The sequence below is a fragment of the Lactobacillus sp. B4007 genome (assembly GCF_026535895.1).
Lineage (GTDB): Bacteria > Bacillota > Bacilli > Lactobacillales > Lactobacillaceae > Lactobacillus > Lactobacillus panisapium.
Genome location: NZ_JAFNPA010000002.1, coordinates 230,685 through 447,288 on the forward strand (window position 1 = coordinate 230,685; position 216,604 = coordinate 447,288).

The following is a 216,604-nucleotide window of genomic DNA, read 5'->3' on the forward strand; positions in this document are numbered from 1 at the left end:
AGTTGGTGGAAAAAATAATGTGTCTGGACTAACGCACTGTTTTACTCGGCTGAGATTTGTGTTAAAGGACCAGAAAAAAGCGAATAAAGATGCGCTTAGTCAGATTGAAGGGGTAATCCAGGTTGTCGAGGCAGGAGGGCAGCTTCAAGTTGTTTTGGGTAATAAAGTCGAACAAGTTTATGACCAATTAATGCCTTTATTAGCTGAACATGTCAATGACGATCAATCTTCGCCAAAAGTTGGTTGGGGCACCAAAATTCTCAACGTGGTCACCGCGATTTTTACCCCGACAGTGCCAGCGATTGCGGCTTCGGGGATGCTTAAAGGTATTCTAGCAGTTGCAGCTTTAATTGGTTTAAATGCATATCATACCGATATTAAAACTTTTAATACCTATATTATCTTAAACGCTGCTTCAGATGCACTTTTCTACTTTATGCCAATTATATTGGCTCGTTCAGCTGCTAAAGTATTTGAGACAAACGATTATATTGCGATGACTTTAGGTGCTACACTTTGCTATCCAACGATTGTAGCTTTAATGACTGGTAAAACCAATGTGACTCTTTTTGGCATTGGCATTACCAAGGCCAATTATGTTTCGTCTGTTGTTCCTATAATTATCGCCGTTTTTGTCTTATCATATGTCGAAAAATTTATTAAAAAAATTATGCCGGATGTTTTAAAAGTGATTATGGTCCCAACGTTGTCACTTGTAATCATGGTACCGGCAACTTTAATGCTTTTTGGTCCGATTGGGATTTACTTTGGTGACTTCATTAATTGGGCATACCATTGCATTATGAATTTGAGTCCAATCTTACTTGGTGCATTTATTGGTGGTATTTGGTGCATTTTGGTCATTTTTGGCGCACACCGAGCTATTATCCCGATTGGGATTAACGATGTTGCCAAAACTGGCCGCCAGAATCTTTTAGCCTTTGCAGGAGCAGCTAATTTTTCGCAAGCTGGAGCAGCACTGGGCGTGTTTTTTAAAACTAAAAATAAAAATCTGAAAACTGTAGCAGCTTCAGCCACAGTCACGGCTTTGTTTGGCATCACGGAACCAGCTATTTATGGGGCTAATTTACGTTTGAAAAAGCCAATGGTTTACGCTGTTATTAGCGGAGCGCTAGGCGGCGCTCTAATGGGCTGGGGTGGCTCATACGGCAATGCTTTTGCCAACCAAGGAATTTTAACCATTCCTGTCTATGCTTCAGCTGGGACTAAAGCTTTCATTTGTTACGTTTTAGGTTGTTTAATTGCGTTTGGTGGAGCATGTTTAATGACCGTTATTTTTGGCTTTACTGATTTACCGGAAAAAGATCCTGGAAATACAGGTAAACAGGCAATAAATAATAATGAGGAAGCCACAGCAACGAAACAAGAGAAGTTAACAACTATTGATCAACAGCTCGTTTTACAAGATTGCGACTTAAAGATTACTTCACCGGTCCAAGGAAAAGCAATTCCGCTTGCCCAAGTAGCTGACGAAGTATTTGCTTCCGGCGTTATGGGGAAAGGAATTGCGGTGTATCCTGATAAAGGAGAAATAGTTGCTCCCGCGGCCGCAACTATTAGTGTTTTATATCCGACAATGCATGCATTAGGGTTGATGCTAGATAATGGTGTTGAAATGTTAATTCATATTGGAATTGATACGGTTAAGCTGCAAGGTAAGTATTTTAATAAGCATGCTGAAGTGGGTGACCATGTCGAGAAAGGCCAAGTAATTATTACTTTCGATCAAAAAGCAATGGAACGCGAAGGATATGATTTAACAACATCAATCATCATTACTAATTCCAAAAAATACGCTGCAATAGGAGCAACGAAAAAGGATTACTTAAAAGAAGATAGTCCTTTGCTCTATCTCTTAACTAATGATTAACATGCTACAGGTTTTAATTTTAAAAAGGAGAAACGAATGAAAAAATTTGCGAAAGATTTTTTATGGGGCGCATCATCTTCTGCCTTTCAAATTGAAGGTGCCTGGAATGAAGCGGGTAAAGGTGAATCGATTGCCGACTTTAACTCTTTTAAACATTCAACAGAACAAGCAGATACTAAAATTGCTAGTGATTTTTACCATCACTATCGTGAAGACATTAAGTTAATGAAGGAATTAGGATTAAATGTTTATCGTTTTTCTATTTCCTGGTCAAGAATCATTCCTGATGGTGATGGCGAAGTGAACCCAGATGGAATTAACTTTTATAATCAAGTGATCGATTGTTTACTGGAAAATGGTATTACACCTTTTGTTACGCTATACCACTTTGATTTGCCCTATGCGTTAGTTTTAAAGTATAATGGCTGGCAAGATAGGGCGTGTGTTGCCGCATTTAGACGGTATGCCCAGATTTGCTTCAATGCTTTCGGGGACCGAGTAAAAAATTGGCAGGTAATCAACGAGCAGAATTTAATGATTAGGGTCGACGAGCGCATGAACATGGATCATGTTCCGGTTAAAGATAGGGAACGGATTAGGGCGCAAATGGATTATCATATGTTTTTGGCAAATGCATATGCGGTTAATGATTGTCATGCAATCATCCCAAATAGCCAAGTAGGACCGGCTGTTTCGGCTACCATGACATATCCGATTTCCAGTAAGCCCGAGGATGTATGGGCTGCCAAAATGAATGATAATTTCAAAACTAATTATGCTTTGGAAATGTACTGCTTTGGCCGCTATCCTGGATATTATTTAGAAAACTTAAGTAAACTAGACATTTTACCGGACTTTGAAGCTGGAGATCAGGCGCTTTTGGAAGAAGCCAAGCCAGATTTTATTGCAGTAAATTATTATCGTACATTAGCTGCACGCTATTTTCCAGCTGACGATAAGCATCCCTTAGGCAGTCGCAAACATGATGTTGACTTTGATTTAGCGGGCTATTTTAAAATTGAGCAGAATCCTAATCTTAAATCAACTGAATATGGCGCACAAATTGATCCATTAGGGCTGAGAATGGTTTTAAACGAGTATTATCATCAGTTTCGATTGCCACTAATTATTACTGAAAATGGTTTGGGTACAGGCGATCATTTAAGTGCTGATGGTAAAATTCATGATCAATATCGGATCGCATATTTACGAGATCATATTGCTGCTTGTTACGATGCTATTCAAGATGGCGTAGAGCTAGTTGGGTATTGTCCGTGGTCAGTGATGGATTTATTAAGCTCACATCAAGGATTTAAGAAGCGTTATGGCTTTATTTATGTCAACCGGACTGATGATAACTTAAAAGACATGCAGCGCATTCCTAAAGATAGTTTTTATTGGTACCAAAATGTTATCAAGAATAATGGTTTAACAGACTAAAAAAGATAAGGCGCAAGGTTAATGCAAGTATTGAAAGTCCTGAATAATTCACTTATTTTGGCGCTCGATCGGTCAGGTAATGAATGTATCTTAATGGGAAAAGGAATAGGTTATCATAAGGCCATTGGTTGTCCTATTCAAAAAAAGGAAATTCAAAAAGTTTTTGTTCTTACTGATAATAAGAAGTTAAAAGAATTTGTTCAGTTGGCAAATAATATTCCTGATCAGTATTTGACTTTAGTTAAGGAAATCATTGATTTTGCCGCCAGTCAATATCAGATTAAAGTGCGTGATTACCTCTATTTATCACTAGCAGATCATCTATCGTTTGTCGTTAAGCGGGTAAAAACAGGTAAAAGCGGGCCAAATTTTAATTATCCAGATGTAATGGTGCACCATCCAGAAGAGTATGAAATTGGCAAGTTTGCTTTAAGCTTAATCAAAAAGAGACTAAAAATTGAATTACCTAAAAGCGAGGCGACAGTTTTTGGGCTGCATTTTATTGATGCCGAAATAACTAGTTCAAAGTCCAATAAAAATAATAACGTTGCTCAACTAGTGTCCAATTTAGAAAAAATAGTTAAAAGGTCAATTGATAGACCGATTGACACTGACACAATTACTTACACACGCTTTTTGACTCATCTTAATTATTTTGCCGAGCGAGTTTATGATCATAAATTATTTCCTGATGAAGATCGAGAAAATTTGTACCAAGACCTTGCTAATAAAATGCCGTTAGAAGTTGAAATTATTAATCATATTGCTAGTTTTATTGCTCAAAATTATCATCTGCAAATTACCAAGCAAGAAAAAATTTATTTGTTAATTCATTTGCACAAAATTGTTGCTGAAGAGATAAACAAAGAGTAGTTTAATTTTGGCGGCTCATTAAGGCGATTAGTCTAATTGCTTCACTCCAAGATAAACTGCTTTTTTATTGTGCATTGCGAGATTGGTCAGGGAATGGGGAGAATTTTGAGAAATGACATATTAAAAATAAAAATCATACTTTATACGAGAAAATCTCTTGACATTAGCCTCGCCTTCAAGCATAATAATTAATGTTGATTTTGCCCGTTGGTCAAATGGTTAAGACGCCACCCTCTCAAGGTGGAGTTACGAGTTCAATTCTCGTACGGGTGATTTAACACTGGGATATAGCCAAATGGTAAGGCACAGGTTTCTGGTTCCTGCATGTTTCGGTTCGAGCCCGGATATCCCAATAATTATCAATTTACCTTTATATCAGGTTGCTTAAGCGCTGGTATAAAGGTATTTTTTTAATTCAATTAATTAATTTTTTACTTTGCGCGTAGTATTAAGCAAATATCTCTATATAGCCAATAATAAATTCATAGTTATTTTTACTATTATCTTAATCAGAAATTTCCGAATTTCATATAGATTACAAGCAAAAAGTGCTATAATATCAACAACAGATTAAGGTTAAGCATTTCCTTAAAAAGTTAATTTTTCTTTTTATGGTTAGTAATGATTTTTGATATTTCATGATAAGCAAAGAAGGAAAGGTTTGTTGAAGAGATGTAATGATTTGAAGTAAAAACTTGGAGATGAAATTATGAAAAGAACACAAATTGCAAATAAAAAGATTAAGGCGTTATTAGTCACTGGTATTTCATTTGCAGCATTAACATTCGGCTATGCTAACACGTCTAATGTAGTTAAGGCTGATACTGATACAACTACCACTGCCGCTACAACCTTGGGTAGGTCAACTGTGATTGCTCACTACCAAGATGAAAATGGTAATAAACTTGCGGAAGACCAAGTAATTGATGGTCGGACAGGTGTTGGCTACGGTACAATGCGGAAAGCTATTGATGGCTACACATTAAAGGACTGGCAAGGTCCAACCGAAGGCTACTTCCAAGACCAACCAACAGAAGAAGTAACTTATATTTACTCTAAGGGTAATGTTGCGGTAAATAATGAGCAGGATCCTGTAGTTAATAATGGTGAACAAACTGGTGCGGATAATAACCAACCCGAAGCACCAGCTGGCGATAGTCAAAATGCCGAAAAGCCAGGTGATAATAAACAAAATAATACTGGTAAAACAGATAAACAAGCTCAAGTTGCTTCAAGCAAGACTGAGCAAGGAAAGACTAATGTAGCAGACCCTAATGGTAAAGGTCAGTTACCACAAACTGGTTCTGCTAAAAATGCTTCATTAGGTATGATTTTGGCTGGTGCTACGGCACTATTAATTTCTTTCTTAGGAATGGTTGGTATTCAGAAAAAGCAAAATTAATTATTTGTGCTTAATAATACTTGACTTATATTTTAAATAATATAAAATTTATATAAAGACTAAATTTTTCCTATTGGGCTAGTTCTGTTATGAATGCAGAACTAGCTTTTTTTATCAATTTAACTAACGGCTCTTTTTTGAGTTAGCAAAAACCAGTTAATCTGTTTGATTGTGCAGACTAACTGATTTTTAATTTTTATTTCTTAATTACATTATTAGCAATAATATTTTTGGATCAATTAAATGATTTTGAGCGCTAGTGTCAAAGTAGTGGTTCTATCATCATTTTTGATAACGGGGATAAAACCATATTTTTAGCCATTTTTCTTGTGTTAGCCGAATGCATCCCCCAAAAGAAAATCAATAGAAAAGTTAATTGCTTTTTCTCATGTCAGCTAATGAAAATACCGGATCATCAATAGTTACTTTTTGTTTGGTGGTAAATGTTAACGCATCGTCAGCTGTATTTAATGATATTAATAAAACAGTTGGATCATAACCCGCTGCTTTGATTTTGGCAAAATCTACCTGAACTAGTGGATCACCTTTTTGAACATCCTGTCCTTTAATAACCATGACCTTAAAGCCGTCACCATTCATGTTAACTGTATCGATACCAATATGAATTAAATATTCAGTGCCTGAAGCTGAAGTAAGACCGATAGCGTGGCCAGTTTTGTATGTCATGGTTATTTTACCAGTAATGGGTGATGTAATTAAATCAGTTGCAGGATTAATTCCGATACCTGATCCAAGCGATTTTGACGCAAAAACCTCATCATTAACTTGGTCTAGGGGGATAACCTGGCCGTCTACCGGCGCATAAACAATTTCTGTTGTAGCAGTATGATTGGCATTTTTATCGCCATCTAATGTTTTTGCAATTTGCTTTTCTGGTTGGTCAGTTTTAACAATTAAAAAAGTGAAAACGAAACCAAGGATAAATGCAATGATAGCGGTAATAATTGCATTCATAAAGTTGCCGGGTCTTCCGATAAAGTTAACGATTGTAAAGATGCCAGGCGAACCAAAAGAATAACGAACAACTTGCGTAATACCAGCATAAAAACCAGCAATACCACCTGCTGCCAATACAGCGTAAAGGGCACGTTGATATTTCAGCGTAACACCATAAAGTGCAGGTTCAGTAATTCCAGATAGGGCAGTTACACCTGCAGAAACCGCAATCTGGCGATTTTGTGGTCTTTTTTCTTTTAAAGAAATGGCAAATGCACAACCAGATTGGGCTATATTTGAGGCTAACATTCCGGGGCCAAGAATGTTTTCGCTTCTAGCTGGGCTAGCAAAACCGAGTGATGCAATTGGAGTTAAAGCAACGTGCATGCCGACCATAACTAATAATGGCGAACAAGCACCCATGATCGTTGGAACTAGCCATGGTGCAACTTTATTAAGTGAATTAATTAAAAGGGCGAGCAGGTCACCAAGCCATGAACCGATTGGTCCAATCAATAGTAGGGCCAACGGAGCCATGATAATAAAGATAAGTAATGGCTTCAGCATCGTTTTAATGACGTTTGGCGAAACTTTTTCGGCAAATTTTTCAACGTAGGATTGAATCCAGACACAAAGAATAATGGGAATGACAGTACTGCTATATGATGCTAGTGTGATCGGAACGCCAAATAGTGCGACTGGCTTACCAGCTAAAACCATTGCTGCCCAATTAGGATGAAGGAGGACTCCGGCAGTTGCAATTGCAAGAAACTTATTAGTCTTAAAGTATTCAGCAGCGCTGACAGCCAACATCATCGGTAAGAAGTAAAAGACCGCATCAGCCATAAAGCTCAGGATTGCGTAATTTTGCGATTTAACGGATATGAGATTGAAAGTTGTTAAAAGTGAAATAACGACTTTGAACATCCCACCAGCAATTAAGGGCGTAATAATCGGTGCCATAATTGCAACGATAATATTGATGAATTTTCGAATAATACCAACGTGGTCGTCATTAGGAGTGGGACTTTCAGTATTATTTGCTGCAATATCGTAATCTTTTTCAATTTGGTTAAAGTATTCACCGACCTTGGCGCCAATAATTACTTGGGATTCATCTCCGGCTTGAACAGCACCCAATATTTCCGGTTGCTGTTTTAAAAATTCGGCATTAAATTTACTTTTGTCTTTGAGGGTAAAACGGATACGAGTTGCGCAATGATAAAAACTAATAATATTAGCGGCACCGCCAACATTCTTAATTATCATATCCGTAACTTCTTTATTACTTCTCATGAAATTCTCCTTCTAAAAAATATAACTAATTAAATATTACTGGTTTACTAGTGTCGAGATAAATGGTCAGGACGTGCTCTAAAAATTTGGAGTCGACTGCTAACGTTTGGCACCTTTCTAATTAATTTTTGGATTACTACAAAAAAATGCAGGTAGAGCAACATAAATAACTAAATTGAAAAAACAACAAGTTAGCTATTAGTGTAGTCTTGCCTGCATTACCAGTAACATGCGCTATCATTAACGATTATAAGAATAACAGATTAGGTCTATTTATGCAAGCGCTATCTAAAATTTTATTGATAAATATCGGAACAAAAAAATTAGCAAGAGCCAAACAATACTTCAGGAATGGCCTCGTTTAAGGGTAATTATTGATATAAAACTGTAAATTTTATTTATAAAAGCTAAAAATGATTACTGCAATAAAAAATTTCCTCAATTGATATTACTAAAATTAGTCTTTTAGTGCAGCAGAATTAAAAAGCACCAAGGAAACAGTCTTGGTGCTTTTTAATTGCTAATTAAGCTCGTTTCTCTTATTACGTACAAGCTACATGCCAGCTTTAATGATTTTTTGTTCAGCCATTGTTTTACGCAAAGAAAGCAGTGCGGTATAAGTTGATAAAATATAAACTTTTTCTGTTGGCAATTTAGCGATTTCATTGATGACAGACTCATTGTCAGGGCAGGTGGTCATGATACTTGGGTCAAAACCGGCAACATTAAGACGAAAGCCCATATCGTGCCAACGCTCGCCACCAACTAAAATCTTTTTAATTTGTTCATGATTAAGATCCTCAAACTGACCATCCCATATCCAAGAGGTATCGATTCCGTCAGCATGGTTGGCGTTAAGAAGAGTAACAAGTGAGTAATTGTCTTTTTCAGTATTTAGCATGTGTAATACTTCATCAAGTCCGACCGGATTTTTCACCAAAATTAAGTTAATCTTTTTTCCGGCGTAATCAATCAGTTCTTGGCGGCCAAAGACGCGTTTGTTTTTAGCAAAAGCATTAGCTACTTCATCATCACTCAAGCCAAAATGTCTGGCAACCGAATAGGCGGTCAACGCATTGTAAATATTATAGGTTCCACCAACATTGATGCTATAATTTTTAGAGCCCATTTGAAATTCTAAATGATTTGGGCTTTGTGCAACGATCTTGTTAACGGAATAAGTTAGTTCTGGACGATGATAGTCGCAGTTGGGGCAGAAAAAATCACCTAAATTAGCGTAAATCCGTTCGTGGTAATGTAAAATATGATCACATTTCGGGCAAAGAACACCATCAGTGTTGACCGGCGCTTTTACATCGTTTTTTGCTTGGTCACTGGCAAGCTTGAAGCCATAAAAAATCTTCGGATTAGGTAAGTCAACGGATGAAAAGATACTTGCATCACCATTAGCGATAATAGTTGCTTGGGGCGCAAGCTTGATCCCAGCAATAATTTTTTCGTAAGTAGTATAAATTTCACCGTAACGATCCATTTGGTCACGAAAAATATTGGTCAAAACAAATACACTTGGATGAACCAGTTGTGTAACCATTTTAACGTTAGCTTCATCAACCTCAAGAACAGCGATTTTCCGGCGTGCTTTTTTATTTTTATGAGCTAAAAAGGCGGTAACAATTCCTTGCTGCATATTAGAACCGGATGGGTTGGTAAGGACATCACCATATTTTTCCCGCAGTGCTTCAACAATGAGAGCTGTGGTCATGGTTTTACCGTTTGTTCCCGTTACAATTACTGTTTCGTAATCCTTAGCTAACGTGTTCAAAATTTCTGGATCAAGATTCATAGCCAGCTTACCTGGAAAGCTGGTCCCGCCTTTTAAAACATTGTGCAGAAACCAGTAGCTTGATTTTCCGGCAAATTTTGCAATTCCAGATTTTACGTTCATGTTTATCCCTCGCTTTAAAATCATTATCAACTATAGCATAGGGAGCAAATGAAAACGAGTTTTTGACAACGATTTAAATGCATAGAATTTATTTTTCATCTATACTAGATGAGTTAGGTGAATTTAATTAGACAAAGGAGCAAAAATGGCACAATTATTTTTTCACTACGGGACAATGAGTAGTGGCAAAACACTTGAAATTCTCAAGGATGCACATAATTATGAAGCCCAGGGGCGCAAAATTGTGCTGATGACAAGCGGAATTGATAATCGTAGTGGAGTTGGAGTAATTGCTTCGCGAATCGGACTGCACCGCGAGGCAGTTCCAATTGAACGTGAAATGGATGTTTTTGCTTATATTAAAAAGATTAATGTCCAAGAAGAAAAACGTGGTGATGGCCCGATTGCCTGTGTTTTCATTGATGAAGCACAGTTTTTAGAGCGGCATCATGTTTTTGAATGCGCCAAGATTGTTGATGAATTAGGCATTCCGGTGATGACTTTTGGGCTAAAAAATGACTTTCAGAATAATTTGTTTGAAGGCACTAAGAACTTATTGATTGTAGCTGATAAAATTAATGAGATTAAAACAATTTGCCACTATTGTGGCCGTAAGGCTACAATGAATCTACGGATTCATAATGGCAAGCCTGTTTATGAAGGTGAGCAGGTCCAAATTGGTGGAGATGAAAGCTATTACCCGGTTTGTCGTTTTCATTATTTTCACCCAGATAAGCAAAGATAGAGAGGGATTGAGAAAACATGGATAAGATTATGGCACAGCTTGAAGGGCTTGTGGCTCACTATGATGAGTTGCAGGAAATGATGGCCGATCCAGAAGTTATCAATGATACTAAGCGCTACATGGAGATATCTAAAGAAGAATCTGACTTGCGCGAAGTAGTCGAAAAGTATCGTAAATATAAAGCAGATAAAAAAGAAATTGCAGAAAATAAGGAAATTATCTCCAATGAAAGTGATTCTGATTTAGTTGAAATGGCTAAAGAGGAAAACAGCGACTTAGAAAAAGAAATCTCGGATTTGGAAGACCAGATTAAAATTTTGATGCTGCCCAAAGATCCTAACGATGATAAAGATATCATTATGGAAATTCGGGGCGCTGCTGGTGGAGATGAAGCTTCTTTATTCGCCGGTGACTTACTTAGAATGTATGAAAAGTATGCTGAGCGACAAAACTGGCAAGTTTCAATTGTTGATAGTGAAGCGACTGAAGTGGGCGGTTATAAGCGCGTCGCAGTTATGATTACTGGTGATAAGGTTTACTCTAAGCTTAAATACGAAAATGGTGCTCATCGGGTACAAAGAATTCCAGTTACTGAGTCCCAAGGTCGTGTTCATACGTCAACTGCCACTGTGGCCGTAATGCCCGAATATGAGCAAGTTGATTTTGAACTTGATCCAAAGGATATTCGCGTTGACGTTTATCGTTCAAGTGGTGCCGGTGGTCAGCACATTAACAAGACTTCCAGTGCTGTTCGGATGACGCACTTGCCAACTGGAATCGTAGTGGCGATGCAAGATCAGCGTAGTCAGCAGCAAAACCGGGAAAAAGCAATGCAAATTCTAACTTCTCGTGTCTATGACTATTACGAAAGTCAAAATAGGGATCAATATGATGCCAAAAGAAAAAGCGCTGTTGGGACAGGTGATCGTTCCGAAAGAATTAGGACATATAACTATCCGCAAAATCGGGTGACAGATCATCGCATTGGCCTAACCTTAAATAAATTAGACCGAATTATGAACGGTGAACTTGATGAAATTATTGATGCACTGATTTTATATAATCAAACTAAGCAGTTAGAGGAGCTGGCTGAGCAAAATGTCTAAGATTGTCACTTTAAGTGATTTACGAATCTGGTCTTCTGAAACAGCGCCTGATGAGCGCCCAGAAGATATTGCTTTTCTATTGGCCGAGCGGCTAGGATTGAGCCCCAGTGAATTTCAATTAAAACAGGATTTGCAATTAACTACTGAGCAGATAGCCCAAGCAAAAAAAGATATTACTAAACTGGCCAAAGGTATATCACCGCAGTATATCTTGGGTTACTCCTGGTTTTACGGCTATAAAATAATGGTTCAGCGGGGAGTGCTAATTCCGCGCTTTGAAACTGAAGAACTAGTAAGTTGGGCTTTGGCGCATTTAGCAAATGAGCAAACAATTCTTGATTTGGGCACTGGTTCAGGCTGTATTACGGTTGCTTTGGCTAAGCAAGCGGAAGAAAAGGGGATTAGTAACCTGAATTTTTATGCTTCAGATGTTACTGATGCTGCCCTTAGAATTAGTGAGGAAAACTTTTTACTTCATGACATCGATGTAACCGTAAGAAAGGCTAATATTTTAATTGGATTAGAAAAATTTGATGTGATTGTTTCTAATCCTCCTTATATTAAGGAAACAGAAAAAGATGTCATGGATCAAAATGTCCTGCAAAATGAGCCAAAAGAAGCGCTGTTTGGTGGTAAAGACGGAATTGTTTTTTATCAAAAATTTGTCAAGCAAGTTCGGCAGCATTTAAATCCTGGTGGAAGATTCTTCTTAGAGTTTGGCTTTAGTGAAAAAAAGCAGCTTGAAGAATTGTTTGCTAAAGAATTGCCTGACTTTACGATTGAATTTAAAAATGATTTGGCTAATAAGCCCCGTATGGTAAGTGGAAAGTGGAATAAGTGATGGAAACAAAGATTTTTGATCAAGAAAAAATCAATGATGCAGTTGAACTTTTAGCTGCTGGGGAACTGGTAGCTTTTCCGACCGAAACGGTTTATGGCTTAGGTGCTTTGGCAACTAATGAAACAGCCGTGAAGAATGTTTATGCTGCCAAAGGTCGCCCCAGCGATAATCCATTAATTGTCACAGTTTCTGATGAAAAAATGATGGCTAAATATGCTAGGGAAATTCCAGAAAGAGCCCAGAAACTGATTAAACATTTTTGGCCGGGTCCATTGACTATTTTGCTTTTTGTCAAACCGGGCAGTTTACCGTCCGCTGTGACTGGCGGTTTGGAAACAGTTGCGTTTCGTTGTCCTGATGATAAATTGACCCATGAACTTATTGCTAAACTGGGAGAGCCAATTGTGGGTCCGTCGGCAAATACTTCGACTAAGCCGAGTCCAACGACTGCCCAACATGTTTACCATGATTTGAATGGCAAAATTGCTGGAATTATTGATGGCGGACCAACAAAGGTCGGTCTTGAGTCAACAATTATTGATTTATCTGTTAAAACACCAGTTGTTTTACGTCCTGGTGAAATAACTCCTGAAGAATTGAGCCAGGTTTTAGGTGAAAAAGTACTGATTAATTCCGGTAAGGTAGCTGAAAAGGGTGTACCCAAAGCTCCTGGAATGAAGTATCGGCATTATGCACCAAGCGCTCCCGTCATTGTGGTTGATCACTCAGAGGATTTTTTGCAAATTGATTTCAATGATACGATTGGGGTCATGGCAGTAGAAGATATACTCGCAAAGATTAAATTACCAGAAGAAAACAAGTTTAATTTAGGCAATTCCTTACAAGAAGCTGATCATAATTTGTTTGGTGGCTTACGTTATTTTGATGATAAACCACAAATTAAGCAAATTTTTGTCCAGGGATTTAGCGGAAGTGAGTCTTCACTTGCTTACATGAATCGGTTAGACAAAGCCGCTGCGGGGCATCACTATATGACAAAATAAAAAAACGACAGCAAAGGACTTTAAACCCTTTGCTTTTTTGATTAAAATAAGCGAGAAGTATTATTTATTTTGTAGGAGGAAAAAAGATGGGCAAATTTACGGTTTTAGATCATCCGTTAATTCAACATAAGTTAACAATTATTCGCCGTAAGGAAACAAGTTCCAACGAATTTCGACAAATTGTTGGTGAAATTGGGGGACTAATGACTTATGAAATTACTCGCGATTTACCGTTAAAAGATGTTGAAATTGAAACACCTATTGGCAAAACCACGCAAAAAGAGATTGCTGGCAAAAAGATGACTATTGTCCCAATCTTACGTGCAGGAATCGGGATGCTCAATGGTGTGATGGAAATGATTCCGTCAGCCAAAGTTGGCGTAATTGGAATGTACCGTGACGAAGAAACATTGAAGCCACATGAGTACTTTTGCAAAATGCCAAAGGATATTGCTGATCGTGAATGCCTAGTTGTTGACCCAATGCTGGCAACTGGTGGTTCTGCTAACATGGCCATTGGTGCTTTGAAAAAGCGTGGCGTTAAAACAATTAAGCTAGCAGTTTTAGTTGCTGCTCCTGAGGGTGTTAAAGCAATTCAAGAAGAAAATCCTGACGTTGACATCTATGCGGCTGCTGAAGACGAAAAACTACTGCCAAACGGTTACATCACACCAGGTCTAGGCGATGCTGGTGATCGTTTATTTGGTACAAAATAAACGTCTTTAAGCAAATAAATCTAGGTAATTCGCTTACAAATTTTCACAAAACTCTTGATTGGTGTTAATATTGTATGAGTGTTCTATAATTTTGAGCACGAGAAGGGAGGTCACGAAGTAATGGAGAGACCATTTGTTTTTAAGTTTTTGGGTTTGAACTTTGATCTTTCAGGGATGATTGGCTCAACTTTAATGGCAGCTGTAGTTCTATTTGTCTGCATCTGGCTTTCGCAAAAAGTTGAAATGAAGCCTAACAAAAAGCAAAATGTGATTGAGTACCTACTTGATTTTACTGATGGAATTGTTAAAAACAATGTCAGTGATTTTGATGCACGTAAGCACCTTTCTTTGTATGCTTTTGTTTTATTTCTATTTATCTTTTGCATGAACCAATTAGGTCTTTTCTTGGAGGTCAAGGCTGGTGATAGCGTTTTCGTTAAGTCCCCAACGGCTGATCCAGTAACGACAATGTCGTTTGCAATGATGACCTTGCTTCTATCATTTACATTTGGAATGCAAAGATTTGGTACTAAAGGATATTGGCGTAATTATGCTGAACCCGTTGGTTTTCTTTTCCCGATTAATATGATGGAAGAGATTACTAACTTTTTAACGCTGTCTTTGCGTCTATATGGTAATATTTATGCAGGTGAAGTTTTACTAACATTGATTGGTAATAGTTTTGCACCTAGCTATGGTGCATTAACTTTAGTTTTAGCTGCACCGCTTGCTATGATATGGCAAGGTTTCTCTGTCTTCATTGGCTCTATCCAGGCATATGTTTTCGTAACCTTATCAATGGTGTACATTGGTAAAAAGGTTACAAAAGAATAATTTTTCGGAGGTTTAAATATGTCACAAGCATTTAAATATATTTCTGCGGCACTTGTAGCTGGTATTGCTGCTTTAGCTGCTTCTTGGGGTAATGGTAAAGTTATCACAAAGACTGTCGAGAGCATGGCTCGTCAACCTGAAAGTGCTGGCAACTTGAGATCAACAATGTTTATCGGTGTTGGTTTAATTGAAGCCGTTCCAATTTTGGCGATAGTTGTTGCTTTTCTGATTCTCTTCCGTTAATTTTTATAAAATTTCGGTTAAAGTAAAAAGAGAGAAGGGCAGTAAATGATATTTCAAACTTTATTTGCAGCCTCTGCAGGTCATATTTATCTTGGCAATACCATTTGGTATTTACTTGTTTTTGCAATTTTGCTTATCTTAGTAAAGCATTATGCTTGGGGACCAGTTTCCGACATGATGGAGAAAAGGCGACAAAAGGTGATTAATGATTTGGATTCGGCTGCTGACAACCGTAAAAAAGCTGAAGTTTTAGCTAATGAACGTGAAGCTGCCTTAAAGAATTCAAAACAAGAGGCAACGCAAATTCTCTCGGATGCAAAGGCGAATGCACAGAAAACTAGCAGTCAAATTGTTGCTGAAGCTAATGATGATGCTGTTTCTATTCATGAGAAAGCTAAAGCCGATGCTGTTCAAGCTAAAGCTGACGCTTTAAATGAAGCCCGCGCACAGGTCGCAGATATTTCAGTGACAATTGCTGAAAAAGTAATTGCAAAGAACTTGTCTGCAGATGACCAAAAAGATTTAGTCGATCAATTTATTAAGGGGCTGAATGAATAATGGCCTTGACTAGAGAAGAAATTGCTGCACGTTATGGTACTGCACTATTTGATTATGCGCAGGATATGAACGCTTTAGAGGAAGTTCATGCAGACTTACAGGAATTGCGTCAAGCAGTTTCTGCAAATCCAAAGATTTTAAGTGTTTTTAGTGATCCAATTTTTAATAGCACTGAAAAGAAAAAGTCTTTATCAGTAATTGAAGAGGGCTTTACTAAAGAAGTTCAGACTTTTTTGAATTTGCTGTTAGATTATAACCATTTTTTACAATTAGTTGACATTATTGATTGCTATAATGAGCTATATAATGACAACAAGAAATTTATGGTTGGTACGGCAGTTACTGCTGTTGAGCTTGATGATGCACAATTAAAAGCTTTAGGCCAAAGTTACGCAAAAAAGTACGATTTAACTAGTGTTAATCTAAAAAATGAGGTTGATAAGAGTATAATCGGAGGCGTAATTCTTAAAGTTGGCGATTGCGTTATTGATGGCTCAGTTAAAAACAAACTAAAAAAAATTCGTGCGCAGTTAATTAGTAAAAATTAAAAGAGGTGAAACCATTGAGCATTAAAGCAGAAGAGATTAGCTCTTTAATCAAGCAACAGCTTGAACACTATGATGACAAACTCGACATCAACGAAGTTGGGGTTGTAACTTACATAGGTGATGGTATCGCCCGGGCTCACGGATTGAATAATGTTCTTGCTAACGAACTATTGGAATTTGACAATGGTTCTTATGGTATTGCCCAAAACCTTGAATCTAATGATGTTGGTATCATTATTTTGGGTAACTTTGATGATGTTCGTGAAGGTGACCAAGTCAAAAGAACCGGTGAAATTATGAGAGTGCCGGTTGGTGATGAGTTAATTGGTCGGGTCGTAAACCCATTGGGTCAGCCAGTTGATGGCTTAGGCGACATTAAGACCTCAAAGACTCGTCCAATCGAGGCTTCAGCACCGGGTGTTATGCAACGACAATCAGTTAATCAACCACTGCAAACTGGTATTAAAGCGATTGATGCATTAGTTCCTATCGGTCGTGGTCAGCGTGAGTTAATCATTGGTGACCGTAAAACCGGTAAAACTAGTCTGGCAGTTGATACAATTTTGAACCAAAAGGGACAAGACGTAATTTGTATTTATGTCTTCATTGGTCAAAAAGAGTCAACCGTTAGAACACAAGTAGAAACATTAAAACGTTTTGGCGCAATGGACTATACCATTGTTGTTGAAGCAGGACCAAGTGAACCAGCACCAATGCTATATATTGCACCATATGCTGGTACAGCTATGGGTGAAGAATTTATGTACAATGGTAAGGACGTTCTGGTGATCTTTGATGATCTATCCAAGCAAGCTGTTGCTTACCGTGAACTTTCTTTGCTACTTCGTCGTCCGCCTGGTCGTGAAGCTTATCCTGGTGATGTTTTCTATTTGCATTCACGTCTGTTGGAGCGTAGTGCAAAGTTGAGTGATGATCTTGGTGGTGGTTCGATGACTGCCATTCCATTTATCCAAACTGAAGCTGGCGATATTTCGGCTTATATTCCAACCAACGTAATTTCTATTACAGATGGTCAGATTTTCTTACAAAGTGATTTGTTCTTTGCGGGAACTCGGCCAGCTATTGATGCTGGTAATTCAGTTTCTCGTGTTGGTGGTAGTGCCCAGATAAAGGCTATGAAGAAGGTTGCTGGTACATTGCGTACAGATTTGGCAGCCTACCATGAATTGGAAAGTTTCGCTCAATTTGGCAGTGATTTGGATCAGGCAACCCAGGCTAAGTTAAACCGTGGACGCAGAGTTGTTGAAGTATTGAAGCAACCTCTGCACGACCCAATTCCAGTCGAAAAGCAAGTTATTTTATTGTATTCATTAACTCACGGCTATATTGATTCTGTTCCTGTTGAAGATATCGCACGGTTTGAAAAAGAACTTTATGATAATTTTGACAGTAATCATGCGGATCTCTTAGATCATATTCGTGAGACTGGAGAACTGCCAGATGAAACTGAGTTGAAATCTGCAATTTCACAATTTGCTGATAGTTTTTCACCAAGTAATAAATAGGAGGTAGCTTATGCCTGCATCTTTACTTGAGTTGAAGAAAAAAATTGCTTCAGTTAAGCAAACCGGTAAAATCACAGAAGCCATGAGAATGGTTTCTGCTTCAAAACTTAATCAAACTGAAAAGCGTGATGAGGGCTACACGGTTTATAACGATCATGTAAGACAAACCTTGTCTCGCTTGATGAGTGCAGAAGTCGTCCGACATTTACAAAAAGAAAATGTTACCGTTGATGAAGATAGTATTGGAAAAATCGATTATGAAAATGTTTTTGGCTTAGGAATTGTTTCTGATATGGTTCAAGCAAGGAAAAAGGTCAAATCAACTGGTTATTTAGTTGTAACTGGTGACCGTGGTCTTGTTGGCTCATATAACAGTGCTGTCATTAAAAATATGATGGGTCTTGTTGAAGATTCCAAAGCTGAAAATAAAGATATTAAAATTTTAGCAGTAGGTTCTGTAGGAGCGGACTTTTTTAAAAAGAACAATTTAAATGTTGTGTATGAAAATGCTGCTATTTCTGATGTTCCCACATTTGATGAGGTTTTACCAATCGTCTCAACAGCGATCAAAATGTATTTAAATGGTGTTTATGATGAACTGTATGTTTGTTATACGCACCACATTAACTCTTTGTCTTCTGCATTTAGAGTTGAAAAAATGTTACCGGTTGTCGATATTGATATTGGAATCAAAGAAGCTGAAGCACACAGAGATTTAGAATATGATATTGAACCAGATGTTAACGCAGTTTTGACCACTTTAATTCCACAATATGCTCGTTCAACTATTTACGGAGCTATTTTGGACGCAAAAACAGCAGAGCACGCAAGCTCAATGACTGCTATGCAGAGTGCGACAGACAATGTTAATGACTTGGTTTCAAGTTTGACAACTAAATTAAACCGTGCAAGACAAGCAGAAATTACCACTGAAATCACTGAAATTGTCAGTGGTGCTAATGCTTTGAAATAAATTGAGAAAAGGAGGTAGATGTTTTGAGTGAAGGTGAAGTTGTTCAAGTAATCGGCCCGGTTGTCGATGTTAAATTTCCACTTGATAAAAACCTACCTGATATTGACAATGCTTTGCGTGTAGTTAAATCAGAGGATGAAACTATTGTCCTTGAAGTCACGCTAGAGCTTGGGGATGGCGTTTTAAGAACAATCGCCATGGAATCTACCAATGGTCTCCGTCGCGGAATGAAAGTCGAAGATACCGGCGGTCCAATATCCGTTCCTGTTGGTAACGATACTTTAGGACGTGTGTTTAATGTTCTCGGTGAACCAATCGATAATGGTCCAAAATTTGATAAGGATCATGCTCGTAATAGTATTCACCGTAATGCACCAAAGTATGATGAATTAACAACTAGTCAAGAAATACTTGAAACTGGAATTAAGGTTATTGACCTGCTAGAGCCATATGTTCGTGGTGGTAAAGTTGGGCTATTCGGCGGTGCCGGTGTTGGTAAAACAACTATTATTCAAGAGCTAATCCATAACATTGCACAAGAACACGGTGGTATTTCCGTTTTCACTGGTGTTGGTGAAAGAACTCGTGAAGGTAACGACCTTTATTTTGAAATGAAAGCATCTGGCGTTTTGAGTAAAACCGCCATGGTTTTCGGACAAATGAATGAGCCGCCTGGTGCCAGAATGAGAGTTGCATTAACTGGATTAACCTTAGCAGAATACTTTAGAGATGTTGAAGGGCAAGATGTGTTGCTCTTTATCGATAACATCTTTCGGTTTACCCAAGCTGGTTCTGAGGTTTCAGCTTTACTTGGTCGAATGCCAAGTGCCGTTGGTTATCAGCCAACTTTGGCAACTGAAATGGGCCAATTGCAGGAAAGAATTACTTCGACAAAGAAGGGTTCAATTACTTCAATTCAAGCCGTTTATGTGCCTGCTGATGACTATACTGACCCAGCACCTGCTACTACTTTTGCTCACTTGGATGCGACTACTAATTTGGAGCGTAGCTTGGTTGAGCAAGGTATCTATCCAGCAGTTGACCCCTTAGAGTCAACATCAAGCGCTTTGGATCCTGAAGTAGTTGGTGAGGAGCATTATGATGTTGCAACTCGTGTACAACATATTTTGCAACGTTACCATGAACTGCAAGATATTATTTCTGTTTTAGGTATGGATGAATTATCTGATGAAGAAAAAGTAATTGTTAGTCGTGCTCGTAAGATTCAGTTCTTCTTGTCACAAAACTTCTTCGTTGCTGAACAATTTACTGGGGTTCCAGGTTCATATGTTCCAATTAAAGAAACAATTAAAGGCTTTAAGATGATTCTAGATGGTCATTTGGATGATCTTCCTGAAGATGCATTTCGTAGTGTAGGCCCAATCGAAGATGTTTTGCAAAAAGCAAAAGATATGGGTGTAACAGCTAGTGATCCTGAAGCTAAAGCATTGTTAGAAAAGTAGGGTGATGTCACATGGCAGATCCAGAAAAGCTTTTTAAGGTTAATGTTGTAACTCCAGATGGGCTAATTTTTTCACATCATTGCAGTATTGTGGAAATGCGGGCAATAGATGGTCAGCGCTCAATTATGTACAATCACTTACCGATTTTAACGCCTCTTGCAATTGGCGAAATCAAAGTAAAACGTAGTCGGCAGATGAATAATGCTGTCAATCATATTGCTGTTAGCGGCGGTTACTTTGAATTTTCGAATAACGTCGCAACCATTATTGCAGATAGTGCAGAGCGTTCTAATAATATTGATGTTTCGCGTGCTGAAGCGGCACGGAAACGTGCGCAAAATGCGATGAAAGAAGCTAAGGCTGCGCATGATCAACGATCATTGGAAAGAGCTCAAGTTGCATTAAGAAGGGCTGTAAACAGAATTAGTGTTTACAATTCAAGTAAATAGTATTAAAGTTTTAACGGACGCACAATTTTGTGCATCCGTTTTTATTTAATTGAAGAAATGTGAGAAGAAGTATGTTTCAACTTGGTGTTCACGCCCTAATTAGTATTGTAATTTACTTGATTACAATAGGTTTATCGTTTCAAATTATGAAAAGCGTTCAAGTAGAGAAAATTATTAGAAAAAGCAAAATTTTTGAGGCTCAGCTTTTGCTGATTTTTGCTGCAATTGCTTTAGGGTTTTTAGTTGGCAACTTTTTCATTACTCTAATTGATACGTCTTTGCAACTGAGTAATTTCTTTTAAGACTTACTTAAACGAATGAGGCTAACAGCAAACTTGTTATCTTTATGGTAAAATATACAATGAATATTTATGGAGGATTATCGTGGCAAAAAATATAGGAATAGATTTAGGGACAGCCAATGTGCTTATTAATGTGTCTGGTAAAGGAATTGTTTTAAGTGAGCCCTCAGTTGTAGCTGTTAATACAAGTACGAATAAAGTTGTTGCCGTTGGTACGGAGGCATATAAAATGGTTGGGCGAACACCAGGTAATATTCGGGTAATTCGACCATTGAAAAATGGTGTTATTGCCGATTTTGATATTACAGAAGCAATGCTGTCTTACTTTATTGAAAAATTAAATGTTAAAGGTTTCATGTCGAAGCCTAACATACTAATTTGTGCTCCAACAGGCGTCACGTCAATTGAACAAAAGGCAATAATTCAAGCAGCTGAAAAATCTGGTGGCGGTAAAGTCTATTTAGACTTTGAACCTAAAGTTGCCGCTGTTGGAGCTGGGCTTGATATTTTTAAGCCACAGGGAAATATTGTGATTGATATAGGTGGTGGGACGACTGATATTGCTGTTTTATCAATGGGTGAAATTGTAACTAGTCAGTCTCTACGTTATGCCGGTGATCATATGAATCAAGCAGTTGTTTCTTATATAAAAAACAAGCATAACCTTTTAATTGGCTCACGTACCGCTGAGCAAATTAAAATTGAAATTGGTTGTGCTTTCGAGCCGAATAAAGAGAAAGAAATTACAGTTCGTGGTAGAGATGTTGTTGATGGTTTACCAAAGCAGGTGACAGTTTCAGCACCTGAAATTCAAGAAGCACTTCATGATGGCTTAATGACTATTATTGCAGCTACAAAAGATGTTCTAGAAAAAACACCGCCTGAATTATCAGCTGATATTATTGATCGTGGCATTATGCTTACTGGTGGTGGAGCGCTACTTAAAAATATTGATAAACTTATCTCATATTATCTTAAAGTTCCTGTATTGACTGCAGATCATCCATTTGAAGCTGTAGCTCTGGGAACGGGTATTTTGCTTAAGAATATCGAAAAGCATCAACGTCATTAATAGTTTTAGGAGGTTGACTTGCGTAAGTTACTGATTTTTTTGGTTAAAATTTATCAAAGGATTATTTCTCCAGCTTTACCTAAAAGCTGTCGATATTATCCGACATGTTCAGTCTATATGATTGATGCATTAAAGAAATTTGGACCGATTTTTGGTTTAGTCATGGGAATTTTCCGAATCTTGCGTTGTAATCCGTTCGTAAAGGGCGGTGTAGACCCTGTGCCAGGCAAATTTACTATTTTTCGTAATCCTCATCCAGAAAATTATGAGGATGAAATAATTACAAAAAAATTCCATACATTTGTGAAATAGGAGAAATTATGTCAAAAAAGCCAGAAAATATAAATATTAATATAAATGAATTAAAAGAAAAAGAAAATCCAACTTGGGAAGTAGTAGTTCCCGATAAAAAAGTGATTGGTTTAATTGAAAAAGTTTCAGGTCGTTATCGTGTCATAACTAGAAAAACTAATAGTGTTTTGTTTTCAAATAGCTTAGAAAGTAGTATTAATGATCTGCTTTCTTACTTTGTTTTACACGAAAAATAGTTAGCAATAACGGATAGTGATAATTAATGGTAAAAGTACAAAACAAAACGAATCTTTTTGATCAAATAGCATGGAACATTGTAATTCCAGTTTTAATTCTTGCGTCAATTGGGCTCTATTCTATCTACTTTGCTGCGATTGATGATCCTAGCCACATGGGTAGTCCACTAAAGGCTGTATTAATGCAGGGATTATGGTATGTTATTTCACTATTAATTGTTGTCTTTGTGATTCAGTTTGATGCAGAGCAATTATTTAGGATTGCACCATATGTGTATGGTTTTGGGATAATACTTCTAATTGCAGTTTTATTCTTTTATAACCGTAGTATCGCAGCTGATGCTGGTGCAAAGAGTTGGTTTAAGCTCGGCCCAATTTCATTTCAGCCTTCGGAGGTTATGAAACCAGCATTTATTTTAATGCTAGCACGAGTTGTTCATGAGCATAACCAAAAGTTGTCACATACAATACAAAATGATTGGCTACTCATTGGTAAAATGATTGCCTGGCTTCTCCCAATTGCAATTTTGTTAAAATTACAAAATGATTTTGGGACCATGCTAGTGTTTATTGCTATTGTTGGTGGCGTTGTATTAGTTTCAGGAATATCATGGAAAATCATCACGCCCATGTTTGTAGCCGTCTTTATCTTAGGAGCAGTAACTATTTTTATGGTTACTACTGCTGGGGGACAGTCTTTTCTTAGCCATTTCTTTCAGCCGTATCAGTTTAGTCGGATTATGTCTTGGCTTAATCCTTCTACTGATACTTCAAAAGCAGCCTATCAGTTGTGGCAAAGCATGCAGGCAATTGGTTCTGGACAGATTTTTGGCAATGGCTTTGGCAATTTAAGCGTATATGTTCCAGTTCGCGGCTCCGATATGGTTTATTCTGTTATTGGTGAATCCCTTGGCTTTGTAGGTAGTGTTGCGGTTATATTATTATACTTATATTTGATTATTCAAATGGTTCGCATTACTTTTGATACTAAAAATGCTTTTTATTCTTACGTTTCAACTGGAGTAATTATGATGATTTTATTTCATGTCTTTGAGAATATAGGAATGAGTATTGATTTGTTACCTTTAACCGGTATACCATTACCTTTTATTTCACAGGGCGGATCAGCTTTAATTGGAAACATGATTGGAATCGGAATGATTTTATCAATGAAGTTTCATAATAAGGATTATATGTTTAGCCAGACTGGTGATTTTTAGTTAATTATATAAAAATATAAAAAACACTTCAAAAATTTTTGAAGCGTTTTTTTAGTTTAAATTAGATCCTGGCTTTCTTTTGAACGGCAGACTAGAACATCACAATCAGCAGTTCTGGTTACATACTCGGTAACACTACCAATTAAAATTCGTTCAACTGCATTTAAGCCAGTAGCACCGACTATAATTAGATCTATCTGATGTTTCTTAGGAAATTCGTGAGCGATGATTGATTTTGGAGAGCCAAATTCAATTGAAAAGTGTACTTCTTCAACACCAGCTTCCTTAGCTTCGTCGTAATATTTTTGCAGTTTGTCTTTAGCGTCGTTTGAAACCTGTTCGACCATTTCCGAATCAAAACTCGAAACATTTTGAAATGAACGCGTGTCAATGACATGTAAAATTTCAAGTATAGCTTCGTTACGCTTAGCTGCAGCAACAGATTTTTCAAAGGCCAGTTCTGCTTCTTTTGATCCATCAACGGCCACCTGTATACGGTGATATTGTTTCATCATATAAAACACCTCTCTTATATTTATTTTAACAAATTTTTATCAGATTAATCATTCTTTTGATTAATTAAAAGGCTAAAAATTAAAATAGTACTAGAACTAAGAATTAATGTTATTAAATTCAAATACTTATTTGACTGAAATAACAGATAGCAGCCAAGAATACATTCTATTGTGAGAATGATTGCAGTCCATGACATGATAAGTGTGAAACTAGCGTTATTTTTTTGACTGTAAATTAAAAAGTAACGTTTACGGTTACTCCATAAGTAAAGTGCAGTAGCTAATATGATTACTAAGTAAATGACCATAATAAATTTAAGAATCATTAATTTCTCCAAAAAAAAAACGGCCAACAGACCGTTTCGTAATATTTTAAAGAAATCTGAGTCTGCTAAAGTAGCAAAACAATGCTGTTGAACCCGCAGTGTTCAAAAAATGAGACGTATCGCAACGAATATGGATCCTAGCAAAATGATAGTATTCCGATTCGAAAGTTATTTACAATCTCGCATGTTTTATGTTTGACCGGTCAACTATAAATAATTAAGCCATTAGTTCGACTCAGATCATATTTAATACTACTTAAAGACTTAATAATTGTCAAGGACTATGAAATTACAGAAAATAATTATTTATTTGTTTTTATATATTAAAGTTAATTCAAATTTATTGAAGATCAAAAATATAGGTAATAATGGAACTTAAAGTAGAAAACTAGTAAAATTTAAATTTAATTTATAAATGAATAAATATGATGGTTTCGTTACATTCAAGGAAGATTATTCAGGTTTATCCTGACATTAAACATGGTATATTTTGAAATTTACTTGACCAATGATAGAACAGTAGTCAAAACTAGTGCAAGTAGTGGATTCAAAATACCAATTAACGTGTCGGTATTTTGAAAGTTAATAATCTTAAGTCTATATATACACCTTAAATAAGACTTCAATGAGTTATAATCAAATAACAATGCTAAAGTGCCGCAAAATTTAGATATTGCCAATTTTCAAAGTAGCTTTACCATTTATTAAAAGTATTTTAGTTAGTACTATAATATTCTAGCAACTTTTAAGTCCAATTCACAAAAATAATGACTTTATTCTGATTAATACTTCTGGCTTTTTAGATATTGATTTTGCTAATGTAAAAATAACATTAAGTATCATGGAATCTTTATAAAATCAAGTAAAAAATAAGGCAGTATAAGTGATGATTTATTTAGTAACGTACTTCCAGATAATACTTTTCCTCATGTAAGAGCTTTTACTAAAGATAAATATGTAAAAAAGGCTAATTTCTAATTAGAAATTTTACTTAGTTAAATAAAAAAATGTCACAAGTTATTTTGGTAATAGCTTGTGGCATTTTTTGTTTAAACTTTATGCATATATATAATTTATTCTTATTATCTATATAAATATATAAAATAAAAAAGATATAATATAATTTTATTAAATAAACTTAGCTTTTTCAAAAATATATTATCTTCTATTTGCTAAATTGATGGTTGGACTTGCTTTCCAGCGCTTTCAGGAAATTAAGTTATTGTGCAAAATTCTTAAAATATAAAAATGATTATTTAAGATAACAATAACTACTGTATTTTTAATATAATAACAAGCAATATATTAGCATTTATTAGCCGTGCCAATAAAATGAAAGATATAAGGTGTCTTTATAGGGAGGCTAATTATGTTAGGAAAAAATAATTTGAACGAAAAGAAAAGAAAAATGAACATGCAAAATAAAAAGGAGCGATTTTCAATTCGGAAATTCACTGTTGGCGCTGCTTCTGTTTTGCTTGGTTTTACTTTTTTTGGAATGAATACTCAATTTGTAAAAGCCGATAATATTAGTTCAGAACAGGAAGAAAAAAAAGAAAATATTGATACAAACCAATCTGATACAACGTTAAATAAGACAGATCAAAATGTAAAGCCAGATTTATCTACATACTCAGGACTGACCTCATTTTTAAAGGCAAGTACTGTTACTCAAACTGGCTCAACCAAACTTCAACCTAGTTCGTCAGGTTCAACTAGTAGCGAAACAAACAAAGATAATCACGTTAATAATGATCAAAATAGTCAAACACAAAATACAAATGGCACTAATAATTCAGATCAAACGGACAAATTAAATCAGAATGGTTCGAATTCAGACCAAACGGATAAAACTAATTCAAATGGCTCGAATTCAGATCAAACGGATAAAAATAACTCAAAAGGTTCCAATTCAGATCAATCCTCTGATATTACTGGATCAGGTGATAATAGCAAGGATAATGGTAAACTACCAGATAATTCAAAAGACAATAATAATCCAGCAAATACTGGTGATCAATCAGGAAAAACTCCTGACAGCATTAAGAAAAAAGACACTGACTTAACTGCAAACGATAATAAAACCGGTTATCTGCCAACAATTGTTAATGGTGCAGCTCACGTATATAATTGGGCACAATTTAGAAATGCATATCAAAATAAAACTATTAATGAAATCGATATTATGCAAAATATTGTTGCTGATAATAACATCAACTGGGTTGGATTCGACTTTGATGGTAGAACCCTACTTATTAAGAGTTATGATGCTGATAAAAGAACGGATAAATATACAATCAATTTCAAAGGTAATCACCCTAATTTAAATGGATATACTTCTTTGGACTTAACTTATGAAAACCTAAACATTTGGAGTGCTGACTTTTATGGTATTGCAAGGGCATATGATTTGATAGGTGATAATTATGCTAACATCACTTTTAAAAATGTTGATTTTCACGGTTCTCAGATGATATATACCAACAAAAATACGCATATTTTCTTTGTCGGCAATAACACTGCAGAAACAGTTAAGACACCATATGATGTTAATGGACCATCCGATGCAAATAACCAGCAATTATTCCAATATACTGGTGATAACAACTCAATTACTTTTTCAGGAACATTTGTTGGTAAAACATATGGCGGTAATGTAATTGAAATGTCTGGTGATTATAACAAGGTCACTATTGATAAAGGAGCAACAGTTAGCTTGTATCCTCGTGGTAATAGTGATGGTACTAGTTGGCTTAGTAATCCTGCAGAAACGACTGGAACCATTTTCGCTATTGTTTTAAGAGGTAATAATGAATCCGTTGATGTTAACGGGACGCTTAATATTGTAGTTCAAAATGATAAATATAAAGGGCAATATGATAATAACCAGGCTACTGCCATTTACATCAATGATAGTACAACTTCGACCTTTAATATTTTAAATGACGCCACGGTAAATATAAATACTAACGGCGATATCGCTGATTTTAACTATAGAAGAAATGTTATTTACGATGGTGGTAATTTTAATATTCGGCCAAGAGGGACACTGAATGTTACTGGTCAAAATATGGGTAACTATTCAGATACATTGGTTTATATCAAAGGTAAAGCTGATATCGAAAATGGTGCTTTTAATATCAGATTGTTGGATAATGCCGGTACTGGTGCTATTACTCTAGTTGATGTCCAGGGTGGTACTTTAATTGTTAATAACCCGACTTCTTTAATTTTGGATGCACACTTAAATAAAAACCCTAATACCAGTATTATTGGTTCAATGCCAATAACTATTACTAACGTTAGACAAAAATTTGATTTAAGTGGATTAGGCATTAATATTAATGAGCTTCAGTTGCCACCATTCCATGTTTTAAAGGTTAGGAAGACTAATCAAACAATTTCTGTTGATAATATTGAATTACTGAATGGACTTCGTAAAATTACCCAAAAGGATTTGACTGATTTAAAGGACAAAATGGCCAATTCTGGGATTAAGTTCGAAGCTTTACCACCAGACGTAATCACTTCTTTACAAACGGCTGCAAGTACTAATGCCACTTATGACAGTCTTTTTAAAGATATCATTCAGAAGGCCTTTAATAACCAAAATAATTTCGGTTATAACAACATTAGTTTTATTCCAGCTAATCCAAGTGGATTTTTGGATATTGATCCAAGTAAAGTTGATGTTGTTAGAAATAGTGATGGATCCCAAACAATTTCAGGTAAGGCAGGAAGCGTAATTAATTATGATGCTGCCTTGGACGGGCCAGATACTGATTTGCAACATCCAAAAAACATCTTTAGTTTAGTTTTACCTGTAGCTACTAAGGCTTATATCACAGCAAACTTAGTTGACGGTAATAAAAATAAGTCTGTTTGGTCACCAAAAGATGCGAACGGTAATGAACTAATAGCCAATCCGTATGCGGATACAAATGATTCATTACGAGATACAGGCAATAGCTCTCTTGATCCATTACCTACACAATTTGTTGCTGTTGTTAATGATGATGGTTCATTTGAATTTACGATTCCAGCCGAGCAAGTACTTAAGTTGAATAAAGCATATTCAGTAGAACTATCTCCAAGTGCCAACTTTATTGGCTATGATCAAACCGAAATTAATTCAGGAAGTAGGCCAATTTCTAAGAACTTAAATATTCAAACTCTTAACGAAGCGCGTAATCATGCAGCTCAAGAAATTAACGATGCTATTAATAATGCAAAAACTAATCTACCGAATAATCTAACTCCAGAACAAAACGCAGCATTTAATGATGCCATTGCTAAAGCAGCTGCAGCAGCCTCACAAACAATTACGGATGATAATAAAACTACCTCGGTTTACGATCCAAGTGCAAATACCTATGTTGAAGTTAATAATCGGAAACAAGCAGCTATAGATATCATTGAGCAAGCATTAAAAAATGCTAAATCATCTTCAGAAACTGAAACTAATCGTGCGGATGCAATTAATGAGTTAAATGATGCTGCCAATAAGCAAATTAATTCATATCCATCTCAAACCGCTACAATAATGCAAGCGCGGGATAATGCCATTAACCAAGTTAAAGCTGCAAAAACTCCTGAAGAAATTACCAAGGCAAAAGAAACAGGTGTTGATGCAATTAATCATGTAGCACAAGGATATAAAGACGCTATTAAGGCAGATTTAGATAGTCAAATTAAGCAGGTTAAATCGGCTTTGCAAGGTATTGCAGAAGATACAAATCTAGATCAAAAGCAAAAAGATGATATCTTAGCACTGGCTGATCGACTTAATCGACCGCAGGCAATCATTGCAGATAAGGGTGACATTGATAAAGATGAGGATCAGTCGTCCGTTGAAAGTCATCAAAAAGAGGCACAAGATGCAATTACTGCTTTACAAAATACAATTAATGCAATAACCAAGCTTGAAAATTCTGCTAAGGATCAAATTACAAAGCATACAGATAAAGCTGAACAAATAAAGGATGCACTAAATAAGGCGGTTCATGATGTCATAACGGGGGATGATCCTGATGGCTCTAAAGGTCTAGATGTAATTGATAAGGTATATGCTGACCAAGAAGCAGAAAACATTATTAATGCTGCACAGGCAGCCAAAAAGCGTGTGCAAGAATCTGGGTTATCAGCTGCTGATCAAGCTAGCTATTTAACCGAAATTGATAATGCAGTTAAATTAGCTACAGCGCAGCCTGGAACTGATGGTTATGATGCTAATGAATCTATCTATGGCACTTCGGATGAAAATGCTATCAAACAGAGAATTGCCAAGGCACAAAATGCTTTTGCTAAAGCGGCAGCTAAGGCTGAATTGGTAGGATTTGGTCAAACAAGTAACACCAATATCGGTGTTACTACGACTCCTGCAATTGACCAAGCAATTAAAGCTGGCTTGACTGCTATTGATCAAGCAACTGATATTGATGCTGCAGAAGAACAAGCAAAGAAAAATGTTTTGAAAGAAATTTCTAAGAAGAAGTTAAATGATGCTGAATCAGATTTTGAAAATCAACTAGATAATGTTACTGGCTTGACTGCAAAAGATATTGATGATGTCAAAGAGCAGGCAAGAAAATTAATCAATAATGAGCAAAAGCCAGTTGGCTATAATCAAAAGATTGATCAGGCAGATAGTTTAGAAGCAATTGATTCTGTCAGAAACGATGGAATTGACGCTTTAAGCAAATTGCTAGCTGCTCAAACAGAAAAGGGTCAACTTAATAAGCAAATCACTGAAGCTACGCAAAAGATTCGTCAAAAGCAAGAGCAGGCCAATCAGGCTATCGATAATATTAATTCTTTAACTGACGAACAAAAAGCCGCATATCATAAGCAGGTTAATGATTTAGCCGATCAAGGAGTTAATGATTTAGCAACGACACAAAGTTCTAAGATTGATGATTTGGTAAATACAGTTAATGGCAACATTGATAACGTGGTAACCAAAGCTCAAGGTAAAGCTAATGAAGTAGTAGAAACTGCTAAAACTTCAGCTAAACAAAAACTTGCAGATGAAGCAACTGCTGCTAAGAATGCAATTGACCAAATTCCTGATAGCCAACTTAGTCAAACAAGTAAGGATTACTACAAGGACTTAATTGATAAGCATGTTAAGGAAGCTACAGATAAAATTGATGCGACTACAGTTGTTGATGCAATAGCTTCAATTCAAAAAGATGGTGAAGCTAATATTAACCGTGATTTGAATGATGCTCAGATTTCGGCTGCTAGGTCAAAAGCTATTAAAGATTTACGTGATGCCAAAGAAGCAGCTAAAAAAGTGCTCAATGACGCGCATGATGCAAAATCAATTAGTGATAGTAGTTGGCAAGATAAGCTTAATCAAATTGATAAATACTATGATCAAGCCACCGAGGCAATAGCTGTAGATTACCAGCTTGGAGATATCACTAATCATGCTACAAAAGGAATAGCAGATATTAAGAGTGTAGCCGACAGTATTTCATCCGATATTGAATCGCAAAAATTAGCACAACAAAAGCAAAATGCGCTTAATGATTTACAAAAAGCGGTAGACAATGTCCGGAATCATATTACAAATGATCCTAATTTATCACCTACAGAAAAGACTAAATATTATAATCAAATTACCGAAAAGTTTAATAATGCTCAATCTGCTATTCAAGCGGCTGGTAAGGATCAAGTACAAGCAGCTTTAAATGATGGAAAAGCGGAATTAAATAAAATTCAAGAAGATGCTGATATTCAATCAGCCAAGGATAAGGCAATTTCTGAATTATTAGCTGAGAAAAACACAATTTACCAAAAGATTGGTAACTTGGATGAAGTTACAAGCGCAAACAAAGATCAGCTGCGGAAAAAAGTTGATGCTGCATATGATGCTGCAATAAGTAAAGTTAATAATCCTTCTCCTGCAACAATTGACCAAATTACCTCGGAAAAAGAGCAAGGTAAAAAGAATATTGACGATGTTATTACAGATTTAAATATCAACAAGATTATTAATCAACAAAAGCTTGATCAGTATGCTGAACAAGCTATTAATCGGATTCAATCTTCAACGGACATTTCGCAAGATCTTAAGAGTCAAACCATTACCGCAATTCAGTCAGCTCGTGACAGTGCGAAAGCAAAAGTAACTAACCAAACTGATATCGCTTCAGCTAATAGTGCTGAAAAAGACGGTGAAAAAGCAATTGATTTGGCTGAGTCACAAGGTAATGGCTTAGATACTCTTAAAAATAATGCAAGTAAGCAAATTGATGATGCCGCTGATTCGGCCATTAAGCGCTTAAATGATTTATATAACTCCTTAAGTGATGAGGCTAAAACTGAACTTAAATCTACTTTTGATGACGTCACTAATAGTATTAATACAACTGCGCAAAATGCAAAAGCTCAGATTAAAAAAGCAACGAACAAGCAGAATGTCTCTGATATTTATAATGACGCAATTAATTCTATTGGAAACGCGGAATCAAAGGCAAACTTGTCAGCAACTAAATCGCAAGCTAAAGAAGCTATTCAAAAAGCAGCAGACGAAGCTAAGAAGAATCTATCTGATTCAAAAGATCAAGATGCTATCGATGTTGTTGCCAAGCTGGGAGTATCTGATGTTGACGCAGCGCAAGATATTGATACTGTAAACAAGATAAAAGGTAATGCTATTGATGGCATTAAGAATATCACATCAATTGCTCAATCAAGTGATGCAGAAAACACTCGGAGATTAAAGCAAGAAGCAATCGATGCTTTAAATCAAAAACTAGGAGACAAGACACAAAATACTGGTGCATTAGGTGATGTTGGCAATCTGATAGACTTAACTGACCAGCAAAAAGCAGACTACCAAAATGCATTGCAACAAGCGCATGATCGTGCTGTTGCAAATGTTGAGGGTGCTACTAAGGAAAATATTGATACCGAAAAGAACACCGGATTAAAGAACATTGATGACATTGTTACAGCGGCAAAATTGCAAGCAGCAAAGAATAGGGCAAAAGCTGATTTGGATCACCTTGCTCAAGATGCTGTTAATAAAGATAAGAAAGATGAAACTACAATTAATGCTGAACGTGACAAGGCAAAAGCAAATGTTGATAAAGCTCAAAACCAAGATGAAGTTAAGACAGCTAAAGATAATGGGACAACCACAATAACTAATATTGTTAATACAGCTGATAACGAACAGCTTACTGCTAATAAGGCAGCAGCTAAATCTAGTTTTGAAGAAGCAGTAAATAAGTTGCAAACTCAGCTTAATAATGATTTAGCGAATAAAAAGATTGGTCAAGATCAGTTTGATGACTTAAAGAGCAAGCTTGACAAGGTACGTAGTGATGGTGAAACCAGAATTACTTCTTCTACAAAGCAAACAGACCTGGATGATGCGATTGCTAAAAATACATCTGATTTGAATGGCATCAGCTCTGCAATCACCAGCGCAGAGAACTTAAATGAAGCACTGGCAAAATTACAAGATGCAGTTAATAAAGCAACTGCTTCCGCTAATAAGATCGCTAACGATGATCCTGAATTAGCTGGAAGAATGAGAGAACAGATTGAACAAGAACGTTCTAAAGCTGCTAAAAATATTCAAGCTGCTAAAAATAGTTCTCAAGATGCTAATGTAGCCATAAATGAGGCAGCGGCTAACGGTGTTAATGCATTAAATCATTTAACTGAACGCTTTGAGCAAAAGAATAAGGTAATTAATGATTTAAAGCAGTATTCTCAATCTGTTAAAACAAGTTTACAAGATCCAAATTTGTCTTCGACAGAAGTTGCTACTGGTGAGCAAGCTATCAACCATGCATTACAACAAGGAATTACTAATATTTATCAAGCAACAGATACTGATGATTTGGCTAAAATTGAAGATACAATTAAGCAAAACATTGATAATGCTAAATTGCCAACTAGTTTATTAGCAGAGAAGAATAAGCAGATTAGTGCATTAGATCAATATGTAAAAGATAAGGGCGATATCAATAGTATTGCCAAAGATCTAAGCGATGAGCAAAAGCAAGACTTACAAAATCAGGTTGATCAGGCAGTTAAAAAGGCAAAAGAAAAGATTCAGGCAATTAATTTACCTGAAAACGCGCAGGCTGCTGACTTAGAAACTGCAAAGAATAAGCTTTCAAATGCTGAAAAAGGTATTCCAGAAAACGGAGAAACCGCCGACTTTGGTGAAGCAGGTGTTGACAAAGTTTACACTTTGGCTAAGACAAAAGAAGCAATATTCCAAGCTAAACAGGAGGCAATTGCTGAATTACAACAAAATAAAGATGCAGCTAATAAAGCTGTCGAAGATTCAGGATTGTCTGCCAGCGATCAAGCAAAACAAAAGCAAAAGATTCAAGATATCTTTGACAGTAGTAAGGATAAAATTAATAATATTTCTGATAAAAAGCCAGATGGAACTGATAAGACCGTAGAAGAAGTCACCCAAGAAGCAAAAGCCATTGTTGATGCCGCTTCTAAGGGTTATCAAGGACCAAATGGTGAAAAAATACCAGGATTTGATCAAGTCAAAAATGATGCTGATCTTGCGGGTGCCAAGACTACTGCTGAAGGAATTCTGCAAAATAAACAGACTCAGGCTAAGCAAACAATTGATCAGTCACAGCTGACCCAAGAGCAAAAGACTGCTGCTAAAAATGCAGTAGATACTGCCTATGAAAATGCCAAAACTGAGATTGAAAAGCAAACAGATATTAGTAAAATTCCAACTGATGAAGCACAAATTGGTCAAGAGATTGATAACATTATTAAGAATTCATCTAGTTGGGTTAAAACTGATCAAACCAATGCATTGAATGGTACTGAAGGTATTGATGGTTTGCAAGAGCAATTTGACAAGTTAACTGCCGAACAGAAAGCAAATCCTGAATATAGTGGCAACATTAAGGACATTACTGATAGTATCACTGCAATTAAGCAAGCTGATAACATTCAAGCAATCAGTGCAGCCTATGACAAGGGAATAACTGCCTTGAATAAGCTCAAGGGAATGGAAACTATCAATGAGAGTCTTAATAAAGCTAAAGCTGATATTAATGCTAACAATGATTTGGATCAAGATAAGAAAAATGAACTTATTCAGAATGCAGAGAATCATGCTAAGGAAGGTAAGCAAAATATCGCTAACGTAACTGCTCCGACTGGTGATCCTGAAGCAAAGAAGAATCAGATTTCGCAGGCAGCTAACAATGCGGTAAATGATATCCAAAGTGAAGTTAATAAAGCTACGAATGAAAGTAGAACTAAAGCTGATGATGAACTAAAACAAAAGTATCAAGAAGCAATTGACAAGCTCCACAAGGAGTACGGTACTCAAGCTATTACGAGTGCAACCGATAGTGCTTGGAATGCTCATCAACATGTCACCGGTAATACTTTTGATGAGATTCAAAAGAGTAAACTCGATGCAGAAAAGGCAATTGCCAAGGGTGCAGTAGATGACGCTGCTGCCAATGCCAAGAACAAGCTTGATAAAGATGAAACCAAGAAACCGGATGGTTCAAAATACACTGACAAAGAAAAGCAGGATATTAAGGATCAGATCGATAAAAATTCTAAGGATGCTAAAGACAAAATAGATCAAACTACAGGTAAGAAAGACGATAAAACTGGTAAAACTGATACAGATGATGCCCGTGATGAAGGAATTACCATTATTGGTGGATCTGAAGTTGGAATTGATAAAGCTGCTGCACAAACTAAATTTGATCAAGACACTGCTAAATTGCAAAAGCAAATTGACGATGATTTAGCTGCTAAGAAGTTAAGTCAAGATCAATATGATCAGTTAAAGAAACAGATTAGTCAGGTCAAACAAGATGGTACAAAACGGATTAGCGAATCGACTACTGCTGAAGAATTAACTAAAGCACAGGAACAAAATCAAGCAGATTTAAGTAATATAAGTTCTGCTATTGCCAGAATTGAAGCAATCAATCAAATTAAGCAAAATGCAATTAATGAATTGCAAATAAATAAGGCTGCTGCTGATCAAGCTATCGAAAAATCAGGATTGTCTGCTAGCGATCAAGCCAAACAAAAGCAAAAGATTCAAGATATCTTTGACAGCAGTAAAAGCAAAATCAACAGTATTTCTGATAAAAAGCCGGATGGAACAGATAAGACGATTGATGAAATAACCCAAGAAGCAAAGGACATTGTTGATGCCGCTTCTAAGGGCTCTCAAGGATCAAATGGTGAAAAAATACCAGGATTTGATCAAATCAAGAACGATGTTGATCTTGCAGGTGCCAAGACTACTGCTGAAGGAATCTTGCAGAATAAGCAGGCTCAGGCCAAGCAAATAATTGATCAATCACAGTTGACTCAAGTGCAAAAGACAATTGCTAAAAATTTAGTAGATACTGCCTATGAAAATGCTAAAACTGAGATTGAAAAGCAAACAGATATTAGCCAGATACCAACCGATGAAGCACAAATTGGTCGAGAAATTGACGATATTATTAAAAATTCTTCTAAATGGGTCACTATTGATAAAAATAATGCGCTGGTTGGTGACGGTGATGTTGCAGGTCTGCAAACGGGCCTTGACGAATTAGCTGATAGACAAAAATCGAATCCAGATTATGCTGCTGATATTAAAGATATTACAGATAGCATTGAAGGAATAAAAAATGCTAGTGAAATAGAAAAGGTCACTGCTGCATACAATAAGGGTATGACAGCTTTGAACAAGCTTAAGGGTAAGGAAACTGTCCAAGTTGCTTCTGATAAAGCAATCAGCGAACTTATTCAAAATGATGATATTGACGAAAACATGAAAAATCAGATGATAGCTGCGATTAAAGACCAAGCCAAAAAAGGTAAGGAAAACATTTCTAACATTTCTAATTCAGCTAGTGATCTAGAAACGATAAAAGGTCAAATTAGCGATGCTGCTAACAATGCGGTAAATGAAATTCAAAGCATAGTTAACAAAGCTACGAATGAAAGTAGAACTAAAGCTGATCAGGAGCTGCAACAAAAGTATCAAGAAGCAATTGATAAACTCCACAAGGATTACGGTGCTCAAGCTATCACGAGTGCAACCGATAGTGCTTGGAATACTCATCAACATGTTACAGGTAATACTTTCGATGAGATTAAAAAGAGTAAGCTCGATGCAGAAAAAGCAATTGCCAAGGGTGCAGTAGATGATGCTGCTGCCAATGCCAAGAACAAGCTTGATAAAGATGAGACCAAGAAACCGGATGGTTCAAAATACACTGACAAAGAAAAGCAGGATATTAAAGATCAGATTGATAAAAATTCTAAGGATGCTAAAGATCAGATCGATAATTCCGACGATTCTAGTTCAATCGACAAGCATCGAGATGATGGAATTACCATTATTGGTGGATCTAATGTTGAAATTGATAAGGCTGCTGCGCAAACTAAATTTGATCAAGACACTGCTAAATTACAAAAGCAAATTGACGATGATTTAGCTGCTAAGAAGTTAAGTCAAGATCAATATGATCAGTTAAAGGAACAGATTAGTCAGGCTAAACAAAATGGTACAAAACGGATTAGTGAGTCGACTACTGCTGAAGAATTAGCTAAAGCACAGGAACAAAATCAAACTGATTTAAATAATATAAGTTCTGCTATTGCTAAAATTGAAGCAACAAATAATGGTTCATCTAATAATTCTAATTCGGGTGGCTCTGGAAGTTCATCAGACGGTTCTGGTAATTCACAAGTACCTGTAGCAACTAAGCCAGGAACTGATGGAGATAAGGATGTTGATACCTCTGTAGCCAATGCCGAGGAAGTTACCTTAATGCATAATGCTTATGTTTATGATCTTGACGGTAAGAGGTGCAATAAGATTATTCTTGGAGCCGGTTCAATTGTTAAGACTTATGGCATAGAAAATATTAATGGCAATCAGTACTACATTTTGATTGATCGAGGTGATAATAATAGAAAATACTATTTGGCGATTGGCAATGTTAAGTATTTGGTACAAAAACTAAAGAATGATGCCTCAGTCTATGATAAGTACGGCAATAAGATTAAGAATCAGGGTGTTATTAAGAAAGGTGAGACCGTTCATACTTATGGCGATGTAGTCAACATTCGTGGTGAAAAGTACTTTATCATTGGTACAAACCAATACATTAAGGCAAGCAAGGTTAATATTGAGAAGATTGTTCCTAAGACAGAAAATGTTGAGGTTACGCCAGTAAGCGTTCCTGAAAGCACGAAAGAAAACGCAACTGTCGAAAAAACAATCATGCATAATGCTTATCTATATGATGAAAAAGGTGTGAGATGCAATAAATTGATTTTTGGAGCCGGTTCGATCATTGATACGGTTGGCATTAAGCGCATTAATGGTAAGCTCTACTATGGTTTGGCTGATGGAATGTATATAGCTGCTGGCAATATTGATCCGAAGCAATTGAAACTAAAGCATAATGCCTTTATTTACGGTCAATATGGTAATCGCATAAGTAAGAGAATTCTACGCAAGCATAAGAAAGTAAGGACTTATGGTGCACCAGTAAAAATTAAAAATAAGCTTTATTACATTGTTGCTAAAAACAAATATGTAAAGAAGGCCAATTTTTAAAAGCTAAATAGATAAAATAAAAGTGGTACAACTTGTTGAAGATACAGGTTGTACCATTTTTTATATTTGATTTAGTTTTGTCTTATATTATATGTATACATAGATACGTATAAACTAGATTTATTAATAAAAAAATAGGAAAAATAGGCCTATGATGATAATAATTTTAGCGTTCTAATAATTACTTTTACTATAATCTTTTATAAAATATATTAAAAAAGCTTTAAAATTGACTTTAATAATTACAGATATTACGGTATAGATGTATAGGCTATGGTTAATAGAAAGGATATCTGTATGTTAGGTAAAAATAATTTTCAAGAACGATTGAAGCAAATGGAAATGCAAGATAAGCATGACCAGTATTCAATTCGTAAATTGAGTATTGGTGCAGTTTCTGTTTTATTAGGCTTTTCATTTTTCGGTATAAATGCTGAATCTGTTAAGGCAAGCGAAATTAGTCCTGAACAACAAACAAGTCAGGTTGCCACAGATTCGACTACCAAAACGGCAAATAATGTAGTAAAAGAAAATAATCATACTGACTTAAATGAAGAAAAAAGTAATAAGCCAGATTTGACAACATATTCTGGTTTAAGCTTGTTTTTTAAAGAAAGCAATGTTGATCAATCTTCAGCTTCTCAAACAAAGCAGGACAGTAAGGTGTCGAAAATCACCCAAAGAGCTATTAATGATTCATCTGCTCCTAACCATGAAGAGACAGAAAAGAGTAATTCTTCTACTGAAGTGGCCGACTCTAAGGAAAATAATGATACAAATGACAATGCTTCTGCTAACTCTGGAACTAGTAATAGTAACCAAAAGCAAGATAAGCAAAATAAAGACGACCAAACTAATAATGATTTAGAGCAAAATAAGCTGCCAGATGATTCTTCCAATAAGCAACCGATTAAGCCGGCCAAACAACAACCTAAAGCTAACCAAAATCTAGGCTTGGTGGATATAATAGGTGATACACCGCAAGTAGAAGGCAATGTTGCTAAGGTATATAATTGGCGTCAATTTGTTAATGCCTATCAGCAAAAAAAGATTCCTGCTAATACGACAATTAACGAAATCGATATTATGAATGATATTTCAGCTGACCAAGATAATGGCACTACCGGTTTTGATTTTACAGGAAGAAAATTGCTGATTAAATCGTCTGGTTTGGGTAGACACAAAATTGATTTTAAAGGCAACCATCCTAACTTAACTTCTGCTAATTCTCTAGACTTGACCTATGAAAATTTAGAGTTATACAGTGCTGATTTCTTTGGTGTTATTGATACGGCTAATGTTGGTAATCAAAAAGAAGCCGTAATTACGTTTAAAAACGTTAATTTCCATGGTTCACAGATGGTTTATTCAAGTTCTAGAACGCACATCCATTTTGTTGGTGACCAAAACGTGGCGGAAACAATTCATTGCCCATATCCTGGTACTACTGCTTCCAATGGAGATAACCAGCAATTATTTGAGTTTACCAAATCTGATAATACAATTGATTTTGACGAAGGTAACTTTATCGGCAAAACAATTGCGGGTAACATCATTCAGATGGATGGTAGCAATAATACCGTCAACGTAGCTAAGGGTGCAACAGTCAACTTAGATCCTCGTGGTAACGCCGATGGTATTAATGCGACTAAAGCTAATCCAGCAGAAGGTACTGGAACTGTTTTTGCAATCGTAATGCGAGGCGATAAAGAAACGGTTAATGTTCAAGGCGATTTGAATATTAATATTGGTTCAGGTATCTTTTCAGATTACGATTACAAACAGGCTTCTGCCATTTATATTAATAAAACCACTAAGGGTAACACTTCCGCCTTTAATATTCTAAATGGCGGAAATGTCAAAATTAATACTAATGGTGATATTGCTGCTTTTAATAAGAGAAGAAATTTATTGTATGATGGTGGCGACATTAATATTCGGCCAAGAGGTTCTTTAACCATCATTGGCCAGAACATGGGCGTATATAACGATACTTTGGTTCTGATTGAAGGAACTGCTACTGTTCAAAATGGTAGTTTTGAAGCTCGGCTAGAAGGAGTAGATACTGGTAGAAACGCTATTATCTTGGTGGATACTGGCCAGGGTGGTTCAATTATTGTTAATAACCCTCGTTCCTTAATATTGGATGCACATTTAAATAAGAATCCAGGAACCAGCATTATCGGGAACAATAAGATTTCAATTACTAACGTCCGCCAGGCACTTGATCTAGGTGACTTACTCAATGGGATTGGTCTTACGGGATCAATTGCGCTTCCGCCATACCATGTTTTGCAGGTTCAAAAGGGTAGTGACACACTCAACGTTAATAAAATTGAAATGTTGAATGGTAATACCAAGATTACATCTGATTATGTAAAAGAGTTAGAGAAAAAACCTGTTGTTTCAGCTATTTTAAACCAGATACCGTTCTTAAAGACAATTTTAGAAGATGCAGGTAAACAAAATTCAACTTTTGATACAGTCTTTGCTCAAGTAATTTCGAAGATTTTTGCTAATAGCTTACTTCCCGGATATAACAACGCTCGCTTTATTCCAGCTAATACAAGTGGCTTTTTAGACATAGATCCAACTAAAGTTAGTGTTGTCACCAATGAAGATGGCTCAAGAGAAGTCGTTGGTGCTCCTGGATCTGTGCTAAATTATCAAGAAAGCAAGGATGGACCCGAAAGTGATGGCTTATTCAATAAGATTCTTCCGGGCGGAACTAATGCCTATATTTTAGCTAGCCTAAAGAGTCCTAGTGGCAAAATAACTAGCTGGTTCCCGAAAAACGAAAAAAATGGCAATATGATTGAGAGCCCATATGGTAAAACCGCAGATTCCGATGGAAGTCTTAAACAAAAGCAATTTGCTGCCGAAGTCAACAATGACGGTTCCTTTAGGTTAGTTTTACCGACATCAACTACAGCTAATCTTGATGAAAAAACTCAAATTTTATTGACACCGCATGCTAACTTCGTCGAATATGATCCGCTCGCTCTTGATGAAGGATCACGGCCAGTTGCAATTGACTTGAAAATTGCTTCATTAGCTAATGCGCAAAAAGAAGCGGCACAAGCAATCAAAGCAGCAATTACCCAAGCTAAAAATAATTTACCGGCAAGCCTAACTCCAGAGCAGGCTGCTGCTTTCAACCAAGCAATGGCCCAGGCAGATGCTTACACGAAACAACCAACCGAAAAGGGTTATGATGAAAATACTTCTGTATATGGGGCAAAAGATCATTTGTCCGTAAGTAGTAGGCAAAAGAAAGCGCTGGCAATAATTCAAGCGGCAATTGATACGGCTAATGCCCATGATAATTTACAAACCCAAAAGTCTAAGGCAATTGACGAATTACAGTCATTAGCTAATGATCAGTCGGCTGCTTATCCATCAATTAAAGACAAAATTAACCAAGCGTTGGTAACTGCTACAAACAATATTAAGTCATCTACTACTACTGCAGATAATTTAGCTGACATTTTGGCTAGTGAAAAAGAGAATATTAAAGGAGTCGTAAAATCTTATAAGAATAATTCTAAACAAGAACTGAGTGAGTCGTTAAGGAAAGCTAAAGATGATTTAAAGACTGCAGGGGGAGATAATAATTTAACTGAAACGCAACAAACTGCAATTAATGGATTGATTGATAGCCAAGAAATTACTGCGGTCAATGATGCTATCAAACAAGACGGTACCATTGATCTAGCTCAAAATGAAGACCAAGTCAAGACTGCAGTTGAACAAGCTAAAGGTAATTTAAAATCAATTCAAGATAAAATTGCGGCTATAAAATTAGTTGAGCAAGAAGCCAATAAGCAAATTGAGCAGCACAGCCAAGATGCTAGTGAGATTAAGGACGCTTTAAATCAAGCTGTTAGTGCAATTCTTGCTGGTAGTGATCACGATGGTTCTGCAGGAAGGGATGCTATTGCCAATGTCCATAATGAAAAGACACTTGCCGCTGCTAAAATCGAAATAGCTAATGCTGCCAGTGCTGCTAAACTGAAACTGCAAAACAGTGGCTTGACCGTTGATGAACAGCAAAAGTACCTAAATGCAATTGATCAAGCTGTGTTAGTTGCGACTGCTCAAAAAGATTCTCCTTCTTTTGATGAAAATAAATCAATTTATGGTAGTAACAATGATCAAGAGATAGCAAATAAAGTTATGCAGGCCAAGAATCTCTTTGAAAAGGAAGTTGCTAAAGCTGAACTTGCCGCTTATGTTAATGAGATTGAGCAGGCATTAGAAACAACTACTGCTGAAAATGACAAAATTAGCACCGAGCAAAAAAATGGTACTGCCAATATAGATGCAGTAAGCGACAAGAATCAAGATGGTTCTATTGCTGATATTGCCGAAAAAGTTTCTGCAGCCAAAGCAACTGCAAAAGAAAATATTTTAAATGAAGTTAAAATTCTCGCAAAAAAGAGACTTGAGGACAAACGTGATACTGTTTTAGATAATATTAGAAATATTTCTGGTTTAACAAGTGAGAATATTGCTAATAAGGAAAAAGAAGCTAATAACTTATTAACTTCACAAGACAAAACTGGCTATAGCGATTTAATTGACACTAGTCAAGACTTTAGTGAAATAAAGACGCATATTAGTGAAGGAATTAAAGCATTAGCAGATTTGCAAGCAGCTGCTAATGAAACTGCTCAGCGCAATAATGCCATCAGTAACGCCAATGATGCAATCGTTGCTAAGCAAAATGATGTCAATAAAAAGATTGACGAGTTAGATGTTTTAAATGATCAAGAAAAGCAGAGCTTTAAAGATCAAATTGCTGCTGCAATTGTTAGTTACAATAATGCGGTAGAAAAAACGCCAACTTCTGCTATCAGCAAGTTAGCAGATGCACTGGTTTCTCAAATCGATAACATTCTTCAGGATGCAACTGGAAAAGTTTCTACCGAATTTAAAGCACAAAAAGAAGCTGCCTTATCTAGTATTAGTAAGCAGGCACAGGATGCTCGTGATCAAATTAGTAAAATTAGTGATGAGCAATTAAGTTCCACTAATAAAGAATATTATAATGATCTAATTAATCAAGCTGAACAGTTGGCAACAACCCAGATTAAGGCCGCACAAAATACTACAGATTTAAATGCGGCTGCAAATCAAGGAAAAGTCGATATTCAGGATGCTCTTACCAAGGCTTTAGTTGAGGCTGCAAGATCAGCAGCAATCAATGATTTGTTAACTGCCAAAAAGAAAAATGTTGCAGTAATTGAGCAAGCTTCAACGGATCATAAGATAAGTAAGGAAAGTGCACAAAAATACATTGATTCAATTACGGGCTATTATGATAAGGCTGTTGGTCTAGTTAAAAATGATACCAGTATTGTTGACATCAATTCAGATAGCACGCTGGGTATTAATAGCATGAACAATGTTGCTAATAGTATTGCCGATGATGAAGAAGTTCAGCAACTAGCAAAGCATAAGCAGGATGCTTTGGCTGAACTTGACCGGTTGGCTAATTCTACAGTAGCCGAAATTAAGGCTAATGCCTCACTGTCTGGCGTAGAAAAAGATCAGTATGAAAGCCAAATTACAGATGCACTTTCTCAAGCTAAAATAGCAATTGAGGCCGAGACTGCTATTGACGGTATTGATCGCCAAAAAGATGTTGCTAAGGCAAAATTAGCTAATATTGGTACGACAGCAGCATTTCAAGGAGCTAAAGAGGAAGCTTGGAACAAGTTAAATACTGCTAAGAGCATTGTGACTGATCAAATTAATAAGCTTGATAGCATTGATCTTCCAACTAAGAATAAGTTTTTGAAAGAGGTTCAAGATAGCTATGATAAGTCATATGCTGCAATAAAGGACCCTAATCCGGAAACGATTGAGCAAATTAAACAAAGTGCCGATGATGGGGTAACAGAGCTTAAAAACATTGTTAGTGATGTCAATGTTGCTATTGCCATCAGTCAGCAGAACTTAAACAATCACGTTGCCAAGGTAATTCAGGAAATTAATAATTCTAGCACTCTAACAGATGATGCTAAGAAAGAAACAATTGCAAAGATTGAAGATGCTTCGGCAACTGCAATCCAAAATATTGGAAAGGCTACTTCCGAACAAGATGCCAAAAAGGCGGAAACTGACGGAGAAAATGCAATTGATAAAATTGCTGCAGAAAGTTTAGACCTTGCAGGCTCAAAAGAACAGGCGAAAGCTTCAATCACAACAGCGGCTAATAGTGCTAAGAGCGATCTAAAAACTCAATATGATCAGTTTATTAAAGACTATAATGATTTTATTCAAAATAATCCTAATTTGACTACCACTGAAAAAGCAGCAATTAAAGAAGATTATGATAATGCAAGTAGTGCTTACGAAAAAGCGACGAATAGCGGACAGTTAATCGATACAGCATTAACAACTGCTACGACAAAAATTGATAAAGCTAAGAATAAGTCTGAAGTAAGCGATGCATTAGTTGATGGCAACCATCAAATTACAACTATTGAACAAGAAGCATCACTAGCAATCAATAAAGCACAGGCAAAACTTAATATCAGGAAGGCCAGCGCTGATGCTCATACTAAATTAACAGATGCAAAAGATATAGCTGCTTTAAACGATGTGGTTAAACAAGGTTTGGCTAACATTGATGCTGAAACTGATGCTGGACTTGTTGCTAAAGATGAAAAAAATGCGCTTAATGGCATTAACAACGTTATTTCGATTGCTAATTCTGAAAATACTAAGAAACAGCGAGAAGCTGCTTTAAATGAATTGGCTGCTATTTTAAATGGTGATCCTGAAACTGGCACGGAAGGAATTCTTAAGCAAATTGCTGATCTTTTAGATGAGAATGGAAAACAGGGATTAACTCCAGAACAAGTAGCTGCTTTCCAACAAAAAGCACAAAATGCTTATGATACTGCAAAAGGTATTATTAGTGGTGCTGATGCAAAAGATATTGCCGGTTTAAAGGCAGAAGCAATTGCAAACATTAATCAAGCATTGATAGATGCTAAGTTGCAAGTTGCTAAAAATAAGGCAATAACTGAGCTCAATAATATTGCCAATCAGGCGCGCGATAATGCTCCCAAGGAAAAAGATGCAATTGAGCAGAGCCTAAAAGATGCAATAGCAACTATCAATCAAGCCACTGATGTCAATTCGGTTGATGCTGCTAAGTCAGCTGGTGAGAAGGCGCTTAATGGTATTGTAGCCCAAGCCAAAGATTCGGCACTGAAAAATGAAAAAGTGGCAGCTAGGGATGACCTGACTAAACAGGCCGGTAAACTCAAAGATCAAATTAGTCAATCGTGGCAAAATCATTTGATTGATCAAACACAATATGATCGCTTAACCAATCAAGTTAACGAAGCACTTACAGCTATCAATTTGGCTCTTGATGGTGCAGGCAGTATTGATGAAGTAAGACTTGCTAAAGGAAATGGGCAGACAAGTTTAGATCAGATTAAGACAGATCTTGATCAATCTGAAGCGTTAAACAAGGCCCTGAGTGATTTGGATAAGGCAAGTCAGAATGCATATCAAATTGTTGATCAGGTGGCAGCTCAAATTGGTAAGACCCCTGAAGAAATAAGTCAAATAGCTAATACAATGAAGGGTCTGATTGACAAGGAACACGATAAGGCTGTTAACGATGTGAAGACGGCTCAAACCGGCGTAAAGCCAATTTCAACCATGAAGCAAATTGTTAAAGATGCCCAAGATGCCGTTACCAATTTGACTGATGGCTTCCAGCAGAAAAATGAGTTGATTGGCGAGTTAAATAAACATGCGGATGAAATTAAAGCAGCGCTGTCTGATCCGAGTTCCAAACTTGATCCACTTCAAATTACAGCTGGTGAAAATAAGATTGACCAGGCACTGCAAAATGGTATTTCTGCTATTCTAAAAGCAGATAAGACTGCTGTTTTGCAATCATTAAAAGATAATGCAATTACAGCAATCGATAATGCTAAATTACCAAGTGATCTTTTGACTGAGAAGAACACTGCGATTGCAGCGATTAATGATTATGCCGTTCAAGCTAAGAAGACCATTGATCAAAATCAAAAATCTGATGAAAATCCGAATGGTTTGGCAAAAGAATTGATTGATTCGCTAAAAGATCAGGTTGAACAGGCTAGAAAGAAGTCCATTGATCAGATTAATAACGTTAACTTAACTGCTTTAACTCCAGACAGTTTGAATGACGCCAAAGCTAATATTAGTGCAGCTTTAAACGGTAGTGTACCTGAAGGACAAGTTCCTGATTTTGGTAAAAAGGGAATTGACGTTATTGTTAATTTGACGAAACAAAAAGCGGGAGTTGTACAGGCAAAGCAAGAAGCAATTGCCAAGCTTGAAAATGAAAGAGCTGCTGCTTTAACCGCTATTATTAATTCTAAACTGTTGCCAGATGAGCAAATACCATTTAAGAATAAAGTGCAACAACTATATGACAGCAGTAAGCAAGCTATTAATGATCTTACCGATTCAGATGAACAGGAAGTTAAGAAGAAAGCAGATGACATAATTGCTAATGCTGGTTTTGCTGATTTAATATCTCAGGCAAAACAGCAAGGCAATAAGTCAACTGCTCTGCGTGACCTTGTTTCTAAAAAGGCCAAAGCATCTAAAATTATTAATGCTTCTCAACTATCGCCGGATGATAAAAAAGATGCATTAGCAGAAATTGACCAACTATTTACTGCTGCTAGTGATAAGGTTAATGAAGGTAAAGACATACCAGAAGATGTTGGTAAGGAAATTGATGAATTATGGCAAAGTGGTCATAAGCCAAATGACTGGTTTGCCAAAGCAAAAGAAAATGCTCTGAGTGGATCAGATCAGATTGGTGGCTTGCAAACCGAATTTAATAAATTGACTGATGAGCAGCGTAATAATGAAGCTTATAAACAATATCTTGCGGATATCAATGACGGTATTAGTGCATTTGGTCAAGCTAATACGATGGAAAACATCAATGACGCTTACGACAAAGGAATGACTGCAATTAACAAGCTTAATGCACAGGAAGAGATTTCACGGAATCTTGAACGCGCTAAAAATGAAATTAACTCTCATCAAAGCTTGAGTCAGCAGGATAAAGATAAATTAATTGAGAAAGTAAATGATTATGCAAAAAGCAGCCGGAATGAGATTGATAACATTGTGGCTCCAGTCGGCGATACTACAGGTAAAGCTGAGCAGATTAAATCTGCAGTTGATAATTTTAAAGCCAACATTGAAAGTTATATCAATCAAGCTAAGACTCTTGCCAAAAACAATGCAGACCAAGAAATCAAGGAGACGTATCAACATGCATTAGAGCAACTGAATGAAAAGTTTGGTTCACACGCAGTTACTGCAGCTACTGCTAAAGCATATAACGATCATGAACATGTAACAGGTGACACACCTGAAGCAATTGAGGCTGATAAGCTAACTGCAATTAAGGAAATAGCTAATGCAGCAATTACGGACGCAATCAGTAGTGCACAAAAAGTTGTGGCTGAACTCAAGCATAAGGACGGATCTGATTATTCGGCTGCTGACAAGGCAATTCTTACTAAGGAAATTGCTAAGCAAGGAAAAACTTTAACTGATAATCTTGCTTCGATATCCGATCCTGAGCAAATTAAAGCACTAATTACGCAAGCAGTTAGTCATTTATCCCTAATTAGTTCTGACCCTAAGACTATTTCCGAGATTTTGCAAAACAATTATCCAAAAGATAGCAATATTAGTAATCCTGTTGTTAATCCAATAACTAATCCGGATAATAAGAATCCTGAGAATAAGACAGAAGAAGTAATGTTAATGCACAATGCATACTTGTACAATGCTAATGGTCAGCGTGATAATCAAATTATTTTAGGTGCTGGCTCAATCGTTACCAGTCATGGCATTACCCGAATTAATGGCCGCGATTTCTACATTTTGGTAGATCAAGGTGCAAAGCAGAAGAAGTATTACTTAGCTGTTGGTAATGTGCAATCTACTAGCCGGATTTTACGTCATAATGCCTTTGTCTATAATAAGCATGGCAAACGAATTATGAGTGCAGGTATCCGTTATAAGGGCAAGCAAATTAAAACTTACGGCTCTCAAGTTACAATTAAAGGCAAGAAATACTATATTATTGCCCATAACCGCTATGTCAAAGCAGCAAATGTTGGCAGTAAACTTATTCAAAATGCTCAAACGGCTAATGTTGCCGCATCCAGCGCTTTAACTAGCCAAAATATCATTGAAAAAAGAGTTATGCATAATTCATATCTGTATAATCAAAGTGGTATTCGAGCTAACAGATTAATTGTTTTGGCAGGCTCAAAGCTTAATTTTGAAAAACAAACGACTATCAATGGTCGTCCATTCTATCGTTTGAGTGATGGCTTGTATATTGCTGCCAACAATATTGATGGTCAAAGTGTTGCGTTAAAGCACAATGCATATATTTATAATCAACACGGAAAGCGTCAAACTAGAAGAATGCTAAGAAAGAGTCAGCAGATAAGAGTTTATGGTGATCCAATCAAGATTAATGGTCACAAATATTATATTTGCGATATCAATAAATTCGTGAAAGCTGCTAACTTCTAGTTTTAAATAAGCGATAAAAAAAGAAGTCGTAAACCGATAAAGTCGGTTTACGGCTTCTTTGTATTATAAAAATGCATGACTGGACTTAATTATGAGACTTTTTACGTAAGCCTTCGTCTTGCATTTGTCGTAAAATCTCGTATTGCTTTTTAAGGGCTTTTTCTATTTTTGAATTTCCTTTGGGCGCAAAATATTGTTTACCAGTTAATTTGTCTGGCAGGTATTGCTGAGCCACCCAGTCGCCGGAGTATGAATGCGGGTATACATAGCCAGTGCCATGTCCTAATTTTTTTGCTCCAGAATAGTGTGCATCTTTTAAATCATCAGGGATACTGCCGTAATCAGTACTTCGAACATCGTTTAAAGCGGAATCAATTGCGCTAATCGCACTATTACTTTTGGGCGATAACGACAATTCAATAACCGCACTGGCAAGGGGGATTCTGGCTTCGGGAAAGCCTAAACTTTGCGCAGCTTGAATGGCTGTAATGGCATGTTGGGCAGCAGCGGGGTTAGCAAGACCAATATCTTCATAGGCAATTACGCTAAGCCGGCGGCAGATTGAGATTAAATCACCAGATTCAATTAAACGCGCTAAATAATGTAAAGCAGCGTCCGTATCAGAGCCGCGAATTGATTTCTGGAAAGCGGAAACTAAATCATAGTGACCATCACCATGAGCATCAAAATTTTGACTACGCATTTGAATTGAATTAGCCATCTCGTCTTGGTTAATAGTAAAACCTTTTTCGGGATCTTTTTTAGCCATAATGAGTTCTTGCTTTGTAGAACGCACAGCTAATTCAAGTCCATTCAGGGTAGAACGAAGGTCGCCATTTCCTTTTTGAATTAATAATTGCTTGGCATCTGCAGTTAGCTTAACTTTATATTTGCCTAAGCCTTCGGTCTGATCGCTTAAAGCCCGGTCAATTGCTTTAGCAACATCAGTTTCAGCAAGCGGCTTAAGTTCAAAAATTTGGCAACGTGACCTAATGGCAGGCGAAATCGAGATATAAGGATTTTCAGTTGTAGCACCAATCAAAATGATTTGACCGGATTCTAATAATGGTAAAAGAAAATCCTGCTTAACTTTGTCTAAACGATGAATCTCATCGAGCAGGAGGATTACTGTTCCGCTCATTTTACCTTCAGCTGCAACTTGTTCAAGCTGTTTTTTACTATCAGTTGCTGCATTAAGTTTACGAAAAGCGTATTTGGTTGAACCAGCAATTGCACTAGCAATACTTGTTTTACCTATGCCTGGTGGCCCATAAAGAATCATTGAGGAAAGAAGCTTGGCTTCAACCATTCGGCGAATTATCTTGCCGGGCCCGATTAAATGTTGTTGTCCCACAACTTCATCTAAGTTTTGTGGTCGCATTCGATATGCTAAAGGTTTCATTATTTGTCTCCATGAAAAATCCGTTTCCAAAAACCGACTTTTTTAGGCTTAGTTGGCTGGCTCAGCTCCGTTTTAGGTATTTCTGGTGGATAAACTTGCGCAATTTCGATTCGCATTTTATTAATTGCTGTTTGCGCAACTACCAAAATCGCCGTATCATCTGGGCCAGTTTTAGCAGTTTCGTCACTGACAATGGTAAATGGAATGTTATTTTGACTGCATTGGGTTTCTACTTGACTTAAAAAGTCATCGTTTACATTGCAGTTAATTAAAAGTGAATATTTAAGATAGTCCTGAAAGTGAGCTAAAAATAGGTCAGTTAATTTTTTATTTTCAACTTCCGCATTTGTCATTCTGACAAAAACCCGCTCACGTAGTGATCCTAAGAAGCGCCGGCGTTCATCAGGTTTTGTCTGGGGGGTGATTCCTTGTGCTGCATTGGCAACTCTGGTATTTAAATCATCGGACATTGTTTGCTTGTTCCTTTCGAGTAACAAAAAACCCTTTCCATGTAGGAAAGGGGATTTGCGGATAAAAAATTAAAGTAACTTGTTGTAGTATTCAACAACTAAAGCTTCATTAATTTCTGGTTCCATTTCATCACGTTCTGGAAGACGTACAAGTGAACCTTCCAATTTGTTGTCATCAAATGAAACAAATGATGGACGGGATGCAGCTGCTTCAAGTGCATCTTTAACTTGTTGTAAGTTCTTTGACTTTTCCTTAAGGCCAATAACTTGACCAACTTTAACTTCGTAAGATGGAATGTCAACACGTTTGCCATCAACAGTAATGTGACCGTGGTTTACTAATTGTCTAGCTTGTTCTCTAGTAGTAGCTAAGCCTAGACGGTAAACAAGACTGTCTAAACGGCATTCAAGTAAAATCATGAAGTTAGTACCGTGCTCACCTTCACGGATTTTACCAGCGCGCTTGAACAAAGTTCTAAATTGACGCTCGTTTAAGCCGTACATCCAGCGCAACTTTTGCTTTTCGTGAAGTTGCTCACCGTATTCTGACAAACGACCACGTGAATTAGGACCGTGTTGACCAGGAGCATAGTTACGACGGCTAAGTTCCTTACCAGTACCTGAAAGTGAAATACCTAATCTTCTTGAACGTTTCCAACTTGGACCTGTATATCTTGACATAAAATCCTCCAATAAAATCTGATAACAGTTTTTGGAGTAAAATATTACGTATAAGTTCAACATTCGTGCATCTTAATTTTCATTTTCGCCTGTTGCAGCGTCGGTTACTCGTTCACTTAAACGTATTAAGATGTTGACGTTCTTGTCACTTATAGCTGCAAATATTTTACAACCCCTACATTATAGCGAGCTGTTCCTACTAAATCAAGAAAAAAGTTAAATGAATACTAATTCTGTAGTAAAGTCGTCAGTACTAAATTTTTACTTGTAACGAAAATAATCGCAAAAAACTATTATATAGGTAAATTTTAGTAAAGAATTAGCTCTGATAATTCATGAATTAGATACTTCTGGCACTTCTTGAAATCAGGTTCCCACACTGGTAAAGAAGTTTGGTATAATTGGAAGTAGTTTTGGAGGAAAAATATGTCATCAACTCAGTCAATTATTGTAATAATTGCAATTTTAATCATCATTCTAATTATAGCATTTATGCTCATCGTTAATCGGAAGCAGCTGCGGGAAATAATTGAGCTTGACGACTTGATTACCAAGATTGAGAAAATGAACTTGGACGCAGACATTATCAAGCTGGATAAAATGGATCTTGCGGGAGAGAGTTTAACGACATTAACTACTTGGCGCAAAAATTATGATCAAACCACAACGAAGAAGATTCCAGAAGTTCAGGATTTGATTGAAAAGGCTGCTGAACAAAACGCTCATTATCAGCTTTTTAAGGCTAAGAAAAATATCAATCAAGCTCAGGAAATTATGAGACCGACTTTTGATGATGCAAAAAATACTAAGGAAGTCTTTACTGAACTTTTAGAGTCAAATCGCGAAAATCAAATGCAGCTTGACGATTTAAATAAAAATTATCAGGATATGCGCAAGCAGGTTTTGGCTGATTCTTTTGAGTATGGTCAAGCATTGGACCAAATTGAAAGTGAGCTGTCCGCAATAGAAGGTGACTTTACCGAAGCCAAAAGTCTAACTGCACAAGGTGATCAAGTTGAAGCAAAACGAGTCTTGTCAAAAATCAAGGTTGCATTAACTGGTGTGAAAACTAAATTACCAGAAATCAGACAGGCTCGTCATGAACTTGATACGGTTTTCCAGGATCAACTACGGGAAATTTCTGATTCATACAAAAAAATGATGTCATCGAAGTATTACATTACCAAGATTGATGTGCTAGCAGAAATTAAAAAAGTGCGAACTGAAGTTGATGATGCGCGTAAGTTGTTACAAGATCTAAAAATCGATGAACTTAATGAGAAGATTAGTAAAATTCAAAAAGAAATTGCCAACTTATACGATGTTTTAGCGAAGGAATACAAGGCTCGTCCTTTTGTTGAGGAAAATCAGGACAAAATTCAGCGCCTTCTTTCTCACGAACAAGTTGAATCGAAAAAATTAGTTGAGAAGTTGCGTCATATTGATGAAAGTTACGAGTTAACTCACGGTGAATTAGCTGAAAGTCGGCAGTTAGAGCAAGAAGTAAATGACATGAATCGACAATATACCGTTGATACTCAAAATATTGCTGACGGAAAGGGAGTCTATTCCGATATTAAGGCTTCTTGGTTAAGCATGCTTGAGCGTCTGCGTGAAATTTCTGATAAGCAGACCAAGATGGCGCAAGACGTTGATGGCTTATATGATTCCGAAAATGTTGCTAACGACTCAATCAATCGCTTTAAGCAAGAAGTTTCATTAGTATACCGCCGCTTGGAGCGGAAAAATCTGCCGGGTAATCCTGATACTTTTGTGCAGATGTATACCTTGGTAGTAAATGAAATCGGTCATGTTGCTAAGGAACTTAGCGAAGTAAGAATTAACATGGAAAAAATTTCTAATGAATTAATTCAGATTTCAGATGACGTTGAACGTTTGAAAAGAGAAGCAGACGAAATTATTAACTGTGCCGATTTAGTAGAACTGACCTTGCAATATTCTAATAAGTATTCAAGTAATGAGACAATTAAAAAAGCGCAAACTAAGGCAATGGAATTATATAGCCAAGAATTTAATTACAAAGATGCTCTTGACACCATCGCCACTGCTCTTGAAAAAGTGGAACCAGGATCATATCAACGCTTAGAAAATGCGTATTATTCAGATAAGAAAAATAACTAACCTTAAATCCGAAAAAGTACTGTATCAATGGCAAAATACGGTACTTTTTTTGTTGGCAAAGTAAAATTTTTGAACTATTCACAAAAATAGTGTTACTATTTTAGAGCAATTTTCCATCTAATATTAAGGAAGCAACTGTTCTTTCTAACTTATCACTGCAAAAAGAGAATTATAATTTCCTTATCTAAATTGCAATTGAAGCGTTGGGGCTTTTAAGTTACAATTTATTAGTTAACAATAGCTATTTAGAGCTTTTTGAGGGGAGTAAAGTTTGTGATTTATTTTGACAATAGTGCAACGACTAAAATTGATCCGTCTGTTTTAAGTACCTATGATCAAGTCGCGCAAACCATTTGGGGCAATCCGTCAAGTTTGCACAAATTAGGTGACCGGGCGTTTCAATTATTGGAAAGCTCCCGAAAACAAATCGCTAGTTTATTAGGAACACAAACCGAGGAAATCTTTTTTACTTCTGGTGGAACTGAATCTAATAATGTGGCGATTAAAGGAACGGCTTTTCAGAAAAGAAAATTTGGCAAACACTTGATAACTTCTAGTGTTGAACATGCGTCTGTCACAAATGCTTTTAATACTTTGGAGTACCTCGGCTTTCGGGTTACGCACTTGCCAGTTGATAAACAAGGGCGAGTTAATGTCAATGACCTTCGCAACGCAATTGATTCAGATACTACCTTAGTTTCAATAATGGGTGTTAATAATGAAATTGGCACCATTCAGCCAATTGATGAGATTAGCGATCTGTTAAGCAATTATCCGACTATCAATTTTCATGTAGATAATGTTCAGGCATTAGGCAAAAATATTTGGTCACGGGTATTCACACCGCGGGTCGATTTTTCCAGTCTTTCGGCGCATAAATTCCACGGACCACGCGGCATTGGCGTTTTCTATAAAAGAGAAGGTAAGATGCTTGCACCCCTTCACGATGGTGGAGGGCAAGAAAAAGGCATGCGTTCAGGAACCGAAAATTTACCGGCAATTGCGGCAATGGCGAAAGCGATGCGTTTAGTCTTAACTGATGAAAAAGCTAAGGCTGATAAAGAAGCAGCAATTAAAGCTAAGATTGTTGATTATCTGCAGAAAAAGCCAGGAATTAAAATATTTTCACCAGTTAATGATAATTTTGCTCCGCACATTTTATGCTTTTCACTAGAAGGCATTCGGGGCGAAACACTTGTCCATACTTTGGAAGAACATGATATTTATACTTCCACAACCTCTGCTTGTGCTTCAACCAAGGTAGATGAGGCAAGTACTCTTATTGCTATGCATATTGATGATAAAATCGCGACTAGTGCCATTAGGCTGAGCTTTGACGAAACAAATACACTTGAAGAAGCGGATGAATTTATCGCGGTTTTTGACCAGATTTACCGTCACTTTGCTCGAATTAATCATTTAGGAGAATAATTTTTAATGAAATATACTGAAGTTATGGTTCGCTATGGTGAACTTTCAACTAAGGGAAAAAATCGCAAAGATTTTATTGGTCGTTTGGCTGGTAATGTTACCAAAGTATTGCGCGACTATCCGCAAGTTGAGATTCACCCTAAACATGACAGAATGCACATCGTATTGAATGGTGCACCGTTTGAAGAAATAGACCAACATTTGAAAAAGGTGTTTGGCATCCAGACATATTCACCGACAATTAAGGTTGATAAAACGCTTGAGGCAATTGAAGAAACTGCTCTTGCCTTGATGAAAGAAACTTACCAAAAAGGCATGACATTTAAAGTCAATACCAAGCGTAGTGATCATCATTTTGCTTATGATACCAATGAATTAAATTTAATGATTGGTGATTATCTTTTTGATCATATGTCTGATTTAAAAGTTGAAATGAAACATCCCGATCTTGTTTTACGTATAGAGGTTCGCCAGGACGCAATCTATCTTTCAAACCAATTATTGCGCGGCGCAGGCGGAATGCCTGTTGGAACAGGTGGGCGTGCTGTTATGATGCTTTCTGGTGGGATTGATTCTCCTGTCGCATCGTATCTTGCCTTAAAACGTGGCGTTGATATTGAAATGGTCCACTTTTACAGTCCGCCTTATACGACAGAGAAGGCTTTGAATAAGGCCAAGGAGTTAACAGGAATTTTGGCTAATTATGCCGGACGAATTAACTTTATTGCTGTTCCGTTTGCGGAAATTCAAGAAATAATTAAAGAAAAAATTCCTGAAGGTTACTTAATGACGGTTCAGCGCCGCTTTATGTTGCGACTGGCTGACCAAATTCGGGCAAAAAGAAAAGACCTAGCAATTTTCAACGGTGAATCTGTTGGTCAAGTTGCTTCGCAAACGCTTGAATCAATGACAGCCATTAATGATGTAACAACGACTCCCGTATTGCGTCCCGTTGCTACGATGGATAAAACAGAGATTATCAGTTTAGCTGAAAAAATTGGAACATTTGACTTATCAATTCAACCATTTGAAGACTGTTGTACAATTTTTGCTCCCCCACGTCCTAAAACTAAGCCTAGACTTGATAAGGCACGGGAATATGAAGCTCGGCTTGATGTTGATGGCTTAATTCAGCGTGCACTTGCAGGTATTAAAGTAACGCCAATTTATCCTGACGAAAAGTTCTTGGCTGATAAAGCCGCAGAAGATACTGCACTACTTTAAAAAACATGTTATAATGCTAGCAAAGCAAAAATCAAGAGGTATTAACCTTATAAATAGAGAAAGGCCCAATGTTGGTGAAAGGCCGAATGAAGGTTAATTGGTAGCTTGATTAAGCTGGTTAGCTGAACTATTAGTAGGCTAATCCGGTAAGTTCACCGTTATCACTTTCAAGAGAAGCAAGTTTTAACTTGCTTAACCTTAGGTGGTACCGCGGTTAAATTAGATCGTCCTAGACAATTTGTCTAGGATTTTTTTATTGGGAGAAAAATTATGTCAGATTTAGCACCTAAATATGATCCCCATGAGGTTGAAGAAGGCCGGTATCAAGAATGGCTTGATCAAGATCTTTTTAAACCTTCTGGAGATAAAAAAGCTCACCCTTATTCAATTGTTATTCCTCCACCCAATGTTACTGGTAAGTTGCATTTGGGTCATGCTTGGGATACAGCGATTCAAGACACGTTAATAAGATATAAACGAATGCAAGGTTATGACACACTCTATTTGCCCGGAATGGATCATGCCGGAATTGCTACACAGGCTAAAGTTGAAGCAAAACTGCGTAAGCAGGGCAAAGACCGTCACCAGATGGGCAGAGAAGCTTTCGTTAAGCAAGTTTGGGACTGGAAAGATGAATACGCCAATATTATTAAGAGTCAATGGGCAAAGATGGGCTTGTCACTTGACTATTCTCGCGAACGGTTCACTTTAGATGAAGGCTTGTCCAAAGCGGTTCGGCGGGTTTTCGTTCAACTATACAACGAAGGATTAATTTATCGTGGTGAATATATCATTAATTGGGATCCAGAACTGCAAACGGCACTGAGTGATATTGAAGTTATTCACCAAGACGATAAAGGTGCTTTTTATCATATTAAATATCCATTTGCCGATGGTTCTGGGTTTGTTGAAATTGCAACTACTCGTCCAGAAACCATGTTTGGTGATACTGCTGTTGCGGTAGCTCATGGAGATGAACGATACAAAGATATTGTCGGTAAAGAATTGATTTTGCCACTTGTTGGCCGTCATATTCCGATTATTGAAGATCAACATGTTGATCCGGAATTTGGAACTGGTTTAGTAAAGATTACACCAGCTCACGACCCGAATGACTTTGCCGTAGGCAATCGTCACAATTTAAAGCGAATTAATGTCATGAATGATGACGGTACGATGAACGAAAATGCTGGTAAATACGAAGGCATGGATCGTTTCGAATGTCGTGAAGCAGTTGTCAAAGATTTAAAAGATCAAGGCTATTTAATTAAAGTTAAGCCAATTGTTCACTCTGTTGGTCACTCAGAGCGTTCTGGTGTTCAAGTTGAGCCGCGTCTTTCTACCCAATGGTTCGTTAAAATGAAGCCGTTAGCAGAAAAGGCATTGCAAAATCAGGAAACTGAAAATAAAGTGACATTTATACCTGAAAGATTTGAGCAGGCTTTTAAACAATGGATGGAGAATGTTCATGATTGGGTAATTTCGCGCCAGTTATGGTGGGGGCACCAAATTCCAGCTTGGTATAACAAAAAAACTGGTGAAATATACGTTGGCGAGCATGAACCAAAGGATAGCGAAAATTGGGAGCAAGACCCAGATGTTTTAGATACTTGGTTTTCAAGCGCATTATGGCCATTTTCAACGATGGGCTGGCCTGATGAAAATTCTGCCGATTACCAACGCTATTTCCCGACAAATACTCTAGTCACTGGTTACGATATTTTGCCTTTCTGGGTTTCACGTATGATTTTCCAAAGTCTTCATTTTACCAAGAAACGTCCGTTTAAAGATGTTGTTCTCCATGGCTTAATTCGTGATGAACAAGGCAGAAAGATGAGTAAATCGCTCGGTAACGGTGTTGATCCGATGGATGTTGTTGATCAATACGGCGCAGATGCCCTAAGATGGTTTTTACTTAATGGAACTGCTCCTGGCCAAGATACACGTTATAACCCTAAGAAGCTTGCTTCGGCATGGAATTTTATTAATAAAATTTGGAATGCCGCACGGTTTGTAATTATGAACTTGCCAGCAAATGCCCAGCCAGCTCATATGCCAGATACTGCCAATTTTGACCTGGCAGACAGTTGGATTTTCGACCGCTTAAATCACACTGTTAGTGAAGTTATTCGGTTGTTTGATGAGTATAAATTTGGTGAGGCTGGCCGAGAATTATACAACTTTATCTGGAATGACTTTTGTGACTGGTATATTGAAATCTCAAAGGTTGCTTTAAACAGTGAAAATGAAGAACTGAAGACAAGAAAGCAAGCTAACCTCGTTTGGATTCTTGACCAAACTTTGCGACTTTTGCACCCAATTATGCCGTTTGTTACTGAAAAGCTTTGGCTGTCAATGCCGCATGATGGTCAGTCAATCATGACTGCTAAATATCCAGAAGTACACCCAGAATTTGCTAATGAAAAAGCAAATCACGATATGGCTTTCTTAATTGAAGTGATCAAGGCTGTTCGGAACATCCGTACTGAAGTTAATGCTCCATTATCATCACCAATTGACATCATGATTCAACTTGAAGATGCCGAAAACGAACAAATTCTGACTGATAATGAAGAGTACGTTAAGAACTTTTTGCACCCGAAGAAGTTGACTATTGCAACTGAACTTGCTGCGCCAAAATTAGCTAAGACAGCAGTTATTTCAGGAGCACAAATCTTTGTTCCATTAGCTGATTTGGTTAACATTGACGATGAAATCAAGCGAATGGAAAAAGAAGAAAAAGATCTGGTTAGTGAAGTTGAGCGTTCAACCAAGAAGCTGAACAATCAAGGCTTTGTTGCCCATGCTCCTGAAGCTGTTATCGACAAAGAAAAAGCTAAAAAAGCTGATTATGAAAGTCAACTTGACAGTGTTCGCCAGAGAATTGAAGAATTGAAAAAGAGTGAATAATGTGAATTTTACCAATACTCAAGACGTGATTAGTTATTTATATTCGCTACCGAAGTTTCATGAAAAAGCAGATTTATCATACATTAAAAGAACTTTGGCTGCTTTACACAATCCTCAGGATAAAGTAAAAACCGTTCATGTCACGGGCACTAATGGTAAGGGTTCAACTTGTTATTATTTAAGTAATTTGTTGCAAAAGGCTGGTCAAAAGACCGGCCTTTTTGTTTCACCCTATGTTTTCGAATTTAATGAACGAATTCAGTTAAATGGACAAAACATCAGTGATGACTGTCTCATTGATTTGGCTAATCAGATTGAAAAAGTTCTTAGCAAGATTCGTCAAACCGAACCTGACTTTGCATTAGCGACTTTTGAATATGAAGTGGCGATGGCTTTTCTTTATTTTGCTCAGGAAAAGTGCGACTTTGCCGTGATTGAAGTGGGCATCGGTGGTGAACATGACAAAACTAATGTGATTACCCCAGAAGTAAGTATCATCACAACAGTAGGGCTTGATCACGAACAAATTATTGGCCCAACGCTTGAGGATATTGCCCGCGAAAAAAGTGGCATTATCAAGAAAAATCGGCCGGTAGTTTTAGGCAATATTCCCGAAGAAGTATTACCAATTATTTTAGCTAAGGCCAATGACGAAAATGCCCCTGTGAAGCTCTGGAACAAGAATTTTAGAATGGAAATTGAGCAAAATAAGGACATGATATATCGTGACGGAAACAGCGCCCTATCTTTTACAGCCCGGCCTAGAGTAGAAGGAATTGATATTTCCGTGGCTGTTCAGGCTTTTAAGTTATTCAATTTGAAGTTAACTGATCTTCAAATTGAAAGAGCAATTAATGAAACTGTTATTCCAGGTCGCTATCAAATTTTGGCGACCAAACCGCTAATTATTCTTGATGGTGCTCATAACATTCAAGCGATGAAAAATTTGCTAACTTTTGCTCACGAGCAGCAGCAAAAACGGCATGGAATAATTAGAATTTTGATCATGATGATGAAAGATAAAGATTTAACAGAAGTTTTTGCTCTATTTAAACCTACTGACCGCGTCATGCTTACAACAATTGACTATCCACGGGCGGCTAAAGAAGCCGATTTTCCACCAGAAGTTCGGGAAAAATACGAATATCATTCGGATTGGCAAAAAATCTATACCCAGATGAGACAAGCTAGCCAGGCAAATGATATACTGCTAGTAACAGGTTCGTTTTATTTGGTGGGCAATATCCTGCAAATGGAGGAAAAGAATGAGGATAGAAAACAGCACTGACGAAATTAATGGTGTACTTTTTGATATGGATGGCTTACTGGTTAATTCAGAAGAATTATACTGGCAGGCGAATATTCAAGCGTCTCATGAAGCCAATTTATCAACTCCAGATGATATGTACTTAAAATTGGTTGGTTCAACTAATAATGATATGCAAAATTTTTATAATGAGTATTTTGAAAGTAATGCTCAACGTAATCAGTTTATTAAAAGAACTGATGAACTGGTGTGGCAATGGACTGACCAGGGAAAGCTGAAGCTGCGTCCGGGAGTGCAAGAAACCTTAGATTTTTTGTATGAGCGTGACATACCGATGGCTATTGTTACTAGTAATACGGAGAATGTGGTAGAGCATAACTTATGGGTGACGGGAACGCGAAATTATTTTCAGTTTCACTTAAATTATGATGACTTTTTAAAAAATCACGTTAGACCTAAACCAGCACCGGATATTTACTTGTTGGCTGCCAAAAAAATTGGGGTTGCAAAAACTAATTTGCTGGCATTTGAAGATTCTTCACCAGGGCTGCAATCAGCGGTAAATGCTGGAATCAAATGCATGATGGTTCCAGAACTAATACCGGCTAGCAAAAAGGATCATGAAATTGCCACGTGCATTTGTAAAGACTTTTTTGCAGTTCTAAAACAATTTCAGTGATTTTCTACGTATATAATAGTGAAAGGAATGATTTAATGAAAATTATGAAGTCCAAGCACTATTTAATTAATACGGATATGGAATTGTTGAGTACTTTATTTGGTCAATTAAAGGAAGAGGGAATTACTGAATTTGAACAACTAATCCAAAAAATAAAAGGATTAGGGTTAAATGATTTTAATGATTTATTTAAATATTTATCGGGCGCAAATTGTCCTGAGAATATAGCTATTATAAGTGAAGATTTGCTTGAAAGATTGCGAATGGCCTCATTTGATCGTGATGATGTGTTGACTTCTAGTAATGAGGTAGGCATGTATCTGACTAATAAATTAGCCAATCGCAAGCAAGAGGAACTGTGGGCTTTTTATATTGATAACAGCAATCATATTATTGCTGAAAAATGTCTGTTTAGGGGAACTTTGGATAAATCCGTTGCACATCCACGTGAGATTTTCCGCTGGGCAGTAATATATCCTTGTGCAGGTATATTCGTAGTTCACAATCATCCCAGTGGTAACTTGATTCCTTCACAAAGTGATTTGGAATTAACCAAAATGTTGCAAAAAGCATCAGAGATGATGCATGTTGATTTTTTAGACCATTTTATTGTAGGAAAAGGGCGTTATTTAAGTATGCGCGAACACCAATTGTTTTAAGTTCGTCTTAAAGTTACACCGCAAATCTTTTTTAAATTGCACTTTATGCTATAATTATTCAAGATTTAGAGACTGCAGGAATAAGGAGAGATTTTCGTGTTTGGATTAGGAGCAAAAAACATTGGCATCGATTTAGGAACCGCCAATACGCTTGTCTATATGGAAGGCAAAGGTATTGTATTAAGGGAGCCTTCCGTTGTTGCCAAAAATACACAAACTAATAAAGTGATTGCTGTCGGTTCAGAAGCAAGAGAAATGATTGGTAGAACACCATCATCAATTGTTGCAATTCGACCAATGAAAGACGGTGTGATTGCGGATTATGATACAACCGCATCGATGCTCAAGTACTTTATTGAAAAAACAGTTGGTAATGCGAAACCTTCAGTGATGATTTGCGTTCCTTCAGGAGTAACTGAAGTAGAAAAGCGGGCTGTCATCGATGCTGCTCGTGTTGCTGGTGCTCGTGAAGCTTATGTAATTGAAGAACCTTTTGCCGCAGCTATTGGTGCCGGTCTTCCAGTAATGGACCCAACTGGCTCGATGGTTGTTGATATTGGTGGGGGAACAACTGATGTTGCTACTATTTCGTTAGGCGGGATAGTTTCTTCAACTTCAATTCGTCAAGCTGGTGATAAGTTTAATGCTGCTATTGTGAATTACGTTCACTCAAACTTTAACTTGCTTATTGGTGAACGGACAGCTGAAGATATTAAAATCCAGATTGGCTCAGCTTCGGTTGATAAAGCAAAGGATATTGAGTCAGTGAATATTCGCGGACGTGATTTAGTCACGGGTCTGCCAAAATCCGTTGATGTAAAAGCTGTCGATGTTTCTGAGGCAATTCAGGATGTTGTCCAAGATATTATTGTTGCAATTAAAGAAACACTTGAGCAAACTTCACCAGAAATTGCTGCTGATGTGATTGATCACGGAATAGTTTTAACTGGTGGTGGCGCACTGCTTAAGAACTTACCAGATGTAATTTCAGAAGCTACTAAAGTTCCTGTCTTTATTGCCCAAGATCCGCTTGACTGTGTTGCAATCGGCACCGGCGAGTCTCTTAAAAATATCGAAGTAATGCGTAGAAGTCGCAGATAATATTAAAAGTCGGCTGTTTATGCCGGCTTTTCTTTAGGGATCAATTCCAGATGAAGAAGTTTCTACAAAACAAAAAATTATTATCAGTTTGTATTGCCGTTATCGTGATTTTTTCAATCATTGGCGGATCTGTAAGCTTGCGGAATAAAAGAAGCACACCATTAGTTGTTCAAAGCTTTGGCAATGATATTGTTGCTGTAGGAGCAAGAATTGTTAATTTTCCAATTGGACTTGTCTCTGGCAGTTTTAACACGGTTCATGACTTACTAAATACACAAAATGAAAATAATTATCTGAAAAGTCGGGTAACGGAGTTAGAACAAACGAAGACACGGAATGCCAGTCTAGAGGCTGAAAATCGTCAATTAAAAGAAGCGCTAAAAGTGAAGAAGACTCTAACCGACTTTGATATGATTAATGCTTCTGTGATTTCTCGTTCACCTGATAGTTGGACAGATTTGCTTGTGATTAATAAAGGTGCTACTGCCGGCCTTAAGAAAAATATGGCGGTTATGTCTGGTGGCGGTGTTATCGGTCGGATTATTGAAGTCAGTGCAGCTTCAGCAAAAGTTGAATTGATTACTGCGACTGATAAGTCTGCTAACCGGTTTGCTGTCGAAGCAGAAGCAACCAATGGCAAAAAGGTTCATGGCATAATTACTGTTATTGGTAATAAAACTTTAGCTTTCACTCAAGCAATTGATAGCAAAAAGCTAAAACAGGGGACTAAAATTTATACCAGTGGAATGGGTGGTAATTCTCCTAAGGGATTATTAGTTGGTAAAGTAGCAACTACGACTCATGATTCCTTTGGCTTATCAGATTTAATTAGAATAAATCCAGCTGGTGAATTGAACGATCCGTCGGTTGTTACCGTTATTAAAAGGACGGTGACGGATTAATGCGTTCTTTACGAAAATTTACGCTGGCTCTATGGTTATTTGTGACCTTAGTTTTAAATGGTAGTCTATCAATGTACTTGCATCCTTTTTTAAACGTGGGTGTAAATCAACTAATGCCGATTGGGATGATGCTGATTGCCTTATTTGATGATACTAATTCCAAAGAATTATGGTTAGCCATAGGAGCAGGTGTAATTAGTGACATTTACTTTTTTGGTGTTTTAGGACTTTATTCTGTTTGCTTGCCTTGTGTGTGCTGGCTGTTGCAAAAAGTTGCACGGTTCTTTTCCGAAGTTTTTTGGGTAAGGTTGATAGCAGTCTTACTAGGTACAATATTAATTAACAGTTATAATTGGTTAGTTTTGAACTTAATGGGTATTAGCAACATTTCCGTTTCTGCATTACTTGGCAGTTTTTTGCCAACTATTGGCTGGTCACTTGTATTTGCAGTAGTTACGTATAAAATTTGGGGCAGTCTAGCTGATAATTTTCCATTTATGGTAAAACTTGAAAATTATCAAAATTAAAAAACGTGAGAAATTATTTCTCACGTTTTTTATTCGAAAATTCCCAGGCCCATTAAAACGTTAACTAAAACAGCTGCTAAGGTTATAACTGCCATTAGCCAAGCCATAAAGATAGTTAATCTTTCAAAACCTGATTTTTTCTTTTTGTGTTTCCGTGCCATTACTAGACCTCCTGTTTGAACAATATTTTATTCTACTTAATGGTTTTTTTCAAACGGCTATTAAGCTAAAATGGAAATTAAGTAATAGTAGAGGACAAAAATATGCTTTTAATTTTTTTATTACCACTTATTGGGATTTTTTTGGCAGTTTTATTAAATAGGCTTTTTCCAAAAGCACAATTTCATGGGTATGATATTCTCCCATTTTTCTTAGTGATTGCCTGCCACTTAATTGTGGTTCAGGAAAAGAGGCCTGAATTTTTACCATACGGATTTTTGTTGTTTTTTATTTTAGTAATAATAATCGCAATATCCGAGGCAGTTAAAAACAAAAATATTTCTTTGGGCAAAATTTTTCGTGAAATCTGGGACTTTCTCACCATGAACACGATATTCTGGTACATCGGATTATTATTTATGATGATTTAATGGGCTGACGTGACACCAGCAAAATAACCTTAAAGGGTCGAAATCTCGCATGGGATTTCGATCTTTTTTTTGCTTTTAAACATGGATAAATAAAAAATGTAAATTTTATACTAAAAAGTGGTAGGAAGTGGTGAAATGTGGTAAATTATTATTTGGAAGGGGGCTAGACCATGTTCATGGGTGAATATCATCACAATCTTGACAGTAAAGGGCGGTTAATTATTCCCGCTCGTTTGCGTACTCAGATTGGTGACAAGATGATTTTTACTCGTGGAATGGAAGGCTGCATTTTTGGCTATACTACTGAAGCATGGCAAAAAATTGAGGCTAAGTTAGCACAACTTCCGTTGACTAAGAGAAATGCGCGTAGTTTTACGCGTTTGTTCTACTCTGGTGCAATGGAATGCGAATTCGATAAGCAGGGACGTGTTAATCTGACCACAACACTGAAGAAACACGCTTCCCTGATTAAAGAATGTGTCATTGTTGGCGTTTCTGACCGGATTGAAATTTGGTCAAAAGAACGTTGGGAAGAATTTAGCGACCAAGCTAATGATAACTATGATGACATCGCAGAAGATTTGGACGAAATTGAGCTTTAATATGACTATGGAATTCAAACACACTAGTGTACTCTTACATGAAACAATTGAAAATTTAAAACCCCATGATGGTGGTCTTTACGTAGACGCAACTTTCGGTGGTGGCGGACATGCAAAATATTTGCTAAGTAAAATTGATCGAGGAACACTAATTGGTTTCGATCAAGATGAATATGCAATAAAGTCAGCACAGTTAAACTTTGCGGATTTGTTAAATCCTGATAGTGAACCCAAGTTAGAGCTTGTACACGACAATTTTAGTCATTTGAAGGAGAACCTAGTAGATCTTGGTTATCAAAATGGCATTGACGGTATATACTATGATTTGGGGGTTTCATCTCCTCAATTTGATCAAGCAGGACGCGGCTTTTCATACCGTTTCGATGCTAGACTAGATATGAGAATGGATCAAAGCCAAGAACTTGATGCATACCAATTAGTTAACAATTCGAGTCAGAAAGAATTAGCTAATATTTTGTATAAGTTTGGGGATGAAAAATATTCCCGTCAAATTTCTCGCAAAATCGTCGAAAGAAGACAAAAGAAACCAATAGAAACAACTTTTGAATTGGTAGAGGTTATTAAGGAAGCAATTCCTGCGTTTGCACGCCGGACTGGAGGGCATCCTGCAAAGAAAACATTTCAAGCTTTAAGAGTGGCAGTTAACCACGAACTTGATGTTTTGCAGGAATCACTTGAAGAAGCCATTGAGCTTTTGAAGCCAAACGGTAGAATTAGTGTGATAACTTTTCAGTCTGACGAAGACAAAATCGTAAAAAACATTTTTAAGAAATACTCAGAAGTTGAAGTTCCGAGAGGAATGCCGATGATACCAGATAGTATGAAGCCAACACTTCGCTTGGTTAATCGTAAACCAATCATTGCTTCAAATGAAGAGTTAAAAAACAATAACCGCTCACACAGTGCAAAGTTGCGGGTTGCGGAAAAATTGTGAAGAGGAAATAGCAATGGCTGATAGTTTAGCAAGAAAAGTAGAATTTAATCCTAATAAACAACAAGAGCCCGAGCAACGAAAAAGACAGGTCTTAGATCATAGTCGCGTTGCTTGGAATGGCCTAGAAAAGTTTTTACTTGTTCTAGGAACCATTATTACACTGGGATTAATGACCCTATTAGTTTCTTCAAGCATTTCTGCCACTTCAGCACAACACGAATTAACCAGTGTGCAACGTGCAGTTGCAAAAGGGCAAAATCAAGTCAGTGATTTACATCAAGAATTAGGTGAGTTAACCTCAAGTGCAAGAATGAATAAAATTGCTAAGAGTAAAGGGTTGACTCTAATTGAAAAAAATATTAGGACTATTCGCTAATGAAAAAGCACAATAGTAATTTAAATTCGCAAAAATCCAAAGCTCACAAATACCGTTTTACAGTAGGTAGATTCCTCCAGGTAGCCGTAGCTTTGGTTTTTCTTGTATTTATAGGTAGATTTTTGTATATTGGAATCTCCAAGACTGTTAGTGGAGAAGATTTAACTAAAAAGACAGAACAGCTTTATATGCGTAATCAAGTTCTGAAGGCAACTAGGGGAACGATTTATGATCGAAATGGTTTAGCGATTGCACAGGACTCGCATCTATATACTGTTTATGCCATCTTGGATAAGTCTTCGATCAATTATAAAAATAAGCCTGAATACGTTGTAAATAAAGAAGAAACGGCTGTCAAGCTAGCTAAGGTGCTGCCATTATCAAGTAGTCAAATACTGCATTATTTGAATCCTGCTCATCCTGTTTTTCAAGTTCAATTTGGGACTGCGGGAATTGGTTTAACCAAAAAGCAGAAGGATCAAATTGAAAAGATGAAGCTTCCGGGAATTAAATTCTTCGAAACGCAATCGCGCCTATATCCTAACGGTAATTTTGCTTCTCATGTGATTGGGATAGCAAGCCCCGAATATGATAAGAAGAAGCGAACTCAGAATTTAGTCGGTACAATGGGCTTGGAAGCCTGGTATAACGATGAACTATCTGGTAAGGATGGTTATCAAATTTCATCAGTTGATGCGTCTAATTTTCAAACACCGAATAGTGTTCAAAACTTCCAACCACCCAAGAATGGTAATAATCTTTACCTAACTATTGATTCTCAACTTCAAGAATATCTTGAAAGTCGCTTGTCGTATGTTCAAAATAATTTTGCCCCAGTTTCAATGACGGCTGTAGTTGAAGATATGAAAACGGGTAAAATTTTGGCTACTTCACAAAGACCAACTTTTAATCCGCAAACAAAAAAGGGCATAGAACATTCTTACCGTAATATTTTAGTGCAAGATACTTATGAACCGGGTTCAGTTTTCAAGGTATTAACGCTATCTGCGGCGGTTAATAGTGGCAGTTACCATCCAAATCAGTATTATAATTCAGGATCAGTCACGGTTAGTGGTTCTGTAATTCATGACTGGCAACCGCATGGCTGGGGTAGTATTCCATTTTCTCAAGCATTCCCACGTTCCAGTAATACCGGGTTTGTTCATATTGAGCAACAAATGGGTGCAAAAACTTGGCGTAAATATCTGAATAAATTTCATATTGGGCAAAAAACCAATGTAACGTTACCAGGGGAACAACCAGGTATAATTGCGTTTAAGTCGCCAATTGATCAAGCGGTTACCAGTTTTGGGCAAGGTGTTAACGTCAATGTGATGCAAATGATGCAGGCATTCAGCAGTTTGGCTAATGATGGTCAAATGGTTAAGCCCCAATTCGTTGAGAAAATTACTAATGCTGAAGGCAAAATAATTTCTGGCTACCAAGTAAAAAATGTTGGCCAACCGATTTATTCAAAGGAGACGGCTCAAGTTGTTTTGGCAAACATGCGGCGGGTCTTAAATAAACAAATTGGGACAGGTTCTGTTTACCGCATTAAAGGTGAAAGTATTGCCGTTAAAACCGGTACAGCACAAATTGCTAATCTTAAAAGTGGAGGCTACCTCAAGGGCGATAACAATTATACTTTTTCAGTTGTCGGTGTGACGCCAGCTAAGCATCCGCAGTATTGTATCTATATTACTGTAAAGCAACCACGTAAAATGACTAAACCAGCAGAAGTAATCTTGTCATCAATTTTTAAGCCAGTGATGAACCGGGTCATTTTAATGTCGAAAAATGAGGTCGATGATTCAACGATTGTTAAAATACCTAACTTCACAGGAATGACTTATTCTGAGGCACAAAAAAAGGCTCGTCAACTGGGCTTAAGGCTTGCTAAGATAGGTAGTGGTGATAAAATAACTGAACAGTCAATTAAACAGAACCAGAAGCAAGAAGCCGGAAAGCGGATGTTTGTCATGACTTCCGGCAAGATTGCTTGTCCAAATATGAAAAACTGGACAATTGACGATTTGCACCAGTTTGCTGACTTGACTGGCGCAAAAATTACAATTCAGGGAACTGGCGTCGTGCAAGAGCAAAGTCGTTCGGTGAATTCAACCATAAAGTCGGGAACAAAAATCAAAGTTAAATTAAAGGAGTAGCACTTTTTATGCTAGTAATCAGCATCATTGCATTAGTTAGTTCATTAGTCTTAACCGGTATTTTTTTACCGTGGATGATTATTTTTATGCGGAGCCATCATGAAGGACAAGAAATTCGAGATGAAGGACCAAAGTGGCACGAAAAAAAATCAGGAACGCCAACGATGGGTGGTGTTGTTTTTGTTCTTTCGACGGTTATTTCCACCGTATGGGTTGCCTGCTGGCAAAATCAATTAAATAAATTAATCTGGATTTTATTAATTAGTTTATTAGGATACGGTATTATTGGCTTTTTAGACGATGGTATTAAGCTATTTTATAAACGCAATCTCGGATTAAAAGCCTGGCAAAAGTTTGCACTACAGATTTTGATAGCGGTCATTATTATTGGTATTGCAGCAACGGATCACTTTAGTTTTGGTCTATATATTCCCTTTATTGGCACTGTCACTAGCGTTGTTCTATTCACAATTTTTGAAATTTTCTGGCTGGTTGGCTTTTCAAACGCAGTTAACTTGTCAGATGGGTTAGATGGGCTAGCAACAGGGTTATCAATCATTGCATATGCGACATATGCCTATTTGGCTCTTAAGCAAAAGAATTTTGCGGTTCTCATTTTCTGTATGAGTGTTATCGGCGGTTTATTTTCATTTTTTATTTTTAACCATAAACCTGCTAAAATTTTTATGGGTGATGCCGGCTCCTTAGCGCTTGGTGGCGGATTAGCTGCTGTTAGTTTATTCTTAAATAGACCTTGGTCATTGCTGTTGATTGGAATTGTTTTTGTTTGCGAAACGGCTAGTGTAATTCTTCAAGTTATTTCTTACCAAACTACAGGCAAAAGAATATTCAAAATGACGCCGATTCATCATCATTTTGAGATGCTTGGATATTCCGAATGGAAAGTTGATATCATTTTTTGGATTGTTGGTTTAATTGGTAGTATTTTATATTTAATAATTTGGGGTTAAAAAATAATGAGGCAAATAAAAAAATATGTCGATAAGAATATTTTAGTTTTAGGCCTAGGAAAAAGTGGTTTTGCAGTAAGTATGTTGTTGCTTAAACTTGGTGCAAAGCTGACTTTGAACGACCAGGCAGAACTTGCACAAAACGAGCATGCTCAAAAGCTCAAGGAATTAGGTGTACGTGTAATTGGTGGTCACCATCCAGTTGAACTATTAAGTGGGGAGAATTTTGATTATTTAGTCAAAAATCCTGGTATTCCTTATGACAATCCAATGGTAAAAAAAGCTCTTGATTTGTCTATTCCAGTAATTACTGAACCAGAAATTGCCCTAAACGTAAGTGAGGCACCTTATGTTTGTGTCACCGGTTCAAATGGTAAGACTACGACAGTTATGCTGACGCAGCAAATACTTGAGCATCATTTAGCCCCGCAAAATCACCATGCTTATGCTGTTGGTAATATTGGAGTTCCAATTTCTGAGGTGGTCGAAAAAGCTACCAAGGATGACATTCTAGTTGTTGAAATGTCGAGCTTTCAATTATTGGGAGTGACTGACATTGACCCTAAAGTTGTAGCAGTCGTTGATATTTATCACAATGTCCACTTGGATTACCACAAGACATTTGCTAATTATGTTAATGCCAAATTAAATGTTACGCGAACGCAAACGGCCCAAGATTATTTTTTGGCTAACTTTGATCAAAAGGAAATTTTAGCAAAAGAAAAAGAAGCAACTAAGGCCAAGGTACTAACCTTTTCTGAGAATGATCAAGCAGCAGATTATTTTATTGCTGATGGTTATTTGCAGAGCCATGAAGGTAAGATTATGAAGACGCAGGACATGAAACTCCCGGGAATTCATAATCAGCAAAATGCTCTTGTTGCCAGTGCAATTGCGCAGATAATGGGCGCAAATGATGACGATATTCGCAAGGTGCTAGCCACATTTACCGGAGCTAAGCACCGATTGCAATATGTTATGACATTAGACGATCGAAAAATATATAACGATTCAAAGTCAACTAATATCGAGGCTGCAACCGTGGCCATACCTTCTTTTAGTGAACCAGAAGTGCTAATTGCTGGGGGCCTTGATCGCGGATTTAATTTTAATTCATTGGTGCCGTTACTAAAAAAGCATGTCAAAGCAATCGTGCTGTATGGTGAGACGCGCTATTTACTGGCTGACGCAGCTAGAAAGGCCGGTATCAAGGAAATTGTTATTGAAAATTCGCTTCAAGAAGCTGTCCCTAAGGCCTATGAGTTAACCAGTCCGGGTGATGTTTTGCTATTTTCACCAGCCTGTGCTTCTTGGGATCAGTTTAGAACCTTTGAAGAACGTGGCGATTATTTTGTAAATTTTGTTAAGGAACTTAAAACGAAGTAAAATGAGGATTATTTTTACAGGTGGCGGTACAGGTGGCCACATTTATCCAATAATGGCATTAATCGAGAGATTAAAAGAAAGAAATATTGCAACAAATGATGAAATTCTGTTTGTTGGGACTAAAAAAGGACTTGAAGCGAAGATAGTTCCTGCTGCAGGGGTTAACTTTCAGACGATTGAAATTCAAGGATTTAGTCGGAAACATTTATTAAGTAATTTTGCCACTGTTAACCTATTTATGAAGGCTACTAAAAAGGCTAAGAAGATTATTACTGATTTTAAGCCTGACGTAGTTGTCGGAACTGGGGGCTATGTTAGTGGAGCAATAGTCTTTGCTGCAGCCAAATTGCACGTTCCCACGATGATTCACGAATCTAATTCAGTTGTCGGTGTGGCAAATAAGTTTTTAGGTCATTATGTTGATAAAATATGTTACACCTTTGACGATGCTGCTAAACAATTTCGGGAAAAGAAAAAGCTGGTTAAAACTGGTAATCCTCGTTCGCAACAAGTTTTAGGTTTGGCTGCCTCGAAGGTAGATTTACAGAGTAAGTGGGGCTTAAATCCTAAAACTCCTACTGTCTTAGTCTTTGGGGGTTCCCGCGGAGCTCTAGCGATTAATCGGATTATGTTAAAATCGTTAACTAAACTGGAAAAGAAGCCTTATCAAATTATTTGGGTAACTGGAACTTATTATTATGATGAAATCCAGAAGAAACTAGCAGGTATTGATTACGGAAAAACAATTAAAATCCTTCCTTATGTCAAAGATATGCCAGCGTTACTGCCGAAAATGACGTGTGTAGTTTCAAGATCAGGTGCGACAAGTATAGCGGAATTTACGGCTCTTGGCGTACCGGCAATTTTAATTCCGAGTCCTAACGTGACTCATAATCATCAAATGATTAATGCACTCGACCTTGAGAAAAAGGGTGCAGCAACAGTAATTGCTGAAAATGACCTTAATCCTAATAACTTTATTTCTTCAATCGACCATATTTTGCTTGATAGCAAATATGCTGATGAAATGAGTAAAGCTTCTAAAAAGCTTGGCGTCCCAAACGCTTCTGACCAGGTATTACAGGTAATGCAAGAAATCGCAAATAATTAAGAGAGGAAGTGAGACAGTTGACAAAAAAGCGGATAACTAAGATAGATCCTAAAGAAAAGCTGTCACGCTATTTGGACCACCAATCTAAGCAAAGGAAAAGAAAAAATCAAACTAAAATCTCTGCCTCACTTTCTAAATTGCACAATGAGCGTAAAAACGCTCTTTTTGAACGACTAGGCTTAATTATAGTTATTTCTATTTTATTTATTATAGTCTTAGGCTATTATATTTCACCACTTGCAAATATTAAAAGTGTCAAAATCGAAGGTGAAAATGATTTACCAATTAAAGAAGTAGTTAAAACTTCTAAAATAAGATCAAATGATAAAATTATTGATTATCTACTTCATTTGAAGGATGTTAATAATAAGTTAACTAATAAATATACCGAAGTGAAAAATGTTAATATTAGAGTAGACCATTTTAATCAACTAGTTTTACAAATTAATGAATATAAAACGATTGGTTATATTAAAGAAGATAATTGTTATCGAAAAATATTATCTCATGGAAAGCTAGGCACGCAATTATTACTTTGGAATAAAGTAAGTCAAGATAAGCCGGTTTTTATTGGCTACAATCATGAGGTTTCGTTGAAAAACAATCTCAAATTATTTAATAGTTTACCAAGCGACTTTCAGAGTCAGATCAAGCTTTTGAGTGGGAATACCCGTCGTAAATCGCAAGTGATTTTTTTGATGAAAGATGGAAACGTAGTCATCGGCAACGTCTCAACCCTCAAAAGCAAATTAAAGTATTATAATGAAATAAAGACTAAAGTAGGAAAAAATAGTTTGATTGATTTGGAAGTAGGAGCATTTAGTCGCCCACTTACTCCAAATGAAAAGCGGGCTTATGGCTTAACATAAGCTGAATTTATGCTTTTTTTATGTTAAACTTTTTAAAAGAGCATCGACGGGGGGTTAATTTTGGACAATACAAATCTTTTGGTGGGACTGGATATAGGTACTACCAGTGTAAAAGCAATTGTTGCTGATTCAGGAAAAGTAATAGGTGCGGTTGCGGTCCCAAATAAAGGGATGCGACATGGTAATATAGTTGATATTGACGAAACAGCGGATGCGATAAGCCGTGCATTAAAAGAAATTGCAAATAAAACTAATGCAAAAATTTATCGTGTTGTAACAGGAATTCCCGTAGAAATGTTGCAACTAGAAACAGCAAGCGATTTAATTAATGTTAGTGATAATGGTAAAGAGGTTGGAAGTAGCGATGTTAGGCGGGTTGTTCAAGTAGCGATTAAATCAGCGGTCAAAAGTGAAAGGGAGCCAATCGCTTTTTTACCAAGTCGCTTTTTAATCGATGGTAAAACTGAAGTTGATGATCCTCGTAAAATGATTGCGCATTCTTTGGCTGTGCAAGGCATTTTATTAACTGCTCCTGCGAGTTCGTTACACAATATCAAGAAAGCTGTCGAGCGTGCAGGCTATCAAAACAATTTCTTTATCCCAACCCCTCTTGCCATTGCTAGTGTTGCTCTTGATGAAAGTGAGCGCACATTTGGTTCAATTATTCTTGATTTAGGTGGTGGAGTTACTACTGCAACAGTTATTCATAATGCACAGATCAAGTACGCAAATATTGACTTTGAAGGTGGTAGTGATATTTCAAATGATATTTCTGCCGTTTTGAGCACATCTAAAAGTGAAGCGGAGCAAATTAAATTAGATTATGGCTACGCTGATTCAAATTTAGCGTCAACGAAGAATAAATTTGCGATTAACAGTGTTGGTTCTGATGGTCAGCAAATGGTTGATGAAGTCTATTTAAGTGAAATCATTAATGCACGAATTTTGCAAATTCTCAGTCGAATTGAAAAAGGCTTAGTAATGCATGATGCACTCAAACTTCCGGGTGGGATTATAATTACTGGTGGGAATAGTTTGCTACAAGGAATTGATAATATTATTTCTTCGAAACTAAATATTAAAACACGGATATATCAACCTGATCAAATTGGGATGCGTAATCCAGTTTATTCTGCTGCTTATGGTATAGTGAACTATGCATATAAAATGTCTGAGATAGACTTTTTGGCTGTCAGCGCCATTTACGGTAAAAATATACTGGAAGAACCAAATGGACACGACAAAAAAATTGCTAAAAATACAAAAAGAGCAGTTGCTGTTAATGAAACCAAAGTAAAAGAAGAATATAATAGACATGAGTTGTTAGAGCGAGAGAAGAGATCGCAAGGCAAATCAAAAAATAATACGCAAAATAAAGATAAAAGCTTTAAGAATTTCTTTAAAAAATTCTTTGATTAAAGGTGGTTAATTAAATGGATTTCACATTCGATTCGGATGACAATAAAAATGCTGTCATCAAAGTAATTGGTGTCGGTGGTGCTGGTGGTAATGCTGTTAATCGAATGATCGATGATGGTGTACAAGGTGTTTCTTTTGTAGCTGCTAATACTGATGTCCAGGCTTTAAATAGTAATAAAGCTGAAACTAAAATTCAGCTTGGACCAAAACTAACTCGTGGTTTAGGTGCAGGTTCGCATCCTGAAGTAGGTCAAAAAGCTGCAGAAGAGAGTGAACAAACAATCGAAGATGCACTAAAGGGCGCAGATATGATTTTTATTACTGCAGGAATGGGTGGTGGAACTGGTACCGGTGCCGCACCTGTTGTGGCAAAAATTGCGCGTGAAACTGGTGCTTTAACTGTTGGTGTAGTTACACGACCATTCACATTTGAAGGCCCGAAGCGTTCAAAAAATGCGGCTGAGGGTATTTCGCAATTAAAGCAGTATGTTGATACACTAGTTATTATTGCAAATAACCGGCTGCTAGAGATGGTTGACAAAAAAACGCCAATGATGGATGCTTTTAAAGAAGCTGATAATGTTTTAAAGCAAGGTGTTCAAGGTATTTCAGATTTGATTACGTCGACTGATTACGTCAACCTCGACTTCGCTGATGTTAAGACGGTTATGGCTAACCAAGGTGCTGCCTTAATGGGAATTGGCCGTGCTAGTGGAGAAAATAGAACAGTTGAAGCTACTAAATTGGCAATTTCATCACCACTTCTTGAAGTTTCAATTGACGGTGCTCGGCAAGTTCTACTGAATATTACTGGTGGACCTGATTTGACTTTATTTGAGGCGCAGGATGCCTCAGAAATAGTTTCGAAGGCCGCTGGTGATGATGTCAATATTATCTTTGGTACTTCAATTGATCCTAATTTAGGAGACGAAGTTGTTGTGACTGTTATTGCAACAGGAATTAGTTCGCAGGCTGAAGAAGAGGCTTCAAAGCAGCTACCTGGCCGCAGTCATCAAGTTAAGGCTCAACCAAGCAAAGAGTCACGCTCACAAGTACCAGAACAAGGTACTGCAAAACCTGCTGCTGAAGAAGAAACGGCGGTTAACCAGCAAACACAGGTACAACCAGCACCTAAGCATAAGACTATGGTTGACCCTACAAGTGTTTGGGGCTTAAATAGTGATGACACCCAAGAAACTAGACGTTCGACACCAGCCAGTGTTGAATCTAGTGAAAGACAGACTTCTTTTGATGATGACGACCAAAGCAGTATTTCACAAATTGAAACGAGTGCTATTGACGATGATACAGATGATATCCCGTTTTTTAGACACCGTGGTGAAAACTAATAGGAGGCAATGTAATGGCTTTTAGTAAAATAGGTAAGTTTTTCGGTGTTTCTGATGACGAAGACGAGTTATTAGACGGCGAAGAATATGTTGATGACCAAGAAGTAACCGATGAGGATAATATTCCAAATGGTGCGATTGATCATGATAAAGTGGTTTCCATCAAATCTGGAATCAATTCTGCTAAAAGCAAAATTGTTTTGTATGAACCCCGTGTTTATTCAGACGCAAAAGATGTTGCACAAAACTTGCTGAGTAATAAAGCAGTAATTATTAATTTCAGTCGAATGGAAGATGCCTCAGCGCGTCGAATCGTTGACTTTATTACTGGCACTGTTTATGCGTTAAATGGCGAGATTCAACGTATTGGTGACAAAATTTTCTTGGCAACCCCGCCGAAATTTGTTACTAATGGTAAAATTAGCGATTTAGTAGATAAGAAAGATAATTTGAGTTAATGCTTACAGCAATTTATTACATCCTAAATACCATTAAGTGGATTATTTGGGTATACAGTATTGTTATGGTTATTGATGCAATTATGAGCTGGGTACCGATGCTACGCGATTCATTTGTAGGTCGACTAATTGATCGTCTAGTTGACCCTTATGTAAATCTGTTCCGCAAAGGACCAATTCAAACTTTAACTAATTCGACTGGTTTGGATATATCGTTTTTAATTGGATTGTTAGTGCTTTATTTTATTCAAGATTACGTTTTGGGCTGGATTGCTAATATTTTATTAAGGATTTTTTTATAATGAAAAAACGGCAAGCTAGCAAATTCTATCCATATTTTGATTCAGAAGAAAAATCGGTTATTGATAAAATGACTGGTTTTTTCAATAGCATTGTTTTTAAGCATCAACCTATTTTGACAGATTTTTTAAATCCTGGTGAACGAGATATTTTAAATACAATTAGTGGTAATGACCTGTCTATTCAAGAATTTGGTGGATATACTAATGCTGAGAAGAAACGGGTTTACATAGCTGAAGACTGGGTCAATTTAACTCCTTCTGCCTATGAAATTACGCCTTGTGAAATTGTGTATCCGCGAAAATTCGCGCAGTTATCACATAGTGCGATTTTAGGTAGCATAGCTAATTCTGGAATTAAAACTTGTACTTTTGGTGATATTATTACGGACAATGCGGGTAACTGGCAAATTTTTGTAAAAAATGAATTAATTACTTTTTTTATGGAAGAGATTAGACGAATTGGCCGTTCACAAGTTAAAATTCGGCCAATTGCTGTCAATGATATTTTGCATTCTGAAGATGATAGTACTGACGCAACGATTATCGCTGCATCGTTAAGAATTGATACAATATTATCGGGCATTAGTAGACAAAGTCGAAAAACAATTAATGATGCAATAATCGCAAATTTGGTAAAATTAAATTGGCATGGAGTGCAAGATTCTAATATAATAGTAAAAGAAACTGATATCATTAGTTTGCGACATTTTGGAAGATGCCAGGTAATGAATATCTCGTCTACGAGAAAAGGTAAATTTAAGGTGGTGCTGAAGCTGTGGCAGACAACAAAAAACAGACAAAAAAACTAACCCCCATGGACATTCATGATCAAGAATTTAAAAAACGAGGCCTAAGTGGCTATGATCGGCACGAAGTTGATGCGTTTCTAGATCGGATTGTTGATGATTATGGAGATGCACTTGATGAAACGGTTGATTTAAAAAATCAAATTATACAACTAAATCATCAAGTTGAAAAATTACAAGCGGAAGTAACCAGGTTTCATAATAATGAATCAGCAGCCAAGGCTCAACTAGCTGATGCACATGTAAAAGCCCAAGAAATCATTAATACAGCTACGCAACAAGCTCATAATGAAACTGCTCAAGCTAAAGTTGATACTGAGTACCAGAAGCAGCAATTAGATACAATCAAAGCAGATTATGATCGGGTTAAAAAAGAAGTTGCTGGTTATAGACGTTACATTCAGGAACTTTTGCAACAAGCAATCAAAAATCTTGATGATGAGAAATGGCAAAAGGCCCTTGATAAATATTTTTCGACTGAACGTTTTTACCCACCAGATGGTGCTGAGCCTATCATGCTAACAGATGCAGAAGAAGTTGTTGATGAAGATGACGACGATGATGTTACTGTTGAGGTTGACAATGGCGGAGATGATGAAGTAAACTTTGATGAAGACACCGCAGATGATCCTAAGCCAATGGCTGGAGATAGTCTTAATTCTGAAACGGTGAATTTACGAGAAAATGAAAATGCGCCAATTGTAGAACCAGGTGCGCAAATTATTTTTCCCGATAGTGATAAGAATCATAAATAATAAACAGGCAGTAAAACTTGAAAGCAAGTCAGCGAATTAGTGGTGGTGTAAGGCTAATATAAGAGCTTGATAGTTGATCAGCTGCTAAATAAATTGTTTATTCGGTAATTGCACGTTACGCAATCTATAAGTGGAGCTTAAAAGCTCAATTTAGGTGGTACCACGATGAATAAACCTCGCCCTAATTTTAGGACGAGGTTTTTTGACAGAAAGGAATTTAAATGAGAGTGAAAGATACGCTGAATTTAGGTAAAACTAAGTTCAAAATGCGCGGCAATCTTCCAGTTCGTGAAGCCGAGTGGCAAAAAGAATGGGATGAAAATAAATTATACGAGCAACGGTTAAAATTAAATGAGGGTAAACCACGGTTTGATTTACATGATGGTCCTCCGTTTGCTAACGGCAACATTCACATGGGTCATGCTTTAAATAAGATTTCAAAGGATATTATTGTTCGCTTTAAAAATATGAGCGGTCACTATGCTCCTTATGTTCCTGGCTGGGATACGCACGGCTTGCCAATTGAGCAGCAATTAGCGAAACAGGGCGTTAACCGCAAAGAAATGAGTCGAGCAGATTACCGTCAATTATGTGAAGACTACGCTAAAAAAGAAATCAAAAAGCAAATGGCTGATTTTAAGCGTCTTGGTGTAATGGGCGATTGGGATCATCCTTATATAACGTTGCAGCCGGAATACGAAGCTGAAGAAATTCGTGTTTTTGGTAAGATGTATGAAAAGGGCTACATTTATAAGGGTAAAAAGCCAGTTTATTGGTCACCATCAAGTGAATCCACTTTAGCGGAAGCCGAAGTCGAATATCATGATGTTAAATCACCTTCAATTTTTGTTGCATTTCCGGTTAAAGACGGTAAAAATATTTTAGATCCAAAAGACACCTACTTCTTGATCTGGACAACCACGCCATGGACTATTCCTGCAAACCAAGGTATTACCGTTAATCCAAGCTTTGACTATTCCGTTGTAAAAGTAAATGACAAAAAATATGTTATTGGAACTGACCGCTTAAAAGCAGTTGCCGAAACTCTAGGTTGGGATAATTATGAGGTAGTTCAGCACCTAGCAGGCTCAGATATGGACCGTATGCTGGCAACTCATCCATTATATGGCCAGGATGTACTGCTGATGAACGCTATGCACGTTACCGCAGAAGATGGTACAGGCTTAGTTCATACAGCTTCGGGCTTTGGTGAAGATGACTATAATGTAGCCCAAAAGTATGGTTTGCCTGTCTTTAGTCCATTGGATAACAAAGGCTGCTTTACGTCTGAAGTACCAGATCCCGATTTAGTGGGCATGTTTTATGATGATGCAAATAAAGTAGTTGCAGAAAAATTGCGCAAATCCGGCAATTTGCTAAAATTGAGTTTCTTTACCCACTCATATCCACATGATTGGCGTACCAAGAAACCCGTAATTTATCGTGCCACAACTCAATGGTTTGCTTCAATCGAAAAATGTCGTCAACAAATTCTTGATCAAATTGATAAAGTTAACTTCACACCTTCGTGGGGTAAAGTTCGTCTGCATAATATGATTAAGGACCGGGGAGACTGGGTAATTTCGCGTCAACGTGCTTGGGGTGTTCCGTTACCAATTTTCTACGCCGAAGATGATACGCCGATCGTAACGCCAGAAACAATTGAGCATATTGCGCAAATCTTTGCTAAAGAGGGCTCAAATGCTTGGTATAAGCATACTGCCAAAGAATTATTACCTGAAGGCTTTACCTCTGAGCATTCACCAAATGGTGAATTTAGAAAAGAAACTGATATTCTAGATGTTTGGTTTGATTCGGGGTCATCACACCAAGCTGTAATGGCTAAAAGACCAGACTTGCGTTTTCCTGCCGACTTATACCTTGAAGGTAGTGATCAATACCGGGGATGGTTTAACTCAAGTTTAATTACTTCAGTTGCTACTACAGGACAAGCGCCATACCGCAGTATTTTATCTCAAGGGTTCGTCCTTGATGATAAGGGACATAAAATGTCTAAGTCACTTGGTAACGTTATCGCACCAAATGATGTAATCAAACGGATGGGAGCCGAAATTATTCGACTCTGGGTTGCTTCTGTAGATGCAACTTCCGATGTTGCCGTTTCGCAGGATATTTTGCAGCAGACCTCAGAGAGCTACCGGAAGATTAGAAATACATTCCGTTATATGCTTGCCAATACGTCTGACTTTGATCCAGAAAAAGATCAAATTCCGTATGAAGAGTTAAACTCAGTTGACCAATATCTCGAAGTACTTTTGAACCAATTGGTAAAAACTTGCTTAGACAAATACGAGCAATATGATTTTAATACGGTCTATAAGAAGGTCTTTTCATTTATTTCAAATGATTTATCTGCGTTCTACTTGGATTTCGCTAAAGATGTTTTGTATATTGAAGGTCAAGACAGTCATGCTAGACGCTCAATGCAAACCGTTATTTACGATGCAGCAGTCAAATTAGCCAAAGTATTAACGCCAATCTTGCCTCACACGATGGAAGAAATTTGGTCATTTTTAAAAGAAAAAGAAGACTATGTCCAATTAGCTGACATGCCAGAAGTTTCCGAATATCAAAATGAGGCGGAACTACTAGCAGACTGGAAACAATTTATGAGTATGCGTGACGATGTTTTGAAGGCTTTAGAGCAAGCACGTGATAAGAAGTTGATTGGTAAGTCATTTGAAGCTGCAGTGACAATTTATCCTGATAAGGAAACTAAAGCTGTTTTAGCTAAACTTGATGCCAACTTCAGACAAATTTTAATTGTTTCTAAATTAACCATTGCAACTGACCCAGCACCTGCAAATGCCGAAAAATTGACTAATGGGGCATATATTGTTGAACGTGCTGAAGGCGAGGTTTGTCCACGTTGCCGGATGATCAGAACTGATATTGGTGAGGACAAAGATTTGCCACTAATTTGTGGACGTTGTGCTAAGATAGTCAAAAGTGATTATCCAGATATTGTCCAAGAAGGATTAGAGGAATAATGCGTTTAGGTACAGTAAAACAATTTGATCAAAACAGCAGTTTTGGTTTTATTGAAGATAGTGAGAACCATAAATCGTATTTTGTATTTTATACTGCAATTAAAGAAGAGGGCTATCGTCGTCTTCAAGTTGGGCAAAAAGTTAAATATCAACTTGCTCAAGGAAAAAATGGGCTTCAGTGCGTAAATGTTTACTTGGCCCAATCTACAGGAAAGTGAATAAATGGATTTAACAGAAACTGAAATTTCTTCAAAACAGATTTTCTCAGGTCGAATTGTTGACCTCTCGGTTAGAACAGTTAAATTACCTAATGGTGAAACTACTCTTAGAGAAGTGGTTAAGCATCAACCTGCAGCGGCAGCTATTGCCGTAAATGAAAAGCAAGAAATGCTTTTAGTTGAACAATGGCGGGAACCAATTAAGGAACTAACTTTAGAAATTCCTGCTGGTTTGGTTGATGAAACTGATGCGAGTCCTTTGGACGCGATGAAACGGGAACTGAATGAAGAAGGCGGCTACCATGCCGATTATTGGGAAAAAATCACAGATTTTTATTCGTCACCTGGTTTTACCAACGAGAAATTGTATTTATTTTATTGCGATACATTAACAAAATTGACTGATAAAAGGCCACTTGATTCTGATGAATTTTTAACTGGCCATTGGTTCAGTTTAGAAGAGTTGAAGAGACTTTCTGCACAGGGTAAAATTGTTGATGCAAAGACATTGTATGCAATGAGCGTATGGGAAAATATGCTTTTAACAGGTGCAAACGCAAAGGATTAAGATGACTGAAAAACGATCAGATTACCGTAAGAAAAATAAGCATAAAAAGAATAAGGGCTTTTTCAATACAATTAAATCGGCATTTGATGGCAATGATGAGGAAGTTGACGTTAACCCTGAATTTACTCGGTCTGAAAATGAGGGTGCGTCGAATGTTCAGCAGCCAAACAGGGAAAATACGCGCGAAAAGCGGCGAAAACAAGGCAATTTTAGCCAAAAAACTGCTAATTCGCATATTTCCCCGAATGACCGTGCACTTATTAGTGAACAAAAAGGTCTTAGACTAAAGAAAAAATTGAATCGAGCAATTTTTATTATGCTAGTTTTAATTATTTTGGTATTACTGGCGTTATTTCATCTATAAAATTAACGAGGGTAAAAATGAAGATAGCAATTATTGTCCCAATGGAAATTGAGGCAGAATATTATCATAAGTATTTTCACTCTGGTAGCAAAGAAATGTTCGGATCAACGTTATTCGAGCATTTTTGCGTTAACCATAATGATATTTATATTGGTTTGAGTGGAATAGGTAAAGTTCAGGCTGCGATGAACCTAGCTAGCTTGCTAAGCAAAGTGGATATTGACTTAATATTCATGACCGGTTCCGCTGGATCTTTACAGGCAAAAGTGCACAAAGAAGATTTGATACTGGCTAACGCTTTTGCTTATCATGATGCGCATAACACTCTTGCCGGCGATTATGTTGAAGGGCAAATTCCAGGAGAACCCGCAGTTTTTAAACTAGATTCACCTGCTAGAAAACGATTTGCTACTTTTTTAGAGCAACAGAACGTTAAATTTCAAGAAGGTTTAATAGTTACTGGAGATTCTTTTATCGGCTCTGAAGCGCAAAAAGAGGCGATTAAGGCGAACTTTGCAACTGCTTTAGGAGTTGAAATGGAAGGCGCAGCTTTTGCACAGGTTGCTGCTCATTTCAATAAACCATTAGTAGCTATGCGTGCTATTTCAGATAATGGCGATAATGATGCAAATGAAGATTTCGATCATTTTGCGCAAAAAGTAGGGGCAAGGGCTGCTAAGTTAATTTGTGCCTATTTAGAAGAGATGAATTAAATCATGAAACAAATATATCTTGATAATGCAGCTACAACACCGATGTCTCCCAAAGTGATTGATGTGATTACCAAGGAGATGAAGGATGATTTTGGCAATGCTTCTAGCACTTATGAGTTGGGGAGAAAAGCACGGCATGTAATTGATCAGGCTCGTTCAAAAATTGCGGCAGCGATTAATGCCAAGGATAATGAAATCATCTTCACCTCTGGGGGCTCCGAAAGTAATAATACCGCTATTTTAGGCACAGCTCACAGTCGGCAAAACGAAGGTAAGCGTATTATTACGACTAAGATTGAGCATCCTTCTGTTTTAAACCCAATGAAAAAGTTGGAACAAGAAGGCTTTGATGTAATTTATCTTGATGTAGATGAACATGGTCATATTGCTCTTAATGACCTAAAAAAAGCCTTAACGCCTGAAACAATTCTGGTATCAATCATGGCGGTCAACAATGAAATTGGGGCAATTAATCCATTAAAGGAAATTGGCGCAATTGTAGCTCAAAGCAACGCTTACTTTCATGTTGATGCGGTTCAGGGGCTGGGTAATATTGATTTGGATGTCAAAGAAATGAAGATAGATTTGTTGTCTACTTCAGCCCATAAAATAAATGGTCCCAAATTTCTTGGCTTTTTATATGAAAATAACCAAATTAAGTTACCGCCACTGGTTTACGGTGGAGAGCAAGAAACTAAAAGGCGGGCTGGAACGGAGAATGTTCCTGGTATTGCTGGTTTTGGTGAAGCTGTTACAGAAATTACTGCTATTGATAAGAATGATTTGCAGAATAAATATCAAAAATTACAAAAAATTATTTTAGATAAATTGACTGCAGAAAAAATTGCTTATCAGATTAATGGTGGCGTGGGTGAAAATGTATCACATCACGTTCTAAATTTACGCCTAAATGGTGTTTCAACTACAGTGCTGCAGGCTAATCTTGACCTAGCTGGTTTTGCTGTCTCGGGTGGTTCCGCTTGTACAGCTGGTTCACTTGAGCCGTCGCATGTGTTAATTGCTTGTTTTGGTAAGGATTCTCCTAGAATTTCAGAATCAATCCGAATTTCATTTGGCCGGTATAATACTGAAACAGAAGTAGAGGAATTTGCTGAGCAACTAAGCAAGATCGTTAAAAAAGTCCAACAAAGGGAAAATTAGTTGCTTTTTAAGAAAAATTAACTTATTATTTGTAAGCAAGAGGTGTAATCATGGCAAATACAGTTATAATCAATGGTGATAATCGTAAATTTACGCTTAGTCCAGAGCTAAAGCTTTATGCATTAATTGATGCGGGCTTTGTTAAAACAGTTAAAGGGAATTTTAATTACGAACATCCTTTGTACAATGATTCACCTTATAATGCGCCAACCAAGCTTAAGATGACGATTAACAAAGATTTAAACCATTTAACGATGGTCATTACGGATCGTAATGGTTTGCAAAAAGTAAATATTTTTAAGAACAAGCAATTAGCGCCCACGGTTGAACTTTTGAACTATATTTTAAAAGATCTTGAAGAGCGTAATATTATTGTTGCTGTAAAGGATTGATTTAATTGGCTAAAAAGACCAGAGTTGTTGTTGGAATGAGTGGCGGAGTTGATTCCTCTGTATCTGCATTATTGCTTAAAGAGCAGGGCTATGATGTTATCGGTGTTTTCATGAAGAACTGGGATGACACGGATGACGCCGGTGTTTGTACCGTAACTGAAGATTACGAAGATGTTAAAAAAGTTGCAGATCAGATTGGTATTCCATATTATTCAATTAACTTTGAAAAAGAATATTGGCATCGTGTTTTTGAATATTTTTTAAACGAATATCAAAAAGGACGGACGCCTAATCCCGATGTAATGTGTAACAGTCAAATTAAGTTTAAATCGTTTTTAGAATTTGCTTTAAATTTAGATGCTGACTATATTGCTATGGGTCATTATGCTAAGACCGTGACTGATAAAAACGGTATCACTCATATGATGCGTCCAAAAGATGGGAATAAGGATCAAACTTATTTTTTAAGTCAATTGACGCAAGACCAAATAAAGCGGGTAATTTTTCCGTTAGCAAATCTAACCAAACCGCAGGTTAGAGAAATCGCCATTAAAAATGGTTTAGTAAATGCTAAAAAGAAGGATTCTACTGGAATTTGCTTCATCGGTGAACGTAATTTCCGAAAGTTTCTAAGTGAATTTTTGCCAGCACAATCGGGCAAAATGGTTACTCCTGACGGTAAGGTCGTAGGCGAGCATGCTGGTCTGATGTATTACACCATCGGTCAACGTTCAGGTCTAGGACTTGGCTCGACCAAGGAGTCTACTGCACCTTGGTTTGTGGTCGGGAAAAACTTAGCTAAGAATGAACTAATTGTAGAGCAAGGCTATGATAGCAAGTTGCTTTATGCGACTGAGCTTAAGGCAAGCGGGATGACGTTTTTTACTGGTCAGCCTGATCACGACTTAACGCTCCATTGTAGCGCAAAGTTTCGTTACCGTCAGCCAGATGTTGAAGTAACAGTGGATTACCACGCAGCAACCAATACCGCGACGGTTTACTTTGCTGAGCCGGCTCGAGCAGTTACACCTGGTCAGGCACTCGTTTTATATAATGGTGAAGAGTGTCTTGGTGGCGGCAATATTGATTGTGCTTACCAGAATGAGCAAAAATTACAGCTAGTTTAAACAGTAAAAACAAGTAAGAAAAATGTGTATAGCATTTTTCTTTTTTTGTTGGCTTTTTCAAATACAACATAAGATTGTTAGTTTTATTGAATTTTTGCTTTTTTCAATTGCGTTAATTAAATGATAAACTATGAAGGTAACAATAATAGGAGATTGATCGATTAGTAATGCAGATTTATTTTATTAGACATGGAAAAACGGAATGGAATTTAGAACGAAGATTTCAGGGAGCACATGGTGATTCTCCACTCTTACCGCAAAGTTTAATTGATATTCAAAAACTTGGACAATATTTAAGTCAAACGAAGTTTGCTGGTTTTTATTCTAGTCCGATAAATCGTGCATATGAAACTGCCAAAAGATTAAAGTCGAGTATGGTTTCTTCTTTAATAATTAACCGAGACAAGCGTTTACGCGAATTTGACTTGGGTAAAATGGAAGGACTTAATTTTTCAGAGGCTGCTAGGCAGTATCCGCAGCAAGTCGCGGATATTTGGGATAGCCCTGAAAAGTATGATGGTAAAAGCATCGGCGGAGAAGACTATTCAGACGTAATTCAGCGTGGATGGAGTTTTGCCCAGGAAATTGCTCAAAAATACCCTGATGATAGCGATAAAGTAATTGCTGTAAGTCATGGTGCAGCTTTAAGCGCGATCATGGGCGGACTTTTAGCTTATCCTCTTTATGATATTCGTCATAATGGCGCCCTCAGTAATACTAGTTTAAGTATTTTGGAAACGACCGATCAGGGAAAAAGTTTCCACTTACTCGTTTGGAATGAAACTAAGTTTTTAGGAAGAAAAATATTAGGAACAGATTCACTATGACAAATGACCAAAATAACCAAGCAAAAAATAAGCAGCAATCTGAAAAGCAGATTCATGATCTGATTACTAAAATTGATGCAGACCCGCGAAATACTGAAAATTACCTAAAACTTGCTACTTGTCTAATTGAACAGGGGAGTTTTGACCAAGCAACACAGCTTTTAGAACAAGCAAAACATCTTGTTAAAAATCCGCAAGATTTAGACTATGATTTGGCAGTTTGTCTATATCTACAAGGCGATTTTGCTAAAGCTTTAGAGTTACTAAACCAAATCCCAAATGATGACTTGGTCTTATACCAAAAGGCTCTGGTTTTTCTCAAATTGGGACAAAGACAGAAGGCTTTAGCCCATGCATTAACAATCAAAAATATCGATAATCGGGTTAAAGAATTGCTGGGAGATATTTGGCTAAGCTTAGGTGATTTAACTAGTGCAAAATCGAGCTATCAGCAAATAAACGAAAATCAAAGAAGTGCTAAGGTCAATTTCATGCTAGGCATAACAACTCTTAATGATAATCGCAAGGAAGCTGAAGAATATTTACACAAGGCTAAACAAGAGGATCCTAAATTTTACCAGCAGGCTCAAGAACAATATGATGCAATTTTAAAAATGATTAACGATTCGGAAAAGAAAAATGACTAAGTTTAACGGTAAATTAAATCGAATAGTTTTTGAAAACGATCAGGATCTTTTTAAAATTCTTGATGTAACTATCATTGGTAAACTAGAAGATTATGATCGAGAAGAAATTAAAGTTACTGGTAGTTTTGGCGATATTCAGGAAGGTGGAACTTACACTTTTGACGGCAAGCTAGTCGTACATAATAAATTTGGCTTGCAATTTCGCTGTGACAGCTATAAGCAATCAGTTCCGCAAGAAAAAGGAAGTTTAACACGCTATTTAAGTTCCAGTAAATTTCCGGGAATTGGGAAAAAGGCTGCGGATACTATCATCTCAGCTTTAGGAACAAATGCTTTAACCGTGTTAAAAGATAATCCGGCTAAAGTGGCCACATTGCCATTAACCAAAAAGCAAAAGGACAGTTTGATTTCGGGTGTTAATTCAATGGACTCATACTCAGAGATTGTTCTTAAATTAGCACAATTTGGCTTAAATAAAAAAGTGGCAGCTAGACTGTATCAAATTTATCACGGTGAAACTCTAGCTAAATTGGAGCAAGATCCGTATGCCGCGATTGCAGAAGTTACGGGCTATGCGTTTAAAAGTGCTGATAGAATGGGCAGTAAATTAGGAATTGCTGCCGATGATCCGCGACGTATTAATGGTGCAATTTTCCAAATTTTACTCGATGAACTAAGTAAAGAGGGAAATACCTTTGTAAAGTTGGCTTTACTTCTAACGCAAGCAAGTAAGTTATTACAAATTAAACAATTTGATCCCATTGCTACGTGCGTTAACAATCTCCAGCACCAGGGCAAAATTGTTGTATCTGGTGAAGATGCTGCATTGCAGTCTATTTTTGAGACTGAAAACGAAATTGCTCTCACGATGAAGAATTTGATTGAGCGGAAGAATACCACCAAGCCATATAAGGAACGAGCAATTCAAACGGCCATAAAAAATGCTGAGAAGAAATTAAAAATTAGCTATGACAACACCCAAAAGCTGGCCATTAAAAATGCTTTAACTAACCCGATTTCGATTCTGACAGGTGGCCCGGGAACAGGTAAGACAACTATTATCAATGGTATTTTACTTTCATTGCGAGAGCTGGCTGAAATTCCTGCTTCGTCTTTGTATAGTAGCGATCCGCCTTTTTTACTAGCTGCTCCAACAGGTCGGGCTGCTAAAAGAATGGAAGAGATTACCGGTATTACGGCCAAGACCATTCACAGGATGTTGGGATTAGGAATTGGTGAAAATGACGTTACTGATCTAAACGAATTAAACGGCGAAATTTTAATTATCGATGAAATGTCTATGGTTGACATGTTTTTGTTTAAGCAACTGATTTCTAGCATTAATGATACAAAGCATATCGTTTTTGTTGGGGATAAGGACCAATTGCCATCGGTTGGTGCAGGCAATGTCTTTAGTGATTTAATTAAGGCTAATGCTTTTCCTACAACTGTTTTAAAGCAAATCCACCGTCAAGGAGACGACTCGAGTATTATTACGTTGGCTCATGATATTAATGAGGGTGAAGATCAGCAATCTTTGTTTACTAAAACCAAAAATTATTCTTTCATTTCTTGTCCGCCGCATGAAGTTGATCATGTAGTAAGCCAAATAGTTGAAAGAGCTATTGCCCATGGTTTTGCTAAAGATGACATTCAAGTCTTAGGTGCCATGTATCAAGGACCAGGTGGAGTAACCAATCTGAATAATGTTATACAGGAAATTATGAATCCGGCTAAACCTAACAGTAAAATCCTCGAAGTTCATGATGAAGCTTTTCGGATAGGGGATCGGGTTTTACAGTTACAAAATAACCCTGAAAAAGATATATATAATGGTCAAATTGGTAAAATTTTAGCGATTGATGAAAAAAATCCGCAAAAGTGTATGACTGCAGACTTTGATGGACGGGAAATAAACTTTAGCAAAAAAGATTTATTTGATTTGACCAGAGCTTATGCAATAACAATTCATAAGGCTCAAGGATCGGAATTTCCACTAGTAATTTTGAGTTTAACAATGCAAAATTATGTTATGTTGAAACGGAATCTGCTGTACACTGCGGTTACGCGTGCCGAAAAAAACTTGGTTTTAATTGGCGATCCTCGGGCGTATGTGATGGCGCTTAATACTTCTGGTAATGATCGGCAAACTGGTTTAAGTCAGAAATTGCATGAGCAATTAGGCGTTGTTAGTCAGACAATCCCTGAGAATAAGGTGGAAAGACCAAAAGTAGACGAGCAGGTAGAAGAAAATCCTAAAGATTATGTACTTACTTCTGAATTAATTTACGCTGGTAAAATTGACCCAATGATTGGAATGGCTGATATTAAGCCAGGAATAAAGCATTAACTCAGAATAGGAGAAACTTTTTAAATGAACCAAAATTTTGCTAATGAAAGTCAACAATTAAAAAAGGCAATCGGCTCGTGGGTCCTGGACCAGACGCAAATTTGTCAGATCGCAGATAATGCTTGGGAAATTGTTACGTTTGTTCAAGATGCAATGGGTGAGTCAATCTATTGTTTTGTAGAACAAAAAGATAATTATTTCCGGGTTGGCGATGATGGTCGAACTCTTTTTAAAATTGATCCCAGTGCCAGTGACCAAAACTTGCTAGATTCGGCAGAAGAACTAATTTTAGCTGATGGCTTTGAATATGATGCAAATACGGGTGAAATTTGGGCTCAAGCAGATGAAGAAAGCTTAGTTGCGGTCATAATGGAATTAGTCCAACTTGCCGCAGCGATTTCCTACCTAAGTTGATATTGTTACACTTCAATGTTATAATTCATTAATTCTTAAAAATTAATGAAAAGAGGACTTGCCAATGGCGCTAAAATTTGAGCAACTAACAAAAAAATATGGCAAAAAAATGGTTTTAAATCAAATTGATTTAACAATTAATGTTCAGCCAAAAGTTGTAGGCCTAATCGGCCCAAATGGTGTAGGCAAGTCTACACTTTTGCGTCTTATTGCAGGAGTTCTGGAGCCAACGGAAGGCCGAATAACCAATGATCAAGTAGCCCAAGATTATGCTAAATGGGCAAGTTCACATACGTCTTTTATTGCTTCTGGTGAAAGAGGACTAATTAACCGGCTGAATACTTGGGAAAATTGTCAATTTTTTGCGTCAATTAGAGGCGTTGATCCCAAAATTGCCCAAAAGAGCATTGCCAAATTAGCAGCTGAATTAAATTTTTCTCCAAATATGAAGACAATTTTTCAGGAATTATCAACTGGTCAAAAGAAGAAGGCAGCCATTCTAGTTGGCGCCGCCATGCAAACGGATTTTGTTCTTCTTGATGAACCATCAAATGGCTTAGATATTTCTGCGCAAAAGGATTTGGCAGACTTTATTTTGGCACTGAAAAATAATCAGCATAAACTAATTTTCGTTTCGTCGCATGATACTCAGATGTTATCGGGGGTCGTTGATCAATATCTCTTTATTAAAGATAAAGTGATTCCGCGTGTAGTTGATCATCATCTCGAAGAAGCTGATTTATTGGCAATTTACCATAATATATACAGCTAAAGTCAAGGGGTGAATTAAATGAATAAGTTAAAACAGTTAGTAACTTTGTTTGTGGTTCAGCTTAAGCTGCAGCTAAAAATCAAACTGCGTTATCTCAATGCAACAATCACCGAAATGATCATATATGCTGGTGCTCTGCTACTCATTTTATTCGGAGCAAACGGTAATAATATTGGTCAGCAATATGGGATCAAGGGCAACGTCTTGATAACTCTAATCGGCTATTTGTTCTGGAGCAATGGTGTTTCTGCCTTAAACTCATGTAGTAGTAGTGTCGAAAGCGATGAAATATCGGGAATATTTGAAACTGAGGCGCAATCAGCTCTTCCCTTATGGCTAATCTATTTAGTCCAAACAATTGTTGAAGAACTCTACACCTGGATTTATTTAATCATTATCAGTATTGTCACGAGCTTTTTTGGTCATTTTTCATTGCTTGACTTGTGTATTGCTTTTCTACTAACATTTGTTTTTACCTTGATTTCAAACTTAGGAATGTTTGGTATCGGGCTGATTTTTGCCTCCGGTTCAATTCATTATAAGCGAATGGGACAGTGGGCAACAATACTACAGGCCTTACTGGTAATGTTTTCCAATATCTATCAACCAATGATTACGCCTTATCAGCAGATTATTCCGTATGCCAGTGGTATCGAAATCGTACGGAGCTTATTTATAGGTAAAAGCGTTCCGCTTAGTACCTACTTAACTTTTGTAGCAGTTAATTCGTTTTGGCTAATTGTTGGCATTGTTATCTTCAATTATTGCTTTAAAAAGGAAAAAAAGAATGGTTCATTTGATGCGTTTTAGAATGATTTTTAGAGAGAAAGAAAGGGTATTATTTTAAAATTTAAACAGGTTAAATGGTTATCTGCCAATTATCGAAAAATTAAAAAACTATATTTAAGTGCTTTCCCGCAAAATGAGCGATTCCCACTTTGGCAGTTACAGTTATTGTCCTTAAAAAAGGCAGTTCAATTTGAGGGTCTATATGATCAGGACCAGTTCATTGGTCTCACTTATACTGCGGTTGATGAAAAGGCGGTTTATCTTTTCTATTTAGCAATTGACCCGGCCAAAAGAGGACACGGGTATGGCAGTCAGGTACTGACTTTACTAAAAGAAAGATATCCCGCTAAGCAGATCTTCTTAGATATTGAGCCCGTTACATCTGAGGCCGACAATTATGAACAGCGACAAAAGCGCTTAGCTTTTTACCAGTACAATGGCTTTAAATTGACCAATCATCGGTTAATTGATGATGGTGGAATTTATGATATTTGTACTACTGGTAGCCATGTCAATCTTCAAGAATTAAACAAACTTACACGTAAAATGAGTATTTTTGCTCAATCCAAAATCGTATAGTCTTTATCAATTTTAAAGCAAAAAAGAATCATGAAGATAAATTCTTCATGATTCTTTTTGTTTTTACCGGTACAGTCTAAATTGATCAACAGCAAATTCAAGTTTAAAGGGCTGTCTTATTATTTGCTCGCCATCAACTTGGGCAAATTCTTTTTGACTAGTTTCAACCGTAATTTTATCTGCCTCAATATAATGAAATTGCGGGTCATTAAGATGAGAACCATCTTTTAATAGATCTAGAAAAAGCTTAACTAATTTTTTTAAGCTATCCTTTTCAACAATGACCGTGTCAATTTTATGACTATCAATTTTAGCGCAAGGTAAAAGTGGGATGCCACCACCAAGATACGGGTGATTGGTGGTAGTTACTAAAAAGGCATCGTTATAATGCCATCTTTTACCATTAGCTTCCAGATCAACGTGAAAGGTATCCTGCTTGTACAAGGCCGATAAAATATGAAGACCGTAGATTAACTTGCCTTCATTTAGTTTATTCAGCAGTTTTTTTAGGTTAGAAATATTGCTAAGGTGGTTCACATATGCGTCAAAGCCAATCCCAAAACTATTCGCAAAATAATAAGTTTGCTCACTAATCTCGGGAAGTCTAAAGGAGCCACAATCGGTTAGGGTGGGGGTAAAGACGTGCTGTTTTATATTGTCAAGAAGCTCTTGCGGATCACTCAGAAGATTAGCAGCACGGCCAAAGTCATTTCCGGTTCCGGCCGGTAAGTAGGCGAACGGGGTTAACGGATTCTGCGATCTTTTGATACCGTTTAATACTTCGTTTAGTGATCCATCACCGCCAATAATAATTAAAACTTCGTTTTTCAAATGCTGCTTGTCAGCATATGTTTGTGCTAACCGAATGGCTTCACCGGCAAATGCACTCTTTTTAACATCAAAAGTTATTTTTTCCTTTATCAGCAATAAAACCATGCGATCTAATATCTTTTTTGCACGACCATTACCAGCAGTTTCATTGACGAGTAGGTGTATTTTTAAATTAGAATTCATTTTGTTTTTTACTTTAAATAAAAAAGCCCGTTTGGGGCTTCAATTATTTTTTCTCAACTATCATCGGCAAAATCATTGGCCTTCTTTTAGTTTTGGAATATAAGAAATCCGCTAAATTCTCAATAATTGCCTTGCGAATAACGCTATCTTTAGGCGTTTCTACCTTATCCATTTCGCTTTTGATAATGTGATAAATGTGTTTTTGCGCTTGATTGATTAATTCTGTTGACTCCCGCATGTAGACAAAACCACGACTTAAAACATCGGGGCCAGCCAATACTCGTTTATGCTTGTAGTCAACTGTTGCAACTACCACGACTAAGCCGTCTTCTGATAACACTTGGCGATCATGCACAACCACATTGCCCACATCTGCAGTTCCAGACGTATCAACATAAACATCTCCGGCAGGAACATGACCTGCAATTCTTGAACCTTCTGGGCTAAAGCAGAGGACTTCACCATTTTCTAAGACAAAGGTGTGATCTTCCGGTACTCCGGCAGCTTGTGCCAATTCCGTATGTACAACTTGCATTCTATATTCACCGTGCACAGGAATCATATATTTTGGCTTAGTCAATCTGACCATCATCTTCAGCTCTTCCTGACCACCGTGTCCAGATGTGTGAACGTTATTGATGCGGCCATGAATAACGTTTGCGCCACCTTCCATTAGTTTATTAATGAGGTGGTTAACACTTAAAGTGTTACCTGGTATTGGATTAGAAGAAAAGATTACTGTATCGCCTGGCTGCAAACTAATTTGCCGGTGCGTACCATTGGCTATGCGAGAAAGAGCGGCTAATGGTTCTCCCTGAGAGCCAGTACAAAGAATCATTGCTTGTTCAGCTGGAGTATGGTTGATTTCATTAGCGTCAACGATTAAACCTTCAGGTACATTTAAATAGCCGAGGTCAATTCCGTTTTGGACGCCATTTTCCATACTTCTACCAAAAATGGCAACCTTTCTTCCGGTATCAATTGCCGCTTCGATTGCCGTTGATACCCGGTAGAGGTTGGAGGCAAAGGTGGCAAAAATAATTCTGCCATGAATGCCTGTGATTATATCATGCAATGAGTGGGCAACGAATCTTTCCGATTTAGTAAATTGCGAAACTTCGGCATTAGTCGAATCCGAAAGAAGGGCCAGCACGCCCTCGTTACCAAGTTTAGCCATTCTCTGAAAATCTGGTGCAGGTTGGTTCATTACTGGAGTTAGGTCAAATTTAAAATCACCAGTAAAAACAACCGCACCCAGTGGTGTGTGAACCGCGATTCCGAGTGTATCAGGAATTGAGTGAGTAGTTCTAAAGAAGGTAACAGTTAATTTCTTAAATTTCAGAACTGTATCTTCATGTTCTTCATGAAGTTCAGTTGTCCGCAAAATACCATGTTCTTCAAGCTTTCCCTTAATTAATGCAAGTGCAAAAGGTGTAGCATATACGGGAATTTCAGGTATTTTTTCTAAAAGAAATGGAATCCCGCCAATGTGGTCTTCGTGTCCGTGGCTAACTACCAAGGCTTTGATTTTTTTCCGATTCTTAATTAAATAAGAATAATCGGAAATAACATAATTAATACCAAGAAGGTCATCCTCAGGGAATTTAATTCCACAATCCATGATAATAATTTCATCTTGGTATTGAACACAATACATATTTTTGCCGATTTCGTGCAACCCCCCGATTGCAACGACAGCGACTTCATTATTTTTAATACGCACTTAAATTACTTCTTACTCTCGAAAGACGTCAATTTAAAATCAGCGTGCTCTTTTTCATATTCGAGTGAATTTCCAGCTAATTCTTGGATGAGTTCAATGTTGTAGGGGGTATTTTCCTCAACCAAAGTTCTAGCTGTGACTAAATTTTCAGCCTCTAAGTAAAGAGTCTGAGTAGTTTCACGACGAGGGTTAACTACCTTATCTTTTTGATACAAAACTTTGTAGATCATATTTGTATTCTCCTTATTCAGTTAATAAAACGTTCTTGTTTGGGTAGCTTAAAGTACCCAATAGCTAGTAAAATTTTACCATAATTGTTATTTCAAGTATAGAATCGAGTTCTAATAGTTTAATAAAAAAACCGTCAAACACCAGCTGACGGTTTAATTTCGGGTATACTCAATTAATAAATAACAACAGTATCATCATCTAATTGGAACGGATTTTGTTTGTTAATCCGGTCATAAAAGAGGTGACCACGTAAGTGCTCAATTTCGTGTGAAGCAACAATGGCAGGGTAGTCTTTGAGCCGAATTGTCTTTTCTTCACCATCGACTGTATAATAATGAATTTTTAATTTATCAGGCCGTGGTACATAACCATCAATCACTTTATCAACACTTAAACAGCCTTCACCTTCGCTGAGGCATGCTTGACGAACGGATTCAGACAAAATTTCTGGGTTAACAATTGTTTCTTTAAAAATAATTTCGTTTTTATCATTGGGTACGAGCAAGGATGCCATTTGGACGCTTTCGCCAACCTGTGGTGCTGCAAGTCCCACACCGGCACGCAATTGGTGCTTCTTAGCAATTTCTGGATCTTGTGAGTTAATTAAGTATTCCATCATTTCATCAGCAAGATGGCGATAATGGTCGCTTAAAGGAAAAGTTAGCGGTTTTGCTACTTGTCGTAACACAGGATCACCGTCGCGGGTAATATCTTTCATTAAAATCAATTACATTCACTCTTTCATAAAAAGTTATATCTATATTTTTACCATAAGTTAGGCTAATTTGTCTGCTTTTTATTCTATACTAAATTTTTAATTTGAAAAAGAGGGATAAACGTTGACCAGTATATAGTTAGGTGTTAAAATCAATGAGCGTAAATATACAGATATGAAACACTTCGATTAGCATGTTTTTGACGTGCCGCCGAAACTGTGACATTGTCACAGTTTTTTTATTGAGGAGTGGAGGAGGAATACTTTTGTCAGAAAAAAGAAGAGACGATATTAGGAATATAGCTATCATAGCTCACGTTGACCATGGTAAGACAACCTTGGTTAACCAATTATTGAAACAATCCGACACTCTGCCCGAACATATGGCTCTGGAAGATCGTGCAATGGATTCTAATGATATTGAACGTGAACGTGGTATTACTATTTTATCTAAGAATACTGCGGTTAAATATGGTGATACTACCATCAATATTTTGGATACGCCTGGACACGCCGACTTCGGTGGTGAAGTTGAACGTATCATGCACATGGTTGATGGGGCTTTGCTATTGGTAGACGCCTATGAAGGTACAATGCCACAGACTCGTTTCGTGTTGAAGAAGGCGTTAGAGGCTGGTGTTAAACCAATCGTTGTGATTAACAAGATTGATCGCCCTGGTGCTCGTCCTAAAGAAGTTCTTGATGAAGTTCTGGAATTATTCATTGAATTAGGAGCAAATGATGAACAACTTGACTTCCCAGTTGTTTATGCTTCAGCATTGAATGGTACTTCCTCATATGATCCGGATCCAGCAACTCAAAAAGAGACAATGGACCCAATTTTCGACACAATCATTAAAGCTATTCCAGCTCCACTTGATAATGCTGATGAGCCACTTCAATTCCAAATTACAATGCTTGACTGGGATGATTATGTTGGCCGTATCGGTATTGGTCGTATTTACCGTGGTAGTGTAAAAGTTGGCGACAACATCACAGTTATGAAACGTGATGGGTCACAACAAAACTTCCGAGTTACTAAATTATTTGGTTTCTTTGGTTTGAAGAGAAATGAGATCACAGAAGCTAAAGCTGGTGACATCATTGCGATCAGTGGTATCAACGATATCTTCGTCGGTGAAACTATTGCTTCTGCTGAAGATCCTGAAGCATTGCCATTTCTTAAGATTGACCCACCAACTTTGCAAATGGACTTTGTTGCTAGTGACTCACCATTTGCAGGTCGTGAAGGAGACAAGGTTACACCAAAGAAATTGGAAGACCGTTTAATTAAGCAAACGCGGACAGATGTTTCTTTGAAGGTAGAACCAACTGACCAAATTAATGCGTGGACAGTATCTGGTCGTGGTGAATTGCACTTATCAATTTTAGTTGAAGAACTTCGGCGTGAAGGTTTTGAATTGCAACTTTCTCGTCCAAAAGTAATTTACCGGGAAATTGATGGTCAAATGTGCGAGCCTTACGAAGCTGTGCAAGTTGATACGCCAGATGAATATGTGGGTTCGGTTATCGATACGCTTTCTCAACGTAAAGGTGAAATGAAGAACATGGAATCAACTGGTAATAACCAGACTCGCCTTGACTTCTTAGTTCCTTCACGTGGATTAATTGGTTATAACAATGAATTTATGTCTCAAACTGGTGGTTATGGTATTTTGAACCATAGTTTTGACTGCTATAAACCAGTTGTTAAGAACTGGGAACCTGGTCGTCAAAATGGCGCATTGGTTTCAATTAGTCAGGGTAAATCAACTACGTATTCATTACAAACTGTTGAACAACGTGGAGAACTATTTATCGGTGCCGGTGTTGAAGTTTATGAAGGAATGATTGTCGGTCAATCATCTCGTGACCGTGATATTGCAGTCAATGTTATTAAGGGTAAAAACTTAACTAACACACGTGCTGCTGGTAAGGATCACGCTGCCGCAATCAGAACGCCAAAAACTTTAACTTTGGAAGAAGCTATTGAGTTCTTAAATGATGATGAATATTGTGAGGTAACACCTGAATCAATTCGGTTACGTAAGAAGATCTTAAACACTTCTGAACGGCAAAAAGCTGATAAGAAACGTAACAAAAAGTAAATAATATCCACAAGAACGGCACTCACTGATGAAGTGGTGCCATTTTTGTTTTATAATAAGGGATAATAATTTACAAAAAAGGAGGGCTACTTTTGCGACAGAAATTTCAACATCTGGACTATAAAATTTTAGTTCCTTATCTGTTACTGGTTGTATTTGGCATTATCATGGTCTATTCAGCCAGTTCTGATATTTTGCTCGTAAATGGTTTTAAGCCGGCAACATATGGAATCAAACAAGCAATATATGCTGTGTTTGCTGTCTTCCTTTTTGCGACAGTAACTTTCTTATTAAGGCTCGAAATCTTCAAAAATACTAAGTTTGTGGCTTGGTTTTTAGGTATCAGTATGATGCTACTGCTATATTTGATTATCCTGAAGATTTTTAAAGGTTCTGACGCAGCAGTCAACGGAGCGGTAGGTTGGATTGATCTGAAAGTCATCAAAATACAGCCGCTCGAAATTGCTAAGTTAGCACTGGTGCTTTATTTAGCTTATTATCTTGATCGTCATGACGGTTCTTTTAATCAAGGATATATTATTCAAAATCTGTCTAGACCAGCAATTTTAGCCGGCGTAATGATGTTTTTGGTTGTTCTTGAGCCCGATTTAGGCGGAACAGCGATTTTGGCAATGATTGTAATAGTGATGTTTTCTGTTTCTGGAGTTCCAGCAAAGAAAGCAGTCCTTTGCTTGTTAGCAATTGCTATTGGTGTTTTTTTTCTTGTTTTTTTAATCATTAAATGGAACCCCAAGTTTTTACAAGATAGTTACCAATATCGGCGACTCATGTCATTTATGCATCCCTTTGAGCTTGAGCAAAAAGGCGGAGCCCAATTGGTCAACTCCTATTATGCCATCCATAATGGTGGGCTGTTTGGTGTCGGCTTAGGAAATAGCATGCAAAAGAGGGGCTATTTACCTGAACCATATACTGATTTTATTTTAGCTGTGGCGGCTGAAGAAATCGGGGTAATTGGGGCTTTAGCCGTTTTAGCGCTGTTGTTTTACTTGATGTGGAGCATTATGGATGTTGGTATTCATGCCGAATCACAGTTTGATGCGTTAGTTTGTTTTGGTGTTACAACCATTATTTTTACCGAAACTTTATTTAATGTTGGGGCTGTTCTAGGTTTACTACCGATTACTGGTGTTACTCTGCCATTTATTTCCTATGGTGGATCTTCCTTAATCGTGCTTTCGACTTCAATCGGACTAGTCTTGAATATCGCTGCAAATGAACGAATTAGAAAAGAGGAAGAGGCTATTAATGAGCATTAACCATGATTTAGTAGCTAGTAATGTAACTAAGAGGCAAGGCTTAATCGTTTACCTTAACTCTGTCAGCAATCAATATAAATTGAGACGCTTTGGCGATATCGTTTATTTTTCGAAAAAAATGAACTATTGCGTCTTATACGTTGATCAAAAAGATGCTGATAAAACTATTGCTGTTTTGAACTCATTCGATTTTGTTAATGGTGTTGACCGTTCCAACGGTGAAAATATTGATTTATCAAGTACACATATTGAACAGCAGATTAAAGATTTGGCCAGTGAAGCAGAAGAACAGTTGCTTGAAGAACAAGAAAAAAATACGGAACAGTTATCATGAGAATTATTGCAGGTAAATATGCTAAGCGGAATTTATTGACGCTTAAAAGCCAGAAAACTAGGCCAACAAGTGATAAAGTCAAAGAATCGCTTTTTAATAGCTTAGGGCAATTTTTTGCGGGGGGCCAGGTTCTTGATTTATACGGAGGCAGCGGTGCACTAGCAATCGAGGCGGTTTCACGAGGATTAGAGCATGCCACAATTGTTGATATCAATTACCAAGCCGTTGAAATCATCCGTAAGAATGTCGCATTAACTAAAGAAGAGGATCGGTTTACTGTATATAAAATGTCTAGTAATGCTGCTTTAAAAAAATTGGCAAGTGAAAAGCAAAAATTTGATTTAGTCTTCTTAGATCCCCCTTATGCTAAGCAAAAAATTGCAGCTGATATGAAGAAAATGCTTGAAAAAGATTTGTTAACTAATGCGGCAATTGTGGTTGCAGAAACAGATGATGAAACCAGTATTGGTGAAGTTGAAGGTTTTTCTTTAACGAAAAAGCATCATTTGGGTAAGACAATTGTTCGTTTTTATCGAAAGGAAGATAAATGAGTTTCGCACTTTTTCCGGGTAGCTTTGATCCTATTACTAATGGTCATGTCGATGTGATTAACAAAGCCGTTAAAATTTTTGATAAGGTTTACGTTGTGGTAATGACTAATACTTCAAAAAAATATCTTTTTGATGTTGATAAACGGGTTAGTCTTGTGCAAGATGCCACCGAAGGTCAAGCAAAAGTCGAGGTTTTAAAACGACCTGATAAATTAACTGTTAATGTTGCGCAAGAGTTAGGTGCGTCAGTAATTATCCGGGGCGTACGTAATAGTGAAGATTTTTTGTATGAACAGGAAATCGCAGCCATGAATCACGATTTAAATCCTAAAATCGAAACGGTTTTATTTTTTACGGAACCTAATAATAGTTATGTCGCTTCAAGTGTTATCAAGGAGGTTGCACAGTTTGGTGGAAATATTAGCAGCTTTTTACCAGCAAGCTCGGCAGCGGCTTTAAAAGAGAAGTTGAGGAAGGGCTAATGAGCGATCATCCAAAACCACAAGGTAAAAAGACTAACAAAAAACGTAACTGGCTACTCGCCATTTTGGCAGTTTTATTAGTTGCCATCGGGTTAAGCTGGCCAACTGATTACTATATTGAAATGCCAGGAGAAGCTGTTCCCATTAACCTATTTATGAAGAGTAAAAACAAGAAGCCCAATAATTTTTACTTGGTAACGGTGAGTGAAACTACGCGTCCCGCCTCGGTTTTGCGGTACCTGTTAAGTTATACGCAAAAGTTTTATACGCGGGTTCCCAAGGAACAATTACTCGGCGATGCCACTAGCAGCCAATACCAAGAATTACAAAATTGGTATATGGAAACAAGTCAGCAAAATGCGATTTACTATGCAGCCAAAAAGGCTGGATTAAAGCCTAAATTGAATTATGAGGGCGTTTATGTCATGCAGGTTCAAAAAAATTCCAGCTTTAAGAGCAAGCTGCAGATTGGAGATACCGTCCTCGGAGCTAATGGCAAAAGATTTCATTCTACTGAGGAAATGATCGCTTATTTTCAAAAAATGCAAATCGGTTCGAATGTCGTTATTAATGTTCTACGCAACGGTCGCGAACGCAAATTTACTGGTAAGATCGTGAAAGTTGCTGGGACGAATAAGCCAGGAATCGGAATCCAATTAATTGAACACGTTAAAATCACGACTAAGCCCAAACTAAGTATTAATGCTGGAGCAATTGGCGGCCCTTCAGCGGGATTAATGTTTACCCTAGCTAGCTATGAAACTTTTACCCAGCAAAACCTGGCAAAAGGTCATAAAATAGCCGGGACGGGAACAATTTCTGTTAAAGGCCAAGTTGGTGCGATTGGCGGCGTAGACAAAAAAGTTGTGGCCGCAGATAAGGCTGGCGCAGAGGTCTTTTTCGCACCAACTGATACCACGGTTTTAAAAAAGAGCGAAAGTAACTACGCGGTTGCTTGTAAAACTGCTAAAGAAATTAAAACTAAGATGAAAATTGTTCCTGTTGGAACCTTTGAAGATGCTTTAAATTATTTAAATAAACATTACCGCTAAAAAGTTCAGAAAAAATTTCTGGGCTTTTTTTCGTACTTATATTAGAGGTGATAAGTATGAATTGGAAAAAAATCAAAGATTTCCTTCTGGAAAACAAAAAATATGTCTTGATTGCTGGAGTTGCTATTATCGCTTTCTTTTTATATTTACACCAAAGCCAAGGTGAGCAAGAAAGTGCCAACAATATCGTCAAAAGTGAACCCAAAGTGGTTAATTCAACGTCTTCTGTCAAGCAAGATTTAGATGATAAAAAGCAAAAGGAATCAACTTCGGTTAATCAAAAAACAAGTGAGGTAACTTGTGATATTGGGGGAGCAGTTAAAAATGAAGGAGTTTATACTTTAAAAAATGGTGCTCGCTTGAATGAATTGATTATGGCAGCAGGTGGTTTGAGTAGGAATGCCCAATTAAAAAATGTTAACCGGGCATTAATTCTAAAAGATCAAGACAAGATCCACATTCCATATCGCGGAGAAAAAGTGAGAGGCAATCAGATTGTTTTATCAGTTAATGAAAGTTCTAATTCTTCCGCCAATAATGCAAGCAACGAAGAGACACCAGATGCGAAAGAACAAGAAAAAAGCAGCAAGGTCAATATTAATACAGCCAATGCTCAAGAATTACAAAAGCTGAACGGGATTGGCGAGAAAAAGGCAGAATTAATTGTGGCTTACCGCCAGAAAAACGGCCAGTTTGCTAGTATCGAAGACATAAAGCAGATTTCTGGAATTGGAGATAAGACATTTGCGGCGCTTAAAGATCAACTCGAAGTTTGATGTCCTTGAGCCTGGTCTGTTCTTAGTTGCCGCCTTATTACTAATTGATTGCAGTTTTTTGCTTTACCAATGTACGACTATCATAGCTAAAGTAGTTACTGTTTTATTAGCTGTCTATTTATGCGGATTGGTCATAGTGAAATATCGCAAACTTGTATGTGTCTTTTTATTGCTTCTAACTAGTTTTTTGCTTGCAAACTGGTTTACTGCCCGTCCCAGCTCTTTATCTCTTACTAAAAATTCGGTGATTAAACTTTACCCTGATGAAACTAAACTCAGCGAGGACTGGCTTTCAGGCCAAGGAACATTAAATGGTAAAAAAGTCTTAGTGACGGCTAAATTAAGTCAAAAACAAATTTGGCAAGCAAAACAAGGAAAAACAATCTGGCTAAGTGACTTGCAAGGTGAAATAAATTCAATTGAACCGGCAACAAATTATGGTCAATTCGATGCGCAAAAATACTATGCCACTAAGAAAATTTGGCAAAAAGTTAATTTAAAAGCATGCAGAATATCCCTTAAAAGAACTGGTTTAATTGATTACTTGCATCACTTGCGCTACCAATTACAAAGGTATTTTCAAAGAATGCCGCAAATTTTAGGATTTTTTAGCAGCGAACTAGTTTTAGGAGAAAATCCTAATTCAGCTAATCAAATTATCTTAAATAATTATCGAGATCTGGGAATTATTCATATTCTAAGTATTTCTGGACTTCATGTTGGCATTTATACCATAGTAATTACAGCAATTTGTTCCTTTCTTAAGATGACCGAAAAGGAAAGTTTTGTTAGTTGTTTGCTAGTATTAGTTATTGGGATTTTTCTAAGCAAAGGCCAGGCGGGCTTTATTCGAGCCAGTTTAACTTTTGTTTTAAAGCAAATCTTCAAATTTAAGAAAATTCCAATCGCACAATATGACATCTTGGGGCTCGCCTGCATAATTCACTTACTATTTGATCCGCGATTAATGAGTGGAGTGGGTGCTTTATTGAGTTATGTATTGGCACTGGGATTAGAAATGACCAATAAAATGTCCAGTATTAAACAGTCAATAGCTTTAAATGCTTTGCTATTGCCATTATTACTGTTTTACTTTTTTCAGTTTAATTTTTTAACCGTTATTTTTAACATTTTCGCGGTACCATATTTTAACTGGATTGTAATGCCGTTAACTTTTTTAAACTTATTCATTTTTGCCAAACTACCAGCGATATCTGGTTTTTTTGAATTCATTTTAGAAACCGGTGAAAGAATGATTGGTCAAATTTCGACTACACAATTGGGCTTATTGTCGTTTGGTAAGATTAATTGGTGGCAATGTGGGGGGTTGCTTTTAGTGACGGGTGGAATAATAGTTTGTCTGAATGACGGTGTTTTACTTAAGAAAATTAAATTTATTGGCGGACTTGGTATCTTATATGGGTTGCTTTTTTGTACGATTCACTTTCCTTTAACGGGACAAGTAAGTTTCATTGATGTTGGGCAGGGAGACAGTATCTTAATCACTACGCCTTTTCCGCGAAAGGTCTACCTTATCGACGTCGGCGGCAAACTTAATTTTGGCAAACGAAAATTTACCCCGCAGGTCAATAAAATTACCCTTCCATTATTAAAAGCATTAGGAATAAATCAAATTGATGGCATTTTTGTTACTCACCAAGATGCAGATCATGTTGGTGATTTGGGTCCGCTATTAAGTCAAATTAAAGTAAAAAAGCTATATATGGCTGCCGGACTCATTAAAAATCCATCATTTGCCAAAAGAATTGCAGGGCATCTTACTTCTAACCAATTAGTGGAGCTTATTGCCGGTGATCAAGTAATTGAGCCTCAAATTAGGTTTAATGTGGTTTATCCTTTTAAGCCCGGTCCAGGGAAAAACGAGGATTCTTTGTCGTTAACTTTTAAATTAAATAATAAAAGATGGCTTTTCACGGGAGATCTAGGTCAAGAAGGCGAAAAAGAGATTATGGCCAATTTTCATCTGAGAGCTAATTATTTTAAACTAGGCCATCATGGCAGTAAAACTGCTTCGAATCCCGTTTTTTTAAAACAATTGCAACCGGAAATGGTCTTTATTTCTGCCGGAAGAAATAATCATTTCGGGCATCCTCATCCAGAAACAATTGCAACATTAAGAATGCAGCATATTCCTTATGCGTCTACACAAGACTGTGGAATGATTACTTGGACTTATAGCAGGTTTGCAAGTTCGAAGTTCTCTAGTTTTTTACCAGTAAAAGCAAAATAAAAAAGCCCAATGCAGAAAGCAATAGGCTTTAATAGCTAGAAGGTAGGTCGGATAAGTGAGGTATCTGGGAAACTAAAGTTAGTTCTTGGAATGTGATATGATTATTACTGTTTATAAAACTAATAGCTTTAAGGTGAAGAAACAAATGACACTACTTTCCTTATTTAAAAATACCGCCAGCAATAATCCGCAGACGATACTGGTTGGGGAAGATAGCTTTTTAAATGACTATCTTTCCCTTTCGTTGATGCATGAAGAGCGCTTTTCTTCCTATGAAAAAGTGATAATAGATTGTGAAACTGATGGTTTGGATAATCTAATTGCCGATATCACGGAATCTAGTTTATTTAGTCAAAAAAAGATGATAATCGTGAAGAATCCTTTTTTCCTGACTGCCAAGGTTCCCAAAAAATACCAAAAACAAGTAAATCAATTGCAACAGATTTTTACTAATATGGACCAATTGGATGATGTTCTGGTATTAGTAGCCTCGTATGAGAAATTAGACCGCCGAAAAAAATTAACGAAAACAGTTTTAAAACAGTTTAATGTCATAGAGACAAAAGTTAAGACCTATGAAATTAGTAAAATAACTAAATCATTAATTACGGCCGAAGGTTATCAAATTTCAAAGTCTGCTTTACAGTTGTTGCTTGAACGAAGCGACCAAATTTTAGATACGATTTTAAGCAACTTTAATAAATTGAAAGTTGCTGCGGTCGATCAAAAAATTACTGAAACACTAATTAAGCAAAATGTTGATCTATCTTTTGCCCAGAATGTTTTTGCAATACTAGAAACGGCGTTAAAACATCATTATCGTGAAGCGTTAGATCGGCTAGATAATCAGTTGCGCGAAGGTAGCAGTCCCATTCAATTATTAGCCGTTTTTGAAAATCAATTAGAATTGATTTTAGTAGCTAAGATTTTGAAAAGTCGGGGTAGGAGTGAGCCAGAAATAGTTCGAGAACTTGCTGTTCATCCATACCGGATTAAATTGGCGTTAAACAATAATTTGGAAATCACGCAACTGGCTAGTTTACTAAATGAGGCAATAAGGTTAGATTATAATTATAAAAATGGTCAATATCGTGAAGATAATTTTTTAAAGCTATTTATTTTAAGCGTCTAAAAAAGGCAGGGATAATCATCCCTGCCTTTTTAAAATTGATAGTTTAGTCAAATTTATTTAGCTAACTTAGCTAAGCGACTCTTGTCACGGCTAGCCTTGTTTTTATGAATAAGACCTTTTGAAGCAGCCTTGTCCAAAGCACGAGCAGCAGCAACATGTAATTCGGAGGCGTTTTCAGCACCAGCGGCTTGAGCAGTCTTGAACTTCTTAACAGCAGTTCTTAATTCTGACATTTGAGCAGCATTGCGCTTTCTAGCAGCGTCTTGAGTTTTAACACGCTTAATAGCTGATTTGATTTGTGGCATAAAATTCACCTCCATTGACCGTAATTTTACTTAATAGATTATACTGAAGAATAAATGCAGATGCAAGACAAATTATGCTTGCTTTTTAAAAAAATAATCTGTATTATACTATTGTTGTGAACCGTTAACGCTGTTTGCTCGCTCACACCTGACGGTTAACGTTGTTAACGGCAATTTATTTTATTGAAAGGTGAAAATTATGGCAATTTCTAAAGCAGAAAAAGATGAAATTATTAAGCAATTTGCTACTCACGAAGGTGACACTGGTTCAACCGAAGTACAAGTTGCTATCCTAACTAAAGATATTAACAATTTAACTGAACACATGAGACAACACTCTCATGACCACCACTCATACGTTGGTTTGCTCAAGAAGATTGGTCACCGTCGTAATTTACTTCGTTATTTACAAGACAACGATATTAATCGTTACCGTGAATTAATCAAGAAGTTAGGTTTGCGTCGTTAATCGCAAAAATAATTATTAAGAAGTCAGTTCTATAAAAGAACTGGCTTTTTATTTTTGTCATAAATGCATTTTATGCTAGAATAAAAAAAGATACTTTTTACGTTGTGATCACGCTGATCCATAAATTAACAACTGAATAGCAAAAAAAGAGAAGGAAATAAAATGACTGATCAAGTTAAGATAATGATTTTGAGCGGTGTTCGTGAGCAAGGAAAAGACATGTTCGCCGTTCAAGTTAATGACGAAATTTTTGTTCTTGATGCCGGCCTAAAATACCCTGATAGTTCATTATTTGGAATAGATTTGGTAATTCCAGATCTTGATTTCTTTGAACAATATGGTGATCAGGTTGTCGGCATTTTTTTAACTCATGGACACGCAGATTCAATTGGTGCGTTGCCATATATTTTACGCAAATATGATATACCTGTTTTTGGTTCGCAATTAACAATTGAGCTCGCAAAGATTACGGTTAAGCGGGAAAATAAACGGCTGAAAAATAGTCTGTTTCATGTTATTGATGCTGAAACTGAAATCGAGTTTAAAAATGCTAATATTTCATTTTTCCATACAACTCATTCAATTCCAGATTCACTCGGTATTGATGTTCATACGCCAGCTGGCGAGGTTGTATATACCGGCGACTTTAAATTTGATCCATCTGCGACACCGAAATATCGAACAGATTTGGATCGTTTAGCTGAGATTTCACAAAAGAAGGTTTTGGCACTACTCAGTGATTCTTCTAACGCAGAAGCATCATTTCCTAATGTTTCCGAGCAAGAAATTGGCGATTATGTCACTAATGTTTTTCGTAATGCTAAGGGACGCGTCATTGTTGCAGCTAAGGCATCTAATTTAATCAGAATACAAGAAGTTTTAAATGGCGCCCATAAAACTGGTAGACATGTTCTTTTAACAGGACGTGATGTTGCCAAAATAGTTAGAACTGCCATGGACTTAGGGTATCTAAAAGTACCGAAGAATCTCTTAATTCGGGTAAAAGATTTAAAGACTACGCCGGATGATAAAGTTGTCATTCTTGAAACTGGTCAAATGGGTGAACCGCTAAACTCATTACAGAAGATGGCTAAAAAGCGGCATAGCATGATTACGATTCATGAAGGCGACTTAGTCTTTATTGCTACGACGCCTTCACATTCTGTCGAAACAGTTGTAGCTCAAACTAGTGATTTGGTTTATCGCGCTGGCGGAACAGTTATTGAGCTTGGGAGAGCTAAGCATACCAGTGGACATGCAACTGGTCGCGACTTGCAAATGCTAATTGATATTTTGAAGCCGCAATTCTTGATCCCAGTTATAGGTGAATACCGCTTAATGGAAGTTCATAAAAACTTGGCAGTCAGAGCTGGAATTGCCAAAGAAAATATTTTGATTACTAAAAATGGCGATTGTTTAGACTATGACTTTAAGCAGCACAAATTCCATCTAACAAACCCAGTGCCTGGAGAAGACATCATGATTGATGGCTCGGGAATTGGTGATGTTGGCAATATTGTTTTGCGTGACCGTGAAGTGTTATCTGACGATGGCATCTTTATTGCCGTAGTTACAATTGATCGGCGTAAAAAGAAAATTATTGCGCAGCCACAAGTCACTAGCAGGGGATTTGTTTACATTAAAGCAAATCATAAGCTAATGCATGACAGTATTGAACTGATTAAGACCACTATCAAAAATAATTTTGAACACAAAAAGTTCGACTGGACGGAAATTAAGCAAGATGTTAGAAACGATCTTGAAAAGTTTTTATACAAAAAGACTAATCGTCGTCCGGTAGTTTTACCAGTTGTTATGGAGGTTAACCAAAATCGCCATCGAGCTATGCAAAAACGTGGCAATAAAAACGAGAATGGTAAAACCAAGGAACATCATCCCGTTGATGTCAATAAAACTGGTCAAAGAATAGTTAAGAAAGATTAACGATGACGACGTTAAGCCAAAAAAATTTGCTAAAGTTAGCGAAAAAGAATGAAGCTGAAGGTAATTTTTCATTAGCTATCCAAAATTGTGAAGAAGCTTTACGAGCTGGCGATAGTCAAGAAGTAATTCTGCAGCTGTGTGACTTATACTTGAAGGACAAACAAGAATATTCTGCTTACACGCTCATCAAAGAAGAAAAGGATTTATTTTCAAATCAGGCGATTTTTGATGAGTACAGCAAAATTTTGCGAGCCAATCATTTTCTAATTGAAGCTCTCCAAGTCCAAAAATTAAGTCAGGGCGAGTGGATTATTGAAGTAGAGCCCATTTCTGAAACTGAGCAGCAACAAGTAATGCAGCAATTCAGACAAAAGAACCAGCCAACTAAATTTGATTATGAACAATTATTTAAGCTGAATCTTGAGCATTTTACGGCTTTCGCGCAAAGCTTATTGCTTGATCCGAGTTTAAACTTCGCCGTTCGTTTGGTTTTGTGCGAAGATTTAGCCCGGCTGCAGCTTAAAACGGAATTTACGGTTTTAGTGCTAGGTCAACAAGAAAAATTTGTTCCTGCTAAAATCAATTTATTGGAAAAAGATCCGATATACCGTGAAGTTGTTTCGGGGATTGGCTCACGGTATTATCATCGTCCTAGCCAATTGCCAGCCGTTTTAGGCGAGGTCAATCTAATTTTAGGCAGCTTATATCCGGTTTTACCGAAATATATTACAGAGCCCGACAGTTTTGCTAGTGACTTAGCTTCTTATATTGATCATCATGATGGGCGCGCAAACCAGGACCTGTTCGTGCGAATCGATAATAGTTTGCCGAAATAATTTAGATAAAAAGTCTTTACTTTTTTTTCGTATTTAGTATAATATCAAAGGACGTTTTCATTAGGCATGGCTCTATGCATTAAAATACTAGGCATTTGCCAATGAAAGTAGTACAATATTCAACAGAGAACTATCCGTTACTTACTCAACGGACTTCTTGCAAATTTACAGGAGGGTCATTTTAATGGCAGAAAAAGAACATTACGTTAGAACAAAGCCACACGTAAACATTGGTACCATCGGTCACGTTGACCATGGTAAGACCACTTTAACAGCGGCTATTACTAAAGTTTTATCAGAAAAGGGCTTGGCAAAGGCTGAAGATTATTCAGAAATCGATGCAGCTCCAGAAGAAAAAGAACGTGGTATTACTATCAATACCGCTCACGTAGAGTACGAAACTGAAAAACGTCACTACGCTCACATGGATGCTCCAGGTCACGCTGACTACATCAAGAACATGATTACTGGTGCCGCACAAATGGATGGTGCTATCTTAGTTGTTGCTGCAACTGATGGTCCTATGCCTCAAACTCGTGAACACATTTTACTTGCTCGTCAAGTTGGTGTTAACTACATCGTTGTCTTCTTAAACAAGACTGACTTAGTTGACGATCCAGAATTGATCGACTTAGTTGAAATGGAAGTTCGTGACTTGTTGACTGAATACGATTACCCAGGTGATGATATTCCTGTAATCCGTGGTTCAGCATTGAAGGCTTTACAAGGCGACAAGGAACAACAAGAAGTTATCATGAAGTTAATGGACACAGTTGATGAATACATTCCAACTCCAGAACGTCAAACTGATAAGCCATTCTTAATGCCAGTTGAAGATGTCTTCACTATTACTGGTCGTGGTACTGTTGCTTCAGGTCGTATCGACCGTGGTACTGTTAAAGTCGGCGACGAAGTTGAAATCGTTGGTTTAGTTGACAAAGTTCTTAAGTCAGTTGTTACTGGTTTGGAAATGTTCCACAAGACTTTGGATTCTGGTGAAGCCGGCGATAACGTTGGTGTATTACTTCGTGGTATCGACCGTGATCAAGTTGTTCGTGGACAAGTTTTGGCCGCACCTGGCTCAATTCAAACTCACCGCGAATTCAAGGGTCAAGTTTATGTCTTGAAGAAGGAAGAAGGCGGACGTCACACTCCATTCTTCTCAGACTACCGTCCACAATTCTATTTCCACACTACTGATATTACTGGTGAAATCGAATTGCCAGAGGGTACTGAAATGGTTATGCCTGGTGATAACACAGAATTTACTGTTAAGTTAATCAAACCAGCAGCCATTGAAAAGGGTACTAAGTTCACTATCCGTGAAGGTGGTCGTACTGTTGGTGCTGGTCAGGTTACTGAAATCCTCGACTAGTTCGAAAAAAACAGTTTAAAAAGATGTACTTCTTCATAGAAGTACATCTTTTTTTGCCTAAATTTGTTTTTTGCGAGCGTTTAATGTAAGATAATTTAGTATGCAGCGATGCAGTTTAACTTGACATTGGAGGTATTTAATTAATGTCTGTAAAATGGAATAAAACCGGTAAAACTACTGGTGAACTTACTTTTGATATTTCTCAAGCTGAGGTGAAGCTTGGATTAGATCAAGCATTCAAAAGAGTAAAAAAGAACTTGCGTGTTCCTGGCTTTAGAAAGGGTCACGTATCCCGTGTTATTTTTGATCAATACTATGGTGAAGAAGCTTTATACGAAGACGCTTTGAACCTTGTTTTGCCAAACGCATATGCAGCTGCTATCAAAGAAGCTGGTATTTCTGCTGTTGGCCAACCTCAAATTATTCCTGATTCAATGGAAAAGGGCAAGGACTGGACGATGAAAGCCACAGTTACTGTTGAACCAGAAGTTGAATTAGGCGATTACAAGGGAATTGAGGTACCTAAGCAAAACACTCGTGTTTACGCTAAAGATATCACTGCAGAGCTTGACAAGGAGCGTGAAAAGAACGCTGAACTTGTTCTTAAGAAGAGTGCGGCTGCTAAGGGTGACACCGTAACTATTGACTACAAGGGTACTATTGATAATAAGGCCTTTGATGGTGGTTCTGCAGAAGACTATGCTCTTGAACTTGGCTCAAATACCTTTATCCCTGGCTTTGAAGACCAATTGATCGGTCACAAGGCTGGCGATAAAGTAGATGTTGTTGTTACCTTCCCAGAAGATTATGGTGCAAAAGATTTAGCCGGTAAAGAAGCTCACTTTTCCACCAAGATTCATGAAGTTAAATCTAAGCAATTGCCTAAACTTGATAATGAATTTGCTAAAGATGTTGATGACTCAGTTGATACTATCGATGACTTGAAGGAAAAGATTAAAAAGGACTTAAAGTCTGATAAAAAAGAAGCTGCTAAGGACGCAATTGAACAAGCGGCAATTGAAGGTGCAGTAAAAAACGCTAAAATTGATGAAATTCCTGATGTAATGATTCAAGAAGATGTTAATACTCAAATGAATCAATACTTGGGTAATATGCAACGTCAAGGTATTGACCCACAGACTTACTACAAGCTTACTAATACTACTGAGGACCAATTACGTGCTCAATTTAGTAAGGATGCAGCTGAAAGAGTTAAGACCAACTTGGTTCTTGAAGCAATTGTTAAGAAAGAGAATATCAAGGCTTCTAAAGAAGAAATTGATAACGAAATCAAAGATCTTGCTGGCGAATACAATATGGATGAAAAGACAGTTCGCAACACATTAACCGATGATATGCTTTCTCATGACATCAACGTTCGCAAAGCCATCGATCTTGTAGCTGATAGTGCAAAACAAATTGCTAAATCCAAGAGCAAAAAAGATGATAAAAAATCTAAAAAATGATAGGATTTAAAATCTAGGTAAAAAGGTGGTCGTTGAACTGCCTTTTTTATTTTTCTACAAGCAAATTATTCAAGCAATACTCTCGATGTATGATACTCTTATTCTTGTAGATATGAGGAGGAATATAATGGCATCACAGTTTACTGATCAGGAAGAAATTAAATGTTCTTTTTGTGATAAAACACAAGATCAAGTTAAAAAAATGATTGCTGGTAACGGGGTTTATATTTGTAATGAGTGTGTCAACTTGTCAAAGAAAATTATTGATGATGAGTTAAAATCAGATTCATTAAAAAAAGCTAGAGATCTTCCGAAACCAATGGAAATAAAAAAGCAACTTGATCAATATGTAATTGGACAAGAAAGCGCAAAAAAAGTTTTATCAGTAGCCGTTTATAATCATTACAAAAGAATTAGCCAGATGGATGTTGATTCTTCAACTGAGCTGCAAAAATCAAATATTGCACTTATTGGGCCAACTGGCTCAGGTAAAACTTATTTGGCACAAACTTTAGCCCGAATTTTAGATGTTCCGTTTGCCATTGCTGACGCTACCACCTTGACCGAAGCTGGTTATGTCGGTGAAGATGTCGAAAACATCTTGCTGAAATTGTTGCAAAATGCAGATTATGATATTGAACGTGCTGAACGAGGAATCGTTTATATCGATGAAATTGATAAAATTTCGAAAAAATCAGAAAATGTCTCGATTACACGCGATGTTTCTGGTGAAGGTGTTCAGCAATCACTTCTAAAGATTTTAGAAGGCACTGTTGCTTCAGTTCCACCACAAGGTGGACGTAAGCACCCACAACAAGAATTAATTCAAATTGATACCACCAATATTTTATTTATCGTTGGTGGAGCTTTTGATGGCATTGAACAGATTGTTAAAGACCGCATGGGTAAAAAGATTATTGGTTTTAGTGCCGAAAACAATTTGAACAAAACTAAAGATGATTCTTGGACGAAGCATTTAACTACTGGTGATTTAGTTAAATTTGGAATGATTCCAGAATTTGTTGGCCGAATTCCGATTATTACAACCTTAGATAAATTAAATCAAAAAGACTTAGTTAGAATATTGACTGAGCCTAAGAATGCGTTGGTAAAACAATACAAGAAGTTATTGTCGCTTGACCAAGTTGAACTCGACTTTTCTGACAGCGCACTGAGTGCTATTGCCGATTTAGCAATCGAAAGAAATATGGGTGCGCGTGGACTGAGAACAATAATTGAAAATGCAATGATGAGCATTATGTATCAGACACCTAGTGATCCAGATATTGAAAAAGTCGAAGTGACTAAGGATGTAATTACTAAAAACGCAGAACCACGAGTAACTCGGAGAGCTAGCGAGGACACCCAAGAAGTTAAGGCAGCAAATGATCATTAAAAGTAGCGATTATGCAATTAGTGCAGTAAAAGAAGAACAATACCCTAAAGATAATTTGCCTGAGATTGCCTTAGCAGGAAGGTCAAATGTGGGTAAGTCTAGCTTGATTAATTCACTATTAGGTCGCAAAAATTTGGCAAGAACATCATCACAGCCAGGTAAAACCCAGACGCTAAACTTTTACGTTGTCAATCAGGATTTTTATTTGGTAGATGTGCCGGGGTATGGCTATGCGAAAGTTTCGCAGGTGCAACGACAAAAGTTTGGTGAGATGATTCAGGACTACTTGGAAACAAGGGAAAACCTTCAAGGGTTAATTCTTTTAACTGATTCACGTCATGAACCAACAAAAGATGATGTTGCAATGTATAATTATGCTTTATACTTGAATTTACCAATTTTAGTTATTTGTACCAAAATTGATAAAGTTAAAAAGAGCCAAGAAAACAAGGTAATAGCTAATTTGAACAAGAAGCTAGATTTAGCTTATGACAATGTTAGTGTACTTACTTATAGTGCAGTTAAAAAGACCCATGTAAAAGAAGTATGGGATTGGATCGAGCAAAATTTATAAAATAAAAATGACTCTCCTTCTTAGAGAGTCATTTTTATTTACTCTTTTCTTTGCCGTCTTTCTTACTAAGCTTTTTCTTTTTATCCTTAGGAACAGTTGCAAATTTATCGAATAACTTTTCTAATTCATCTTGTTTTTTAAATGTTAAGCCCATATTTTCGTTCCTTTCATTAATTATCATCATTATAATAAATAAGCGGTTAACAAGCCAGTAATAATGTAGTTCGATTTAACCGTCATTTTATTACCCAGTCTTAGACTGTGGTCATTAAAAAATCATTAGTTCGCATTTTGTGGTAAAATTGATAGAGCAAATTTTGGGAAGGGGTGATTTTTTGGCATCAGAATTAATTGAAAATAAATTGAAACTTCTCCCAGCAAAACCCGGCTGTTATTTAATGAAAGATATTAATGGTAAGGTCATCTATGTTGGCAAGTCAAAAAATCTGAAAAACCGGGTACGGTCTTATTTTAAAAGTAAGCAAGTAGGTAGACGAGCTGAGCTGGTTAGAGAAATTCGTGACTATGAAATAATCACGGTTTCAACTGACAAGGAATCATTTCTGCTTGAAGTTACTTTAATTAAAAAATACCAACCATATTATAATGTGCAATTAAAACAGGGAACAGGCTATCCTTACATTGAAATTACCAATGAACGTGATCCACAAACTAAGCTGACAAGTATTGTCAGAAAAGATGGCGGTTATTATTTTGGACCATACCCTAATGTATACGCGGCGCAAGCAACATTGAAGTTTATTCAGAAAGTTTATCCTTTAAGACGCTGCAATGGGCGGCAGAAAAGACCGTGCCTTTATTATCATATGGGTCAATGCTTAGGTGCATGTTTTAAGACCGTCCCTAAGTCAGTTTATAGCGCCCAAATTAAAAAAATTAAGAGCTTTTTAAATGGTGATATCGGGCGTGTTAAACAAGAATTGAATCAAAGAATGGTTGCAGCATCACAGAACCTTGAATTTGAGCGTGCTGCGGAAATTCGTGATCAATTAAAATACATCGAAGAAACAGTTGAAAAACAAAAAATCATCTCCAATGATAATACACAGCGTGATATCTTTAATTTTTATGTCGATAAATCTTGGATTTCAATTCAGATCTTTTTCCTCCGGCAAGCAAAGCTGCTTCGAAGAGAAACTAGAATGTATCCTTTGACGGACACTGGGGATCCGGAAGACACTTTTACTTCATTTATTGTTCAATTCTATGGCCAAAAGAATCGTGTTCTTCCCAAAGAGGTTTTAGTTCCTGCTGGAATTGATAATGAGGCACTCAGCGAAGTGCTTAAAGTTCCTGTTAGGACACCCAAAAGGGGACAAAAGCGGTCTTTATTATCAATGGCAAAAGAAAATGCCAAGTTGAAATTAGACGACAAGTTCCGTTTGTTAGAATTAGGCAATCGTAAAACTAAGGGAGCACAAAAAGAGATTTTTGCTGCTCTAGGGTTGCCATATGGACATGTGATTGAAAGTTTTGACCACTCACATATTCAAGGAACCGATCCAGTTTCAGCGTTAGTTGTATTCAAAGACGGCGAGCCCGATAAGAATTCATACCGTAAGTATAAGTTAAAGGGTGAAGTTGAACACCAAAATGGGGGCGACGAAGTTCGCAATACGCGTGAAGTTGTGCGAAGACGCTATAGTCGGCTTTTACGTGAGCATAAACCAATGCCTGATTTGATCCTAATGGATGGTGGGCAAATTCAAGTTGATGCGTGTGAAGATATTTTACGTAACGAACTTAATCTTAATATTCCCGTTGCGGGGATGGTGAAGGATGACAAGCACCGCACCAACCACTTGCTTTATGGGGATCCCATTAATGGGGTACCGATGAAATTAATTCCGATGGATCCAAAGTCACAGGGATTTTATTTGATGACCCGGATTCAGGATGAAGTTCACCGCTTTGCGATTACATTTCATCGCCGCACACATGCTAAAAACGCACTATCAAGTAAACTTGATTCAATTAAGGGCATTGGACCTAAGAGTCGTAATAAATTATTGCGCACTTTCGGTTCATTGAAAAAAATTAAAGAGGCATCGGTTGAACAATTATGTGATGCTGGTTTAACTCTGCCCCAAGCACAGACGGTTAAATTGACATTATAACCGGTAATTTTCCCACGAAAAATAAGCCTTTTGTGGTATAGTATTTAAAGTTAGAGCAGACGGAAGGAGAATTTACATGCCTACATTTGTCGATCAAACTAAGATTGAAGTCCAAGCCGGTAAAGGCGGGGATGGCATGGTTGCTTTCCGCCATGAAAAGTACGTTCCAAATGGCGGACCCGCTGGTGGAGACGGTGGCCGTGGCGGTAGTATCATTTTTGTAGCTGATAGTGGCTTAAGAACCCTAATGGATTTTCGCTATCGGCGTAAGTTTAAAGCTGAGAGCGGTGAAAATGGCCGTATTAAGTCACAATATGGTCGCGGTGCCAAAGATTTATATCTTCGTGTTCCTGTCGGAACTACCGTATATGATTTTAATACCAATGAAGAAATTGGCGATTTGACTAAAAATAAGCAAGAGCTTGTTGTTGCCCGCGGTGGCCGTGGTGGTCGTGGCAATATTCATTTTGCTACGAGTGTAAATACTGCACCAGAAATTGCTGAAAATGGTGAACCGGGTGAAGACCGAGTTTTGCGGTTAGAACTAAAGGTTTTAGCCGATGTTGGTCTTGTCGGTTTTCCTTCAGTTGGGAAGTCAACGCTGCTTTCAGTAGTTACTAAGGCAAAGCCTAAGATTGCGGCTTACTCGTTCACTACTTTAACTCCTAATTTGGGTATGGTGATTTTGCCAGATGGCCGTGATTTTTCAATGGCTGATTTGCCAGGATTAATTGAGGGTGCTAGTCAGGGAGTTGGCCTTGGAATTCAATTCTTACGTCACATTGAAAGAACCAAAGTAATTTTACACTTGGTTTCAATGGATCCTGAAAATGGCCGAGATCCTTTAGAGGATTACCAAAAGATCCGTAAAGAATTATTACTTTACGACCCAAGCTTAAAGGAAAAGCGTGAGTTAATTGTTGCAACTCAACTGGATTTGCCTAATTCGGCTGAAAAATTGGCGGAGTTTAAAAAAGAACTTAGCCAAGCTGGAATTGACCAGCCTGTTTATGCAATTTCAAGCGTAACTCATCAGGGCGTTAACCAATTAATGCAAGATACTGCAACGGTAGTGGCGGAAGTAGAAAGCAAGCAGGCTGAAAAGGAAGTCAAGCCGGCAGCTGGCGTAAAGGAATACAAATACCAGGCGCCTAAGAAAAACGAATTTACGATTACTAAACTTGAAGATCATGTTTTTGAAATTAAAGGTGAGAGTTTAGAACGACTAGTTGAACGAACGAACCTTGATTACCAAGATGGTGTCTTACGTTTAGCACGCAAATTGAAGAACCTGGGTGTAGATGAAGCATTGCGTGAAAAAGGAGCCGTTGACGGCGACGATGTAATAATTGGCACGTTCAATTTTGAATTTGTCCAATAATAATTAAAAAGAAAAGTAGAAATATGGCAAAAAATCGGTTTATTACAGGATATTCTGGACTTAGGGCGTTAGCAGTTATTGGGGTGATTTTATATCATCTTGATCCTAATACTTTTGTTGGTGGTTATCTTGGGGTACCGATTTTTTTTGTATTATCAGGATACTTAGTTACCTGCCAAATGCTTAAGGCATATGATGATCACGGCTTTTTTGATAACAAGAATTTTTATTTAAAAAGGCTGAAAAAGCTTTATCCGCCTTTAATTGCGCTATTATGGCTTTGTGCCGCTTATATTTTTGTCTTTCAGCGAAATTTATTGGCTAAGCTGAGTCAGATTGTGATAACGAATCTGTTAAACGTTTATAATTTTTGGCAGATTTTAAATGGCCAAAGTTATTTTGAGCGTTTTGCCGCCAATGAATCGCCTTTCGTACATTTATGGACAATGTCGATTAACGGACAATTCTATTTTTTGTGGCCATTAGTGATCTTTTTGCTGGTTAAATTTAGTAAAAAACGGGAAAACACTTTTTGGATTCTATTTAGCGTCTCAATGTTATCGGCACTAGAAATGGCAATCATGTATAAAACCGGTGTCGATTTAAACCGCATCTATTATGGCACTGATACAAGATTCTTTTCACTGGGACTTGGTGCCAGTTTAGCTGTAATCTGGCCAATGGATAAATTAAAGGCTAAAATCGAGCGAATTGATGCTAATTTGCTCGACATTAGTGGAATAATCTCGCTTCTTGCTATGATCTTTTTATTTTTTAGTCCGTTAATGAATCCAGAAAATGCTTTTCCTTATTATGGTGGGATGCTCTTATTTACTATTTTTACGGTTTTATTGGTTGGAATTATCGCATATCCTTGTAGCCATTGGAATAACTGGCTAACTAACCCACTCTTTAACTGGATTGGTTCTAGGAGTTATGGTATTTATCTTTACCAATTTCCCGTAATGATCTTTTTTGAAGATAAAGTAACTAATATGGCAGATCATGTTTTGCTTTACCATCTAATTGAAATTTGCTTAATTTTGATTTTGAGTGAAATGTCCTACCGTGTGATTGAAAAGCCATTGGGTAAGGTGACGTGGGCAAAAATTAAGAATTACTTAGATAGTCTTTTTGATAAAACAAGAGAAAGTAATGCCCCTCGAATTAAAGCCGTTATTGCCTGCTTAATTTTTGTAATTGGTAGCGTCGCAATTCTTGTTTCGCCAACAGCAAGAGCCGAAGATTATAATAAATCACAGTTAGCACAGCGAATTAGTGCTAATCAACAACGGCAAAGCAGGGAAAATAGGACCTTAATTGCTAAGCTGAAGAAATCAAATACTAAGGGACCGAGGGCTACTAAGCTGATTGCACAGGCTAAACGTTCAGCTAAGAAACACCCGGTAAATAAATCATTCAAAAAGTTCGGCATTAGTCAGGTGGATTTACAATTGGCTCATCAGGTGCCTTTGACTGCAATTGGTGATTCAGTGATGGCAGGCTCAAGTAATGATTTAGCTAAATTAATGCCTAAAGCCGTCATTGATGCGGCCGTTTCCAGGCAATTATCGGTGGCGTTTGGGCTAATTAACCAATATAAATTGCAAAAAGTTTTAGCTAATAATGTCTTAATTGCTTTAGGGACAAATGGCCCATTTCCAATGTCAGATTTAGATCATTTGATGACTGAAATTGGTCCAAAAAGACAAGTATTTTGGGTGAATACTCATGTTCCAAATAAGCCTTGGCAAAATCAGGTAAATAAAACTTTGCAAACTGCAGCTAAGCGCTACCACAATTTAACAGTTATTAACTGGTATAATCATTCGCAAGCGCATTCTAACTGGTTTTATGAAGATCAAACCCACCCAACACCAGTAGGATCGAAGTATTACAGTGCTTTCATTGTCAAAACAATTGTTGAGCACGCTAAATTTTAGAATAGGAATTATATGGAATTACAATTTTTAGGTACAGGGGCAGGCCAACCATCAAAACAGCGTAACGTCTCAAGCATTGCGCTTAAAATGTTAGATGAAATTAATGAAATTTGGTTATTTGATGTTGGTGAGGCAACACAACACCAAATTTTACGGACTAATATTCGTTTACGGAAGGTCACTAAAATTTTCATCTCCCATAATCATGGTGATCATATTTTTGGCTTGCCAGGGTTACTCGCAACTAGATCATTTCAGGGTGATGTCGGCCCGATAACAATCTATGGTCCTCCTGGTTTAGAGCAATTTGTAAGAACCGCTTTAAAAATTTCGCGGACAAAGGTTTCATACCCCATAAAGTTTGTTGCCTTAGAGGAGGGCGGTTTAATTTTTCAAGGACAAGGGTTTAAGGTTTATGCCGAAAAACTAGCCCATCGCGTCCCCAGTTTTGGTTACCGGGTTGTCGAGGATGCACATCAAGGCGAACTTTTAATGGACAAATTAACGCAATATAATATACCTAATGGGCCATTACTTGGTAAACTAAAGAATGGCGAGACTATTACCTTGGATGATGGGACAATATTAGATGGAAATGACTTTTTAGGTCCAAATAAAGCTGGTAGAATAGTTACTATAATCTATGATACGCGTTCAACTCCTGTGATTGCCCAACTCGCCAAAAATGCTGATGTACTGGTCCATGAATCGACTTTTGCTGGCCATGAAGCTGATTTAGCACGTTCTTATTATCATTCAACAGCAGTTGAAGCTGCAAAGATTGCGCGCGATAATGGAGTAAAGCGGTTGTATTTGGACCATATCTCTGCTAGATATCTAGGTGCTAAAGCCAAAAAACTAGAGAATCAGGCTGTAAAAATATTTCCTAATACCAAGCTAGCAAATGATTTTGATCGAGTTATAATTCCGATGAAAGGTGAGAAGAAATGAGTGATTCATTAAGAAATAAAGTTGTTGTTGTTACCGGTGCTTCTAGTGGAATTGGACATTCAATTGCTTTAGAAAGTGCCGGTCGTGGCGCTACTGTTATCTTAATTGCCAGAAATAAAAATAAACTGGAGAAAGTAGCCGCTGAGGCACATGAATTATCAGGTGCTCCTACCTATATTTTTGCTACTGATATGGGGGAAAGTGAGCAAATCGATGCTGCTTTTAATAATATCGTTAAGGTAACAAAACATGTTGATTACTTGGTAAATTGCGCTGGTTTTGGCAAGTTCGAGAATTTCGTCGAAATGGATCGGCGTGAAGTAACTGCGATGTTCCAGGTTAATGTATTAGGTTTAATGTACTTCACTAGACTAATTGGCAGGCTAATGATGGATCAAAAAACTGGTCAAATAATCAACTTTGGCTCAATGGCTGGTAAGATGCCAACCGTTAAATCTGCTGCTTATAGTGCATCAAAAGCTGCCGTTATTCAGTTTTCTAATGTTTTACGGCTTGAATTAAAGCCTTTTGGCGTTAAAGTAATGACGGTTAACCCGGGACCGGTTTATACTAATTTCTTTAATATTGCTGATAAAAGTGGTAATTACGTTAAAAATGTTGAACGCTATATGCTTGATCCCGATGATGTGGCCTGGCAAGTTGTCCATTTCTTTGGCAGCAATAAACGCGAATTGAATTTGCCGCTAAGTCTTGCATTTTTAGCTAAACTTTATAATCTGTTTCCAGCAATTGGAGATGAATTATCGCTTAAGTTTGCATCAAGAAAGTAGTGCAGAACAATGAAAGATAAAACTCGACAAATTAAAATGGTATTGATTTTAATCCTTTGCCTTTTGGCAGTGATCTTTGTTGTTCTCAATACCAACAATGTGGCCATCAATTTTGGCTTATTTAATGTGAAAGTGCCATTGATAATTATTTTGGTTATCATGATTATTATTGGTGTCCTCATTGGTTGGTTTTGTGGTTCAAACGGACATAATCAAGATAAGAATAACTAATATATCTTGATTTATTTAAGATACAATAGTATCATTAACAAACGTGAAGTGTTTTAGGCACTCTTTTATTAGTGACCTAAAAACGTAATTCTACAATAAAGGAGATCAAATAAATGGCAGTTCCTAAGAGACATACTTCTAAGCAAAAGAAACGTTCACGTCGTGGCCATATCAAGTTAGCTGTTCCAGCAATGCACTATGATGCAACTACTGGTGAATATCGTTTAAGCCACCGCGTTTCACCTAAAGGTTATTACAAGGGTCGTCAAGTTGTTAGTGAAACTAACGCAAGCGACAACAACTAATTAAAAAGGGCACCTATTATGTGGTGTCTTTTTTTTACCTAAAATTATTTAATTGCCACGGGAAAGGTAAATAATGAAACTAGTATTTTTGAGTTCAAGCGATATTCATGGTTATATTTTGCCAACTGATTATCAAAACCGGCATGACACTGATGCACCAATTGGGTTAGCTCGGGTGAGTGCAATCCTTAAAGCCGAGCAAGCTCGTTATGGGAAAGAAAATGTCATTCTAACGGATGCGGGTGATTACTTACAAGGATCACCACTTGCTTCTTATGTTCATTCGGTTAAGAATTACCGTGCTTTGTCTAAGTACGTAGCTTTTGACCAAGCAATTGGCTATGATGCCCGTTGTCTAGGGAATCACGATTTTAACTATGGGCTTGATTTTCTCAAATATTTTCTTAGTCATAATTCCAGTCCGATCGTGAATAGTAACATCTTGAATCAGAAGACTAACCAACCGGCTTTTGGCAATGATTATTTGATTATTGAAAAAAATGGGCTAAAAATCGGACTAATTGGTTTGACAACGCAAAAGGTCCCTAGCTGGGAACCGGCAGCGCATGTCGCTGGCTTACGGTTTGCTTCTGCCTATGAGCAGGCAAGTTATTATGCGCAATTATTGCGGCCTCAAGTTGATGTCTTAGCAGTTTTATATCATGGCGGTTTTGAAAAGGATCCAAAATCAGGTCAGATAACTGAACCAGCAACAGGGGAGAATGAAGGTTACCAAATATTAACGCAAATTCCAGAAATCGATATCATGTTAACTGGGCACCAGCATCGCCGAATGAGCCTAGTAGCTCATGATACCGCGATTGTACAACCGGGTTATCGCGGAGAAGCAGTGGGAAAAGTTGTTCTTGAAATTGATGAGCAAACAAGAAAAATTAAGACAAAAACGGCTTCGTTGATTGATGCTAAAGACTTTGCTCCTGATCCAGAAATAATCAAACTAGCGGCGACCTTGAATAAAGAAACGCAAATTTGGCTAGATCAACCTGTTGCTGAGCTTTCTCAACCGGCACCGATTAATAATGCCGAGCAAGCTCGCATCAAAGGAGCACCATTTGTCAACCTTCTGCAGCAAATGCAACTATATTTTACTCACGCTGATGTTTCTGCGACTGCTGTTATGAGTGATACAGCTAAGGGCTTTGGCAAAAGTGTCACCATGCGTGATATTTTATTAAATTACCCGTACGCAAACCAGTTATGCAAAGTTAAGCTTACTGGCCAAGAACTACGTGAGATTATTGAATATAGCTTATCTTTTTTAACAAAAGACGCTAAGGGACAAGTGACTTTTCTACCTGCTAAGCGTGATCAATTATTTAATTTTGATATCTTTTATCCCATTAATTATCGGGCAGACATTAAGAAAAAACCGGGCCACCGATTGACTAAGCTTGAATTAAATGGTCAACCAATTGAAGATAGAAAAACGTATTATTTAGCTGTTAATAATTACCGCGCAATGGGCGGAGGATTTTATCCGGGTTATGCTCCCGAAAAAATCACATCAATTCTTGCTAAAGATTATGTTCAAATGTTTCAAGAATTTTTGACTAAAGCTAAACCTCAAGTCGATTGCAAACCAAACTTTTTATTGCAATAAGAAAAGCCATTAACGCATTTGCGTTAATGGCTTTTACTATTTATCTATTTTATTTAAGCTTAGAATACTTGCTCTTATCTTTACTTGAGTGGGCGGTAATAGTTGGAATAATGGCAGCGAATAACACTCCAAAAATTAAACCAACAATCGCAGCTTCGCCTAAGTTAAAAACATTTTGTGTTAAAGGTGCGGCAATAAAACCGACGATTAACATATAAACAATGCTCCAGCAAATTGTTACGATATAACGACTCATAGCAGTTCCCTCTTTCATAGAAGAATTTTAGCAAAGTTTGTGCAGGTTTTCAAACTAAAAGAGAGGTTTTTGGTATACTAAATTTAAAATAAAGGAGGAGTCCAGATGAAAGTTGCGGCACTGCAAAATATTAGTTCATTTACATTGTTAGAAAGCCCAATTAAAATTAGGGACTTATTGAGTGCGGCCAAAAAGGCTGACTATGAAGCAGTTGCGTTAACCGATATTAACGTTACTTATGGTCTGGTTAACTTTTATGAAATTGCGCAAGAGCTTGGTATTAAGCCACTGTTAGGCATGCAGCTTAGGCTAAACGGATTGATTGATAGCGCACACCACTATGATTTGATTGCTCTAGCTAAGACGGATGAAGGCTACCGCAATATTTTACGAATTTCGAGCAGAATTAATCTGTTAACTGAAAATGGGACAAAAAAGGCAGTTTTAACTTTAAAAGAAGTCCAAAAAGATTTGCATGATATTGTCCTTATTGTTCCAGCTAACACGCATAGCGAGCTTTTACAGTTGCAAAAGCAAGATGAACAACTCGGCAATGATTTATTACGTCAATTATTGGCATTAGTAGACGATAGCGACTCAGTTTATTTAGGGGTTTATGGCTCAGAAAAGCAGCAGACTTATATCAATTATGTTAGAGCATTGTCTAAACAATTTAAGATACCACTTGTTAGTGTTGAAGATACGCAATATTTGCAACCTCACGATCAATTTCTTGCTAAGACATTGCGAGCAGTAAAAAAAGGCGAGGTGCTACAAGACATTGATGAACTAGCAAAACAAAAGGGGTCACACTATTTGCCTTCTGCCCAAGAACTTAGCAACAGATATCATGAATTGGATTTGGATGATGCCTTAAAGAATACGCACAAGCTTGCACAAGAATGTAATGCTAAAGTTATTTTTCAAACCCCTGTCTTACCCAAATACAAGCAAACTAAGTTTAAAACGTCGAAAGAATATCTTTACTACTTAGCACAAAAAGGATTACAGGAGCGCTTTAATGGTGGGCAAGCACCGGAAAAATACCAAAAGCAGCTTGATTACGAACTCCAAGTAATCGATCAGATGGGATTTAATGATTACTTTTTAATTGTGTGGGATGTAATCAATTATTGCCATCGAGCCGGAATTGTCACGGGGCCAGGACGAGGTTCTGCTTGTGGTTCGTTAGTTTCATATTCTTTGCGAATTACGGAAGTTGACCCGATCGAATATCAGCTGCTCTTTGAACGTTTTTTAAATCCTGCTCGGCATGAAATGCCGGATATTGATTTAGATATTCCTGATAATCGCAGAGATGACGTAATTAAATACATGTTTGAAAAATACGGAATGGATCATGCAGCGCAAATCTTGACTTTTGGAACATTGGCCGCAAAGCAAGTATTGCGTGATACGGGGCGCGCTTTTGGCTTAAAAGAACCGGAAATGGCAAAATGGTCGCAGAGTGTGCCTTATTCTAAGACTAAAATTTCACTACCAGAAGCTTACGAGAATTCGTCTAAGATGCGGTTACTGGTTGGAGCTAATACTAAAAACAAATTATTGTTTGAAACAGCTAAGAAGCTTGAGGGCTTACCGCGGCATTATTCAATTCATGCTGCTGGCTTAGTCCTCAGTGATAATTCAATCGCAGCTATTTCTGGTTTGCAGGCAGGGCAGCTTGGCATCCCGATTACCCAGCAAACCAAAAAATATGTTGAAGCGCTTGGACTTTTAAAAATCGACTTTTTGGGATTACGAAATCTAACCATTTTAGGCGATACCGTTGACATGATTCATAGTCAAGGAAAAAGAATTGATGTCAATCAGATTCCGTTAGATGATCCAGCGACGATGAAAATGTTTCAAGAAGGAAAGACTGACCTTGTTTTCCAATTTGAATCAGGCGGGATTAGAGGAGTTTTGCGCGAATTGCACCCCGATAACTTTGAAGATTTAGTAGCCGTCAACGCCCTTTATCGTCCAGGTCCGATGCAAAATATCCATTCTTTTATTGCCAGAAAAAGGGGAAAGGAAAAAGTTACTTACCCCGATCCTAGTTTGAAGCAGATTCTGGCGCCCACGTATGGTATCTTGGTTTATCAAGAGCAAGTTATGCAGACGGCCCAGATTTTAGCTGGCTTTTCGTTAGGAGAAGCTGATATCTTGCGGCGGGCAATGTCAAAAAAGAATCAGAAAGTGATTGAGCAAAAGCGGGCCGAATTTATTAATGGCACGGTCAAAAATGGTCGTTCACGTGAGGTAGGACAAAAGGTTTATAGCTACATTGAGCAATTTGCCAATTATGGCTTTAACCGATCACATGCAGTTGCGTATACCAAAATAGCCTTTTGGCTTGCCTACCTTAAGGTGCATTTCCCCGCAGAATTCTACGGTGCCATGTTAAATTCTAATAGTGGCAATCATTTCAAAGTTAGTGATTACATCATGCGGGCGCAAGGCGCTGGGGTTAAAATCTTACCACCGGATATTAATAAAAGCGCACTAAGCTATCAAATTGTTAATGGCCAAATTTTAGTTGGTTTGCGGGCAGTTAAAGGTCTGAGAAATGACTTTCTGACTCAAATTATTAAGCAGCGTAACAATAAGCTCTTTGATTCGTTTGATGATTTTTTACGGCGGATTAATTCAAATTACTTGAAGATTAAAATGATTCAACCTATGATCAAGGCTGGTTGCTTTGATAACCTGAATGCCAACCGAAATGAATTATTGGAAAATAGTCCAGAAATTATTGAAAATATTCAGTTAACTGGTAATAATCAGGCACTATCTGAAAGTCTCGGTGGGGTACCAATTAAGCAGGCTCCTGAACCAACTAGCGCGGAAAAAGCAGATATGGAGCAAGAAGCTTTAGGCTTTTCCACGATGACTTCGCCTCTTGTTGCTGTTCAAAAGTATGCTGAAAAATTTAAGGCTAGGCCACTAGAGCAATATGAAATTAATGATTCGGGAGTTGCCGTGGGAAAACTGATGTCCCTAAAACTGATCAAAACCAAAAAAAATACCACGATGGCTTTTGGTAATTTTGTTGATTCGACTAGTCGCCAAGATATTGTAATTTTTCCTAATATGTATGAAAAAATTCAATCTATTTTAAAAGAAGGTAACATTTATTTATTGGGAATAAGAGTTCAAAATGACCGTTTTGATTCAAGTAAAAAGCAGTATGTTTTGACTAATTTACGAGTGGTTAATTACAAATAAGCATTTTTTGCGCATACTTGAGCAATTTCTGACTGATAGCGCTAACAAGCAAAAAGACTGGTAAATCAAGAAAATATCTTATTTTTTGTGAGATTTTTTTGGCAAAGAATGTTAAAATTTAGTGGATGTGAGAAATTACACAATAAATCTTAATGAGGTGAATTCATGAAACGAATTGGTATTTTAACGAGCGGCGGCGATGCTCCTGGTATGAATGCAGCCGTTAGAGCTGTTACCAAGACTGCTATTCATAACGGGCTTGGTGTCGTTGGTATTCGTTATGGCTTTGCCGGGTTAGTTGCGGGTGACTTTGTTACGCTAACTGCTGAAAAAGTTGACCACATGATAAGTTTAGGCGGCACTTTTCTTTACAGTGCACGTTTCCCAGAATTTGCACAAGAAGAAGTGCAAAAAAAGGGCGTCGAACAGTTAAAGAAACATGACATTGATACTGTTATCGTTATTGGTGGTGACGGTTCTTATCACGGTGCTTTGGCATTAACCCGTCTTGGCATTAACTCGATTGGTCTGCCAGGAACCATTGATAACGATATTCCTTGCACTGATTACACCATTGGCCTTGATACAGCCTGCAATACAGCTTTAGAAGCAATCGATAAGATTCGTGATACTGCTAGCAGCCATCACCGCGTTTTCATTGTTAACGTAATGGGACGTGGCTGTGGTGATATTGCAATGCGCGTAGGTCTAGCCAGTGGTGCAGACGCGATTGTTGTTCCTGAACGTCCTTATGATATTAAGGAAATTGCTCAGACACTAACACGTGGCTTTGCAGAAGGCAAGGATCATGGTATTATCGTATTGGCTGAAGGCGTAATGGATGCCGATGAATTTAGAACTGAACTTCTAAAATACGTCGATTTTGACGCCAGAGCTAATATCTTAGGTCACATGCAACGTGGAGGTTCACCAACTGTTTTGGATAGAATCAATGCGACAAAAATGGGTAATTATGCTGTTAAGTTACTTCTCGATGGTAAAGGCGGTTTAGCTGTCGGCATGGAGAATGGCCAATTAGAAACACATGATATTCTCGATTTGTTTGATGATACCCACCGCAGTGATGAGACGTTATTAGATATAAATGATGAAATGACTAAATAATTTAGTCGATTTTGGGGAGATTTTTACATAATGAAGAAAACTAAAATTGTTAGTACCTTAGGACCAGCATCGAATGATATTGAAACTATTACTGCTCTAGCAAAATCTGGAGTAAATGTATTTCGTTTCAACTTTTCACACGGTGACCATGCTGAACACCTTTCACGGATGAAGATGGTTCGCCAAGTTGAAAAAGAAACTGGTTTAGTTCTTGGTATTGCTTTAGATACTAAAGGTGCTGAAATTAGAACCACTGATCAAGAAGGTGGCAAGTTCACTCTCAACACTGGTGATAAGATCCGCGTTTCAATGGATGCAACTAAGCCAGGTAACAAGGACATGATTCATGTTACTTACGACGGACTTTATGATGATACTCATGTTGGTGGTCATGTTTTAATTGATGATGGTTTAGTTGATTTATTAATTAAAGAAAAAGATGATGCTAACAGAGAATTAGTCTGTGAAGCACAAAATACCGGTGTAATCGGTTCTAAGAAGGGTGTTAATGCACCTGGCGTTGAAATTCGCCTTCCAGGAATCACTGAAAAAGATACTGATGACATTAAATTTGGTTTAGAGCACGGAATTAACTTTATTTTCGCTTCATTTGCTCGTAAAGCCCAAGATATTCTTGATATCCGTAAGCTTTGTGAAGAAGCTGGTTGTGATTACGTTAAGATTTATCCTAAGATTGAATCACAAGAAGGTATTGACAATGCCGATGAAATTTTACAAGTTTCAGATGGTTTGATGGTTGCTCGTGGAGACATGGGTGTTGAAATTCCATTCATCGATGTACCATTTGTTCAAAAAGATTTAATCAAGAGAGCTAATGCCCTTGGCAAGCCAGTTATTACTGCTACACAAATGCTTGATTCAATGCAAGAAAACCCACGTCCAACTCGTGCTGAAGTTTCTGACGTTGCTAATGCTGTTCTTGATGGAACCGATGCAACAATGCTTTCAGGTGAATCAGCAAATGGTTTGTACCCAGTTAAGGCTGTTAGTGCAATGGCTGAAATTGACGAAAGAACTGAGCAAGAACTTCTTAAGCGCAATACTTTAGCTTTACAAAGATTTGAAGAATACAAGGGTTCAAACGTAACCGAAGCAATCGGTGAATCTGTTGTTCGGACTGCTCAAGAATTAGGTGTCAAGACTATTATTACTGCAACTAATTCTGGTTACACTGCAAGAATGATTTCTAAGTACCGTCCAAATGCCAACATCTTGGCTTTGACCTTTGACGAAAAGATCCAACACTCACTCGGCATTTGCTGGGGCGTTCAACCAATGCTCACTGAAAAGCCTGAATCAACTGACGACATGTTTGAAGTAGCTGCTAAGGTTGCTAAGGAACAAGGTTATGTTAAAGATGGTGATTTAGTAATTATCGTTGCCGGTGTTCCTGTTGGTGATTCTGGTACAACTAACTTGATGAAATTACAAATAATTGGTAGCAAGTTAGCTCAAGGCTTAGGCGTTGGTAATGGTTCAGTTGTTGGCAAGACTGTTGTTGTTAACAGTGCTGAAGAAGCTATTAGCAAGACTAAGGAAGGCGACATCTTAGTTGCTAAGACTACAGACCCTGACTACATGCCTGCTATTAAGAAGGCTTCTGGCTTGGTTGTAGAAGCTTCTGGTTTAACTTCACATGCTGCTGTTGTTGGACTTTCACTTGGTATTCCAGTTGTTGTTGGTGTAACCGATGCAACTGAGAAGATTGCTGGTGACACAACTATTACAGTTGATGCACGTCGTGGTGCAATTTACCAAGGCGAAGTTTCAAACCTTTAATTTTGTGAACCAATATTAATGAAAAAGTTAGCAGGGATGCTAGCTTTTTTGTTTTTTCAAGAATCTAATACTCATTTTACAGGGGGCTACTGCTCGCCAATTAAATAAGATTAGCGATTGTCAAATTCTTTCGGTAAAATGGTATACTTGGTAAAGATGAAATATGTAAAATTAGGGGAGAAGTTTATGCTCGGCACGATTGCAAAAGGAAAAATTATTGACCAAAATGATGAAGCTTATTATGTTCAAATTGAGGGACTGACTTACGAATTAAAGCGCAAGGAGATTACTCAGGAACAGCAACCTAAGCTTGGCGATGAAATAAAGGGCTTTTTATATGACGACAAGCAGCATAACCGGGAGATGACACAATTTCTACCTTTTGCGCAACAAGACCAGTACGGTTGGGGTAAAGTAACCGATGTAAAATTCGATTTGGGCGTTTTTGTTGATATTGGCTTACCGGATAAGGATGTCGTTTTATCAGTTGATGATTTGCCCTTTGCCAAAGAGAGGTGGCCCCGTAAAGATGATCATTTGTTAGTTCACCTTGAAACAGATGATAAAGAGCGAATTTGGGCCAAGTTGGCCGATGAAAATATTTTTGAGCAATTGGCAGCCCACTTTCCTAACGATATGAAAAATAAGGATGTTTTTGGAACAGTCTATTCTAGTCGAGAAATTGGCGCTTTTGTGATTACTACTGATTATTATTTAGCTTTTGTTCATGCCTCCCAAATGAGTCGTCCGCTACGTTTAGGTGAGCAGTTTAAAGGTCGTGTAATCGGGATTAGTCAATATGGCAGGTTGAATTTGAGTAGCTTGCCACGTGCTTTTGAAGAAATAGATGATGATGCCCAAATGATTTTAATGAGTTTGCGGCGAAAGAATACTAAAACATTACTGTTTTACGACAAATCTGATGCGCAAAAAATTAAGAATTATTTTGGCATTTCAAAAGCGGCCTTTAAACGGGCTCTGGGCCATTTGCTTAAAGCACGTTATATTTCGGAAGATAAAACTGCCGGTACAATTAGTTTGATTAATGATCCAGAAGACGAGCAAGATGCATAAACTGCGAGAAGATGTTGAAGATTATTTAAGATACAGCCAAATTGAGCGCGGACTCAGTGACAATACCATCACTGCATATCGGCAAGACTTAATGGATTTCTTGACTTTTTTAAAAAACGAGGGTTTTACGTCTTGGCCAACAAAAGCAGTTGATATCGATGCCTTTTTAGCTGGTCAAAAAGACTTAAATAAGGCAACTAGTTCAATTAGCCGCATGATTTCGAGTTTGCGGAAATTTTATCAATGGCTTGTTCGTCAGAATATCCAAAAACTTAATCCAATGCTTGAAGTTGACTCACCAAAAAAAGAGCATAGATTGCCGGTAGCGTTAAGTGTCGCGGAAGTTAATAATTTATTGCAGCAGCCTGATGTAAAGAAAAAACTTGGTTTACGTGATCGAGCTTTGCTCGAAACCCTATATGCAACGGGAATTCGTGTGAGTGAGTTAATTAACCTTAAATTTAATGATTTGCATGAAGAATTAAAATTATTGAAAGTATTCGGTAAAGGTTCGAAGGAGCGCTTGATTCCGATTAGTGACGTGGCAATTTCTTGGATTAACAGCTATCAGGAAAAAGTCCGTGATCCTTTATTACTAAAAGTAGGTAAGAATACTGACTTTATTTTTCTCAATAATCGTGGCGGTGCTTTAACTAGACAGGCAGTTTGGCAAATTATTAAACGTTATTGCCAGATGGCGGGGATAACCAAAAATGTTACACCGCATACCTTGCGTCATACTTTTGCGACCCATTTATTAGAAAATGGTGCAGATTTACGCGTGGTGCAGGAAATTTTGGGCCATTCTGACATTAGTACGACGCAGATTTATACTAATCTATCCCAAAAGCATATTTTAGAAGTTTATGCAAAAACACATCCGCGATTTTAGGTGAACATATGTTAATTGAATGCAAAAATGATAAAGAAAAAGTAGCGATGGGCTTGTTGTCCTACCTCCCAGACTTTAAAAATTTAGCTAATCTAAAAGATGAAATCCGGCTTAATAAAAACAGTAAGGAATTTCGGTTATTTTTGTATCGCGACCATAATCCCAACTTTGTTGGCGTAATTGGCACTCAGTGGGATGAACAATTTATTGTCATACGCTATATTTCCCTTGCTCCAGATTACCGTAAGAAAAAATATGAAGAGCAGGCAATTTGCGAATTAGCGGCTGGCAATCCCCAGAAAAAAATAACCACTGTCCCAGAATACGTTTATTTGATGAAATATTTAAAACAGAAATAGAACTATGATCAGTAACTTAACTTTAGAATTGCCCAATTTTGAGGGGCCGCTTGATTTACTTCTTCACTTAATCAAATCACAAAAAATTGATATCTATGATATTCCAATTGCTCAGATCACCAGCCAATATTTGTCTTATTTGCATGAGATGCAGAAACTAAACTTGCAAATTGCTGGCGAGTATTTTGTCATGTCGTCAATGCTGTTGAGGATCAAGTCCCAATCACTTTTGCCTCAAAATGATTTTACCGAAAATGATGAACCCGAAGAAGATCCTAGAGATGAGTTGGTACAACAGCTAGTTCAGTATTCCGTTTTTAAAAAAGTATCGGCTTATTTTAAGCAGCGAAATAATGAAGTACCTATTACAGCAGCTAAAGAAGAAAGTGTACCAGCTACCAAAAAGGTACAACCGTTACCTTTGGGCCAAATCACCTCTTCAGAATTAGCTAATACTTTCATCGTTGTACTTCAAAGATTAAAACTTCGCCAGCCCGATATTGTTTCCGTTAATGTGAAAGAAACGCCAATTAATGATATGATTGACTTCTTACGCACCAAATTGGCTAAGCAGAAAAAAATTAGCTTTTTCTCCTGTAGCGACAAGATGACTAGCTTATCAGATGTAATTGGCTTGTTTTTAGCATTATTAGAATTATGTAAAAAACAAGAGATTAAGGTCAAGCAGTCGCGAATTTTTGGTGATCTGGAATTAGAAAGAATTGATAAAGATGGTAAGTAAAATTGCACAATTGGAGGCATTGCTATATGTAGCAGGCGATAATGGCATTCCAAGTGAAAATTTGTGTGAGTTAATGCAAGTTGAGCATTCCGCATTGCGCGAATTAGCCAAAAATCTGGCAGCTAAGCTTAAGCAAAATCAAGATTCTGGTTTGCAGGTGATACACATCAACCATAACTATAAATTGACTACTAGACCAGAAGTTAGTGAAGTAGTGGCTAATTTTTTTCAAAAAGATTTGTCAAAGTCGTTAAGTCAATCGGCACTAGAAATTTTATCAATTATTGCTTATCGTCAGCCCATTACGCGCATTGAAATCGATGAAATTCGTGGGGTAAATTCGTCAGGGGCGCTCCAAACTTTAATTTGGCGTGGACTTATTAAAGCAGATGGTAAAAAGGATGCACCAGGACACCCCAATTTGTATGTCACCAGTGATTATTTCTTACAGTATTTTGGCTATCAAAGTCTAGCTGACTTACCTCTGATAGAAGACTTTGAAGATGAAAGTATTAACTCTGAGGGTGAAATCGACTTATTCTCAGCTAATGGAAAAGCAGATAAAAATATTGCTGAAGCACAAAAAGGAGATAAAGAATGAGTTTACAACGTTTACAAAAGGTAATCGCAGAGGCGGGAATTGCCTCTCGGCGTAAGGCTGAAAAAATGATTGAAGAAGGCAGAGTAACGGTTGACGGCGAGATTATTACCAAACTTGGAACCAAGGTAGATACTTTTAGCAATATTACGGTTGATGGAGAACCAATTGAGCGTGAAAGTCTGCATACATATCTTTTTTATAAACCACGCGGCGTCGTTTCAACAGCAAATGATGACAAGGGAAGAAAGACCGTAGTAGATTATTTTTCCGATTTACCTTATCGGCTGTACCCAATTGGCCGGCTTGATTATGATACTTCAGGTTTGTTATTAATGACTAACGATGGTGAACTGGCTAATTTAATGATGCATCCTCGCAATAAGGTTGCTAAGGTCTATGTAGCAAAGATTGAGGGTCAACTGACACCAGAGGAAATTCATCGTTTATCTCATGGAGTCAGAATTGATCGTCATCGAAGTGCACCAGCTAAAGTAAAAATTATCCGGAGCGATAAAAAGAAGAATAGCCAAATTGTGCAGTTAACGATTCATGAAGGACACTATCATCAAGTCAAGAGAATGTTTAAAGCCGTAGGCCATCAGGTAAATAAATTATCCCGTGAACGATACTCCTTTTTGACTTTGGGGAATCTTGTTTCTGGCAAATACAGGGAACTTACCCACAGTGAAGTTGACAGATTAAAACAGGTAGACTAGTATTTACTTGTAGTTAAATATCAGTTTGTTGTCTTCATGGCAGGGTGAAAATCCCGACCGGTGGTGAAAGTCCACGACCCACTTTTGTGGTGGAACCAATTATGGTACCGATAGTTAAAGTCTAGATGAAAGAAGACAGGCTAAACTAAAAGTTAAGACTTATTTTTGAATACTTACTTTTATTAGGTCTGTTGCTAGGAGCAACAGACCTATTCTTTTTGGAGGTAAGTATTGTGAAAAGAAGAAATATCACAAATCTAACTAATATAATTGCTTATGTACTAATTGGAACCATTTCATTTATCTTAATGGAATTGGCTTTTCCTCTCCCAGTAGCTAGCTTTTTAAAATTCGACTTTTCTGATGTTATTGTTACGATTGGGACCTTTTTATTCGGTCCAGTACCTGGTCTTATTATTGCCGCTGTTCGAATGTTAATTGACTTGATTTATAAAGGATTTGCATTGCCAAGTGTCATTGGCCAATTAGCTGCTTTAGCTGCCTCTATGTCATTTGCACTGCCATTTTATTACATTGCTAAGGATGTTTCGGCTGGCGAAAAAAATGCCAAAAAACTTTATGTTAAACCAATTATCGGAATTATTTTGGGCATAATAGCGATGACAATTGTTTTATCCTTGTTAAATGCCTTAATCTTGACGCCAATATATGCAGTGACTACGGTTACGAATTTACCAGCAATTCACGGCTATACTGGACTGCTTAACTTTACGGAGAAAGTTTATCTTGGTCAACTTCTCCATATTCCGTCAATGTCTACGTATATTTTTGGCATAATCGTCCCATTTAACTTATTAAAAGGAGCAATTAATGGGGTAGTGGTTTATTTCCTATTTGAAGTTGTTTTACGCAGCTTAAAGCCATTCGTAAGAAAGCATTTTAATTTAAAGAATTAAACTATAACTTATTAACTAAAAAAGTAAGATTAATAGTTTTTAAGTATTACGATTAGGAAAATTATTCATAAAAAATAGTATAAAATTGAATATTCTTATAAATTAAGTAACGCAATTCATGTTTTATCTTTTTTATTACTTTGCCCTGGTTCTGACAACTCAAGTAAAATAATTACACAAATAAAGAAGTTAATCAGTGTAATTAAAAATGTAATTAATTACTTAGTAGTCTAATTTGCTTTTAAGTCATCGAAGATCAATCAAATCTATCTTAGTTAAACCAACTTTTGAAATTATTCCTTTCAATATCTATCATGAAATTCATGTGAATTAATCTCTTTTATATATTGACCCTAATACTAACTCAAATTGTTTTGCTTGTAGAAATATTTAATTTATTCTTCAAAATGCTTATGGTGAAATTAACAAATATATAGGGAAGAAAGTAAAAGCAATAATTTTATTAAACATCGTTAATTTGCAGATTATACTTCTTAAAACATAGATACTAACTAAAACCAGTTTTTGAATTCGAATCGTTTCAATATTATTTTTTATCCATTTTATTTATTAAATATGCTAAAATTAAATTAGGTAGGTGAAGGAGGTTTTCAAATTGAATCAGAACCCGCAAGAACCGTTTAAGCATTACGAACGTCCTCATAATTCTAGGACGATGATTAATAAGTCAGGCTCGAAATACCGGCTGATCTTAATGGTTCTTATAGTTATTATTATTGCTCTTGTACCGGTTGTGCATCATTTGGCTGCAAATAGTGAAACCAGCAACCGGGTAATTGAATTGCAAAAAGCGACTAAGAAACGCAAACGGGTAACAGAAAAGAAGACTTCCACGGCTCAAATTAGTACAAAGGTTAAAGACAAGGTTAAGAAAAAAACATTATCCAAGCCTAAAGTTCAGGCAAAGGATAAGCAAACTGAAACAAAAGTTAAATATTATATAGTTCAAAGCGGTGATTCTTTAACTAGTATTGCAGATAAATTTAACTTAACGGTTAATAACTTAGCACAACTAAATCAACTTAATCCAGATGATCAAATAAATGCTGGTCAAAAGTTAAGAGTAAAGTAGTTTATAGAAAGGTTAGGGACTTCAAGTCCCTTTTTTAATGGCATGCAGATAGCAATTGATGGACCAGCTTCAGCTGGTAAAAGTACAGTCGCAAAAATTATTGCACAAAAATTGAGTTTTATTTACATTGATACTGGAGCAATGTATCGTGCCTGCACATTAATAGCACAAAAAAATAGGCTTGATTATGGTGACGAAACGGCGATCTTAGTAGCAGTTGATCAAAATCAAATTGAATTAAAAGTAGTTGATGGTGAACAAAAAGTCTTTGCAGGTAAAAATGATGTTACACAGGCAATTCGGATGCCTGAAATTTCAGCAAATGTTTCCCAGGTTTCAGCACTTTCTGGCGTTAGGAAAAAAATGGTTAGTCTTCAGCGGCAAATGGCAGGTAAGATGAATGTCGTAATGGATGGTCGTGATATCGGCACAACAGTTTTACCTCACGCAGAAGTGAAAATTTTTTTGGTAGCTTCAGCAAAGTCTCGTGCCCAAAGAAGAATGCTTGACTTAAAGCAGCGCGGAATAAAAAGTAGTCAAACATTGGCAGAGATTGAAGAAAGTATTAAGCAACGTGATTACAAGGATTCTCATCGCAAAATTTCACCGTTAAAAAAGGCGCCAGATGCGGTTGAAATTGATACGACTAAGATGAGTATTGAACAAGTTGTTGACGCAATTTTGGCTGAAATTGCTAAAAGTCAAAAAAATATTTAAAAAAGGTGCTAAAACAGTAGAAAAATATCTCACTTTCATTTAAAATTAGATTATGATATTGGGAGGTAAATAATGTCAGAAAACAGTAATCAATTTTTAGATGCATTAAAGCAAATGCAAGGAGTTGAGGTCGGCGATATTGTAGATGTTGAAGTATTAGACGTTGAAGAAGGTCAAATCGATGTTGGTGTTGAAAACGCTGGTGTCGAAGGTGTGATTCCACGTCGTGAATTCACTTCAGATCGCAACGTTGATCTACGCGAAGCCGTTAAGCCAGGAGACAAGTTTAAAGCTTTAGTCTTGAGAAAAGCTGGTGGAGACAAGGAGAACGGTGAGTTCTTCTTCTCAGTAACTCGTCTTAAGGAAAGAGAAGCTTACGACGAATTGCAAAAAGACTTTGAAGCAGGTAAAACAATCGAAGGTACTGTTACTTCATCAGTACGTGGTGGTTTATTAGTTGATGTTGGTACAAGAGGATTCTTACCAGCTTCACTTATTTCTAACCGCTATGTTTCTGATCTTAAACCATACATTGGCAAGACAATGAAGCTTAAGATTACAGAAATTGATCCAAGCAAGAACCGTCTGATTCTTTCTCACAAGGATTTAATTGAAGAAGAACGTGAAGAAGCCTTTGATAAAGTAGCATCACAATTAGTTGTTGGTGATGTAGTAGAAGGCAAAGTTTCTCGTTTGACCAACTTTGGTGCTTTTGTTGATGTTGGTGGTGTAGACGGTTTAGTTCACATCTCTGAAATTTCTTACAAGCACGTTGACAAGCCTAGTGATGTATTAAAGGCTGGTCAAGATGTTAAAGTTAAAGTTATTGGTATCGATGATGACAGACACCGCATCTCCCTTTCAATCAAGCAAACTGAACCTTCCCCATTTGAACAAGCTACAGCTGAATTACACGAAGGCGACATTTTTGAAGGTGAAGTTAAGTCTTTAACTAACTTTGGTGCCTTTGTAGAAGTTGCTGATGGCATTCAAGGCTTGGTCCACGTTTCTGAAATATCATATAAACACGTTGACAAACCTAGTGATGTTCTTGAAGTTGGACAAACAGTTAAGGTTAAAGTTTTGAACATTGACCCTAATGAACGTAGAATTTCACTTTCAATGAAGGCTGCTGATTCTAAAGGTTCTGAAAATGAAGGATCTCATTCGCACAGTTCATACAACAGAAACTCTGTTAACAAGAAATACATGAACAACGATGACAGTGGCTTTGCTTTAGGTGACATTATTGGTGACCAATTGAAAGATCGTCGTTAGTTGTAAATTTAATGAGCCGACTTTTTAAGTCGGCTTTTTTTATTATTAAAAGGAGGCTGAAAATATGGTTTTACCTGTAGTTGCAATTGTAGGACAACCAAATGTTGGTAAATCTACTCTTTTCAACCGGATTATTAATGAGCGTTTGGCAATTGTAGAAGATAAGCCCGGCGTTACCCGTGACCGCAATTATGCCCAAGCTGAATGGATGGGACATAAATTTGACTTAATTGATACTGGCGGTATTACTTGGGAAAATGGCCGAATCGAAGATGAGATTCGTGCCCAAGCAGAAATAGCTATTGAAGAGGCAGAAGTGATTGTAATTTTAACTAGTGTTACTAATCACTTAACCGATTTAGATGAGCGAATTTCGCAAATGCTTTATCAAACAAAAAAGCCGGTTATATTAGCGGTTAATAAAACAGATAATCCTGAACAAAGAATGGATATTTATGATTTTTACAGTTTAGGTTTCGGGGATCCAATTCCCATTTCTAGTGTTCACGGAACGGGAATTGGTGATTTACTTGACCGAATTGTTAGTGAACTACCAAAAGATCTAGCTAAAGATGATGATGACCAGATTTCGTTCAGTGTAATCGGGCGACCAAACGTTGGTAAATCATCGATTGTCAATAGTTTACTCGGACAAAAGCGGGTAATTGTCAATAATGAGGAGGGAACAACTCGTGATGCTGTAGATACCCCTTTTATTAGCGAAGATGGTACAAAATACCGAATTGTTGATACAGCTGGAATCAGACGACGAGGCAAAGTCTATGAAAAAACTGAGAAGTATTCGGTAATGCGTGCAATGAGTGCGATCGAGCACTCTAATATCGTCTGCTTGGTTCTTGATGCTAGTACCGGCATTAGGGAACAAGATAAACATGTTGCTGGGTACGCACATGAGGCTGGACGCGGCATTATTATTGTCGTTAACAAATGGGATTTACCGAAGAAGAACAGTAATAGTGGTAAAGATTTTGAACGAGTTATTCGTGAAGAATTCCAGTATCTAGACTATGCGCCTATTTTATTCGTTTCAGCAAAAACGGGCCAAAACTTGGAGCAAATTCCGAAGATGGTTAAGCAGGTTCACCAAAACCAGACTCAAAGAATTAAATCCAGTGTTTTAAATGATCTCCTGCTCGAAGCTAGCAAGTTGGTACCAACACCAATGGTACGAGGAAAACGCCTTAGAGTTTATTATATGACTCAGGTGTCTACAAATCCGCCCACTTTTGTGGTGTTTGTAAATGATCCAGAATTAATGCATTTTTCCTATGAGCGATTTTTAATAAATCAATTACGTGATAACTTTGATTTTACTGGCACACCAATTAAGGTTATTGCACGTAAAAGAAAATAGTTTGTATCTAGCAAATAGATAAAAATGACAATTTTCGGCTAAATTGCTTGTTGTACTATGGCTTTTGTGCTATTTTGAAACAAGGAAAGAATGATTAGTCATGATCATTGTTCCTTGTTTCTCTGATGAGGAATAAGTAAAGAATCTCTGTTATGAGATTCATTTTTGGGAGGTGAATTTTCTATGGCAAATAAAGCAGAATTAGTTACTGAAGTTGCTTCAAAAACTAAGTTAACTAAAAAGGATGCAGCTACAGCTGTTGATGCAATTTTCAGTTCGATCCAAGAGGATCTTTCAAAAGGTAAAAAAGTTCAATTGATTGGCTTTGGTACTTTTGAAGTGCGTAAGCGTGCAGCTAGAAAAGGACGTAACCCACAAACTGGTGATGAAATTGAAATTCCAGCTAGTGTTGTTCCTGCATTTAGACCTGGTAAAGCTCTTAAAGAAGCTGTTAAATAAGCTGATTAGTTTTATCCAAAAAGATGGTGGCCATAATGCCATCATCTTTTTGTTTGTACTTTTATCTAAAATGAACACGATGAATCTGAGACAGGAAGGAAAATTATGAGCTATTCAGAAGAGTTGCTAGATTCAATTCAAAAACAAGATTTTTCCAAAGAAAAAATTTTATTAAAAAAGGCTCTAGATGAAGATGAACCAGAAATTTTGGCTTCCTTAGCCGAAAATTTAACTGGCTTAGGTTTTACTGACATAGCCAAAGAAGTTTACCGTAGTTTAATTGCGCGTTTTCCAAAAGAAGACCTTTTCAAAATTTATCTCGCTGAAATTCTGTTGAACGATGGTAAAGACGATGATGGACTGTCACTTCTTTATGCAATTCCAGAAGACTCATCCGCTTATTTGGATAGCCTATTAGTCCAAGCGGATTACTATCAAACTAATGGCTTGCTTGAGACGGCGTATAGCAAGCTCCTAAAGGCCGCTAAAGTGGCACCTGAAGAAGATGTCGTAAAGTTTGGATTAGCTGAACTAGACTATCTTAGTGGCCGTTATGAGCAAGCCTTAGATTTGTATCAGGATTTATTAAAAAGACACAAAAACTTTAGTGAGATTAACCTAAATGACCGTCTGTTTCAGACTCTAGCTAAGTTGGGCCGCTATGAAGAAGCAAGTGAAGTAATTGAAAAACACGCGAGTGAACTGTTAGACATTGACAGTAAGTACCAAGCAGCCTTAGTTATGTTAGCGGTCAATAAAGACGATCAGGCAATCAAATACCTAGATGAAGTGATTGACCAAAGTCCTGATTACGTGAATGCATATCGGCTGTTGGCGTCTGCTTATGAACACAAAAATGATAATGACCAAGTTTTACGGTCAGCACAAGCAGGAATCGCATATAACGAGCTTGATGCATCTTTATACGCAATTGGGGCAAAAGCTGCTGTTAAGCTTAATGAATTTGACACCGCTGAGGAATTGCTCAAAAAGGGCTTGAAATTTTTACCTGAAAACGTTGATTTACGTTTACAACTATCAGATTTATATTTAAAGGAAAATAAGCACCAAGAAAACTTAGAATTATTTAGTAAAATACCTGATAATGAATTAGAGCCACAAGCACATTGGAACATGGCTCTTTCTTACGAGGCTCTTGAGCAGACTGAAAAGGCTAAAAGTGAGTTTTTACTTGTTTATCCCGAATTTCAGGATAATACCGCTTTTTTACGACAAATGATTCTCTTTTTTAATGCTGAACCCAATTCAACTACCATTGTTCAAGAATTATTAAATCGTTATTTGAAATTTGAACCAGAGGATACAGAAATGCAGGATTTAGCTAATAATTTACTTGATTAGCAGAACTAAAAAAGATCGCATATCAGAATGCGATCTTTTTATTTGCGGATAATAAAGTGACGTTGCTTTTGTTTGTAAGTAAAGCCTTCTCCCAGTGCTTCGTGAACTTCAATTACGCTCACAAATGCTTTGGGGTCTTCGGCGCTAATTAATTCTTTCACGGCAGGTATTTCACGTGGCGAAACGACTAAATAGATTACTGGACGATTAACTTTACTATAACCACCCCGAGCTTCGAAATAGGTAAAACCGCGATCAAGTTTTAAATCAATCATCTGCGCGATTTGCTGGTACTGATCTGATATTATTAGTAAACCACGAGCGGAGTAGGCTCCTTGTTGGACAGCATCCATTACGCGTGAAAGGATAAAAGATGCCACCAGCGTATACATAATGTGCTTTAAGTCTAAATAAGTTAGCGATGCAAACAAGACCAGCGCATCGCAGAATAAAAGCACCTTGCCAGAAGACATGCCGCATTTTAATTGACAAATTCGGGTAATGATATCAGTCCCGCCTGAAGTGCCATTATACCTAAATACTAATCCTAGACCTATTCCAGAGAGGGTTCCCGCTAAAATCGCTGACAAGAAGAGGTCGTGTTCCAAGTTTAATTGATATATAATAGGTATCAAGCGCCAAAACCATAGGAAAAAAGAGAGCCAAAGAGTTCCCCAAATTGTGTAAGTCAAGAGTCGCTTACCCATAAAGCGATATCCCAAAAATATTAGTGGGATATTTAAAATAAGCGAGGAAAGCCCCATATTGATGCCCCAAAAGTGTCTAAGAAGCAAAGTAATACCGCTGATACCGCCATCTGTTAACTGATTAGGTGCGGAAATCATGTCTAAACTTAAGCCATAAATGGCGCAACCTAGCATGATCATAAATAGTTCTAGAATGTTTTTTCTAGTATTTTTTTGCATGATGATTATTATCTTTCTATTCAATCTTTGACGCTATAAACTTACCACATTTTCTAATGAAAAACACTATACAAATGAGTTGATTATCTGATGAAAAAAATAAATGATTTACCCCAAATTTTTGTTGCTGCGATTCCCGTACTTGAAAAGCTTGAAGAAGCGGGTTTTGAAGCATACTTTGTTGGTGGTTCAATTCGTGATTTGCTTTTAAAACGACATATTCATGATATTGATATTGCCAGCAGTGCATATCCTGAAGAAGTTAAACGATTATTTCCCAAAACGATCGATACTGGCATTAAGCATGGCACCGTAACTGTCTTATACAATGGTAGTAGTTATGAAATAACAACGTTTCGAACCGAATCAGGTTACCAGGATTTTCGCCGCCCTGATCATGTTACCTTTGTTAGGAGTCTCAAAGAGGACTTAAAGCGGCGTGATTTTACTATTAATGCGTTAGCAATGAATACTAAAGGCGAAATTGTTGATCTATTCAATGGCTTAGATGATTTACACCACCATCTAATTAAAGCCGTTGGTGATCCTTTAGAACGCTTTCACGAGGACGCATTGCGCATGATGCGGGCAGTCCGCTTTATGAGTCAATTACAATTCGACTTGGAAGAGCAAACTGAAGAGGCTATTCGACAACTCCATTATTTGTTACCTAAAATTTCGGTTGAACGAATCCGTGACGAGTTTATCAAAATGGGGACTGGACCAAATTCAAGAAAGGCATTTGCAGTCTTCTTGGATACAGAATTAAGCGAAGGAGCGCCCGATTTTGCCGGTAAGAAAGATTTACTAGCAATTTACCCCAGCTTGAAGTTTGATCCTATTTTAGAATCAAGTCTTTGGGCCGTGATTATCATTTTACTGAAAATAGCTAACAATGAAATTGGCCAATTTATGCGCGATTGGAAAAATTCCAATGCAATGACCAGCAAAGTAGAAAAAATGGTTGATTTGTTTGACCTGCTTTCAGAACGTGCCCCAACGGATTATGAACTTTTTGAAGCAGGCAAAGAAACATTATTGAATACAATTGATGTTGCGCAAATTTTGGGGCAGCCAATTAATTCTGAGGCTTTAGTTGACCGCTATATGGCGTTACCAATTAAGTCTTCTTCTGAACTAGTAATTGATGGTCGCTTTTTAATCGCTGCCGGTGTTAATCCGGGCCCTAAACTAGGTGAACTACTTACAGACATTAAGAAAAAAGTGATTGCCGGTGAATTGGAAAATTCACGTGAGGCAATCACCGCATTTTTAGGTAATGAATTTTAAACATAAAATAAAACAGCAAAATACATCAAAGCTGAACCGAGAAGAACAAACAGATGCCAGACAACATGAATAAAGGGAACGTTTTTCATGGTATAAAGCAGTGCCCCAACGGTATAAGCAATTCCGCCGCCAACGAGGAGCCAAAAGCCGTTAGGACTCAAGCGGACATATAGGTATTTGCCAGCTAAAATAACCAGCCACCCCATACCAACATATAAAACCGTATCCAAAATGACATGCTTGCCCCGGTTAAAAATATAGTAGATGATTCCAAAGATTGCGATTAGCCAAATGAGGCTAAACAGCAGCCAGCCCCATTTGCCCCCGATAGCTACTAGTGCAAAGGGCGTATACGAGCCACCGATTAAAAGGTAGATAGAGGAATGGTCAAAAATTTGGAAAACATTTCGTGCTTTGGTAAAAATTAAGCTATGAAATAACGTCGAAAATAAATATAAAATCAATAAACAGCTGCCATAAATGGCAAAGGTAAAAAGCCTTATGGTGCTATGCATTGATACTGCCTTTAAAATTAATAAAATTAAGCCAACAATTGCTAAGCAAAAACCGATTCCGTGGGTAACCGCACTAAGCGTGTTATCTAATACGTAATAGTTTTTGCTTTTTTTAGTTGGCTCCTGCCAAAGTTCTTTTAATTTCATTATGAAAAAAGATATTCACTTTCTTTTTTTTGTTATAATAATTTATAATTGATACAATTCACATTCTATCATACAATGTGAACAGCAATTCAGAATTGAGGTCGAGTAGGTTGTCAGAAATAAAAATTTTGACCGATTCTTCTGCACAGTTAACGCCAGAAGAAATTGAAAAATATCATATAACAGTTGTACCATTATCCGTAACAGTTGGTGGAAAGACATATCTTGATGGCGTTGAAATCACCAGGCAAGAATTTGTTGAAAAAATGAGTCAGGCAGAAGATCTGCCTAAAACAAGTCAACCACCAATCGGCAGATTAGTAGATACAATTAAGGACTTAACGGCTGATGGGAGTGAAGTCGTTGGCATCTTTTTGGCTAAAGCACTTAGCGGAACGGTTGATGCTGCCAGACAAGCAGTCGAATTAAGTGGCAAGTCGGATCTAGTTCATGTTGTTGACTCTGAACTGACTGATCGGGCTGAAGGCTTGCAAGTTTTGGCTGCCGCTCGCGATGTTGCAGCTGGGAAACAAGTTCCAGAAATTTTAACTCACCTTGAAAATATCAAGAAAACTCAGCGTTTGCGAATGATGATTGTCAACCTGGAAAATGTGATCAAAGGTGGACGGTTAGGGCCAATCTCAGGTAAGATTGCTAATTTGCTGAATATTAGAATCGAGTTACAAATGCCGCACGGTGAATTAAAAGTAGCCAAAAAAGGGCGCGGCAAGAAATTCACGATGGCATTTGACCAGCGTGTCCTAGATGATATTGAGGCTAATAAAGAAAAAATTAAAGAAGTTGGTATTTCCTACGTATCACTCAATGGTGTACCACAGCGTTTGCTTGATTTTGCCCAAAAAATTAAGGACATTAATTCTAAAATTGATGTGTTGGTACGCGAAACTAGCCCAATAATTGCTACACACGCGGGCATGGATGCATACGCAATTTTATATTATACGGAGTAATTAATTGGCATATCGAGAAAGTTTTTACCGTTACTTAATGACGTTACGGGATGCAGATTCCACCGATCCTGTCGTGCAATTTGCAAATAATGCACAAAATGATCAAACTTTTCCTAAGCAAGAGCAAAATTATGAAAAGCTATCGGAGTATCTTGAGCTAAATGCGGGCTATTTACCGAGCATGAGCATTTTTGATCAAGCTTATCAGATGTATCACGATAAAATGATGTATTAACAAAGGCTCCTTCTTGGGGCCTTTTTAGTGTAAAGAAGGCAAAAACAATGGCTAAAATTCAATGGTATCCTGGTCACATGAACAAGGCTCGCAATCAACTTGAGGACAAAATGGGATTAATTGATGTTCTGGTTGAAGTACTTGATGCGAGAATTCCTGAGTCATCTAGAAATCCGATGATTGAAGACTTAGTTGGCGATAAACCGCACTTAATTATTTTAAATAAAGCTGACTTGGCCGACCCGGTAATGACTAAAATCTGGCAGAAAAAATTGAGTGGCAAAGGCAAGGTGGTGATGGCACTGGACTCTTTGCATAATACTAATATGCAGGTTTTAGTTCGGATGGTGAAAAAAGCAGCAAGCGCTAAAATTGCTAAATTGGAAGCAAAAGGTGCAGCCAATCCGGTTATTCGCATTGCTCTGGCAGGTATCCCTAACTGTGGTAAGTCGACCATTATTAATCGTTTGGTTGGCCGCAATGTAGCGGCCGTGGGTAATAAGCCTGGTGTAACCAAGGGCCAAACTTGGTTAAAGACGCAATCTAACATTCAGATTTTAGATACTCCCGGAATTTTATGGCCTAAGTTTGAAGATCAGGACGTTGGCTATAAGCTTGCCGCCTTTGGCGCAATTAAAGATAGTATTTTTAGTGCTGATGATGTTGCGCTATTTTTACTTGCCAGGTTGCGTGAACATTATTTGGGCGATGTGGCAAAGTTTGCGCGGACAACTAAGGAACAAGTAGGCCGAATCAATGATACAGATTTGCTCTTAGCCCTTACCGAAGAATACGGGATGCGTGACGACTATGATCGCTTTTCTCTGTATCTTCTCCAACGCCTGCGTAAAGGCAAAGTAGGAAGGATTACATTAGATCGACCATGACAATCAATGAAATAAAAACTTTATTAACCCAGGAAAAACTTCCCGCAGAAACAATCACCCAGTTGGCGCAAGATCCAAGAGCAGGCGTTCAGAAATTACTGGTTAGCTATCAAAAGCGTCAGGCTAAATTAGCAAGTAAAAAAGCAGCGTTTGAAAAGCGGTTTGATTATGAGCGCCAATTTTGGGCTAAAAAGCAAGTAGTGGCCGGTGTCGATGAAGTTGGTCGTGGACCTTTGGCTGGTCCGGTGGTGACAGCTGCCGTCGTTATTGACCAGGATTTTGATCTGATCGATGTGAATGATTCGAAAAAACTAAGTGCTAAAAAAAGATGCGAACTTTATCCTAAAATTTTTGAAGAAGCAGTCAGTGTCGCTGTCGGCCTCAAAGACGCTGAGGTAATAGATAAAGTAAATATTTATGAAGCAGATCGATTGGCTATGGCACAGGCCGTCAATAATTTAGATTGTTCCGTTGATGCTTTGCTTGTTGATGCGATGGATGTGCCGGTTGCTCTTCCGCAAGTGAAGTTAATTAAAGGGGATGCAAAGTCTAATTCGATTGCTGCCGCTTCAATTGTTGCCAAGGTTTTTCGTGATAAGCTAATGGCAGATTATGCTAAAATCTATCCCGAATATCACTTTGAAGTCAACGCTGGCTATGGTACTAAAGAGCATTTGGCCGCTATCAGGCAGTATGGCCCATCACCAATTCACCGCAAAACATTTGCACCTGTCAGTGAGTTTTATCAATAAAAAATTTCCCTCCTTTTTTACGTATATGTAGATAGGGAGGTTTTTTATGAAAACAACAAATTTTCTTTTGCGTTTAAAATTACAAAAAGGAATTGGTTATGTTAAGATGTTAAAAATTGCTAGTCAACTAGATACAGCTGATGTCAATCTTAAAGCGCTGATGAAAATGGACTTGCCTAGCAATTTAAAAAGAGCGAGTTTAGCTGCTTATAATGATGATCAGGCAGAGATTTACGTAAACCGAATCAAAAAGCAGTGTCAGGTTATTAGCTTTTTTGACGATGTGTATCCGGAGCAATTGCGCCAAATTTACCGGCCGCCGTTAGTTTTGTTTGCTCAGGGAGATGTTAATCTCTTACAGCAAAAAATTGTGACAATAGTGGGTTCACGCATGGCAACGTCATATAGTCGTTCAGTTTTGACCAAATTGGTTCCCCATCTTGTTAAAAAAGGCTGGGTGATTGCTAGTGGCTTGGCTAAGGGCGTTGACGTGATGGCGCACAAGGCAGCACTAACTAGTGAAGGTAAAACAATCGCGGTAGTTGGTAATGGCTTAAATCATTTTTATCCGCTCAGTAATTATCACGTTCAAGAACAAATTATCCGCCGTGGCCTAATTCTTAGCGAGTATTTGCCTGACACGCCGCCAAGACCCTTTCGTTTTCCGCAAAGAAATCGGATATTAGCTGGTATTGCCCAAAAAGTAATTGTTACCGAGGCGCAGGAAAAATCCGGTTCACTGATTACAGCGAACCTGGCATTACAGGAAAATCGCGATATTTATGCGGTTCCGGGACCAATTGACAATGAGCTTTCTGCTGGGCCAAACAAGCTGATTGCCGCGGGGGCGATTCCGATAACTGATTATCAGTTATAACTTGAAAGATTTGACAATTTGCGGGTAAATATACTATTGTCAGACTAGTATTTTAAAAAAGAATTTAATGAGGAGGCTTTTGATGCCAACAAAATCAAAGCCAAAAAAACGTAAAAAAACATTGGTGATCGTTGAGTCGCCAGCTAAGGCGAAGACTATTGAAAAATATCTCGGACGTAATTATCGCGTCATTGCATCGAAAGGCCATATTCGTGATTTACCTAAGTCACAAATGGGAATTGATTTTGATCATGATTACAAACCGAAATATATTTCGATTCGGGGTAAAGGCGATACGATTAAAGAATTAAAATCTGAAGCTAAGAAAGCTAAAGATGTTTACCTAGCATCTGACCCCGATCGTGAAGGAGAAGCAATTGCGTGGCATGTGGCTCATGCCTTAAATCTGGATGATACGGCTAAGAACCGGGTTACTTTTAACGAAGTTACCAAGGATGCTGTTAAAAATAGTTTTAAAAATCCCCGTGCCATTGATATGGATACGGTAAATGCTCAGCAGGCCAGAAGAATCCTAGATCGAATTGTAGGTTATTCTTTATCGCCAATCCTTTGGGATAAGGTGAAAAAAGGACTTAGTGCAGGACGTGTTCAGTCTGTTGCTCTTAAGTTGGTAATTGACCGTGAAAAGGAAATTAAAAACTTTAAGCCAGAAGAATACTGGACAATTGATGCCGAATTCAAAAAGAAAACTAAGGCGTTTAAGGCACAATTCTGGGGCGTCGATGGCAAAAAGCAGGACTTGCCGAATAATGAAGCCGTGCAAAAGGTTCTAGCAAAAATTGATAAAAAGCAGGCTTTTCAAGTTAATAATGTCGTTAAGCGTGAACGTCGGCGGCAACCTGCTGCACCGTTTACGACTTCAACTATGCAGCAAGAAGCTAATAAGCGTCTAAATTATCGGACGCGCAGAACCATGAGTATTGCACAGCAGTTATATGAAGGTATTAGTCTGGGCAAACAGGGCACAGTCGGTCTAATCACCTATATGAGAACGGACTCTAAAAGGACATCCCCAATCGCTCAAGCTGAAGCATCTAAGTTCCTAAATGAAAAATACGGCAAAGAATATGCTGCCAAAGGTGCAAGACACTTTAAAAATCAGGAAGATGCGCAGGATGCCCATGAAGCAATTCGGCCTACAAGTGTTTACCGGACACCTGAATCTTTAAAGGATGTTTTAACTACCGAGCAATATCGTCTTTACAAGCTGATTTGGTCCCGCTTTTTAGCCAGTGAAATGACGCCTGCTGTTTACGATACCGTAAGAGCTGACATTGAACAAAATGGGGTAATTTTCCGGACGACTGGTTCGAAAATGAAGTTTGCTGGTTTCACCAAGGTTTATGATAATTTGCAGGAAAAAAATGTAGAATTACCTGAACTAGATGATGGTGATCAAGTTAAGTTAGCAAAATCCGATAACAAGCAGCATTTTACGTTGCCACCTGCACGCTACACGGAAGCCAGCTTAGTTCATACACTAGAAGAAAATGGTGTCGGGCGTCCGTCAACCTACGCGCCAACGATCGATACGATTCAGCGTCGCTATTATGTCAAGCTTGAGGGTAAAGCAATCGTACCTACTGAATTAGGAGAAATTGTCGATAACTTAATCGAAAAATTCTTCCCGGATATTGTTAACATTGATTTTACCGCCCAATTAGAAAGCGACCTCGATAGCATTGAGGCAGGGAAGAAAAATTGGGTCAAGGTAATTGACGAATATTATCACCCGTTTAAAAAGGAATTAGATAAAGCCGAGTCAGGCATTCAAAAAGTTCAGATTAAGGATGAACCTGCTGGTTTTAACTGCGATATCTGTGGTGCCCCGATGGTGATCAAGATGGGACGCTATGGTAAGTTCTACGCCTGCTCACGTTTTCCTGATTGCCGCAATACTAAGGCAATTGTGAAAAAGGTCGGTGTAATCTGTCCGAAATGCGGTAAAGGTGATGTAGTTGAGAAGAAGTCTAAACGCAACCGCAAATTCTATGGCTGCTCTCGCTACCCTGACTGTGATTTTGTTTCCTGGGACAAGCCGATTAACCGTGTCTGCCCTAATGACGGTCATTTCTTAGTGGAAAAGAAAAACAAAAAAGGTCTGGTTATTTTATGTCCAAATGGCGACTATAAAGAAGAACCTAAGGAAGAACAGACCGCAAAATAACATTAAATTTAATTAAATATCATCAAATCACTTAGATTTGATGATATTCTTTTTATATAAGTAAATAAAAATTAGTAAAGGAATATAAATATGCCAAAAACTGTAACTGTTGTCGGTGGAGGCTTGGCGGGTAGTGAAGCCGCTTGGCAATTAGCCAAACGAGGGATTTCGGTTGATCTATATGAAATGAGACCAACTAAAATGACGCCAGCTCATAAAACCGGCGAATTAGCAGAGCTTGTTTGTACCAATTCAATGCGGTCTAATCAGCTGTCCAATGCTGTCGGGTTACTGAAAGAAGAGATGCGTCAATTGGATTCGCTTGTTTTAAAAGCGGCGGATAAAACTCAGGTTCCAGCTGGCGGAGCTCTTGCTGTTGACCGGGATGAATTTAGTGCTTACATCACCAAGACACTCCATGCACTACCCAATATTACGTTTCATGATGAAGAAATTACTGAATTGCCCCAAGATGGCATTACCATTATTGCAACTGGTCCCTTAACCAGTGATAAGTTGGCTGCTAAAATTCAGGAGTTTTCGGGAACCGAAAGTCTGCACTTTTTTGATGCAGCAGCGCCAATTGTTGCCGCCGATTCGATTGATTTAGATATTGTTTATAAAAAATCGCGCTATGATCGCGGGGATGCGGCGTACCTTAACTGCCCGATGACGCAGGAAGAATACGAGGAATTCACTCAGGAATTGGTTAATGCGGAAACAGCACAAATGCATGATTTTGAAAAAGATGATGTTTTTGAGGGATGCATGCCAATTGAAGTAATGGCTTCGCGGGGAGAAAAGACGATGCTGTTTGGCCCTCTTAAACCCGTTGGTTTAGAAGATCCTCATACTGGCAAGACGCCGTATGCGGTAGTTCAATTACGCCAAGATAACGTCGCCGCTTCAATGTACAACATTGTTGGCTTTCAAACGCACTTGAAATATGGTGAACAAAAACGAGTCTTTTCAATGATTCCGGGTTTAGCCAATGCGCGTTTCATCCGCTACGGCAAAATGCACCGTAATACTTATATGGCTTCTCCCGAAGTTTTGACTGCCAGTTATGAAGCGAAAAAACAACCGGGGTTATTTTTCGCAGGTCAAATGACGGGTGTTGAAGGTTACGTTGAAAGTGCTGGTAGTGGCTTAGTTGCCGGTATTAATGCGGCTAAGGAAGCTTTTGATGAGCCCACTGTAATTTTTCCTAAAATGACCGCTCTTGGCTCGATGGCAAATTATGTGACTACAACCAGCGTTAAACACTTTCAACCAATGAATGCCAGTTTTGCTTTGATCCCTGGTCTTGAAGGGAAAAAGATTCGGAACAAACGGGAACGGCATGAAAAAATTAGTGAGCGTAGTTTAGAAAAACTTCAAGAATTTAAGCAAAAAGAGTTGGATTAACAATGGCTGCTTTAGAAAATAGTGATGAACTAGATCTGTTTCTGTCTTATCTAAAAAACGAACGACATTATAGTCAGAAGACCATTAAGTCTTACCAAACGGATTTGCTCGAGGCAAAGTCTTTTTGGAAAAGTAATGGCGGGTTTGCTGGCTGGAAAAAGATTGAACGCCGTGATGTTGAGATTTTTTTACAAAATCTGGCAGAACGTAAGTTAGCTCGTTCAACTCAATCCCGTAAAATGTCTAGTTTAAGATCTTTTTATCGCTTTTTAACTAAGCGTAAAATTGTTAAAATAGACCCGACGCAGGCAATTGTTCTGCGGGCAAAAGAGCACAAACTGCCGCAGTTTTTTTATGCACCTGAGATGAAACAGGTTTTTGCATCGCTCAATGGCAGTGACCTGTTAACTAGGCGGAACTTAGCCATGTTTGAGTTGTTTTATACAACCGGCATGCGTGTTAGCGAAGTTAGCAATTTAACGCTTGAGCAAGTTGATTTAGATTTAAAAATTATTCTCGTGCACGGAAAGGGAAACAAAGATCGTTATGTTGCTTTTGATGAGCAAACTAAAGAGGCCTTGGCAAATTATCTGACTGATGCCCGGCCTGAGCTCATCAAAGATCACGATTGTCCTTTTGTTTTTGTCAATCATCAAGGTAAACAATTGACAACCCGGGGCATAGAATATGTTATGCAAAAAGTATTTAATGGTGCGGGGATTAACGGTAAAGTTCATCCCCATGAATTGCGACACAGCTTTGCGACAGCAATGCTGAATAATGGTGCAGATTTGCGTAGCGTACAGGAGTTATTGGGGCACATTAATTTATCAACTACCCAAATATATACGCATGTAACAATGAGTCATTTACAGGAAAACTATGAGCAATTTTTTACCCGTAATGATAAGAAAGATGAGGCAAAATAATGACAACGATTTGTTCAGTTAAATATAACGGAAAAACAGCAATTGCTGGTGACGGCCAAGTAACCTTAGGCGAAAAGGTCATTGCTAAGGCAACGGCTAAAAAAATAAGACGCATATACCATGATCGCGTCGTCATCGGCTTTGCTGGTGGTGTGGCCGATGCGGTTAGCTTGCAGGAAATGCTTGAAGGAAAGTTAGAAGCATTTGGTGGTGATTTAAGGCGTGCGGCGGTTGAAATGGCCCAAGCTTGGCGTAAGGATGCTACCTTACAAAAATTAGATGCAATGCTGATTGCCTTTAACGAAAAGGATTTATTGCTTATTTCAGGTAATGGTGAAGTGCTTGAGCCTGATGAAAATGTTGTAGCAATCGGTTCAGGTGGTAATTTTGCCCAGGCTGCTGCTATCGCGATGACGCGCCATTCTTCGGGGATGTCTGCTAGTGAAATTGCTCATGAAGCAGTTGAGATTGCTTCCGGTATCGATATTTTTACTGATGATCAGATTCATACAGATGAACTTTAAAAGTAGGTGAAATTAGTCATGGAAACAAAAACGCCAAAACAAATCGTTAGTTTATTAGACGAATATATTATCGGTCAAGACGAGGCCAAGAAGGCGGTGGCTGTTGCTTTGTACAACCGTTATCGAAGATTGCAGCTACCTAAAAAGATGCAGGAAGATATCACTCCGAAAAACTTGCTTATGGCAGGTCCAACCGGGGTAGGTAAAACTGAAATAGCTAGAAGACTTGCTCTGATTGTCAATGCTCCGTTTGTTAAGGTGGAAGCAACCAAATTTACGGAAGTCGGTTATGTTGGACGGGACGTTGAATCGATGGTACGCGACCTAGTAACTGAAGCAGTTCGAATGGAAGAAAAAGAGCAGTTTGATCGTGTACGTGTGCAGGCGGCTAAAGAAGCCAATAAGACATTGGTTCGGCTGTTAGTTCCTGGCATTAAGCACGAAAAACGGCAAAATCAAATGCAAGAATTCCAGGACATGATGTCAATGCTGATGACCAATGGTCAAAATACTGATCAAGCAGCCGATACTGACCAAGATGAAGTAACTGATGAAATTAGGAATGAACGTTTGTCAGTTGCTGAGCAGCTAAATAAGGGATTGTTAGAAGATCGGGACGTCACGATTGAAGTAGAACAAGCTCCTAAAGTTAATCCAATGAATGATATGATGAGTCAAATGGGAATGGACATGAGTTCCGTACTTAATGGCTTAGTCCCTAAAAAGCGGGTTAAACGGACGCTACCGGTTAAAGATGCCCGTGAAGTCTTGATTCAAGAAGAATCTAGAAAAATGGTTGACTACGATACAATTTACCAAAAAGCAATTGAACGGACAGCCAACAACGGAATTATTTTTATTGATGAAATTGATAAAATTACTGCTGGCAACAAAAAGACTTCGGGTGAGGTATCTCGTGAAGGTGTACAGCGTGATATTTTGCCAATCGTTGAAGGATCGACTGTTCAGACAAAGTACGGTCCGGTTTCAACTGACCATATTTTGTTCATTGCTGCAGGGGCTTTTTCTGAGTCAAAGCCAAGTGATTTGATTCCAGAACTGCAAGGACGTTTCCCAATTCGGGTTGAACTTAATGCTCTTTCAAAAGATGATTTTGTAAAAATTCTGAAGGATCCAGCTGATTCCCTACTTGAGCAATATGTTGCTTTGATGAAAGCAGATGGCATCAAGCTAATCTTTACTAAAGAAGCAGTTGACCGTATTGCACAAATTGCTTATGACGTTAACCAGGGAACAGATAATATTGGGGCTAGAAGACTGTCAACTATTCTCGAAAAGCTGCTTGAAGATGTCCTTTATGAAGGACCTGATATGACCATGGGTGAAATAACTGTAACCCAAGCATATGTTGATGAAAAACTTAGTGATATAATAACTAATAAGGATTTAACTAAGTTTATTCTGTAAAAAGGCGATGTATTATCATGGATTACACTATCAAGAACAGTATTTTACAAGTCGTCATATCAAGTACTGGCGCTGAAATTCAAAGCGTGAAGAGCCAACACAGCGGATATGAGTATATATGGCAAGCTGACCCTAATGTTTGGCAGCGTCATGCACCGGTTTTATTTCCCATCGTTGGCAAATTGCAAGATGATGAGTATACCTATCAAGGTAAAAGCTATCATATGACCCAGCATGGTTTTGCCCGGGATATGGAGTTTACTGTTGAACATCAGACCGCTGAAAGTATCACTTTTTTGTTAACTGATACGCCAGAGACATTAGCGATTTACCCGTTCAAGTTTGAACTACGGGTGAATTACAATTTGCTTAACAACTTGTTGGAGGAAAATTTCAGTGTAACCAACCGGTCTGATGGCGAAATGATTTTTGGTATTGGTGGTCATCCAGGATTTAATATTCCAACAGATGAAAAGGTAGCAAAAGAAGATTTTTACTTTAGTACCAAACCTTCGCGGGCTCGGGTTCAAATTCCGCTAAAAGGAGCATATTTGGACTGGGATAACCGCTCACTAGCATCAACTAACAGCTTGATAACTTTAAGTGATCATTTATTTAAAAATGATGCTTTAATTTTTCAATTGCGTGGTCATGATAATCGCGTTTCGCTAAAAACAGATACTAGTAATTTCCATGTAAATGTTTGGTTGCGTGATGCTCCATTTGTTGGTATTTGGTCGCAATATCCTAAAACGGCTGATTATGTTTGTATTGAGCCGTGGTGGGGGATTGCCGATCGGGCAGATACGAACCAAAAGTTAGAAGAAAAGTATGGCATGAATCATTTAGATGCTAATGCAACCTTTACCGCTGGTTTTAGTATGGCTTTTCATGATCAAGACTAGCTAGCAAATTTAGACTAAAGTTTAATAATTAACTAAAGGCGTCAAGTTAAAACTCGACGCCTTTTAATTCCCGCTAAGAATAGATTGCTGGCCCAAAAATTATTTGGTTTTAGTTTTGAAGAACATTTTTAAAGCGACTAAGAGTAAAGCTTGCGGTGGCCTTATTATGCCGCGGTCAAAAGTTGGTAGTAAGTAAGATCCAGCTCTTTACATAAATAATCCAATTTGTTTATTTTTCGCTTGCGAACTATTGTTCCCAAAAGTTATAATATAAAAGCCAGTAACTTAATTACTGGCTGTATTTATTTTAGCTTTATAACTTGTGGTGGCTTTTTTTATACCAGTACCACAACCCAAAAGGGATGATATTTTCTTGGTGGTGAATGAGCCGCTTGATGTTACTTCGGTGACGAACAAATAAAATGATCATGATGCAGCCAACAATTACCTCAAGGAAAATGTCATGAAAGAAAAAGGTAGCAATAAAAATTAATACGACTGCGATTAGACTGGATAAACTAACATACGATGTAATGAATACCAGTGGCAAGAAAATCACTGCACAGACGGCAAAGAATTTTAGGTTATAACCCAAAAACAGGCCTGCACTTGTTGCAACTGCTTTTCCACCCTTAAATTTAAGAAAAATTGAACAAGTATGTCCCAAAATAGCTAATCCACCAGAAATTAGCAATAAATATTTTGGCCCTGGAAGGTGAAACAGTCGTGGCAAGCTTGTTGCAAGTGTTCCCTTGAGAACATCAACTATCAAAACGAAACTTCCAGCAACCGGTCCAAAGACGCGAAAGGAATTTGTTGTACCGATATTACCAGAGCCATAATCACGGATATCTTCTGCGAAAAATATTTTACCGACGATTACACCTGTTGGGAAGGATCCGAGCAAGTATGCTAGAATAAATACCAGTATTAATTTAAGATTTATCATTTATATCCTACTTCCTTAATAACTAAAGCTATTTTATCAAAAATTGCTTAGTATGAGGATTAAAATAAATAAATGATTTAAACTGGAGGAGTTTATTTGGTTAAAGCAAATAAAAAAACGAATTCTTATGATGACTCATCAATCCAGATTCTTCATGGTTTAGAAGCTGTTCGTAAGCGCCCAGGAATGTACATTGGATCGACAGATATCCATGGATTAAATCAGCTCGTTTACGAAATAGTTGATAATTCAGTTGATGAGGCAATGGCCGGGTTTGGTCAAGAAATTGATGTAACCATCCATCAAGACAATAGCGTGACCGTCCGCGATTTTGGTCGTGGAATGCCCACAGGGATGCATAAATCAGGCAGACCGACAATTGAAGTCATTCTGACCGTTTTGCATGCCGGCGGTAAGTTCACGGAGCAAAACTATAAAACTTCAGGTGGACTACATGGTGTTGGTTCTTCGGTAGTTAACGCTCTTTCCAGTTATATGGATGTTAAGGTTGTTCGCGATGGCGTTGCCTATGAAGAAGAATTTAAGGATGGCGGTCATCCTGTTGGTACTTTGAAGCGTTTAGGTAAGACAAAGGAAAAAACAGGAACGACAATCACCTTTAAACCGGATGAGAAGATTTTTTCAACAACTAAATATAAGTATGAGACGATTCAGGAAAGAATTAGAGAATCTGCCTTCTTATTAAAAGGCGTTCGCTTTGTTTTGACTGATGAACGTGAGCCTGAGCATCATGATGATTTTAAGTATGACAATGGGATTGAGTCCTTTGTGTCCTACTTAAATGAAGGCAAAGATACGTTAAATGATGTTTTTTACTTTTCAGGTAAACAAGACGAAATCGAAGTCGAATTCAGTGGTCAATACAGCGACAGTTACTCTGAAAGTCTAGTTTCGTTTGTTAATAATGTGCGAACTGCTGATGGCGGTACACACGAAGTTGGTGCACGAAGCGGTTTTACGCGGGCATTTAACGATTATGCGAAAAAGCAAGGCTTATTAGGTAAAAAAGATAAAAATATTGATGGTTCCGACTACCGTGAAGGTCTAAGTGCTGTGTTATCCGTCAAGATACCAGAAGAACAACTGGAATTTGAAGGACAAACGAAGGGCAAATTAGGCACGCCGCAAGCAAGATCAGTCGTAGACGCAATTGTTTACGAAAAGATGTCTTATTACTTAATGGAAAACGGCGAATTGGCCCAGGAATTAGTGAAAAAAGCTCAGCGTGCAAGGGATGCACGTGAGGCAGCTAAAAAGGCTCGAAATGAGAGTCGAAATGGTAAAAAACGTCGGAAAAAAGAAGTACTCTCGGGTAAACTGACACCAGCACAATCACGTAATCCTAAAAAGAACGAATTGTTCCTAGTTGAGGGGGACTCAGCTGGTGGTTCAGCAAAGCAGGGACGTGACCGTCGTTTCCAAGCTATTCTGCCATTGCGTGGTAAGGTGTTAAATACGCAAAAAGCTAAATTGCAGGATATTTTTAAAAATGAAGAAATCAATACGATGATCTATACCATCGGTGCGGGAGTTGGTGCTGAATTTAATGTTGCTGATTCTAATTACGACAAAGTCATCATTATGACGGATGCCGATGACGATGGTGCGCACATTCAGATCTTGCTGTTGACTTTCTTTTACCGCTACATGCGACCAATGATTGAAAACGGCAAAGTATATATTGCTTTACCGCCTTTATACCGGTTGCAAAAGGGTCGTGGCAAGAATACTCAAGTTAAATATTCCTGGACTGATGAGGAATTGCGGGCTGACGAAGATAAGATGGGCCGCGGTTACGCTTTGCAGCGATTTAAAGGTTTGGGGGAAATGAATGCCGAGCAGTTGTGGCAGACAACAATGAACCCAGAATCTAGAATGCTTATTAGAGTTAAAATCGATGATGCAGCTTTAGCTGAACGCCGAGTTACCACGCTAATGGGCGACAAGGTCGATGCCAGAAGAAGATGGATTGAAGAAAATGTTAAGTTCAGAATGGGCGAAAATGCTTCAATCTTGGAAGAAGAAAATGAGTAAAGAGGTTTTTAATTAATGGCAACAAAAGAACGAATTCGTGAAATGCCGCTTGAGCAGGTCATGGGTGAACGTTTTGGAAGATACTCCAAGTACATTATTCAAGAACGGGCTTTGCCGGATATTCGTGATGGTTTGAAACCCGTTCAAAGAAGAATCTTGTATGCTATGTACCGGGACGGGAATACCTATGACAAACCCTTTAAAAAGGCTGCCAAGGCGGTTGGTAATATCATGGGTAACTTCCATCCCCATGGTGACAGTTCAATCTATGGCGCTTTAGTTCACTTGTCACAAGATTGGAAGATGCGTGAGACCTTAATTGAAATGCACGGTAACAACGGTTCAATGGATGGTGACGGTCCTGCGGCGATGCGTTACACGGAATCTCGCTTAAGCAAAATATCAAATATGCTTTTACAGGACATTGATAAAGATACGGTTAATATGGTGCTTAATTTCGATGACACGGAATATGAACCAACCGTTTTACCTGTCCGTTTTCCTAATCTGCTAGTTAATGGTTCAACGGGAATTTCAGCTGGTTATGCAACAGAAATTCCGCCACACAACTTAACGGAAGTAATTGATGCGACCATCTATTTATTAAAGCACCCGGATGCAACCTTAGATGACTTAATGAAGTTTGTTAAAGGTCCCGATTTTCCTACCGGTGCAATCGTGATGGGACAAAAAGGGCTAAAAGAAGCGTATGAAACTGGTCGTGGTCGTGTGCAAGTGCGGGCAAAGTCATCTATTCAGGAAATTCGTGGTCACCGTGAAGAAATTGTCATTACGGAAATACCATATGCAGTCAATAAGGCTCTTTTAGTCAAAAAGATGGATGAAATCCGTTTGAATAAAGAAATTGACGGCATTGCGGAAGTACGTGATGAAACTGATCGTCATGGTTTGTCAATTGTTGTCGAACTTAAAAAGGGTGCAGATGCACAAAATATTTTAAATTATCTTTTTAAGAACACGGAATTACAAGTTTCCTACAACTTCAACATGGTCGCAATTGATCATATGACGCCAATGCAAGTTGGTTTAAAGCATATCCTAGCGTCTTATTTGGAGCATGAGAAAGATGTAGTTACTAAGAGAACTAAGTACGACCTTAATAAAGCAGAGAATCGCCTAGAAATTATACAAGGTTTAATTCACGCGATGGATATCCTTGATGAAGTAATTAAGGTGATTCGAGCTTCAAAGAATAAAACTGAAGCGAAGGTTAATTTGGCTAAAAAGTTCGGTTTTACTGAACGGCAAGCAGAGGCAATCGTTTCTTTGCAGCTTTACCGGTTAACTAATACCGATGTTGATGCATTAGTTGATGAGCAGACTGATTTAAACCAAAAGATTGATCGGTATCAAACTTTGTTATCTGATTCAAAGGTTTTAGATAAAGAAGTCATTAAAGAGCTGTCGATTGTTAAGCGTGAATTTGGTAATCCAAGGCGAACGGAAATTTCGGCTGAAACGGCCAAGATTCAGATTGATGAAAAAGCGTTGGTTGCTGATGAGCAAGTTAGAGTCCTAATAAGTAGGGATGGCTATTTAAAGCGTTCCTCTTTGCGTTCTTGGCAATCTAGTGATGATGAAGATAATGGTTTGCCGGATGGGGATGAAGTTGTTTTTGAAAAAACACTATCAACTCTGACCAATCTTTATCTCTTTACTAATCGCGGGAATTTGATTTACCGGCCAGTTAATGAATTAGTTGAAACTAAGTGGAAGGATACTGGTCAGCACCTTTCACAGGAAATTGGCTTAAACAGTGAAGAGCAAATCATCCGGGTCTTTGAATTTGATCAGCTTGATCAAGATGTCAACTTCCTGCTTGCAACTGATGATGGTTATATTAAGCAATTGCAATTGCAAAACCTGCAACCGACTAGAACCTACCGTTCCCGGGCAATTACTGCAATTAAAATGAAGAAAGATGATAGCCAGGTTGTACGAGTTGATTTAATTAAGCCGGATACTAAAGCAGAAATAATTTTATTTACCCATAAGGCATACGCTGTACGCTATGATGTCAGTGAAGTTCCTGAATCTGGTGCTAAAGCAGCCGGGGTAAAATCAGTTAACTTAAAAGATGATGATTTTGTTGTTTCTTATATTTTAGTTGATCCGCAAAATCTCAATTTGGTACGAGTTGGCTTGGTAACGCAGCGAGGTGCATTTAAACAATTTAAAGTAAAACTAATTAATAAAGTTTCGCGTGCTAAGCGCGGCGTTCTCGTATTGCGAGAACTCAAAAATAATCCTCATCGCATAGTAGCAGTGGCGTCATATGGTCAAGACCACGAATTAACAATTACTACTAGCAGCAAGCGACGGATTAAACTGGAAACAAATGATTATCCACTTGGTGATCGCTATTCAAATGGTTCATTTGTAGTGGATACGACAAGTGACGGCATACCTGTTAATTTACAAATTGGTAAACCACTTAGTTCGAGATAAATTTTATTTACTTATACACTGTAAATAGGCTAAAAAAGGCTTAATTGACTTTGAATTATACTTTGACATGTAATATTTTTTGACAGATAATAGCATATAAATAGGGTTATATTATTGTTAAGATAGAAGGATAAATTTTATGCCTAAAACAGATACAATACTCTCAACTAAGTCTTTACATTATTTTTTACAGCTGATTGATACTATGAACTATACTCAAGCGGCCCAAATCTTAGGAATTACACAACCAGCTTTGACTCAACAAATTAAAAAAATCGAGCACGCGATTGGTACTCCTTTGTTTGGACAGATGGGTAAGAAGCTTTATCTGACTGAAGCAGGCAAGCAGCTGCAAACGGGTGCAATCAAGCTTTTGGGGACAATCAATTCAGTTGTCAATGATATTCAGGAGTTTACTCAAGCAGATAAGGGTAATATCTCAATCGGAGTCTTAGATAGTGTAGACTCTGAAGTATTACGAAAGTTTTTGGTCAAATTTAACCAAAAAAGTCCTGATATAACCGTAAACGTATGCTATTTTAATCGGAAGGATCTTTGGTATAATCTGGACAATAATTTAATTGATTTGGCACTTATTTATGTGCCGGATAATATGAAGAAGAGTCAGGTTAATCTCCAGAATCAGTACGATTACATGAAAGTTTGTGAAGATCGGCTTACGATCTTGACGCATGATAAAAAAGCGAAGGCTGGAAAATCTTACCCGGTTTCTGAATTTATTGACAGACAGTGGGTAGCATATCCAGATAATTTTTATCTGACCCAAATAATGAGGGAAAAATTTGGTAGTAAGATGAATGCTAAAAATGGCATGAAGGTGCCACTCAGCTTTTCTTCAACAAAGCAATTGCTTGATACGGCTGAAGAAACTGAGTACGATACTTTTATTAATAACTCATATTATCAATTACATAAAAATGACATCAATTTAACCCCGATTTATTTGAAAGATGATACAAAATTCTCAACTTCAGTAATTTATCGCAAGGGTAAAAAAGACGTTCCCCGAATTGAACGCTTTTTAGCCGAATTCAAAAAATTCTTGGATGAATAAGCATTATTAGGTAAACTTAATAATGAAGAATAATATTTTTGAATATTTTTGAAAGAAAAAGAGGAAGATTAATGGAAAAAGAGTTAATTTTTGGCCATCAAAATCCTGATACAGATGCGATTGGGACTGCTATTGCATACTCATACTTGCAAAACAAGCTAGGCTATAATACCGAGCCAGTCGCATTGGGTGAGGCTAATGATGAGACTGCATTTGCGCTGAAAAAATTTGGCTTTGAAGCTCCTAGAGTTATTAAAACTGCCGCAAATGAAGTAGACAAGGTAATGCTTGTTGATCACAATGAACCGCAGCAAAGTGTTTCAGATATTGATCAGGTAACTGTTACTCATGTGGTTGATCACCATCGAATTATGAATTTTAATACTAGCTCACCATTATTCTACCTAGCTGCTCCTGTTGGCTGTACAAGTACGATTATGTGGCAATTATATCAGCACTACAATGTTGAAATTCCCCAAAATATCGCTGGAATTATGCTTTCCGCAATTATTTCCGATACTTTGCTTTTAAAATCACCGACAACTACGGATGAAGATAAGAAAGCAGTTAAAGCATTAGCAGAAATTGCTGACGTGGACTACGAAAAATATGGTCTTGAAGAATTAAAGGCTGGAACTAATATCGCCAGCAAGTCTGAAGAAGACTTAATTGACTTAGATGCTAAGAGCTTTGATTTAAACGGCAAAACTGTCCGTGTAGCGCAAATTAATGTGGTTGACTTACCAGAGGCGATGGAACGTAAAAATGCCTTCTTGAAGGCAATGAACGCTGCTTCAGCAAGTGAAAATTATGATTTGTTCATGTTGCTAATTACTAATGTACTTGACTCTGATTCAAAGGCATTAGTAACCGGCTCAGATGATGCTATAGCAGCATTTGAGAAAGCTTTTGGCAAGGTTGCTGATTCAGAAATTAGTTTGCCAGGGGTAGTATCACGTAAAAAGCAAGTGGTTCCGCCATTGACTGAAGCATTTAACTAAAAACAAAATAAACAAAGCAATAGAAAAAGCACAAGGTAGGTGAGAAGCCTAACTTGTGCTTTTTAGTTTTAGGATTAATTCTTAATCTTTATTAATTTCTTTGGCCAGAATAATGAAAGACTTGCATACTCTTTCAGCTTTTTCTGGATCCATCTTTCTTAATTCATTAAGAACCTTCTTGATGAATACCGGTGTATTATCATGATGATTTTCAACCTTAACTTCTTTGAAGCGGTAAGCATTCATAATAATATCCGGCGTAGTAGTATTCAAAGCTCTAGCAATAGAATCCAATTTTTGAATACTAATGTTTTGGTTCTTAGTTCTTTCAAGACGTGAAATAAAGTTAACTGACAAATCGCTTAATTCAGCGAGGTCCTCCTGTGTCAGCTTCTGCTCACGTCTACGACGGCATATCTCTTTTCCTAAATTTATACTCATGGAATAAATTCAACCCTTTCAAAAATATAATTCCATATTACATAATAACAGATTAATTATGGAATTAAAAACTAAAACAATAAAAATAATGAATAAAACGCTTAAATTCAACTAAAACTTAAACAAAAACAGTCAAATAAAAACACTTTAAACTATACCCCAGATAGTATTGTAGGACAAAATAGAAAAAAATCAAATAAAAACTACTAAAAAAATCAACTTAAAATGGAAATTGAAAAAGTGGCAAATACTATTTTGCCTATTGGAAGGCTTGATTGGCAATGAAGTCCAAAATATGGTTAAGAATAGTTTTACCAAAAAGGGTAATAATATATAACATCAAGATGGAAAGCGCTTATTAATTTATTTTGAAAAACTGGCAATAATTAGCAAAATTGCTAAAAAGCAAAAGAAACAGTTCCAAAAATAATAAAATTCGCACAAACAAAAATTGCTCACAATTCTAAGAAAAATTTATAATCGCTTCAAAATTGAATAAGCAAATTAAACCAATTATTACACTAAATACATCAAATTAAAAAAGATAATTTGACGGTTGCTACAAACTTAAATAAATGCAGGTCCTAAGAAAGTAAATAAAGGGTATAGCAAGTGAAAATGATTCAATCCGTAAGACAACTTCGTATAATATATATTATGTAAAGCTATCTCAGTTTTATCAATGACTGCCAGTTGTTTTAGTAGAAGTGCGTTTTGCCAAAATCTGTTAATAATCAACGACAATCGACCTAATATTACTATTTAAGTTTTAAGCAGTAGTTAGTTTAATTCCTCTTAGCTTATTCGACAAATCTTACACTACTGACTTTAGAGAGTCTTAATAATTTTCAATAAAGGTAGTTTTATTGCTGAAATAAAACTATTGTCGTCAAGAAAACTAGTGGAAGTTAATTAATGACACACTTGATAAACTTGATGTTTTCACGGTTAGTTTGAGCAAGCAAAAGCGTTCTGTTGCTGTTTAACTATAAGATATCTTGGTGAGGAATTTGAACAAGTAAATGAAGATCACCACTAGCATGTATGAACTGAACGCAAAAATTATTCTCTGCCAGGATACATTTGCTGGTAGAGTACTAAAATTTTACCCTGTATGGTTTGCTGCTTAAAATGCTTTAGTTATCGGGCTAAATAATCAAAATTTTATTTTGGTATCATTAAAACTATAATTTTAATGATAAGTAAAAATAGCTATCTGACAGGCTTTTGCTGAATTTGCTTAAATCTAACTCAAAAAAAATTATAAAAATGATTATATAACTTTTGTTAAAACCATTTGCAAAATATTCTAGTAATTAAAGTTTTAACTATCAGCTTGGCAACTTGGGATTTGGACTGTTTAAGATTTTAAGCTGGCGGTTTTTGGCCGGATTTATTCAAAATATCTGTTTTTTACCCTCCTGCGTGTTTCTTAATAAAAAGGTTTCCCTCACAAGGCTAAAGAACGCAATTTATCCTGCTTAAGTTACCTAAAATGGTGCTGACCAAGTATTCTTTAACGTGGTCAACTTCCACTTATTATTGCAGTTAAATTAGCCTTATTAAGCCTCTTCTTCCCCGCTTCCCACTCTTTCACTATAAAAAAGACAAACATACATTCAGATTTTGCTATATAATAGTTAGTAAAAAAGCTAGGAGAACTACGTGGAAACAAAAAAGTATTTGGATCTCATCCAAGAAGAATTAAATAAGATGCCGGATTTTGTTAAAGAGTACAATTTTGGTACTAGTCATTCTTTAGCGACATCGTACCAGTATCTTACAGAAATTAGACGTTTTTTTGATTGGCTTCGTCATGAAGGTATTTCCCCTGCTGATACCAATCAAAAAATTAGTATTGAAACTTTGGCGACTTTGCACCGAAACGATATTATGCTCTATATCAATTATTTGGGCCATGTTCGAAACAAGCAAGGTAATTTAAATTCACCGACAACGATTAACCGGTCAATTAATGCGTTGCGTTCCTTATTCAAATTTTTAACTATTACCGCTGATAATAATGATGGAAAACCATACTTTGAACGAAATGTAATGCTGAAGATTGACTCACTTAACAATACTGAGACGTTAAATTATCGTGCACATGTTTTGGAATCGCATATGTACACCGGGAAATTAAAATATCAGTTTTTAGATTTTATTGCTAATGAATTTGAAAAGCAGTGCAATGTTCATGCGCTACCTAGTTTTAAAGTCAATAAGGAGCGTGATATGGCTATTATTGCTTTAATTCTTGGAACCGGTATTCGTGTTTCAGAATGTGCCGGAATTGACCTTACCGATTTGAATTTAAAAAAGGCTACCTTAGATGTCACCCGTAAAGGCGGACAGCGCGATAGCGTGCCGATTGCTCAATGGACACTAAACTATATATCCGACTATAAAAAAGTCCGCAGACAGCGTTATATGGCCTCAAAAAAGGAAACAGCTTTCTTCCTCACAAGGTGGCATCATCAAACAAAAAGAATTACGACTAATGCTATTGAAAAAATGGTTAATAAATATTCTGCTGCTTTTGGGCATCCACTAACTCCACATAAATTGCGGCATACACTCGCTTCCGAATTATATGATGTGACCAAAGACCAGGTGTTAGTAGCACAGCAACTTGGACAAAAGGGTACCTCGGCTACCGATTTATACACGCACGTTGACCAAAAAAAGCAACGAGCAGCTTTAGATAGAATTGCTACAGCTAAAGATAAAAAAGAATAGCTAAGAAAAAAGAACTCCAATAATGTTATGTGGAGTTCTTTTTAGTTTTGTTTTAATCAAATAAAACTTGCCAGTTTGCGGCCTTATGAGCATCAAAACAAATTTTAATTTCTTCCGGTGTATTTCTAATAAGTGAAAGCGGCGGCAAATTGTCTAAGGAAAAATAGTCGCATTCAGTTGTTTCAGTATTTTTTACAAAATCTCCACCTAAGTCATGACATAAAAAGATTACATTACAGACATTAATTGCTCGCTCAGTTCGGTCATGACCATGAACGTTAGTTTTGCTGTTTCTGATTGCAATTACTTGATCAATTGCAATCTTTCGGCCCGATTCTTCCCGAGCTTCTTTAATACAGTTTTGCGCAACTGATAAATTTGGCTCGCACCAACCGCCAGGCATTGACCAATGATCATCTGTGGTTTCGTGTACCAGCAATAGCTTATCATTCTTAAAAATTGCCGCACGTGTGGCCAATTTGGGTGTTTGGTAGCCATCATCGCTGCTGAATAAGTCCTTTACTTGCTTTAACGGCAAACCGGTTTTAGCTGCCATCATTTCAGTTGCAATTTCTCTAATGCGAGCATATCGTTCCAAATCAAAGCGATCATGACCATATTCCAGTCCATTTTGTGCGATACTTTGTAATTCAATTGCCCATTTTGAAAATTGATCCTTTTTTTCCATTATTGTTTCCTTTCAGCTGCAAGCAGCCCGATTTGTTTTTACAAAAAAAGCAACTGGAACAGTTGCATACATAAATTATGTTAAATCGATTTTGTCAATATCAATCATCCAACCAATTGCAAATGACTTTTCACCTAAGTGTGTAGCTATTACCGGACTAAATTTAGTGACGGATACATTCTGCTCAGGAAATTCCTGCTTAATCCATTCTTTTGCTTCTTCAACCTGGCTGCTATCATTGGAATCAATAATAAAGAGTTTGATTTTATCCTTATAAGGCAATTTAGCAATATCTTTAACCGTTAGTTTCTTGATTTTGGCAAATGCCCGCTTCATGGAACGAATTTTATCAAAGGCAACAATATTGCCCTCCCTAAACGTTAAAAGCGGCTTAATATTGAGCATGGAGCCAATAAAAGCCCCGGCATTACTTAGCCGTCCGCCACGACTAAGGTTGTTCAAGTCATTAACAACAAAAATCTCGTTAATAGTTGAGCGGATATTTTCAAGGCGCTCGAGAATAACATTCAATTCTACCCCATTCTTAATCATTTTAGCAGCTGCTAAAACTAAGTTTCCCTGTAAGCGTACCGTCATCTTTGTGTCAATTGGATGTAAATTATACTTTGGATTGCTTTCCGCAATGTTACATAAAGTATGATAAAATCCAGAAATTCCGCTTGATAAAGTAATCGCTATAATTGCTTCATAACCATCATCATGGAGTTTATCAAATAGACTAATCAAATAGCCCAGACTTGGTTGTGAAGTTTTAGGAAAATCAGTTCCCTGCTTTTGCATTTCGAACAGTTGATCAGAAGTAATGTCGATATCTTCCAAGTACTCTTTGTTACCGATGATAATCGGAATAGGAACGACAACAATGTTGTTTTCCTTGGCTTCTTCTTTAGTAATAACGCTAGTACTATCAGTAACTAATGCAATCTTCATCTAATTAACCTTTCGCTTCTTGTATGTACAATATAGGGAAATTATAGCATAAAAAAAGAAGTGGTTCGACAGCTAGTTTAATGAATTTGCTTGCGCTTGCTCTACTAATGAATTAAAGATTTTAGTAAAAACTGCCACGTCTTGATCTGAAAAATCTTTAAACATTGCTTTTTCAATCTGAGTCAAGGCCTGTTTTAGCTCAATAATTTTTTGCAGCCCATTTTCGTTTAAAACAACGGTCTTGCTAGAATCATTTTCTGAACGTGTGATGGTAACAAAACTTAATGTTTTTTTCTGCTGTAGCTGTCTACTCAAAGTTGAGAGTGAGATTTGCAAATTAACGGCTAGATCCCCCATTTTTAAAGCCATATTATTGTTTTGATCAAAATATAGCAAAATTCGTGTTTGTGAGAGGTTTAATCCACACCTTTTGCTAATCTCTTTTTTGACATTTCCCGCTATTGTACTAAAAGATAAAATATCCATCTAACTACCTTTTCTTTGTTAAAGTAAACAATAAAAATATTTTATAAGTGAAAACTATTCCTAGAAAAACCGGTTACCATAAGAAGACGCGGCTTTTACCTTTAAAAATCCGTGAAACATCACCACGGACACAAAATAATTTTCGCCGTGAAACAAACTATATTATTTTTAACTTATGATATTTCATAGCAATAATCATAAATCTATATTACCAGTATATCGACTTTTTGCAATGATTTATTTGCAAAAGTGTCTAAAAGTTAATATATGAACAAAGGTAACTTATTTTAAGATTAATCATTCTTATTCTTCTTTTATACTTATGCCAAAATAATTGGTATAATAGATATCGTATTTTGAGGTGATATTATGGCATTCGATGGATTATTCATTCATAGCCTATTAAACAGTATTAAGCCAACTCTCGTTAACGGTCGTCTTTCAAAAATATATCAGCCGTTTGAACAAGACCTGGTTTTAACATTTAGAAATGAACGTAAAAATTATCAGTTACTTATTTCTGCTAATGCGCAATATCCGCGGTTTTATTTAACTAAGAAAGCAATTGCGAACCCAGATAAGGCTCCGACCTTTGTGATGGTACTTAGAAAGTATTTAGAGGGCTCAATATTACAGGAGATTGAACAAGTAGGTGTAGACCGCATAGTTAATTTTCGCTTTAGTAATCGTAACGAATTGGGCGATCAGGTTCAGCTAGTTTTATCAGTTGAATTAATGGGCCGGCATAGTAATGTTATTCTTTACGATAATAGCAATGGTCATATCATTGATTTACTGAAGCGGATTAACCCTGATGAAAATCGGGCGCGTATTCTTTTACCGAAAGCTAAGTATGAGCTCCCTCCTCTTAACCCAGGAATTAATGGTTTTGATTTGAGCGAGCAGGAATTCATGCAAAAAGCTACTGTAAATGATCCTAGCGAATTTGCTGGCCAGATAAATGGTCTTGATCGTGATGATCGCTCCGAGTTAATAGGTTATCTTGAGGATGACTTTTCTTATTCTTCATTTAGGACTTTTATAAATCAATTTGATAAAAAAGGTGCTTTTGTACTATTAACACCTAGAAATAAACGTAAAATTTTTCCTTACCTTCCCTACCATTTGGATTTAGTTAAGGAAAGTTCTGATCCTGATTTAAATCATGCCCTAGATGAGTTTTATCTTTACCAAGCAAATCATGATTGGGTAAAACAAAAATCTAGCAAAATTGAACGTTTGGTTAAAAACGAACAAAAAAAGCTGACTAAAAAAGTTGTTAAGCTCAAGAAGCAGCTAGAGCAAGCTGAAAACTCTGAAGGATATCGCATTCGCGGTGAAATATTAAACGCTAATTTGGCGCAGGTCAAACCAGGTATGACCAAAATTTCGTTGCCTAATTATTATGATAATAATCGGCCAATTGAGATTAAACTTGACGCTGCCCTCTCGCCTGCTCGAAATGGGCAGAAATATTTCACACGCTACAAAAAATTGCGTGATTCAATTAAGCATGTTAAAGAACAAATTGAGATTGCTAATGACAACTTACGTTATTTTGACTCAATTCAAACTGCTATTGATAATGCTGAACCAGAAGACATTGATCAAATAACTGATGAATTAATAAATCAGGGTTACCTTAAGCGACCACAAAAGCAAAAACGGAAAAAGAAGGTAACGGAACATAATCTGAACAAATTCCGGTTATCATCGGGTAAAACCGTTTTGGTAGGAAAAAATAATTATCAAAATGACTGGCTAACTTTAAAAAAGGCTAATAAAACCGATATTTGGTTTCATGTAAAAAATATCCCTGGTTCTCATGTCATCTTACAAGATGCTAATCCATCTGATGATGATATTTTAGAAGCGGCAGAAATAGCAGCCTACTTCTCGAAAGCCAAAAATTCTGCGCATGTTCAAGTAGATTACGTACAAGATAAGCGCGTAAAGAAACCAAACGGTGCAAGACCTGGCTTTGTCATTTACACAGGACAGAACTCAATTGAAGTTACGCCTGAAAAAGAACGTGTTTTGGCCAAAAGAATAGACTAAAAAAGTGATGACAATTTGTCATCACTTTTCTGTTGTAAAAATATTTAATTGTTAAATTGGTTGTGTAGTTAAAGAAAGAGATTCTAAAACTTTTAAAATCAATTCGGTAGTTTCGATACTTGAGAAAACCGGTACGTGAATATTTAGTGCTTCATCTCTAATCCGAATTGCGTCTTCGCTAGCAGTATCCGATAAATCTGTGATATTGATTACCATAACAATCTTACGCTGGCGTATCTTGGCTAACAAATTATTTGGATCAGAATGTACCTTAGTAACGAGTCCTGTTGTAATGCCAGCCTCAGCAAAATTATTAGCTGTTCCCTCAGTGGCAACGATTTTGAAACCTAAGCGATAAAATCGTTGCGCTAGTTCGGTCATTTTCGCTTTATCTTCATCACGAACAGAAATAAAAATTGTTCCATAGCTTGGGATACGCAGACCACTTGCTTCGTAGCCCTTAAACAGAGCCTTAGCTAATTCAGTATCTCGTCCCATAACAGAACCCGAAGATTTCATTTTAGAATCAAAGGTATTATCGCTATTATAATTGATGTAAGAAAAAACGGGCATTTTAACGTAAATAAAATCATTAGATGGCCAAAGCCCATTTGGATAGCCTAAATCACTTAAATTTTGGCCGCTTAGAACTTCAGTGGCACATTGCGTAATGTCTTTACCTAAAGCCTGCGATAAAAATGCCACATTATGGCCAGCATAAGGCTTAATTTGTAAGAGATAAATATCATGATTAACGGTTAAAAAGTGTAAGGTAAAGATTCCCCGCATTTTGACTTTTTTAATCAGTTCAATTGCATAATAAGTTAGTCTCTTTCTACCACTGTCTGACAAATTTTGCGGTTTAAAGACGGCAATTGAATCAGAAGCATGAGAGCCTGTTTGCTCTAAGTGCTCAATTATTCCCGGGACAGTTACATTTTTTCCATCAGAAATAGCAGTAATCTCGTATTTATTGCCTTCAATAAAATGAGATAACGTAATTTTGGCTAATAAGTTTTCCTCTAAGTACTTGAGTAAAGCTGGCATATCATAGACAACCGCAGATTTTTGCTTAACGCCCTGATCATTAAACCCACCAATTAAGATTGGAAAACCATTATCATGAATGAATTCTTTAGCCTGCAGTCGATCCACGGTAGTGACTAATTGATTTTGTTTAAGAGTCTTCATCGGTAACTCTAGAACTTGCCTGATTCGTTTCTTAGGGTTAAGATCCCCTGTTCCCAAAACGTTTAAACCATTTTCAATTAGTCTTTTACTTAAAGAATTAATCTCTTTACCAGAAAATTGCAGCAAAACGTTTTTAATTTGTTCTTTTTCAGCTACATGAATAATACTTTCAACGGTAATTGGTTCGAAGTAAATTTTATCGGCTTTTTTGAAACGTGTTGCAACGGATTCATCATTATTAGAAATCAATACAGTGGCATAATTATTATTATGTAAAGTATCAATTGCATGGCTAATCATGTAGTCAAATTCGCTGGTTACGGAAACCTGAGATGGCAACATACCAATAACTAAAACCTTTTTTTGCGCAGTTAAAGGAACAGATTCATCTTGAACCCCAAAAGCACTGTAGTAAGCATGAACCAGGGGCTCATGTAGGCCAGCCGACCCATCAATTTGTAAATATGAAGGTTTAAGATGTAATTTTGCGATTCGCTTTTTTAAAGCTGTAATTGGAATGCCAGTTAAATCAGAAATTAGTACGTTGCGAAAGCCCCGTTTTTTTGCTTCAAGTAACAATTCATCTGTGAGCTCCCCTGTAGCCAAAGACTGACCAATTTTGACAATATGTTCAAATTTTTGGTAATAAATTGGATGAATGTTAATAATCTTTTGTAAATCCTGATAAGAAAAGCCGACAGCAATTGCTGCTAAAAGCTTAACTAGATGAAGCTCGTCTGGATGAACTAAATCGTAAATAATTTGTTCTCTATCTTTAGTGGTTTCATCATGAAAAACTTTAATTGCCGTTTTGACATTGATTGTTGAAGCTAGTCCTTTTAGAAAAGCAGATTCAAAATTTTGACCAATGCCGATTGCTTCCCCACTGGCCTGCATTTTATTACCTAAGGCATAATGATTACTACCAGATTGGGTTAACGACCAAAATGGCATTCTGATCGCAACCTTATCTTGAGCAGGCTCGATTGCCGCATTTAGACCAGACATTGGGTCAAAGATCTCGTTAAGGCGATAGCCAATGGCAACTTTGCATACAATGTAGCCCATGCTGTAAAGCCCAATTCTCTGCGACCAGATTGCACTTCTTGTAAGGCGCGGCTTAATTGTTAGTACTTTAACGGTAAATTTTGTTCCGTGGTGCTTGACAGCAAAGTGAATATTTAAGATACCGACTATTTTGAGTCCTTCCGCAATTTTTTTCGCAATTGCTCGTAGTTTTTGGACCTGATCATTATTTAGGGTCAAAGCCGGCATAACTGCCGCTGAGTCACCTGAATCAATCGCTACTGATTCAATCGTGTCAGCTAAACTGGTAAAAAGAACGTTTCCGTCACTATCGCGAATGATATTAAGGATTACTTCTTCCCATGAAGACAAGTCCTCAGTTAAGCGGTATTGATTATAAGAAAAATCATCATTTTGTCGTTCATTTTTGAGGTAATCAACCACATCTTGCGCACTGTCAAAAACAAGTTGCTTGTTATGGAAAAAATGCTCTTCTTTAATAAGCATTGCTGGAAAAACGATTCGTTCTGTCAACTGTTTTTCTAAATGCGTTGAGTCAAAGTCAGTTAATTTCCAATATTGGTTAACATCAATCTGATTTTGTTCAAGAAATGATGTCATCTTTTGCTGGTTGTTAATCATGAGAGCTTGCTCGTTAATAGTAAGTAAGCGAATTCCCATTTTTCCCAGAATACCGTCTTTAACTAAATCACGTGTAACTTTGATTCCCATCGTTGAGCCGTAAGCAGAAATAATTGCATTAGGCTCTTCCATGCGAATTATTCTCTTTAGAAAGTCTAATGACATTGGCTCTAAATATACAGTTACGTGTGGTCTTTTGTCAGTTGAGACGGTTGCGGGGTTAGGATTAACCAAAACAACCTGAATATCTTCCTCTAAAAGAGCCTTAATCGCATCTGTAATTAAGATATCCGTTTCCGAAACATTACCTATCAAAGTTGGCCCAGAACCGATAATTAATACTTTATTTAAGTCGTTTTCTAAAGGCATAATTACACCATCATCTTTACAAAATCATCGAAAATTTCGAGTGCATCTAAGCTTCCTGGTGCCCCTTCAGCATTAAAAGCTGTTGCAATTACTTTGCTTTTCTTATTACTGAAACCAGCCAAAAGTTCACTGTGCAAGTCATAATATTCTTGCTTCATTTCCATTTGGACACTGTTAGGTAAAACAAGCTGGTCAATATTCATGGCCGTCTGCCAAATACGATTGGAATTCTGCTCAATAACCGGATAATTGGTCCCGTTAAATGCCTCTGGCAATTTTATTAATTCAAAGTTTAAATATGAACTAAGAGCCAAAAATCCTAGTCCAATACCCCATATGGGATAATTACCAAAAAAGGTATCAAAGATATGTTTGAGATTAGCGGCAACTTCTTCAACTTTGCCGGGGCCACCAGAAATAATGATTCCTTCAGGACGAAGATTTTTAATATCCGGGACGGAAACATCATACGGTAAAACGGTGGCGTTGATTTTTCTAAGAGATAATTCCCGCAGCATCGAGTGTTTGAGCCCAAGATCAATAACGGCAACTGTTTTGCCGACATTTGGAACTGCGTAGGCATTCTTCGTTGACACATTTGCGGACCGATTCTTTGGTAAAACAAGAGCCTTAATCTGATCAAAAGCATGCTCATCATTAGTATCCATGATGGAAGCCTTAATCGTTTTCTCTTTATTAAGCCGGTGCACCAAAGCTCGGGTATCGATGTTATAAATAGCAGGAATATTTTTTTCTTTTAAAAAAGAATCTAAATCCTGGAAATTCTCACTATCGGAAATATTCCGCGCAACATCATTGGCAATAATTCCTTTAACGGTGGGATTAATGCTTTCATAATCAATAGCATTAATCCCGTTACCACCAATCATTGGTGCAGTAAAAACCAAAATTCTACCCGCATTTGTAGGATCAGTTAGAGCTTCTTGATAACCAAAATTACCGGTTTGAATTGCTAATTCACCGGTTGAAATAATTGATGAGCCTAACCCCTCTCCTAGAAATGAACTACCGTCTTCGAGAATCAAATATCTTTTCATATCATCACTTAGTTTCTCTTAGTTCAGATAATCGCTGTTCAAAAATTTGTGGTGGATCAATCGAAAATTCAAGCCATTTTTGCGATGCCGGTTGCGTAAAGCCTAAAACCTGTGCATGTAAAAATTGCCCGTGCCCCTTCAATGTGTGCTGTGGTCCGTACAATGGATCGCCAGCGACGGGATGCCCAATGTAAGCTAAATGGACTCTAATTTGATGCGTTCGACCTGTTTCAAGCTGACATTGAATTAAGCTGTAGCCGTTAAACTGTTCTAAAACCTTGAAATGGGTTATAGCGTCTTTGCCGTTTTCAACTACTGCCATTTTTTTACGGTTATAATGGTCTCGCCCAATCGGGGCATCAATTAGACCGGAATCTTCGGTAAAATTACCATGAACAATTGCAAGATATAGGCGTTTATTACTTTTATTTGCCAATTGTTGCTCCAAACTTGTACGTGCATTGGCATTTTTAGCAATCATTAACAAGCCAGAAGTATCCTTATCAATGCGGTGAACAATCCCCGGACGAAAACCCTCGGGGCTAGCTGCTAAATCCTTGGTATGATATAAAAGCGCGTTGACTAGTGTATGGTCGGGATGACCTACTGAAGGGTGAACGACCATTCCTTGAGGCTTATTAACCACAATTACGTCATCATCTTCATAGACAATTGCAAGTGGAATATTCTCTGGTTCAACAGAAAGTGGCTTCAGTGCTGGAACAGTGACTTTGATTTCATCGCCCTCATGAACCTGATAAGAAGTTTTCTCTTTTTTGTCATTAACCAAAACGTGCTTTTCCTTAATCAGTTCTTTAATTCGTGTACGTGATAAAGAACTGATTTTCTCTGCAATAAATTTATCCAGCCTCGTGTTCTCATTTTTTACCTGTAAAAGATAATTTTCAGTCATGTTCTTCATCACTTTCATCGAAAAAGATTAGGTAGATAAATACTAGGATAATTCCGATAGTAATTGCAGAATCAGCCACGTTAAAAATATTAAAATGAATAAAATCAACTTGGATCATATCGATCACATATTTTAAATGGATCCGATCAATCAAGTTACCGAGAATACCCCCTAAAACCATGCTAATACCAACATCAAAAAGCTTACCCTGCTTTTGGTGTCTAAAAAGGTAATAGAGACAAACCAAAATAGCTACTACACTAATAATGTAAAATAGCCACATTTGTCCAGGCAAAATGTTCCAAGCGGCACCCTCATTTTGAAGATAATTAAAAGATAAGATACCCGGAATAATCTGGTGAACCTCTCCAAGGGCATAGTTATTGGCAATGAAAAATTTTAAGCCTTGATCTAAACAAACAACAATTATAGGAATAATTAAGTATAAAAATTGCATAAATATTTTTAGAATAAACCACTTATTTTTCCGTTATTATCAACGTCAATATCAAGAGCAGCGGGATGTTTTGGTAAACCCGGCATGTCTAAAACATGACCAGTCGTAATTACAATGAACCCAGCACCGTTCTTTAAACTTGCACCCTTAACATGCAAGGTGAAATCAGTTGGTGCACCCAAAAGCTTTTGATTGTCAGTAAATGAGTATTGCGTTTTGGCAATAATAACAGGTAATTTATCTTTACCAATTTTCTCTAGTTCTTGAATATCTTTTTCGGCCTTATCGCTGTATTCAACGTCTTTAGCGTGATAGATCTTTTTAGCGACTTTCTCAATCTTAGTCTTAACCGGATCACTTTCGCTGTATGTTGTTTCTAACTGAGCTTGACCAGAATTAGCAAGATCGACTACTGCTTTGGCAGCCTCAACGCCACCCTTTGAGCCTTGCTCATGGTAATCAACGACAATTGCATCAATTCCCTGCTCTTTGACCAGTTTCTGCAGCAAAGCTAATTCCGCTGGTGTATCGGTGGTGAAGTGGTTGATCAAAACAATTACAGGTACATGATAATTGCGCATATTATTCATATGCTGTTCAAGATTTTTAAATCCAGTACGTAAAGCAGCAAGATTTTCTTCATCTAAATGATCAGTTGTACCTTCAGCTTGATACTTCAAGGCACGGACAGTAGCGACTACTACACTCGCATCAGGCTTTCGTTCTAAGTGCTTAGAGACAAAATCCATAAATTTTTGACCGCCTAAATCGCTACCAAAACCGGCTTCTGTCAACGTGTAGTCACTAAGATGCAATGCTAAGTTAGTAGCCATAACTGTATTGGCACCGTGAGCAATATTGGCAAAAGGACCACCATGAACTAAGGCTGGTGTGTGTTCAATTGTTTGAACTAAGTTAGGCTTCAAAGCATTTGATAATAATGCTGCAATCGCGCCTTCGAATTTCAAGTCCTTAACGAAAACTGGTTGATCATCTTTAGTGTAACCAACTAACATTAAGCCAATTCGCTTTTTAAGATCATCAATATCAGTGGCTAAACATAAAATAGCCATTAATTCATTTGCTACTGTAATTGCAAAGCTTGATTGGTGTTCAACACCGTTAAACTTTGATCCTTGGCCAACAGTAATATTGCGCAAACTGCGATCGTTAACATCAATTCCGCGCTTTAGCACAATTCGATTTGGATCAAGTCCGATTTCATTACCCTGGTAGATATAGTTATCAACCAAAGCTGCTAAAGTATCAATAGCGGCGGTCAGTGCATGCATGTCACCTGTAAAATGTAAATTGATATCTTCCATTGGAATTACTTGCGCTTGGCCTCCGCCAGTAGCGCCGCCTTTAAGTCCAAATACAGGTCCCATTGAGGGCTCGCGCAAAGCAATCATGGTTTTTTGATGCAATTGATTATTGATAGCGTCCCCCAGACCAATAGTCATGGTGGATTTACCCTCACCTGCTGGTGTTGGGGAAATAGATGTCACTAAAATCAACTTGCCCAAATGACCGTTAGCCATTGTCTTGTTAATAGCTTGCCAATTGATTTTGGCCTTATCAAAACCATAAGGTTCAAGGTCATTTTCGCTTAAACCAACTTTTGCTGCAATTTCTTTGATAGGTAATGCGTGAGCTTCTTGTGCAATTTGAATATCTGTTTTCATTGCGCATGCCTCTTTCTATTTAATTTAGTTAATGAATAATTTTATATTGTCATTTTAGTTATTTGCCTTTTCATATTAGAATTTAGGTCCCACCTTTTTATTAATCAGGTTCAATTATACCAAATTTTTCCCCATAAATACTTTTTAATAGATATCTGGTGACAAATTTTAGTTTCAATATAGAATTAATCGACACTAATAAATAATTGTTGTTTAATTTTGTTTTTCGATGCGCAATAATAGGTATTTTTCTAATTCAGTTACCTTAACTTGATAAATTGTTAACCAGTTGAAACGGCTAATCAGTTGAGGTTGCTTGTTTTCATTAATTTTTCGCTTAAATGGTAACTTTAAGCAATTATTTTGCCAATAAGAATTGAAGTAGGTGTATAACACCAGTAAAAAGAAAAGTATTCCTGTGATAATTGCGGGCCAATTAATAGCTTTTGTACTCTCATAAGCGAAAATTAAGCAGAGAAAAAGCACTACTAATAGCCAACTGTAATAAATTAAGCCTACTCTACCTAAGATCATAAAATGCTTTTTTTTCATAAAACCTTCTCAATTAATAATTAAGTTTGACAGATAAATTACTGTGATCGGTCGTATCATAAAGAGTTTTTAAATATTTACTAAAACGGGGATGATCGGCCACCAATGCTTTAAATTCAGGCGAAGCATATAAATCATGTAGCTGCTTTTCACTAAGATGGTTGTGTCCGGTAAAGTAGTTATAATTCATTTCAATAAACAATTGATTTATTTTGTTCAGTCTAGATGATTTTTGATTAGCCAAAGAATCTTTCTGCTTTGAATTCGTACTGAGATTACGTAGCTGAATATTTTTTAAATATTGGTGAAAATTAGTTAGTAACGGATTCTGGCGCTGTTCAGCGCTTAAATACGGCGTCATTTCAAATGTCTGTCGCTGATAAGTTAAAGAAGTTGGGTCCAGCTTAACAATGCCATATGCTTGGTCGTAAGAGCAAAAGCTTGAAGTTACGATTTCAGTCGTTGGTGTTCTGTCTTGCGGACCAACGATATTTTGCGCATGAATATGCCCAGAAAAGGCTGCTTTAATGTCATAATCTTTACATAGTTGCCGCAGTAAAGGTGCATTATTTAACACAAAGCCACGGTTAACTGCAGGATTATGAACATAAAGATTGTGATGCATAAAAAGTAGCGGTCGCAAATGATGCTTTTTTGTATAAGTAAGCTGTTTTTCTAACCAAACAATTTGCTCTTCGCTAATTTGTCCTTCAGTCGGAGGAGCACCGATTGCTTCACGCTTGCCGTAAATATTGGAATCTAAAAGTAACAATAAGTATTGCGGATTAAGCTGGACACTATAGCCAAGAGAATAATGGTCTTGACTGAGAGCACATTCATAAGATGAACTAAAAATCCTTTTCCAATCGGTTGGACTAATCTGCTCGGTATAAAGCTGCTGTTCTTCTTTGAAAATCCGTGCCCATCCATCATAAATATCATGATTGCCCGGAATGACAAGTAATCTCGTTGCAGTTAAAGCACTAAATATTTCTTGGAATTTTTTGGCTGACAATAATTCACCGTTAAAAGTGACGTCACCCGTCACAATGATTGCGGCTGGCTTTTTATCATTAACCAGTTGGCAAAAGGCACTAAGCGCTATTTCTTGGTAGGCCAGGTCTTTACCTTGACTGGTTTTTTGAATTTCTTGAAAGGCCGTTTTATCATCATGGAGACAATCTGCAATCAAATGAGTGTCAGTAATAATCCAAAATTCAGTGTTTAACTTGTCAGTAATCATTTTTTCTTTGCCCAATATTGATAGAAATCAACCCGCAAATTGCCGTTAAACAGCTTCCGTTTTTTGGTCGCTTTTTTACCAAAAAATTCTTCAAAAAGGGGATCACCGACTAAATAATATTGACTAAAGTCATCATATTTGAGCAAGGCCTCGCCCATCTGCTGGTATAACTCTTCAGCGGATTTCTTTTCTTTTAATCGCTTACCATAAGGTGGATTTGCAATAATCACACCATTTTTCAAATCAGTAGCAAAATCTTTTACAGCGACCTGTTTAAAATAAATGTCTTGCAAAACGCCAGCATTATTGGCATTTAATTTAGCAATTTCTAAAATTGACTGATCAATATCACAAGCCCAAATTGGTTGCTCAAGTGGTTTTACTTGCGTGCGCGCTTCTTCTACAGCTTCCTCATGCAAAGATTGATCAAACCAATCAAAGCCATCAAAAGCAAATTTACGCCAAGAACCTGGCGCAATATTTCTGCCAATTAATGCGGCTTCAATTGCCAAAGTTCCGGAACCAGTCATTGGATCAATTAACGGATGACTACCATCATAAGGTGTCAGTTTAATTAAGGAAGCACCAAAATTTTCTTTTAGCGGTGCACCACCATGCTCAATTCGGTATCCCCGTTTAAATAAACTGGCACCAGTAGTGTCAAGAGAAATTCGCGCAACATCTTTATAAATATGAATATCTAGCGGATACTCATTACCACTTTCCGGTAAAAATCCACGGCGATGGTATTGATCTGACATCTTATTGACAATTGCTTTTTTGACAATCGACTGTATGCCTGGTTCTGAATGTAATTTAGATCGAACTGCCCTTCCCTGAACTGGGAATTTGGCATCAACAGGTAAAAGTTCTGCCCAATCAATATCATATACTTGATTGTAAAGAGTATCGAAATCTAATGCTCGGAATTCTTTAAGTAAAATTTTTACCCGATCAGCAGTTCTAAGCCAGAGATTGGTTTTAACAATATCTGCCTGATCGCCTTTAAAAAAGACCCGACCGTTTTCTGTCTGTGTTTGGTAACCTAACGACTGTAATTCTTTGGCAACAACGCTCTCAAAGCCTGCTCCCATTGTCGTATATAGTTGATATTGCTTCATTATTACTTCTTTCATTCTTTAAAAAAAGCGTTGAGCCCTTTGAAAAGCTCAACGCTGCCAGTGCAAATTTTTATAAGCCACGTTCTGTTCCAGTAATTTTGGCCAAATTACCTTTAGCAGCCATCTATCTTTGCTATTAATAGCAATCCAACCTTTAGTTCAATTCCCTAGGTTGAGACGCCCCCACCAAATTTGGGTTGCACGCTCGCAGGGTTTACCTCGTTCCACCAAGAGCGTTTCCGCTCAAGCTTCGTCACTGTGGCACTTTTCAGAATAATCATGCATATCAAAAATGACTTAGCACTTTTTTCGCCGTAATTGTAACCAATTCTTTAGCTTATTGGGCTAAATACGAACACTACAAGCTTCGCAGCCTGTGCGTGCGTGGACTTTCCTCAGCTCAGTCAATAATAGACCAAACCGCGACTGCTCAAAATTTGCACCATTAAAAATTATACCAGAGCTTAGTCCTTTTGTAACCCATAAACTCGTTGTTCTAGATTATAGACTTTGCGTTCCAGAGTTGAAATGCGTTGAATTATTGCCATGTTCGTTGAACTTTCAGTTTGTGAATCACTGTTTAGTGAGCTGAATGTGTTGTCGCGGCCTTGGCTAGGAGTGTATGTCTTTACTGTTTCTTCAGTATTAACTGGGGTTATTCTCCTAGTCTTTTGCAATTGAACAGCGCTTTGCTTGTGTTGATCGTCCATTAATTGGCCTTGTAATTTGCCAATTTGGCCGTATAAATCCTCAATAATTTGTTCAAAAGTATCATAATCGGCAATCACCTGGTCCAAAAAAGCATCAACTTCGTCTGGATCAATGCCTTTAACCTTGGTTCTGAATTGTTTTTTTAATATATCCTGCGTGGATAGTTTAATGTCTTTTAAATCTGCCATAATGATGACAACTCCTTTATAATTCCCTAGTTTATTCTAGCAAAAAGCACCGGTTCTTAAAACAGAAAAGATAAGTTTAGAAAAAGCTTTAGAAATTATTCGTCAAAGGTATTTCCTTCCTGTTCAGACTGGTATTCCTCAGCAGCATCTTGAAGATCATAAAAATCAATTAATTCTAGTGGATAATTATTGGCTTCCTGGTATTTTTTGATTAAATTATAATCAAACTTAGGTTTGCCAGGACTTTCTAAATCATAAACCATTAATGCGCTGTCAGTGTGCATCAACATAAAATTTTGATAATTCCTTAATTGCACAGGGCTTTGATAAGGCTTATTTGAAGTTGCAGCAAAAAAGTCGACCTGATTTTTGAGGCTTAAAAATTTAGCTTTGTTATTTTCGTTCCACCTAGATGCAAATTCCTCATAAGGAATAATCATTGAAACTCTTAAGGGGTATTTTTGCCTTAATTCAACGGCAACCTCACTAGCCCACTGTTCAACACCAAGATTTGCCCCGGTGATTACCCAATCGAGTTGTCCATCTTCTAACATTTCTGTTAAACGCTTTTCTATAACGAACTTAATAATTTTTATTTTAGGATCTTTTTCGCCAAAGGCGTTTAGTTCATAATTGCGGTACCCCGTGACCCATAGTCGTTGCATATTGGAAGAGATAGCTCCTTGTTCAAAAACTTTTCCTTTATTGTTATAATGCTAACAGGAGTGAGAATGATGGTCAAATATCCAAGCGGTAGTTCTGCCGCATATCGTAAAGCTGCTGAAGAACCAAAAATCAGGAAAAAGTACATTCATCGTGAAAATGTTAATTTTTCTGATCGAGGAATGAATCTTGAGCAGATGATTAACGAATCAAATAAATTTTATCGCATTAAAGAGATTGCGGTAGTGCATAAAAAACCAACACCAATCCAAATTGTTAAGGTAGATTATCCGAAAAGATCACGAGCAGTTATTAAAGAAGCTTATTTTCGCCAAGAATCAACAACGGACTATAATGGAGTATATCAAGGTTATTATTTAGACTTTGAGGCTAAAGAAACTAAAAATAAAACAAATTTTCCGTTAAAAAATTTTCATGAGCACCAAATTATTCACTTAGAACAGTGCTTAAAACAAAAAGGAATTTGTTTTACCATTATTGGTTTTACAGTTTTAAATAGGTATTTCGTAACGCCAGCCAGTAAAATTATTCAAGCATGGTGGGACAAGGACAAAAGCTCGGTCACGTTAAAAGAAGTTGAAAAATGGTCAATTGAAATTAAAAGTGGCTTTCAACCTACCTTACCATATTTAAAAGCTGTAGATCATTTTATCGCAGATAGGAAATTGAATAATGGCAAATAGAAATTATAATTCAAACAATGGACGCGAATCACGAAAAAATTACCGCGAGAATTTACCTAAGCCAAGGTGGAAACGTGTAGTTAAATTGCTCTTGATGGCTATTTTTCTATTATTTCTTTCCGGTGTTGGTCTTTTTGCATATTATGCTAAAGATGCGCCTAACATTAGTAGGGCTAGTCTTGAAAGTGGCGGTTCTACGGCCTTTTATACCTCAAGCGGTAAATTTTTAATATCACTTGGTACGGAAAAAAGAATCTATGCTAAAGATAGTCCAGACATGCAATTGTTAAAAGATGCAATTGTTTCTGTCGAAGATAAGCGCTTTTACAAGGATAAATTGGGAATTGACCCAATCAGAATTGTCGGTTCGATTCTAAGCAATGCAAAGAATCAAAGTATTTCTGCTGGAGGATCAACAATTACGCAGCAACTCGTTAAACTTAGCGTGTTCTCCACCGATACGTCACAAAGAACTTTAAAAAGAAAAGCACAAGAAGCTTGGTTAGCAATGCGTGTTCAGCGTGAATATACCCATGATGAAATTCTAGAATTCTACATTAATAAAGTTTATATGAATTATGGTAATTATGGTATCGGTACGGCTGCTAATTATTATTATGGTAAGAAAATTGGGGAATTAGATCTATCGCAAACTGCGCTTTTGGCTGGAATGCCTAACAGACCAACTATTTATAACCCATACCTTTATCCTAAATATGCCAAATATCGGCGTGACATTGTTTTACAGGCTATGCTTGATAATAAAAAAATTACTAAAGTCCAGTATAATCAAGCACGAAAAGAAAGTATCAAAAAGGGCCTAAAACCACATCAACAAAAGAATCAGTCAAATATTCGTAAAATTGATGATCCTTATATCAAGGAAGCAGTTCAAGAAGTTAAAAATAAGGGCTTTGACCCCTACCGTGACAACTTAAAGATCACATTAAACATTAATCAAAAAGCCCAAAGAAAGCTTTATGAATTAGCAAATAATGGTCAAGTACCATTTACTAGCGATACTATGCAGGTGGGCGCTACGGTAGTAGATCCAAGTAATGGCCATGTTGTAGCAATAATTGGTGGCCGGCATATTCCGTCAACGGTTCAATTAGGTCTTGATCGAGCAGTTCAAACTAGTCGCTCTACCGGTTCTTCAATAAAACCCGTTCTTGATTATGGTCCAGCAATTGAATATTTAAACTGGTCCACGTCTAAAGTGCTAGATGACAGTAAGTATTATTATCCTGGAACTAGTATCCAGCTTTATGATTGGGATAATAAGTATGAAGGCAAGATGACTATGCGACATGCATTGGAGCAATCTAGAAATGTTCCTGCTATTAAAACTCTAAAAGAAGTTGGTATCAGACGTGCCTCCAGGTTTGCCCGGCAAATGGATATTAATGTGCCAAAGACTGCAGGTTTATCCGTGGGTATTGGTGTAGACGCATCGAGCCTACAAATGGCAGGTGCATATGGTGCTTTTGCCACAATGGGGATTTACCACAAACCACAATTTGTTTCCAAAATTGAAACACCTGACGGTTTAGTGAGAAACTATGACTCCGAAGGAATTCGGGTAATGAGTAAAGCTACTGCTTATATGATCACTGATATGTTAAAGGGTGTTATCAAGCATGGTTCTGGGAGAAATGCACAAATCAGAGGTCTATACCACGCTGGTAAAACTGGTTCTGTTAAATATTCCGACGAGGAATTAGCTCATTACCCAGGTTATGGCGCAACTCCTAAAGATTCATGGTTTGTTGGTTACACTCAGAGTTATTCAATGGGAGTTTGGACAGGCTATGATAACTTAAAGGATGGAACTATTTCTGGTATTGGCCAGCAATCTGCTCAATTGCTTTATAAAAATATGATGTCCTATCTTATGAGCAATAAAGAAAATGTTGATTGGCAAAAACCAAATTCAGTCATTAGAGCTAGAATAATTAAAAATTCTAATCCTCCTGTTGTTTCTTCAACTGGTGAATGGCAACTGTTTGTTCGTGGGCATGCTCCAGCGGGAATTGTTGATGATAGTAGTGATTATGATAGTTCTGAGGAACAGACTGGCAGCAATTCAACTCAGAGTAATTATAACGAGCAAAACAGAACTATTACCCGTAAAAAGAGACCAACCGAATCACAGTCTGATGAAAATAAAAATGATGCTGGCCATGATCGTGATCAGACAAATAATGGTAATAATTCACCGGAAAATAAACCAAATAATCATGATAATGACAGCTCTCATTCAAATTCAAACGAAAATTCTGATAATCATGAAGGCAATAACAATCCGGCTAATGACGGCGAACATGATCATTAATAATTAAAAAATAAAAATGCCATAGCTAATTTACAGCTATGGCATTTTTGTATGCGGTGTTATTGTTTTTTTAAATATGAATATGGATCTTCTTTATCTCTTGCTGTCATAGAATAACGACCAAATAAAATCATTGCGTGATGAGTGTGGATCCACTCGCTTTTTGGTAATATTTCTTCTAGTCGTTTTTCAATTTCCAGTGGCTTAGCATTTTGCGGTACGATATGAAATCTTTTTGAGATTCGGGAAACATGTGTATCAACAGCAATAGCCGGTACACCAAAGCCGTCAGCTAAAACTACATTAGCAGTCTTCTCGCCCACTCCGGGCAATGTCACTAACGTTTTCTTATCTTCAGGAATTTGACCAGCAAATTTGTCCACCAAAATTTGGGCGGTTTCTTTTAAGTGCTTGGCCTTAGAATGATAGAGGCCAATTTTTGAAATATGGTGCTCAATATCGGTAATTGATGCTTGAGCTAAAGAGCTTGGATCTGGATAATCCGCAATAAATTTCGGCATGATTCTGTTAACCATTTTATCAGTCGTTTGAGCACTCATTAACACGGCGCAAAGTAAATGAAATTTATTATCCCAAATCAATTCACTTTTTGCATCAGGGTACATCTCGTTTATGGCACGCAAGACTTTTCTTGCTTCTGCTGTACTTAATAATTTTTCAGGCATTTAACGGTTCCTTTGTAAAAATTTTTGCACTTCACTTGTTGTTTTTAGGTTGTGCCGCTGCCAGTTAAGAAGCACGCGGTCAACATACTTTAAACTATATGCTTGCGACAATACAGCCTCTCTTAACGCCAACTTGATAATTTCCGGATCATAATGATCAACATTCAACCAAGCAGCAACCTCTTCTCGTTCGATTGGACTAAGATAACGGCCAAATTCAATTTCAAATTGCCGCATTAACTGGTTTAACGGACTATTATCAACAGTTGAAGAGCTGCTTTCAGTTACTCCTTCTTCAGCATTAGGCAAAACATTCTTGGCTAACAACTCATCGAGTTTTATATATAATTGGTCCAGATTAAATTGATTGCCAATCCGGCCCTTCTTATCAGTGACTTGGTCAATTGCCAAGTAATTTTTTTCAATTAGGCGCTGAATAATATCAGCGATTTCGGCTGAAGAAAAATTAGTGTTAGCAGCGATCTGTTCGTTAGAGGGAAAATTTTCACCTTTTTGAGCAAATAATTCAAGTTGCATAATTAAGATTATTTCAGAGTCACTAATTTTAAGTTGCGGATAATAAGCTAATAAACCATTGGAAAAAGTTGTAAATCCAAGAGTTCGGTAATCATTGTAATGCATGATAATTTTCTCTCCTTTAAAAAAGTTGAACTAAAATATTTTAGTTCAACTTTTTTAATTATTTAGTTAATGCAAATTTATGGCTTAACCCGGTTAATCATTCTTGGGAAAGGAATAGCTTCGCGAACGTGATCTAATTTGCAAATCCAAGCAATTACACGCTCAAAGCCCATACCAAAGCCTGAGTGAGGAACACTACCATATTTACGTAAGTCAAGATACCAATCATAATTTTCTTCTTTAAGACCGGCTTCTTTAATTTGCTCTTTCAGAGTGTCGTAGTCACTTTCACGTTCAGAACCACCCATAATTTCACCATAGCCCTCTGGAGCCAAAACATCAGCACATAAATATTCCTTAGGGTTATCTGGATTTTTCTTCATGTAGAATGGCTTAATTGCCGTTGGGTAATTAACAATGAAAAATGGCCGATCAAATTTTTCAGAAATGAATGCTTCGTCTGGAGCACCAAAATCATCGCCCCACTTGAAATCTCTGCCATCTTCTTGAAGCATTTTAACCGCATCATCATAAGATAAACGGGTATAGTTACCTTCTGCAGCAGGCCGCAGTTTTTCCTTATCACGGCCGAGTAATTCTAATTCGTAATCGCAGTTTTCCAAGACTTGTTTAACAACGTATGATAAAAAGCGTTCTTGAATATCCAAAGACTCATCTTGGTGCATCCAGGCCATTTCAGGTTCCATCATCCAAAATTCAGTAAGATGACGTCTTGTCTTAGATTCTTCTGCTCTAAAAGTAGGACCGAAAGTGAAAATCTTACCAAAGGCTTCAGCGCCTACTTCACCATAAAGCTGACCAGATTGTGATAAATAAGCATCGCCACCAAAGTATTCGGTATGGAATAGCTCCGTGGTACCTTCAGGAGCTGAATGCATAAAAATTGGAGCATCAAATTTAACGAAGCCCTCGTTTTCAAAGAAATCAACCGTTGCCTTAAAGATGGTGTTTCTAATGCGCATGATTGCAAATGGTCTTCTGCTACGCAACCATAAGTGCCGGTGATCAAGCAAGAATTCAATTCCGTGTTCTTTATTCCCGATTGGGTAGCCTTCATTATTAGTGACAACCTTTAAATCAGAAATTTGAATTTCATAGCCGAAGTGAGAACGATCATCTTGGTGAACAGTTCCTGTGATGTAAAAGCTAGCTTCTTGATGCAATGATTTTGCTGCTTCAAAAACTTCATCTGTAACATCATTTTTTCTAACTATTCCTTGGAAAAATGCAGTTCCATCACGTAACTGTAAAAATACGATTTTTCCACTTGACCGTTTATCAGTTAGCCAAACATGCATTTGAACTTCTTCATCAACATGCTTTGAACAATCTCTAATTGAAATTAATTTTGTCATAAACTTTTATTCCACTTTCCTTATCATATCAACTTAATAATACCAAAGTTTTGTTAAATAAGCGACTTAACCTAGTAAATTTCCGTTTTTAAATTCATAGAGTTTGTAATGGTAGTCACCTGAGCTATTTTTAGCCGCTACTTCCCAAACCGCTTTGTTACGATACCAACCCAAGTTAACCGCAGTAATTTTATCATCTGGATACTTAGTTCCGTATTTATTTCTAACTGCTGTCTCGCTAACGCCCTTTTTACTAGACAAAAGGAAGGCTTTCTTCGAGGCGGGTAAATAAATGAAGTAAAAGGTTTGGCTGTTTTTAGCAATGCCCTTAGCGGAGTAACTATTAACACCGCGATCTAAATGATAGTTTCGCTCAATTTTTTTAATCGGTGATTTTTGCAAGACTATTTGATTAAGCTCACGTGTTTCATTTCGTACGGGACTGCTTGCTTTATAAAAAATAAGCAGAAATGAAAAATAGAGCACAACAATAATGGCAATTAGCCAAGCAATAAATTTAAGCGTTTGTTTTGTGTCGTCTTCAATTATCATAATTATCCAACTTATTCCGTAAATCTTTTATCAAAATTTTTCTTGTTGTTACAGGTATTGCGTTTAAAAATACTTTACCATAATCTTTGCTCCAAATCCGTGAATCCAAAATTAAGAACTGACCATGATCTTTTTCGCCACGAATTAGGCGTCCCATGCCCTGCTTAAACCGAATAATTGCCCGTGGCATCGTATCATTTTGGAAAACATTAATGCCCTTTTTTTGCAATTGGCGTTGACGTAAACGTACTTCGGGCTGGTCGGGGGATTCAAATGGTAGTTTAGCGGCAATAACTAAATCAATCCGACATTCATGAAAATCAATTCCTTCCCAGAAACTATCGGCCCCGATTAAAATGGCCTTTTGCGCAATCGCGAACCTTTTGGTAATGCGGTTATTGGAGCCGGATACACCTTGGGCTAAAATTTCAAAGTCACGTAGATTAGGCGAATTTAAAATGGCACTAAAGACTTCTTTTATTTTATCCAAATTAGTCATTAAAACTAGAATATGGTTTTTCTGACTTAAATCATTTTCTAGAATGTTAGCCAGCTGCTGATCATATTGCGGCGTGTCGATAGCAGGAAAGTCTTTCACGGCTAAAACCTGCAAATGCTGATCAAGTTTAAATGTGCTGCTACCAATAAATTTTTCCGGATGTAAATCAGTTAAAGCTAACTGTTTAATTGTAAAGGAAAAATCATTGTCATTTGTTAAAGTAGCACTAACAAAGCAAAGATGGTCAAAACGAGCGTAAATTTGTTTTAATTCACTAGAAGCGTCTAATGTCATCCAGCTCAGATTAACACTTAACGGATCCTGAGGATTGGTTAAAGTTAGTAAAAATCCTTCCTGACTTAAAACTTCCTTGGTATGAAGAATGTCTGATAGCTGGTAGCTTTTAGTAATATAAAAATCAAGACGATCAATTTGATCAGTCAACTCACTTAAAACAGCATCCCTCTCCAATCCCGAATTATCAGTTTCATTATACAGCTTAAATAAAATAGCATTAGTCTGCTGCCGGACGTCTTCTAATTTGCGTTGAAACTCTCCAAGTTTCGGTAAAAATGGACTCTCACTAGCGAATAAATCCGTACCTTCAAAACTTAAGAGCAGATTACCATTTGGCAAGATATTTTTATTTACCGCTTGGTCGTTTTGGGCAAATAATATTCTCTGTAACTGATTGATGACGTGAATCAAGTCCAATATCGCCGGATCTAATTTTTCTAGAAAAAAGTTGACTGAAACATCATTACCATACTGGTTAAATACGCTATCTTCGGCATAAAACAAAAGATTGCGCAAATGATTGAGTACGCCCCAAAGTGATTCAAACTGAAATGAATCATTCCGCGAATTGATTACGTTATCGACAAAACGGTGAGCTTCATCAATCACCAAATAAGGATTTTGCCCCCAGATTGTGTCGTTGTAATGATTGGCCAAATAGGCGTGGTTAGTAATTAAAATATCGGCTTCTTCTTGCTTTTGCCGCGCTAAATTCCAAAAATCGACTTTAGCAAAACTACTACCTACCCGGGCATCCCCGGGATGAGCTATCTGAACAAACAACGGTGCCTTATAGTTAGTCAGCTGTAATTCATCTAGATCTCCCGTTTTAGTCTCCGTTAACCACACCAAGATTCGCATTTGCAAGACTAGCGTCATTTTGTTAGGAGTTCCCTGGTACAGACTCTGATAAAAGCCATCTAAATCGAGATAATGACTACTTGATTTCACCACTTCTGCAGTTAAATCAAGGTCAGTGACCTTAAGCAATTGGGGAATTTCTTGCGTGATGATCTGATCTTGCAAAACTTTAGTTGGCGTCGCCACCACAAGCTTTCGACTCGTATATAAATGATAGGAATAAGCAAACAAGTAGGAAAAAGTTTTACCAGTACCATTGGGTGCTTCAACCAATAACGCCCTTTGATCAGGATTCTTGATGAACTGATTAATTTGGTTGATTAAATCAACTTGCGGCTGCCGGTAATTGATTTTTCCTTTAAATAGCTGATGCTTGGCTTTATTACCGAGGGGAAAAGATGCATTTGAGCCATTACTGTGCTCTGGAATTTTAGTCTGTTGTTTTTGCAAAATAATATTGCGGACCTGCACGTAGTTTTTACCTAGTGGTCTTTTAGTTAGCCGCAACTCATCTGCAATTGTGGTAAAAATCCAGGAAGTATCTCGGATAAGACCATGCGCAAGAGAACTTAACGTATTCAGTGTGGCTTGCGGCAATGTTTCCAATTTGTTGATAATCTTAAGCAGTAACACAGCCGTCCCGTATGCATCTGAATCAGCTTTATGCGGATTTAGGTGTGGGATGTTTAGCTGATTAGTTAGATCTGTCAGCTTATATGACGGTAAAGTAGGAAACGCAATCTTAGCCAGTTCAACTGTATCGATTGCTCTATTGGTTAAAGCCTCATAGCCATGCTGCACTAGTTCATAATTAAGAAACGGCAAATCAAAATTTACATTATGCGCCACAAAGACCGCATCCTTTAAGATAGCAATAATCTTTGGAGCATAATAAGAAAAGTCCTTTTGCTGAGCTACGTCTGAATTATGAATATGCGTAAGGTTCTGAATTGCTAAAGGGATGTCACGGTGGGGATTAATCATAAAAGAGTAGGTTTTAACAACCTTCATGTTTTTGATGATGGCACAGCCAAACTGGATAATATGATTGTCCTCTTCGCGCTGGGTTCCGGTTGTTTCCAGATCCACGACTGCAAATGTCTCCTTAGCAAATAATGTCATTAAATTCGACCTCCTTTCTTTTCTACTTAATTTCGACGATTTTTTGCGCTGCCAGTAAAACTAGGTATTTGTGCGTTACCTTTTTGTTAGCAAACGAATTTAAAGCCTGCTCATAAAGTCGTAACTGCCCCGTGTATTTTTGCTTAAGCTGATTAATTGCTAAATCCAAATGATTAGGATCGAGATAATCAGTTTTATAGTCAAATAGTATTATGCCATCATTTTGGATGAAGTAACCATCAATTGTACCGTGAATTAAAATTTTAGCATTTGGATCACTAAAATGGTCAAATAAGCTACTTGCCGAAAGTAAACTGGAAAATTCAATTTCACGTTTTAAGTTCTCCGGCTTTTGCCAAAATTCACGGCTAAAGTCGCTATGAACAAACCAGTTAATCTGTTCTTTATTTAAATCCGGTACAATAGCGGGATTCAGTTTATCTTGCTTAACTAAAGAAGCAATTTCATCATCTAACTGCTGGTCGTCACCCTTGCCGTGATAATCATAATATTGTAACAGCAGGTGTGTCGCGGTTCCGATTTCGGCACCGGTAAACTTGGTTGCAAACAAAAAATTAGGCTTAGTATCAATCGGCTGTAAATACCTATTGGTTGATGAGAGCAAATGAGCATTCTCTAGTTCACTGTCCAGCGGATCATTAAAGGCCTTTTTAATTTCTGAAACAGATTGGTAAGCGGTCGTCTGACTAGCATCTTTAAACGGATAAGCAAAATCATAGAGCTTTTTGGCTGTTTGATTTAAAAGCGTGAAATCCTCTGTAGCGGCCGTTTTTGCTTGTACGGTTTTGGGCCGTGCAATTGTTTCATCCTGGTAGTGAATTAAGAGTAAATCTTCTTGCTCATCTAGTTCCGGGGTGATCTCACTCATCGGCAAAGCTACCTGATGCGTAAAGTTAATGGCCGGACCAATATAGCTCATTGCGCTGGTAGCATCAATCTTATCGCTTAAGGGTAACTTATGCTCATGAGTGAGCTGCTGACTCCAGGTCTGGGTAAGTTTGGGAAAATTCTTTAAGTCAGTCACTAAAATTAACTTTTGCCGTGCTCTAGTCATACCAACGTAAAGTATTCTAGCCTCTTCTTCGAGTAATTGTTTTTTCTTGGCAACATTGTCATATGATTTAAGCAGTGAATCAGCGCGATAATGCTCTTGGCGTAAAGTCAATCCGACATTATCTGCGTTAATAATATAATTTCCACTAAGATCACGCAATTGAAACCGGTGCTGCAACCCAAGATAAAAAACAATTGGAAATTCCAGGCCCTTAGACCCGTGAACAGTCATTAGCCGCACTGAATTACCTGCTTCTTTAGCCAGTAATGGCTGTGCCAGATCTTTTTGGCTGCGGCGCATTCTTTCGATAAAGTTAATAAACTGGTAAAGTCCCTTAAAACCCGCACTTTCATATGAGCTTGCCCGTTCATACAGTGCTTCTAAGTTGACCCGACGCTGTTTGCCATTGGGCAATGCCGTCATGATTTCTAGCAAATTGGTTCGCTCATAAATGCTCCAGACTAATTCGGAAATCCGGTGATTTGTAGCAAATTGTCTTAATTCAGCTAATTGGTTTAAAAAATCCTTTATTTTTTGACTGAGGCTGTCGTTAATTGCCACGTAAGAGGTCAAAGCATCATAAAAATTAGTATTTTTGCTATGAATCCGAATTTGGGCTAAATCTTGTTCGCTAAAGTTAAACAGCGGAGAGCGCAGAACAGTTACCAAAGGGATATCTTGATCAGGATTATCAATAATGCGCAAGTAATTCATAACGATGGTCAATTCAATTGTTTGAAAATAATTTTTGGCATCCGTCACCATTAACGGCAGATCGTTTTTCGCAAATTCCTGCATGATAGCAAGGTTCTCACTCCGGCTACGAGTCAAGATGGCAATATCACTATATTTAAAAGGCCGCTTTTGACCTGTTTGTGGGTCATATACTTCTAAGTGTTCATTTTGAAATTGCTTGATGCGATTAATAACCATGGCTATTTCTGCTGAGTCAATATCTTGCTCCTGCTCCTCATTTAATGAACCCTCTTTTTCATCTTGGTTATGATAAATGATTTCGCATGCAGCGGGAAGTGCAGCCGGATAATATTTAGCCCCTAAAACCAACTGTCCTTCTTTTTGGTAATCAATGCCGCCAAAGTCGGGTGTTAAGATGGTTTTAAACACTTGGTTAACAATTTTGAGAACGGGATTAGTCGAACGAAAGTTTTCGGAAAGCAAGATTCGCTCTTGGTCGGTATTTTCTTTCTTCGCTGCCTCTTGGTATTTATGCAAGAAAAGCGTGGGTTCGGCTTGCCTAAAACCGTAAATCGATTGTTTGACGTCACCTACCATAAATAAGTTATTTTGACCGGTCTTCTTAATTAGTTGTAAGATCTTTTCTTGCAACGGATTAATATCCTGGTATTCATCAACTAAAATTTCAGTGAACTTATTTTGGTAAAAGGAGCGTGCCATTTCAGCGTTAGATGTGTCTTGACTTAGGATCTGGTAAGCAAATTGCTCCATATCACTGAAGTCGACCAAATTTTCTGCCCGCTTTAATTCCCCGAAACGTTTGATTAGGGCATTTTCTGCTTTTACAACCGCTGTCATAATTTTTTGGCCACGTTTCAGGATCTCAATTTGCTCATGTTCATCTGTAGCGTAAAAAGACGTGAAGGCAGTAAACACTTGCTCAGCAGCTTCGGCTTTGCGGTCATAACAATTTTGGTAAAAAGCTAGTAGATCCTCATCCCATTTTTTTGACTTACGAAAGGTTCCGGTAAAAAGACAACTACGCAATAACTGCCTTTGGTCGTCGTAATTAGCGTCGTTAACTAGTCCTTCAAGATACCGGTTTAAGCATTTGTGGAAAATAGTAAAACTTTCCTTAACCTTCGCTAGTTCCTTGGTTTCAATCAATGGGTCGTTAACAATTTGCTCAATTTTATTGCTGAGTTCAGTAAAAGTATTTGTTAAATAAGGTTTAATTTGCTTTTGCCACAGCTTAGTTGTAATTACGCTTTCCCCTACTTCATATTTAGCAGCTAAGCCTTTTAACCAACTGGAATAATCAGGTTTAGCCATTGCGTAAGAGTATAAATCTAAAAGAAGATTTTGCGCTGATTCTGCATCCCTGTCGCCAGCAAAATTATTATAAAAGCTAATGAAGTCCTCGTCATTTGCCTCTAAAAACTCGCTTTCAATTTCGTGCAGTGCTCGTTCACGCATCAATTCGGCTTGCGTTTCATCGGTCAAGACGCTAAAGCTTGGATCAAGATCGATGACGTAGTAAAAGCGATGAATGACGTCTAGGCAAAAGGCATCAATTGTGGAAATATTGGCAGAGTCAACCGCGTTAAGCTGCTGCCTGAGATAGGTTTTGGCAGTCGTCTTGGCTAGCTCAGTTTGCAAAACTTGTTTAATTCGCCCCTTCATTTCTTGGGCTGCTGCCTTAGTAAACGTCACTACTAATAGTTGGTCTACCCTAGTTCCGGCAAGAATTTCTTGCAGCAAACGCTGCACCAAAACAGTGGTTTTGCCACTTCCAGCGGAAGCAGAAACTAAGATGTCGTGTCCGCGATCGCTAATCGCCTTATTTTGGGCTTGAGTAAAATCTGCCATGACTATTCCTCCTCTCCCAGTTTCTCTTTAATTTTACTTAATAACTCTTTTTTACTTAAACTACCTACCTGGTGATACTTGTTTTCCTTAAGCATTGCGTCAAAAAAGAAAATATCACGGTAGTCAGAATAAGTTAAGGCGTTAATACCTTTGCCATACTTATATGGATTGAGTTTAATTTCACCGGATAAAATTTGACTTGCGGCGTCCTTAATGAGCTCTTCATCATATTGCAGCAAAAGCTCAATTTCATCGTCTTTAAAAGCATTACCCCGAAAGCTGAGACTGCCATCTTTTTTACTATTAACACCGGTATACAAATCCGAGGTGGTACTGTTTTTTTCAAGCTCAGGGTCAGCGTCAAGAACTAGTGCTTGGTCATAATTAATTAATCCGGTGTATTTTAACCTGGTTTTGCCATCCAGATTATCTTGTTTTAACTCTAAATGACTATTGTACAAATCTTTACCGTTTAACCGCTCAGTTTGCCTCGTAATTGTTTGGTAAAACGCACCAAGCAAATAAAGTGGTGTTTTGCCCGTAAAGAAGGGTTGGTTTTTCAGTAAAACATCGAGATAGGAAACCATTTGTAGTGAAATACCTTGGTAAAAGAGACCCAAATTAAATTTCTTTGCGGAAGACTTGTAATCAATCACCTGCGCCAAGTATTCATTCTTGTCACTAATTTGGGCCAAATCTACTCGGTCCATCTTACCGCGTAAATTAACATAATGCTTGCCAGCCAAGTTAGGAACAACCAGGTCAAGGCCGTGGACTTTTTCGCCAAAGCCAAAACTAAGTTCAGAGTATTTTGCCCGTAAAGGCGTTTTTTGTACTGCTTTTTGCCAGTTGAAAACAACCTTGGTGGTAGTTTGATCAAGACACTTAAATAAAAATTGGTTAAAGGGATCATTGGCTAGCTGCTTATACTTAGCTTCGGCCATCATTTTCGCTCTAGCAATAGCCAGTAATTGACTTAAAGTAGTTTCGTCAACATCGGCTAAATCTAAGTGCTTTTGGTTAAGTTCTTTTACCAAACGGTCGAAAGTTTCGTGAAAATAATTACCAGCTTGAATAATATCAAACTCATTTTCAAAGCGTTTATGCAAATGCAAACCGTAATTTAAAAAGTATTCGTAAGAATTTTCATAAAAAGTTTCCAATTGTGAAACGGATGAATTTAAATTCTGGCCGTACAATTCCTGGGCTAACTCAGCACCAATATCTGCTGGCTGGTTGTCAAATTGACTGGCTTCTAGAACCATTGCCGTCTTAGTTGGGATTTTTGCTGCTGTTAATCTTAATAATTGATCAACATCAATTTCGCTATTTGCCTGCTTTAAGTAAGTCAAGTAACCTAAACTTGCCTGGGGATTGGTCAGGAAACTTAAAAGGTCTTGGAATTTTTCCGGTAAATTGTGTTGCTGGAATTCGATTGCACCAGCGCGTTTGAGCCGGTCATAATAAATTGAAGGCTCAACTGCTTCGTTGTCAGAATTGGCCACCGAATAAGATAGGTAAACCTTGTCACTGGCCAAGGCTAAACAAATACCAAACTGATAGTTCTGATCAAGATTGCTTAATTGCTGGTGATCTTCCAAATAAGAATCTTCGCCAAAGGCAGTACTTAAATTCTCTAGATTTTCAGTGCTTAAAAAGCCTGGGGTGGTTTGAATGGCTGGCAAACCAGTGCTAGTAGCGCCCATGATGAAAACTTGCTTATAGCCGCTAACTTGGACAATACCTGTTTCAGAAAGATTAACTGCGTCCAAGGTAGAAGGAATTTGGGAGAAAGTAGCCTCTTTAAAGCCGTTGGTTAAAACATTGAAAAAACTGGCTACATCAAATTCAGTCGGATTAATCAGTAAGTAATCATGTAATAACGTAATGAGCAAGTCCCATACTTGTTCAGATTGGCGTGCTTGCTGCAAGTCACCAGCGGTTTGCGCATCTTCGCGCCATTTTTCAAGCACTTGGTTAACTTTATTATTGGTTAAAAAATTAAAGAAAGTGGTAATCGCTTTTTGCGTGTCCTCTTCCTGCTTAAGTTTAGTTAATAATCGTTCAAGCTTTTTCACAAAAAAGTCTTTTAATTTGCTTATTTTAGCCACTTCATCAGGAACTTTGTCTAGCCTGATCACTTCAGAAGCAACATAGTCCGTAAAATCACGTTTCCATAAATTATGGTTAATTCCGTGCGCTAAAACAAAATTTTCCAGCTCATCGACGTCATGAATATAAGCTGATTCTTCTTGGTACCAGTCCGGAATAATTAGATGGGTTTTCATAATTGCCAGCATATTTTGGCTTTGAAACGGCCGTGCCAAAAGCTGCGCAATATTTTCAATTAAAATAACTAACGGATGATATTTCATTTCTTGCTGTAAGTCATCAAAAAATGGGACATGATTCTGCCGTAAAATCGGAATCAGGTATGTTTCGTATTCATGTAGATTGGGTGCTAAGACCAAGAAATCGCGGTAACGGTAGTTTTTTAGGGCCACTTGTTGGTAAATTGTATGGGCAACATAATAGGCCTCGGCATACCGGTTATCTGCTCGAACTAATTGCACCTGGTCAAGTTTACCCACATCATAAGCAGTACCCGTCCAGAACTCATTGAGCAATTCCCGCTTAGTGGGCTGGGGCGAAATAGGAGTTTTTTCTACTTCATAAGACAGATCGTGCTGTTTCAAATAATTCAGTAATTGATTAATTGTTCTCTGAATTACATAATCGTAATCACCTTGCGCAAAATCAGGGTTAATGTCGCCAATTTTGGTTTTAAAAGCTAAGGTAACGCTATGAGCATGCATCATTAACAATTTGACCGTCAGACATTCCTGCAGTGAAAAATGAGAAAAATCACTAAAATAAAAATCGGTCTTGCTTAAATCAATTCCGCTAGCAAGATACTCATTCAGCTGCAATTGTACCTCATTTGAAGTCGAAAACTTAGTAGCAATTGTACTGGTAAATGCCTCGTAAATGATTTTAAGGTCTGCAATCTTATTTTTCGTTTCTAAGTCAAGAGAATCTTCGTCGATTTCATCAAGATCAAGGTTCCCTTCCCTAACCTGCAAAATCGTATCATAAAGTTGTTTAACTAAACCGGGACTGACGCTAACCGTTTTAAAAAGATGAAGCTGGTCACGTTTTTGCTCAATAATCTTGGCTAAAATCATGGCAGCCGCGGCATTATCAAGTTGTGTTGGCAAACCCTGTTCGGCATCTTTGAGGAAAAACCAAGCAAGTCGTGAAAATGATAAAACCTGCAAATTTTTAACCGATTGCTCAACGTTGCCCTTGCTAACGGCTAATCTGTTTATTGCTCTGACTTCTGTGGTAAACTTAATATGATTAGGAACGATAATAAAAGTTTCGTGTTCTGGAAAGCGTTGGTAGTTATCAACTGCAGCTTGCAGGACTTTTTCTTGTAAAGAATCTGTCTGCCGACCGACTAAAATCTTGATCATCTGTTCTCTTCTCCTTTGCTATTTATTTTAGCATAAGGAGTAAAAAAAATTCACAAACAGTAAGGATCTTAAGCAAAATGAAATCTAGTTATTTGGCCCATGGCAAAGTAATTTTAATCGGGGAACATTCGGTTGTATATGGCTATGATGCGTTAGCAATGCCAATTAATTCGCTTCATATCAAAACAACTGTTGAACCGGCCCCCGAGATGTGGATGGACACTGAGCGTTATCAAGGGCCTTTTTTTATGGCTCCAAATGAATATAACGGCTTAAAATATGTTGTTAAAAAAATGTTGGAGTTAGCTGCCAGTACAGAGCAACTGAAAATATCATATACTGGGCAAATTCCAATTGAGCGCGGATTGGGTTCTAGTGCCACCGTTGCCCTGGCAACTACTCGGGCAATGGACGATTATTTCAAGCTTAATCTGACCGAAGAGCAAATTTTGGCTATTACCAATCATGCGGAAATGATTAATCATGGTAAAGCCTCAGGTTTAGATGCGGCTACAGTTAATTCCAACTACCTCGTTTTTTTTAATCAAAAAGATGGTCCACGTGTTTTAAAAGCAAAACTGGGCGCTACTTTATTAATTATGGATACAGGAGAATTAGGCAGTACCAAAGAAGCTGTTATGCAAGTTCATGATCAAATAAAAGCTTCACCACAAGCAGCAGATAAGTTAAAGCGACTGGGAAAATTGGCCGATAGGACTAAGACGTCTTGGCTTAATCATGATGCTGGTCAAATTGGTACTTACTTTAATGAAGCACAAGAAATTCTGTGTTCTTTTGGCTTATCAACGGCTAAAATCGACCAATTACAAAAAATTGCACTTGCGCACCAAGCGCTCGGCTTTAAGCTTTCAGGCAGCGGTCTTGGCGGCATTGTAATTGCTCTTTGCAAGAATCATGCGGTAGCGCAAGCAATAGCAGATCATAGTCAAAAAATTGCTGTTAATAGTTGGATTGAGGAGATTTAATGGGAAAAACTGTACGAGCACACGCCAATATTGCACTAATTAAATATTGGGGGAAAAAAGACGAACGTTTGCGACTACCTTTAATGTCAAGCCTTTCTATGACGTTGGATCGTTTTTATACTGATACTAAAATTACCGAAAGCGATCTTAATCATTTTTACTTAAACGGGATTGAACAAATCGGTCAAAGTTCGCAGCGTGTTTTCACTTATCTTAAATTTTTGCAGGACAAGTTTGGTGTTAGTGGTAATTTAGCCGTTAGATCAACCAATCATGTTCCAACGGCTGCTGGCCTGGCATCGTCTTCATCGGCTTTTGCTGCTTTAGCCGGAGCTTTCTGCTCTCATTATGGCTTTGAAATAGAACCCAAAGAATTATCCCGGCTTGCTAGAATGGGTTCAGGCTCTGCGTGTCGGTCAGTTTTTGGTGGCTTTGTCTTGTGGCAAAAAGGTGAAGATGATACTTCCTCTTATGCCTACGCCTTAAACGAAAAGCCCGAGATGGACTTACAGCTTTTGGCAATTGAATTAAATCCGAAACCTAAAAAACTTTCATCAACGGAAGGGATGAAACAAGCGACCAGTTCCCCCTTCTTTAAGCCTTGGTTACAGCGAAATCAGACCGAGCTAGACCAAATGATAACGGCCATTCAAAATAATGATTTTACTGCGCTGGGACAACTAGCAGAATTAAACGCTAACGAAATGCACGCAATTAACTTAACCGCCCAGCCTGGTTTTACATATTTTGAGCCACAAACAATTGCAGCGATTAACTTGGTAAGGCATTTACGTGAAACTGGGATTGAGTGTTATTACACGATTGATGCTGGTCCCAACGTAAAAGTTATTACTCGTTTAAAAAATGTAAAAGAAATTACTAATCAGTTTGTATCGCAATTTGACAATGTTAAGATAGTAAATGCAAGTTTTGGTCCAGGTCTATCATATTTGGACTAATTAATGTAATTTAATTGATTAGGAGATTAAATTCTTTTGATAACAGAACAAGCGCCCGGAAAGTTATATATTGCTGGCGAATATGCGGTACTTGAACAAGATTGTCCCGCAATTTTAGTCGCAGTTAATCAATTTATCCGGGTTTCAATTACTAAAACAAAGTCATCTACTGGGTTAATCCATTCTAAACAATATTCACAAGATTCAATTCACTGGGTTAGGCATGGGGCCGAAATGGTTATTGACAATCGTGATAACCCTTTTGAATATATTTTGGCGGCTATTTCGTTTACTGAACGATTTTGCCTTGAAAAGCACATTGAGATGCAGGTCTATGATCTTTATATCAATTCGGATCTTGATTCGGCTGATGGTAAAAAGTATGGCTTGGGCTCCAGTGCGGCAGTTACGGTAGCGACTGTAAAAGCAATCCTACGCTTTTATAACGTACCCTTCAGTAACGAACTTGTTTATAAATTGTCAGCCATCTCTCATTATTCAGTTCAGGGTAATGGCTCGGCTGGCGATATTGCTGCCAGTGTTTATGGTGGCTGGCTTGCCTACCAGACTTTTGATAAGAGTTGGCTAAAACAAGAACTAGCACATAAATCGCTGTCTGAAGTTGTCGATGAAGCATGGCCAGGACTAAAAATTCAGTTGTTAACGCCGCCAACCGGCATGAATTTAATGATTGGTTGGAGTCAAAAGCCTGCTTCCACTTCCCGCTTAGTTGATGAAACTAATGCCAACAAAGAGGCACTGAACGGAAAGTACCGGGAATTTATTAGGCTTTCACGAAAATGTGTTTTAAAAATGATTGTTGGGTTTGAAAGAAACGATATCGACCTAATTAAAAAGCAGATCCGCGAAAACCGTAAATTGTTGCAACACTTTGCTGCTATCAATCAAATTGCGATTGAAATTCCCCGCTTATCCAAATTAATTAACATTGCTGAATCATTTGGTGGTGCTGCTAAAACTTCTGGTGCCGGTAACGGTGATTGCGGGATCGTCATTACAGATGAGCAAACCAACATAGCGGCCCTTGAAGAAGAATGGCGTCAAAACGGGATTATGCCCCTTGATTTTCACGTTCATTCCGTCAAGTTAGCCCGGTAAATGAGTAAGAGGAAAAAATGTCCATTAGATCTACGCGTAAAGAAGAACACTTGGCTTTAGCCCAAAAGTTCTATGAGAATGAGAAGTCGAATAGTTTTGATCAGATGCATTTAGTTCGGCCGGCTTTACCCGAAACTAATGTTAACTTGCAGGCGATTAGCACAAAAATGTTTGGCAAAACTGTGAGTGCCCCATTTTTCATTAATGCAATGACGGGCGGCTCTAAAAAATCTTTTGCAATTAACCAAGCTTTAGGTAAAATTGCCCAGCAAACGCACATTGCGCTTGCTTTAGGCTCCGCCAGCATTCTCGTTAAAGAAGCAGATCAGCTGGATAGTTTTATTATTGCTCGTCAAGAGAACCCCAACGGTGTATTGCTTGCTAACATAAATGCTAAGACCTCTGTAAGAGATGCTGAAAAAATTATTGCTGAGCTGCAAGCAGATGCCTTGCAAGTCCATTTAAACGTCGTGCAGGAAATAGCAATGCCGGAAGGTGATCGCGACTTTCACTGGCTAGCTAACCTTCAAGAACTACGCGAGCAAATAACTGTGCCAATCATTATTAAAGAAGTTGGTTGTGGTCTGGATCAAGCAACAATTCACCGTTTAAAAAAAGAAGGCATCACCTTCTTCGATATCGCTGGTAGTGGTGGTACCAATTTTGCACAAATCGAAAATGCCCGAAACCCGCAGCCCCTTGCTTACCTTGAAAATATCGGCTTACCCACTGTTATTGCTGCGGTGCTAGCTGCAAACGAAGATGTTGATTTGATTGTTTCAGGGGGAATTCGCAATCCGTTAGATGTCTTCAAGGGACTTTGCTTAGGTGGAAAATATGTTGGTATTTCTAACACCTTCTTACAAGTCCTGCTTCAAGACAATGGCTTTGAAAATTTACTTCAACTGATTAAAGAATGGCAAAAGCAACTTGCTTATTTAATGGCGATTTATGGTCAAAACAATTTAACCGATTTGCCTAAAATTAAGCGGTACTTTGATTTACCATTAAAAGCGCAAATTGACCAATTACTTTAAAAATAAGTCAAAAACATGAGTATTGAAAAATCCTGTTAGATCTTGGTATTGTAAACCTTGATTTAACAGGATTTTTGTTTGGATTAAAAGATAAAGTATATTTAACTGACTTGCTTATTATTAGTCATTTAAAAGCCGCCAAATTTCTTTTTGAACTGCACTACTATTGCTAGAGCCAATTACGCGGTTAGCTGCACTTTTAGCGATTGGCAAGGCGGTAGCAGTCACATAACTTTGACCAACATATTTAAGCATTCCCACATCATTGCCACTATCACCGAAAGCAACCATTTCGCGGGGATTGATATGATACTTTTTGCTTAAGTACTCTAATCCAACCGCCTTGTTCATTTTCTTGGTCGAAATATCAATTGAAGTAGCTGACCCCGACACAAAACCGATCTGAGGATAATTATTTTGCAATTCGCTAATAATTCGTGGCCTCTTTTTTGCTGGAACATCGAGTGTAACTTTAAAAATCTGATCTTGCAAATCGGTAAAACTTGGCACAATTGTCAATTTAGCATAATATTTTTTTAACTCAGTAGCATATTCTGGTCCGTCACTTGCGCGTACGTATGCACTTGCAAGACCGGAAACGGTTATCTTTTCATGCGCATACTTAGCGATAATCTCAAAAATGACTTGCAAATCCTCATCGGAAATACAATCGGTATGAATAACCTGCCTGCCTTGGGCTACCAATGCTCCATTCTCAGCAATAAAGTACATTTTAGCTGCAGTTTTGGGAAAACGGGCATAAATATTTTCATATTGGTTACCGCTAGCAATGACAAATTTAATTCCGCGCTCCTGCATAATTGCAAATTCACGTAAAAATAGTTCCTCATCGTAGGTTTTTTGATCGGTCAACCATGTACCGTCCATATCGGTAGCAATTAATTTAATCATGTTAATCTCTAATCTTTCTTCAAAATTCGTAAACCTTTAGGGTAAAAATTCTTCAAAACGCCATCTCTCGTATTTTTACCAAAGCTAAAGATTAAGTGCTGGTAACTAAGTAAAATAAAGCCCTGCATCTTTTTATCTTGGCCACGTAATGTTTCTCCGTGTAAAAAAGCAGTGAAATCTGGTTGGCTAAGTTCAAGTACCTGCTTTTGCTCAACTTGACTTAAAACCATTGCCAATTGATGACTCGGTTCAAACCGATTTTTCTTGAGCAAACCTAGTTCAAAACCATTATTTAAAATTTTCAAATGAGCAATGTTTGTCGTTAAAGCTGGTAAAAAAACGTGATCGTGGCTTACTAAACAGCGCGTGGACCATTCACTTAATGCCGAAGGCAGATTGAATGGTTTTAAGACTGGTGCAATCAATTCCACCTCTTGATTAGTTAGGTGCCTAGTACTGGCTTTTTCACGTTTACGCTTTTGTCGTTGAAACTTGGCTTTAGCGATTACTGAGCTGGCAGGCTTTTGCAGTCTTGCCACAAATTGGCCTTCTCCTAGCTCATCAAAAGGCCAAAAACGTACTGTGTTAGTTAACGCTGGATTTTGATCAGCCCAATCAGGGTTTCCAGTAGCGCAGTTAGTATTGCTTAAAGTGATAGGTAAAATCTCAAAGCTATAAGTTTGTGCGAGCCAAGATACAATTTGTTCATCTTCTTCGGGCGCAAAAGTACACGTCGAGTAAATAAGCTCGCCACCCGGTCGCAACATTTCTGTCGCAGCTGCTAAAATTTCTTTTTGACGACTTTGGCAGGTTAAGACATAATCCTGGGACCAATAAGAAACGGCATCCGGATTTTTGCGAAACATCCCTTCCCCACTACATGGTGCATCAACGACAATTTTATCAAAGAAATTGTTAAAGTGCTGCCCTAATCTTGCTGGACTTTCATTAGTAATTAATGCGTTGGTGACTCCCCAGCGCTCCAGATTTTCACGTAGGACTTTTGCTCTGGAAGATGAGATATCGTTAGCAACTAGCAGACCATCACCTCTTAACTGTTCAGCCAAAGCGGTACTTTTTCCGCCAGGCGCAGCGCAAAGATCAAGCACTTTCTCTCCGGGTTTTACCTGAGCAATCTGCGCAGGAAACATTGCAGCTGGCTCTTGTGAATAGACCATCCCGCTTACCCATTCAGGATCTGAACCACTAACTTGACCATAATACGCATTATTAATCCCTAAAACAGGTTTTGTTAGCGCGTAGCCAATATCTTGTTTTTGCTTGAGTGCGTTAATGCGAAATGCTTTCTTTGGTTCTTCATCGTTCATTGCAACAAATAGCTGATCGGCTTTTGGACCCAATAATTTGCGGTACTTAGCAGTAAATTCATTAGGTAATTTAAGCATCTAGTTTTTCCTTTCGTACGCGATAAAAAATGCCGTAACTATAGATAATGGAAATAATTATCCAGCTAGCTAGTAACAATAACAAGAGATGTTCCGGCTTTGAGAAGAAAGCCCGCCAGCATAAGAAGAAATAGGCACCAAACACTAGTAAAATTTCGGTTAAAATGGTTCTAATTCCGTGGTTTAACAGCCAATTTCGCAGTAATCCGCCACTTAAGTGAGTTTGCTTAACAGTTTGCCAATCTAAAAAGGCTAAAATAAGATTGCTGATTCCGGCAATCAAAATAAATACGACAATTAATAATATTTCCTTGATCACTGAAAATTGATGGCTCTGATGACTTTTGACAAACGATGGTGTTTTAACCTTTACACCATAATGAGCAGCAATCTGTCTGATCACCCTAGTCGAACTATCAATGATAATTACGTAATTGCGCAACTTAAATTGACCAGTCGGCTGCTTTGAACCCGTAGTTAAGTAATACCCATTCTGTTTCATTTGCCGATAATGCTTTAATGTCCCAATTACGGTGTAATACTTATTGTTTAAAACAATGTACTGGTTTCCTTGCGTTTTATACTGTTTAACATTGGCATTTAAGCCTAAGACACCAAAAGAGACCCTACCCTTAAAGTCATCAGAAGTAAAGTAACGACCCGCTTCTGTTGGCAGAGTTAAGACATCTTTGTTAGACCAAATTAAAGTTTGCTTATCTTTTCTGTTACTTGCTAGGTGAAGCTGGATCTTGTTTTTTGGAAACTTTTGCTCTAAATAACGCACAAAAGTGCTAATGTTTTGGTCATTTTTAATTTTAATATAACGAGTATTATTGCTTAATCCGTATGCTTCAAGTAATTGATTGGCTTCATCGGATTGAATATTAGATAGCATTGAGCCCACACCGAGCATTGCTAAAAAAATAATAAATAATAAAAAAATCTTTTTAAATTTCATGTTCTATCTCAAATATTTGTTCATCGATAAAATCGTAACTGGTAAAAGTTTGCTTAATTTGTCTAAGAGCTGGTGAATGACGAAATTTTTCCTGGTGCCAAAAAGCTGGTGAGTTTGTGGCCCCATTTTTTTCGCCAATAAACAAGAAGTGACTTTTGGGATTGTACTTTTGCCAGGCTTTAACTGCTGCTAAATCACTGCGGTTAAAATTGGGTGCCCAAGAACAAAGAATTAAGTCTACTGCTGAATACTGGGCAATAGCTGAACTAGCATTTAGATTAACCACAGAAGCAAACGGTTGCTGGCCAGTTCGCGAAGTCTTGGCCCACTGCAATGAATCTGTTGCAATTGTTTGAATCCCAACCTGTTGTAATGCCCAAGTCCAATAAGCGTTACCCGCCATTATTTCCAGTGCTGAATTTACATGTAAGTTCTCTTTGATTGCTTGAGCCGTTTCCAAGTTCGGTAAAGACCATAAACCATAGTGAATTGATAAAAACTGCCTTGTACTGTTAAAAAGCTGGTTAATTATCTTAAGTGCCGCTGCTTTTTGCGGTCCGACTTCTGTCATTATCTCCTCTAGTTTATCAGGATAAAAGCCGAGTGTATCTGGTGCTTTAGCCAAAACTTGCTTTTTTTCAATTGTTTGAATGATGCTCATGATTTCTTTAGCTTGCTGATCAACCTGTTGGTTGTCAATCTCAATTGCTAAGTGCTTAATTTTCTCTAAAAATTCTGTCATATCAAATACCTATAATGATTTTACCATTCAAATGAAATGATTTCAGTTATAATAAAGAGTAATAGAATAAAGGAGAATATTTGATGGAAAATGATATAAAAAAAGACGATGAGGAAGAAAGTTTAGGGAAATTCATTTTAGATTTTGTCATAATGGTAGTCGTTATTTTCGGGATTTTTTATCTGCTGTTTCACTTTGTTTTAGTTAACGTGCGTGTTTCTGGCATTTCGATGCAGCCGACTTTTGAAAATAACGAGCGAATGATCTCAGTTCGTCACTTTACACCCAAAAGATACGATGTTGTTGCCTTGATTCCTCCTAAAAGGGCGAATGATCCGCATGCACTCTATGTTAAGCGTGTGATTGGATTGCCGGGTGATAAGGTCACAGCAAAAAATGATAAAATGTATGTTAATGGTAAACTAATACCTGAACCTTATTTGAATAACAAATTCAAGAAAGCAGATAATGCTGCGGGCTATACCTATACCAACAATTTTACCTATCGCGTACCTAGTGGCCATTATTGGGTTATGGGTGATCATCGGGATATCTCAAAAGATTCACGCAAATTTGGTCCCGTTAATCGTGGTAATTTAGTTGGTAAAGTTGTCTTTCGTTATTGGCCGTTTAACCGGGTTCAAAGTTTTTAATTTAAAATAAGGAGAATTTTTTATGGCAAAAAATGTTACAAAAAAGCAGGATCAAGAGGAAGAAAGCCTTGGCAAATTTATTTTAGATATCGTCGTTATGATGGCGGTTATCTTAGGCGCTTTTTATCTCATTTTCCATTTCGTATTGTCTAATGATCGGGTTTCTGGTCCATCAATGCAACCTACTTTTGAAAATAATGATCGGTTGATTTCCGTCAGAAATTTTACACCTAAAAGAAATGATGTCGTTGTTTTATTGGCTCCTAAGGCTGCCAACGATGTTCCTGGCGCTCTATATATTAAGCGTGTTATCGGCTTACCTGGCGATAAACTGGTGTCTAAAAACGATAAAATGTATGTTAACGGAAAATTGCTTCCTGAGTCTTATTTAAATAATAGCTTTAAAAAAGCAGCTAATGACACTGGCCATACTTATACTAATAATTTTACTTATAAGGTACCGAAAGGTTACTACTGGGTAATGGGTGATCACCGCGATATTTCGAAGGATTCACATATTTTTGGCCCGGTAAAACGTAAGAACTTAATTGGTAAGGTGGTATTGCGGTATTGGCCTTTTAACAAAGTACAAGGTTTTTAATATGACTTTTCTTTAAAATTACCGGTTTTTTCGCTAAAATAAACTGTAAAGGAGAATTATTATGAATCAGCAACTAGAAGAATTATCCAGTTCAATTATTAATTATCAAATTAAGCATCATATCACGGACACTGACTTGGCTTTTGCCAGTCACCTTTCGGTTGAAAAAATTCATGCAATGAAAACCGGTGAGGGTGAGTTCACTCCTGAAGAAATTAACCAACTCTATGATTATCTTGCCGCTAACCATTAGGAGTTACGGTTTTAATAATTAAAGGGCACTAAGTATCTGCTTAGTGCCCTTTTTGCTTAAGATAAAATGTGTTACTAGTAACTTTACTTACTTTCACTCGCTTCAAAGAATTTGTTGTAAGAGAATAAATTAATAATAGCTAATACAACATTAAACGTGATCAAAAGAATAATTATGTTTGACAAAGTATGATTGTCTGAAAACAGGTCCCCGCGCAAAAATGAAAGCGGATATAATACAATTGATGCGATAAAGTTATTTGTATTAATGATGGTCCAAGCAATCAAAATAATCAACAAGATAATAATAACTCTGATATACGCTTGACCGTTAGAGCCGGGAAGAAAATCAGCAATTGAGCGGCTGCTAAAGTTTAAAAAATCAACTATGAAGTAAAATAAGAAACCCAGTAAGATTAAGATAAAGACTAAACTCAATATACTCGAAACAATTTGAAAATCAATCTTAGTTGCATCGGCATTAGCATATTGAAAGCTTTTGATAACTTCTTTGGCAAATTGGCGATCGACCAGCATTGTAATTGAGAGAAAAATTATATTACTAATGATTTCTAATATGCAAAAGAATGCTACGGAAACAAATGAACTTAACATGTTGTCTGCGTATAGTCCCGAACTACTCATTGGGATTAAACGCCAAGTTTGATTGCGGTTGACTTTTTCATGAGTAATACAGGTTATACAATAGTAAATTCCAATAAATAAAAAAGTTAAATATAAGAAATTAGTCAACCACGTTGCGATGAAACTGGCATTCTGAAGAGATCTATCGTGAATGTAATTAAAGAAGGTCAGGGCAAATGAGCCAATTAGCTGGCAAATAAACCATAGATGAGTATTTTTGATTTTTAGCTTGAACAGCTCAGTAAAACTACGGTAAAAAATTGACATTACTCTTCCTCCTTCTCGTAAAGACCTTCATAATAGTCTTCGAGACTTTCGTTTTTAGCCCTAATTTCCTCAGTAGACTTGTGGCAATAAATTGTCTTGTCTTTGATAATGACCACTTCATCTAAAAGTGATGCAATTTCATTAACAAAGTGGTCAGAAATCAAAATGGTAGCTTTTTCTGCTTTCCACAAGATAATAGAACTAATTATTTTTTTGCGGGCCATCGCATCAATGCCAGAAAAAGGCTCATCAAGCAAATAAAGGTCAGTTTTACGTGAAAAAGTTAAAGCAATAACTAGTTTTTCCCGCATCCCCTTTGATAGTTCTGCCAATCGTGAACTTGCATCTAGCCTCATAAACTGGCGTAACTGGTCAAATTCTTCAAGATCAAAATCTTGATAAATCACTTCATAGAATTTGACAATTTCACTAATTCTGGTTGAATCAGTAAAACCTGTCAGGCCGTCAGTAAAGGACAGGTGTGCCTTTCTTTCAGCTTCTTTTTCACGTCCAGCTACATAGACACTACCATGGTAATTCTTGGCTGTGCTACTGATGATACGCATCAGGGTGGTTTTCCCTGCCCCATTTTCACCTAGTAGGGCTACAATTTTACCAGGTTGCAGGGTTAAGTTAATATTTTTTAAAATTGACTTTTGATTTTTCCGGTAGGTCAAATCCTTGATTTGTAAAAGATTTTCCATTGTACTACTCCTGTTTTGAATAACCAGATAAGATTGTACTGGTTTTTGGTGTCCTCCGCTTTATTGTCTAAAGTGTTGGCAAGCATTAAGCTTTTTTTTTACTGTTTAGTGTGGTTAGACGTTGATGGTATTTTATCATTCACGAAAGAAATTTTTTAAAAAATTCCTTGCAAGATAATAAGATTAAACTCAAAGCATCAGATTTTTCTTTTTACTGTATTATTTTTCTAATACAGTATCATGTTAAACTAAATAATAAGAATTTGCAATAACTTTAAGAAAAAGACCAGCCCTGACATGATTTCAGTAGTTGGTCTTTTGAATTCGATATTTGCTCAATCTTTTGGTTCAAAATAGCGGTTGAATAAAAATAAATCCGCTAATAAGAATACAAGAAAGATAATCACAAAAATGAGGCTAGAGCTATAAAAGAAGCCCGTCAAGTCCGGGTCATTGTAGAATAAAGAACCTGGAACATTGGAAGCAAGGAGCCAATTGATGGGTTCCATTACTTTAATTATTAGCCAAGAAATTACTAAAATTAGTAATCCGCGAACAAAGAATAAGGCTGGACGATTTGAAAATCCAGGTAAAAAATTGAGAATGGCCTTGCTGGAGAAATTTAAAAAGCTAATTAAGACATAAGTTACAAATATTAGTAGCATCAGCCAAACCACTATTTGTAACAGCATAAGATAAAAGTCGTCCCCTAGTTTGAAAGCATCATGACAAATATCTTGCCAGATACTGATGGTATTTATTCGAAAATCTTGATCTGTCACAAAAGCTAATATGGAAAAGAGGACGACAAATAACAGATTAATGATATTCATCACGATCAGGGCAACAAATGAACTTAGAATATTAGCTAAAAAATATTTAGTATCGCTAATCGCCAATAATCGGTAGCTTTGGTTGCTATTATAGCTTTCGTTGTTAAAGCAAGTAATACCAAAAAATACTATCAGAGCAATCACAGCCAGACTAGCGAAAACCCCAATCAAGATGAGGAAAAAGCCAACATTGCCATTATCGTATAAGTAAAAATGGCCGTCTCTAAAACCAATTACACTAATAATTGAAATAACTATTGCCGCAATCGTTTGAATTGCTAGCAGAATGTAGCCTTGCTTCATTTTATTCTTGAAAAAGACTGAAAATAACCGCTGAAACATCTAATCCTCCTCATCTTCATAAATATTTTCGTAAAAGTCTTCGATACTTTCATTGCTTTCCCTGATTTTCTCAGTAGACTTATGCGCATAAATTGTCTTGTCTTTAATAACAACGACCTCATCAAGGATAGAAGCAATTTCATTAACAAAATGGTCGGAGATTAAGATTGTTGACTTCTCATCTTTCCACAGAATAATAGATTTAATTATCTTCTTACGCGCCATCGCGTCAATACCAGAGAATGGTTCATCCAAAAGGTAAAGATCAGTCTTACGTGAAAAAGATAAAGCAATTATTAGCTTTTCACGCATCCCTTTGGACATTTGCGCTAAGCGAAGATCAGGATCTAATTTCATAAATTTTACTAGTTGCTCAAATTGTTTATTATCAAAATCAGCATAAAGTTCCCGGTAAAACTCACCTAGTTGCTTTATTTTGCTTGATTCCCGAAAGCCAGAAAGACGATCACTAAAAGATAAATGAGCTTTACGCTCAGTGAGGTCTGAAAAATCACTGACGGTCACAGTACCAGTATAATTTTTGGCAATTCCTGCAATTATCCGCATTAAAGTGGTCTTCCCTGCACCGTTTTTTCCTAAAAGAGCAACTATTTTTCCTGACTGCAAGGTTAAATTCACATCTTGCAAAATTTTTTTCTGATTTTTCTTATAACTTAGATTTTTAATTTCTAAAAGGTTAGCCATTACTTAAACTCCTAGCTTTAGAATCCGCTTAAAGGCTGAATTGATTTGATTATTATCAACGCCTTGCTTATTTAGACCCCCAATGAAGTCCTTTACTGCATTATTAAGCAAATCTTGTTTAAGCTCCGAGATTCTTTCGTTATTATCCGTTACAAAATAGTCATCAGCCTTGTTAACTAAGATTTGCTCGTGCAATAATTCGGTTAACACCCGCTGAACGATATGCGAATTAACCGTCAACTCAGCTGCCAGATTACGACTTCCAGGTAGTTTCTGGCCAGCAGCCAATTTACCGTAATAAATTTGCCACTCAATGTATTGTTTGACCTGTAAATAAAGCGGACAATCATCTACTAGACGAAATTTTCTTACTTTTTTGTCGTGCAAGCTAATGCTCATAGTTATTGCTCCTTTTTTAAATATTCGGTTAAAAAAGTACTAATTTGATCATCAGAAACGCCTAAAGCATGCATGCTTTGAACAAATTTATCTAGTTCTTCATTAATTAAATCCTGCTTGGTCTTATCAAGCAAATTGGTATCTTCCGTAACAAAGTTTCCTTCACCACGTTTCGTATATAAAATACCTTCTACATTCATTTGTTGCAGTGCCCGTTGAACTGTGTTGACGTTTACAGTTAGTTGGACAGCTAATTCTCTTACAGAAGGTATTTTTTCTCCTGATTTTAATTTTCCCGTAACGATTTGCCGATAAAGGTACTGCTTAATTTGCAAATAAATGGGAATGTTATCCTTGAATTCCACAAGTCCACCATCCTTTTAAGCTGTATTACATTTCTAATACACCGTAATATTATCGCAGTTTCGCTTATTGTGCAATCTTTTTTATTTTATTATGATAAATATTTCATTGTTACTATTCTGACCTCTTTACTACCAATTGTTTTAGCAGGAAGAAGTTAGACTGCAAGCAAATTTTTAGACATTTTTAACTGTTCCACGACTTATCACTTTTAGTCCTGAGAAAGAAAAAAAGCCCATAAAACCATCTATAGCAATGATTTTATGAGCTATTTTTTTACTTTATACTAGATGTGCATAATTTTTCAATTATAGTAGAAATACGCTTTTCTTTAGTATAACAAGCTTTTTAATGTTTAAGCTGATTTTTAACAAAGCAACTTAACGTCATTTTTGTTTCACTACTTATTGTTTGTAGCATTCATTTCAGCCATTTTTACCATAACGTCCACTGCTTGATACATTGATTCAAGTACAGTGTATTCAAAACGACCATGCATGTTTTCTTGTCCTGAGAATAAGTTTGGACAAGGAAGACCCATGTATGTCAATTGGCAGCCATCTGTACCACCTCTAATTGGATCTTCGTCAATTTGGTTCAAACCTACAGCACGATATGCATCACGCGCCAAGTTAACAACATCCATGTGTTTTTCTAATTCGTCAGCCATGTTGTAGTATTGATCTCTCATGGTCAGCTTAATGCGTTCTTTACCAAATTTTTCATTCATCTCATTTACGATTTTTTTGACTAAGTTCTTGCGCTTTTCAAGCCCATCACGTTCAAAGTCACGAATAATATACTCTAAGTGAGCATTGTCAACCGTTCCTTGGAAGTCGGTTAGATGATAGAAACCTTGTCTTTTATCTGTTTTTTCTGGTACTTCGTCACTAGGCAATTGATTTTGAAAATCAATTGCAACTTGAATTGCGCTAATCATTTGGTTTTTAGCAACTGATGGGTGAACATTCACTCCTTGAATATCAAGTGTAAATGTGGCAGCTGAAAATGTTCCCCAATCTAATTTACCAGGTGCGGCACCATCAAGCGTATAACCAAAATCAGCACCAAATTCTTTGACGTCAAAATGAGGTGCACCGGTTCCAATTTCTTCATCTGGTGTAAAGGCTAACCGAATTTTACCGTGCTTAATTTCAGGATGGTTAAGCAAATATTCAGCCAGAGTAACAACTTCAGCTACCCCACATTTATCGTCTCCACCAAGCAACGTGTCACCAGAAGTTGTGATTAAGGTTTTGCCTTGGTATTTTTTTAGGTTTGGAAAAACTGCTGGATCCAAGTAAAATTCAGAATCCCCTAGTTGAATTTTTGACTTACCATCATAGTTTTCATGGATTTGAGGTTTAACGTTTTCAGCATTAAAATCAGCTGTATCACAGTGTGCCAAAAAGCCCATAACTGGGACATCATAATCAACATTTGCTGGAATTTCAGCAATAACACAACCGGAGTCCTGGTTGTAATGAATATCTGATAAACCTAATTCTTCGAGGTCCTTTTGCACAACTTCCTTTTGGAACTTTTCCTCGCGTTCAGTTGAGGGAAAACGATCTGAGTGTTCATCAGAGCGTGAATTCACTTTGACATACTTTAAAAATCGCGGTAATAAATTTGGGTATTCCATAAAATCTCCTTTTAAAACAAATCCTGAAATGGGTTAGTGGACACGACAGATTTCTTAATCTTAATTTGCCACTGATTAACCTCATTCCATTTAATTAACTTTTCATACATTTTATCTTTAAATAATTTTTCTGTATAGTGCCCAGGGTCAACAACTGTCAATCCTGAAGAAATAATATCATGGCCAGTATGGTAATAAACATCACCAGTAATAAAGGCATCGATATTCTCTTCTACCGCACGGTGCCAGTACTTGCCACCATCACCACAAATAAAACTGACACTAGAAATTTTTTGTTCATTATTAGCACAAATCAAGCGGGCCATTTTAATTTTCATCTTATCTTTAACATAGTAAGCAAAATCATAAGCACTCATTGGTTCAGGCAGATTACCTTTTCGGCCAATCGCGATGCCATCATCATCAAGACAAAATGGTTCGACATTTTGTAAACCCAATTCTTCAGCCTGCCAGTCGCTTGAACCATTCTCAGCTTTATCAGAATTAGTGTGAATGGAATAAACAGTTATGTTATTGGCGATTATTTTGGCATACATTTCATTTTGGGGATTAGCATAATTTAAGTTGGGTGCAGGACGAAATATTAAGGGATGATGACTGATAATCAAGTCAACTTTGTTAGCAATCGCTTCGTCAACTACTTGCGGGCGCACATCCAATGTAGTCATGACACAATTAACTTCTTGATTTAATGAACCGATCTGAATTCCTACTGGATCACCTTTACTGGCAATTTTCTCAGGAAAATACTGCTGTAAAACTGCCACGATATCTGCAACTTTAGTCATTTAATACTCCTTCAATCATTTTTATTTCATGTTCAACTTGCTTGATATGGACTAAATCTTTATTTTTAGCCTTATTAAGGTTAGTTAATAAGGACTGGTGATACTTTAGTTGTCCGAGCCATTTTTGCTTAAAAATATCATTTTTTTCCCGTAATAGGAATGGTCCAAAATACAATTCCGCCGTAGACAAATTACTCTTTATTTGCGACTTAACCGCCTTAATTAACTCGTAAGTATGACCGGCTTCTGCCACAATTTGTTCAGCTTTGATTTCATATGAATGTTCAGTCAACCATTTACGTACGCCACATTCGCCAACATTTGGTTCAAGTACCAATGTCTTAAACTGTAACTTATTCTGCCAGGCATCATCTAAGATTTGTGTGATTAATTTTCCACCCATACCGGCAATAATCACCGTATCAATTTGATCACTCTCAGAGACCGTTGATAATCCTGCACCTAAGCGAATATCTATTTGATCTGCTAGACCTGCTTTTTGAACATCTTTTTTAGCGTTATCCAGCGGTCCCTTTGCTATATCGCTGGCAATTGCATAGGATATTTTGCCACTTTTAATGAGTTCAATTGGTAAATAAGCATGATCAGTTCCAATATCAGCAATTCGAACGCCTTCATCCACCATTGCTGCCAAACTATTTAATCGTAAATTCACTTTTCTTCCTACTTTCTTTGTATAAAAATTTTAGCATAATCTTTTCTGACTTTGGGTAAAATAACCAGAAACCTCTGTATTTTTGGGGTATAAAAGTTTTATAATTAAAATATCGTACTTAGAAGAGTGACATGGTATTCAATATATAATGTATTGCCTATCTAACTCTTTTCAAAGTATTTATCGTGTTGACAGTAATTCTGAAAAATTATTTAGATATTGAAATTAATATCACTAAGCATGAATTTAAAATTAAGCTAAGCGGAAGAGCATTTCCGTTCCATCCCTTTAATAAATAAGATTGTAGGACAAATTTGAAAGGAAAATTAATGGACAGAACCGAGCCGGTCACTTTGACTAATATGTGCATGATTATAAAAGATAAGAAGATTTTGGTTTTAAATCGAAATGATCCTAACTGGCCCGGATTAACTTTTCCTGGTGGGCATGTTGAAGATCACGAATCGTTCTATGACTCCGTTGTGCGAGAAGTCAAAGAAGAGACAAATTTGACAATTGAAAATCCACGGCTTTGTGGTTTAAAACAGTTTTATGATGACAACGACCATCGTTATATTGTCTTTTTTTATACTGCAACTAAGTTTAAAGGACAAGTAAAAGCATCAGACGAAGGTAATTTAACCTGGATGACAAAACAGGAGTTACTTAATACGCAATTAGCCTACAATTTTGATCGCGATTTACTTGTTTATTTTGATGATAAAATCGATGAACATCTTTTAGATGGAGCACGTGATCAACTCTTTTAAAGTTATGCCCCAACTTCGCAAGGCAACTATTTTTCTTTGATACTAATTAAAAACACTAGCTGGTTGAAGTTAATCCCCGGAATTGGACAAAGATTCCAATTCGGGGGTTTTCTTATGTCTAAATATTTACTAAAAACAAAATTAGAAGCAGTAGATTTG

At 37.3% G+C, this 216,604-nt stretch carries 183 protein-coding genes, 2 tRNA genes, 1 other RNA gene and 1 riboswitch (1 of these 187 running past the window's edge); of the genes, 134 read left to right on the forward strand and 52 right to left on the reverse strand.

Going from position 1 to position 216,604, the window contains the following annotated elements; translation table 11 throughout:
• The 6 genes from J3U54_RS04305 to J3U54_RS04330 form a co-directional block, all read left to right on the forward strand.
• A protein-coding gene (locus tag J3U54_RS04305) for a beta-glucoside-specific PTS transporter subunit IIABC (RefSeq protein WP_267385219.1) crosses the window boundary here: on the forward strand, window positions 1-1,891 show its 3' portion. It extends 38 nt beyond the left edge of the window; 1,891 of the gene's 1,929 nt are visible here — the last part of the coding sequence; its start codon lies off the left edge, out of view; the stop codon is at window positions 1,889-1,891.
• A gap of 36 nt (window positions 1,892-1,927) precedes the next feature.
• Complete coding sequence (locus J3U54_RS04310; RefSeq protein ID WP_267385220.1) at window positions 1,928-3,331, forward strand: glycoside hydrolase family 1 protein; 1,404 nt, start codon at window positions 1,928-1,930, stop codon at window positions 3,329-3,331.
• A gap of 21 nt (window positions 3,332-3,352) precedes the next feature.
• Complete coding sequence (locus tag J3U54_RS04315) at window positions 3,353-4,204, forward strand: PRD domain-containing protein (protein WP_267385221.1); 852 nt, start codon at window positions 3,353-3,355, stop codon at window positions 4,202-4,204.
• A 201-nt stretch (window positions 4,205-4,405) separates the two neighbouring features.
• A tRNA-Glu gene (locus tag J3U54_RS04320) sits at window positions 4,406-4,477 on the forward strand.
• An 8-nt stretch (window positions 4,478-4,485) separates the two neighbouring features.
• A tRNA-Gln gene (locus J3U54_RS04325) sits at window positions 4,486-4,557 on the forward strand.
• A gap of 356 nt (window positions 4,558-4,913) precedes the next feature.
• Window positions 4,914-5,606 carry a MucBP domain-containing protein gene (locus J3U54_RS04330; protein ID WP_103752220.1) on the forward strand — a complete coding sequence of 231 codons (693 nt, stop codon included), beginning with the start codon at window positions 4,914-4,916 and terminating at the stop codon, window positions 5,604-5,606.
• A 372-nt stretch (window positions 5,607-5,978) separates the two neighbouring features.
• Here J3U54_RS04330 and J3U54_RS04335 read toward each other — a convergent pair whose 3' ends face one another.
• Both J3U54_RS04335 and J3U54_RS04340 read right to left on the reverse strand, forming a co-directional pair.
• A complete protein-coding gene (locus J3U54_RS04335) occupies window positions 5,979-7,859 on the reverse strand; it encodes a beta-glucoside-specific PTS transporter subunit IIABC (RefSeq protein WP_267385222.1) in 1,881 nt (626 codons plus the stop codon).
• 553 nt (window positions 7,860-8,412) lie between these two features.
• Complete coding sequence (locus J3U54_RS04340; protein WP_267385224.1) at window positions 8,413-9,765, reverse strand: Mur ligase family protein; 1,353 nt, start codon at window positions 9,763-9,765, stop codon at window positions 8,413-8,415.
• Between the two features lie 145 nt (window positions 9,766-9,910).
• Here J3U54_RS04340 and J3U54_RS04345 point away from each other — a divergent pair, with 145 nt between their 5' ends.
• The 18 genes from J3U54_RS04345 (at window position 9,911) to J3U54_RS04430 (ending at window position 23,913) form a co-directional block, all read left to right on the forward strand.
• Window positions 9,911-10,510: a thymidine kinase gene (locus J3U54_RS04345; RefSeq protein WP_103752223.1), complete on the forward strand. Its 600-nt coding sequence runs from the start codon at window positions 9,911-9,913 to the stop codon at window positions 10,508-10,510.
• A gap of 17 nt (window positions 10,511-10,527) precedes the next feature.
• On the forward strand, window positions 10,528-11,616 hold the full coding sequence (prfA, locus tag J3U54_RS04350) for a peptide chain release factor 1 (protein WP_103752224.1): 1,089 nt from the start codon (window positions 10,528-10,530) through the stop codon (window positions 11,614-11,616).
• Window positions 11,609-12,457, forward strand: coding sequence for a peptide chain release factor N(5)-glutamine methyltransferase (prmC, locus tag J3U54_RS04355; protein ID WP_103752225.1), 849 nt, complete (start codon window positions 11,609-11,611; stop codon window positions 12,455-12,457). The genes prfA and prmC overlap by 8 nt, the downstream gene beginning before the upstream one ends.
• Window positions 12,457-13,461 (forward strand): L-threonylcarbamoyladenylate synthase, encoded by a 1,005-nt coding sequence (locus J3U54_RS04360; protein ID WP_103752226.1) that lies wholly within the window; start codon window positions 12,457-12,459, stop codon window positions 13,459-13,461. Before prmC ends, J3U54_RS04360 begins: the two co-directional genes overlap by 1 nt.
• 86 nt (window positions 13,462-13,547) lie before the next feature.
• Entirely contained in the window at window positions 13,548-14,177 is a 630-nt protein-coding gene (upp, locus tag J3U54_RS04365; RefSeq protein WP_103752227.1) for a uracil phosphoribosyltransferase, read from the forward strand.
• A 120-nt stretch (window positions 14,178-14,297) separates the two neighbouring features.
• Window positions 14,298-15,011: a F0F1 ATP synthase subunit A gene (atpB, locus tag J3U54_RS04370; RefSeq protein WP_103752228.1), complete on the forward strand. Its 714-nt coding sequence runs from the start codon at window positions 14,298-14,300 to the stop codon at window positions 15,009-15,011.
• An 18-nt stretch (window positions 15,012-15,029) separates the two neighbouring features.
• Window positions 15,030-15,254 carry a F0F1 ATP synthase subunit C gene (gene atpE / locus J3U54_RS04375; RefSeq protein WP_103752229.1) on the forward strand — a complete coding sequence of 75 codons (225 nt, stop codon included), beginning with the start codon at window positions 15,030-15,032 and terminating at the stop codon, window positions 15,252-15,254.
• Between the two features lie 45 nt (window positions 15,255-15,299).
• Entirely contained in the window at window positions 15,300-15,812 is a 513-nt protein-coding gene (gene atpF / locus J3U54_RS04380; protein ID WP_267385225.1) for a F0F1 ATP synthase subunit B, read from the forward strand.
• Complete coding sequence (atpH, locus tag J3U54_RS04385) at window positions 15,812-16,360, forward strand: ATP synthase F1 subunit delta (protein WP_220235347.1); 549 nt, start codon at window positions 15,812-15,814, stop codon at window positions 16,358-16,360. Before atpF ends, atpH begins: the two co-directional genes overlap by 1 nt.
• 14 nt (window positions 16,361-16,374) lie before the next feature.
• Entirely contained in the window at window positions 16,375-17,886 is a 1,512-nt protein-coding gene (gene atpA / locus J3U54_RS04390) for a F0F1 ATP synthase subunit alpha (RefSeq protein WP_267385226.1), read from the forward strand.
• 10 nt (window positions 17,887-17,896) lie between these two features.
• Window positions 17,897-18,859, forward strand: a complete 963-nt coding sequence (locus J3U54_RS04395; RefSeq protein WP_103752233.1) for a F0F1 ATP synthase subunit gamma — start codon at window positions 17,897-17,899, stop codon at window positions 18,857-18,859.
• Between the two features lie 23 nt (window positions 18,860-18,882).
• A complete protein-coding gene (gene atpD / locus J3U54_RS04400; RefSeq protein WP_220221053.1) occupies window positions 18,883-20,322 on the forward strand; it encodes a F0F1 ATP synthase subunit beta in 1,440 nt (479 codons plus the stop codon).
• An 11-nt stretch (window positions 20,323-20,333) separates the two neighbouring features.
• A complete protein-coding gene (locus J3U54_RS04405) occupies window positions 20,334-20,771 on the forward strand; it encodes a F0F1 ATP synthase subunit epsilon (RefSeq protein WP_103752235.1) in 438 nt (145 codons plus the stop codon).
• 71 nt (window positions 20,772-20,842) lie between these two features.
• Window positions 20,843-21,073 carry a DUF1146 family protein gene (locus J3U54_RS04410; protein ID WP_103752236.1) on the forward strand — a complete coding sequence of 77 codons (231 nt, stop codon included), beginning with the start codon at window positions 20,843-20,845 and terminating at the stop codon, window positions 21,071-21,073.
• Window positions 21,074-21,155: 82 nt separating this feature from the next.
• Window positions 21,156-22,145: a rod shape-determining protein gene (locus J3U54_RS04415; protein ID WP_103752237.1), complete on the forward strand. Its 990-nt coding sequence runs from the start codon at window positions 21,156-21,158 to the stop codon at window positions 22,143-22,145.
• Window positions 22,146-22,163: 18 nt separating this feature from the next.
• Window positions 22,164-22,457, forward strand: coding sequence for a membrane protein insertion efficiency factor YidD (gene yidD, locus J3U54_RS04420; protein WP_103752238.1), 294 nt, complete (start codon window positions 22,164-22,166; stop codon window positions 22,455-22,457).
• Between the two features lie 8 nt (window positions 22,458-22,465).
• Entirely contained in the window at window positions 22,466-22,693 is a 228-nt protein-coding gene (locus tag J3U54_RS04425) for a DUF2969 domain-containing protein (protein ID WP_103752239.1), read from the forward strand.
• Window positions 22,694-22,719: 26 nt separating this feature from the next.
• Window positions 22,720-23,913, forward strand: coding sequence for an FtsW/RodA/SpoVE family cell cycle protein (locus J3U54_RS04430; protein ID WP_267385230.1), 1,194 nt, complete (start codon window positions 22,720-22,722; stop codon window positions 23,911-23,913).
• Window positions 23,914-23,969: 56 nt separating this feature from the next.
• Here the strand turns inward: J3U54_RS04430 and J3U54_RS04435 are convergent, their stop codons facing one another.
• The gene (locus J3U54_RS04435; RefSeq protein WP_103752241.1) at window positions 23,970-24,428 is read right to left on the reverse strand and encodes a universal stress protein; all 459 of its coding nucleotides are present in this window, start codon (window positions 24,426-24,428) and stop codon (window positions 23,970-23,972) included.
• Window positions 24,429-26,123: 1,695 nt separating this feature from the next.
• On the opposite strand from J3U54_RS04435, the gene J3U54_RS04440 reads away from it, so the two are divergent.
• Together J3U54_RS04440 and J3U54_RS04445 are read left to right on the forward strand one after the other, a co-directional pair.
• A complete protein-coding gene (locus J3U54_RS04440) occupies window positions 26,124-38,354 on the forward strand; it encodes an SLAP domain-containing protein (protein WP_267385232.1) in 12,231 nt (4,076 codons plus the stop codon).
• Window positions 38,355-38,627: 273 nt separating this feature from the next.
• The gene (locus J3U54_RS04445; protein ID WP_267385233.1) at window positions 38,628-48,947 is read left to right on the forward strand and encodes an SLAP domain-containing protein; all 10,320 of its coding nucleotides are present in this window, start codon (window positions 38,628-38,630) and stop codon (window positions 48,945-48,947) included.
• Between the two features lie 85 nt (window positions 48,948-49,032).
• Here the strand turns inward: J3U54_RS04445 and J3U54_RS04450 are convergent, their stop codons facing one another.
• The 3 genes from J3U54_RS04450 to rpsD all read right to left on the reverse strand — a co-directional run bounded on the left by J3U54_RS04450 (window position 49,033) and on the right by rpsD (window position 51,500).
• Window positions 49,033-50,349, reverse strand: a complete 1,317-nt coding sequence (locus J3U54_RS04450; protein ID WP_103751506.1) for a replication-associated recombination protein A — start codon at window positions 50,347-50,349, stop codon at window positions 49,033-49,035.
• Window positions 50,349-50,819, reverse strand: coding sequence for a YueI family protein (locus tag J3U54_RS04455; RefSeq protein WP_220221064.1), 471 nt, complete (start codon window positions 50,817-50,819; stop codon window positions 50,349-50,351). The genes J3U54_RS04450 and J3U54_RS04455 overlap by 1 nt, the downstream gene beginning before the upstream one ends.
• A 69-nt stretch (window positions 50,820-50,888) precedes the next feature.
• Entirely contained in the window at window positions 50,889-51,500 is a 612-nt protein-coding gene (gene rpsD, locus J3U54_RS04460; RefSeq protein ID WP_103751508.1) for a 30S ribosomal protein S4, read from the reverse strand.
• Between the two features lie 426 nt (window positions 51,501-51,926).
• On the opposite strand from rpsD, the gene ezrA reads away from it, so the two are divergent.
• The 10 genes from ezrA (at window position 51,927) to mreD (ending at window position 64,342) form a co-directional block, all read left to right on the forward strand.
• Entirely contained in the window at window positions 51,927-53,642 is a 1,716-nt protein-coding gene (gene ezrA / locus J3U54_RS04465; protein WP_103751509.1) for a septation ring formation regulator EzrA, read from the forward strand.
• Between the two features lie 273 nt (window positions 53,643-53,915).
• Window positions 53,916-55,073: a cysteine desulfurase family protein gene (locus J3U54_RS04470; protein WP_267385237.1), complete on the forward strand. Its 1,158-nt coding sequence runs from the start codon at window positions 53,916-53,918 to the stop codon at window positions 55,071-55,073.
• A 6-nt stretch (window positions 55,074-55,079) separates the two neighbouring features.
• A complete protein-coding gene (gene thiI, locus J3U54_RS04475; protein WP_220232992.1) occupies window positions 55,080-56,297 on the forward strand; it encodes a tRNA uracil 4-sulfurtransferase ThiI in 1,218 nt (405 codons plus the stop codon).
• A gap of 270 nt (window positions 56,298-56,567) precedes the next feature.
• Complete coding sequence (locus tag J3U54_RS04480) at window positions 56,568-59,207, forward strand: valine--tRNA ligase (protein WP_267385238.1); 2,640 nt, start codon at window positions 56,568-56,570, stop codon at window positions 59,205-59,207.
• Between the two features lies 1 nt (window position 59,208).
• A complete protein-coding gene (locus J3U54_RS04485) occupies window positions 59,209-60,495 on the forward strand; it encodes a bifunctional folylpolyglutamate synthase/dihydrofolate synthase (RefSeq protein WP_267385239.1) in 1,287 nt (428 codons plus the stop codon).
• Window positions 60,473-61,153: an HAD family hydrolase gene (locus tag J3U54_RS04490; protein ID WP_267385240.1), complete on the forward strand. Its 681-nt coding sequence runs from the start codon at window positions 60,473-60,475 to the stop codon at window positions 61,151-61,153. The genes J3U54_RS04485 and J3U54_RS04490 overlap by 23 nt, the downstream gene beginning before the upstream one ends.
• Before the next feature lie 35 nt (window positions 61,154-61,188).
• Window positions 61,189-61,812, forward strand: coding sequence for a JAB domain-containing protein (locus tag J3U54_RS04495; RefSeq protein WP_103751515.1), 624 nt, complete (start codon window positions 61,189-61,191; stop codon window positions 61,810-61,812).
• Window positions 61,813-61,908: 96 nt separating this feature from the next.
• Entirely contained in the window at window positions 61,909-62,913 is a 1,005-nt protein-coding gene (locus J3U54_RS04500) for a rod shape-determining protein (RefSeq protein WP_267385241.1), read from the forward strand.
• 50 nt (window positions 62,914-62,963) lie between these two features.
• Window positions 62,964-63,815 carry a rod shape-determining protein MreC gene (gene mreC, locus J3U54_RS04505; protein WP_267385242.1) on the forward strand — a complete coding sequence of 284 codons (852 nt, stop codon included), beginning with the start codon at window positions 62,964-62,966 and terminating at the stop codon, window positions 63,813-63,815.
• Window positions 63,815-64,342 (forward strand): rod shape-determining protein MreD, encoded by a 528-nt coding sequence (gene mreD, locus J3U54_RS04510; RefSeq protein ID WP_267385243.1) that lies wholly within the window; start codon window positions 63,815-63,817, stop codon window positions 64,340-64,342. Before mreC ends, mreD begins: the two co-directional genes overlap by 1 nt.
• A gap of 29 nt (window positions 64,343-64,371) precedes the next feature.
• Here mreD and J3U54_RS04515 read toward each other — a convergent pair whose 3' ends face one another.
• Window positions 64,372-64,503, reverse strand: a complete 132-nt coding sequence (locus J3U54_RS04515) for a DUF4044 domain-containing protein (RefSeq protein ID WP_267385245.1) — start codon at window positions 64,501-64,503, stop codon at window positions 64,372-64,374.
• A gap of 102 nt (window positions 64,504-64,605) precedes the next feature.
• Between J3U54_RS04515 and J3U54_RS04520 the strand changes: the two genes are divergently transcribed.
• The 30 genes from J3U54_RS04520 to J3U54_RS04665 all read left to right on the forward strand — a co-directional run bounded on the left by J3U54_RS04520 (window position 64,606) and on the right by J3U54_RS04665 (window position 92,388).
• A complete protein-coding gene (locus J3U54_RS04520; RefSeq protein WP_103751520.1) occupies window positions 64,606-64,932 on the forward strand; it encodes a DUF3397 domain-containing protein in 327 nt (108 codons plus the stop codon).
• A gap of 170 nt (window positions 64,933-65,102) precedes the next feature.
• A complete protein-coding gene (gene mraZ / locus J3U54_RS04525) occupies window positions 65,103-65,534 on the forward strand; it encodes a division/cell wall cluster transcriptional repressor MraZ (protein WP_267385246.1) in 432 nt (143 codons plus the stop codon).
• 7 nt (window positions 65,535-65,541) lie between these two features.
• On the forward strand, window positions 65,542-66,489 hold the full coding sequence (rsmH, locus tag J3U54_RS04530) for a 16S rRNA (cytosine(1402)-N(4))-methyltransferase RsmH (protein ID WP_267385247.1): 948 nt from the start codon (window positions 65,542-65,544) through the stop codon (window positions 66,487-66,489).
• 13 nt (window positions 66,490-66,502) lie between these two features.
• On the forward strand, window positions 66,503-66,865 hold the full coding sequence (gene ftsL, locus J3U54_RS04535) for a cell division protein FtsL (RefSeq protein WP_103751522.1): 363 nt from the start codon (window positions 66,503-66,505) through the stop codon (window positions 66,863-66,865).
• A complete protein-coding gene (locus J3U54_RS04540) occupies window positions 66,865-69,030 on the forward strand; it encodes a penicillin-binding protein (protein ID WP_267385249.1) in 2,166 nt (721 codons plus the stop codon). Before ftsL ends, J3U54_RS04540 begins: the two co-directional genes overlap by 1 nt.
• A gap of 8 nt (window positions 69,031-69,038) precedes the next feature.
• Window positions 69,039-70,001: a phospho-N-acetylmuramoyl-pentapeptide-transferase gene (gene mraY / locus J3U54_RS04545; RefSeq protein WP_103751524.1), complete on the forward strand. Its 963-nt coding sequence runs from the start codon at window positions 69,039-69,041 to the stop codon at window positions 69,999-70,001.
• Between the two features lie 6 nt (window positions 70,002-70,007).
• Window positions 70,008-71,387: a UDP-N-acetylmuramoyl-L-alanine--D-glutamate ligase gene (gene murD / locus J3U54_RS04550; RefSeq protein ID WP_267385251.1), complete on the forward strand. Its 1,380-nt coding sequence runs from the start codon at window positions 70,008-70,010 to the stop codon at window positions 71,385-71,387.
• Between the two features lies 1 nt (window position 71,388).
• A complete protein-coding gene (murG, locus tag J3U54_RS04555) occupies window positions 71,389-72,498 on the forward strand; it encodes an undecaprenyldiphospho-muramoylpentapeptide beta-N-acetylglucosaminyltransferase (protein ID WP_103751526.1) in 1,110 nt (369 codons plus the stop codon).
• A 17-nt stretch (window positions 72,499-72,515) separates the two neighbouring features.
• Entirely contained in the window at window positions 72,516-73,367 is an 852-nt protein-coding gene (locus J3U54_RS04560; protein ID WP_103751527.1) for a cell division protein FtsQ/DivIB, read from the forward strand.
• Between the two features lie 60 nt (window positions 73,368-73,427).
• Window positions 73,428-74,786: a cell division protein FtsA gene (gene ftsA, locus J3U54_RS04565; protein ID WP_103751528.1), complete on the forward strand. Its 1,359-nt coding sequence runs from the start codon at window positions 73,428-73,430 to the stop codon at window positions 74,784-74,786.
• Window positions 74,787-74,800: 14 nt separating this feature from the next.
• Window positions 74,801-76,135: a cell division protein FtsZ gene (gene ftsZ, locus J3U54_RS04570; RefSeq protein WP_103751529.1), complete on the forward strand. Its 1,335-nt coding sequence runs from the start codon at window positions 74,801-74,803 to the stop codon at window positions 76,133-76,135.
• A 14-nt stretch (window positions 76,136-76,149) separates the two neighbouring features.
• The gene (locus J3U54_RS04575) at window positions 76,150-76,593 is read left to right on the forward strand and encodes a cell division protein SepF (protein ID WP_220235365.1); all 444 of its coding nucleotides are present in this window, start codon (window positions 76,150-76,152) and stop codon (window positions 76,591-76,593) included.
• Window positions 76,593-76,895, forward strand: a complete 303-nt coding sequence (locus J3U54_RS04580; protein WP_103751531.1) for a YggT family protein — start codon at window positions 76,593-76,595, stop codon at window positions 76,893-76,895. Before J3U54_RS04575 ends, J3U54_RS04580 begins: the two co-directional genes overlap by 1 nt.
• Window positions 76,895-77,704, forward strand: coding sequence for an RNA-binding protein (locus tag J3U54_RS04585; RefSeq protein WP_267385255.1), 810 nt, complete (start codon window positions 76,895-76,897; stop codon window positions 77,702-77,704). Before J3U54_RS04580 ends, J3U54_RS04585 begins: the two co-directional genes overlap by 1 nt.
• Window positions 77,671-78,456 carry a DivIVA domain-containing protein gene (locus J3U54_RS04590; protein ID WP_267385256.1) on the forward strand — a complete coding sequence of 262 codons (786 nt, stop codon included), beginning with the start codon at window positions 77,671-77,673 and terminating at the stop codon, window positions 78,454-78,456. Before J3U54_RS04585 ends, J3U54_RS04590 begins: the two co-directional genes overlap by 34 nt.
• Before the next feature lie 221 nt (window positions 78,457-78,677).
• Window positions 78,678-81,467 (forward strand): isoleucine--tRNA ligase, encoded by a 2,790-nt coding sequence (gene ileS / locus J3U54_RS04595; protein ID WP_267385258.1) that lies wholly within the window; start codon window positions 78,678-78,680, stop codon window positions 81,465-81,467.
• The gene (locus tag J3U54_RS04600; protein ID WP_103751535.1) at window positions 81,467-81,685 is read left to right on the forward strand and encodes a cold-shock protein; all 219 of its coding nucleotides are present in this window, start codon (window positions 81,467-81,469) and stop codon (window positions 81,683-81,685) included. The genes ileS and J3U54_RS04600 overlap by 1 nt, the downstream gene beginning before the upstream one ends.
• A gap of 4 nt (window positions 81,686-81,689) precedes the next feature.
• Complete coding sequence (locus J3U54_RS04605; protein WP_220221085.1) at window positions 81,690-82,253, forward strand: NUDIX hydrolase; 564 nt, start codon at window positions 81,690-81,692, stop codon at window positions 82,251-82,253.
• Window position 82,254: 1 nt separating this feature from the next.
• Window positions 82,255-82,617 carry a hypothetical protein gene (locus J3U54_RS04610; protein ID WP_267385261.1) on the forward strand — a complete coding sequence of 121 codons (363 nt, stop codon included), beginning with the start codon at window positions 82,255-82,257 and terminating at the stop codon, window positions 82,615-82,617.
• Window positions 82,618-82,634: 17 nt separating this feature from the next.
• Window positions 82,635-83,330: a 5'-methylthioadenosine/adenosylhomocysteine nucleosidase gene (locus J3U54_RS04615; RefSeq protein ID WP_267385263.1), complete on the forward strand. Its 696-nt coding sequence runs from the start codon at window positions 82,635-82,637 to the stop codon at window positions 83,328-83,330.
• A 3-nt stretch (window positions 83,331-83,333) separates the two neighbouring features.
• A complete protein-coding gene (locus J3U54_RS04620; RefSeq protein WP_267385264.1) occupies window positions 83,334-84,491 on the forward strand; it encodes a cysteine desulfurase family protein in 1,158 nt (385 codons plus the stop codon).
• 50 nt (window positions 84,492-84,541) lie between these two features.
• Entirely contained in the window at window positions 84,542-84,883 is a 342-nt protein-coding gene (locus J3U54_RS04625; protein WP_103751540.1) for a DUF1831 domain-containing protein, read from the forward strand.
• A gap of 5 nt (window positions 84,884-84,888) precedes the next feature.
• Window positions 84,889-86,010 carry a tRNA 2-thiouridine(34) synthase MnmA gene (gene mnmA / locus J3U54_RS04630; RefSeq protein WP_228706319.1) on the forward strand — a complete coding sequence of 374 codons (1,122 nt, stop codon included), beginning with the start codon at window positions 84,889-84,891 and terminating at the stop codon, window positions 86,008-86,010.
• A 167-nt stretch (window positions 86,011-86,177) separates the two neighbouring features.
• Complete coding sequence (locus J3U54_RS04635) at window positions 86,178-86,837, forward strand: histidine phosphatase family protein (protein ID WP_267385266.1); 660 nt, start codon at window positions 86,178-86,180, stop codon at window positions 86,835-86,837.
• Window positions 86,834-87,484 (forward strand): tetratricopeptide repeat protein, encoded by a 651-nt coding sequence (locus J3U54_RS04640; RefSeq protein WP_267385267.1) that lies wholly within the window; start codon window positions 86,834-86,836, stop codon window positions 87,482-87,484. The genes J3U54_RS04635 and J3U54_RS04640 overlap by 4 nt, the downstream gene beginning before the upstream one ends.
• The gene (locus tag J3U54_RS04645; RefSeq protein WP_267385269.1) at window positions 87,477-89,834 is read left to right on the forward strand and encodes an ATP-dependent RecD-like DNA helicase; all 2,358 of its coding nucleotides are present in this window, start codon (window positions 87,477-87,479) and stop codon (window positions 89,832-89,834) included. The genes J3U54_RS04640 and J3U54_RS04645 overlap by 8 nt, the downstream gene beginning before the upstream one ends.
• Before the next feature lie 24 nt (window positions 89,835-89,858).
• Window positions 89,859-90,248 (forward strand): DUF1828 domain-containing protein, encoded by a 390-nt coding sequence (locus J3U54_RS04650; protein ID WP_267385271.1) that lies wholly within the window; start codon window positions 89,859-89,861, stop codon window positions 90,246-90,248.
• 64 nt (window positions 90,249-90,312) lie between these two features.
• Window positions 90,313-91,020, forward strand: coding sequence for an ABC transporter ATP-binding protein (locus tag J3U54_RS04655; protein ID WP_267385272.1), 708 nt, complete (start codon window positions 90,313-90,315; stop codon window positions 91,018-91,020).
• An 18-nt stretch (window positions 91,021-91,038) separates the two neighbouring features.
• Window positions 91,039-91,830 (forward strand): ABC transporter permease, encoded by a 792-nt coding sequence (locus J3U54_RS04660; protein WP_267385273.1) that lies wholly within the window; start codon window positions 91,039-91,041, stop codon window positions 91,828-91,830.
• Between the two features lie 144 nt (window positions 91,831-91,974).
• Window positions 91,975-92,388 (forward strand): GNAT family N-acetyltransferase, encoded by a 414-nt coding sequence (locus J3U54_RS04665; protein ID WP_164715346.1) that lies wholly within the window; start codon window positions 91,975-91,977, stop codon window positions 92,386-92,388.
• Between the two features lie 63 nt (window positions 92,389-92,451).
• Here the strand turns inward: J3U54_RS04665 and J3U54_RS04670 are convergent, their stop codons facing one another.
• From J3U54_RS04670 to def, 4 genes are all read right to left on the reverse strand, one after another.
• Window positions 92,452-93,402 (reverse strand): diacylglycerol/lipid kinase family protein, encoded by a 951-nt coding sequence (locus J3U54_RS04670; RefSeq protein ID WP_267385274.1) that lies wholly within the window; start codon window positions 93,400-93,402, stop codon window positions 92,452-92,454.
• A 43-nt stretch (window positions 93,403-93,445) separates the two neighbouring features.
• Entirely contained in the window at window positions 93,446-95,125 is a 1,680-nt protein-coding gene (gene rnjA, locus J3U54_RS04675; protein ID WP_220269594.1) for a ribonuclease J1, read from the reverse strand.
• A 5-nt stretch (window positions 95,126-95,130) separates the two neighbouring features.
• Window positions 95,131-95,355: a DNA-dependent RNA polymerase subunit epsilon gene (locus tag J3U54_RS04680; RefSeq protein WP_103751550.1), complete on the reverse strand. Its 225-nt coding sequence runs from the start codon at window positions 95,353-95,355 to the stop codon at window positions 95,131-95,133.
• A 173-nt stretch (window positions 95,356-95,528) separates the two neighbouring features.
• On the reverse strand, window positions 95,529-96,083 hold the full coding sequence (gene def, locus J3U54_RS04685; RefSeq protein ID WP_103751551.1) for a peptide deformylase: 555 nt from the start codon (window positions 96,081-96,083) through the stop codon (window positions 95,529-95,531).
• A 254-nt stretch (window positions 96,084-96,337) separates the two neighbouring features.
• On the opposite strand from def, the gene typA reads away from it, so the two are divergent.
• The 9 genes from typA to holA all read left to right on the forward strand — a co-directional run bounded on the left by typA (window position 96,338) and on the right by holA (window position 106,037).
• Window positions 96,338-98,179, forward strand: a complete 1,842-nt coding sequence (typA, locus tag J3U54_RS04690) for a translational GTPase TypA (protein WP_267385277.1) — start codon at window positions 96,338-96,340, stop codon at window positions 98,177-98,179.
• Window positions 98,180-98,271: 92 nt separating this feature from the next.
• The gene (locus tag J3U54_RS04695) at window positions 98,272-99,459 is read left to right on the forward strand and encodes an FtsW/RodA/SpoVE family cell cycle protein (protein WP_267385278.1); all 1,188 of its coding nucleotides are present in this window, start codon (window positions 98,272-98,274) and stop codon (window positions 99,457-99,459) included.
• Entirely contained in the window at window positions 99,449-99,793 is a 345-nt protein-coding gene (locus J3U54_RS04700; protein ID WP_267385279.1) for a YlbG family protein, read from the forward strand. The genes J3U54_RS04695 and J3U54_RS04700 overlap by 11 nt, the downstream gene beginning before the upstream one ends.
• Window positions 99,790-100,344, forward strand: coding sequence for a 16S rRNA (guanine(966)-N(2))-methyltransferase RsmD (gene rsmD / locus J3U54_RS04705; protein ID WP_103751555.1), 555 nt, complete (start codon window positions 99,790-99,792; stop codon window positions 100,342-100,344). Before J3U54_RS04700 ends, rsmD begins: the two co-directional genes overlap by 4 nt.
• A complete protein-coding gene (gene coaD / locus J3U54_RS04710) occupies window positions 100,341-100,826 on the forward strand; it encodes a pantetheine-phosphate adenylyltransferase (protein WP_103751556.1) in 486 nt (161 codons plus the stop codon). The genes rsmD and coaD overlap by 4 nt, the downstream gene beginning before the upstream one ends.
• Entirely contained in the window at window positions 100,826-101,878 is a 1,053-nt protein-coding gene (locus J3U54_RS04715; RefSeq protein WP_103751557.1) for a SepM family pheromone-processing serine protease, read from the forward strand. The genes coaD and J3U54_RS04715 overlap by 1 nt, the downstream gene beginning before the upstream one ends.
• A 56-nt stretch (window positions 101,879-101,934) precedes the next feature.
• Window positions 101,935-102,654, forward strand: coding sequence for a helix-hairpin-helix domain-containing protein (locus J3U54_RS04720; RefSeq protein ID WP_220235381.1), 720 nt, complete (start codon window positions 101,935-101,937; stop codon window positions 102,652-102,654).
• Entirely contained in the window at window positions 102,623-104,905 is a 2,283-nt protein-coding gene (locus tag J3U54_RS04725) for a DNA internalization-related competence protein ComEC/Rec2 (protein WP_267385282.1), read from the forward strand. The genes J3U54_RS04720 and J3U54_RS04725 overlap by 32 nt, the downstream gene beginning before the upstream one ends.
• Before the next feature lie 145 nt (window positions 104,906-105,050).
• Entirely contained in the window at window positions 105,051-106,037 is a 987-nt protein-coding gene (gene holA, locus J3U54_RS04730) for a DNA polymerase III subunit delta (protein ID WP_103751932.1), read from the forward strand.
• A gap of 53 nt (window positions 106,038-106,090) precedes the next feature.
• Here the strand turns inward: holA and rpsT are convergent, their stop codons facing one another.
• Window positions 106,091-106,342 carry a 30S ribosomal protein S20 gene (gene rpsT / locus J3U54_RS04735; RefSeq protein WP_103751560.1) on the reverse strand — a complete coding sequence of 84 codons (252 nt, stop codon included), beginning with the start codon at window positions 106,340-106,342 and terminating at the stop codon, window positions 106,091-106,093.
• Between the two features lie 199 nt (window positions 106,343-106,541).
• On the opposite strand from rpsT, the gene rpsO reads away from it, so the two are divergent.
• The 7 genes from rpsO to yihA all read left to right on the forward strand — a co-directional run bounded on the left by rpsO (window position 106,542) and on the right by yihA (window position 114,402).
• Window positions 106,542-106,811 (forward strand): 30S ribosomal protein S15, encoded by a 270-nt coding sequence (gene rpsO / locus J3U54_RS04740; RefSeq protein ID WP_046306781.1) that lies wholly within the window; start codon window positions 106,542-106,544, stop codon window positions 106,809-106,811.
• A gap of 162 nt (window positions 106,812-106,973) precedes the next feature.
• Entirely contained in the window at window positions 106,974-108,755 is a 1,782-nt protein-coding gene (locus J3U54_RS04745) for a ribonuclease J (RefSeq protein ID WP_220235383.1), read from the forward strand.
• A 2-nt stretch (window positions 108,756-108,757) separates the two neighbouring features.
• Window positions 108,758-109,591, forward strand: a complete 834-nt coding sequence (locus tag J3U54_RS04750; protein ID WP_267385283.1) for a tetratricopeptide repeat protein — start codon at window positions 108,758-108,760, stop codon at window positions 109,589-109,591.
• A gap of 184 nt (window positions 109,592-109,775) precedes the next feature.
• Window positions 109,776-110,966 (forward strand): elongation factor Tu, encoded by a 1,191-nt coding sequence (gene tuf, locus J3U54_RS04755; protein WP_103751563.1) that lies wholly within the window; start codon window positions 109,776-109,778, stop codon window positions 110,964-110,966.
• Between the two features lie 143 nt (window positions 110,967-111,109).
• A complete protein-coding gene (gene tig, locus J3U54_RS04760) occupies window positions 111,110-112,432 on the forward strand; it encodes a trigger factor (RefSeq protein ID WP_267385284.1) in 1,323 nt (440 codons plus the stop codon).
• A 127-nt stretch (window positions 112,433-112,559) separates the two neighbouring features.
• Entirely contained in the window at window positions 112,560-113,828 is a 1,269-nt protein-coding gene (gene clpX / locus J3U54_RS04765; protein WP_267385285.1) for an ATP-dependent Clp protease ATP-binding subunit ClpX, read from the forward strand.
• Window positions 113,818-114,402, forward strand: a complete 585-nt coding sequence (gene yihA / locus J3U54_RS04770; RefSeq protein WP_103751566.1) for a ribosome biogenesis GTP-binding protein YihA/YsxC — start codon at window positions 113,818-113,820, stop codon at window positions 114,400-114,402. The genes clpX and yihA overlap by 11 nt, the downstream gene beginning before the upstream one ends.
• 34 nt (window positions 114,403-114,436) lie before the next feature.
• Here yihA and J3U54_RS04775 read toward each other — a convergent pair whose 3' ends face one another.
• Window positions 114,437-114,556 carry an SPJ_0845 family protein gene (locus J3U54_RS04775; RefSeq protein WP_258566339.1) on the reverse strand — a complete coding sequence of 40 codons (120 nt, stop codon included), beginning with the start codon at window positions 114,554-114,556 and terminating at the stop codon, window positions 114,437-114,439.
• Between the two features lie 181 nt (window positions 114,557-114,737).
• Between J3U54_RS04775 and uvrC the strand changes: the two genes are divergently transcribed.
• The 8 genes from uvrC (at window position 114,738) to J3U54_RS04815 (ending at window position 123,763) form a co-directional block, all read left to right on the forward strand.
• Window positions 114,738-116,540 (forward strand): excinuclease ABC subunit UvrC, encoded by a 1,803-nt coding sequence (gene uvrC, locus J3U54_RS04780; protein WP_220235387.1) that lies wholly within the window; start codon window positions 114,738-114,740, stop codon window positions 116,538-116,540.
• 76 nt (window positions 116,541-116,616) lie between these two features.
• Window positions 116,617-117,921, forward strand: a complete 1,305-nt coding sequence (gene obgE, locus J3U54_RS04785; protein WP_103751568.1) for a GTPase ObgE — start codon at window positions 116,617-116,619, stop codon at window positions 117,919-117,921.
• 23 nt (window positions 117,922-117,944) lie between these two features.
• A complete protein-coding gene (locus tag J3U54_RS04790) occupies window positions 117,945-119,864 on the forward strand; it encodes an acyltransferase family protein (protein ID WP_220235389.1) in 1,920 nt (639 codons plus the stop codon).
• A gap of 12 nt (window positions 119,865-119,876) precedes the next feature.
• A complete protein-coding gene (rnz, locus tag J3U54_RS04795) occupies window positions 119,877-120,815 on the forward strand; it encodes a ribonuclease Z (RefSeq protein WP_220233019.1) in 939 nt (312 codons plus the stop codon).
• Window positions 120,812-121,606, forward strand: a complete 795-nt coding sequence (locus tag J3U54_RS04800; protein WP_103751571.1) for an SDR family NAD(P)-dependent oxidoreductase — start codon at window positions 120,812-120,814, stop codon at window positions 121,604-121,606. Before rnz ends, J3U54_RS04800 begins: the two co-directional genes overlap by 4 nt.
• A gap of 9 nt (window positions 121,607-121,615) precedes the next feature.
• The gene (locus tag J3U54_RS04805) at window positions 121,616-121,837 is read left to right on the forward strand and encodes a lipopolysaccharide assembly protein LapA domain-containing protein (protein ID WP_103751572.1); all 222 of its coding nucleotides are present in this window, start codon (window positions 121,616-121,618) and stop codon (window positions 121,835-121,837) included.
• A 113-nt stretch (window positions 121,838-121,950) separates the two neighbouring features.
• Window positions 121,951-122,142, forward strand: coding sequence for a 50S ribosomal protein L32 (gene rpmF / locus J3U54_RS04810; RefSeq protein ID WP_046306801.1), 192 nt, complete (start codon window positions 121,951-121,953; stop codon window positions 122,140-122,142).
• Window positions 122,143-122,215: 73 nt separating this feature from the next.
• Window positions 122,216-123,763 (forward strand): bifunctional metallophosphatase/5'-nucleotidase, encoded by a 1,548-nt coding sequence (locus J3U54_RS04815; RefSeq protein ID WP_267385288.1) that lies wholly within the window; start codon window positions 122,216-122,218, stop codon window positions 123,761-123,763.
• A 49-nt stretch (window positions 123,764-123,812) separates the two neighbouring features.
• Here J3U54_RS04815 and J3U54_RS04820 read toward each other — a convergent pair whose 3' ends face one another.
• Window positions 123,813-124,019 (reverse strand): DUF2929 family protein, encoded by a 207-nt coding sequence (locus tag J3U54_RS04820; protein ID WP_103751574.1) that lies wholly within the window; start codon window positions 124,017-124,019, stop codon window positions 123,813-123,815.
• Window positions 124,020-124,124: 105 nt separating this feature from the next.
• On the opposite strand from J3U54_RS04820, the gene J3U54_RS04825 reads away from it, so the two are divergent.
• The 16 genes from J3U54_RS04825 (at window position 124,125) to J3U54_RS04900 (ending at window position 141,760) form a co-directional block, all read left to right on the forward strand.
• Entirely contained in the window at window positions 124,125-127,250 is a 3,126-nt protein-coding gene (locus J3U54_RS04825; protein ID WP_267385289.1) for a DNA polymerase III subunit alpha, read from the forward strand.
• 165 nt (window positions 127,251-127,415) lie between these two features.
• A complete protein-coding gene (gene pfkA / locus J3U54_RS04830; protein ID WP_267385290.1) occupies window positions 127,416-128,375 on the forward strand; it encodes a 6-phosphofructokinase in 960 nt (319 codons plus the stop codon).
• 30 nt (window positions 128,376-128,405) lie between these two features.
• On the forward strand, window positions 128,406-130,175 hold the full coding sequence (pyk, locus tag J3U54_RS04835) for a pyruvate kinase (RefSeq protein WP_103751577.1): 1,770 nt from the start codon (window positions 128,406-128,408) through the stop codon (window positions 130,173-130,175).
• A 186-nt stretch (window positions 130,176-130,361) separates the two neighbouring features.
• Complete coding sequence (locus J3U54_RS04840; RefSeq protein WP_267385292.1) at window positions 130,362-131,249, forward strand: S1 RNA-binding domain-containing protein; 888 nt, start codon at window positions 130,362-130,364, stop codon at window positions 131,247-131,249.
• On the forward strand, window positions 131,242-132,141 hold the full coding sequence (gene xerD, locus J3U54_RS04845) for a site-specific tyrosine recombinase XerD (protein WP_103751579.1): 900 nt from the start codon (window positions 131,242-131,244) through the stop codon (window positions 132,139-132,141). The genes J3U54_RS04840 and xerD overlap by 8 nt, the downstream gene beginning before the upstream one ends.
• 8 nt (window positions 132,142-132,149) lie before the next feature.
• The gene (locus J3U54_RS04850) at window positions 132,150-132,500 is read left to right on the forward strand and encodes a reductase (RefSeq protein ID WP_103751580.1); all 351 of its coding nucleotides are present in this window, start codon (window positions 132,150-132,152) and stop codon (window positions 132,498-132,500) included.
• A 4-nt stretch (window positions 132,501-132,504) separates the two neighbouring features.
• Window positions 132,505-133,242 carry a segregation and condensation protein A gene (locus J3U54_RS04855; RefSeq protein ID WP_267385293.1) on the forward strand — a complete coding sequence of 246 codons (738 nt, stop codon included), beginning with the start codon at window positions 132,505-132,507 and terminating at the stop codon, window positions 133,240-133,242.
• Window positions 133,232-133,843 (forward strand): SMC-Scp complex subunit ScpB, encoded by a 612-nt coding sequence (gene scpB, locus J3U54_RS04860; RefSeq protein ID WP_103751582.1) that lies wholly within the window; start codon window positions 133,232-133,234, stop codon window positions 133,841-133,843. Before J3U54_RS04855 ends, scpB begins: the two co-directional genes overlap by 11 nt.
• Window positions 133,840-134,559 carry a pseudouridine synthase gene (locus J3U54_RS04865; protein ID WP_267385294.1) on the forward strand — a complete coding sequence of 240 codons (720 nt, stop codon included), beginning with the start codon at window positions 133,840-133,842 and terminating at the stop codon, window positions 134,557-134,559. The genes scpB and J3U54_RS04865 overlap by 4 nt, the downstream gene beginning before the upstream one ends.
• 26 nt (window positions 134,560-134,585) lie before the next feature.
• A riboswitch (FMN riboswitch) is annotated at window positions 134,586-134,700 on the forward strand.
• Window positions 134,701-134,792: 92 nt separating this feature from the next.
• Window positions 134,793-135,476: an ECF transporter S component gene (locus tag J3U54_RS04870; protein WP_220221112.1), complete on the forward strand. Its 684-nt coding sequence runs from the start codon at window positions 134,793-134,795 to the stop codon at window positions 135,474-135,476.
• A 616-nt stretch (window positions 135,477-136,092) separates the two neighbouring features.
• The gene (locus J3U54_RS04875; RefSeq protein WP_103751585.1) at window positions 136,093-136,569 is read left to right on the forward strand and encodes a LysM peptidoglycan-binding domain-containing protein; all 477 of its coding nucleotides are present in this window, start codon (window positions 136,093-136,095) and stop codon (window positions 136,567-136,569) included.
• A 42-nt stretch (window positions 136,570-136,611) separates the two neighbouring features.
• Window positions 136,612-137,286, forward strand: a complete 675-nt coding sequence (cmk, locus tag J3U54_RS04880; RefSeq protein WP_103751586.1) for a (d)CMP kinase — start codon at window positions 136,612-136,614, stop codon at window positions 137,284-137,286.
• Between the two features lie 72 nt (window positions 137,287-137,358).
• Window positions 137,359-138,564: a 30S ribosomal protein S1 gene (gene rpsA, locus J3U54_RS04885; protein WP_103751587.1), complete on the forward strand. Its 1,206-nt coding sequence runs from the start codon at window positions 137,359-137,361 to the stop codon at window positions 138,562-138,564.
• Between the two features lie 64 nt (window positions 138,565-138,628).
• On the forward strand, window positions 138,629-139,939 hold the full coding sequence (gene der, locus J3U54_RS04890; RefSeq protein ID WP_267385295.1) for a ribosome biogenesis GTPase Der: 1,311 nt from the start codon (window positions 138,629-138,631) through the stop codon (window positions 139,937-139,939).
• Between the two features lie 183 nt (window positions 139,940-140,122).
• Window positions 140,123-140,398 carry an HU family DNA-binding protein gene (locus tag J3U54_RS04895; protein ID WP_103751589.1) on the forward strand — a complete coding sequence of 92 codons (276 nt, stop codon included), beginning with the start codon at window positions 140,123-140,125 and terminating at the stop codon, window positions 140,396-140,398.
• Window positions 140,399-140,503: 105 nt separating this feature from the next.
• Window positions 140,504-141,760 (forward strand): tetratricopeptide repeat protein, encoded by a 1,257-nt coding sequence (locus J3U54_RS04900; protein ID WP_267385296.1) that lies wholly within the window; start codon window positions 140,504-140,506, stop codon window positions 141,758-141,760.
• A gap of 38 nt (window positions 141,761-141,798) precedes the next feature.
• Here the strand turns inward: J3U54_RS04900 and J3U54_RS04905 are convergent, their stop codons facing one another.
• Window positions 141,799-142,686: a YitT family protein gene (locus J3U54_RS04905; RefSeq protein ID WP_267385297.1), complete on the reverse strand. Its 888-nt coding sequence runs from the start codon at window positions 142,684-142,686 to the stop codon at window positions 141,799-141,801.
• A 90-nt stretch (window positions 142,687-142,776) separates the two neighbouring features.
• On the opposite strand from J3U54_RS04905, the gene J3U54_RS04910 reads away from it, so the two are divergent.
• Window positions 142,777-143,976: a CCA tRNA nucleotidyltransferase gene (locus J3U54_RS04910; protein ID WP_267385299.1), complete on the forward strand. Its 1,200-nt coding sequence runs from the start codon at window positions 142,777-142,779 to the stop codon at window positions 143,974-143,976.
• Here the strand turns inward: J3U54_RS04910 and trhA are convergent.
• Window positions 143,973-144,638 (reverse strand): PAQR family membrane homeostasis protein TrhA, encoded by a 666-nt coding sequence (gene trhA, locus J3U54_RS04915; protein ID WP_220221119.1) that lies wholly within the window; start codon window positions 144,636-144,638, stop codon window positions 143,973-143,975. The genes J3U54_RS04910 and trhA overlap by 4 nt on opposite strands.
• Before the next feature lie 110 nt (window positions 144,639-144,748).
• Between trhA and J3U54_RS04920 the strand changes: the two genes are divergently transcribed.
• From J3U54_RS04920 to J3U54_RS04970, 11 genes are all read left to right on the forward strand, one after another.
• Window positions 144,749-145,609: a DegV family protein gene (locus J3U54_RS04920; protein WP_220221120.1), complete on the forward strand. Its 861-nt coding sequence runs from the start codon at window positions 144,749-144,751 to the stop codon at window positions 145,607-145,609.
• Between the two features lie 4 nt (window positions 145,610-145,613).
• The gene (locus tag J3U54_RS04925) at window positions 145,614-145,844 is read left to right on the forward strand and encodes a YozE family protein (protein WP_103751595.1); all 231 of its coding nucleotides are present in this window, start codon (window positions 145,614-145,616) and stop codon (window positions 145,842-145,844) included.
• 47 nt (window positions 145,845-145,891) lie between these two features.
• Window positions 145,892-146,731: a ribosome biogenesis GTPase YlqF gene (gene ylqF, locus J3U54_RS04930; RefSeq protein WP_220221121.1), complete on the forward strand. Its 840-nt coding sequence runs from the start codon at window positions 145,892-145,894 to the stop codon at window positions 146,729-146,731.
• On the forward strand, window positions 146,728-147,483 hold the full coding sequence (locus J3U54_RS04935; RefSeq protein WP_103751597.1) for a ribonuclease HII: 756 nt from the start codon (window positions 146,728-146,730) through the stop codon (window positions 147,481-147,483). Before ylqF ends, J3U54_RS04935 begins: the two co-directional genes overlap by 4 nt.
• Before the next feature lie 46 nt (window positions 147,484-147,529).
• Window positions 147,530-148,360, forward strand: a complete 831-nt coding sequence (gene dprA, locus J3U54_RS04940) for a DNA-processing protein DprA (protein ID WP_267385301.1) — start codon at window positions 147,530-147,532, stop codon at window positions 148,358-148,360.
• An 82-nt stretch (window positions 148,361-148,442) separates the two neighbouring features.
• Complete coding sequence (topA, locus tag J3U54_RS04945; protein WP_103751599.1) at window positions 148,443-150,548, forward strand: type I DNA topoisomerase; 2,106 nt, start codon at window positions 148,443-148,445, stop codon at window positions 150,546-150,548.
• A gap of 90 nt (window positions 150,549-150,638) precedes the next feature.
• Window positions 150,639-151,955, forward strand: coding sequence for a methylenetetrahydrofolate--tRNA-(uracil(54)-C(5))-methyltransferase (FADH(2)-oxidizing) TrmFO (gene trmFO / locus J3U54_RS04950; RefSeq protein ID WP_267385304.1), 1,317 nt, complete (start codon window positions 150,639-150,641; stop codon window positions 151,953-151,955).
• 2 nt (window positions 151,956-151,957) lie between these two features.
• Window positions 151,958-152,884 carry a site-specific tyrosine recombinase/integron integrase gene (xerA, locus tag J3U54_RS04955; RefSeq protein ID WP_267385307.1) on the forward strand — a complete coding sequence of 309 codons (927 nt, stop codon included), beginning with the start codon at window positions 151,958-151,960 and terminating at the stop codon, window positions 152,882-152,884.
• Window positions 152,884-153,408 (forward strand): HslVU peptidase proteolytic subunit, encoded by a 525-nt coding sequence (hslV, locus tag J3U54_RS04960; RefSeq protein WP_103751602.1) that lies wholly within the window; start codon window positions 152,884-152,886, stop codon window positions 153,406-153,408. The genes xerA and hslV overlap by 1 nt, the downstream gene beginning before the upstream one ends.
• Window positions 153,409-153,426: 18 nt before the next feature.
• Entirely contained in the window at window positions 153,427-154,836 is a 1,410-nt protein-coding gene (gene hslU, locus J3U54_RS04965; RefSeq protein ID WP_267385309.1) for an ATP-dependent protease ATPase subunit HslU, read from the forward strand.
• 17 nt (window positions 154,837-154,853) lie between these two features.
• On the forward strand, window positions 154,854-155,741 hold the full coding sequence (locus J3U54_RS04970) for an aldose 1-epimerase family protein (protein WP_267385310.1): 888 nt from the start codon (window positions 154,854-154,856) through the stop codon (window positions 155,739-155,741).
• Window positions 155,742-156,054: 313 nt separating this feature from the next.
• Here the strand turns inward: J3U54_RS04970 and plsY are convergent, their stop codons facing one another.
• Entirely contained in the window at window positions 156,055-156,690 is a 636-nt protein-coding gene (gene plsY / locus J3U54_RS04975; RefSeq protein ID WP_103751605.1) for a glycerol-3-phosphate 1-O-acyltransferase PlsY, read from the reverse strand.
• 96 nt (window positions 156,691-156,786) lie between these two features.
• Between plsY and parE the strand changes: the two genes are divergently transcribed.
• The 4 genes from parE to J3U54_RS04995 all read left to right on the forward strand — a co-directional run bounded on the left by parE (window position 156,787) and on the right by J3U54_RS04995 (window position 163,290).
• Window positions 156,787-158,745, forward strand: a complete 1,959-nt coding sequence (gene parE / locus J3U54_RS04980; RefSeq protein ID WP_220233032.1) for a DNA topoisomerase IV subunit B — start codon at window positions 156,787-156,789, stop codon at window positions 158,743-158,745.
• Between the two features lie 15 nt (window positions 158,746-158,760).
• Complete coding sequence (parC, locus tag J3U54_RS04985) at window positions 158,761-161,214, forward strand: DNA topoisomerase IV subunit A (RefSeq protein ID WP_267385311.1); 2,454 nt, start codon at window positions 158,761-158,763, stop codon at window positions 161,212-161,214.
• 139 nt (window positions 161,215-161,353) lie between these two features.
• Complete coding sequence (locus tag J3U54_RS04990; protein WP_220221129.1) at window positions 161,354-162,289, forward strand: LysR family transcriptional regulator; 936 nt, start codon at window positions 161,354-161,356, stop codon at window positions 162,287-162,289.
• Between the two features lie 71 nt (window positions 162,290-162,360).
• Window positions 162,361-163,290: a manganese-dependent inorganic pyrophosphatase gene (locus tag J3U54_RS04995; protein WP_220221130.1), complete on the forward strand. Its 930-nt coding sequence runs from the start codon at window positions 162,361-162,363 to the stop codon at window positions 163,288-163,290.
• An 81-nt stretch (window positions 163,291-163,371) separates the two neighbouring features.
• Here J3U54_RS04995 and J3U54_RS05000 read toward each other — a convergent pair whose 3' ends face one another.
• Window positions 163,372-163,731, reverse strand: coding sequence for a helix-turn-helix domain-containing protein (locus tag J3U54_RS05000; protein WP_103751610.1), 360 nt, complete (start codon window positions 163,729-163,731; stop codon window positions 163,372-163,374).
• A 1,665-nt stretch (window positions 163,732-165,396) separates the two neighbouring features.
• Here J3U54_RS05000 and xerS point away from each other — a divergent pair.
• Window positions 165,397-166,470, forward strand: coding sequence for a tyrosine recombinase XerS (gene xerS, locus J3U54_RS05005; protein ID WP_220221131.1), 1,074 nt, complete (start codon window positions 165,397-165,399; stop codon window positions 166,468-166,470).
• Between the two features lie 52 nt (window positions 166,471-166,522).
• On the opposite strand, the gene J3U54_RS05010 is transcribed toward xerS, so the two are convergent.
• The 3 genes from J3U54_RS05010 to J3U54_RS05020 form a co-directional block, all read right to left on the reverse strand.
• Window positions 166,523-167,158, reverse strand: a complete 636-nt coding sequence (locus J3U54_RS05010; RefSeq protein ID WP_267385313.1) for an NUDIX hydrolase — start codon at window positions 167,156-167,158, stop codon at window positions 166,523-166,525.
• 75 nt (window positions 167,159-167,233) lie between these two features.
• Window positions 167,234-168,109, reverse strand: a complete 876-nt coding sequence (locus J3U54_RS05015; protein ID WP_267385315.1) for a DegV family protein — start codon at window positions 168,107-168,109, stop codon at window positions 167,234-167,236.
• Between the two features lie 72 nt (window positions 168,110-168,181).
• Complete coding sequence (locus tag J3U54_RS05020) at window positions 168,182-168,595, reverse strand: MarR family winged helix-turn-helix transcriptional regulator (protein ID WP_103751614.1); 414 nt, start codon at window positions 168,593-168,595, stop codon at window positions 168,182-168,184.
• Window positions 168,596-168,964: 369 nt separating this feature from the next.
• Here J3U54_RS05020 and J3U54_RS05025 point away from each other — a divergent pair, with 369 nt between their 5' ends.
• Complete coding sequence (locus J3U54_RS05025) at window positions 168,965-170,653, forward strand: Rqc2 family fibronectin-binding protein (RefSeq protein ID WP_267385317.1); 1,689 nt, start codon at window positions 168,965-168,967, stop codon at window positions 170,651-170,653.
• A 51-nt stretch (window positions 170,654-170,704) separates the two neighbouring features.
• Here the strand turns inward: J3U54_RS05025 and J3U54_RS05030 are convergent, their stop codons facing one another.
• The 11 genes from J3U54_RS05030 to J3U54_RS05080 form a co-directional block, all read right to left on the reverse strand.
• Window positions 170,705-173,881 carry a carbamoyl phosphate synthase large subunit gene (locus J3U54_RS05030; RefSeq protein ID WP_267385319.1) on the reverse strand — a complete coding sequence of 1,059 codons (3,177 nt, stop codon included), beginning with the start codon at window positions 173,879-173,881 and terminating at the stop codon, window positions 170,705-170,707.
• Between the two features lie 2 nt (window positions 173,882-173,883).
• Entirely contained in the window at window positions 173,884-174,939 is a 1,056-nt protein-coding gene (locus J3U54_RS05035; RefSeq protein ID WP_267385320.1) for a carbamoyl phosphate synthase small subunit, read from the reverse strand.
• Window positions 174,940-174,943: 4 nt separating this feature from the next.
• Window positions 174,944-175,852 carry an RluA family pseudouridine synthase gene (locus tag J3U54_RS05040; protein WP_267385321.1) on the reverse strand — a complete coding sequence of 303 codons (909 nt, stop codon included), beginning with the start codon at window positions 175,850-175,852 and terminating at the stop codon, window positions 174,944-174,946.
• On the reverse strand, window positions 175,845-176,309 hold the full coding sequence (gene lspA, locus J3U54_RS05045; protein WP_103751619.1) for a signal peptidase II: 465 nt from the start codon (window positions 176,307-176,309) through the stop codon (window positions 175,845-175,847). Before lspA ends, J3U54_RS05040 begins: the two co-directional genes overlap by 8 nt.
• 8 nt (window positions 176,310-176,317) lie before the next feature.
• Window positions 176,318-177,994: a formate--tetrahydrofolate ligase gene (locus J3U54_RS05050; protein ID WP_267385323.1), complete on the reverse strand. Its 1,677-nt coding sequence runs from the start codon at window positions 177,992-177,994 to the stop codon at window positions 176,318-176,320.
• Between the two features lie 213 nt (window positions 177,995-178,207).
• A complete protein-coding gene (locus J3U54_RS05055) occupies window positions 178,208-178,546 on the reverse strand; it encodes an acyltransferase (RefSeq protein ID WP_103751621.1) in 339 nt (112 codons plus the stop codon).
• Window positions 178,547-178,559: 13 nt separating this feature from the next.
• Complete coding sequence (locus J3U54_RS05060) at window positions 178,560-179,789, reverse strand: metallophosphoesterase family protein (RefSeq protein WP_103751622.1); 1,230 nt, start codon at window positions 179,787-179,789, stop codon at window positions 178,560-178,562.
• Window positions 179,786-180,910, reverse strand: a complete 1,125-nt coding sequence (locus J3U54_RS05065; protein ID WP_220221141.1) for a THUMP domain-containing class I SAM-dependent RNA methyltransferase — start codon at window positions 180,908-180,910, stop codon at window positions 179,786-179,788. The genes J3U54_RS05060 and J3U54_RS05065 overlap by 4 nt, the downstream gene beginning before the upstream one ends.
• Window positions 180,911-180,978: 68 nt before the next feature.
• Window positions 180,979-181,348: RNase P RNA component class B (gene rnpB, locus J3U54_RS05070), an RNA gene on the reverse strand.
• A gap of 26 nt (window positions 181,349-181,374) precedes the next feature.
• On the reverse strand, window positions 181,375-181,809 hold the full coding sequence (locus J3U54_RS05075) for a DivIVA domain-containing protein (RefSeq protein WP_103751624.1): 435 nt from the start codon (window positions 181,807-181,809) through the stop codon (window positions 181,375-181,377).
• Between the two features lie 95 nt (window positions 181,810-181,904).
• The gene (locus tag J3U54_RS05080; protein ID WP_103751625.1) at window positions 181,905-182,474 is read right to left on the reverse strand and encodes a DUF1273 domain-containing protein; all 570 of its coding nucleotides are present in this window, start codon (window positions 182,472-182,474) and stop codon (window positions 181,905-181,907) included.
• Between the two features lie 69 nt (window positions 182,475-182,543).
• Between J3U54_RS05080 and recU the strand changes: the two genes are divergently transcribed.
• Window positions 182,544-183,176, forward strand: a complete 633-nt coding sequence (gene recU, locus J3U54_RS05085) for a Holliday junction resolvase RecU (protein ID WP_323807530.1) — start codon at window positions 182,544-182,546, stop codon at window positions 183,174-183,176.
• Window positions 183,166-185,511, forward strand: a complete 2,346-nt coding sequence (locus tag J3U54_RS05090; RefSeq protein WP_267385325.1) for a transglycosylase domain-containing protein — start codon at window positions 183,166-183,168, stop codon at window positions 185,509-185,511. Before recU ends, J3U54_RS05090 begins: the two co-directional genes overlap by 11 nt.
• A 59-nt stretch (window positions 185,512-185,570) precedes the next feature.
• Here J3U54_RS05090 and nth read toward each other — a convergent pair whose 3' ends face one another.
• The 7 genes from nth to J3U54_RS05125 all read right to left on the reverse strand — a co-directional run bounded on the left by nth (window position 185,571) and on the right by J3U54_RS05125 (window position 198,662).
• Entirely contained in the window at window positions 185,571-186,197 is a 627-nt protein-coding gene (gene nth / locus J3U54_RS05095) for an endonuclease III (RefSeq protein WP_103751627.1), read from the reverse strand.
• Window positions 186,198-186,839, reverse strand: a complete 642-nt coding sequence (locus tag J3U54_RS05100; protein WP_220221145.1) for a DnaD domain protein — start codon at window positions 186,837-186,839, stop codon at window positions 186,198-186,200. It lies immediately after the preceding gene.
• Between the two features lie 77 nt (window positions 186,840-186,916).
• Window positions 186,917-188,215 carry an asparagine--tRNA ligase gene (gene asnS / locus J3U54_RS05105; protein WP_220221146.1) on the reverse strand — a complete coding sequence of 433 codons (1,299 nt, stop codon included), beginning with the start codon at window positions 188,213-188,215 and terminating at the stop codon, window positions 186,917-186,919.
• 66 nt (window positions 188,216-188,281) lie between these two features.
• Window positions 188,282-188,767 carry a hypothetical protein gene (locus J3U54_RS05110; RefSeq protein WP_267385326.1) on the reverse strand — a complete coding sequence of 162 codons (486 nt, stop codon included), beginning with the start codon at window positions 188,765-188,767 and terminating at the stop codon, window positions 188,282-188,284.
• Entirely contained in the window at window positions 188,757-191,546 is a 2,790-nt protein-coding gene (locus J3U54_RS05115) for a helicase C-terminal domain-containing protein (RefSeq protein ID WP_267385327.1), read from the reverse strand. The genes J3U54_RS05110 and J3U54_RS05115 overlap by 11 nt, the downstream gene beginning before the upstream one ends.
• A 22-nt stretch (window positions 191,547-191,568) precedes the next feature.
• Window positions 191,569-195,186, reverse strand: a complete 3,618-nt coding sequence (addA, locus tag J3U54_RS05120; protein WP_267385328.1) for a helicase-exonuclease AddAB subunit AddA — start codon at window positions 195,184-195,186, stop codon at window positions 191,569-191,571.
• 2 nt (window positions 195,187-195,188) lie between these two features.
• Window positions 195,189-198,662 (reverse strand): PD-(D/E)XK nuclease family protein, encoded by a 3,474-nt coding sequence (locus tag J3U54_RS05125; protein ID WP_267385329.1) that lies wholly within the window; start codon window positions 198,660-198,662, stop codon window positions 195,189-195,191.
• 77 nt (window positions 198,663-198,739) lie between these two features.
• On the opposite strand from J3U54_RS05125, the gene mvk reads away from it, so the two are divergent.
• Genes mvk through fni form a run of 4 tightly spaced genes read left to right on the forward strand, consistent with a single transcriptional unit; the run spans window position 198,740 to window position 202,763 of the window.
• A complete protein-coding gene (gene mvk / locus J3U54_RS05130) occupies window positions 198,740-199,648 on the forward strand; it encodes a mevalonate kinase (protein WP_267385330.1) in 909 nt (302 codons plus the stop codon).
• Entirely contained in the window at window positions 199,648-200,607 is a 960-nt protein-coding gene (mvaD, locus tag J3U54_RS05135; protein ID WP_267385331.1) for a diphosphomevalonate decarboxylase, read from the forward strand. Before mvk ends, mvaD begins: the two co-directional genes overlap by 1 nt.
• Window positions 200,608-200,643: 36 nt before the next feature.
• On the forward strand, window positions 200,644-201,726 hold the full coding sequence (locus tag J3U54_RS05140) for a phosphomevalonate kinase (protein ID WP_220233049.1): 1,083 nt from the start codon (window positions 200,644-200,646) through the stop codon (window positions 201,724-201,726).
• Between the two features lie 17 nt (window positions 201,727-201,743).
• Entirely contained in the window at window positions 201,744-202,763 is a 1,020-nt protein-coding gene (gene fni / locus J3U54_RS05145) for a type 2 isopentenyl-diphosphate Delta-isomerase (RefSeq protein WP_267385332.1), read from the forward strand.
• Between the two features lie 120 nt (window positions 202,764-202,883).
• Here fni and J3U54_RS05150 read toward each other — a convergent pair whose 3' ends face one another.
• The 4 genes from J3U54_RS05150 to J3U54_RS05165 are packed head-to-tail and all read right to left on the reverse strand — an operon-like array spanning window position 202,884 to window position 206,781.
• Window positions 202,884-203,675 carry a Cof-type HAD-IIB family hydrolase gene (locus tag J3U54_RS05150; RefSeq protein ID WP_220221154.1) on the reverse strand — a complete coding sequence of 264 codons (792 nt, stop codon included), beginning with the start codon at window positions 203,673-203,675 and terminating at the stop codon, window positions 202,884-202,886.
• A gap of 8 nt (window positions 203,676-203,683) precedes the next feature.
• Complete coding sequence (locus J3U54_RS05155) at window positions 203,684-205,081, reverse strand: RsmB/NOP family class I SAM-dependent RNA methyltransferase (protein WP_267385333.1); 1,398 nt, start codon at window positions 205,079-205,081, stop codon at window positions 203,684-203,686.
• Window positions 205,074-206,039, reverse strand: a complete 966-nt coding sequence (locus J3U54_RS05160; RefSeq protein ID WP_103751639.1) for a hypothetical protein — start codon at window positions 206,037-206,039, stop codon at window positions 205,074-205,076. The genes J3U54_RS05155 and J3U54_RS05160 overlap by 8 nt, the downstream gene beginning before the upstream one ends.
• Window positions 206,029-206,781 (reverse strand): SAM-dependent methyltransferase, encoded by a 753-nt coding sequence (locus tag J3U54_RS05165; RefSeq protein ID WP_267385335.1) that lies wholly within the window; start codon window positions 206,779-206,781, stop codon window positions 206,029-206,031. Before J3U54_RS05165 ends, J3U54_RS05160 begins: the two co-directional genes overlap by 11 nt.
• 83 nt (window positions 206,782-206,864) lie before the next feature.
• On the opposite strand from J3U54_RS05165, the gene lepB (J3U54_RS05170) reads away from it, so the two are divergent.
• The 3 genes from lepB (J3U54_RS05170) to J3U54_RS05180 all read left to right on the forward strand — a co-directional run bounded on the left by lepB (J3U54_RS05170) (window position 206,865) and on the right by J3U54_RS05180 (window position 208,288).
• Complete coding sequence (gene lepB, locus J3U54_RS05170) at window positions 206,865-207,434, forward strand: signal peptidase I (RefSeq protein ID WP_267385337.1); 570 nt, start codon at window positions 206,865-206,867, stop codon at window positions 207,432-207,434.
• A 22-nt stretch (window positions 207,435-207,456) separates the two neighbouring features.
• Window positions 207,457-208,035 carry a signal peptidase I gene (gene lepB, locus J3U54_RS05175; RefSeq protein WP_267385338.1) on the forward strand — a complete coding sequence of 193 codons (579 nt, stop codon included), beginning with the start codon at window positions 207,457-207,459 and terminating at the stop codon, window positions 208,033-208,035.
• A 61-nt stretch (window positions 208,036-208,096) separates the two neighbouring features.
• Window positions 208,097-208,288, forward strand: coding sequence for an LBP_cg2779 family protein (locus J3U54_RS05180; protein ID WP_103751643.1), 192 nt, complete (start codon window positions 208,097-208,099; stop codon window positions 208,286-208,288).
• An 83-nt stretch (window positions 208,289-208,371) separates the two neighbouring features.
• Here J3U54_RS05180 and J3U54_RS05185 read toward each other — a convergent pair whose 3' ends face one another.
• The 9 genes from J3U54_RS05185 to J3U54_RS05225 form a co-directional block, all read right to left on the reverse strand.
• A complete protein-coding gene (locus tag J3U54_RS05185; RefSeq protein ID WP_267385340.1) occupies window positions 208,372-209,199 on the reverse strand; it encodes a hypothetical protein in 828 nt (275 codons plus the stop codon).
• Window positions 209,199-209,903 carry an ATP-binding cassette domain-containing protein gene (locus tag J3U54_RS05190; RefSeq protein WP_220219681.1) on the reverse strand — a complete coding sequence of 235 codons (705 nt, stop codon included), beginning with the start codon at window positions 209,901-209,903 and terminating at the stop codon, window positions 209,199-209,201. Before J3U54_RS05190 ends, J3U54_RS05185 begins: the two co-directional genes overlap by 1 nt.
• Before the next feature lie 335 nt (window positions 209,904-210,238).
• Complete coding sequence (locus J3U54_RS05195) at window positions 210,239-211,078, reverse strand: hypothetical protein (RefSeq protein ID WP_267385341.1); 840 nt, start codon at window positions 211,076-211,078, stop codon at window positions 210,239-210,241.
• Window positions 211,079-211,783 (reverse strand): ATP-binding cassette domain-containing protein, encoded by a 705-nt coding sequence (locus J3U54_RS05200; RefSeq protein ID WP_267385342.1) that lies wholly within the window; start codon window positions 211,781-211,783, stop codon window positions 211,079-211,081.
• Between the two features lie 3 nt (window positions 211,784-211,786).
• Window positions 211,787-212,182: a GntR family transcriptional regulator gene (locus J3U54_RS05205; RefSeq protein WP_267385343.1), complete on the reverse strand. Its 396-nt coding sequence runs from the start codon at window positions 212,180-212,182 to the stop codon at window positions 211,787-211,789.
• A gap of 2 nt (window positions 212,183-212,184) precedes the next feature.
• Window positions 212,185-212,547, reverse strand: a complete 363-nt coding sequence (locus J3U54_RS05210; RefSeq protein ID WP_103751649.1) for a GntR family transcriptional regulator — start codon at window positions 212,545-212,547, stop codon at window positions 212,185-212,187.
• Window positions 212,548-212,945: 398 nt separating this feature from the next.
• Window positions 212,946-214,190 (reverse strand): peptidase T, encoded by a 1,245-nt coding sequence (pepT, locus tag J3U54_RS05215; RefSeq protein ID WP_267385344.1) that lies wholly within the window; start codon window positions 214,188-214,190, stop codon window positions 212,946-212,948.
• A gap of 11 nt (window positions 214,191-214,201) precedes the next feature.
• Window positions 214,202-214,999, reverse strand: a complete 798-nt coding sequence (locus J3U54_RS05220; protein ID WP_267385345.1) for a Nif3-like dinuclear metal center hexameric protein — start codon at window positions 214,997-214,999, stop codon at window positions 214,202-214,204.
• Complete coding sequence (locus J3U54_RS05225; protein ID WP_267385346.1) at window positions 214,992-215,675, reverse strand: tRNA (adenine(22)-N(1))-methyltransferase; 684 nt, start codon at window positions 215,673-215,675, stop codon at window positions 214,992-214,994. Before J3U54_RS05225 ends, J3U54_RS05220 begins: the two co-directional genes overlap by 8 nt.
• A gap of 329 nt (window positions 215,676-216,004) precedes the next feature.
• Here J3U54_RS05225 and J3U54_RS05230 point away from each other — a divergent pair, with 329 nt between their 5' ends.
• On the forward strand, window positions 216,005-216,445 hold the full coding sequence (locus tag J3U54_RS05230) for an 8-oxo-dGTP diphosphatase (RefSeq protein WP_103751653.1): 441 nt from the start codon (window positions 216,005-216,007) through the stop codon (window positions 216,443-216,445).
• The last annotated feature ends 159 nt before the right edge of the window (window positions 216,446-216,604 follow it).

Excerpts from the sequence above, each read along its gene's own strand:
- J3U54_RS04850 (WP_103751580.1), top strand. The coding sequence starts at position 132,150 with ATGTTAATTGAATGCAAAAATGATAAAGAAAAAGTAGCGATGGGCTTG.
- J3U54_RS05065 (WP_220221141.1), bottom strand. The coding sequence starts at position 180,910 with ATGAAGCAATATCAACTATATACGACAATGGGAGCAGGCTTTGAGAGC.
- asnS (WP_220221146.1), bottom strand. The coding sequence starts at position 188,215 with ATGACAAAATTAATTTCAATTAGAGATTGTTCAAAGCATGTTGATGAA.
- recU (WP_323807530.1), top strand. The coding sequence starts at position 182,544 with ATGGTCAAATATCCAAGCGGTAGTTCTGCCGCATATCGTAAAGCTGCT.
- J3U54_RS05035 (WP_267385320.1), bottom strand. The coding sequence starts at position 174,939 with ATGAAAAGATATTTGATTCTCGAAGACGGTAGTTCATTTCTAGGAGAG.
- rsmH (WP_267385247.1), top strand. The coding sequence starts at position 65,542 with ATGGAATTCAAACACACTAGTGTACTCTTACATGAAACAATTGAAAAT.
- J3U54_RS05230 (WP_103751653.1), top strand. The coding sequence starts at position 216,005 with ATGGACAGAACCGAGCCGGTCACTTTGACTAATATGTGCATGATTATA.
- J3U54_RS04855 (WP_267385293.1), top strand. The coding sequence starts at position 132,505 with ATGATCAGTAACTTAACTTTAGAATTGCCCAATTTTGAGGGGCCGCTT.
- J3U54_RS04840 (WP_267385292.1), top strand. The coding sequence starts at position 130,362 with ATGCTCGGCACGATTGCAAAAGGAAAAATTATTGACCAAAATGATGAA.
- mreC (WP_267385242.1), top strand. The coding sequence starts at position 62,964 with ATGAAGAAGTTTCTACAAAACAAAAAATTATTATCAGTTTGTATTGCC.
- J3U54_RS04650 (WP_267385271.1), top strand. The coding sequence starts at position 89,859 with ATGAACCAAAATTTTGCTAATGAAAGTCAACAATTAAAAAAGGCAATC.
- J3U54_RS05205 (WP_267385343.1), bottom strand. The coding sequence starts at position 212,182 with ATGAGCATTAGCTTGCACGACAAAAAAGTAAGAAAATTTCGTCTAGTA.
- obgE (WP_103751568.1), top strand. The coding sequence starts at position 116,617 with ATGCCTACATTTGTCGATCAAACTAAGATTGAAGTCCAAGCCGGTAAA.
- J3U54_RS05160 (WP_103751639.1), bottom strand. The coding sequence starts at position 206,039 with ATGAAATTTAAAAAGATTTTTTTATTATTTATTATTTTTTTAGCAATG.
- murD (WP_267385251.1), top strand. The coding sequence starts at position 70,008 with ATGAGGCAAATAAAAAAATATGTCGATAAGAATATTTTAGTTTTAGGC.
- J3U54_RS04745 (WP_220235383.1), top strand. The coding sequence starts at position 106,974 with ATGACTGATCAAGTTAAGATAATGATTTTGAGCGGTGTTCGTGAGCAA.
- rsmD (WP_103751555.1), top strand. The coding sequence starts at position 99,790 with ATGAGAATTATTGCAGGTAAATATGCTAAGCGGAATTTATTGACGCTT.
- lepB (WP_267385338.1), top strand. The coding sequence starts at position 207,457 with ATGGCAAAAAATGTTACAAAAAAGCAGGATCAAGAGGAAGAAAGCCTT.
- parC (WP_267385311.1), top strand. The coding sequence starts at position 158,761 with ATGGCAACAAAAGAACGAATTCGTGAAATGCCGCTTGAGCAGGTCATG.
- J3U54_RS04825 (WP_267385289.1), top strand. The coding sequence starts at position 124,125 with ATGAAAGTTGCGGCACTGCAAAATATTAGTTCATTTACATTGTTAGAA.
- J3U54_RS04910 (WP_267385299.1), top strand. The coding sequence starts at position 142,777 with ATGAAAAAAATAAATGATTTACCCCAAATTTTTGTTGCTGCGATTCCC.
- J3U54_RS04640 (WP_267385267.1), top strand. The coding sequence starts at position 86,834 with ATGACAAATGACCAAAATAACCAAGCAAAAAATAAGCAGCAATCTGAA.
- J3U54_RS04445 (WP_267385233.1), top strand. The coding sequence starts at position 38,628 with ATGGTTAATAGAAAGGATATCTGTATGTTAGGTAAAAATAATTTTCAA.
- nth (WP_103751627.1), bottom strand. The coding sequence starts at position 186,197 with ATGCCTGAAAAATTATTAAGTACAGCAGAAGCAAGAAAAGTCTTGCGT.
- J3U54_RS04715 (WP_103751557.1), top strand. The coding sequence starts at position 100,826 with ATGAGCGATCATCCAAAACCACAAGGTAAAAAGACTAACAAAAAACGT.
- J3U54_RS05195 (WP_267385341.1), bottom strand. The coding sequence starts at position 211,078 with ATGTTTCAGCGGTTATTTTCAGTCTTTTTCAAGAATAAAATGAAGCAA.
- ileS (WP_267385258.1), top strand. The coding sequence starts at position 78,678 with ATGAGAGTGAAAGATACGCTGAATTTAGGTAAAACTAAGTTCAAAATG.
- J3U54_RS04660 (WP_267385273.1), top strand. The coding sequence starts at position 91,039 with ATGAATAAGTTAAAACAGTTAGTAACTTTGTTTGTGGTTCAGCTTAAG.
- ftsZ (WP_103751529.1), top strand. The coding sequence starts at position 74,801 with ATGGATTTCACATTCGATTCGGATGACAATAAAAATGCTGTCATCAAA.
- rpsO (WP_046306781.1), top strand. The coding sequence starts at position 106,542 with ATGGCAATTTCTAAAGCAGAAAAAGATGAAATTATTAAGCAATTTGCT.
- J3U54_RS04615 (WP_267385263.1), top strand. The coding sequence starts at position 82,635 with ATGAAGATAGCAATTATTGTCCCAATGGAAATTGAGGCAGAATATTAT.
- pfkA (WP_267385290.1), top strand. The coding sequence starts at position 127,416 with ATGAAACGAATTGGTATTTTAACGAGCGGCGGCGATGCTCCTGGTATG.
- J3U54_RS04820 (WP_103751574.1), bottom strand. The coding sequence starts at position 124,019 with ATGAGTCGTTATATCGTAACAATTTGCTGGAGCATTGTTTATATGTTA.
- J3U54_RS04995 (WP_220221130.1), top strand. The coding sequence starts at position 162,361 with ATGGAAAAAGAGTTAATTTTTGGCCATCAAAATCCTGATACAGATGCG.
- hslU (WP_267385309.1), top strand. The coding sequence starts at position 153,427 with ATGGAAACAAAAACGCCAAAACAAATCGTTAGTTTATTAGACGAATAT.
- J3U54_RS04455 (WP_220221064.1), bottom strand. The coding sequence starts at position 50,819 with ATGTCCGATGATTTAAATACCAGAGTTGCCAATGCAGCACAAGGAATC.
- rpsA (WP_103751587.1), top strand. The coding sequence starts at position 137,359 with ATGTCAGAAAACAGTAATCAATTTTTAGATGCATTAAAGCAAATGCAA.
- J3U54_RS04410 (WP_103752236.1), top strand. The coding sequence starts at position 20,843 with ATGTTTCAACTTGGTGTTCACGCCCTAATTAGTATTGTAATTTACTTG.
- der (WP_267385295.1), top strand. The coding sequence starts at position 138,629 with ATGGTTTTACCTGTAGTTGCAATTGTAGGACAACCAAATGTTGGTAAA.
- rpsD (WP_103751508.1), bottom strand. The coding sequence starts at position 51,500 with ATGTCAAGATATACAGGTCCAAGTTGGAAACGTTCAAGAAGATTAGGT.
- J3U54_RS05155 (WP_267385333.1), bottom strand. The coding sequence starts at position 205,081 with ATGCTTAAATTACCTAATGAATTTACTGCTAAGTACCGCAAATTATTG.
- J3U54_RS04495 (WP_103751515.1), top strand. The coding sequence starts at position 61,189 with ATGAAAATTATGAAGTCCAAGCACTATTTAATTAATACGGATATGGAA.
- J3U54_RS05010 (WP_267385313.1), bottom strand. The coding sequence starts at position 167,158 with ATGGAAAAAAAGGATCAATTTTCAAAATGGGCAATTGAATTACAAAGT.
- J3U54_RS04605 (WP_220221085.1), top strand. The coding sequence starts at position 81,690 with ATGGATTTAACAGAAACTGAAATTTCTTCAAAACAGATTTTCTCAGGT.
- J3U54_RS04790 (WP_220235389.1), top strand. The coding sequence starts at position 117,945 with ATGGCAAAAAATCGGTTTATTACAGGATATTCTGGACTTAGGGCGTTA.
- J3U54_RS04480 (WP_267385238.1), top strand. The coding sequence starts at position 56,568 with ATGTCAGATTTAGCACCTAAATATGATCCCCATGAGGTTGAAGAAGGC.
- J3U54_RS05150 (WP_220221154.1), bottom strand. The coding sequence starts at position 203,675 with ATGATTAAATTAATTGCTACCGATATGGACGGTACATGGTTGACCGAT.
- J3U54_RS04900 (WP_267385296.1), top strand. The coding sequence starts at position 140,504 with ATGAGCTATTCAGAAGAGTTGCTAGATTCAATTCAAAAACAAGATTTT.
- dprA (WP_267385301.1), top strand. The coding sequence starts at position 147,530 with ATGAAAACAACAAATTTTCTTTTGCGTTTAAAATTACAAAAAGGAATT.
- J3U54_RS04625 (WP_103751540.1), top strand. The coding sequence starts at position 84,542 with ATGGCAAATACAGTTATAATCAATGGTGATAATCGTAAATTTACGCTT.
- trmFO (WP_267385304.1), top strand. The coding sequence starts at position 150,639 with ATGCCAAAAACTGTAACTGTTGTCGGTGGAGGCTTGGCGGGTAGTGAA.
- J3U54_RS04655 (WP_267385272.1), top strand. The coding sequence starts at position 90,313 with ATGGCGCTAAAATTTGAGCAACTAACAAAAAAATATGGCAAAAAAATG.
- J3U54_RS04515 (WP_267385245.1), bottom strand. The coding sequence starts at position 64,503 with ATGGCACGGAAACACAAAAAGAAAAAATCAGGTTTTGAAAGATTAACT.
- J3U54_RS04435 (WP_103752241.1), bottom strand. The coding sequence starts at position 24,428 with ATGATGAAACAATATCACCGTATACAGGTGGCCGTTGATGGATCAAAA.
- plsY (WP_103751605.1), bottom strand. The coding sequence starts at position 156,690 with ATGATAAATCTTAAATTAATACTGGTATTTATTCTAGCATACTTGCTC.
- upp (WP_103752227.1), top strand. The coding sequence starts at position 13,548 with ATGGGCAAATTTACGGTTTTAGATCATCCGTTAATTCAACATAAGTTA.
- J3U54_RS05125 (WP_267385329.1), bottom strand. The coding sequence starts at position 198,662 with ATGATCAAGATTTTAGTCGGTCGGCAGACAGATTCTTTACAAGAAAAA.
- J3U54_RS04395 (WP_103752233.1), top strand. The coding sequence starts at position 17,897 with ATGCCTGCATCTTTACTTGAGTTGAAGAAAAAAATTGCTTCAGTTAAG.
- J3U54_RS05180 (WP_103751643.1), top strand. The coding sequence starts at position 208,097 with ATGAATCAGCAACTAGAAGAATTATCCAGTTCAATTATTAATTATCAA.
- ylqF (WP_220221121.1), top strand. The coding sequence starts at position 145,892 with ATGGCTAAAATTCAATGGTATCCTGGTCACATGAACAAGGCTCGCAAT.
- J3U54_RS04425 (WP_103752239.1), top strand. The coding sequence starts at position 22,466 with ATGTCAAAAAAGCCAGAAAATATAAATATTAATATAAATGAATTAAAA.
- J3U54_RS04540 (WP_267385249.1), top strand. The coding sequence starts at position 66,865 with ATGAAAAAGCACAATAGTAATTTAAATTCGCAAAAATCCAAAGCTCAC.
- J3U54_RS05040 (WP_267385321.1), bottom strand. The coding sequence starts at position 175,852 with ATGACTGAAAATTATCTTTTACAGGTAAAAAATGAGAACACGAGGCTG.
- prmC (WP_103752225.1), top strand. The coding sequence starts at position 11,609 with ATGTCTAAGATTGTCACTTTAAGTGATTTACGAATCTGGTCTTCTGAA.
- J3U54_RS04440 (WP_267385232.1), top strand. The coding sequence starts at position 26,124 with ATGTTAGGAAAAAATAATTTGAACGAAAAGAAAAGAAAAATGAACATG.
- trhA (WP_220221119.1), bottom strand. The coding sequence starts at position 144,638 with ATGAAATTAAAAGAACTTTGGCAGGAGCCAACTAAAAAAAGCAAAAAC.
- J3U54_RS04405 (WP_103752235.1), top strand. The coding sequence starts at position 20,334 with ATGGCAGATCCAGAAAAGCTTTTTAAGGTTAATGTTGTAACTCCAGAT.
- J3U54_RS05020 (WP_103751614.1), bottom strand. The coding sequence starts at position 168,595 with ATGGATATTTTATCTTTTAGTACAATAGCGGGAAATGTCAAAAAAGAG.
- J3U54_RS05165 (WP_267385335.1), bottom strand. The coding sequence starts at position 206,781 with ATGACAGAATTTTTAGAGAAAATTAAGCACTTAGCAATTGAGATTGAC.
- ezrA (WP_103751509.1), top strand. The coding sequence starts at position 51,927 with ATGTCATCAACTCAGTCAATTATTGTAATAATTGCAATTTTAATCATC.
- topA (WP_103751599.1), top strand. The coding sequence starts at position 148,443 with ATGCCAACAAAATCAAAGCCAAAAAAACGTAAAAAAACATTGGTGATC.
- J3U54_RS04450 (WP_103751506.1), bottom strand. The coding sequence starts at position 50,349 with ATGAAACCTTTAGCATATCGAATGCGACCACAAAACTTAGATGAAGTT.
- pyk (WP_103751577.1), top strand. The coding sequence starts at position 128,406 with ATGAAGAAAACTAAAATTGTTAGTACCTTAGGACCAGCATCGAATGAT.
- mreD (WP_267385243.1), top strand. The coding sequence starts at position 63,815 with ATGCGTTCTTTACGAAAATTTACGCTGGCTCTATGGTTATTTGTGACC.
- xerA (WP_267385307.1), top strand. The coding sequence starts at position 151,958 with ATGGCTGCTTTAGAAAATAGTGATGAACTAGATCTGTTTCTGTCTTAT.
- J3U54_RS04335 (WP_267385222.1), bottom strand. The coding sequence starts at position 7,859 with ATGAGAAGTAATAAAGAAGTTACGGATATGATAATTAAGAATGTTGGC.
- J3U54_RS04520 (WP_103751520.1), top strand. The coding sequence starts at position 64,606 with ATGCTTTTAATTTTTTTATTACCACTTATTGGGATTTTTTTGGCAGTT.
- J3U54_RS05025 (WP_267385317.1), top strand. The coding sequence starts at position 168,965 with ATGGCATTCGATGGATTATTCATTCATAGCCTATTAAACAGTATTAAG.
- J3U54_RS04340 (WP_267385224.1), bottom strand. The coding sequence starts at position 9,765 with ATGAACGTAAAATCTGGAATTGCAAAATTTGCCGGAAAATCAAGCTAC.
- J3U54_RS05015 (WP_267385315.1), bottom strand. The coding sequence starts at position 168,109 with ATGAAGATTGCATTAGTTACTGATAGTACTAGCGTTATTACTAAAGAA.
- mvaD (WP_267385331.1), top strand. The coding sequence starts at position 199,648 with ATGGGAAAAACTGTACGAGCACACGCCAATATTGCACTAATTAAATAT.
- J3U54_RS05200 (WP_267385342.1), bottom strand. The coding sequence starts at position 211,783 with ATGGCTAACCTTTTAGAAATTAAAAATCTAAGTTATAAGAAAAATCAG.
- J3U54_RS04430 (WP_267385230.1), top strand. The coding sequence starts at position 22,720 with ATGGTAAAAGTACAAAACAAAACGAATCTTTTTGATCAAATAGCATGG.
- J3U54_RS04970 (WP_267385310.1), top strand. The coding sequence starts at position 154,854 with ATGGATTACACTATCAAGAACAGTATTTTACAAGTCGTCATATCAAGT.
- J3U54_RS04600 (WP_103751535.1), top strand. The coding sequence starts at position 81,467 with ATGCGTTTAGGTACAGTAAAACAATTTGATCAAAACAGCAGTTTTGGT.
- tig (WP_267385284.1), top strand. The coding sequence starts at position 111,110 with ATGTCTGTAAAATGGAATAAAACCGGTAAAACTACTGGTGAACTTACT.
- J3U54_RS04670 (WP_267385274.1), bottom strand. The coding sequence starts at position 93,402 with ATGAATTCTAATTTAAAAATACACCTACTCGTCAATGAAACTGCTGGT.
- scpB (WP_103751582.1), top strand. The coding sequence starts at position 133,232 with ATGGTAAGTAAAATTGCACAATTGGAGGCATTGCTATATGTAGCAGGC.
- lepB (WP_267385337.1), top strand. The coding sequence starts at position 206,865 with ATGGAAAATGATATAAAAAAAGACGATGAGGAAGAAAGTTTAGGGAAA.
- addA (WP_267385328.1), bottom strand. The coding sequence starts at position 195,186 with ATGGCAGATTTTACTCAAGCCCAAAATAAGGCGATTAGCGATCGCGGA.
- J3U54_RS04585 (WP_267385255.1), top strand. The coding sequence starts at position 76,895 with ATGAAAAAACGGCAAGCTAGCAAATTCTATCCATATTTTGATTCAGAA.
- J3U54_RS04905 (WP_267385297.1), bottom strand. The coding sequence starts at position 142,686 with ATGCAAAAAAATACTAGAAAAAACATTCTAGAACTATTTATGATCATG.
- atpB (WP_103752228.1), top strand. The coding sequence starts at position 14,298 with ATGGAGAGACCATTTGTTTTTAAGTTTTTGGGTTTGAACTTTGATCTT.
- J3U54_RS04720 (WP_220235381.1), top strand. The coding sequence starts at position 101,935 with ATGAATTGGAAAAAAATCAAAGATTTCCTTCTGGAAAACAAAAAATAT.
- J3U54_RS04680 (WP_103751550.1), bottom strand. The coding sequence starts at position 95,355 with ATGATCTACAAAGTTTTGTATCAAAAAGATAAGGTAGTTAACCCTCGT.
- J3U54_RS04635 (WP_267385266.1), top strand. The coding sequence starts at position 86,178 with ATGCAGATTTATTTTATTAGACATGGAAAAACGGAATGGAATTTAGAA.
- J3U54_RS05220 (WP_267385345.1), bottom strand. The coding sequence starts at position 214,999 with ATGACTAAAGTTGCAGATATCGTGGCAGTTTTACAGCAGTATTTTCCT.
- J3U54_RS04315 (WP_267385221.1), top strand. The coding sequence starts at position 3,353 with ATGCAAGTATTGAAAGTCCTGAATAATTCACTTATTTTGGCGCTCGAT.
- J3U54_RS05000 (WP_103751610.1), bottom strand. The coding sequence starts at position 163,731 with ATGAGTATAAATTTAGGAAAAGAGATATGCCGTCGTAGACGTGAGCAG.
- fni (WP_267385332.1), top strand. The coding sequence starts at position 201,744 with ATGTCCATTAGATCTACGCGTAAAGAAGAACACTTGGCTTTAGCCCAA.
- J3U54_RS05185 (WP_267385340.1), bottom strand. The coding sequence starts at position 209,199 with ATGTCAATTTTTTACCGTAGTTTTACTGAGCTGTTCAAGCTAAAAATC.
- J3U54_RS04865 (WP_267385294.1), top strand. The coding sequence starts at position 133,840 with ATGAGTTTACAACGTTTACAAAAGGTAATCGCAGAGGCGGGAATTGCC.
- J3U54_RS04310 (WP_267385220.1), top strand. The coding sequence starts at position 1,928 with ATGAAAAAATTTGCGAAAGATTTTTTATGGGGCGCATCATCTTCTGCC.
- J3U54_RS04990 (WP_220221129.1), top strand. The coding sequence starts at position 161,354 with ATGCCTAAAACAGATACAATACTCTCAACTAAGTCTTTACATTATTTT.
- coaD (WP_103751556.1), top strand. The coding sequence starts at position 100,341 with ATGAGTTTCGCACTTTTTCCGGGTAGCTTTGATCCTATTACTAATGGT.
- J3U54_RS04345 (WP_103752223.1), top strand. The coding sequence starts at position 9,911 with ATGGCACAATTATTTTTTCACTACGGGACAATGAGTAGTGGCAAAACA.
- rpmF (WP_046306801.1), top strand. The coding sequence starts at position 121,951 with ATGGCAGTTCCTAAGAGACATACTTCTAAGCAAAAGAAACGTTCACGT.
- J3U54_RS05110 (WP_267385326.1), bottom strand. The coding sequence starts at position 188,767 with ATGATAATTGAAGACGACACAAAACAAACGCTTAAATTTATTGCTTGG.
- J3U54_RS05055 (WP_103751621.1), bottom strand. The coding sequence starts at position 178,546 with ATGAAAAAAAAGCATTTTATGATCTTAGGTAGAGTAGGCTTAATTTAT.
- J3U54_RS04775 (WP_258566339.1), bottom strand. The coding sequence starts at position 114,556 with ATGGGCTTAACATTTAAAAAACAAGATGAATTAGAAAAGTTATTCGAT.
- J3U54_RS05060 (WP_103751622.1), bottom strand. The coding sequence starts at position 179,789 with ATGATTACTGACAAGTTAAACACTGAATTTTGGATTATTACTGACACT.
- J3U54_RS04700 (WP_267385279.1), top strand. The coding sequence starts at position 99,449 with ATGAGCATTAACCATGATTTAGTAGCTAGTAATGTAACTAAGAGGCAA.
- J3U54_RS05050 (WP_267385323.1), bottom strand. The coding sequence starts at position 177,994 with ATGAAAACAGATATTCAAATTGCACAAGAAGCTCACGCATTACCTATC.
- ftsL (WP_103751522.1), top strand. The coding sequence starts at position 66,503 with ATGGCTGATAGTTTAGCAAGAAAAGTAGAATTTAATCCTAATAAACAA.
- J3U54_RS04620 (WP_267385264.1), top strand. The coding sequence starts at position 83,334 with ATGAAACAAATATATCTTGATAATGCAGCTACAACACCGATGTCTCCC.
- mraZ (WP_267385246.1), top strand. The coding sequence starts at position 65,103 with ATGTTCATGGGTGAATATCATCACAATCTTGACAGTAAAGGGCGGTTA.
- J3U54_RS04815 (WP_267385288.1), top strand. The coding sequence starts at position 122,216 with ATGAAACTAGTATTTTTGAGTTCAAGCGATATTCATGGTTATATTTTG.
- J3U54_RS04895 (WP_103751589.1), top strand. The coding sequence starts at position 140,123 with ATGGCAAATAAAGCAGAATTAGTTACTGAAGTTGCTTCAAAAACTAAG.
- prfA (WP_103752224.1), top strand. The coding sequence starts at position 10,528 with ATGGATAAGATTATGGCACAGCTTGAAGGGCTTGTGGCTCACTATGAT.
- J3U54_RS04800 (WP_103751571.1), top strand. The coding sequence starts at position 120,812 with ATGAGTGATTCATTAAGAAATAAAGTTGTTGTTGTTACCGGTGCTTCT.
- atpE (WP_103752229.1), top strand. The coding sequence starts at position 15,030 with ATGTCACAAGCATTTAAATATATTTCTGCGGCACTTGTAGCTGGTATT.
- xerD (WP_103751579.1), top strand. The coding sequence starts at position 131,242 with ATGCATAAACTGCGAGAAGATGTTGAAGATTATTTAAGATACAGCCAA.
- J3U54_RS04805 (WP_103751572.1), top strand. The coding sequence starts at position 121,616 with ATGAAAGATAAAACTCGACAAATTAAAATGGTATTGATTTTAATCCTT.
- J3U54_RS05075 (WP_103751624.1), bottom strand. The coding sequence starts at position 181,809 with ATGGCAGATTTAAAAGACATTAAACTATCCACGCAGGATATATTAAAA.
- J3U54_RS04330 (WP_103752220.1), top strand. The coding sequence starts at position 4,914 with ATGAAAAGAACACAAATTGCAAATAAAAAGATTAAGGCGTTATTAGTC.
- J3U54_RS04580 (WP_103751531.1), top strand. The coding sequence starts at position 76,593 with ATGCTTACAGCAATTTATTACATCCTAAATACCATTAAGTGGATTATT.
- pepT (WP_267385344.1), bottom strand. The coding sequence starts at position 214,190 with ATGGAATACCCAAATTTATTACCGCGATTTTTAAAGTATGTCAAAGTG.
- J3U54_RS05090 (WP_267385325.1), top strand. The coding sequence starts at position 183,166 with ATGGCAAATAGAAATTATAATTCAAACAATGGACGCGAATCACGAAAA.
- J3U54_RS05190 (WP_220219681.1), bottom strand. The coding sequence starts at position 209,903 with ATGGAAAATCTTTTACAAATCAAGGATTTGACCTACCGGAAAAATCAA.
- J3U54_RS05100 (WP_220221145.1), bottom strand. The coding sequence starts at position 186,839 with ATGCATTACAATGATTACCGAACTCTTGGATTTACAACTTTTTCCAAT.
- J3U54_RS05115 (WP_267385327.1), bottom strand. The coding sequence starts at position 191,546 with ATGACATTATTTGCTAAGGAGACATTTGCAGTCGTGGATCTGGAAACA.
- atpF (WP_267385225.1), top strand. The coding sequence starts at position 15,300 with ATGATATTTCAAACTTTATTTGCAGCCTCTGCAGGTCATATTTATCTT.
- yihA (WP_103751566.1), top strand. The coding sequence starts at position 113,818 with ATGATCATTAAAAGTAGCGATTATGCAATTAGTGCAGTAAAAGAAGAA.
- atpH (WP_220235347.1), top strand. The coding sequence starts at position 15,812 with ATGGCCTTGACTAGAGAAGAAATTGCTGCACGTTATGGTACTGCACTA.
- rpsT (WP_103751560.1), bottom strand. The coding sequence starts at position 106,342 with ATGCCACAAATCAAATCAGCTATTAAGCGTGTTAAAACTCAAGACGCT.
- mvk (WP_267385330.1), top strand. The coding sequence starts at position 198,740 with ATGAAATCTAGTTATTTGGCCCATGGCAAAGTAATTTTAATCGGGGAA.
- J3U54_RS04360 (WP_103752226.1), top strand. The coding sequence starts at position 12,457 with ATGGAAACAAAGATTTTTGATCAAGAAAAAATCAATGATGCAGTTGAA.
- mraY (WP_103751524.1), top strand. The coding sequence starts at position 69,039 with ATGCTAGTAATCAGCATCATTGCATTAGTTAGTTCATTAGTCTTAACC.
- rnz (WP_220233019.1), top strand. The coding sequence starts at position 119,877 with ATGGAATTACAATTTTTAGGTACAGGGGCAGGCCAACCATCAAAACAG.
- hslV (WP_103751602.1), top strand. The coding sequence starts at position 152,884 with ATGACAACGATTTGTTCAGTTAAATATAACGGAAAAACAGCAATTGCT.
- lspA (WP_103751619.1), bottom strand. The coding sequence starts at position 176,309 with ATGCAATTTTTATACTTAATTATTCCTATAATTGTTGTTTGTTTAGAT.
- thiI (WP_220232992.1), top strand. The coding sequence starts at position 55,080 with ATGAAATATACTGAAGTTATGGTTCGCTATGGTGAACTTTCAACTAAG.
- J3U54_RS04575 (WP_220235365.1), top strand. The coding sequence starts at position 76,150 with ATGGCTTTTAGTAAAATAGGTAAGTTTTTCGGTGTTTCTGATGACGAA.
- J3U54_RS04750 (WP_267385283.1), top strand. The coding sequence starts at position 108,758 with ATGACGACGTTAAGCCAAAAAAATTTGCTAAAGTTAGCGAAAAAGAAT.
- holA (WP_103751932.1), top strand. The coding sequence starts at position 105,051 with ATGACACTACTTTCCTTATTTAAAAATACCGCCAGCAATAATCCGCAG.
- cmk (WP_103751586.1), top strand. The coding sequence starts at position 136,612 with ATGCAGATAGCAATTGATGGACCAGCTTCAGCTGGTAAAAGTACAGTC.
- J3U54_RS04490 (WP_267385240.1), top strand. The coding sequence starts at position 60,473 with ATGAGGATAGAAAACAGCACTGACGAAATTAATGGTGTACTTTTTGAT.
- J3U54_RS05030 (WP_267385319.1), bottom strand. The coding sequence starts at position 173,881 with ATGCCTTTAGAAAACGACTTAAATAAAGTATTAATTATCGGTTCTGGG.
- tuf (WP_103751563.1), top strand. The coding sequence starts at position 109,776 with ATGGCAGAAAAAGAACATTACGTTAGAACAAAGCCACACGTAAACATT.
- J3U54_RS04645 (WP_267385269.1), top strand. The coding sequence starts at position 87,477 with ATGACTAAGTTTAACGGTAAATTAAATCGAATAGTTTTTGAAAACGAT.
- J3U54_RS04610 (WP_267385261.1), top strand. The coding sequence starts at position 82,255 with ATGACTGAAAAACGATCAGATTACCGTAAGAAAAATAAGCATAAAAAG.
- J3U54_RS04935 (WP_103751597.1), top strand. The coding sequence starts at position 146,728 with ATGACAATCAATGAAATAAAAACTTTATTAACCCAGGAAAAACTTCCC.
- murG (WP_103751526.1), top strand. The coding sequence starts at position 71,389 with ATGAGGATTATTTTTACAGGTGGCGGTACAGGTGGCCACATTTATCCA.
- clpX (WP_267385285.1), top strand. The coding sequence starts at position 112,560 with ATGGCATCACAGTTTACTGATCAGGAAGAAATTAAATGTTCTTTTTGT.
- J3U54_RS05080 (WP_103751625.1), bottom strand. The coding sequence starts at position 182,474 with ATGCAACGACTATGGGTCACGGGGTACCGCAATTATGAACTAAACGCC.